The 188,331-nt window shown below is 73.3% G+C and carries 164 protein-coding genes, 2 tRNA genes and 1 riboswitch; of the genes, 69 read left to right on the forward strand and 97 right to left on the reverse strand.

The features are described 5' to 3' along the window. Positions 1 to 18: 18 nt before the first annotated feature. A complete protein-coding gene (locus AC07BS_RS05735; RefSeq protein ID WP_478930454.1) occupies positions 19 to 819 on the forward strand; it encodes a class I SAM-dependent methyltransferase in 801 nt (266 codons plus the stop codon). Positions 820 to 869: 50 nt separating this feature from the next. On the opposite strand, the gene AC07BS_RS05740 is transcribed toward AC07BS_RS05735, so the two are convergent. After that, positions 870 to 2,081, reverse strand: coding sequence for a glutathionylspermidine synthase family protein (locus AC07BS_RS05740; RefSeq protein WP_478930456.1), 1,212 nt, complete (start codon positions 2,079 to 2,081; stop codon positions 870 to 872). Positions 2,082 to 2,091: 10 nt separating this feature from the next. Further along, complete coding sequence (locus AC07BS_RS05745; RefSeq protein WP_478646171.1) at positions 2,092 to 2,463, reverse strand: hypothetical protein; 372 nt, start codon at positions 2,461 to 2,463, stop codon at positions 2,092 to 2,094. Between the two features lie 186 nt (positions 2,464 to 2,649). On the opposite strand from AC07BS_RS05745, the gene AC07BS_RS05750 reads away from it, so the two are divergent. Next, positions 2,650 to 3,618: a YwqG family protein gene (locus AC07BS_RS05750; RefSeq protein ID WP_478930458.1), complete on the forward strand. Its 969-nt coding sequence runs from the start codon at positions 2,650 to 2,652 to the stop codon at positions 3,616 to 3,618. A gap of 22 nt (positions 3,619 to 3,640) precedes the next feature. Here AC07BS_RS05750 and pdxR read toward each other — a convergent pair whose 3' ends face one another. Next, on the reverse strand, positions 3,641 to 5,062 hold the full coding sequence (gene pdxR, locus AC07BS_RS05755) for a MocR-like pyridoxine biosynthesis transcription factor PdxR (RefSeq protein ID WP_478930460.1): 1,422 nt from the start codon (positions 5,060 to 5,062) through the stop codon (positions 3,641 to 3,643). A gap of 50 nt (positions 5,063 to 5,112) precedes the next feature. On the opposite strand from pdxR, the gene AC07BS_RS05760 reads away from it, so the two are divergent. Next, a complete protein-coding gene (locus tag AC07BS_RS05760) occupies positions 5,113 to 5,625 on the forward strand; it encodes a carboxymuconolactone decarboxylase family protein (protein ID WP_478646179.1) in 513 nt (170 codons plus the stop codon). 81 nt (positions 5,626 to 5,706) lie between these two features. On the opposite strand, the gene AC07BS_RS05765 is transcribed toward AC07BS_RS05760, so the two are convergent. From AC07BS_RS05765 to AC07BS_RS05805, 9 genes are all read right to left on the reverse strand, one after another. Continuing rightward, positions 5,707 to 6,684: an ABC transporter substrate-binding protein gene (locus AC07BS_RS05765; protein WP_478646182.1), complete on the reverse strand. Its 978-nt coding sequence runs from the start codon at positions 6,682 to 6,684 to the stop codon at positions 5,707 to 5,709. A gap of 6 nt (positions 6,685 to 6,690) precedes the next feature. After that, positions 6,691 to 8,643 carry an ABC transporter permease gene (locus AC07BS_RS05770; protein WP_478646185.1) on the reverse strand — a complete coding sequence of 651 codons (1,953 nt, stop codon included), beginning with the start codon at positions 8,641 to 8,643 and terminating at the stop codon, positions 6,691 to 6,693. Then, positions 8,640 to 9,743: a quaternary amine ABC transporter ATP-binding protein gene (locus tag AC07BS_RS05775; RefSeq protein ID WP_478646188.1), complete on the reverse strand. Its 1,104-nt coding sequence runs from the start codon at positions 9,741 to 9,743 to the stop codon at positions 8,640 to 8,642. Before AC07BS_RS05775 ends, AC07BS_RS05770 begins: the two co-directional genes overlap by 4 nt. Further along, complete coding sequence (locus AC07BS_RS05780; protein ID WP_478930463.1) at positions 9,743 to 11,323, reverse strand: GMC family oxidoreductase; 1,581 nt, start codon at positions 11,321 to 11,323, stop codon at positions 9,743 to 9,745. Before AC07BS_RS05780 ends, AC07BS_RS05775 begins: the two co-directional genes overlap by 1 nt. A gap of 63 nt (positions 11,324 to 11,386) precedes the next feature. Beyond that, complete coding sequence (locus AC07BS_RS05785) at positions 11,387 to 12,895, reverse strand: aldehyde dehydrogenase family protein (RefSeq protein WP_478930465.1); 1,509 nt, start codon at positions 12,893 to 12,895, stop codon at positions 11,387 to 11,389. Positions 12,896 to 13,057: 162 nt separating this feature from the next. Next, positions 13,058 to 13,558, reverse strand: coding sequence for a hypothetical protein (locus AC07BS_RS05790; RefSeq protein WP_478646196.1), 501 nt, complete (start codon positions 13,556 to 13,558; stop codon positions 13,058 to 13,060). A 13-nt stretch (positions 13,559 to 13,571) separates the two neighbouring features. Then, positions 13,572 to 14,087: a hypothetical protein gene (locus AC07BS_RS05795; RefSeq protein ID WP_478930466.1), complete on the reverse strand. Its 516-nt coding sequence runs from the start codon at positions 14,085 to 14,087 to the stop codon at positions 13,572 to 13,574. Next, a complete protein-coding gene (locus AC07BS_RS05800) occupies positions 14,084 to 15,688 on the reverse strand; it encodes a hypothetical protein (RefSeq protein ID WP_478930468.1) in 1,605 nt (534 codons plus the stop codon). The genes AC07BS_RS05795 and AC07BS_RS05800 overlap by 4 nt, the downstream gene beginning before the upstream one ends. Before the next feature lie 190 nt (positions 15,689 to 15,878). After that, complete coding sequence (locus AC07BS_RS05805) at positions 15,879 to 16,388, reverse strand: MarR family winged helix-turn-helix transcriptional regulator (protein ID WP_478930470.1); 510 nt, start codon at positions 16,386 to 16,388, stop codon at positions 15,879 to 15,881. A gap of 125 nt (positions 16,389 to 16,513) precedes the next feature. Between AC07BS_RS05805 and AC07BS_RS05810 the strand changes: the two genes are divergently transcribed. Further along, entirely contained in the window at positions 16,514 to 17,740 is a 1,227-nt protein-coding gene (locus AC07BS_RS05810) for an MFS transporter (protein WP_478646206.1), read from the forward strand. A 99-nt stretch (positions 17,741 to 17,839) separates the two neighbouring features. Here the strand turns inward: AC07BS_RS05810 and AC07BS_RS05815 are convergent, their stop codons facing one another. The 4 genes from AC07BS_RS05815 to AC07BS_RS05830 all read right to left on the reverse strand — a co-directional run bounded on the left by AC07BS_RS05815 (position 17,840) and on the right by AC07BS_RS05830 (position 22,302). Further along, entirely contained in the window at positions 17,840 to 18,829 is a 990-nt protein-coding gene (locus tag AC07BS_RS05815) for a malate dehydrogenase (RefSeq protein ID WP_478646208.1), read from the reverse strand. Between the two features lie 162 nt (positions 18,830 to 18,991). Next, complete coding sequence (locus tag AC07BS_RS05820) at positions 18,992 to 20,161, reverse strand: helix-turn-helix domain-containing protein (RefSeq protein WP_478646210.1); 1,170 nt, start codon at positions 20,159 to 20,161, stop codon at positions 18,992 to 18,994. A 480-nt stretch (positions 20,162 to 20,641) separates the two neighbouring features. After that, entirely contained in the window at positions 20,642 to 21,541 is a 900-nt protein-coding gene (locus AC07BS_RS05825; RefSeq protein ID WP_478930473.1) for a helix-turn-helix domain-containing protein, read from the reverse strand. Next, on the reverse strand, positions 21,538 to 22,302 hold the full coding sequence (locus tag AC07BS_RS05830) for a helix-turn-helix domain-containing protein (RefSeq protein WP_478930475.1): 765 nt from the start codon (positions 22,300 to 22,302) through the stop codon (positions 21,538 to 21,540). The genes AC07BS_RS05825 and AC07BS_RS05830 overlap by 4 nt, the downstream gene beginning before the upstream one ends. A gap of 326 nt (positions 22,303 to 22,628) precedes the next feature. On the opposite strand from AC07BS_RS05830, the gene AC07BS_RS05835 reads away from it, so the two are divergent. Continuing rightward, complete coding sequence (locus tag AC07BS_RS05835; RefSeq protein WP_478646217.1) at positions 22,629 to 23,012, forward strand: peptidoglycan-binding domain-containing protein; 384 nt, start codon at positions 22,629 to 22,631, stop codon at positions 23,010 to 23,012. A 108-nt stretch (positions 23,013 to 23,120) separates the two neighbouring features. Here AC07BS_RS05835 and AC07BS_RS05840 read toward each other — a convergent pair whose 3' ends face one another. The 4 genes from AC07BS_RS05840 to purN form a co-directional block, all read right to left on the reverse strand. Then, on the reverse strand, positions 23,121 to 23,540 hold the full coding sequence (locus AC07BS_RS05840) for a DUF3017 domain-containing protein (RefSeq protein ID WP_478930477.1): 420 nt from the start codon (positions 23,538 to 23,540) through the stop codon (positions 23,121 to 23,123). Further along, positions 23,530 to 24,399, reverse strand: coding sequence for a bifunctional methylenetetrahydrofolate dehydrogenase/methenyltetrahydrofolate cyclohydrolase (locus AC07BS_RS05845; RefSeq protein WP_478930479.1), 870 nt, complete (start codon positions 24,397 to 24,399; stop codon positions 23,530 to 23,532). Before AC07BS_RS05845 ends, AC07BS_RS05840 begins: the two co-directional genes overlap by 11 nt. Before the next feature lie 305 nt (positions 24,400 to 24,704). Then, positions 24,705 to 26,267 (reverse strand): bifunctional phosphoribosylaminoimidazolecarboxamide formyltransferase/IMP cyclohydrolase, encoded by a 1,563-nt coding sequence (gene purH, locus AC07BS_RS05850; RefSeq protein ID WP_478930481.1) that lies wholly within the window; start codon positions 26,265 to 26,267, stop codon positions 24,705 to 24,707. Further along, complete coding sequence (gene purN, locus AC07BS_RS05855) at positions 26,264 to 26,893, reverse strand: phosphoribosylglycinamide formyltransferase (RefSeq protein WP_478646225.1); 630 nt, start codon at positions 26,891 to 26,893, stop codon at positions 26,264 to 26,266. The genes purH and purN overlap by 4 nt, the downstream gene beginning before the upstream one ends. Before the next feature lie 250 nt (positions 26,894 to 27,143). On the opposite strand from purN, the gene AC07BS_RS05860 reads away from it, so the two are divergent. Continuing rightward, entirely contained in the window at positions 27,144 to 27,944 is an 801-nt protein-coding gene (locus tag AC07BS_RS05860) for a hypothetical protein (protein ID WP_478930483.1), read from the forward strand. Positions 27,945 to 27,956: 12 nt separating this feature from the next. Here AC07BS_RS05860 and AC07BS_RS05865 read toward each other — a convergent pair whose 3' ends face one another. The 6 genes from AC07BS_RS05865 to AC07BS_RS05890 form a co-directional block, all read right to left on the reverse strand. Further along, a complete protein-coding gene (locus tag AC07BS_RS05865) occupies positions 27,957 to 30,236 on the reverse strand; it encodes a cell division protein PerM (RefSeq protein WP_478930485.1) in 2,280 nt (759 codons plus the stop codon). 212 nt (positions 30,237 to 30,448) lie between these two features. Further along, a complete protein-coding gene (gene sucD / locus AC07BS_RS05870) occupies positions 30,449 to 31,333 on the reverse strand; it encodes a succinate--CoA ligase subunit alpha (protein WP_478646230.1) in 885 nt (294 codons plus the stop codon). Between the two features lie 20 nt (positions 31,334 to 31,353). Further along, positions 31,354 to 32,532 (reverse strand): ADP-forming succinate--CoA ligase subunit beta, encoded by a 1,179-nt coding sequence (gene sucC / locus AC07BS_RS05875; RefSeq protein WP_478646232.1) that lies wholly within the window; start codon positions 32,530 to 32,532, stop codon positions 31,354 to 31,356. 276 nt (positions 32,533 to 32,808) lie between these two features. Next, positions 32,809 to 33,996: a VWA domain-containing protein gene (locus AC07BS_RS05880; RefSeq protein WP_478930488.1), complete on the reverse strand. Its 1,188-nt coding sequence runs from the start codon at positions 33,994 to 33,996 to the stop codon at positions 32,809 to 32,811. A 10-nt stretch (positions 33,997 to 34,006) separates the two neighbouring features. After that, entirely contained in the window at positions 34,007 to 36,424 is a 2,418-nt protein-coding gene (locus AC07BS_RS05885; RefSeq protein ID WP_478930490.1) for a DUF5682 family protein, read from the reverse strand. Continuing rightward, positions 36,421 to 37,515 (reverse strand): ATP-binding protein, encoded by a 1,095-nt coding sequence (locus tag AC07BS_RS05890; protein WP_478646239.1) that lies wholly within the window; start codon positions 37,513 to 37,515, stop codon positions 36,421 to 36,423. Before AC07BS_RS05890 ends, AC07BS_RS05885 begins: the two co-directional genes overlap by 4 nt. Before the next feature lie 132 nt (positions 37,516 to 37,647). Here AC07BS_RS05890 and AC07BS_RS05895 point away from each other — a divergent pair, with 132 nt between their 5' ends. Continuing rightward, on the forward strand, positions 37,648 to 39,045 hold the full coding sequence (locus tag AC07BS_RS05895; protein WP_478930492.1) for an SWIM zinc finger family protein: 1,398 nt from the start codon (positions 37,648 to 37,650) through the stop codon (positions 39,043 to 39,045). Between the two features lie 64 nt (positions 39,046 to 39,109). Next, positions 39,110 to 40,801 (forward strand): DUF5691 domain-containing protein, encoded by a 1,692-nt coding sequence (locus AC07BS_RS05900; protein WP_478930494.1) that lies wholly within the window; start codon positions 39,110 to 39,112, stop codon positions 40,799 to 40,801. A gap of 253 nt (positions 40,802 to 41,054) precedes the next feature. On the opposite strand, the gene AC07BS_RS05905 is transcribed toward AC07BS_RS05900, so the two are convergent. Then, positions 41,055 to 41,468 (reverse strand): cobalamin B12-binding domain-containing protein, encoded by a 414-nt coding sequence (locus AC07BS_RS05905; RefSeq protein WP_478646246.1) that lies wholly within the window; start codon positions 41,466 to 41,468, stop codon positions 41,055 to 41,057. A gap of 379 nt (positions 41,469 to 41,847) precedes the next feature. Here AC07BS_RS05905 and AC07BS_RS05910 point away from each other — a divergent pair, with 379 nt between their 5' ends. Further along, complete coding sequence (locus AC07BS_RS05910) at positions 41,848 to 42,771, forward strand: esterase/lipase family protein (protein ID WP_478930496.1); 924 nt, start codon at positions 41,848 to 41,850, stop codon at positions 42,769 to 42,771. Positions 42,772 to 43,046: 275 nt separating this feature from the next. After that, on the forward strand, positions 43,047 to 44,741 hold the full coding sequence (locus AC07BS_RS05915) for a M23 family metallopeptidase (protein WP_478930668.1): 1,695 nt from the start codon (positions 43,047 to 43,049) through the stop codon (positions 44,739 to 44,741). A gap of 55 nt (positions 44,742 to 44,796) precedes the next feature. Here AC07BS_RS05915 and pcrA read toward each other — a convergent pair whose 3' ends face one another. Then, positions 44,797 to 47,292, reverse strand: coding sequence for a DNA helicase PcrA (gene pcrA, locus AC07BS_RS05920; RefSeq protein WP_478646252.1), 2,496 nt, complete (start codon positions 47,290 to 47,292; stop codon positions 44,797 to 44,799). 114 nt (positions 47,293 to 47,406) lie between these two features. Beyond that, positions 47,407 to 47,760 (reverse strand): hypothetical protein, encoded by a 354-nt coding sequence (locus AC07BS_RS05925; RefSeq protein ID WP_478646255.1) that lies wholly within the window; start codon positions 47,758 to 47,760, stop codon positions 47,407 to 47,409. Positions 47,761 to 48,032: 272 nt separating this feature from the next. On the opposite strand from AC07BS_RS05925, the gene AC07BS_RS05930 reads away from it, so the two are divergent. Next, entirely contained in the window at positions 48,033 to 49,130 is a 1,098-nt protein-coding gene (locus AC07BS_RS05930) for a C40 family peptidase (RefSeq protein ID WP_478930499.1), read from the forward strand. A 65-nt stretch (positions 49,131 to 49,195) separates the two neighbouring features. On the opposite strand, the gene AC07BS_RS05935 is transcribed toward AC07BS_RS05930, so the two are convergent. From AC07BS_RS05935 to AC07BS_RS05950, 4 genes are all read right to left on the reverse strand, one after another. Further along, the gene (locus tag AC07BS_RS05935) at positions 49,196 to 50,311 is read right to left on the reverse strand and encodes an alpha/beta hydrolase (protein ID WP_478930501.1); all 1,116 of its coding nucleotides are present in this window, start codon (positions 50,309 to 50,311) and stop codon (positions 49,196 to 49,198) included. A gap of 81 nt (positions 50,312 to 50,392) precedes the next feature. Continuing rightward, positions 50,393 to 51,076 carry a LuxR C-terminal-related transcriptional regulator gene (locus tag AC07BS_RS05940; protein ID WP_478646261.1) on the reverse strand — a complete coding sequence of 228 codons (684 nt, stop codon included), beginning with the start codon at positions 51,074 to 51,076 and terminating at the stop codon, positions 50,393 to 50,395. Then, positions 51,073 to 52,347, reverse strand: a complete 1,275-nt coding sequence (locus AC07BS_RS05945) for a PspC domain-containing protein (protein ID WP_478646262.1) — start codon at positions 52,345 to 52,347, stop codon at positions 51,073 to 51,075. The genes AC07BS_RS05940 and AC07BS_RS05945 overlap by 4 nt, the downstream gene beginning before the upstream one ends. Before the next feature lie 94 nt (positions 52,348 to 52,441). Next, positions 52,442 to 54,109, reverse strand: a complete 1,668-nt coding sequence (locus AC07BS_RS05950) for a protein kinase domain-containing protein (protein WP_478646263.1) — start codon at positions 54,107 to 54,109, stop codon at positions 52,442 to 52,444. A gap of 146 nt (positions 54,110 to 54,255) precedes the next feature. On the opposite strand from AC07BS_RS05950, the gene AC07BS_RS05955 reads away from it, so the two are divergent. Both AC07BS_RS05955 and AC07BS_RS05960 read left to right on the forward strand, forming a co-directional pair. After that, positions 54,256 to 55,590 carry a PspC domain-containing protein gene (locus tag AC07BS_RS05955; RefSeq protein WP_478646266.1) on the forward strand — a complete coding sequence of 445 codons (1,335 nt, stop codon included), beginning with the start codon at positions 54,256 to 54,258 and terminating at the stop codon, positions 55,588 to 55,590. Beyond that, complete coding sequence (locus AC07BS_RS05960; protein WP_478646268.1) at positions 55,577 to 55,810, forward strand: hypothetical protein; 234 nt, start codon at positions 55,577 to 55,579, stop codon at positions 55,808 to 55,810. The genes AC07BS_RS05955 and AC07BS_RS05960 overlap by 14 nt, the downstream gene beginning before the upstream one ends. A 29-nt stretch (positions 55,811 to 55,839) precedes the next feature. On the opposite strand, the gene AC07BS_RS05965 is transcribed toward AC07BS_RS05960, so the two are convergent. The 4 genes from AC07BS_RS05965 to guaA all read right to left on the reverse strand — a co-directional run bounded on the left by AC07BS_RS05965 (position 55,840) and on the right by guaA (position 60,423). Beyond that, positions 55,840 to 56,427, reverse strand: a complete 588-nt coding sequence (locus tag AC07BS_RS05965) for a DoxX family protein (RefSeq protein WP_478930505.1) — start codon at positions 56,425 to 56,427, stop codon at positions 55,840 to 55,842. Between the two features lie 171 nt (positions 56,428 to 56,598). Beyond that, positions 56,599 to 57,624, reverse strand: a complete 1,026-nt coding sequence (locus AC07BS_RS05970) for a L,D-transpeptidase (protein ID WP_478930507.1) — start codon at positions 57,622 to 57,624, stop codon at positions 56,599 to 56,601. Positions 57,625 to 57,797: 173 nt separating this feature from the next. Beyond that, the gene (locus AC07BS_RS05975; RefSeq protein WP_478930509.1) at positions 57,798 to 58,607 is read right to left on the reverse strand and encodes a class II aldolase/adducin family protein; all 810 of its coding nucleotides are present in this window, start codon (positions 58,605 to 58,607) and stop codon (positions 57,798 to 57,800) included. 211 nt (positions 58,608 to 58,818) lie between these two features. Next, complete coding sequence (gene guaA, locus AC07BS_RS05980) at positions 58,819 to 60,423, reverse strand: glutamine-hydrolyzing GMP synthase (protein ID WP_478646278.1); 1,605 nt, start codon at positions 60,421 to 60,423, stop codon at positions 58,819 to 58,821. 321 nt (positions 60,424 to 60,744) lie between these two features. Here guaA and AC07BS_RS05985 point away from each other — a divergent pair, with 321 nt between their 5' ends. Further along, entirely contained in the window at positions 60,745 to 61,059 is a 315-nt protein-coding gene (locus AC07BS_RS05985; RefSeq protein WP_478646281.1) for a chorismate mutase, read from the forward strand. Positions 61,060 to 61,684: 625 nt separating this feature from the next. On the opposite strand, the gene AC07BS_RS05990 is transcribed toward AC07BS_RS05985, so the two are convergent. The 4 genes from AC07BS_RS05990 to AC07BS_RS06005 all read right to left on the reverse strand — a co-directional run bounded on the left by AC07BS_RS05990 (position 61,685) and on the right by AC07BS_RS06005 (position 68,597). Continuing rightward, a complete protein-coding gene (locus AC07BS_RS05990) occupies positions 61,685 to 63,454 on the reverse strand; it encodes a GMC family oxidoreductase N-terminal domain-containing protein (RefSeq protein ID WP_478930670.1) in 1,770 nt (589 codons plus the stop codon). A 112-nt stretch (positions 63,455 to 63,566) separates the two neighbouring features. Beyond that, positions 63,567 to 65,189, reverse strand: coding sequence for a succinic semialdehyde dehydrogenase (locus AC07BS_RS05995; RefSeq protein WP_478646285.1), 1,623 nt, complete (start codon positions 65,187 to 65,189; stop codon positions 63,567 to 63,569). A 104-nt stretch (positions 65,190 to 65,293) separates the two neighbouring features. Further along, on the reverse strand, positions 65,294 to 66,943 hold the full coding sequence (locus tag AC07BS_RS06000) for a serine/threonine-protein kinase (protein WP_478646287.1): 1,650 nt from the start codon (positions 66,941 to 66,943) through the stop codon (positions 65,294 to 65,296). A 52-nt stretch (positions 66,944 to 66,995) separates the two neighbouring features. Further along, positions 66,996 to 68,597, reverse strand: coding sequence for a serine/threonine-protein kinase (locus AC07BS_RS06005; RefSeq protein ID WP_478930512.1), 1,602 nt, complete (start codon positions 68,595 to 68,597; stop codon positions 66,996 to 66,998). A 142-nt stretch (positions 68,598 to 68,739) separates the two neighbouring features. On the opposite strand from AC07BS_RS06005, the gene AC07BS_RS06010 reads away from it, so the two are divergent. After that, positions 68,740 to 68,812, forward strand: a tRNA-Arg gene (locus AC07BS_RS06010). A 103-nt stretch (positions 68,813 to 68,915) separates the two neighbouring features. Here AC07BS_RS06010 and AC07BS_RS06015 read toward each other — a convergent pair. Beyond that, the gene (locus AC07BS_RS06015) at positions 68,916 to 70,253 is read right to left on the reverse strand and encodes a M64 family metallopeptidase (protein WP_478930514.1); all 1,338 of its coding nucleotides are present in this window, start codon (positions 70,251 to 70,253) and stop codon (positions 68,916 to 68,918) included. Between the two features lie 166 nt (positions 70,254 to 70,419). Continuing rightward, positions 70,420 to 71,724: an alpha/beta fold hydrolase gene (locus AC07BS_RS06020; RefSeq protein ID WP_478930516.1), complete on the reverse strand. Its 1,305-nt coding sequence runs from the start codon at positions 71,722 to 71,724 to the stop codon at positions 70,420 to 70,422. 105 nt (positions 71,725 to 71,829) lie between these two features. On the opposite strand from AC07BS_RS06020, the gene AC07BS_RS06025 reads away from it, so the two are divergent. Beyond that, complete coding sequence (locus AC07BS_RS06025; RefSeq protein WP_478646295.1) at positions 71,830 to 73,212, forward strand: helix-turn-helix domain-containing protein; 1,383 nt, start codon at positions 71,830 to 71,832, stop codon at positions 73,210 to 73,212. 64 nt (positions 73,213 to 73,276) lie between these two features. Here AC07BS_RS06025 and AC07BS_RS06030 read toward each other — a convergent pair whose 3' ends face one another. Further along, entirely contained in the window at positions 73,277 to 74,122 is an 846-nt protein-coding gene (locus AC07BS_RS06030) for a DUF4344 domain-containing metallopeptidase (protein WP_478646297.1), read from the reverse strand. 212 nt (positions 74,123 to 74,334) lie between these two features. On the opposite strand from AC07BS_RS06030, the gene AC07BS_RS06035 reads away from it, so the two are divergent. Beyond that, complete coding sequence (locus tag AC07BS_RS06035) at positions 74,335 to 75,030, forward strand: response regulator (RefSeq protein ID WP_478646300.1); 696 nt, start codon at positions 74,335 to 74,337, stop codon at positions 75,028 to 75,030. Further along, positions 75,027 to 76,202, forward strand: coding sequence for a sensor histidine kinase (locus tag AC07BS_RS06040; protein WP_478930518.1), 1,176 nt, complete (start codon positions 75,027 to 75,029; stop codon positions 76,200 to 76,202). The genes AC07BS_RS06035 and AC07BS_RS06040 overlap by 4 nt, the downstream gene beginning before the upstream one ends. Before the next feature lie 37 nt (positions 76,203 to 76,239). Here AC07BS_RS06040 and AC07BS_RS06045 read toward each other — a convergent pair whose 3' ends face one another. Continuing rightward, positions 76,240 to 76,599: an STAS domain-containing protein gene (locus tag AC07BS_RS06045; protein WP_478646731.1), complete on the reverse strand. Its 360-nt coding sequence runs from the start codon at positions 76,597 to 76,599 to the stop codon at positions 76,240 to 76,242. A 462-nt stretch (positions 76,600 to 77,061) separates the two neighbouring features. On the opposite strand from AC07BS_RS06045, the gene AC07BS_RS06050 reads away from it, so the two are divergent. Beyond that, complete coding sequence (locus AC07BS_RS06050; RefSeq protein WP_478646304.1) at positions 77,062 to 77,625, forward strand: RNA polymerase sigma factor; 564 nt, start codon at positions 77,062 to 77,064, stop codon at positions 77,623 to 77,625. After that, the gene (locus AC07BS_RS06055; RefSeq protein WP_478646306.1) at positions 77,622 to 78,827 is read left to right on the forward strand and encodes a zf-HC2 domain-containing protein; all 1,206 of its coding nucleotides are present in this window, start codon (positions 77,622 to 77,624) and stop codon (positions 78,825 to 78,827) included. The genes AC07BS_RS06050 and AC07BS_RS06055 overlap by 4 nt, the downstream gene beginning before the upstream one ends. A 64-nt stretch (positions 78,828 to 78,891) precedes the next feature. Here AC07BS_RS06055 and purU read toward each other — a convergent pair whose 3' ends face one another. The 4 genes from purU to AC07BS_RS06075 form a co-directional block, all read right to left on the reverse strand. Next, a complete protein-coding gene (gene purU / locus AC07BS_RS06060) occupies positions 78,892 to 79,755 on the reverse strand; it encodes a formyltetrahydrofolate deformylase (RefSeq protein ID WP_478930521.1) in 864 nt (287 codons plus the stop codon). Positions 79,756 to 79,862: 107 nt separating this feature from the next. Further along, positions 79,863 to 80,297, reverse strand: a complete 435-nt coding sequence (locus AC07BS_RS06065) for an SCO4402 family protein (protein WP_478646309.1) — start codon at positions 80,295 to 80,297, stop codon at positions 79,863 to 79,865. Positions 80,298 to 80,399: 102 nt separating this feature from the next. After that, positions 80,400 to 82,316 carry a hypothetical protein gene (locus AC07BS_RS06070; RefSeq protein ID WP_478930523.1) on the reverse strand — a complete coding sequence of 639 codons (1,917 nt, stop codon included), beginning with the start codon at positions 82,314 to 82,316 and terminating at the stop codon, positions 80,400 to 80,402. Positions 82,317 to 82,578: 262 nt separating this feature from the next. Continuing rightward, positions 82,579 to 83,967 carry a transcriptional regulator gene (locus tag AC07BS_RS06075; RefSeq protein WP_478646313.1) on the reverse strand — a complete coding sequence of 463 codons (1,389 nt, stop codon included), beginning with the start codon at positions 83,965 to 83,967 and terminating at the stop codon, positions 82,579 to 82,581. Between the two features lie 316 nt (positions 83,968 to 84,283). On the opposite strand from AC07BS_RS06075, the gene AC07BS_RS06080 reads away from it, so the two are divergent. The 3 genes from AC07BS_RS06080 (at position 84,284) to AC07BS_RS06090 (ending at position 87,594) form a co-directional block, all read left to right on the forward strand. Then, entirely contained in the window at positions 84,284 to 84,952 is a 669-nt protein-coding gene (locus AC07BS_RS06080; RefSeq protein WP_478646316.1) for a bifunctional DNA primase/polymerase, read from the forward strand. Positions 84,953 to 85,126: 174 nt separating this feature from the next. Then, positions 85,127 to 85,918 carry an ABC transporter ATP-binding protein gene (locus AC07BS_RS06085; RefSeq protein ID WP_478930525.1) on the forward strand — a complete coding sequence of 264 codons (792 nt, stop codon included), beginning with the start codon at positions 85,127 to 85,129 and terminating at the stop codon, positions 85,916 to 85,918. Beyond that, complete coding sequence (locus AC07BS_RS06090; RefSeq protein ID WP_478646321.1) at positions 85,915 to 87,594, forward strand: transporter; 1,680 nt, start codon at positions 85,915 to 85,917, stop codon at positions 87,592 to 87,594. Before AC07BS_RS06085 ends, AC07BS_RS06090 begins: the two co-directional genes overlap by 4 nt. Before the next feature lie 168 nt (positions 87,595 to 87,762). On the opposite strand, the gene AC07BS_RS06095 is transcribed toward AC07BS_RS06090, so the two are convergent. From AC07BS_RS06095 to AC07BS_RS06110, 4 genes are all read right to left on the reverse strand, one after another. Then, positions 87,763 to 88,134 carry a hypothetical protein gene (locus AC07BS_RS06095; RefSeq protein WP_478646323.1) on the reverse strand — a complete coding sequence of 124 codons (372 nt, stop codon included), beginning with the start codon at positions 88,132 to 88,134 and terminating at the stop codon, positions 87,763 to 87,765. Between the two features lie 122 nt (positions 88,135 to 88,256). After that, positions 88,257 to 89,678, reverse strand: coding sequence for an FAD-dependent monooxygenase (locus AC07BS_RS06100; RefSeq protein ID WP_478646326.1), 1,422 nt, complete (start codon positions 89,676 to 89,678; stop codon positions 88,257 to 88,259). A 131-nt stretch (positions 89,679 to 89,809) separates the two neighbouring features. Then, positions 89,810 to 90,721, reverse strand: coding sequence for an alpha/beta fold hydrolase (locus tag AC07BS_RS06105; RefSeq protein ID WP_478646328.1), 912 nt, complete (start codon positions 90,719 to 90,721; stop codon positions 89,810 to 89,812). A 607-nt stretch (positions 90,722 to 91,328) separates the two neighbouring features. Continuing rightward, positions 91,329 to 92,021, reverse strand: coding sequence for an iron-dependent transcriptional repressor DtxR (locus AC07BS_RS06110; protein ID WP_478646329.1), 693 nt, complete (start codon positions 92,019 to 92,021; stop codon positions 91,329 to 91,331). A gap of 175 nt (positions 92,022 to 92,196) precedes the next feature. On the opposite strand from AC07BS_RS06110, the gene AC07BS_RS06115 reads away from it, so the two are divergent. Then, positions 92,197 to 92,952, forward strand: a complete 756-nt coding sequence (locus AC07BS_RS06115; protein ID WP_478646330.1) for an SIS domain-containing protein — start codon at positions 92,197 to 92,199, stop codon at positions 92,950 to 92,952. 105 nt (positions 92,953 to 93,057) lie between these two features. Here AC07BS_RS06115 and AC07BS_RS06120 read toward each other — a convergent pair whose 3' ends face one another. Together AC07BS_RS06120 and pdxH are read right to left on the reverse strand one after the other, a co-directional pair. Next, complete coding sequence (locus tag AC07BS_RS06120) at positions 93,058 to 94,461, reverse strand: PAS domain-containing protein (protein ID WP_478930672.1); 1,404 nt, start codon at positions 94,459 to 94,461, stop codon at positions 93,058 to 93,060. 453 nt (positions 94,462 to 94,914) lie between these two features. Continuing rightward, entirely contained in the window at positions 94,915 to 95,550 is a 636-nt protein-coding gene (gene pdxH, locus AC07BS_RS06125) for a pyridoxamine 5'-phosphate oxidase (RefSeq protein ID WP_478930674.1), read from the reverse strand. A 353-nt stretch (positions 95,551 to 95,903) separates the two neighbouring features. Between pdxH and AC07BS_RS06130 the strand changes: the two genes are divergently transcribed. Then, positions 95,904 to 97,004, forward strand: coding sequence for a citrate synthase 2 (locus AC07BS_RS06130; RefSeq protein ID WP_478646331.1), 1,101 nt, complete (start codon positions 95,904 to 95,906; stop codon positions 97,002 to 97,004). 105 nt (positions 97,005 to 97,109) lie between these two features. Further along, positions 97,110 to 98,126 carry a TolB-like translocation protein gene (locus tag AC07BS_RS06135; RefSeq protein ID WP_478930529.1) on the forward strand — a complete coding sequence of 339 codons (1,017 nt, stop codon included), beginning with the start codon at positions 97,110 to 97,112 and terminating at the stop codon, positions 98,124 to 98,126. A 24-nt stretch (positions 98,127 to 98,150) separates the two neighbouring features. Here AC07BS_RS06135 and serC read toward each other — a convergent pair whose 3' ends face one another. Next, entirely contained in the window at positions 98,151 to 99,269 is a 1,119-nt protein-coding gene (gene serC, locus AC07BS_RS06140) for a phosphoserine transaminase (protein ID WP_478646337.1), read from the reverse strand. Between the two features lie 107 nt (positions 99,270 to 99,376). Between serC and AC07BS_RS06145 the strand changes: the two genes are divergently transcribed. The 7 genes from AC07BS_RS06145 to AC07BS_RS06175 are packed head-to-tail and all read left to right on the forward strand — an operon-like array spanning position 99,377 to position 110,203. After that, complete coding sequence (locus tag AC07BS_RS06145) at positions 99,377 to 102,340, forward strand: FAD-binding and (Fe-S)-binding domain-containing protein (RefSeq protein ID WP_478930531.1); 2,964 nt, start codon at positions 99,377 to 99,379, stop codon at positions 102,338 to 102,340. A gap of 48 nt (positions 102,341 to 102,388) precedes the next feature. Continuing rightward, positions 102,389 to 104,083: an acyclic terpene utilization AtuA family protein gene (locus AC07BS_RS06150; protein WP_478930533.1), complete on the forward strand. Its 1,695-nt coding sequence runs from the start codon at positions 102,389 to 102,391 to the stop codon at positions 104,081 to 104,083. Beyond that, positions 104,080 to 105,684, forward strand: coding sequence for an acyl-CoA carboxylase subunit beta (locus AC07BS_RS06155; protein WP_478930535.1), 1,605 nt, complete (start codon positions 104,080 to 104,082; stop codon positions 105,682 to 105,684). Before AC07BS_RS06150 ends, AC07BS_RS06155 begins: the two co-directional genes overlap by 4 nt. A 28-nt stretch (positions 105,685 to 105,712) precedes the next feature. Next, positions 105,713 to 107,668, forward strand: a complete 1,956-nt coding sequence (locus tag AC07BS_RS06160; RefSeq protein ID WP_478930537.1) for an acetyl/propionyl/methylcrotonyl-CoA carboxylase subunit alpha — start codon at positions 105,713 to 105,715, stop codon at positions 107,666 to 107,668. Then, on the forward strand, positions 107,665 to 108,828 hold the full coding sequence (locus AC07BS_RS06165; RefSeq protein ID WP_478930539.1) for an acyl-CoA dehydrogenase family protein: 1,164 nt from the start codon (positions 107,665 to 107,667) through the stop codon (positions 108,826 to 108,828). Before AC07BS_RS06160 ends, AC07BS_RS06165 begins: the two co-directional genes overlap by 4 nt. 11 nt (positions 108,829 to 108,839) lie before the next feature. Further along, complete coding sequence (locus AC07BS_RS06170; RefSeq protein WP_478930540.1) at positions 108,840 to 109,586, forward strand: enoyl-CoA hydratase family protein; 747 nt, start codon at positions 108,840 to 108,842, stop codon at positions 109,584 to 109,586. Further along, on the forward strand, positions 109,574 to 110,203 hold the full coding sequence (locus AC07BS_RS06175; RefSeq protein WP_478930542.1) for a TetR/AcrR family transcriptional regulator: 630 nt from the start codon (positions 109,574 to 109,576) through the stop codon (positions 110,201 to 110,203). Before AC07BS_RS06170 ends, AC07BS_RS06175 begins: the two co-directional genes overlap by 13 nt. Here AC07BS_RS06175 and AC07BS_RS06180 read toward each other — a convergent pair. Continuing rightward, positions 110,200 to 110,415 carry a DUF397 domain-containing protein gene (locus tag AC07BS_RS06180; protein ID WP_478930544.1) on the reverse strand — a complete coding sequence of 72 codons (216 nt, stop codon included), beginning with the start codon at positions 110,413 to 110,415 and terminating at the stop codon, positions 110,200 to 110,202. The genes AC07BS_RS06175 and AC07BS_RS06180 overlap by 4 nt on opposite strands. Continuing rightward, the gene (locus AC07BS_RS06185; protein WP_478930546.1) at positions 110,393 to 111,247 is read right to left on the reverse strand and encodes a helix-turn-helix domain-containing protein; all 855 of its coding nucleotides are present in this window, start codon (positions 111,245 to 111,247) and stop codon (positions 110,393 to 110,395) included. Before AC07BS_RS06185 ends, AC07BS_RS06180 begins: the two co-directional genes overlap by 23 nt. 137 nt (positions 111,248 to 111,384) lie before the next feature. Between AC07BS_RS06185 and AC07BS_RS06190 the strand changes: the two genes are divergently transcribed. Continuing rightward, positions 111,385 to 112,068 carry a GDSL-type esterase/lipase family protein gene (locus tag AC07BS_RS06190; protein WP_478930676.1) on the forward strand — a complete coding sequence of 228 codons (684 nt, stop codon included), beginning with the start codon at positions 111,385 to 111,387 and terminating at the stop codon, positions 112,066 to 112,068. A 19-nt stretch (positions 112,069 to 112,087) separates the two neighbouring features. Here the strand turns inward: AC07BS_RS06190 and AC07BS_RS06195 are convergent, their stop codons facing one another. The 5 genes from AC07BS_RS06195 to AC07BS_RS06215 all read right to left on the reverse strand — a co-directional run bounded on the left by AC07BS_RS06195 (position 112,088) and on the right by AC07BS_RS06215 (position 116,949). After that, positions 112,088 to 113,083, reverse strand: a complete 996-nt coding sequence (locus tag AC07BS_RS06195; RefSeq protein ID WP_478930548.1) for an aldo/keto reductase — start codon at positions 113,081 to 113,083, stop codon at positions 112,088 to 112,090. A gap of 29 nt (positions 113,084 to 113,112) precedes the next feature. Beyond that, positions 113,113 to 114,249, reverse strand: a complete 1,137-nt coding sequence (locus tag AC07BS_RS06200) for a permease (protein WP_478930678.1) — start codon at positions 114,247 to 114,249, stop codon at positions 113,113 to 113,115. Positions 114,250 to 114,431: 182 nt separating this feature from the next. Continuing rightward, entirely contained in the window at positions 114,432 to 114,995 is a 564-nt protein-coding gene (gene thpR / locus AC07BS_RS06205) for an RNA 2',3'-cyclic phosphodiesterase (protein WP_478930550.1), read from the reverse strand. 100 nt (positions 114,996 to 115,095) lie between these two features. After that, a complete protein-coding gene (locus tag AC07BS_RS06210; RefSeq protein WP_478930552.1) occupies positions 115,096 to 116,478 on the reverse strand; it encodes an MFS transporter in 1,383 nt (460 codons plus the stop codon). Between the two features lie 24 nt (positions 116,479 to 116,502). Further along, complete coding sequence (locus AC07BS_RS06215) at positions 116,503 to 116,949, reverse strand: MarR family winged helix-turn-helix transcriptional regulator (protein WP_478646367.1); 447 nt, start codon at positions 116,947 to 116,949, stop codon at positions 116,503 to 116,505. A 260-nt stretch (positions 116,950 to 117,209) separates the two neighbouring features. Between AC07BS_RS06215 and AC07BS_RS06220 the strand changes: the two genes are divergently transcribed. From AC07BS_RS06220 to AC07BS_RS06230, 3 genes are read left to right on the forward strand one after another with little or no spacing between them, the layout of a single operon-like run. Then, the gene (locus AC07BS_RS06220) at positions 117,210 to 117,995 is read left to right on the forward strand and encodes a CPBP family glutamic-type intramembrane protease (protein WP_478930553.1); all 786 of its coding nucleotides are present in this window, start codon (positions 117,210 to 117,212) and stop codon (positions 117,993 to 117,995) included. A gap of 12 nt (positions 117,996 to 118,007) precedes the next feature. After that, entirely contained in the window at positions 118,008 to 119,267 is a 1,260-nt protein-coding gene (locus tag AC07BS_RS06225; protein ID WP_478930555.1) for a sensor histidine kinase, read from the forward strand. Beyond that, positions 119,219 to 119,860 carry a response regulator transcription factor gene (locus tag AC07BS_RS06230; RefSeq protein ID WP_478646374.1) on the forward strand — a complete coding sequence of 214 codons (642 nt, stop codon included), beginning with the start codon at positions 119,219 to 119,221 and terminating at the stop codon, positions 119,858 to 119,860. The genes AC07BS_RS06225 and AC07BS_RS06230 overlap by 49 nt, the downstream gene beginning before the upstream one ends. Positions 119,861 to 119,892: 32 nt before the next feature. On the opposite strand, the gene AC07BS_RS06235 is transcribed toward AC07BS_RS06230, so the two are convergent. Continuing rightward, positions 119,893 to 121,377 (reverse strand): NCS2 family permease, encoded by a 1,485-nt coding sequence (locus AC07BS_RS06235; protein WP_478930558.1) that lies wholly within the window; start codon positions 121,375 to 121,377, stop codon positions 119,893 to 119,895. A 223-nt stretch (positions 121,378 to 121,600) separates the two neighbouring features. Between AC07BS_RS06235 and AC07BS_RS06240 the strand changes: the two genes are divergently transcribed. Beyond that, a complete protein-coding gene (locus tag AC07BS_RS06240) occupies positions 121,601 to 121,861 on the forward strand; it encodes a DUF2530 domain-containing protein (RefSeq protein WP_478646378.1) in 261 nt (86 codons plus the stop codon). Between the two features lie 120 nt (positions 121,862 to 121,981). Beyond that, a complete protein-coding gene (locus AC07BS_RS06245) occupies positions 121,982 to 124,348 on the forward strand; it encodes an HAD-IC family P-type ATPase (RefSeq protein ID WP_478930560.1) in 2,367 nt (788 codons plus the stop codon). A gap of 24 nt (positions 124,349 to 124,372) precedes the next feature. Here the strand turns inward: AC07BS_RS06245 and AC07BS_RS06250 are convergent, their stop codons facing one another. The 3 genes from AC07BS_RS06250 to AC07BS_RS06260 all read right to left on the reverse strand — a co-directional run bounded on the left by AC07BS_RS06250 (position 124,373) and on the right by AC07BS_RS06260 (position 128,899). Beyond that, positions 124,373 to 124,564: a DUF1059 domain-containing protein gene (locus AC07BS_RS06250; protein WP_478646382.1), complete on the reverse strand. Its 192-nt coding sequence runs from the start codon at positions 124,562 to 124,564 to the stop codon at positions 124,373 to 124,375. A 68-nt stretch (positions 124,565 to 124,632) separates the two neighbouring features. Continuing rightward, a complete protein-coding gene (locus tag AC07BS_RS06255) occupies positions 124,633 to 127,854 on the reverse strand; it encodes a sacsin N-terminal ATP-binding-like domain-containing protein (RefSeq protein ID WP_478930562.1) in 3,222 nt (1,073 codons plus the stop codon). Positions 127,855 to 128,002: 148 nt separating this feature from the next. Then, positions 128,003 to 128,899, reverse strand: coding sequence for a DUF3027 domain-containing protein (locus AC07BS_RS06260; RefSeq protein ID WP_478646385.1), 897 nt, complete (start codon positions 128,897 to 128,899; stop codon positions 128,003 to 128,005). Positions 128,900 to 129,215: 316 nt separating this feature from the next. Here AC07BS_RS06260 and AC07BS_RS06265 point away from each other — a divergent pair, with 316 nt between their 5' ends. From AC07BS_RS06265 to AC07BS_RS06280, 4 genes are all read left to right on the forward strand, one after another. After that, positions 129,216 to 130,586, forward strand: coding sequence for an MFS transporter (locus tag AC07BS_RS06265; RefSeq protein ID WP_478646387.1), 1,371 nt, complete (start codon positions 129,216 to 129,218; stop codon positions 130,584 to 130,586). Positions 130,587 to 131,274: 688 nt separating this feature from the next. Further along, positions 131,275 to 131,751, forward strand: coding sequence for a DUF2771 domain-containing protein (locus AC07BS_RS06270; RefSeq protein WP_478646388.1), 477 nt, complete (start codon positions 131,275 to 131,277; stop codon positions 131,749 to 131,751). Positions 131,752 to 131,756: 5 nt separating this feature from the next. After that, positions 131,757 to 132,491: a futalosine hydrolase gene (locus AC07BS_RS06275; protein ID WP_478930565.1), complete on the forward strand. Its 735-nt coding sequence runs from the start codon at positions 131,757 to 131,759 to the stop codon at positions 132,489 to 132,491. Next, complete coding sequence (locus AC07BS_RS06280; RefSeq protein WP_478930567.1) at positions 132,488 to 133,339, forward strand: 1,4-dihydroxy-6-naphthoate synthase; 852 nt, start codon at positions 132,488 to 132,490, stop codon at positions 133,337 to 133,339. The genes AC07BS_RS06275 and AC07BS_RS06280 overlap by 4 nt, the downstream gene beginning before the upstream one ends. A 70-nt stretch (positions 133,340 to 133,409) precedes the next feature. On the opposite strand, the gene AC07BS_RS06285 is transcribed toward AC07BS_RS06280, so the two are convergent. Beyond that, a complete protein-coding gene (locus AC07BS_RS06285; protein ID WP_478646395.1) occupies positions 133,410 to 133,793 on the reverse strand; it encodes a cold-shock protein in 384 nt (127 codons plus the stop codon). A 237-nt stretch (positions 133,794 to 134,030) separates the two neighbouring features. Between AC07BS_RS06285 and AC07BS_RS06290 the strand changes: the two genes are divergently transcribed. After that, positions 134,031 to 134,279 carry a hypothetical protein gene (locus tag AC07BS_RS06290; RefSeq protein ID WP_478646396.1) on the forward strand — a complete coding sequence of 83 codons (249 nt, stop codon included), beginning with the start codon at positions 134,031 to 134,033 and terminating at the stop codon, positions 134,277 to 134,279. Here AC07BS_RS06290 and AC07BS_RS06295 read toward each other — a convergent pair. After that, on the reverse strand, positions 134,246 to 134,911 hold the full coding sequence (locus tag AC07BS_RS06295) for an HAD family hydrolase (RefSeq protein ID WP_478930570.1): 666 nt from the start codon (positions 134,909 to 134,911) through the stop codon (positions 134,246 to 134,248). The genes AC07BS_RS06290 and AC07BS_RS06295 overlap by 34 nt on opposite strands. A gap of 117 nt (positions 134,912 to 135,028) precedes the next feature. On the opposite strand from AC07BS_RS06295, the gene AC07BS_RS06300 reads away from it, so the two are divergent. The 3 genes from AC07BS_RS06300 to AC07BS_RS06310 are packed head-to-tail and all read left to right on the forward strand — an operon-like array spanning position 135,029 to position 137,945. Beyond that, positions 135,029 to 136,045, forward strand: a complete 1,017-nt coding sequence (locus AC07BS_RS06300) for a FecCD family ABC transporter permease (protein ID WP_478930572.1) — start codon at positions 135,029 to 135,031, stop codon at positions 136,043 to 136,045. Beyond that, positions 136,042 to 137,121 carry a FecCD family ABC transporter permease gene (locus tag AC07BS_RS06305; RefSeq protein ID WP_478930574.1) on the forward strand — a complete coding sequence of 360 codons (1,080 nt, stop codon included), beginning with the start codon at positions 136,042 to 136,044 and terminating at the stop codon, positions 137,119 to 137,121. Before AC07BS_RS06300 ends, AC07BS_RS06305 begins: the two co-directional genes overlap by 4 nt. Continuing rightward, positions 137,118 to 137,945: an ABC transporter ATP-binding protein gene (locus tag AC07BS_RS06310; protein WP_478646403.1), complete on the forward strand. Its 828-nt coding sequence runs from the start codon at positions 137,118 to 137,120 to the stop codon at positions 137,943 to 137,945. The genes AC07BS_RS06305 and AC07BS_RS06310 overlap by 4 nt, the downstream gene beginning before the upstream one ends. Before the next feature lie 292 nt (positions 137,946 to 138,237). Here AC07BS_RS06310 and AC07BS_RS06315 read toward each other — a convergent pair whose 3' ends face one another. After that, positions 138,238 to 139,194, reverse strand: coding sequence for a hypothetical protein (locus AC07BS_RS06315; RefSeq protein ID WP_478646405.1), 957 nt, complete (start codon positions 139,192 to 139,194; stop codon positions 138,238 to 138,240). 100 nt (positions 139,195 to 139,294) lie between these two features. On the opposite strand from AC07BS_RS06315, the gene AC07BS_RS06320 reads away from it, so the two are divergent. Then, a complete protein-coding gene (locus AC07BS_RS06320; RefSeq protein ID WP_478930577.1) occupies positions 139,295 to 141,739 on the forward strand; it encodes a helicase-associated domain-containing protein in 2,445 nt (814 codons plus the stop codon). On the opposite strand, the gene AC07BS_RS06325 is transcribed toward AC07BS_RS06320, so the two are convergent. From AC07BS_RS06325 to AC07BS_RS06335, 3 genes are read right to left on the reverse strand one after another with little or no spacing between them, the layout of a single operon-like run. Next, positions 141,702 to 143,183 (reverse strand): PTS transporter subunit EIIC, encoded by a 1,482-nt coding sequence (locus AC07BS_RS06325; RefSeq protein ID WP_478930578.1) that lies wholly within the window; start codon positions 143,181 to 143,183, stop codon positions 141,702 to 141,704. The genes AC07BS_RS06320 and AC07BS_RS06325 overlap by 38 nt on opposite strands. Positions 143,184 to 143,200: 17 nt before the next feature. Further along, positions 143,201 to 144,136 carry an N-acetylmuramic acid 6-phosphate etherase gene (gene murQ, locus AC07BS_RS06330; RefSeq protein ID WP_478646411.1) on the reverse strand — a complete coding sequence of 312 codons (936 nt, stop codon included), beginning with the start codon at positions 144,134 to 144,136 and terminating at the stop codon, positions 143,201 to 143,203. 60 nt (positions 144,137 to 144,196) lie between these two features. Then, positions 144,197 to 145,102 carry a MurR/RpiR family transcriptional regulator gene (locus AC07BS_RS06335; RefSeq protein WP_478646414.1) on the reverse strand — a complete coding sequence of 302 codons (906 nt, stop codon included), beginning with the start codon at positions 145,100 to 145,102 and terminating at the stop codon, positions 144,197 to 144,199. 62 nt (positions 145,103 to 145,164) lie between these two features. Here AC07BS_RS06335 and AC07BS_RS06340 point away from each other — a divergent pair, with 62 nt between their 5' ends. Further along, entirely contained in the window at positions 145,165 to 145,527 is a 363-nt protein-coding gene (locus AC07BS_RS06340) for a hypothetical protein (RefSeq protein WP_478646415.1), read from the forward strand. Further along, complete coding sequence (locus AC07BS_RS06345) at positions 145,524 to 145,799, forward strand: DUF4031 domain-containing protein (RefSeq protein WP_478646418.1); 276 nt, start codon at positions 145,524 to 145,526, stop codon at positions 145,797 to 145,799. The genes AC07BS_RS06340 and AC07BS_RS06345 overlap by 4 nt, the downstream gene beginning before the upstream one ends. Here AC07BS_RS06345 and AC07BS_RS06350 read toward each other — a convergent pair. Next, positions 145,778 to 147,031: a Cmx/CmrA family chloramphenicol efflux MFS transporter gene (locus tag AC07BS_RS06350; RefSeq protein WP_478930680.1), complete on the reverse strand. Its 1,254-nt coding sequence runs from the start codon at positions 147,029 to 147,031 to the stop codon at positions 145,778 to 145,780. The two genes, AC07BS_RS06345 and AC07BS_RS06350, sit on opposite strands and share 22 nt — an antisense overlap. A gap of 91 nt (positions 147,032 to 147,122) precedes the next feature. Next, on the reverse strand, positions 147,123 to 147,770 hold the full coding sequence (locus tag AC07BS_RS06355; RefSeq protein WP_478646424.1) for an HD domain-containing protein: 648 nt from the start codon (positions 147,768 to 147,770) through the stop codon (positions 147,123 to 147,125). Positions 147,771 to 147,827: 57 nt separating this feature from the next. Between AC07BS_RS06355 and AC07BS_RS06360 the strand changes: the two genes are divergently transcribed. After that, complete coding sequence (locus tag AC07BS_RS06360) at positions 147,828 to 148,526, forward strand: copper homeostasis protein CutC (protein ID WP_478930582.1); 699 nt, start codon at positions 147,828 to 147,830, stop codon at positions 148,524 to 148,526. Between the two features lie 22 nt (positions 148,527 to 148,548). Here the strand turns inward: AC07BS_RS06360 and AC07BS_RS06365 are convergent, their stop codons facing one another. Next, a complete protein-coding gene (locus tag AC07BS_RS06365) occupies positions 148,549 to 150,648 on the reverse strand; it encodes a HelD family protein (RefSeq protein ID WP_478930584.1) in 2,100 nt (699 codons plus the stop codon). Between the two features lie 292 nt (positions 150,649 to 150,940). Here AC07BS_RS06365 and AC07BS_RS06370 point away from each other — a divergent pair, with 292 nt between their 5' ends. Next, positions 150,941 to 151,081, forward strand: a complete 141-nt coding sequence (locus AC07BS_RS06370; protein WP_478646432.1) for a hypothetical protein — start codon at positions 150,941 to 150,943, stop codon at positions 151,079 to 151,081. A 42-nt stretch (positions 151,082 to 151,123) separates the two neighbouring features. On the opposite strand, the gene AC07BS_RS06375 is transcribed toward AC07BS_RS06370, so the two are convergent. From AC07BS_RS06375 to thrC, 5 genes are all read right to left on the reverse strand, one after another. Beyond that, on the reverse strand, positions 151,124 to 152,773 hold the full coding sequence (locus AC07BS_RS06375; RefSeq protein ID WP_478646434.1) for a DNA repair helicase XPB: 1,650 nt from the start codon (positions 152,771 to 152,773) through the stop codon (positions 151,124 to 151,126). 169 nt (positions 152,774 to 152,942) lie between these two features. Then, positions 152,943 to 154,565 (reverse strand): chaperonin GroEL, encoded by a 1,623-nt coding sequence (gene groL, locus AC07BS_RS06380; protein ID WP_478646437.1) that lies wholly within the window; start codon positions 154,563 to 154,565, stop codon positions 152,943 to 152,945. A gap of 442 nt (positions 154,566 to 155,007) precedes the next feature. Beyond that, positions 155,008 to 155,211: a cold-shock protein gene (locus AC07BS_RS06385; protein WP_478646439.1), complete on the reverse strand. Its 204-nt coding sequence runs from the start codon at positions 155,209 to 155,211 to the stop codon at positions 155,008 to 155,010. A 424-nt stretch (positions 155,212 to 155,635) separates the two neighbouring features. Further along, on the reverse strand, positions 155,636 to 155,911 hold the full coding sequence (locus AC07BS_RS06390; RefSeq protein ID WP_478646442.1) for a MoaD/ThiS family protein: 276 nt from the start codon (positions 155,909 to 155,911) through the stop codon (positions 155,636 to 155,638). A gap of 82 nt (positions 155,912 to 155,993) precedes the next feature. Continuing rightward, positions 155,994 to 157,292 (reverse strand): threonine synthase, encoded by a 1,299-nt coding sequence (gene thrC, locus AC07BS_RS06395; RefSeq protein WP_478930587.1) that lies wholly within the window; start codon positions 157,290 to 157,292, stop codon positions 155,994 to 155,996. Positions 157,293 to 157,309: 17 nt separating this feature from the next. Further along, positions 157,310 to 157,453, reverse strand: a riboswitch (SAM riboswitch). A gap of 198 nt (positions 157,454 to 157,651) precedes the next feature. Between thrC and AC07BS_RS06400 the strand changes: the two genes are divergently transcribed. After that, entirely contained in the window at positions 157,652 to 158,599 is a 948-nt protein-coding gene (locus tag AC07BS_RS06400; protein ID WP_478646741.1) for a glucosyl-3-phosphoglycerate synthase, read from the forward strand. 41 nt (positions 158,600 to 158,640) lie between these two features. After that, positions 158,641 to 160,125 carry an alpha,alpha-trehalose-phosphate synthase (UDP-forming) gene (locus AC07BS_RS06405; protein WP_478930589.1) on the forward strand — a complete coding sequence of 495 codons (1,485 nt, stop codon included), beginning with the start codon at positions 158,641 to 158,643 and terminating at the stop codon, positions 160,123 to 160,125. 185 nt (positions 160,126 to 160,310) lie between these two features. Here the strand turns inward: AC07BS_RS06405 and otsB are convergent, their stop codons facing one another. The 3 genes from otsB to AC07BS_RS06420 all read right to left on the reverse strand — a co-directional run bounded on the left by otsB (position 160,311) and on the right by AC07BS_RS06420 (position 162,800). Further along, complete coding sequence (gene otsB, locus AC07BS_RS06410; RefSeq protein ID WP_478930591.1) at positions 160,311 to 161,150, reverse strand: trehalose-phosphatase; 840 nt, start codon at positions 161,148 to 161,150, stop codon at positions 160,311 to 160,313. Positions 161,151 to 161,254: 104 nt separating this feature from the next. Continuing rightward, a complete protein-coding gene (locus AC07BS_RS06415) occupies positions 161,255 to 161,506 on the reverse strand; it encodes a DUF3263 domain-containing protein (RefSeq protein ID WP_478646453.1) in 252 nt (83 codons plus the stop codon). Between the two features lie 19 nt (positions 161,507 to 161,525). Next, positions 161,526 to 162,800, reverse strand: coding sequence for an ABC transporter substrate-binding protein (locus AC07BS_RS06420; RefSeq protein WP_478646455.1), 1,275 nt, complete (start codon positions 162,798 to 162,800; stop codon positions 161,526 to 161,528). Positions 162,801 to 163,018: 218 nt separating this feature from the next. Here AC07BS_RS06420 and AC07BS_RS06425 point away from each other — a divergent pair, with 218 nt between their 5' ends. From AC07BS_RS06425 to AC07BS_RS06445, 5 genes are all read left to right on the forward strand, one after another. Further along, positions 163,019 to 163,951, forward strand: a complete 933-nt coding sequence (locus tag AC07BS_RS06425) for an SIS domain-containing protein (RefSeq protein ID WP_478646457.1) — start codon at positions 163,019 to 163,021, stop codon at positions 163,949 to 163,951. A 58-nt stretch (positions 163,952 to 164,009) separates the two neighbouring features. Next, on the forward strand, positions 164,010 to 165,026 hold the full coding sequence (locus AC07BS_RS06430; RefSeq protein WP_478930594.1) for an ROK family protein: 1,017 nt from the start codon (positions 164,010 to 164,012) through the stop codon (positions 165,024 to 165,026). After that, on the forward strand, positions 165,026 to 166,195 hold the full coding sequence (nagA, locus tag AC07BS_RS06435) for an N-acetylglucosamine-6-phosphate deacetylase (protein WP_478930596.1): 1,170 nt from the start codon (positions 165,026 to 165,028) through the stop codon (positions 166,193 to 166,195). The genes AC07BS_RS06430 and nagA overlap by 1 nt, the downstream gene beginning before the upstream one ends. 129 nt (positions 166,196 to 166,324) lie before the next feature. Further along, a complete protein-coding gene (locus AC07BS_RS06440) occupies positions 166,325 to 167,242 on the forward strand; it encodes a 1-phosphofructokinase family hexose kinase (RefSeq protein WP_478646464.1) in 918 nt (305 codons plus the stop codon). Positions 167,243 to 167,361: 119 nt separating this feature from the next. Further along, positions 167,362 to 168,219 carry a class II fructose-bisphosphate aldolase gene (locus AC07BS_RS06445; protein WP_478930598.1) on the forward strand — a complete coding sequence of 286 codons (858 nt, stop codon included), beginning with the start codon at positions 167,362 to 167,364 and terminating at the stop codon, positions 168,217 to 168,219. Here the strand turns inward: AC07BS_RS06445 and AC07BS_RS06450 are convergent. Together AC07BS_RS06450 and cdgB are read right to left on the reverse strand one after the other, a co-directional pair. Then, positions 168,216 to 169,163, reverse strand: a complete 948-nt coding sequence (locus AC07BS_RS06450; RefSeq protein ID WP_478646469.1) for a carbohydrate-binding protein — start codon at positions 169,161 to 169,163, stop codon at positions 168,216 to 168,218. The two genes, AC07BS_RS06445 and AC07BS_RS06450, sit on opposite strands and share 4 nt — an antisense overlap. Before the next feature lie 213 nt (positions 169,164 to 169,376). Continuing rightward, positions 169,377 to 171,215, reverse strand: a complete 1,839-nt coding sequence (gene cdgB, locus AC07BS_RS06455) for a diguanylate cyclase CdgB (RefSeq protein ID WP_478930600.1) — start codon at positions 171,213 to 171,215, stop codon at positions 169,377 to 169,379. A gap of 437 nt (positions 171,216 to 171,652) precedes the next feature. Between cdgB and AC07BS_RS06460 the strand changes: the two genes are divergently transcribed. Beyond that, complete coding sequence (locus tag AC07BS_RS06460; RefSeq protein ID WP_478646472.1) at positions 171,653 to 172,204, forward strand: flavin reductase family protein; 552 nt, start codon at positions 171,653 to 171,655, stop codon at positions 172,202 to 172,204. 113 nt (positions 172,205 to 172,317) lie between these two features. On the opposite strand, the gene arfB is transcribed toward AC07BS_RS06460, so the two are convergent. Next, positions 172,318 to 172,746 (reverse strand): alternative ribosome rescue aminoacyl-tRNA hydrolase ArfB, encoded by a 429-nt coding sequence (arfB, locus tag AC07BS_RS06465; RefSeq protein ID WP_478646475.1) that lies wholly within the window; start codon positions 172,744 to 172,746, stop codon positions 172,318 to 172,320. Positions 172,747 to 172,944: 198 nt separating this feature from the next. On the opposite strand from arfB, the gene AC07BS_RS06470 reads away from it, so the two are divergent. Further along, entirely contained in the window at positions 172,945 to 173,520 is a 576-nt protein-coding gene (locus AC07BS_RS06470) for a TerD family protein (RefSeq protein WP_478646478.1), read from the forward strand. A gap of 107 nt (positions 173,521 to 173,627) precedes the next feature. Here AC07BS_RS06470 and AC07BS_RS06475 read toward each other — a convergent pair whose 3' ends face one another. The 3 genes from AC07BS_RS06475 to AC07BS_RS06485 form a co-directional block, all read right to left on the reverse strand. Continuing rightward, on the reverse strand, positions 173,628 to 175,205 hold the full coding sequence (locus AC07BS_RS06475) for an MFS transporter (RefSeq protein ID WP_478646480.1): 1,578 nt from the start codon (positions 175,203 to 175,205) through the stop codon (positions 173,628 to 173,630). 72 nt (positions 175,206 to 175,277) lie between these two features. Next, positions 175,278 to 175,985 (reverse strand): tRNA-dependent cyclodipeptide synthase, encoded by a 708-nt coding sequence (locus tag AC07BS_RS06480; RefSeq protein ID WP_478646482.1) that lies wholly within the window; start codon positions 175,983 to 175,985, stop codon positions 175,278 to 175,280. A 10-nt stretch (positions 175,986 to 175,995) separates the two neighbouring features. Beyond that, entirely contained in the window at positions 175,996 to 176,778 is a 783-nt protein-coding gene (locus AC07BS_RS06485) for a hypothetical protein (RefSeq protein WP_478646484.1), read from the reverse strand. Positions 176,779 to 177,056: 278 nt separating this feature from the next. Here AC07BS_RS06485 and AC07BS_RS06490 point away from each other — a divergent pair, with 278 nt between their 5' ends. Then, a complete protein-coding gene (locus AC07BS_RS06490; RefSeq protein ID WP_478646486.1) occupies positions 177,057 to 177,431 on the forward strand; it encodes a hypothetical protein in 375 nt (124 codons plus the stop codon). On the opposite strand, the gene AC07BS_RS06495 is transcribed toward AC07BS_RS06490, so the two are convergent. The 3 genes from AC07BS_RS06495 to AC07BS_RS06505 form a co-directional block, all read right to left on the reverse strand. Further along, complete coding sequence (locus AC07BS_RS06495; RefSeq protein WP_478646489.1) at positions 177,432 to 178,577, reverse strand: Vgb family protein; 1,146 nt, start codon at positions 178,575 to 178,577, stop codon at positions 177,432 to 177,434. Positions 178,578 to 178,652: 75 nt separating this feature from the next. Further along, complete coding sequence (locus tag AC07BS_RS06500) at positions 178,653 to 178,853, reverse strand: DUF397 domain-containing protein (RefSeq protein WP_478930605.1); 201 nt, start codon at positions 178,851 to 178,853, stop codon at positions 178,653 to 178,655. Further along, positions 178,843 to 179,688, reverse strand: coding sequence for a helix-turn-helix domain-containing protein (locus AC07BS_RS06505; protein ID WP_478930607.1), 846 nt, complete (start codon positions 179,686 to 179,688; stop codon positions 178,843 to 178,845). The genes AC07BS_RS06500 and AC07BS_RS06505 overlap by 11 nt, the downstream gene beginning before the upstream one ends. Before the next feature lie 116 nt (positions 179,689 to 179,804). Here AC07BS_RS06505 and AC07BS_RS06510 point away from each other — a divergent pair, with 116 nt between their 5' ends. From AC07BS_RS06510 to AC07BS_RS06520, 3 genes are all read left to right on the forward strand, one after another. Continuing rightward, positions 179,805 to 180,182, forward strand: coding sequence for a hypothetical protein (locus AC07BS_RS06510; RefSeq protein ID WP_478646496.1), 378 nt, complete (start codon positions 179,805 to 179,807; stop codon positions 180,180 to 180,182). Further along, on the forward strand, positions 180,179 to 180,391 hold the full coding sequence (locus AC07BS_RS06515; RefSeq protein WP_478930609.1) for a DUF6255 family natural product biosynthesis protein: 213 nt from the start codon (positions 180,179 to 180,181) through the stop codon (positions 180,389 to 180,391). The genes AC07BS_RS06510 and AC07BS_RS06515 overlap by 4 nt, the downstream gene beginning before the upstream one ends. Positions 180,392 to 180,582: 191 nt before the next feature. Further along, a complete protein-coding gene (locus AC07BS_RS06520; RefSeq protein ID WP_478930611.1) occupies positions 180,583 to 180,774 on the forward strand; it encodes an antitoxin in 192 nt (63 codons plus the stop codon). A 174-nt stretch (positions 180,775 to 180,948) separates the two neighbouring features. Here the strand turns inward: AC07BS_RS06520 and AC07BS_RS06525 are convergent, their stop codons facing one another. After that, positions 180,949 to 181,326: a nuclear transport factor 2 family protein gene (locus AC07BS_RS06525; RefSeq protein WP_478646503.1), complete on the reverse strand. Its 378-nt coding sequence runs from the start codon at positions 181,324 to 181,326 to the stop codon at positions 180,949 to 180,951. Positions 181,327 to 181,395: 69 nt separating this feature from the next. Continuing rightward, positions 181,396 to 182,001: a GNAT family N-acetyltransferase gene (locus AC07BS_RS06530; RefSeq protein WP_478930613.1), complete on the reverse strand. Its 606-nt coding sequence runs from the start codon at positions 181,999 to 182,001 to the stop codon at positions 181,396 to 181,398. A 312-nt stretch (positions 182,002 to 182,313) separates the two neighbouring features. Here AC07BS_RS06530 and AC07BS_RS06535 point away from each other — a divergent pair, with 312 nt between their 5' ends. Beyond that, entirely contained in the window at positions 182,314 to 183,921 is a 1,608-nt protein-coding gene (locus tag AC07BS_RS06535) for a M4 family metallopeptidase (protein ID WP_478930615.1), read from the forward strand. Between the two features lie 89 nt (positions 183,922 to 184,010). Continuing rightward, the gene (locus AC07BS_RS06540) at positions 184,011 to 184,505 is read left to right on the forward strand and encodes a hypothetical protein (protein WP_478646511.1); all 495 of its coding nucleotides are present in this window, start codon (positions 184,011 to 184,013) and stop codon (positions 184,503 to 184,505) included. Between the two features lie 114 nt (positions 184,506 to 184,619). Here the strand turns inward: AC07BS_RS06540 and AC07BS_RS06545 are convergent, their stop codons facing one another. After that, positions 184,620 to 185,294, reverse strand: coding sequence for a pentapeptide repeat-containing protein (locus AC07BS_RS06545; protein WP_478930617.1), 675 nt, complete (start codon positions 185,292 to 185,294; stop codon positions 184,620 to 184,622). Between the two features lie 187 nt (positions 185,295 to 185,481). Between AC07BS_RS06545 and AC07BS_RS06550 the strand changes: the two genes are divergently transcribed. Next, a complete protein-coding gene (locus AC07BS_RS06550; RefSeq protein ID WP_478646515.1) occupies positions 185,482 to 186,492 on the forward strand; it encodes a zinc-binding dehydrogenase in 1,011 nt (336 codons plus the stop codon). Positions 186,493 to 186,737: 245 nt separating this feature from the next. Here the strand turns inward: AC07BS_RS06550 and AC07BS_RS06555 are convergent, their stop codons facing one another. Then, the gene (locus tag AC07BS_RS06555) at positions 186,738 to 188,027 is read right to left on the reverse strand and encodes an RNA-guided endonuclease InsQ/TnpB family protein (protein WP_478930619.1); all 1,290 of its coding nucleotides are present in this window, start codon (positions 188,025 to 188,027) and stop codon (positions 186,738 to 186,740) included. Positions 188,028 to 188,153: 126 nt separating this feature from the next. On the opposite strand from AC07BS_RS06555, the gene AC07BS_RS06560 reads away from it, so the two are divergent. Next, a tRNA-Thr gene (locus AC07BS_RS06560) sits at positions 188,154 to 188,227 on the forward strand. Positions 188,228 to 188,331: the final 104 nt, after the last annotated feature.

Below are 188,331 nucleotides of genomic sequence, written 5' to 3' on the forward strand. Positions count from 1 at the left end.
CCGGCGAGGGTCGTCGGCATGACGAACCTCAACACATTCGACCCCGTCGCCGGCACCTCCCTCATCACCGCGGCCCAGCGCGCGCGGGAATCGGCGCGGGACGACGCCCTCTTCCACGACCCCCTGGCCGCCGCCCTGGCGGGGCCCTCGGGCACGGCCCGGCTGGACGCGTTCGGCGACGTACCGGCCATCCCGGTGCGGACGCGCTTCTACGACGACGTGATCGCGGGGGTGGTGGGGGACGGGGGTCCTCGCCAGCTCGTGATCGTCGCGGCGGGGATGGACACGCGCGCGTACCGGCTGCGGCTGCCGGCCGACGTGACGCTCTACGAGCTGGACCGGCCGGAGCTGCTGGCGCACAAGGAGCGGCTGCTGGGCGGCGTCGCGCCGACCTGCCGCCGGACCGCGGTGGGCGCCGACCTCGCGGCCGCCGGCTGGGAGGAGGCCCTGACCGGCGCGGGGTTCAGGCCGGACCGGCCCACGTGCTGGCTGGTGGAGGGGCTCACCCAGTACCTGGAGGAGACCGACGTCCACACCCTCCTCGACCGGATCTCGGCCCTCTCCGCGCCGGGCAGCCGCCTGCTGGCCGACTTCGTCGCCGGGGCGCTGCTCACCGCTCCCGAGGCCCGGCCGGTGCTCGACCTGATGGTGGAGTGGGGCTCGCCGTGGCGCTACGGGACGGACGACCCCGCGGCGCTGCTCGGGGAGCGGGGCTGGCGGACGGAGGTGCGGACGTTCGCGAGCGTGGGAGAGGCGCTGGGCCGGCCGATGGCGGGCGGGCCCGGGCTGTCGGGGTGGCTGGTGGAGGGGGTGCGGTAGGGCGGACGGGCCCGGACGGCCGCCGGGCCCGCCTCACCGCCGGGCCCGCCCTAGAGGATCACGTGGGGGACGAACCGGGCGTACTCGTCCGTGATCAGGCCCGAGGACTCGCGGATGCCGAGGCCTGCCGGTTCGTCCTCGACGACCCAGGCGCCCAGGACGACATGGTTGCCGTCGAAGTCGGGGAGCGGGGACAACTGCTGGTAGCAGCAGGGTTCGTCGCGGACGACGGGGTCGGCGGGGGCGGCGCCGGCCGGGTGGATCGTGACGCCGGCGCCCTCGCGGCCGAGCAGCGGCTTGGCCACGTAGCCGCCGGTGGCGGCCAGCTCGCGCGGGCCGTCGAGGTAGGCGGGCAGCAGGTTGGGGTGGCCCGGGAAGAGCTCCCACAGGACGGCCAGCAGGGCCTTGTTGGAGAGCAGCATCTTCCAGGCGGGCTCGATCCAGAGGGTCGAACCCGTGCCGCCGCCGTTGTCGAGGGTGTCCAGGGCCTGGGGACCGAAGTCGTCCGTGGCCAGCCACTCCCAGGGGTAGAGCTTGAAGCAGGCGCGGATGAACCGGAGCCGTTTGTCGACGAAGCGTCCCGAGAGGCGGTCCCAGCCGATGTCCTCCATCGAGATGGCCTCGGTCGCGATGCCGGCCTGCTCGGCGGTCTCCTGGAGGTAGGCGACCGTCATCAGGTCCTCGCCCAGCTCGTCGCCGGCGGAGTGGGCGAAGTGCACGGGGGCGCCGGGCGGCAGGAGGGCGGCCTGGCGCTTCCAGGCCGCGACGAGCCGCTCGTGGAGGGAGTTCCACTGGTCGGCGTGCGGCACTCCGGAGAAACGTTCCTCCATCCAGAACCACTGCGGTCCGGCCGCCTCCACCAGGGAGGTGGGGGTGTCGGCGTTGTACTCCAGCATCTTCGCCGGACCGCCGCCGGGACGGCCGTCGTAGCGCAGGTCGAAGCGACCGTAGAGGGAGGGGAGCTCGGCGCGGCGGTGCCAGGCCTCGGCGACCAGGGACGCCAGGCGCGGGTCGGTGATGCCCAGGTCGGCGAAGCGCTCGCGCTCGACGATGTGCGCGGCGGCCTCCAGGCACATGCCGTGGAGCTCCTCGACGACCTCCTCCAGCGCCTCGATCTCAGGAAGATCGAAGGAGTAGTACGCGCTCTCGTCCCAATAGGGGCGCAGCGAGCCGTCGGGGTGACGGGCGAGCGGATAGATGAGCCCCTGCTCCTCGACGGTGGCCTGCCAGCCGGGGCGCGGGGATATGCGGTGACGCTGCATCGCTCGTCGCTCAGCCGCCGCTCGAACCGTGGTGGGAGGAGGACGACGTACAGCCGAAGCCCCCGCGGTCGACGGCCTGGCTCTTGCTGAACGTGCCGCGGTCGGCGTAGCTCCCGCCGTTCGAACGGGAGGAGCTGTAGTACCAGCGGGCCGAGGAGCCGCCGCCCGAGCCGGAGGAGGACGACGAGGAGGAGGACGAGCCCTTGCTGGAGCAGGCCTTGGAGTCGAGGACCTTGTACCCCCGGCTGACGTCGTAGCTGTTCGGGTCGACACAGCGCTTGTCCGGCTCGGAACCGCACGCGGTCAGCGTGGCCGCGAGCGCGCCCATGCCGCCGAGTATCACCGTGCTCGAACGCAGCCGCCTGCGTGTCTTCTCTGCCATGTGCGTGACGCCCCCGTCGCGAATCAAAGTCCACACACACTAAACCCCGACCTTCCGCGTACGGTTTCACGACGGTCCCGGCTCGGTCACGGGATTGTCAGGGAACCGTCAGGGGTCGGTCGGAGAATCGAGACGGGGCGGCTCCCTCGTCCGGCGCTGTCAGTGGCGGGGTGCATGATCCTCCGCATGAACCAGAGCACCGCCTCCTCGCCGAGCACCGCCTCCTCGCCGCTCCACGACCTCGCCCGCGCGCACCTGCCCGCCGACCTCGCCGAGCGGTGGATCGCCCTGCTGCGGCCCGGCGCCCGCCTGATACCCATGACCGAGCCCGGGCCGGACGACGTCGTGGTGGGCCGGCTCGGCGGGCTGCCCGAGCTGCCGGACGACATGGCGTGGCCGGAGTGGGAGGGGCACGGCCCGCTGTCCTTCATCGCGTCCGTGGACTGCGCCGCGCTGCCCGCCGGCGCGCTGGACATCGACCTGCCCGCGGACGGCACACTGGCCTTCTTCTACTGGGACGGCCAGATCGACGACTGCGACGCCATGGTCTTCTCCGACGATCCGGAGACGTGGGCGGGCACCCGCGTGCTCCACATCCCCGCCGGGGTCCCGGTCTCCGAGCGCCCCCTGCCCGTCATCGACGGTGGGGACGGCGGAGACGGCGGAGACGACGATGAGGACGAGGACGACGACATCGAGTTCGACGCCTACCCGATGGTGCCGCTCACGGCCCGGGTGGAGTGGACCGCCCCCAGCGTCTGGCACCCGCTCGCACGCGAGGCGATGTGGCCCGGCGGCGTGCCGGCGGACGACCGGGACGCCCACCCCGAGGAGGCCGAGAAGTTCTTCGACAAGCTGTACGACCTCCAGGGGGCCGGCGACCACCTCGTCGGCGGCCACGCCAACCCCGTCCAGAACCCCGTCGAGTTCGAGGTCGCCCACGGCTACCTGCGCAGGGGCGGCGAACAGATCGCCTGGAACGACCCCCGCGTCGCCGAGGAGGCCGGGAACTGGACGCTCCTCGCCCAGATCGACTCCGACGGCGACGCCGACATGATGTGGGGCGACTGCGGCGCCCTCTACTGGCTCATCCGCCCGGAGGACCTCGCCGCCCGCCGCTTCGACCGGGTCATGTTCACGATGCAGTGCTGCTGACCGGAACCGACCCGGCAACCCCTCACCCCGCCGCCGGGGCCAGCGCCCTCGCCAGCGCGTCCAGTACGCCGGAGAAGGCGTGGTCCGGCGGGGTGCCGTACGCCGCGATCAGCCCGTCCGGCGCCGCGGGGCCCGGCGCCGACGGGTGGCGGTAGCGGCTCACGCCGTCCAGGGCCAGGCCCTGCCAGGCCGCCGCCTTGAGCGCCTCGCGCTCGGTGCCGGACGGCAGTTCCAGCACCGCGTGGAGGCCCGCGGCGATGCCCGTGACCCGCACGTGCGGCGCCCGCTCGGCCAGGACGGAGACGAGCTCGTCGCGCCGGCGGCGGTACCGCAGGCGCATGGAGCGCAGATGGCGGTCGTACGCGCCGGATTCGATGAACTCCGCCAGCGTCAGCTGCTCCAGGACCCCCACCCCGTACTCCCCCGTGCCCTTCACCTTGAGCACCTCCTCGACGAGCTGCTCGGGCACCACCATCCACGCCAGCCGCAGCGCGGGCGCCAGGCTCTTGCTCGCCGTGCCGAAGTACACGACGTGCTCGGGCGCCAGCCCCTGCAACGCGCCCACCTGCTGCCCGTCGAAGCGGAATTCGCCGTCGTAGTCGTCCTCCAGGACCAGCCCGCCGGTGCGCGCGGCCCAGTCGGTCACGTCCGCGCGCCGGTCCGGGTGCAGCGGCATGCCCAGCGGGAACTGGTGCGCCGGCGTCAGCAGCACGGTCCGCGCCTGCCGGTGGGCCGCCAGCTCCTCGGTGCGCGTGCCCCGCTCGTCCAGGGGCAGCGGCGTCGTCCGGATCCCGGCCCGGTCGACGACCTCGCGGTGGAACCACAGCCCGTACGACTCCACGCCCATCTCGCGCACGCCCCGCGCCCGCAGCACCCGGCTCAGCACCGCCAGCCCCTGCATGAAGCCCGCGCACACCACCACCTGCCCCGGAGTGGCCCGCACGCCCCGGGCCCGCGCCAGATAGCCGGCCAGCACCGTCCGCAGCTCGGGGGCACCGGCCGGATCGGTGTAGCCGAAGGCCGCGTTGGGCGCGGCGGTCAGGGCCCGCCGGGCGGCGGAGAGCCAGGCGGCGCGCGGGAAGGCGGCGACGTCGGCGGTGCCGGGCGTCAGGTCGTAGGCCGGCTTGGCCGTACGGGCCGGGCGCGGCGTACGGACGGGGGCGGCCGGACGCGCCGGCCGGGCGCGCTGCGCCACCCGCGTGCCCGAACCCTGCCGGGCGGTGAGCCAGCCCTCGGCGACGAGGTCGCCGTAGGCCTCGGCCACGGTGTTGCGGGCGATGCCGAGGTCGGTGGCGAGGCCGCGCGAGGAGGGCAGCCGGGTGCCCGGGGCCAGCCGGCCCGTCCGTACGGCCTCCCTCAGGGCGCGGGTCAGACAGGCGCGCACGCCGCCGGGACCGGTGAGGTCGAGGTGCAGGTCAGTGCCGAAAGTGGCCCGGTTTTTCACACCGGAATTGGACCATATGAGCGGGCTACCCGGCCCGTAGTGTCGTAGCCATGACGACGAACGAGAACACGCGCGACAACGACCGCTACTGCCCCGAGCACACCCCCCGCCTGGCGCTTCCCAAGCTGCTCCCCGACTTCTACAAGGCCATGATCAAGCTGGACTCGTCGGCCAACAAGGACGTGGACCCGGTCCTGCTGGAGCTGGTGAAGATCCGCGCCTCGCAGATCAACCACTGCGCGTTCTGCCTGGACATGCACACCAAGGACGCCCTGGCCGCCGGTGAGAGCGTCGAGCGCATCATCCAGCTGAGCGCGTGGGAGGAGTCCAAGCACTTCTACACGGCGAAGGAGATCGCCGCGATCGAACTGACCGAGGCCGTCACGGTCCTGACGGACGGCTTCGTGCCGGACGACGTCTACGAGCGCGCCGCCGCCCAGTTCGAGGAGAAGGAGCTCGCGGCGATCATCGCGGCGATCATCGTGATCAACGCCTGGAACCGCATCGCCGTGACGACGCGCGGCGTCCCGGGCCACTACAAGCCGGGCTCGCTCAAGGGCTGACGCCCGGTACGCGCGGGCGCGGCCCCGACGAGCCGGAGTCCACAGGGGAGCCTCCGGCTCGCGGGGCCGCGCCCGCGCGTCCTAGCGCAGCCAGGCCTTCCAGACGTCCGGGTGCCGCCGCACCCACCGCTTCGCGGCCTCCTCGGCCGGGAGCTTGTCCTCGGCGATCATCTGGGCGACCTCGTTCTGGTCCGCCTTCGTCCACGAGAAGTTCTTCAGGAAGCGGGCGGCCTTGCCGCCCTTCTTCGTGAACTCGGTGTTCAGATACTTCTTCAGAGACGTCGTCGGGTAGGCGCAGTCGACCGTCGACGGGTCCTCGGTGCCCTTCGTCGCACAGGCCTCGGTGTACTCCGGGAGTTTCACCTCGACCATCGGGACCTCGTTGAAGAGCCACTGCGGCTCGTACCAGTACGTCAGGAACGGCTTCCTGTCCTTGGCGTACTGCCGGATCTGGGTGATCTGGGCGGCCTCCGAACCGGCGAAGACGACCTGGTAGTCCAGGTCGAGGTTCTTCACCAGCGCCTTGTCGTTGGTGACGTACGACGGGGAGCCGTCCAGCAGCTGGCCCTTGCCGCCGCTCTCCGGGCCGCGCAGCCGGCTCGCGTACCGGTTGAGGTTCCGCCAGTCCAGGACGTCCGGGTGGGCGTCGGCGAAGTACTTGGGGACCCACCAGCCGATGTGGCCGGTGACCCCCAGGTCACCGCCGTCCGTCACGGTGCCCTTCTGGGCGACGTAACGCTTCTCCTGGTCCGGGTGGCCCCAGTCCTCCATGATCGCGTCCACGCGGCCCTGGCTGAGCGCGTCCCAGGCGGGGACCTCGTCGACCTGGACGGTGTCCACGCGGTAGTCCAGTTCGTGCTCCAGCAGGTACTGGGCGACCGCCGCGTTCGCGCGGGCGCCCACCCACGACTGCACCGACAGGGTGACCGTCCTCGCGCCCGCCGCGTTCGCGTACGGCGAGGACTGCCGGGTCATGTCCGCCGCGCCGCAGCCCGTGACCGTGGCGGCGGTGACGGCCGCCAGGCCCGCCGCCAGGGCGGTGATCAGTGGTTTCCTCATGTCCGTTCAGCCCTCCTTCGGCTTCGCCGGCTGGGTGACGCGGTCGAGCGTCAGACCCAGGCAGGCGATCGCCGTACCGGCCGCGAGCCCGGTCGCCAGGTCGCCCTGGGCCAGGCCGAACACGACCTCGTATCCGAGCGCGCCACCGCCGACCAGGCCGCCGATGATGACGACCGACAGCACCAGCACGACCGCCTGGTTCACCGCGAGCAGCAACTCCGCGCGCGCCAGCGGGAACTGCACCTGCCGCAGCTGCTGCCCGCCCGTCGCGCCCAGCGAGCGCGCCGACTCCAGCGCCGCCGGGTCGGCCTGGCGCAGGCCCTGGCTCACGATGCGGACCACGGCCGGCAGGGCGTAGACGATCGCGGCCGCGGCGGCCGGGGCCCGGCCGATGCCGAACAGCGCGACGACCGGGATCAGGTACACGAACTGCGGCATGGTCTGGCAGACGTCCAGGACCGGGCGCAGCAGCCGCTCGACGCGGGGGCTGCGGGCCGCCGCGACGGCGATCGCGAAGCCCAGGACGAGCGTGACGGCGACCGCCGCCAGCACCTGGGACAGGGTGTCCATGGCGACGTTCCAGCGACCCAGCACGCCGATCGCGGCCAGGGCGAGGACGGCGGTCAGGGTCGTACGCCACGTGCCGATCGCCCAGGCCAGGGCGGCGACGACGGCCAGGGCGCCCCACCAGGGGAGGCCCTGGAGGCCGGCGCGCAGGGGGTCGAGGACCCAGGCGGTGTAGTGGGCGGCGGCGTCGGCGGTGCCGCCGATTCCGGGGATGCCGGTGTAGAGGTGGTCGACCATCCAGTCCTTGGCGCGGTTGACCGGGGCGGCGATGGCGACGGTCCAGGTGGACGGCCAGGACGTGCCGGCGAGGTGGCCGAGGGTGGCGACCGCCGCCGCGGCGAGCGCCCATGTGGTGGCCGTTCGGGTGCGGGTCCGTGGGCCAGACCGGCTCGGCGAAGCCGAGCCCGACGTCGTGCGGTCCAGCACGATCGCCAGCAGCACGATCGGGATGCCCGCTGCCAGGGCGCTGCCCACGTCCACCGTGGACAGGGCCTGGTAGACGCGGTCGCCCAGGCCGTCGGCGCCGATGACGGAGGCGATGACGGCCATGGAGAGGGCCATCATGATCGTCTGGTTGACGCCCAGCAGCAGTTCGCGGCGGGCCAGCGGGAGGCGGGCCGTCAGCAGGCGCTGGCGGCCGGTGGCGCCGAGGGACGCGACGGCCTCCAGCACGCCCTGGTCCGTGCCGCGCAGGCCCAGGGCCGTCAGGCGGGCCATCGGCGGGGCCGCGTAGACGACCGTCGCCAGGACGGCGGGGGCCACGCCGATGCCGAAGACCAGGACGACGGGGAGGAGGTAGGCGAACGCCGGCAGGGCCTGCATGGTGTCCAGGACCGGGCGCAGGGCCCGGAAGACCCGGTCCGACAGCCCGGCGGCCAGGCCCAGCAGCGCGCCGACCGCGACGGACGCCGCGACGGCGACGGCCATCAGCGCGAGGGTGCGCATCGTCGGCACCCACATGCCGAGCAGGCCGCACACGGCGAAGGACGCGAGCGCGGTCGCGGCGGCCCGTACGCCGGCCAGGCGCCAGGCGAGCAGCGAGGCGCCCGCGGTCACCCCCGCCCAGCCGAGGGCGAGCAGGACGACGTAGACGGCGTGCACCGCCGTGATGACGGCGTTGCTGATGTGGCCGAAGAAGTAGAGGAAGAGCCAGTGGCTGTCGCGGTTGTCGATGATCCAGTCGTTGGCCCGGCCCAGGGGGCCGGTCAGGTCGACGGTCAGCGGGTCGGGCCAGGCGCCGCTGCCCCAGCGGGCCGCCGCGAAGGGGGCCAGGACGGCGGTCGCGGCGCCGAGCAGCAGCAGCTTGCGGACGGCGGGCCGGGCCAGGGCCGTACGGAACGGGCCCGGCGGCGCGACGGCCCGGGGCGGCACGGAGGTGGTGGCGGCGCTCATGCGGCGGCCTTCTTGAGGGAGTGCAGCCGGCCCGGTGCCGTGTCGAGTCCCGCGACCACGCTCAGCAGGGACTTGAAGTCCACGATCCCCAGACAGCGTCCGGCCTCGACCACCCGGGCCGGACCGCCGGTGCGGGCCACGGCCTCGATGGCGTCGGACACCGTGGTGCCCGGGTTCAGCGCCGGACCGTGCTCGGCCTCGGCTGCGCCGCGTACGGGGCGCATGGCGCGGCGGACGGTGATGACCTGCTCGCGCGGCACGTCCCGGACGAAGTCGCGGACGTAGTCGTCGGCCGGCGAGCCGACGATCTCCTCGGGCGTGCCGCACTGCACGACCCGGCCGTCGCGCATCAGGGCGATGCGGTGGCCGACCCGCAGCGCCTCGCCGAGGTCGTGGGTGATGAAGACCATCGTGCGGCCCTCGTCGTGGTTGAGGCGCACGACCTCGTCCTGCATGTCGCGCCGGATGAGCGGGTCGAGGGCGCTGAACGGCTCGTCGAACAGCAGCACTTCGGGGTCGGCCGCCAGCGCGCGGGCCAGGCCGACGCGCTGCTGCTGACCACCGGAGAGCTGGCCGGGGCGGCGGTCCTCCATGCCCGCGAGGCCGACCTTCTCCACCATCTCGGCGGCCTTGGCGCGGCGCTCGGCCCGGCCCACGCCCTGGATCTCCAGGCCGTAGGCGACGTTGTCGAGGACCGTGCGGTGCGGCAGCAGGCCGAAGTGCTGGAAGACCATGGCGGCGCGGTGGCGGCGCAGGGCGCGCAGGGCGCCCTTGTCCATGCCGAGCACGTCCTCGCCGTCGATGGCGACGGTGCCGGACGTCGGCTCGATGAGCCGGGTCAGGCAGCGTACGAGGGTGGACTTGCCGGAGCCGGAGAGGCCCATGACCACGAAGCACTCGCCGGGGAGGACGTCGAAGGAGACGTCGCGAACGGCGACAGTGCAACCGGTTCGCTCTCTGAGGGCCTGCGCGTCCAGCTCGGCCAGCGGGCCGCCGGGCACGCGCTCGGCCTTGGGGCCGAAGACCTTCCACAGGTTGCGGACGGAGAAGACGGGGGTGTCGGAAGAAGCGGGGGTGGTACTCGCGCCGGTGCCGGACATCAGGCCTCACCTCCCGCGGTCGTGGGCCGTACGAGCATTTCGGCGCACTTCTCCCCCACCATCAGCACGCCGATCATCGGGTTGACGGCCGTCATCGTCGGGAAGACGGACGCGTCGGCGACCCGGATGCCGTCGAGGCCCCGGATCCGCAACTGCGGGTCCACCACCGCGTTCTCGTCGGTCACGGCGCCCATGCGGCAGGTGCCGGCGGGGTGGTAGACGGTGTGCGCGACCTTGCGGGCGTACGCGCTGAGGTCCTCGTCCGAGGTGACCTCCGGGCCGGGGCAGACCTCGCGCTTGAGCCAGCCGGCGAGCGGCTCGGTCCGTGCGATCTCGCGGGCGAGGCGGATGCCGTCGACGAGGGTGCGGGCGTCGTAGTCCTCCTCGTCCGTGAAGTAGCGGAAGTCGAGGGCGGGCTTGACGGCCGGGTCGGCGCTGGTGAGGTAGAGCCGGCCGCGGCTGCGCGGCTTGGGGATGTTGGGCGTCATCGACACGCCGTGCTCGGGCTTCTCGTAGCCGAGCCGCTCGGGGTTGTCGGTGAACGGGATCTGGTAGAAGTGGAACATCAGGTCGGGGCCGTTCGACGCCGGGTCACGGCGGACGAAGAGGCCCGCGTCGGAGTCCATCGCCGAGTTCTCGGGTATCGGCCCGTGGGTCTCCCAGACGATGACCGACTCGGGGTGGTCGAGCAGGTTCTCGCCGACGCCCGGCAGGTCGTGGACCACGGGGATGCCCAGCGCCTCCAGGTCGGCCTTGGGGCCGATGCCGGACAGCATCAGCAGCCGCGGGGTGTCCACGGCGCCCGCGCACACCAGCACCTCGCGCCGCGCCTCGACGACGAGCTCCTCGCCGTCCTTGGTGCGCACGCGCACGCCGGTCGCCCGGGTGCCGTCCAGCTCCAGCCTGTACGCCCAGGTCTCCAGCATCAGGTGGAGGTTGGGGCGGTCGAGGAAGGGGTGGAGGTAGGCGACCGAGGCGGAGGACCGCTTGTTGTCCTCGGGGTGGTAAGCGAGGTCGAAGAAGCCGGCGCCCTCGTGGAACGGCCGCTTGTTGAAGCCCTCGACGCGGGGCACGTCGGCGGCCTCCCGGGCGGCCTCGACGAAGTCGCGGGCGATGGCGTTCCGGTCCTTCTCGTCGACCGGGACGATGTTGTTGCGCAGCCGGGCGAAGTACGGGTCCATCGACTCCGCGTCCCAGCCCTCGGCGCCGGCCTCGGCCCACTCGTCCCAGTCGCCGGGCAGCGGCTTGAACGAGATGAGGGTGTTGTGGGAGGAGCAGCCGCCGAGCACGCGTGCGCGGCTGTGGCGGATGTGGGAGTTGCCGCGCGGCTGTTCGGTGGTGGGGTAGTCGTAGTCCAGGTCGCCGCCGAGCAGGCCGAGCCAGCGGCGGAGGGTGAGGACGTCCTCGCGGTCGACGTCGGTGGGGCCGCCCTCGATGACGGCGACGGTCACGTCGGGGTCCTCGGTGAGGCGGGAGGCGATGACGGAACCGGCGGTGCCGCCGCCGACGACGACGTAGTCGTACGCCGCGCGGGCGGGGTTGGCGGGGTCGGCAGGGTCGGCAGGGTTGGTGGCAGGCATGGTGGGGGTGAACTCCTTCTGCGGCAGGAACGTTTCCGCGTGGGCGGGCGGGTGCCGCGGGCCTCAGCCCGCGAACCAGCGCACCGGCTCCGGCGCCAGGTTCTGGTAGACGTGCTTGGCCTCGCGGTACTCGGCCAGGCCCGAGGGGCCCAGCTCGCGGCCGATGCCCGACTTGCCGAAGCCGCCCCACTCCGCCTGCGGCAGATAGGGGTGGAAGTCGTTGATCCAGACCGTGCCGTGGCGCATCCGGCGGGCGACGCGCCGCGCGCGGCCCGCGTCCTTCGTCCAGACCGCCCCGGCCAGCCCGTACTCGGTGTCGTTGGCCAGCGCCACGGCCTCGTCCTCGGTGTGGAAGGTCTCCACGGTGAGGATCGGGCCGAAGGTCTCCTCGCGGACGACCCGCATGTCGCCGTGGCACAGGTCCAGGACGGTCGGCGCGTAGAAGTAGCCGGTCACGGGGCGGTCGGCGGAGGGCTCGGGACGCTTGCCGCCGCAACGCAGGGCCGCGCCCTCGGCGAGCGCGGAGGCGACGTACTCCTCGGTCCGGGCGAGCTGCCGCTCGGACACCAGCGGTCCGCACTCGACGCCCTTCGCGGTGCCGCGGCCGAGCCTGATCCGCTCGGCACGGCGGGCGAGTTCGGCGACGAAGCGGTCGCGGACGGACTCCTCGATGATCAGCCGGGAGCCGGCCGAGCAGACCTGGCCGCTGTGGATGAAGGCCGCGTTCAGGGCCTGGTCGACGGCGGTGTCGAAGTCCTCGTCGGTCGCGCAGGCGTCGGCGAAGACGACGTTGGGGTTCTTGCCGCCGAGTTCGAGGGCGACCTTCTTGACGCTCGGCGCGGCGGCCCGCATCACCGCGGTGCCGCTGGCCAGTCCACCGGTGAAGGAGACGAGGTCGACATCGGGATGCTCGGCGAACCGGGCGCCCACGGGGTCGCCGGCACCGGTGACCAGGCCCGCGACGCCGTCCGGCAGCCCGGCCTCCGCCAGCAGCCGCACCAGGTGGACGGTGGACAGCGGGGTGACCTCGCTGGGCTTGATCACGAAGGTGTTGCCGGCCGCCAGCGCGGGGGCGATCTTCCAGCTGGCCTGGAGCAGCGGGTAGTTCCAGGGGGTGATCAGCGCGCACACGCCGACCGGCTCGTGCACGACGACGCTGTGCACGGTGTCCGAACCGGTGTCGACGACACGCCCGGCGCCCTCGATCACCACCAGGTCGGCGAAGTAGCGGAACGCGTCGCGCACGCAGTCGACGTCGGTCCGGCCCTCCTCCAGGGTCTTGCCGGTGTCCCGGCTCTCGATCAGCGCGATCTCCTCGCGGTCGCGCTCCAGCAGCTCGGCCACGCGCCGCAGCAGGGCGGCCCGCTCGGCGACGGGCGTCCGCGGCCAGGGGCCCTCGCCCCCGTCGAACGCGCGCCGCGCGGCCGCCACGGCGGCGTCGGCATCCGCCACGCCGCCCTCGGAGACGGTCGCGAGGACCGTGGCGTCCGCGGGGTCGATGACCTCGCGCAGCGCCCCGGAGGCGGCGGCGCGCCACACCCCGTCGATGTGGATGGTCTCGACTGACGACATGCCTTCTGTCCTTGCCTTCCGGTGACGAAACGGTCGCGCCGCCGGTCCCGGCCGCCCCAGGAGGGGGCCGGGACCGACAACGGGACGCCCCTAACCGGTGGGGGAAAAGCTATGCATCCTTTTTCACGAAGAGTGACGCGAGTCACGCAGAGTCGCGTGGGATCAGTAGCCCGAGCCGTATGTGGACCCGTACGTGGACCCGTATCCGTACGTCGACCCGTATCCGTACGTCGGGAGGCCCGGGTAGCGGGGGTAGGTCGGGTAGCTCCGGGGGTACGTGGGGTAGCCCGGGTAGCGGGGGTACGTGGGGTAGCTGTTCGGATACGTGGGGTATCCGGGATACGTCGGGTACGTGGGGGCGTAGGTCGACCCGCCGGGGAGTCCCCCGGTCATGCCGGGGGTCGGGGTGGCGGTCGCCGCCGGGGTGAAGGGGCCACCGCCGGGGTCGTCGTCACGGACCAGGGCCCAGACGGCGGTCCCGATCGCGACGACCAGCACGACACTCGCGATCACTCCGGCGAGGATCGACGCGTGCGAGGGTCCGACGGGCACGTCGTCGTCGGGCGGGGACGTGAGGAGCACGTCGGACTCGCCCTCGGGAGGTGGCGCGCCGGATGCCGGCTCGTCCACCCATCGCTGCAGATCGGCGTCCCAGTAGCTCATGTTCCTCGCCGCCTCACGACAGTAACTGGCTGATCGCCTGGACGACGGCGGCCGCCGACGCCAGCGCCCCGGCGGCCGTCGCGCCGTCGGCCAGCAGCTCGCGCAGCCGGGTCAGCCGGCGGCCCCGGGTGCGGCCGTCCCGCCGGGCGTCCTCCTCCAGGCCCTCCAGCTCCGCCTCGAGCTCGGCCAGCGGGCCGGTGCGCGCGAAGCGGGGCAGGTCGAGCCTCAGCTCCCGTACGGCCGCGAGGAGTTCGGGCGGCACCGGGAGAGTCCGGCGCGAGGCGTCCACGGCCCGGGCGTCGCGGCCCGCCGCGGCCGCCCCGCCGCTCATCTCGCCGATCGCGATCCCGCCGTCGCCCGGCACGGGGACGGGGGCGGGTGCGCCGCCACCGGCGGCGGCCGGCCGCTCGGTCCGCTCCGAGCGGTCCTCGGCGCTCGCGCCGGGGCCGGCGGCCGCGGCGCCTCCGGTCATACGGCCGATGGAGATGCCACCGCCGTCGTGGTCGCGCTGTCCGTTCGTCGTCGTCACCGTCCCCCGCCTCCCGCGAGGTTCTTGGCCTCCGCGCCCGCGCCGGCGGCGACCGCGCCGCCGCTCATCGAGCCGATGAAGACGCCGCCCTCGCTGATCTGCACGATCTGCTGCTCGAACTGGTCGGTCTCGTAGCCCTGGGCGCGCAGCGCGTCCCGGACCCCGCTGGCGATCCGGTCCTGGACCGTCTTCACATAGCGGCTGATGTCCATCTCCTGGAACAGGGAGATCTCCTTCGCCGCGCCCATCTCCCGGACCGATCCGGCCGGGCCGTCCGGCGCCGCCCGCCGCGGGTCCGCGAGCCAGGTACGGAATCCGGACACGCCCGAGCGGATGGCGGACACCGCCGCGGCGAAGCCGGCGGCCGGCGCGGTGAGCAGCGCCCGCACCCCGTCGCGCACGACGTCGTCATCGCCGCGCGAGGCGATCACGTCGACCGCGCGGAACTCGGGCCGCACCGGCGGCAGGACGTGCGGGACGACCTCCAGGACCAGCATCCCGCCCTGGGTGTGCACCCTGACCAGCACGGACACGACGACCTGCTCGTCCCAGGCGCCGACCCGCACCCGCAGGAAGTACCGCCGCGCCTCGCCGCCCTCGTTGACCGACTCGGCCAGGTGCTGCCGGACGACGGGCTCGTCGTAGGCCACGCCGGAGCGCCGCGGCCCGACGGGGAGATAGACGAACTCCTCGATCTCCAGGTCCTTCAGGCGGTCCCTGCTGGTCGCGGCGGCCGCCTGGCGCAGCGCTTCGAGCCGGGGGCGGATCAGCTCGACGACCGTCCGGCCGGTGAAGGGCGCGAGGCCCGTCGCCGGCTCGGCGTCGGGGCGCTTCCTGAGCTCCAGCGCGAACGACCAGGGCTCGTACGGCACGCCCATGCCGATGAACGGCCGGAAGGGGTCGTAGATGGTCAGGCCCGCGTACTGCTCGCGGTCGATCGAGTGCGCGATGCGGAGGTGGTACGCGGTGGTGGGCAGCGCCCGCGGCCGCTCCCGGAACGCCTCCCGGCCCAGCTCGGTGCGCATCACGGCCGCCACGCGCTGGCGGTGCGCCAGCACGGGCAGGACGAGGAGCAGCGGGAAGATGATGCCGGCCCAGTTCTCCGCACCCTCGTACAGGGCGTAGAAGGCGAAGACCCAGTAGCCCAGGGTCAGGAGCGGGATGCCGACGGGCAGCAGGGCGCGCAGGGCGCCGGTGCCCTTCAGGGCCTGGCGGAGCGTGCGTCTGTCGACGACGTACGGGGCCGAGCCGCGGCCGGCGGCGCTGTGCGCGGCCCAGTGCGCGAAGCAGACCACCGCGTAGAGGCTGGACCAGAGCGGCAGCGGGAAGTCCAGCCCCTCGGGGGTGGACGCCGCGTCGGCGGCGATGAAGCCCACCCAGAGGGCGAGCAGGGCCAGGGCGGTCAGGGCGTCCTGACCGCGGGAGCGCAGTGCGTGGGCGAGCACCGGCACGGCGTCCACGCCCAGGGAGGGTGCTGTCGGTCGTTCCTCGTGTTCCACCAGCTCTTCGATGACCCGGCGGCGGAACTCGATGTCGAGGTAGGCCCCCGCGCAGAGTAACCGTGTGGCCTCTGTCGGGGACGCGTGGAAGGACTTGCTCATGAAGGTCCCCCGATCCGTCGAACTCACATGCGGATTACATGAGTTGACGTAATTTCGGAAGTACTCAGAGTAAGCCATTCGGCCCGCGCGCGCCCCCCTCTGCGAGCCGGTTCACGGGCCGGATGTCGCACGCCGGTCGTTGCGCGCCGGGCGCAGCACCGATGCGCCAGGGGCACCCCTCGGACGTCCGTCAGGCGAACTCCGTGTCGCCGAGCGAGACGAGGAGGCGACGGAGGAGCGCACCGAGCTCGGCGCACTCGGCGCGGTCGAAGTCCTCGAGGATGCGGGCCTCGTTGACGAGGTGCTCGGCCATGGCGGTCCGGATGACCTCGTGCCCCTTCTCCGTCAGCCTGATCTTCACGACGCGCCGGTCGGCCGCCTCGCGGACCCGCTCGACGAGGCCCTTCGTCTCCATGCGGTCGATGCGGTTGGTGATCGCGCCGGAGGTCACCATGGAGGCGCGCTTGAGGTCGCCGGCCGTCAGCTCGTACGGGGCCCCGCTGCGGCGGAGGGTGGTGAGCACGTCGAACTCGCCGAGCTCCAGGTCGCGCTCGGCGGTGAAGGCGCGCATCTCCCGCTCCAGGACGACGCCGAGCCGCTGGAGGCGGCCGAGCACCTGGACGGGCCAGAGCCGGTCGATCAGGTCGGGGCGCTCCTCGGCCCACTGTTCGACGATCTTGTCGACGACGTCGCCGCTCACCGCGTCACGCTCCCCAGGTCTCTGGACACTGAACATCTCAATCTTAAGACACTTGACGTTGAACGACCCTCGATGCTTTTATCTCAACGTTGAAATGATCAACCTTGAATGGATGTGACCGCAGCATGTCCACCACCGCGACCGCTTCTCCCGCGACGGCCTCTCGCACAGGCGGCACGGAGCCGCGCCCGATCGCCGCCGGCTGGCTGGCCCTCCTCTCCGCGCCCATCGCGGCGGGGGCCAACGCACCCGTGCTGATCATGGGAGACCTCGCCGACTCCCTGGGCGTCGCGACGACCACCGCGACCTGGCTGGTCACGAGCTTCGCCTGGGCGATGACCATCGGCACCCCGCTGTTCGGCGCCCTCATCCGGCACCGCGGGGCGCGTACGGCGCTGCTGACGGCCAGTGCGCTCACGGCGCTCGGCACCGCCCTGGTCGCCCTCGCGCCCTGGCTGCCGCTCGTCCTCGCCGGGCGGGCCGGGCAGGCCCTCGGCGGCGCCGGGCTGGTGGCGGTGGCGATGAACCTCGCCGGATCGACCCGGCGCATGGGCGTCATCACCGCGGGCTTCGGCATGTGCGGCGCGTCCGGCCCGCTGCTCGGGTCGCTGCTCGGCGACGCGGTCTCCTGGCGGCTCGCCCTCGCGCTGTCGGCGGTGGGCCTCCTCGCGGTGCCGGTGGTCCGGCGGTACGCGGGGCGCACCCCCGCCGCGCCCGGCGCGTCCTTCGACAGCAGGGGCGCCGGGCTCGTGGTGGCCCTGGTGTCGGCGCTGGTGCTGCTCCCCACCGTCCCGCTCGCGGGCGCCGGCGCGGCCGTCGTCGTCGCCGGCCTCCTGGCCCTCCACATCCGGCGCCGCCCGGAGGGCTTCGTACCGGCCGCCCTGCTGCGCTCCCGCGTCTTCATCGCGTCCGCGCTGTTCGCCTGCGCCGTCTCCACCTCGTACTTCGTGCTGCTCTTCAGCCTGCCGCGGCTGATCGCCCGGCGCACGGACTGGACGACGGGCGCCATTGGCACCGGCCAGCTCCTCGCCCTGCTCGCCGGCTCCGCCCTCTCCTGGCTGCTGGCCGCCTCCGCGAACCGCCTGGGTCAGCGCCGCACGGTCGCCGTCCTGGCCACCCTCGGCACCCTCGCCCCGCTCACCGCCGCCGTCGCCCCCTGGGCCCCGCTGCTCCTGCTCACCGCGACGGCCGCCGTCCTCGTCTCCACGGGCACCAACGCGGTCCTCTCGGTCCACGTGGCCAAGTCCGCCCCGACCGGCCAGAGCCCCACGGCCATCGGCCTCTTCGTCCTCTGCTACCAACTGGGCGGCGCCCTGGGCCCGGCCCTGGCGGCGCTCCTGGTACTGAACTGACGCCCGACCAGACACGCGGGCGCGCAGCCACACAACGCGAACGCCCCCGCCGGCCATGTGGCCGGCGGGGGCGTTCGCGTGTGTGATCAGCCGATCGGATCAGATGAGGCCCAGGGCGCGGACCGCGTCGCGCTCCTCCGTGAGCTCCTGGACCGAGGCGTCGATGCGGGCGCGGGAGAAGTCGTTGATCTCCAGGCCCTGGACGATCTCGTACTTGCCGTCCTTCACGGTGACCGGGAAGGAGGAGATGAGGCCCTCGGGCACGCCGTAGGAGCCGTCCGAGGGGATGCCCATGGAGGTCCAGTCGCCGGCGGCGGTGCCGTTGACCCAGGTGTGGACGTGGTCGATGGCGGCGTTGGCGGCCGAGGCGGCGGAGGACGCGCCACGGGCCTCGATGATCGCGGCGCCGCGCTTGGCGACGGTCGGGATGAAGGTGTCGGCCAGCCACGCCTCGTCGTTGACGACCTCGGCGGCGTTCTTGCCGGCGATCTCCGCGTGGAAGATGTCCGGGTACTGGGTGGCGGAGTGGTTGCCCCAGATCGTCAGACGCTTGATGTCGGAGACGGCCGAGCCGGTCTTCCGCGCCAGCTGCGAGATCGCGCGGTTGTGGTCCAGGCGGGTCATCGCGGTGAAGCGCTCGGCGGGCACGTCCGGGGCCGCGGCCTGGGCGATCAGGGCGTTGGTGTTGGCCGGGTTGCCGACGACCAGGACCTTGATGTCGTCCGCGGCGTTGTCGTTGATGGCCTTGCCCTGCGGCTTGAAGATGCCGCCGTTGGCCTCCAGCAGGTCGCCGCGCTCCATGCCCTTCGTGCGCGGGCGGGCGCCGACCAGCAGCGCGACGTTGGCGCCGTCGAACGCCACGTTCGGGTCATCGGTGATCTCGATGCCGCGCAGCAGCGGGAAGGCGCAGTCGTCGAGCTCCATGGCGGTGCCCTCGGCGGCCTTCAGCCCCTGCGGGATCTCCAGCAGCCGCAGCTTGACCGGCACGTCCGCGCCGAGGAGGTGACCGGAGGCGATGCGGAAGAGCAGCGCGTAGCCGATCTGACCGGCGGCGCCGGTGACGGTGACATTGACGGGAGTGCGGGTCATGGCGGTCTCCTGCTGCGAACTGAGGTGGGTGTCCCTGCCCAGGTGTGTCGATCTCTCTTGGTGTCAAGAGATCCGGCGTCAGGCTATCCGACCCGACCCGCCCCGCACCGCCGACCCGGTGTGGGACGCCTCACCGTTCGTCCGCGCGTTCCTCCACCACCCTCATCCCGTGGGGCCCGGCTGCACCGCTCCCGCCGGGCGGGGCAGCGTGCAGCCCTTGCGACCGGACATCAGCTGCGCGCAGGCCGAGGCCTGTCGCGCGTCGGCGACGGCGATCATCCGGGTGTGCCCGTCGGCTCCCCGGTCGACCGTGCCGCTCTCGGCGCGGGCCTGCCCACCCGTCGCGCTTATGCGCAGCGTGTCCCCCGGCGCGGCCTGGGTGATGCGGGCCCAGGCGGCGCCGCACACCTTGCTGTAGCGCACCTCCAGATACGAGGCGCCGACCGTCGCCGAACCGGCCGTCGTGGCGTGCCGGCCGCCGCAGCCCATCGTCTCCGGGTCCTTGCCCGCGCAGGTGTCGCCGGTGCACTTCACCCCGTCCGGCGCCGGGGCCGCCGCGGGGCTGCTCGCCGCGGGCGTGGTGGCCGGCCCGCCCGCCGACTCGTTCTTGTCGTTCGTGCCCAGCAGCAGCACGGCCGCCGCGATGACGAAGAGGGCGCCCACCGCCCCTACGGCGAAGAGCACGGCGTTGCGGCGGCGGCGACGATGCGGGGCCTGGGGACTCGCGGCTCCCTTGGGCCCCTTCGGTGCCTTGGGGCCCTGTAGCGGGATCGCCTTCGATCGTACGTCCGGTGACTCCGACGACCTGGGCAGGCCCGTGACCGACGCGCCCCCGCCCGCACCGCCGCCCGCACCGCCGCCCGTCCCCGGCACCGCGTCCTCCGGCGCCGCCTCGCCGCGCACCGCGGTACGCGTACGCCGTCCGTCCCGTCCGTCCCGTCCGTCCAGCCCGTCCCGGCCGTCCAGCCCGGCCTCCGCCACGGGCGACGGGCCGAACTCGCCCAGCGCCGCCCGCGCCTCGGCGACCCGGATCGCCTCCATCGTCACGTCGTGCCGCAGCTCCGAGCGGCTCCAGGCACGCTCGGCCAGCTCCCACAGCGTGCCCAGATGGCCGACGTCGGTGCCCGTGACCTCGGCCAGCGCCTCCGCCGCCCCGCGCGGCGGCAGCAGCCGGCCGTTGAGATAGCGCTCCCAGGACGTCTTGCTGTACCCGGTGCGGTCCGCGACGGCGGCGATGCTCAGGCCGCTGCGTTCGACGAGTCTGCGCAGCTGTTCGGCGAACTCGCGTACTTGTGGATCGAGTTCTTCCGGTAGCGCCCTCCAGCGAGGCATTGCTCCCCCTGTCCCCCGGTACGAACGGTTACGAACGGCGTCGTTGTCCCGTGTCGCCGCGCTCCCCCACCACAGACTCGAAAGACTCCACAGCGTTCACAGTCTTCACGGACTCATTCCCGAGTCTCGTTCTCGGCTACCCACGGGGATGCCCGAAACCAGCATGTCAGTTCCCAGGCGGGCGGCGCACGGTGGCATTTGGGGTTGATCAAGCCCATGGGGCGCACGCCCCTGGGGGTTCACACGAGGCGTCCGCCGTTGACGGTACGTCACCGTACGGTGACGCGCCCTGCCAAGCTGATACGGAAGGGCGACCTCGTATCGGAACAGTCACCTCCGCGCCACAGGGCTGCGGCGGACCTTGATCACGTCGCTCACGGTCATGATCCTCATGGGTGAGCGGTAACCCGTCCTCCCACGGGGGTGGAGGACGGGTCACCAGCTCTCCTCCACCCCGTTGCTACCCATTTGCACGGTTCCCTACGCCGACTTCTCCCCGGGACCGAAGCACTCCGGGTCACCCCCGGCCGCCACGTACAGGCAGACCCTGGCCCGGTACGGGTCCTTCGTCGCCGTCATCACCGTGACCAGGTACGCCTCGGTGTCCCGCTGGCTCGCGGCCTTGACCGTCTTCGTCGCGGCCCCCGGCACCGTGAGCTCCACCCGGTCCGACAGGTGCAGCCCGGTCCCCTTCCCCCACACCGCCCCGCACTTCTTGTTGTAACGGAGCTCCAGCGCCTGCCCGCCGGACGCCCTGCGCCTGAGCAGCGTGACCGCCTCCACGGCACACCCCATCTCCAGCGACTCGGCCGCCTCGCACGTCTCACCCCCGCAGGCGGGCTCCCAGTACTGCGGATAGCCGGTGGAGGTGGCGGCCAGGGCGTCACGACGGTCCCGCTCGGTGGAGGACTCCCCTCCGCCCGTGAACACCGTGAGCAGCAGCACCAGCGCGGTCACCGCCGCGAGGGCCGCGACCCCGGACACGGCCAGCACCCCCCGCGTCCGGCCGGAGCCCCACGGCCGGCCCGTGGGCCGCTCCGGGACGGCCGCGGGGACGGCCTCGGGAGCGGCCTCAGGAGCCTCCCCCGCGTCCGGGGTCCCCGACCGTCCGCTCCACGCTTGTTCCGCCAGCTCCCACAGCGCCACCAGCCGCCCCGCCGGCTCCTCCGCCAGCCGGCACAGCTCCTCGACCGCCTGCCGGGGCGGCAGCTTCTTGCCGTTGAGATAGCGCTCCCAGGACGACTTGCTGTACGGCGTCCGCCCGCCGAGCGCGGCGAGGCTGAGGCCCGTACGCTCCCTCAGCTCCCGCAGCCCGGCGGCCAGCCGGGCGCACTCCACCGGAAGGGGCCGTTCACCGTTCAGGGGACGTTCACCGCTCACCTGCGCAGCTCCCCCCAGGTGTCCGGCCCCACGATGCCGTCCACCACCAGGCCGCGGTCCTTCTGGAAGGCCTTGGCCGCGTTCTTCGACCGCTCGCCGTAGGAACCGTCGGGAATGCCGGGGTCGAATCCGTGGTGCTTGAGCAGACACTGGGCCTCGAGGACCTCCCAGCCGGAGGTCTTGAGGTCCATCAGGGTGCCGCGCGTCGTGCTGTACCCGGCCCGCAGCTCGCCGTCCTTGCGCTGGACGTCGCACGGGCGGGCGCGGCCCTGTACGAAGACGAACGGGCCCGGTGTGTCGCCCGCCGGGGGGCGCGCTGCCGGGGCGTGGTCGTCCTGCCAGGGCCGGGCGTACAGCAGCGTGGCGGCGAGCGCGGCGGCCAGGACGACCACCGCCACCGCGAGCACCCGGACCGTCCAGCGCCTCGGCTCCGGCACGGAGAGGTCCTCGTCCTCGTCCTCGCCGTCGTCCGGAGCGCCGGCGGCGGCCGCCTCGTCGGTCCACGCCTCGGCCGCGACCTCGTGGAGCACCAGCAGCCGGGTGGGGTCGGTGCCGCAGACCCGGGCCAGTTCCTCGACGGCGTCGCGAGGCGGCAGCTGCCTGCCGTTGAGATAACGCTCCCAGGAGGAGCGGCTGTACGACGTCTTGGCCGCCAGCGAGGCCAGGCTGAGGCCACTGCGGTCCTTGAGCCGTCTGAGCTGCACCACCAATTGCCGGACCCGCTGGTCCAGCGAAGTGGGTAATTCCTTCCAACGCGGCATGTTCCACCCCATACGCGTCACGGTGCCCGTGAGGCGACCAGCCTCCCCTGCCGCACATGATGTCGACGCCGATGCGGCGGTTCCGTAAGGGTCCGCGGACGGGCGCGACTTCCGGCCACGGGCACGGCGGCCCCGGCGTCCCAGGAACGTCTCGTGGGACGACACGTCCTCGCTGGTCAGCGCGTGGGACGTCCCACGATGACCCAACTGCCGGGAGATGCTTGGGCGTTACGGATGTGGCGCATCAGAGTCAGTACCGCAGGACGGCGGCGACACGGTCCACCCCGGAGTCGCCGCCGTCACCACCAAGGGGAGGAATCGACACCATGAACGTACGCAAGCGTCTCGCCCTCGCCACCGCCACGCTGGCCCTCGGCGGCGGCCTCGCCCTCGCCCCGGCGGCGGGCGCCTTCGCCGGCACGGCCGCCACCCCGGCGGCGCAGCAGACGAAGGCCGGCTGCGGCTACTACAACGGCGACGCGATCACCAAGGCCGGCCAGACCGGATCCGCCGCCCAGCAGCGGATCAAGGAAGTCCAGTGCCTGATCAACGGCAACACCAGCTACACGCCGCTGCTCGACGTGGACGGGAAGTTCGGCACCAAGACCTACAACGCCGTGGTGAAGGTCCAGCAGAAGGCTCACATCTCGGACGACGGCATCGTCGGCAAGAACACCTGGGCCAAGCTGCGCGCCGGCGTGTGGTGGTAGTGACAGACCTCCGGCGGCTCCCCTGACCGGGAGCCGCCGGAAAGACCGGCGGCCCGTCCTCTCACGGGGGAGAGGACGGGCCGCCGTCACACGTGTGCGCCCGCCGGGTCACTGCACCGTGAAGTGCAGCACGTCGTCCAGGAACGGGAGCTTCAGCCAGGCGTGCGGCTGCGCCATCAGGGCGAGGAGGACGATCGCCGCCCCCAGCCCGCCGTACGTGAACATGTCGGTGAAGCGCGAGCGCACCGCCAGCATGCCCACGTCCGGCAGTGCCCAGCGCAGCGCGGCGCCGCCGATCATGGCCAGCCCGACCAGCAGCGTCCCCACCCGGAAGGCGTCGAACGCGACGATCAGCAGGCCCAGCCCGGTGGCTCCCAGCACCGCCAGCAGCGGCCACTGGCGAGCGGGGGCCGGCGCGCCGCCCGGGGCGGCGCGGCCGCCGCCCTCGGGCCGGGCCGTGTCCCGCGTGACCTGCGGGGGACGGCGCGAGAAGCGGCCGGAGCCCGAGCCGGCGGACTCAGCCAGCATGGGTGATTCCGGCGGCGCGCTCGGCGGCCTCGACCACGTTCACCAGCAGCAGGGCGCGCGTCATGGGGCCCACGCCGCCGGGGTTCGGGGAGACCCAGCCCGCGACCTTGGAGACGGCCGGGTCCACATCGCCCATGATCTTGCCCTCGCCGTCGCGGCTGACGCCGACGTCCAGGACGGCCGCGCCCGGCTTGACGTACTCGGGCTTGATCAGGTGGCCGACGCCGGCGGCCGCGACGATGACGTCGGCCTGGCGCAGCTTCTCGGGCAGGTCACGGGTGCCGGTGTGGCAGAGGGTGACCGTGGCGTTCTCGGTGCGGCGGGTCAGCATCAGGCCGATCGAGCGGCCGACGGTGATGCCGCGGCCGACGACGACCACGTGCGCGCCGTTGAGCTCCACGTCGTGGCGGCGCAGCAGCTCGATGATGCCGTTGGGGGTGCAGGGCAGCGGACCGGGCTCGTTGAGCACCAGGCGGCCCAGGCTCATCGGGTGGAGGCCGTCGGCGTCCTTGGCCGGGTCCATCAGCTCCAGGACGCGGTTGGTGTCGATGCCCCGGGGAAGCGGGAGTTGGACGATGTAGCCGGTGCAGTCGGGGTTCTCGTTGAGCTCGCGGACGACCGCCTCGATCTCCTCCTGGGTGGCGGTGCCGGGCAGCTCGCGCTGGATCGAGCCGATGCCGACCTCGGCGCAGTCACGGTGCTTTCCGGCCACGTACCACTTGCTGCCGGGGTCGTCGCCGACGAGGACGGTACCGAGGCCCGGCGTGACGCCCTTGGCCTTCAGCGCCTCGACGCGGGTGGTGAGTTCGGACTTGATCGCGGCCGCGGTGGCCTTGCCATCGAGAATCTGGGCGGTCATGTCCCCATCCTCGCGGATGGGACGGCGTTGGTTCCACTCAGGTGGGCCCCGGAGCGGCCGTGTGCGACCGGAAACACCGTGGTGGCGGCGGCCGTCCGGGCAGGCGTGAGCACCGTCACGGCCGTACCGTACGACCGTCCGGCGGTATGCCTGGCAGACCCTCCCGGTCCCGTGACATCACGGGACCGCGACGGCCTGAATGCGCTCGTCATGATGTGTGCGAACGCGACGACGGTGGCGCGGCCCCGCTGACGGCGGCACCGGCGGTCGCGCCGGTGGAACCCGCCGTCAGCGAGGGCCCGTCATCAGTGGAAGAAGTGGCGCGTGCCCGTGAAGTACATCGTCACGCCCGCCGCCTTCGCCGCCTCCACGACCTGCTCGTCGCGGACCGAGCCGCCGGGCTGCACCACGGCCCGGATGCCGGCCTCGGTGAGCACCTCCAGCCCGTCCGGGAAGGGGAAGAAGGCGTCCGACGCGGCGTACGAGCCCCGGGCGCGCTCCTCGCCCGCCCGCTGGACGGCCAGCTTGGCGGAGTCCACGCGGTTGACCTGACCCATGCCGACGCCGACGGTGGCACCGTCCTTGGCCAGCAGGATGGCGTTGGACTTCACCGCGCGGCAGGCGCGCCAGGCGAAGGCCAGCTCGGCCAGCTCCGCCTCCGGCAGCGCCTCGCCCGTGGCGAGCGTCCAGTTCGCCGGGTCGTCGCCCTCGGCCTGGAGGCGGTCCTTGGCCTGCACCAGCAGACCGCCGTCGATCGCCCGGGACTCGCCGCCCGCCTCCGGGGCGTCCGCGCAGCGCAGCACCCGGATGTTCTTCTTCCGGGCCAGCACCTCGACCGCGCCGGCCTCGTAGTACGGCGCCACGATGACCTCGGTGAAGATCTCCGCGACCTGCTCGGCCATCTCCAGCGTCACCGGCCGGTTGACGGCGATGACGCCGCCGAAGGCCGACAGCGGGTCGCAGGCGTGGGCCTTGCGGTGGGCCTCGCCGACGTCCGCGCCGACCGCGATGCCGCAGGGGTTGGCGTGCTTGATGATCGCGACACAGGGGTCGGCGTGGTCGTACGCGGCGCGGCGGGCGGCGTCGGTGTCGACGAAGTTGTTGTACGACATCTCCTTGCCGTGCAGCTGCTCCGCGTTCGCGAGACCCGTGCCGGTGGGGTCGAGGTAGAGCGCGGCGGGCTGGTGCGGGTTCTCGCCGTAGCGCAGCACCTGCTTGCGGGCGTAGGAGATCCCGATGAAGTCGGGCCACGGGCCCTCGTCCGCGCCGTAGCCCTCCGCGAACCAGTTCGCGACCGCGACGTCGTAGGCGGCCGTGTGCTGGAACGCCTCGGCGGCCAGCCGCTTGCGGGCCGCGAGGTCGAAGCCGCCGTCGGCGACGGCCTTGAGCACGTCGTCGTAGCGCTCCGGGTTGACGATCACCGCGACGGAGGGGTGGTTCTTGGCGGCGGCGCGGACCATGGACGGGCCGCCGATGTCGATCTGCTCGACGCACTCGTCGGGCGAGGCGCCGGAGGCGACGGTCTCCCGGAACGGGTAGAGGTTGACGATCACCAGCTCGAAGGGGCGGACGCCCAGCTCGTCGAGCTGATCGCGGTGGGCCTCCAGGCGCTGGTCGGCGAGGATGCCGGCGTGGACGCGGGGGTGGAGGGTCTTGACCCGGCCGTCCAGGCACTCGGGGAAGCCGGTGAGCTCCTCGACCTTGGTGACGGGGACGCCGGCGGCGGCGATCCGGCCGGCCGTGGAACCGGTCGAGACCAGCTCGACGCCCGCGTCGTGCAGGCCCCGGGCCAGCTCCTCCAGCCCGGTCTTGTCGTAGACGCTGACCAGCGCCCGGCGGATGGGCCGCTTCATGCTCTCGGCGGTCACGGGATCCTTACCTTTCGTCCCTCTATGCGGTAGCCGTCGCGGGCCAGGCGCCCCACGACATCGACGAGCAGCGAACGCTCGACTTCCTTGATCCGCTCATGCAGCGCGGACTCGTCGTCCTCGTCCCGGATCTCCACCACGCCCTGGGCGATGATCGGGCCGGTGTCGACGCCTTCGTCGACGAAGTGGACGGTGCAACCGGTCACCTTCACGCCGTACGCGAGCGCGTCGCGCACCCCGTGGGCGCCGGGGAAGCTGGGGAGCAGGGCGGGGTGCGTATTGACGATCCGCCCCGCGTGGCGCGCGAGGAATTCCTTCCCCACGATCTTCATGAAGCCCGCCGAGATCACCAGGTCCGGCTCGTACGCCGCCGTGGCCTCGGTCAGCGCGTGGTCCCAGGCCGCGCGGTCCGGGTGGTCGGCCACCCGGCAGACGAACGTCGGCAGCCCGGCGCGCTCGGCGCGCTCCAGACCGGCGATGCCCGTGCGGTCGGCCCCCACGGCCACGACCCGGGCGCCGTACCCCTCCGGGTCGGCGTCGACGGCGTCGAGCAGGGCCTGCAGGTTCGTACCGGAACCCGAGACGAGCACGACGAGGCGGGCGGGGCGGCTCGAGACCGGCTCCACAGCTGGGCCCTTTCTCGCGGATGGCGCGGTTTGTATGGTCGTACGAGACAGAAGGGTCTCCGAATACGGGGGACTCTACGAAGCCGCCGACCGCCAGCAACGATACCGGCACACCCGACCGGCCCCACGGGACGGGGGCGCGCACGACGGGTAGCGTCGGGACCCGGCCGGACGGCGACGCGGGAAAAGCGGCGCGGCGCCGTACGCTCAAAGGTGCAGGACGACGCCACAAGGGGAAGACACACTCCACATGCCGGACCGACGCCGCCACGCGGCTCACCGCCCTCCGCTGCCCGCCGCCTCCGTCGCGTGGCGCGAGCGCCAGTCGCCCCCGTCCGCCGGGCCCGACGAGCGGGACAACCCCTTCGCGGCGCCGCCGGAGGGTCGGCCGGACCGGCCCTGGCAGCCCCGGACGCCCACGGGCGGCGGTGGCGACGGGGACGGCGACGGCGGTTCGGGTTCCGGTTCCGGTTCCGGTTCCGGTTCCGGTTCCGGTTCGGGTTCGGGTTCCGACCCGCAGCGGCCGGCGTGGGGCAGCCAGTGGAGCAGCCGGCAGCCCGGCCGCCAGGACGGCGGCTTCGGCGGCGGCCCGGGCGGCGGCCAGGGCCCGTCGGGCGGCCCCGGCGGCGGCCTGCGCTGGGACCCGACCGACCCGGCCCAGCGGCGCGCCCGCTACGCGCTGCTCGCGGGCATGTGGGGCTTCTTCTTCGCCCTCTTCAGCATTCCCCAGGTGGCCCTGCTGCTGGGCGCGCTCTCCCTCTACTGGGGCGTCAGCTCGCTGCGCGCCAAGCCGCGGCCCCGCGACCCCGACAGCCCGGCGCCGGCTCCCGGCCCGGTCCCCGGCGGCTTCCGCCCCCAGACCACGGCGGCGGTCAGCGGCCTGGTGACGGGCGGCCTGGCGCTGGCCATCGTGGCGGCGACGTTCGCGTTCCACGTCGTCTACCGCGACTACTACACGTGCGTCGACGACGCCCTGACCCAGACCTCCCGGGCGGCCTGCGAGAACCACCTGCCGAAGCAGCTGCGGCCGCTGCTGGGCAACCAGGACTGAGCGACTGGGCTGTTATGGGAAGGGGCGGTGCGGCGGTACGTCGGCCGTCCTGTCCTCCCGCGCCGGGAGCGTGAGGTCGCGTGGTGTGAAGTCCGTCATGAGCCCGCCCCCGGACTCCCGGAGCGCGGCCCACCGCCCCCGGCGGGAGGCGGCGTCGTGCCACGCCGGCACCGGGGGCGCGCACGCTGGGGCCGGGCGGCTCGCGGACCTCGGCTTGCGCCGCGTCCCCTTGCGCCGCCGCGGCTTCCACCAGTGCCGCCGCTCGACCCGGCGCGCGGCGGCGGACGCCTCCGGCAGCGCCTCGCTGTGCGGGGTGGGCATCACCGGCAGCGTCTCCGGCTCGTACGCCACGCTCTCCGGCGCCGGTACGGCCGCGTCGCCGACCGCGAACCCGTACCACGCGGCCACCGCCTGCCACCACGGCCGTGACGGGTCGCCGGGGGCCCCGGGACCGGCGGGCGGTACGGCGGGGACGGGCGGGATCGGCGGGACGGGCGGGGGCGCGTCGAGGGGGGCACCGAAGGCAGCCGCCGCGGGGGCGGTGGGGGCTGTGGGGGCTGCCGGGCGGGTGAAGCCTTCGGGCCACTCGGGGCCGGTGGGGGCTGTGGGAGGTGTGGGAACTGTGGGGCCCGGCGATTCTGTGCCGTCGTGGTGGGTGTTTCCCCAGGGGGCGTGGAGGCCTGTGGTGGAGTCGTCGACGAGGCCGGCCGGACGGTCGTCGAGTCCGGCGAAGTCGCCGATCTCGCCGATCTCGTCGATCTCGTCGATCTCGTCGATCTCGTCGATCTCGTCGAAGTCCGTGGCGCCCGGACCCGCGGTGCTGTCCGGCGTCGACGCCGGCGCCCGCGTCGCACCCGGCCCGGCAGAGCTCGCGGCGGCCCGGTCCTGAGGGGGCGTCTCCTCCGTCACCGCCAGCCCCAGCAGCTCCCCCACGCGCCGCCAGCCCGTCAGTCTCGTCGCCGTCTCCCGGCCGTCGCGTGCCGCGAGCCCCAGCCGCCAGCGCACGATCATCGCTCCCGGCAGCCCCACGGCCGCCGTGCAGGCGGCCGCCGACGCGCCCGTGCGCCACCAGCGCGGGCCGAAGCCGCCGAGCGCGGCGTTGCCGAGCGGGCCCGACGCCGCGTAGGCCAGGGCCGCCATCACCACGCCGCACAGCAGCGCGCCCAGTACGGCCGTCGCCGCCGAGTCCAGCCATCCCGGGAGGGGTGGGGCCGCCGCGCCGGGCGGGGGCTCCTCCCGGCGCCGGGGCACGGCCGCGAGCGCCACCGCGACACCCGCCGCGGCCGCGAGCGCCGCCGCGGCGGCCAGGACGAGCGGGCCCGCATCGCCGGGCGAGGGCAGCGCGGCGAGCAGGGGGAAGCGCGGCACCGCGGGCAGCTCGGGGGTGGCCGCCAGGGGGGCGACGACGCTGCCGGCGCCGACCGTGAAGCCGGGCCCGAGCCCGTACGCCACCGCCCAGATCATCGCGTTGGGCAGCAGGGCCGCGCTCAGCAGCCCGATGGCCACCCGGCCGGGCCAGCGCGGTGCCAGTTGGGTGAACGCGGCCTCGGCCAGGTCCGTGTGGAGGGCCAGCGACACCGCCACCAGCAGGGCGCCGCCGCCGAGGAGCACGGCGACGGCCGCCCCCGCGGCCCGGACGACCTCGGCCAGGTGGTCGTGGGTGAACCAGCGGCGGACGGCGCCCGGCACCGTGCGGCGCACGATGTCCGGGGCGGGCAGCCCCGGGCGGCCCGCCGCCGTCCACACCCCGGCCGCGATCAGTCCGCCCGCGACCAGCGGCAGGTCCAGCAGCGCGCTCAGCGGCGCGGGCCGTACCGGCGCCGACCAGGCGTAGACCACCGCCGCCAGGGCGACCGTCAGATAGCCGCCGAGCATGGCGGTGAACGCGGTGCGCGGTTCGGGGCCCGGCGCGTCCGGTGGGGCGTCCTCGGCGGGTTCGAGCGCGTGCCGGGCGGCGCGGTAGAGCAGGGTGCAGGGGATCAGCGCGAGCAGCAGCGGCGTCAGCCCGATGGGGACGGGGTCACCGGAGAGCGACGGGGTGCGAAGGAGGTCGACGCCGTGCGCCAGCAGCCAGAGGTCGGCGGCCACGCGCAGCGCGCTCGCCGGGCCGTCGTCGGGGTACGGGGAGATGATCCACAGCGCCAGCACGATCATGGCGAAGGCGCCCAGCCCCAGGCCCGCGGCGAGCACGCCGCCGAAGAACACCGTGCTCGTCGCGGACGGCCCGCTCACTGCGGGGCGCTGGCGCGACGGCGACGGCGACGACGGGCCGTGATCGACGTACTGGCTCACGGGGCCATGCTGCCAAGAACGCGGCGCCGGTTCGGGTAGCCGTCATATGCCCGTCGTGTCGCTTGCGCCGGATGTATTCGGCTGTGGGCTGTACGGGTGGTATGGGAGGGTACGGCCGGGCCGGAGACCCGACCGTACGGCCGTGGGCCCGCACCCCGGAGGGTGCGGGCCCACGTCGTGAACCGAGGTCGGTGACCGTCGCTCCGGTCGCGTCAGCCGGCGAGGGCGGCGCGGGCGAGGCGGGCGGTCTCGGACGGGGTCTTGCCGACCTTCACGCCCGCGGCCTCCAGGGCCTCCTTCTTGGCCTGGGCCGTGCCGGAGGAGCCGGACACGATGGCGCCGGCGTGGCCCATCGTCTTGCCCTCGGGCGCGGTGAAGCCGGCCACGTAGCCGACGACCGGCTTGGTGACGTTGGCCTTGATGAAGTCCGCGGCCCGCTCCTCGGCGTCGCCACCGATCTCGCCGATCATGACGATCAGGTCGGTCTCGGGGTCGGCCTCGAACGCGGCGAGGGCGTCGATGTGCGTGGTGCCGATGACCGGGTCGCCACCGATGCCGACGGCGGAGGAGAAGCCGATGTCACGGAGCTCGTACATCATCTGGTAGGTCAGCGTGCCCGACTTGGACACCAGACCGATGCGGCCGGGCTTGGTGATGTCGCCCGGGATGATGCCGGCGTTCGACTGGCCCGGGGTGATCAGACCGGGGCAGTTGGGGCCGATGATGCGGGTCTTGTTGCCCTTGGACGAGGCGTACGCCCAGAAGGCGGCCGAGTCGTGGACGGCGATGCCCTCGGTGATGACGACGGCCAGGCCGATGCCGGCGTCGATCGCCTCGACCACGGCGGCCTTGGCGAAGGCCGGCGGCACGAAGACGACGGTGACGTCGGCGCCGGTCTTCTCCATCGCCTCGGCGACGGAGCCGAAGACCGGGACGGCCGTGCCGTCGAAGTCGACCTCGGTACCGGCCTTGCGCGGGTTCACGCCGCCGACGATGTTGGTGCCGTCACCCAGCATGAGCTTGGTGTGCTTCATGCCCGTGGCACCGGTCATCCCCTGGACGATGACCTTGCTGTCCTTGGTGAGGAAGATAGCCATGGTTGTGGAGTCCTCGTCCCTTACTTAGCCGCAGCCAGCTCGGCGGCCTTGTCGGCCGCGCCGTCCATGGTGTCCACGCGCTGCACGAGCGGGTGGTTGGCGTCGGACAGGATCTTGCGACCCAGCTCCGCGTTGTTGCCGTCGAGGCGCACGACCAGCGGCTTGGTGACGTCCTCGCCCTTGTTCTTGAGCAGCTCCAGGGCCTGGACGATGCCCTTGGCGACCTCGTCGCACGCGGTGATGCCACCGAAGACGTTGACGAAGACGGACTTGACGTCCGGGTCGCCGAGGATGATCTCGAGACCGTTGGCCATGACCTCGGCGGAGGCGCCGCCACCGATGTCGAGGAAGTTGGCGGGCTTGACGCCGCCGTGGTTCTCACCGGCGTAGGCGACGACGTCGAGGGTCGACATGACCAGACCCGCGCCGTTGCCGATGATGCCGACCTGGCCGTCGAGCTTGACGTAGTTCAGGCCCTTGGCCTTGGCGGCCGCCTCGAGGGGGTTGGCCGAGGCCTTGTCCTCGAGCGCCTCGTGCTCCGGCTGGCGGAAGTCGGCGTTCTCGTCGAGCGAGACCTTGCCGTCGAGGGCGATGACCTCGCCGCTGGCGACCTTGGCGAGCGGGTTGACCTCGACGAGGAGCGCGTCCTCGGCGACGAAGGTCTTCCACAGGGTCACCATGACCTCGGCGACCTTGTCGGCCACCTCGGCCGGGAACTTCGCCTGGGCGACGATCTCGCGGGCCTTCTCGATGGTGACGCCCTCGTTGGCGTCGACCGGCACCTTGGCGAGCTTCTCGGGGGTCGTCGCGGCGACCTCCTCGATGTCCATGCCACCGGCGACCGAGGCCATGGCCAGGAAGGTGCGGTTGGTGCGGTCGAGGAGGTACGAGACGTAGTACTCCTCGAGGATCTCGGGAGCGGTCTCGGCGATCATCACCTTGTGGACCGTGTGGCCCTTGATGTCCATGCCGAGGATGTCCGTCGCGCGGGCGACGGCCTCGTCCGGGGTCGCGGCCAGCTTCACGCCGCCGGCCTTGCCACGGCCACCGACCTTGACCTGGGCCTTGACGACCGACTTGCCGCCGAGACGCTCGGTCGCGGCGCGCGCCCCCTCAGGCGTGTCGATGACTTCACCGGCCAGCACCGGTACACCGTGCTTGGCGAAGAGGTCCCTCGCCTGGTACTCGAACAGGTCCACGCGCGTCCGTCCCTTTTCCATGGATATCGCGGTTCGTTGTCTGCGCGGGCGTGCCGCGAGGCAGCCGTGAGGGCGCGATCTCCGCAAAGATCCGAGGGGTCTTGCCCCCCGGGGTAGCACGGGCGAGGGCGGCACACGATCACCGTTGACGCGGCATGTCCGTCTCGCAGGTTATCCCCGAGGGAGGGAGGACCCTAAATCGCAGGTCACACTCCGGCCGTGATTACGCTCACAGACAGCAACGGATTCCGCACACGTCCGGCGCGCCGGAGCCCCTCAGACGGCCGCGTCGGGTATCGGGAGCGGGCGCTTCTCCAGGGCGGCCGCCATGACCTCCGGGAAGAGGTCCGGCGTGCAGGCGAAGGCGGGCGCGCCCAGCGCGGCCAGGGCCGCCGCGTGGTCGTGGTCGTAGGCGGGGGCGCCCTCGTCGGAGAGGGCCAGCAAGGTGACGAACTGAACCCCGGAGGCCTTCATCGCGGCGACCCGCTTGAGCATCTCGTCCCGGATCCCGCCCTCGTAGAGATCACTGATGAGGACCACGACCGTCTCGGCCGGCCGGGTGATCCGCGACTGGCAGTAGGCGAGCGCGCGGTTGATGTCCGTGCCGCCGCCGAGCTGGGTGCCGAAGAGCACGTCCACCGGGTCCGAGAGCTGGTCGGTCAGGTCGACGACCGAGGTGTCGAAGACGACCAGCCGGGTGTCGAGGGAGCGCATGGAGGCGAGCACCGCGCCGAAGACGGAGGCGTGGACGACGGACGCCGCCATCGAGCCGGACTGGTCGATGCAGAGGATCACCTCCTTCTTCACCGCCCGCGACGCCCGCCCGTAGCCGACGAGGCGCTCGGGGACGACCGTGCGGTACTCGGGCAGGTAGTTCTTGAGGTTCGCCCGGATGGTGCGGTTCCAGTCGATGTCGTGGTGCCGGGGGCGGCTGACGCGCGCCGAACGGTCCAGGGCGCCGGTGAGCGTGGCGCGGGTGCGCTGCGTCAGGCGCTTCTCCAGGTCCTCGACGACCTTGCGGACGACGGCCCGCGCGGTCTCCTTCGTCGTACCGGGCATCGCCTTGTTGAGCGAGAGCAGCGTGCCGACGAGGTGGACGTCGGCCTCCACGGCCTCCAGCATCTCCGGCTCCAGCAGCAGGCCGGACAGCCCGAGCCGGTCGATCGCGTCGCGCTGCATCACCTGAACGACGGATGCCGGAAAGTACGTCCGGATGTCCCCCAGCCAGCGGGCGACGCGCGGCGCCGAGCCGCCGAGCCCGGCCCCGCGAGGGCCTGAGCGGGCAGCGCCGTCGCCCGGGCCGGAGCCGTAGAGGGCCTCCAGGGTGCGGTCCATGGCGGCGTCGGTGCCGGCCAGGGCGTGGCCCGTGCCGTCGCCGCCGTCCCCGCCGAGCACCAGCCGCCAGCGGCGGAGCCGCTCGGCGGCGGGGTCGAGGCAGCCTGTCCGTTGGGTGTGCGTCGTCATCGTCGTGTCCTCATCCCCCTGTGGGTGCCTGTGCCATGCCCAGCAGCAGGCGCATGGTCGGCAGTACGGCCGCCGCGCGCTCCTCGTCGAAGGCCGGGCCGAACCCGCGTACGGTCCCGTCGCCCGGTGCTGCCGCTCCGGCGCCGCCGCCCGCCCCGGCCCGGCGGACCCGCTCGCCCAGGGTGCGGCGCACCCCCGGCTCGAACGCGGAGAAGGTGCGGCGCAGCAGCGGCAGGACGTCGGTGAAGGCGTCGGCCGGTACGGCGGTGAGCCAGGCGTCGACGAGGGCGAGCAGCCGCTCGTCGTGGACGAGCAGCATGCCGCCGGAGCCGCCGCTGCCGACGAACCCCTCGATCCAGGCGGCCGCGTCGGCGGGCGCCGTACCGACCGAGAGCACGAGCCCCATCAGCCGGGCGGCCCGCTCGTGCGTCATGCGCCCGTCGTCGAGCGACAACCGCGTGGCCCGGCCCCGGATGCCACCGGGCAGCCCGTCCCGCTCGGCGATGACGGTGAGGACGGCGGCCCAGCGGTCGCGCAGGGCGGGGGCGGCGGGTGATGCCTCGGCCAGCAGGGCCACGGCCTGGTGGACCGCGTCCACATGGGTGCGCATGCGGTCCGCCGCGTCCGGGGACAGGCCCGAGCAGGCGGCGGGGAGGCCCACGAAGATCCGTTCGGCGAGGCCCGCCGCCACCTCGGCGAGCGCGGCGGTGTCCGTGCGGCGTACGTCGCCGTAGCGCACCGAGCGGACCAGGGCGGGCAGGGCCTGGGCCAGGTGGGCGACGTCGGCGTCGAGCGCGGCGCGGTCGGCGAGCGTGCGCATCACGGCGGGCAGCGCGTCGGGCAGGCCCGCCAGCAGGCACTGTTCGGCGAGGGCCGTGATGTCGGCGAGGGCCCCGGCGTCGCGTGCCAGCGCCTCCGCCCTGGCGGTCGCCGCGCCCTCCACCGTCGTCCCCCACGCGCCGGCCTCGGCGAGCCGTACGGACAACTCCGGTTCCCAGCACAGCCGCCAGGTCTCCCGGAACGTGCCGAGCCCGGCGCGCGAGCGCTGCGGCTCGCCCCAGCCGACGCCCAGCAGGCGCAGCCGGTGCAGCAGCCGGCCGCGGGCGGCGTCGGTGTCCTTGCGCAGGTCGAGTTCGACGTCGCGGGCGGCGGCCTCGGGCTTGAGGCGCAGGCCGCGCTGGAGGCGGGCGAGGTCGCGTTGCAGGGGCGGGAGGGGCGCGGACTCGGGGACCTCGCCGAGGACGTCACCGATGACGAGCCGGTCGCGGACGAGGGCGAGCGGCACGTCCGAGCCGTCGCACATCACCGCGCGCACCGCCTCGGTGGTCTCGCCGAGCCCGGCGAGCGGGCGGCCGCGCAGGACCGCGAGCGCCTCGGCCAGCCGTACGGCCTCGATGACGTGCGCGGACGAGACCGGGTGGTCCTCCGCGCGCAGCAGCCGGGCGACCTCCGTCATCCAGCGCTCGACGGGCCGGTCGGGGGCCCGGAAGAGGTGCCCGTACCAGCCGGGCGAGGTGATCCCGGCGCCGTAGCCGCTGCGGCGGGCGAGCCGCCGGTGGGTCCACGGCACCCAGCTGATCTCCGTCCTGACCTTGGGCAGGCCCTTGAGGGTCTGCCGGTCGGCCGTCACGGTGCGGCGCTCGGCGAGGGCCGGCACGTGCCAGGCGCCGCAGACGACCGCGATGCCGTCCCCGAACTCCCGCCGGGCGTCGCGTATCCGGAGCCGCATGTGCGCCTCGCGGACGGTGTCCCGGGCGGCCCGGGGGCCGTTGTCGTCCGTACCGTCGCCGCTGTCGCCGCTGTCACCGCTGTCACCGCTGTCACCGCTGTCGCCGCTGTCACCGCCGAAGGACACGCGCAGTTCGGCCATGGCCTCGGCGATGGCCTGGAAGGGCGCGAGCGCGTCGGCTGCGGTCGTCTCGTCGGTCGGCGTGGCGCCGCGGCGGTGCTCGACGGCGTCCTCCCACCACGCCTCGGGGTCGTCGTAGCCGGCCGCGCCGGCGAGCGCGGCCAGCGGGTCGAGCCGGGGCACGGGGGCGTCGCTGTCGCCCGTAGCCGTACCGCCCTCGCTCTCCGCGTCCAGTGCCAGCGTGTGCGCCGCGGGCAGGTCGATGAAGCGGACCGGAACGTCGTGGGCGAGCGCCCAGCGGATGGCGGTCCACTCCGGGGAGAACTCGGCGAACGGCCAGAACCCGGCGCGGCCGGGTTCGCCGGCGACGTGCGCCAGCAGTGCCACCGGAGGGCGCATGTCCTCGTCGGCCGCGAGGTGGACGAGGGCGTCCGCCTCGGGAGGGCCCTCGATCAGCACGGCGGCCGGCCGGCACTGCTCCAGCGCGGCCCGCACCGAGCGGGCCGAGCCCGGCCCGTGATGCCGGATCCCCAGCAGCACGGGGGCGGTCGCGGTCGTCGCCGGACCGGTCGCGGTCATACGGACACCTCGCGGCAGGCGCGGTAGAAGTCCTTCCAGCCCTCGCGCTCGCGGACGACCGTCTCCAGGTACTCGTGCCAGATCACGCGGTCGGCCGCCGGGTCGCGGACGACCGCGCCGAGGATGCCGGCGGCCACGTCGCCCGCGCGCAGCACGCCGTCGCCGAAGTGCGCGGCGAGCGCGAGGCCGCCGGTGACCACGGAGATGGCCTCGGCCGTCGAGAGCGTGCCCGAGGGCGACTTGAGCTTGGTGCGGCCGTCGGTGGTGACGCCGTCGCGCAGCTCGCGGAAGACCGTGACGACGCGGCGGATCTCGTCGGCGGCGTCGGGCGTGGCGGGCAGGTCGAGGGAGCGGCCGAGCTGGTCGACGCGGCGGGAGACGATGTCGACCTCGGCCTCGGGGCTCTCGGGCAGCGGCAGCACGACGGTGTTGAAGCGCCGGCGCAGCGCGCTGGAGAGGTCGTTGACGCCCCGGTCGCGGTCGTTGGCCGTGGCGATCAGGTTGAAGCCGCGCACGGCCTGCACCTCCTCCCCCAGTTCGGGGATGGGCAGGGTCTTCTCCGACAGGATCGTGATCAGGCTGTCCTGGACGTCGGCCGGGATGCGGGTGAGCTCCTCGACGCGGGCGGTCATGCCGTCGGCCATGGCCCGCATGACGGGGCTGGGCACGATCGCCTCGCGGCTGGGGCCGTGGGCGAGGAGGCGGGCGTAGTCCCAGCCGTAGCGGACGGCCTCCTCGGCGGTGCCGGCGGTGCCCTGGACGAGCAGGGTGGAGTCGCCGCTGACGGCGGCGGCCAGGTGCTCGGACACCCATGTCTTGGCGGTGCCGGGCACGCCGAGGAGGAGCAGGGCGCGGTCGGTGGCCAGGGTGGTGACGGCGACCTCGACGACGCGGCGCGGGCCGATGTACTTCGGCGTGATCACCGTCCCGTCGGGCAGGGTGCCGCCGAGCAGGTAGGTGGCGACGGCCCACGGCGACAGGCGCCAACGCTCGGGCCTGGGACGGTCGTCGGCCGCCGCGAGGGCCTTCAGCTCGTCGGCGAAGGCGTCCTCGGCATGCGGGCGCAAGGTTTCCGTGGTGATTCCGGGCACGGTTCAAGTCCCCCTCGTCGTGCGGTTCCGGGTTACGCCGCACACCTTGCACCAGACCACTGACAATCCCGCCCGGAACGGAGAATCCACAGGTCAGGGCCATTGTCAGTGGGGGGTCCTAACGTCTTCGGCATGAATCCGCAGGGGGAACGACGGACGGCGGAACAGGTGCTCGCGCTGGCGCCTGACGCCGCGTCACGCAAGGCCGGCGCGAAGCTCGCCGCGCCCGGTCCGTGGTCGGGCACGGGGGCGCGTACGGACGGGGGCGCGGGCGCGGTCTGGGGGGAGTGCAAGGGCAGCGGCAGCACGCCGTACCGCACGGTCGTGGACCTGGCGGGGGACGACGGTCCGGGCTTCCATTGCAGCTGCCCGAGCCGCAAGTTCCCGTGCAAACACGCGCTGGGGCTGCTGCTGTTGTGGTCCGAGGGGGAGGACGCGGTTCCGACGTCGGCGGAGCCGCCGCCGGGCTGGGCGGCGCAGTGGCTGGAGCGGCGCGCCCGGCGTACGGAACGGGCCGCGGGGGGCGGCCCGGCCGGGAAGGCGGCCGCTCCGGCCGACACCGAGGCGGCCAGGCGCCGCTCCGAGCGGCGGGCGCGGCGGATCGCCGAGGGTGCCGAGGAGTTGGAGCGGCGCCTGGCGGACCTGCTGCGGGGCGGACTCGCGTCCGCCGAGGGGGCGGCGTACGGGCAGTGGGACGAGACGGCGGCCCGCATGGTCGACGCGCAGGCGCCGGGACTGGCGGCGCGCGTACGGGAGTTGGCGTCGGTGGCGGTGGCCGGGTCCGTGGAGGGGACGGACCGGGCCGCGCGCCTGCTGGAGGAGTGCGCGCTGCTGCACGCCCTCGGCCAGGGCTATCTGCGGGTGGACGAGCTGCCGGAGCCACTGGCGGCCACGGTCCGCTCGCGCGTCGGGATCAGCACGGACACGGCGACCCTGCTGGCCTCCGGGCCGGCCGTACGGGACCACTGGCTCGTCCTGGCCCAGCGGGACGGCGACGACGGGCGGATCGTCACGCGCCGGATCTGGCTGTACGGCAGACGCACGGGCCGGATGGCGCTGCTGCTCTCCTACGGCGCCCCGGGCCGGGCGATCGAGCTCTCCCTGCCCGTGGGCCTGGCCCTGGACGCCGACCTGGTCTTCCATCCGGCCGCGCGACCGCTGCGCGCCGTCCTGGGCACGCGTCACGGCCCGCCCGGGCCCAGCCCGGAACCGCCGCCGGGCGGTTCGGTGGAAGCGGCCCTGCGCGCCTACGGCGAGGCCCTGCGCGACGACCCGTGGCTGGACTCCTGGCCGGTGGTCCTCTCGGCGGCCACCGCGGTACCGGGCGGCGCGGACGGGGACTGGCAGGTCGCGGAAGCCGAGGGCGGGGCGGCACTGCCGGTCGCCGCCGGCGGCGGCGGTGCCGACGAGCTGGGGCTGTGGCGCCTGACGGCCGTGTCCGGGGGCGCCCCGGTCCCGGTCTTCGGCGAATGCGGCCACCGCGGCTTCACGCCGCTGACGGCTTGGGCGCCGGAGCCGGTGCCGCTCTGAGTCGTCCCGCGACTCCGTCACCCGTCAGCCGTAGGTAGGTAGGAAGGAAAGAAGGAAACCGCCCATGACCGGCCCAAGCTCAAGCCCAAGCCCCACTCCCCCCGCGCCGGACGACCCGCACCCCGCCGGCGGCTGGGACGACCTTCTCGCCGCCGCGTTGCTCGGTACCGAGCGACGGGCGGGGGCCGTCCGGCCGCGGCCCGGGCAGGACGCCGCCGGGGCCCTGCTGGACGCCGCCGCGCTGCGGACCGTGCAGCGGCGGGCCGCGTTGCTGCCGGCCGCCGCACGGGGCCGGCCGGGGGCCGCGCCCCCGGACTCCCGTCCGGAGCTGCCGGACGCGGCCCGGCGGCGGCTCGCCCTGCTGCTCGCCGACCGGGCGGCGCCCGGTGGCGGCGGACGCCGGGGCGGCGGCGCGCCGGACCTCACCGAGCTGCTCCCCCAGTGGCTGGAGGCCGCCGACGGCCACGGCTACCGCGCCCCGGAGGCGCTGCTGCCCGCGCTGCTGGAGGCGGCGCGGGCCCGTAGCGACCTGCGGCCGGCGGCGCTGGCGTTCGGCGGGCCCCGGGCGCTGTGGCTGGCCCGGCTCAACCCCCAGTGGTCGTTCGCCCTGCGGGCCGGGGTCGCGCCGGCCGGCGCCGCGCTCGCCACCGGCGCGGCGGGGCCCGAGGAGGAGCGGCGGATCTGGGAGGAGGGCCTGTTCGCCGAGCGGTCCGCGCTGCTGGCGGCGGTCCGGCGACGCGATCCCGCCGCCGGGCGGGAACTGCTGGCCTCGGCCTGGCCGAAGGAGCGGGCGGAGGACCGGCTGCTGTTCCTCGACACGCTGCGCGCCGATCTCTCGGCCGGGGACGAGGACTTCCTGGAGCGGGCCCTGACGGACCGCGGCCGCAATGTCCGGGCCCTGGCGGCGGAGCTGCTGGCCGGGCTTCCCGGCTCGGCCCTCTCGGCCCGGACGGCCGAACGGGCCCGCGCCTGCGTGGCGCTGGACCGTACGGCCGACGGCGGGGTGCGCGTCGTGGTCGAGGCGCCGCACGAGTGCGATGCCGGGATGGAGCGGGACGGTGTGGTGGCCAAGCCGCCCGCGGGGCGCGGCGAGCGGTCGTGGTGGCTGAGCCAGCTGGTCGAGACGGCCCCGCTGGGCATCTGGTGCGAGCGGCTGGGCGTGCGCGGCGCGGCGGAGGCGGTGGCGCTGCCGGTCGCCGACGGCTGGCAGGCGGACCTCCACGCCGCCTGGTGCCGGGCGGCCGTCCGGCAGGGGGACGCGGAGTGGTCCCGGGCGCTGCTGGGCCCGGCGACGTCGCCGCCGGCCCCGTCGACCGCCTCCTGGCTGGACCCGGCCCGACTGCTGTCCGCGCTGCCGCCGGGGGAACGGGCCGGGTGGGTGGCGGAGTTCGTCGCGGCGCACGGCCTGTCGGAGGCGTTCCGGCTACTGGGGGTGTGTGCCGTGCCGTGGGCGGAGCCGCTGGGCGCGGCCGTGGTGGACGCGCTGGACGAGGCCCGCCGGGCGGGCGGCTATCCGTGGAGCTTCAGCGGGGTGATGGGCATGGCGGAGCGCTGCCTGGACCCGGGACAGGCGGGCCTGCTGGAGGTGCTCGCCGCGGTGCCCGACGGCGCGGGGGGCGCCGCGGCCGGAGCCGCGGGCTACTGGGCCGAGGCGTTCCAACGCCTCACCGGCACGCTACGGCTGCGCGCCACGATGCGGGCGGAGCTCGCCGGCAGGGACGCGGACGGCCCGGCGGACGCGGTGGCCGCGGCGTAGCGCTACGACGCGGACGGAGCCCACCGGGCGGAACGCGGACGGCCCGTCGACCACGGCGGTCACGGCCTAGCGCCACGACGCGACCGGAACCCACCGGGCGCGACGCGGGCGGACCGGACGCCGCTGTGGCATAGCGCAGCGGCCGGCTCGGGCCGGGGTCTGCCCGGCCCGGCCCGGCGGGGCCGGGGCCTGTCGGGCGGCCCGGCAGGGGCCGGCCCGCAAGCGGCCCGTCGACGCCGCCCCTCCGGGGCGGCTACGCCTCCGCCGTCTGCCTGACGTTGGCGTTGACCCATTCCACGATCGCGGTCGTGGTCGCGCCCGGCGTGAAGATCTCGGCGACGCCCTGTTCCTTGAGCGGGGCGATGTCGGCCTCGGGGATGATGCCGCCGCCGAAGACCTTGATGTCGGCCGCGTCGCGCTCGCGCAGCAGCTCGATCACCTTGGCGAAGAGCGTGTTGTGGGCGCCGGAGAGGATGGACAGGCCGATCGCGTCGGCGTCCTCCTGGATCGCGGTGTCGACGATCTGCTCGGGGGTCTGGTGGAGCCCGGTGTAGATGACCTCCATGCCGGCGTCGCGCAGCGCCCGCGCGATGACCTTGGCGCCGCGGTCATGGCCGTCGAGCCCCGGCTTGGCCACCACCACGCGGATCGGACCGGTCACTCCCATCACTGCCTCCATGTACGAGCCGTCAACCGGCCGCGAGGCCCCGTGCCCAAGGGGGCCCGGGGACGTGAACGAACGTTATCCACAGCATCCCGCAAGCGGCCGTTTCGCGGTGGAGAGCGAGGGGGAAATCACACGTGGGACACCACGTTCGCTACGCACCGCTCCCGTACGCCCGCGCCTCACGGGCCACACCCGCCGCTCCGACCCGAGCCGCCGGGGCACGGAGCGGCCGCGAGGGGAGCCGCGACGAGGCCGCCGCACCCCTGTGCCGTCAGCCGCACGGCACAGCGGTGCGGCTGCCGCGCACAGCTGCTGCCCGCGAGGGCACACGGGGGAACGGGTCGCCTTGAGCGTGTGCCGTTCGGGAGGTCGGTCGGCCATGGGGGCCTTGCCCTTTCTCTGCACCCTCTTACGCTCGTGCGCCCGGGCCCGCCCGTCGGCCGCGCTGCTGCGGTCCACGATGCTGGAGCTCGCGATCCTCACCGCGCACCTGCTGATCTATCCCACCGGCGTCGCGCAGGAGCGCCGCCCGCCGCCCCGGTCCCTCCCGGCCGCCCCTCCCACGCCTCCCCCCTCGACCACCTCGCCCGCCCCGCCCGCCCCGCCCGCGCCGTCCGTTCCGCCGGCCGCCGGCGGGACGCCCGACACGCCCGGGCCCGGCGAGGTCACCCGTCTGCCGGTACTCCTTCTCCACGGCTTCATCGACAACCGTTCGGTGTTCGTACTGTTGCGCCGTTCGCTGCTCCAGCACGGCTGGGGTCAGGTGTGGTCGCTCAACCACTCGCTCCTGACGTGCGACATCCGCACGGCGGCCGGACTCCTCGCCCGCCACGTCGAGGAGGTCTGCGCGAGCACGGGCAGCGCGCGGGTGGACATGGTCGGGCACAGCCTCGGCGGCCTGATCGCCCGCTACTACATCCAGCGGATGGGCGGGGACACCCGGGTGCGCACCCTCGTCACCCTCGGCACACCGCACGCCGGGACGCGCGTGGCGCCCCTCATGTCGGCGCATCCCCTGGTGCGCCAGATGCGCCCGGAATCGGATGTCATCGCGGAACTGGCCGAACCCGCACCGCATTGCGCGACGCAATTCATCGGTTTCTGGAGCGACCTGGATCAGATCATGGTGCCGGTGGAGACCGCCCGTATCGATCACCCCGACCTCATGGCGCGCAACGTCCGGGTGAGCGGCGTGGGCCATCTGGCCCTGCCCGTGCACGGCGCGGTGGCGGCCGGTATCCGGCAGGCGCTGACCACGGAGGAACCCGTGGCCGGGGCGGCGGGGGCGGCCTCGGTCGCCTGAGCACCGCCGGGGATCGATACCGGGATCACCGCCGGGATTCAGCCATGGAAACGTTTTTCCACAACGCGCCCTTATGGCACCGCCGATGACACCCGGAGTCGATAAGAGGTCGAACGAATATCGAACGCCGACTCGACTCGCCTGGGCCCCATCCACCGAAAGGCGGCTAAATGCCCGGGCCCTCACCACGCACAAGGTGGGGAAGATTGTCGTTGCCGCATACCGCCGGGTACAGTCGCCGCTAATTCTCCTGCTGCCAAGGCGAAATGGAAGTGGTGGTGAACGACCGTCACCCGCAGGCGGGCCCGGATCAGTCCGTTCCCGCTCCCGGTGCCTCCTATGGGCACGGGCACTACACGCCGTACGAGCAGCAGGGCTCCCCGCAGGGCTACGCCGGGTACGACGGCTACGGCAGCGGCCAGTGGGACGCCTCCGGCTGGGGGCACCGCCCGGACGAGACCTGGGGCGGCGACACCTCGGGCCAATGGGGCGTCAGCGGACAGACCCAGACCTGGGACTTCAGCGGCTACGACCTGGGCGGCGACCCCGCCACCGGACAGGCGCAGGCCACCGGCCAGTACGCCACCGGCACCCCCGCCACCGGTCAGTACGACTCCGGCCAGTGGGACCTCTCCGGCACGTCGGTCACCTCCGGCGGTTCCGGCTGGGACACCGGCGCCTGGAGCGCCGCCGGGTCCGCCGCGGGCTCGGGCGCGTACGACACGGGCCACCACACCGGCTGGGACCACGGCCAGGACGGCACCGGGCAGTACGCCACCGGCGGCCACCCCGCCGCCGCGTGGGACGCGAGCGGCCAGTACCCCGCCCACGAGTGGAACGCCCCCGCCCAGAACTCCTCCGGCTGGGACATGAACGCCCAGCAGACGCAGACCTGGGACGCCGGCGCCTACGCGACCGTGGGCGGGCAGGAGGGCGGGCACGCCCCCACCGTCATGGTCGACCTGTCCGGCGTCGACCTGGAGGCCGCCGCGCCCGCGGTGCCCGCCCAGGCCACCGGCTCCGGGGCCCGCGCCCGCTCGGTGGCCGACGCCGAGACCCGGGCCATAATGATCATCGAGGAGCCGGAGCCCGCCACGGCGGACGACGGCACGGACACCGGCGCGGACCCGGACGGCGACGGGACGGCGGCCTCCGCCTCCGTACCGGCCCAGGCCCGCCCGCACGGCGCCGGCGACACCCCCGGCCGCGCCCGCGCCGCCCGCCGCAAGGGCGCCCCCGCCCGTACCGGCTACCGTCCGCGCCGCAAGGCCCTGCTGACCGTCGCCGTCCCCTCCGTCGCCGTCATGGGCGTCGCCGGGATCGCCGCCGCGTCCGTGATGACCGGCGGCGGCGAGAAGGAGGCGGCGAAGCCCACCGCGGCCGCCGCCCCCGACACCACCGTCAAGCTCTCGGCGGCCAACAGCAAGCTCGACACCCAGCTCGCCGGTCTCAGCCGCGGCGCCGACGACTTCGCCAGCCGCGCCAACCGCACCCAGGAGCGGATCGACCTCAAGGCCCGCCAGGAGGAGGAGCGCAAGCGCAAGGCCGACGAGGCCGCCAAGAAGGAGCGCGAGCGGCCCAAGTTCGCCCTCCCCGTCTCCCAGCACGGTCTGAGCGCGATGTACGGCCAGGCGGGCATCAACTGGATGTCGGTGCACACGGGCATCGACTTCCCCGTCGCCTACGGCACACCCGTGATGGCCGCCACCGACGGCACGGTCCGCACGCAGTACAACGTGGCCTACGGCAACATGGCCATAGTGACGTCACCGGACGGCACCGAGACCTGGTACTGCCACCTCAGCAGCACCAAGATCCGGTCCGGGTCCGTGAAGGCCGGCGACGTCATCGCCTACTCCGGCAACTCCGGCAACTCCACCGGACCCCACCTCCACTTCGAGGTGCGGCCCGGCGGCTCGGCCGTCGACCCGCTGCCCTGGCTGCGCGGCAAGGGCCTCGACCCGACCTGATCCGGCTCGATACGCCGGTGGGCGCCCCCGAGGGGGCGCCCACCGGCGTATCGGCCTACAGCTTCTCGACCGGGGCGTACCGCAGCAGCAGCCGCTTCGGCTTCTCCTCGCCGAAGTCGACCGTGGCCTCGGCGTTGTCCCCGCTGCCCTTCACGGCGACGACCGTGCCCAGCCCGAAGGAGTCGTGGGTGACGCGGTCGCCGACGGCCAGCGCCACCACGGGCCGGTCCTTGGCCCGCCGGGTGGCGAAGCCCGACGCCGCCCCCGCCCGGCCGGCCGGCGCCGCGCCGCGCGAGGACCCGAAGCCCGTGGACAGCCCCGAGGAGAAGCCGCCCCGGCCACCCGACCCGGACCCCGCGCCCAGCGAGGACGCGGACGGCGTGGCGGGACCCGTACGGCGCCAGTCCAGATACTGGTCCGGGATCTCCTCCAGGAACCGCGACGGCGGGTTGTAGGACGGCTGGCCCCACGCGCTGCGCATGCTCGACCGGGTGAGGTAGAGCCGCTCGCGGGCGCGCGTGATGCCCACGTAGGCGAGCCGCCGCTCCTCCTCCAGCTCCTTCGTCTGCCCCAGGGCGCGCAGGTGCGGGAAGACACCGTCCTCCATGCCGGTGAGGAAGACGACGGGGAACTCCAGGCCCTTCGCCGTGTGCAGCGTCATCAGCGTGATGACGCCCGTGCCCTCGGTGTCCTCGTCGGGGATCTGGTCGGAGTCGGCGACCAGGGCCACCTTCTCCAGGAAGTCGGCCAGCGTGCCCGGCTCCTCCCCCTCCCGCTCCTGCTCGAACTCCAGGGCGACGGCCGCGAGCTCCTGGAGGTTCTCGACGCGGGTCTCGTCCTGCGGGTCGGTGGAGGCCTGGAGCTCGGCGAGATACCCCGTGCGCTCCAGAACGGCCTCCAGGACCGTGGCCGGACCGGCGCCCGACTCGGCGATCGTGCGCAGCTCCTCCAGGAGGACGTTGAAGCGCTTGACCGCGTTGGCCGAGCGGGCGGCCATGCCGTAGGCCTCGTCGACGCGGCGCAGCGCCTGCGCGAAGCTGACCTTCTCGCGCAGCGCCAGGGCGTCGATCATGGCCTCGGCACGCTCGCCGATGCCGCGCTTGGGGACGTTGAGGATGCGCCGCAGGGGCACGGTGTCCTCGGGGTTGGCGAGCACCCGCAGGTACGCCAGGATGTCGCGGACCTCCTTGCGCTCGTAGAAGCGCACGCCGCCGACGACCTTGTAGGGCAGGCCGACGCGGATGAAGATCTCTTCGAAGACACGGGACTGGGCGTTGGTGCGGTAGAAGACCGCGACGTCGCCGGCCTTGGCGTCCCCGGCGTCGGTCAGCCGGTCGATCTCGTCGGCGACGAACTGGGCCTCGTCGTGCTCGGTGTCGGCGACATAGCCGGTGATGGAGGCGCCGGCCCCGGCCTGCGTCCACAGGTTCTTGGGGCGGCGGTTCTCGTTGCGCTCGATGACGGCGTTGGCGGCGTTGAGGATCGTCTGCGTGGAGCGGTAGTTCTGCTCCAGCAGGATCGTGGTGGCGTCCGGGTAGTCCTCCTCGAACTGGAGGATGTTGCGGATGGTGGCGCCGCGGAAGGCGTAGATCGACTGATCGGCGTCACCGACGACGCACAGCTCGGCGACGCCCTCCTCGCCCGAGGTCTCCGGCGTGCCGACGAGCTCGCGCACCAGGGTGTACTGCGCGTGGTTGGTGTCCTGGTACTCGTCGACCAGGACGTGCCGGAAGCGGCGGCGGTAGTGCTCGGCCACGTCGGGGAAGGCCTGGAGCAGGTGGACCGTGGTCATGATGATGTCGTCGAAGTCGAGGGCGTTGGCCTCGCGCAGCCGCGACTGGTACATCGTGTACGCCTCGGCGAGCGTCTTCTCGAAGCCGTCCGCGGCCTTCGCCGCGAAGGCCTCCTCGTCGATGAGCTCGTTCTTGAGGTTGGAGATCTTCGCGCTGAAGGACTTCGGCGGGAACTTCTTCGGGTCCAGGTCGAGGTCCCGGCAGACCAGGGCCATCAGACGCTTGGAGTCGGCCGCGTCGTAGATCGAGAAGGAGGACGTGAAGCCCAGCTTCTTGCTCTCGCGGCGCAGGATGCGCACGCACGCGCTGTGGAACGTCATCACCCACATGGCGTTGGCGCGCGGGCCGACGAGCTGCTCGACGCGCTCCTTCATCTCGCCGGCGGCCTTGTTGGTGAAGGTGATCGCCAGGATCTGGCCGGGGTGGACGTGGCGCGCGCCCAGCAGATGGGCGATGCGGTGGGTGAGCACGCGGGTCTTGCCGGAGCCGGCGCCGGCGACGATCAGCAGGGGCGAGCCCGTGTGCACGACGGCCTCGCGCTGCTGGTCGTTCATCCCCTCCAGCAGGGCGGCGGGGTCCACGACGGGCCGGGCGGCGCCGTCGCGGTAGTACGCCTCGCGGGGGACGGGCACGTCGAAGGCGCCGCCGAACAGGTCGTCCGGCAGCGGCTCCGGCCCCGTGTCCTCCGGGGGCGGCGGGTGCTCCTCGTCGGTGGGGGCCAGGTCCGCCAGGAAGCTGTCGTCAAAGAGGCTGCTCATCGCCTCCCGAGTCTAGGCGGCCGCACTGACAGGCGGCCCCCGATCCCGTCAACAGTGGCCACCCCCACAGCGGCGGCCGCCTCCGGGGCCCGGAACGGCGGGCCGGGGCGGGGCTCAGACCCAGAGCACGGCGATGAAGATGTTCGCCGTGGTCAGCGCGCCGACCGCGCCGAAGAGCGGGGCCTCGACCTTCTCGTCGTCCCGCTTGACGTAGACGAGGCCGAGGATCACGACCAGCAGCGCGAGCTTCACGCCGATCTTCACGGTGTTCACCGTGTGCCCCTGGGACTGGTGGAGGCCGACCAGCGCCACGCCGGTGACCAGCATGGTCAGCGCGCCGTGCAGCATCGCCGGGGTCATGCGGGCCTCGCCCTTGCCCATGGCCTTCGTCTGGGTGAGGAAGCCACCGAGCAGGGCGGCGATGCCGACGATGTGCAGACCGACGACGGCGTGAATCAGAACGTCCATGGGGCCCGACCCTAGCCGGGCCCATAGCACCCCCCGGCCGGGAGGTGCGGAAGGAACACGGCATCGGTCAGTCGGCGCCCGCTTCCGTCCCGACCGTCGGGGATCAGCCGGCCACGTGCAGTCGCCAAACAGCCGAATAGGGGCAATAGCGGTCATGGCCGTTTCCGGATCTCCGTGAGCCCTAGCGTCCTCCTGCAGACGGCGGCGGCCCGCCCCCTCCCCCCCCCTCGTGCGGGCCGCCGCCCCGCACCCCCTTGCCGGACCGGAAGGAAGTGACGGCGATCGTGGCCTCCCACCGCAAGCCCAAACAGAGCCCGCTCACCGGCGGCCCCGCCCGCACGGCGGCGACCCTCGCCCTCGCGGGCGCCGCCACCGCGACGGCTCTCGAGGGCACCGGCCACGCCTCCCCCGCGCTCACCCCGGAGAAGGCCAGGGCCGAGGTCGCCCGCTACTACCAGCAGGCCGAGGTGGCCACCGAGCAGTACAACGGCGCCAAGGAGCGGGCCGACCGGGCGCGCTCCGTGCTCGACCGGCTGCGGGACGAGGCGGCCCGCGGGACCGAGCGCCTCAACAGCGCCCGGAACGCCCTCGGCTCGTACGCCGCCGCCCAGTACCGCCACGGCGGCATGCCCACCAGCGTCCGGCTGCTGCTCTCCACCAGCCCCGACCGCTTCCTCCAGGACGCCTCGCTGGCCGGCCGCGCGGGCGAGCGGCAGGCCGGGGCCGTGGCGCGGGTGCGGAAGGAGCTGCGGGGCGTCGAGCGGGTACGCGCCACCGCCGACGAGCGACTGACCGAGCTGCGGCGCGAGGAGAACGCCCTCGCCCGGCACAAGCACGCCATCGAGACGAAGCTCGGCCGGGCCCAGCGGCTGCTGCGCGAGCTGCCGGAACAGGAGCGCGCGGTGGTCGCCACCGGCGAGCGGGCCGCCGGCGCGGTGGACAGGGCGGCGGGCAAGGCGGCGGGCGGCACCCTCGCGGCGGTGGGCTCCACGGCCCGGCAGGTGCCCGCGGCCGCCGTCTCGGGGCGCGCCGCGCAGGCCGTGGCCTTCGCCTACTCCGCGATCGGCAAGCCGTACGTGTGGGGCGCGACCGGGCCGTCCGGTTTCGACTGCTCGGGGCTGACGCAGGCGGCGTGGCGGGCGGCGGGCGTCTCCCTGCCGCGCACCACGTATACGCAGATCAACTCCGGGCGGCGGATCGCCCGAGGCGGCCTCGCCCCCGGCGACCTGGTCTTCTTCTACTCCGGCATCAGTCACGTCGGCCTCTACATCGGCGGAGGCCGGATGATCCACGCCCCGCACCCGGGAGCACCGGTGCGGATCGCGTCGATCGACGAGATGCCGTTCGCGGGGGCCGCCCGGCCGGCCTAGCGGCCGGGCGGCCCGGCGGGTGGCTGCGGCCTCAGAGACGTCGCTTCGGCCTCAGAGACGTCGTTTCAGTGCGCGAGCTGTTTGGTCAGCCAGCGGAAGACGTCGGGCACCTGCCGCTTCCACACGGCGGTGCCGTGCCCGCCCGCGCCCGCCGGGATCATGGTCACCTGCACGGTCGTCGGCGCCTTCGCGGCCTGCTTGATCGCCAGCCCGCCCTGGTAGCCGTCGCCCTCCGCGCCCGACAGGAACAGCGCCACGTGCGGCGGCGTCGTGGCGCGCTGGAGGATCTTCAGCGGGTTGTTCGCCTCACGGAGCTCCGGCGTCTTCGCGGTGAGGGAGGCGGGCTCGCCGACCGGGTCGTTGTAGCCGGACAGGCCCACCCCGGCCCGGTAGCGGTCGGGGTGGGAGACGGCCAGCTTCACCGCGCAGTGGGCGCCGGCCGAGTAGCCGGCGACGGCCCAGCCGTCGGGCTTGTCGGAGGCCCGGAACGTGTCGGTGACCATCTTGCGGACGTCGACGCTGAGCCAGGTGTCCGCGTTGACCTTGCCCGGGATGTTGGCGCAGCCGGTGTCGACGTCGCCGAGGAGCGTGGTGCGCGGCGCCACCAGAATGAACGGGGCCACCTCGCCCTTCTCCATCAGCGGCTTGAGCTGCGTGTTGACGTCGAGGCTGCCGAACCAGGCCTTGGCCGAACCGGGGAAGCCCGGCAGCACCTCGACCACGGGGAACTTCTTGTCCTTGTACGCCGGGTCGTCGTACTGCGGCGGCAGCCAGACGTACACCTCGCCCTGGACGCCGGATATGCGGCCCTTGAGCTCGGTCTGCTGAACACCGGGCCCCATCCGCTTGTCGGAGGCGGGGGTGAACTTCTGGACCACCTTCGGCTGCTCGTTCACCGGCTTGCCGCCCGTGCCGTCCGGCCCCAGGTCGGCGGCCGCGCCGACGTGGTCACCGGTGCCCAGCAGGTCGTCCCAGGTGTCGAAGAGGCCGTTGGCGTTGTTGACGATCACGAAGACCAGCGTGACGGCGGTGACCTGCGCGAACAGCAGCATCAGGAAGCGCGTCGCATGGCGTACGAGCCGGGGCCCGCCGACGCGGCCCCACAGCGTGAGCGGCAGGACCAGCGCCACCACGACCAGGACGATCGTGGTCAGGAAGAAGGGTGTCCCCGTCAGGCTCATCGGGCGGCGGCTCTCGTTTCGGATGTGTGCTTCTCGCCTCAGAGAGATGGCGAGAAGCACACGGAGGTTCCGCCCCTCCCGTCACACCAGGCGGCGTGCCGTGGCCCAGCGCGTGAGTTCGTGCCGGTTGGACAGCTGGAGCTTGCGCAGCACGGCGGAGACGTGGGACTCGACCGTCTTCACGGAGATGAAGAGCTGCTTGGCGATCTCCTTGTACGCGTAACCGCGCGCGATCAGCCGCAGCACCTCGCGCTCCCGCTGCGTCAGCCGGTCGAGGTCCTCGTCGACCGGCGGCGCGTCCGTGGAGGCGAAGGCGTCGAGGACGAAGCCCGCCAGCCGGGGCGAGAAGACCGCGTCGCCGTCCTTGACCCGGAAGATCGCGTCGATCAGGTCCACGCCCGTGATCGTCTTGGTGACGTAGCCGCGGGCGCCGCCCCGGATGACGCCGATGACGTCCTCGGCGGCGTCGGAGACCGACAGGGCCAGGAAGCGGACGGGCGCCTGCGGGTCGGTCATGAGGGCGGCGCTGCGGCGCAGCACCTCGACCCCGCCGCCGCCGGGGAGGTGGACGTCCAGGAGGACCACCTCGGGGCGGGTCGCGGTGATGACCGTGATCGCCTGGTCGACGTCGGCCGCCTCCCCGACGACCTCGACGCCCGTGCTCGCGGTGTCGCCGATCTCCGCCTGCACCCCGGTGCGGAACATCCGGTGGTCGTCGACCAGCACGACCCTGACGTGGCGCTCCGGAACCTCTTCGGTCGTCATGTCGCCTTCTCCGCCCTCTCCATCTCCAGCTCCACTTCTGTCCCCCCGTCAGGCGCCGAGCGCAGCCGCGCCGTGCCGCCGTTGCGCTGCATCCGGCCGATGATCGACTCGCGGACGCCCATCCGGTCGTCCGGCACCGCGTCCAGGTCGAAGCCGGGGCCGCGGTCACGCACGGAGATGAAGACCGTACGCCCCTCGACCTCCGCGTAGACCTGCACGGCGCCGCCCTGGCCACCGTACTTGGCCGCGTTGACCATGGCCTCGCGGGCGGCCTGCAGCTGGGCGCCCAGCCGCTCGTCCAGGGGGCAGTCGCCGACCACGACGACCTCGATGGGCACGCCGTGGTGGTCCTCGACCTCGGCGGCGGTGCCCTTCACGGCCTCGGCCAGCGTCTCCGGCTCGTCGGCCTCGTCCTTGCCCCGGCCCTCGGGGTTGTAGAGCCAGTTGCGCAGCTCGCGCTCCTGGGCCCGGGCCAGGCGGGCGACCTCGCGGGCGTCGTCGGCGTTGCGCTGGATGAGGGTGAGGGTGTGGAGGACGGAGTCGTGGACGTGGGCGGCGACCTCGGCGCGCTCCTGGGCGCGGATGCGCATGGTGCGCTCGGCCGACAGGTCCTGGGTCATCCGGACGACCGAGGGGCCCGCCAGCAGCGCGATGCCGACCAGCACGGCCAGCGAGGCCTGCAGGACGGTGCCCAGGTGCTCGGCGGAACCCTGGAGCACCACGATGCCGGTCGCGCCGGCGCCCACCAGCAGGACGCCGGCCGCGCCGCGCGCGAGCGGCAGGACGCGCTTGCGGCGGCCGACCTCCATCCAGTGGGCGCGGCGGGCGTTGTCGGCCTGCCGCCACACGAGGGCGACGCCGGCACCCATGAGCACCAGCGGCCAGACGTAGGCGTTGGCGCGGCCCAGGTGAAGCCGGTCGATGAAGACGGCCGCGCTGGCGATGACGGCCACCAGCGCGACGACCTGGCCCCGGTCGGGCTTGCGCGCCAGCAGGGGCCGCCGTCCGTCGGCGGTCTCCACGGCGGAGCGCGGGGCCCCGACGCCGCCGACCCCGAGGGGGACGACGAACCAGAACACGGCGTACAGCAGCGCCCCCATGCCCTGAGCCATCATCAGGGCCACGAACACCAGCCGCACCCAGGACACCGGCAGCCCCAGGTGCCCGGCGAGCCCGCGCGCGACACCGCCCAGCATCCGGCCGTCGGCGCTGCGGTAGAGCTTGCGCAGGGGCGGGGCGTCGGGGTGCTGCGGCGGGGGCGGGGCGGTCATGCCACAGATCGTCACACGGGCGGTGGCCCGGCGGCATCAGGGTCCTCCCTGAGGCGACCCGGGGAAACCGACCGCTCCGCGCGGGCCGGCCGGCTCAGGGCGTGGGCCCCGGGCGGAATCCGTCGCGGACCGCGTCGAAGACGTGCTTATGGCGCTCCCAGTCGGCCTTGGGGGCCGAGAGGTAGATGGCGTACTCGTTGCCGCCCTCGCGCCCGAACCCCAGGTCGATCGCCTGCCAGTCGCGGGCCCGGCCCTTCCAGCTGAACTCCCACACGGCCGCCGGCTCGCCCCGGAACCTCGTCTCCTGCATGCGTCGCCGGGCGTAGCCGCCGAGCTCCTTGCGCAGCTGCTCCTCGACGTCCTTCCAGTGCTGGAGGTGGTTCGGGCTCGCGAAGTCCAGGACGTTGACCTTGATGCCGACCATCCCCGACGGGTCGAGGTAGTTGACCTCGGTGTCCGCCTTCTCCTGGTCGTCCTCCTTGCGCTTCCAGCCGTCCGGCACCGGGAAGGAGACGCCGAGACGCTCCTCCCTGACGAGGTGGTAGCCCTTCGGCACGGGCGGCGGGCTCGGCGCGGCGGAGGACGCCGACGGGCGCGCCGAGGCCTCGTGGTCCGTGGCGGGCCCGGCCTCCGCGCCGTCCTGGGCGCCGCCCGCGGAGAGGAGGACGTACGCGCCGACCGCGAGCCCGGCCACCACGACCGTCACCGCGGCGCCCCACCACAGCGCGCGCCCCCGCCGCCCGGCCCCGGCCGGGGCCGCCGACCGGGCGGAGGCGGAGGCGGCGACGGGTTCGGGACGCGTGGGGGCGACGGGCGGGGCGCCCCCGGGCACGGTGGGCGGCTCGGGGCGGGGTTCCGTACGGGCTTCCGGAGCGGGCCGCGGTCGGGTCCCGGGGCGCGCGGCGGGGCGGGCGTCCGGTCGCGGGATCCTCAGGTGCGCCGTGTCCGGTTCGGCGGCGGGCTCGCGCAGGACCTGCTCGACCAGCTCGGCCGGGGGCCGCAGGGCCGGGTCCTTGGCCAGCAGGGTCTCGACGACCTTGGTCAGCGGGCCCGCGTGGCGCGGCGGCACGAGCGGGTCCATGGCGATGGCGTAGGCCGTCTCGACCGCCGTGTCGCGGCGGAACGGCGGCCGGCCCTCCAGCGCCTGGTAGAGCGTGGCGCCCAGGGCCCACAGGTCGGAGGCGGGGCCGGGCTTGGCGCCCTTGACCCGCTCGGGGGCGATGTAGTCGATGGAACCGACCATCTCGCCGGTCTTGGTCAGCGTCGAGGTGCCGCTCGACTGCGCGATCCCGAAGTCGGTGAGCACGACCCGGCCGTCGTGGCCGAGCAGGACGTTACCGGGCTTGACGTCGCGGTGCAGCACCCCGGCGGCGTGCGCCGCGCGCAGCGCGGCCACCATGCCGCGGCCGACCCGGGCGGCCTCCTCGGGGGAGACCGTGCCGTGCTTGAGGAGGTCGCCGAGCGTGCGCGACGGGACGTACTCCATCACGATGCAGGGCAGGCCACCGTCCTCGACCACATCGTGGACGCCGACGACGTTGGGATGGTTGATGCGGGCCGCGCTACGGGCCTCGCGGCGGGTGCGCTCGTAGAGGGTGGCGAGCTCGTCCTCCTCCAGCCCCGGATTGACGTGCAGCCGCTTGACCGCCACCTGACGGCCCAGAAGCTCGTCATCGGCACGCCAGACGGTGCCCATGCCGCCACGGCCCACCCGCTCGACGAGCCGGTACCGCCCGGCGATGAGACGCCCTGTCTCAGGCACTGCCCCGTGCACCGCACGTTCCTCCGGTTCCCCCGCTGGTGTTCGATGCGCCACACCCTAACCGTCCCCGTCTCAGGGACGATCTCAGGGAACGTCCAGGGTCGCCACGGATGCCGCACACCCGTTCCGGTTGACACCATGTCCCCATGACCGACGCACCCCCCGCCGAGCAGACGACCGCCCCGCCGCTGCGGCGCAGCCGCGAGCACAAGGTGATCTCCGGTGTCTGCGGCGGCCTGGGCCGCTGCTTCGACATGGACCCGGTCGTCTTCCGGGTGGTGCTGGGCGTCCTCGGCGTCACGGGCGGGCTGGGTCTGGTCGCCTACGGGCTGGCCTGGCTGCTGATCCCCTTCGAGGGCGAGGACGAGAACGAGGGCAGGCGGCTGCTGTCCGGCCGCGTCGAGGGGCCGGCGCTGACGGCGGTCCTCTTCTCGCTGGTCGGCTGCGGGCTGTTCCTGTCCATGCTCAACAACAGCGGCGTGATGGCCTTCGCGCTGATGCTGACCCTCGCCGCCAGTGGCGCCGCCTACTGGTCGCGGCACCGCCGCCCGGACGGCGCCGACGGCACGGACGGGGCCGAGCGTACGGTGCACGGGGCCGTGCCCGAGACCCAGGCGCCGCCCGCGCCGGGCTCCCCCTCGTGGTGGCGCGACCCGGTCAAGGACGGCACGGCAGGCGGCGGCACCGGCTATCTGTGGGGCCCCGCCGACGCCCCGGAGCACGGCCCCCGGGGCGCGGGCGCCACCGGCCTCCCGGGCGCCGCGGACGGCGGCATCGGGGGCGTCGCGGACATCACCATCTACGAGAAGAGCCGCCGTTCGGGCCGGACCGCCGTGCGGCACCTGGGCGGCTGGACCTTCCTGCTGGCCCTCGTGGCCCTCGGCCTCGGCACCGGCCTGACGTGGCATCACCAGCCCCTGGCCACCGCCCTCGAGACCGGTCTGGCCTGCGCCCTCGGCGTCTTCGGCCTGGGCATCACGGTGAGTTCCCGCTTCGGGCGCACCGGCGGCGGCACGGTCGTCGCCGCCGTGCTCACCGGGGCGCTGCTCACGGGCGCCGCCGCGCTGCCGAAGTCCCTGACCCCCGACTGGAACCGCGCCACCTGGCGCCCCACGGCCCTGGCGGACGTGCGGGACCACTACCGGCTGGGCACCGGCGTGGGCACGCTGGACCTGACCGGCCTGCCCCGGACGCGCGACGGCCGGGAGCCCGGCGCGGCGCCGGTCGCGGTGCGCGCGGAGGTCGGCGCCGGGCAGCTCAAGGTCCTCCTCCCCGAGGACGTCACGGCGGAACTGACCGTCGACATCGGCGTCGGCGACCTCCGGCTGCCGGGCGAGGCCCACGACGACGTCGACGTCCAGCCCCGCCGGCACGAGCGGATCACCCTGCCGCCGGCGGCCGGGAAGCCGTCCCACGGCACCCTGAAACTCGATCTCAAGGCCGGTATCGGTCAGGTGGAGGTGGCCCGTGTGGCGTCATGACTTCGAGCCGGGCAAGCTCGTCATCGGGCTGGTGCTGATCGGCGGCTGTGCCGCGTATCTGCTGGCCGCCGGCGGCCGGTGGCACTTCCCCTCCTATCTGCTCCTGCCCGTCATGGCGGGCGGCCTGTGCGTGGCCGGGGTGGTCTCCTCCCTCACCTACGCCGTCCGGCGCCGCCGCCGGGCGCGGGGCGCCGATCGGGCGGACACGGCGACGCCCTGAGACCCCCGGCTTCGTCGAGGCCTCCGGCCTCAGGCGCGGCCCGGTATCGTCCGGCCCCGTATCGTCCGCCGGCGGCGCAGCGCCGCGTCCGCCGACAGCAGGGGCGCGCCCGCGATGATCAGCGGCAGCCAGGCCATCAGATACGGCAGGTCGTTGCCGTAGTAGTAGGGCGTGGCGGCCCAGCTGACGGTCAGCCACAGGCTGAGCGAGATCAGCACGCCGCCCGCCGCCGCGACCCGGGCGAAGAGGCCCAGCAGCGTGCCGAGGCCGACCGCGATCTCGCCGAGCGCGATGGCCCAGCCGAAGCCCTCCGGGCTCTTCAGCGCGAGGTCCACCAGCGCCGGGACGCCCGCCGTGTCCCGGGCGGCCCGCATCAGCTCCCCGAGCGATCCCGCACCGTCGGCCGCGAGGAAGGCGGGGTCGCTGAGCTTGTCGAGGCCCGCGTACACGAACGTGACCCCGAGGAAGAGCCGCAGCGGCAGCAGCGCGTACCGGGCGCGCCGCAGCTCGGCCACCGGCCCCGGCCCCGGCCCCGTAGCCGATCCCGCCCCCGATCCCGAACCCGGTCCCGTCCCCTCGCGCGTGCCCGGTCCGCCGCTCCCGGTCCGCCCCGTCATGCCGTCCACCGTCTCCACCGCTTCCACCGCTCCGCGCTCCCGCCGTCGCGCTCCCGCCTTCGTTCTTCGACGATACGTGCGGAGCCGTAAACGTGTTCAGCCCTGTGGACAACCCCCGCCGTACTCGGCGGGCGTTGTCCACAGGGCTTGCGCGGCGCGGCGTATCCGCGCTCAGCCGCCGGTGCGCACGCCCAGGGCGCTGCCGGCGAGCCACTGGTCCCAGGTCAGGTTCCAGTCGCCGTAACCGTTGCCGAAGTGGTCCATGGGCTTGGGCTTCTTGCTGTTGATCACCTGCACCACGTCGCCCTTGCGGCTCAGCCCGTACAGCCACTTGGCGTCGTCCGTGGACATGCCGATGCAGCCGTGGCTGACGTTCTCCTTGCCGAAGGACTCCGCGTTGTCGGGCGCGGCGTGCACGTACTCGCCGCTGATCGTCTCGCGCATGCTGTAGTCGTACGAGCCGTAGAACCCGTCGGGGTGGTTGCGCGGGATGCCGATGGAGAGCGAGTCCATGACGACCCGGCCCTCCTTGGCGAGGATGGTCTTGACGCCGTCGCGGGTGCCGAAGCCCTTGCCCTCGTCGCCCCCGCTGACGGCGATGGCGCGCAGGGGCCTGCCGTCGCGGACGACGGTCATCCGGTGCGTCTTGAGGTCCACGGTGTTCACCATCGACGCGCCGATGGCGAAGGAGACGGTGCGGTCGCCGGTGGCGGCCGTGCCCTCGGCGAGCTTCACGCCGGCGAGCCGGGCGTCCAGGGTGACCTTGGTGCCGGCGGGCCAGTACTTCTCGGGGCGGAAGTGGACGCGGGTGTCGCCCTTGGACTCGTTCCAGTGCCAGGCGCCGGGGATCTTCGGCGAGGTGGAGACCTTCAGCCGGCCCTCGATGCCCGCCCGCAGCTCCTTCGCCACCTTCTGCTGCTTGAAGACGATCGCGACGGGCTGGCCGACGCCGACGGTCTCGCCGTCGACCGGGGCGATCTCGGGGCGGACGACCTTGGCAGCGCCCTTGAGCATCGCGGCCTCCGGGGCCGGCTTCTCCGTGACGGGGGCGGGGCTCGACGGGGCGGGCGCCGACGACGCCGCCCCGGCGGACTTCGCGGGTCGCTCGCCGGCCTCGGCCCCACCGCCGCACGCCGTGACGGCCGGCCCTGTCAGGGCGAGGGCGGCGGACAGCCCGACGGCACGGGTGAGGCGCATGGTTCTCCTACCGGTTCGTGGAACGTTCGTGAAGTTCGTGGAACGACAGAGCCGAGGCGTGTTCGCCTCGGCTCCCGACCATCGTAAACAAGGTAAAAGGACTGCAAAAACGCCCGGAAGAACGAGCCACCCCCGCCGAACGGCGGGGGTGGAAGGACTCCTCTCCGGGCCCCTCAGTCCAGCAGCTCCGGCTCGCTCCGCGTGATCTGCTGGTACAGCGGCTGGTAGTTGATCCACGCCACCAGGTCGTTGCCGAGCTGCTCATGGGTGTGCGCCGCGCTCGCCGCGTCGATGGGCACCGGCTTGCCGGCCGCCTTCGCCGCCAGCTGCACCTGGCAGGAACGTTCCATCGTGATGAACCACCACGCCGCCGCGTCGACCGAGTCTCCGACGGTCAGCAGGCCGTGGTTGCGCAGGATGACGGCCTTGTGCGACCCCAGCGCCTCGGCGATCCGGCGCCCCTCCTCCTCGTCCACGACCACGCCCGTGTAGTCGTCGAACAGCGCGTGGTCCTGGTAGAACGCGCACACGTCCTGCGTGATCGGCTCCAGCAGCTCCCCCAGCGCGGACAGCGCCCGCCCGTACGTGGAATGGCTGTGCGCGGCGGCCACGACGTCGGGCCGGGCCCGGTGGATCTGCGAATGGATCGCGAACGCCGCCTGGTTGACGTGGTAGCGGCCCTCGACCACCTGCCCCCGGTGGTTGACGAGGATCAGATCGCTCACGGTGATGTGCTTGAACGACATCCCGAACGGGTTGACCCAGAAGTGATCCGTGAACTCCGGGTCCCGCGCGGTGATGTGCCCCGCGACCCCCTCCTCGAAGCCGAACCGCCCGAAGAGCCGCAGCGCCGCCGCGAGCCGCTCCTTCCGGTACCGCCGCTCGTCCTCGACGGACGCGTGCACCGGCGGCATGGCGAAGTGGAGCCGGTCGGTGGGTATGGGCTCGGGGGGCTGGGGGGTGGTGGCGCTTCCGTCCGCCATGGCGGGCCTCCTCCGTGATCCGTGGCTGTGATCCGTGGCTGTGATCGTGGCTGTGATCCGTGACCGTGGTCCGGAAGCTACCGCCGGGTAGAGGAGGAGGCCAGGGGTCGCGCGCCGGTCGTCCGGAAGCGGAAACGCCACCGCCGCCGCTCAAACGAATGAGCGACGGCGGTGGCGTCGACCGTGAGGCCCTACGGGAGGACCGGTGGGACTACTCCCACTCGATCGTGCCCGGCGGCTTGCTGGTCACGTCGAGCACGACGCGGTTGACGTCGGCGACCTCGTTGGTGATGCGGGTCGAGATGCGGGCCAGCACGTCGTACGGCATGCGGGTCCAGTCGGCCGTCATGGCGTCCTCCGAGGACACCGGGCGCAGCACGATCGGGTGGCCGTAGGTGCGGCCGTCGCCCTGGACGCCGACCGAGCGGACGTCGGCGAGCAGCACGACCGGGCACTGCCAGATCTCGCGGTCCAGGCCGGCCGCCGTGAGCTCCTCGCGGGCGATGGCGTCGGCCTCGCGCAGCAGGTCCAGGCGCTCCTTGGTGACCTCGCCGACGATGCGGATGCCGAGGCCGGGGCCCGGGAAGGGCTGGCGCTGGACGATCTCGTCCGGCAGGCCCAGCTCCTGGCCGACCATGCGGACCTCGTCCTTGAACAGCTGGCGCAGCGGCTCGACGAGCTTGAACTCCAGGTCCTCGGGGAGGCCGCCCACGTTGTGGTGGGACTTGATGTTGGCCGTGCCGGTGCCGCCGCCGGACTCGACGATGTCCGGGTAGAGCGTGCCCTGGACGAGGAACGCGACGTCCTCGCCGTCGGCCGCGCCCTCGGCGACGATCTCGGCCTGCGCCTGCTCGAAGACGCGGATGAACTCCCGGCCGATGATCTTCCGCTTGGTCTCCGGGTCGGAGACCCCGGCGAGCGCGTTCAGGAAGCGCTCCTGCGCGTCGACGACCTTGAGCTGGACGCCCGTGGCCGCGACGAAGTCCTTCTCGACCTGCTCGGTCTCGCCCTTGCGCATCAGGCCGTGGTCGACGTAGACGCAGGTGAGCTGGGAGCCGATGGCCTTCTGCACCAGCGCGGCCGCCACGGCGGAGTCCACGCCGCCGGACAGGCCGCAGATGGCGCGCTTGGTGCCGACCTGCTCGCGGATGGCCTCGACCTGCTCCTCGATCACGTTGCCCGTGGTCCAGGTCGGCTCGATGCCGGCGCCGCGGTGGAGGAAGTGCTCCAGGACCAGCTGGCCGTGCGTGGAGTGCATCACCTCGGGGTGGTACTGCACGCCGTAGAGCCGCTTCTCGTCGTTCTCGAAGGCGGCGACCGGCACGACGTCCGTGGAGGCGGTGACGGTGAAGCCCTCGGGGGCGGCGGTGCAGGAGTCGCCGTGCGACATCCAGACCGACTGCTCCGCCGGGGTGCCCTCGAAGAGCGTCGAGGCGTTCTTGCTGACGTGCAGCGGCGTACGGCCGTACTCGCGCGCACCGGTGTTGTCGACGGTGCCGCCGAGCGTGACGGCCATCAGCTGGAAGCCGTAGCACATGCCGAAGACGGGGACGCCGGCCTCGAAGAGGGCCAGGGCGTCGTCCAGGCGGGGCGCGCCCTCCTCGTAGACGGACGAGGGGCCACCGGAGAGGATGATCGCCTTGGGCTTCTTGGCGAGCATCTCGGCGACGGGCATCGTGCTGGGCACGATCTCGCTGTAGACCCGGGCCTCACGGACGCGACGGGCGATGAGCTGGGCGTACTGCGCACCGAAGTCGACAACGAGCACCGGTTCCGCGGTGTTGTCGTGGGCGGCGGCGGGGGGTGCTGCTGACACGGGAGCGGCCTTCCGGCGATCGGAGCTGGGGGTCTGTATTTGTCGATTCTACCGGGGCGCGCGTGCTTGCTTTTGTCTCACCATCCGAATCCGCGTTGGCCACAGGGCCGCTCCCGGGCCATACTGTGCGCCATGCGCAAGCAGACGACCTTCTTCTTTACCTATGGCACCCGGCCCGCCGGCTGGGGTGTCGTAGGCGGTTGCGCTGTGCGCGACTGACGAGCGACTTCCCAGGCGCCCCGGGCCGACAAGGCCCGGGGCGCCTGTCGTTTTCCCGGGTCCTGCCGCTCCGGGGGCCGTGCCCCTTTTGGAGAAACACACATGAGCGCCACGACCACCACCGCCGCCACCACGACCACTCCGGCCACCGCCACCGGGGCCCGCACCGACGCCGCCGCCGGTGTGATCACCGATGCCCGGGAGCGGATCGACGATCTCGACGGCCGGATCATCGGGCTGGTGCAGGAGCGGATGGCCGTCTCGGCCGTGATCCAGCGCGAGCGCATCGCCTCGGGCGGCCGTCGCGTGCACCTCTCGCGCGAGATGGAGGTCCTCGCCCACTACAGCGACCAGCTCGGCCGGCCCGGCACCGCCCTCGCGATGACCCTGCTGGAGCTGTGCCGGGGCCGCATCTGAGTTCGGGTCCCGTCACCCGTACGGAGCGTGACCGCGGACTGATCATCTTCGTTGAGTCCGGTGTCCGCGCCAGCCAGGAGCGGGCCCCGGGACATCCGCCCCGGGACACCGTCCGCGCACGGCTTCCGCCCCTGGTCATCCGGGCGCCCGGCACGACCGGGCGGATCCGCCGGAGTGTGAGACGCGCGAGTCCGCGCGTCGTGGGACCTCACTCGGGCGGCACGGCGACCGGTCAGCAGGGGACAGCAGCCCGGCCGCCACCCATGGGACGGTCGGTTCCGGGGACGCCTGGAACCGACCGTATCCGGTCGAAACGGTTGCGCCCGGCGCGGGGTTTCCCGCACGATGCAAAGGGAACACAAGGCCATGCCAAATCCCTTGTCCCGCATTGCCATTGGTTCAACCAATCGCTCCGCCACACGGAGCACGAGGACCACGAGCACCACACGCTCCATCACCGCCACACGCTCCATCACCGCAAGCCCGCGGCGCTCCCCCCGGCGCCGCTCCGCGGCACCGACCCTGCCCTGATCTCGGTGCCGGCAAGCAAGGGCCCCGAGGCCGCCCGCACGCCCCCGCGGAGCCGGCCCGGGGCCCTTCGCCGTTCCCCCACCCCGCCTCCCCGCTAGCCCGCTTCCGGCGCCCTCCTCGGCGGCACCCCGGGCACCGGCAGCAGCGGCAGCCGCAGCGCCGCGAAGGCGTCCCCGGGCACCGCCGGATCGCGCGGCTCCACCGCCGCCAGCCGCCGGTACGGGCTCCCCGGCGCCGGCCGCGGGTCCGCCTCGCCCTTGTTGGGCCACAGCGCCATCGCCCGTTCCGCCTGCGCCGTGATCGTCAGGGACGGGTTCACGCCCAGATTCGCGGAGACCGCCGCTCCGTCGACCACCGAGATGCCCGGGTGCCCGTACAGCCGGTGGTACGGATCGATGACCCCGCGCTCGGCGTCGGGACCGATCGGGCACCCGCCGATGAAGTGGGCGGTGAGCGGCGTGCCCATGAGTTCGCCGATGTTGCTGCCCGCGTAGCCGTTGATCTCCCGCGCGACGAGCGTCGCCGTCTCGGCCGCCTGCGGGATCTGCTTCGGATTGGGCGTCCCGTGCCCCTGCCGGGCGGTGAGCAGTCCCTTGCCCGGCCCTCCGGGCCGCCGGTACGTGGTCAGGGAGTTGTCCAGCGACTGCATGACGAGCCCGATGATCGTGCGCTCCGACCAGCGGTGATTGGAGAGCGAGCGCAGCAGGGCCACCGGATGGCGCGCGCAGTGCGCCGCGAAGGCCGCGACGCGCGGGAGGCGCGTGCCGACGGGCACCTGCAGGATCGACAGCATCCCCATGGCGTTGGACCCCTTGCCGTAGCGCACGGGCTCCACGTGGGTGTCGGCGTCCGGGTGGAACGACGAGGTGATCGCGACGCCCCGGGTGAAGTCCGGTGCCCGCCCGTGCGCCCCGCGGTAGCGGCGGTCGGTGGTCCCCGCGCCGACCAGGGCCTCGGAGTTGGTGCGGGTCAGTTCGCCGAGCCGGGCGGAGATCCGCGGCAGCAGCCCGCGGTCCCGCATCGTGTGCAGCAGCGTCTGCGTGCCGTACGTGCCGGCCGCGATCACCACGTGCTCGGCCCGCAGCACCTTCGGCCGCGCCCGGCGGGCCCCGCCGCGCCGGGCGGTGGGCACCGTCACGACGCGGTGGCCGCCGTCGCGGTGCTCGGTGACGGCCCTCACCGTCGTCATGGGGTGGATGACGGCACCGGCCCGCTCGGCGAGGTGGAGGTAGTTCTCGGTGAGCGTGTTCTTCGCGCCGTGCCGGCACCCGGTCATGCACTCGCCGCACTCGCGGCAGGCCCGCCGCTCCGGCCCGGCGCCGCCGAAGTACGGGTCGGGCACCGCCTCGCCCGGCCGCGCCCGGACCGTGCCGTCGCCGTCCCCGCCGTCGCCGAAGAAGACGCCCACCGGCGCCGCGTGGAAGGTGTCCCCCACGCCCATCCGCTCGGCCGCCGCCCTCAGGTGTTCGTCGGACGGCGTGGTCGTGGGGTTGAGCCGTACGCCGAGCATGCGCCGCGCCTGGTCGTAGTACGGCCGCAGCTCGTGCTCCCAGTCGGTGATCCCGGCCCACTGGGGGTCGTCGAAGAACGCCCTGGGCGGCACGTAGAGGGTGTTGGCGTAGTTGAGCGAGCCGCCGCCCACCCCGGCGCCGGCCAGCACCATGACGTTGCCGAGCAGGTGGACGCGCTGGATGCCGTAGAGCCCGAGTGCCGGGGCCCACAGGTAGTCGCGCAGGTGCCAGGAGGTGCGCGGCAGGCTCTCGCGGGTGAAGCGGCGGCCCGCCTCCAGCACCCCCACGCGGTAGCCCTTCTCGGTCAGCCGCAGGGCGGCGACCGCACCGCCGAACCCGGAGCCGACGACGATGACGTCGTAGTCGTACGCCCGGTCGGTGCCACAGTCGTCGGCGGAGTTGTCGGAGTTGTCGGAGTTATCGGAGTTGTCGGAGTCGTGCTCTCGGCGTCCCAACGCGGCCTCCTCAGCGCACCCGCAGGGCCTTCAGCACGCGCAGCCCGCCGTTGAGCACGCGCGCGTACTGCTCGTCGTCCAGCCCGAAGGCCGGACCCATCGGCACGATCCGCTGTTGCGCGATCGTCTGCGCCTCGGTGTACCGCAGGATGCCCTCGGCGCCGTGCCGCCGGCCGAGGCCCGAGTCGCCCATGCCGCCCATCGGCGCGCCCGCGCTGCCGTACGCCGCCGCGTACGCCTCGTTGACGTTGACCGTCCCGGCGCGCAGCCGCGCGGCGACCGCCCGGCCGCGCCGGCCGTCCGTCGTCCACACGCTGGCGTTCAGGCCGTAGGACGAGGAGTTGGCGAGCCGTACGGCCTCGTCCTCGTCGTCGAAGCGGTAGACGGAGACAACAGGGCCGAAGGTCTCCTCCGCGCAGACCGCCATGGGCGGCTCGACGCCGTCCAGGACGGTCGGCTCGTAGAACAGCGGCCCGACGTCCGGCCGCGCCCGGCCGCCCGTGACGACCGTGGCGCCCTTGGCGACGGCCTCGTCCACGTGCCGGGTGACGGTCCGCAGCTGCTGCTCCGACACGAGCGAGCCCATGTCGGCGCCGTACCCCAGGGTCGTTCCGAGACGCAGTTCCCTCGTCCGGGCGGTGAAGCGGCGCAGGAACGCGTCGGCTATGGAGGAGTGCACGTACAGCCGCTCGAAGGCCATGCACAGCTGGCCGGCGGACGAGAAGCAGCCGCGCACCGCGCCCGCCGCCGCCCGGTCGAGGTCGGCGTCGCGCAGCACCAGCATGGCGTTCTTGCCGCCGAGTTCGAGTGAGGCGCCGATCAGCCGGGCCGCGGCACCCTGGGCGACCTCGCGGCCGGTGCGCGTCGAACCGGTGAAGGAGACGTAGTCGGCGTGTGCGACGACCGCGGGGCCGACGACCGGGCCCTCGCCGAGCACGATCTGCCACAGATCCGCCGGAAGGCCTGCTTCCAGGAGGAGTTCGCGGGCCCACAGGGCGGTCAGGGCGGTCTGGGTGTCCGGCTTCATCACGACGGCGTTGCCGGCGACGAAGGCCGGCAGGGCGTCACCGACGGACAGCTCGAAGGGGTAGTTCCAGGGCGCGATGTGCCCGATCACGCCCTTGGGGAGGCGGTGTTCGGTCGCCTTGGTGAGGACCGGCAGGACGCCCGTGCGCGCTCTCGGACGGAGGTACGACGCGGCGGCCCGGCCGTAGTGGCGGGCCACGACGACGACCGCCTGCACCTCCTCGTGGGCGTGCAGCCGGGCCTTTCCGGTCTCCAGCTGGATCAGGTCCAGGACCTCCGACTGGCGGGCCAGCACGAGGTCGTGGAAGCGCAGCAGGACGGCGGCCCGCCGCCGGACGGGCTCGGCGGCCCAGGCCAACTGCGCCCGGCGCGCCCGCTCGAACGCCGTCGCGACGTCCTCGGGGGTGGATTGCGGGAGGTCCGCCAGCTTCTCCCCGGTGAACGGGGCGCGGTTGGCGGCGCGACCGCCGGAGCTCACCACCGCGCCGGTCAGGCGGGCGACGAGCCCCGGGGTGACGACGTCGGCGGCCGTCCGGGGCCCCGCCGGGGCGACGGGGTTACGGGGCCTGCCATCGGTAACTGTTCCAGTGTCCTGCGTGTCCGTCATGCGGGTGAGCGTATGTCGGGCGGGAACGGCTTGGGTACCCGCTGGTAACTCCGAATCGTCACGGGACCCGTCGCCGGATCCGTCACCCGATGTCACCCGGTCCGTCACTGCGTCTGGATCTTGAGGTACTTGAGGAGGTCGTCGAAGAGCTTGTCGCCGTCCTTGCGGCCCTGGCCCGCGGCGGGCATCCGGACATTGAGCTGCCAGGCGGTCTTCTCGTCCTTGTCGACGATGATCCGGGTGCGCCACACCCGCTTGGGAGCCTTCTCGTCGTCCCCGGACTTGCGGTAGACGGCGACGACCTCCGCCGACTCCATGCCCTGGTGGGGGGACGCCTTGGACGTGGTCGCCCGCACGTCGTTGACGTTCGACCAGTCGCCCCTGGCGCTCTTCTGCTGTTCGACGAGTCTTTCGGCCTCGGTCCCGGCCGAGGCGACGTCCTTCGGCACCCCGTCCGACGTGTTCTTGCCCCGCCTCTCGTCCGTGTCACGGGTGAGGTTGATGTGGAAGACGCCACTGGGGTCGCTGAAGGAGACCCAGCCTCCGTCGGCGTTCACCTCCTTGACGTAGTCCTCGGGCACCGCGATCGACGCCTTGACGATCTCCGGCTCGTCCCGGACCTTCCAGTGCAGCGGAGTGGCCGGCCCCACCGCGAACGGGTTGACGACGAACAGCGCCGTGGCGGCGGCCACGGCCACCACGCCGCCCCCGAGTCCCCACTGCGCCGCGCGGTTGCCGTGCAGGACCGGCGGCACCCACTTGCCGCCGGTGGACCGGCCGGCCGAGGCGGTGAACGCCGACGGCTGCGGGGTCCGCGGCCCGGCGACGGACTCCAGTGCCTGCCGGATCTCGGCGGCCGCCGGGCGCGCCGCGGGGTCCTTGCGCAGCAGCTGCATGGTGATCGCGGAGAGCGCCCCCGCTCCGCGCGCCGGGACCTGCGGCTCCGCCGTCAGGATCGCCTGCATCGTCGCCTGGGTGTTGGAGCGGCGGAAGGGGGACATGCCCTCGACGGCCGCGTAGAGCACGACGCCCAGCGACCACAGGTCCGACTCCGGACCGGGTTGCTGCCCCAGCACGCGCTCCGGCGCGACGAATTCCGGGGACCCGATGAAGGCGCCCGTCTCCGTCAGGCCCTGTTCGCCCTCGATCCGGGCGATGCCGAAGTCGGTCAGCACGACGCGGTCGCCGCGTCCGAGGAGGATGTTGTCCGGCTTCACGTCGCGGTGCAGCACCCCCGCCTCGTGGGCGGCGGTCAGGGCGCCCAGCACGGCCAGCCCGACGCGGGCCGCCTCGCGCGGCTCCATCGTGCCCTCGGCGAGCAGATCGCCGAGCGACTGTCCGCGCACCAGCTCCATGACGATCCACGGCCTGCCGTCCTCGATCACCACGTCGTGGACGGTGACGACGGAGGGGTGGTCGATCCGGGCCGCGGCGCGCGCCTCGCGCTGCATGCGCAGATGGACGTTCTGCCGCATGGCGTCGGGCACGCCGTCCGGGACGCGCGGCTCCTTGACGGCGACGTCGCGGTCGACGACCTCGTCACGGGCCTTCCACACGGTGCCCATGCCGCCGTGGCCGAGCCGGGACACCAGCCGGTAGCGGCCGCCTATGCTCCGGCCGGCTCCGGGGTCGGCGGGTGGGGTGTGCTGCTGGGCGGTGGGGACATAGGGCTTGCCGCCGGGGTCGCCGTCCGGCTTCGGCGGCTGGAGTTCGTAGCTGGTGGGCTCGGTGGCCCGTCCCCCGTGGTTCGTCATGATCACATCCATACCAAGGGCGACGCGCGGGCCGCATCCCGGCGGCGGGTGCTCAGGGGGACGAGACGGGCCTGGTCCGGACGAACGTGGACAGCGCGGTGTCGAAGTACCGGCGGCCCTCCGACGCCCTGCCCACCGGGGACGACACCCACAGGTCGTACATCTTGTCCCCCTCGTCCCAGGCGACGTCGTACGTGTGCCGCGGGCCCGCCGGGGCCTTGCTCGCGCCCTCGTCGAAGCCGTCCCAGCTGAACTCCCACGTGGCGGCCCGGTGACCCTTGTGGAGCGCGCGTTCGACCCTGCCGTCGCGGTAGCCGGGGTAGCGGTCGGGGGCGAGCGCCGCGGAGCTGCGCATCACGCCGATCGGGCCGCCCTCCTGCACGTCCTGGATGAGGACGCCGATGCGGAATTCCTTGCCGGCCGAGTAGTAGAAGACGCGCGGGGGTTCGAAGGAGCGGGTGAAGCCGTCGGGAACGGCGAGCGCGAAGCCCGCCGGGTCCTGCACGGAGTGGTAGCCGGCGGGGGCGGTCACGGTCGCGCTGGCCGGCGGTGGTGGGTCGGACGGCTCGCCGGAGGGCCCGGCGGTCACGGACCGGCCGCCGCCCCGGGCGTCCGCCGGGGCGCCGGGCCCCGCGCCCCGGTCGATCAGCAGCGCGGCGAGCCCGGCCCCCATGCCGGCCAGCGCCACCAGCGTGACGGCCGCCAGCAGGGCCGTACGGGCCCGCAGGCCGGCCGGCGCGGGGTTTCCCGGCGCGGGGGCGCCGGGGCCGGGCAGCGCGCCGTCCGTGAGCGTCGGGGTGCGGTCGGGCATGGCCGGGACGTGCCCGGTCTCGAGGTAGGCCAGCAGCAGCCCCTCGGCCTCGTCCGCGCCCATCCGGAGGGCCGGGTCGCGCTCCAGCATCCCCTGGACGACCGGCAGCAGCGGACCGGCCGCCTCGGGCGGCCGGATCTCGTCGTAGACGACGGCGTGCAGGATGCCGCCCAAGGAGTCGCGGTGGAAGGGCGATTCGCCGTTCAGGGCGGTGCACAGCAGCACCCCCAGCGACCACACGTCGGATTCCGGCCCCGCGCGGCCGCCCGACATCCGCTCCGGCGCGGTGTACTCGGGCGAGCCGACGAACGCCCCGGCCTCCGTGATCGTCGTCGCGCCCGACAGCTGGGCGATCCCGAAGTCGGTGAGCACCACCCGGCCGGTCGCGGCCTCGATCAGGACGTTCGGGGGCTTGATGTCGCGGTGGAGCACCCCGCGCGCGTGCGCGGCGCGCAGCGCGCCCAGCATCGCCACGCCGATCCGGGCGGCCTCGCGCGGGGCGACCGGGCCCTCGGCCGAGAGCAGGCCGGACAGCGACCGGCCCTCGACCAGCTCCATGACGATCCAGGGCCGCCCGTCCTGCTCGACGATGTCGTGCATGACGATCACATTGGGGTGTTTGATCAGCGCCACCGCGCGGGCCTCGCGCAGCATCCGGTCGTACTGACGCTGGGCGGCCTCCGCCGACTGCTGATCGTCGACGTGCAGTTCCTTGACCGCCACCTCGCGGGCCAACAGCTCGTCGGTGGCGCGCCAGACGGTGCCCATCCCGCCGCGCCCGATCTTCCGGACGAGCCGATACCGCCCGGCGATGAGACCACCGTGTGCAGCGAAGGTGCCCATGAGCACATCTTGCCCCACGGCGTCCGGCCGACCCGGGCGCGTACCGGCCGCTTCACCCTGGGCGCGCAAGAGCACCGGAATATTTCATGTACAGTTGTTCCCGCAACGCCGACCAGGTGGCCGAAAACCACCGGGTGGCCGAGCGCTCGTAGCTTAACGGATAGAGCACTTGACTACGGATCAAGAGGTTGCAGGTTCGAATCCTGCCGAGCGCACCGCCTCAGAGGGGGCCGGATCACGATCCGGCCCCCTCTGTCGTCGTACCCGTCGTACCGGTCGTACCGTTCGCCGTGTCCCGCGTCACACGGCCGGTCGGGATCAGCCCTTGATCTCCCACGACACCGCGCCGCGCAGCCGCCGGCCGAGCTCTGGGTCGAGGACGGCGTCGGTGGTGTCGGTGGCGCCCGCGGTCAGCGTGTGGGGGCGGCCGTCCGCGAGGACGCCGAGCTCGCGGGGCACGACCGAGGTGCGGCCCCGGACCGCGCGGGCCTCGCGCCCGTCGACGTACCAGCGGACCTCGGTGGTGGCCGCCGGGAGCTGTACGGCGACGCGCCGCCCCCGGCCGGCCGTGGCGCCGGTGGAGCCGGGCGCCTTGGTGAGCGCGCTCGCGTGGCGGTAGAAGCCGGCGATCATCGCCTCGCGGCCGGGGAGGTTGAACTCGCGGCCGAGCGATCTCATGATCGAGTCCTCGGTGGGCCGGTAGAGGCCCTTGGGGTAGTAGCCGCCGCCCTCGTACGCGGCGACGGTGCCGCCGTCCGGTGAGGGCCGGCCCAGCCAGCGGTACCACTTGCGGCGCTGGTCGGCCATGCGGCCGGCGTCGAGCGTGCTGCTGTTGACGTCGGCGGGCTCGGGCCCGCTGTAGGTGCCGTATTCGTCGTACTGGTACTCGTCGGCGAGCTTCCCCAGGGAGTGGCCCGTCTCGTGGACGGCGACCTGGTCGGACTTGTCGTGGTCGGAGGAGGCCGTGGCGATGCCGTCGTAGCCGACCTGGGAGACGACGTCGTTGTAGCCCGCGCCGCCGTACTTGGCGGAGTGCGAGAGCACCACGACGAGGTCGGCGGCGGGGGCCTTGGCGGCGTACGACTCGACCCTGGCGGTGTCGACGCACAGCAGCCGTTCGATGCCGTCGCAGAAGAAGCCGGAGCGGAGCGCGGTGTCCTTCACGACGCCCCGGTCCGGGTCGCCCGAGACGCCGGACTCGTGCGAGACGGCGTCGACGGCCCAGACGTTGAAGAGCCCGCGGTAGGAGGCGTAGGGCTCGACGGCCGACATCCGCGCCCACTTGGTGCGGACGGCCGCGTGGAAGGCGTCCTGCTCGGAGGCGGTGTAGCCGTCGCCGATGAAGACGACGTCGAGTTTGGTGCCCACCGGGCCGTTGGTGACGACGGGCGTCACCTCGCCGTCGCCCCGGGTCCAGGGGCGCAGGGGGCGGGGCGGGGTGCGGGGCGCGGGGACGGTGGTGTGGTGGGGGTGGCCGCCGGGGCCGGTGAAGTACTCCACCCGCTGCACAGGGCCGGTGGCGGGGTCAGCGGCGGGAGCGGAGGCGGCTGGAATGGAGGCAGCTGGAGCGGAGGCAGCTGGAGTGGAGGCGGCGAGCACAGCCAGCGCGGCCGCGCCCGCCGCCAGGGATATGCGCGGGAATGTGCGTCTGAGCATGGGGGGTCCTCCCGAACCGGAGCCCGCCGCTTAAGTGGCGGGTCAAGTCGCTTTAAGCCGCCGCTCAACGTAGGGGTTCGAGAGGTGCATGACAATGGAGGGGACGGAGGGAAACCCCTGAAGTCGCCCCTTGAAGCCGCCCCTGAAGTGCCCCTGAAGTCGCCTGTTACGCCTCGTCGTTCACCAGGCGCAGCAGCCGGTCCAGCACCGTGCGGCCGCCCGCGCGCAGGCCGTCGTGCTCGTACTCGTCCGTGACCCACGTCCGCAGGCCCGCGACGGCGTCCGCCGTGCGCAGCGAGTGGGCGGTGTCGACGTACAGGTCGTCGTGGTAGACGGCGGCCGCGACCGGGACGGTGTTGCGGGCCAGCCGCGCCGCGTCGTAGAGCGGCGTCCAGCCCTCGCGTGCGGCGAGGAGTTCGGCGGTCGGGGCGAGCGGGCGCAGGGCGGGCTGGGTGCGCAGCATCCAGGGGTGGACGGTCTCGCCGGTGAAGAGGAAGCGGCCACCGGGCTCGAAGTGGCGTTCGAACTGCGGGAATTCCCCGCGTATCCGCTCGGCGGACCAGTGCGTCGCCCGGCCGTCCTGGGCATAAATGGCCTCATGGAGGATGGTGTAAAGAGGGCTGGCGGCGCGCGAGAGCACCGCCGCGGCCTGCTCGCCGAACGCGTCGGACAGCCGCGGCCCGCCGGCCGTGGGCACGAACGCGTCCTCCAGGAGGTAGTGCAGCCGGTGCGAGCCGTCACCGGTGCCCAGCAGGATGCCCAGTTGCTGGAAGGCCTCGACGGTGAGCAGCGAGCCGTCCGGCAGGGTCTCCTCCCGCTCGGCGAGGTGCTCGGCGATGCGCCGGGCGGCGGCCTCGTCGCGGGGGTAACGGTCGTAGTGCGCGAGGCATTTGCGCTCCATGCGCGGGTAGGCCGCGCGGTAGACGTCGTCCGCGCCGGCGTCCAGGGACGGCAGGCCGCCGGTGATCAGAACGCGGTCCAGGCCCTCCGGCGCGAGCGAGAGGTAGGTGAGCGCGCAGAAGCCGCCGAAGCTCTGCCCCAGGACCGTCCAGGGGCGGCCGCCGGTCAGGCGCGGGCGGATGTGCTCGCAGTCGCGGACGATGGAGTCGGCGCGGAAGAGCGACAGGTAGTCCGCCTGGCGCTCGGGGGTGCCGCGCAGCGGGAGCGTCTGCCGGGTGGCGGGGGTGGACCGGCCGGTCCCGCGCTGGTCGAGGAGGAGGACGCGGTGGTCCTCCAGCGCCCGGTCGAGCCAGTTCTCCCGGCCCACGGGCCGGCCGGCGGGGAAGCCGGGCCCGCCCTGGAGGAAGACCAGCCAGGGGAGTTCCTCGTGGGCGCGGGCCGCGGCGACGACCTCGCGGGCGTAGAGCCGGATGCTCTCGCCGCCCGGGTCGGCGTGGTCCAGCGGGACCTCGAAGAACCGGTCGGTCAGGACGAGTCCGGGCTGGCGGACGGTGATGGATTCGTCCCTCACCCGAGTGACCCCGGGCAACTTCGGCACGGATGACACGGTTACATCCTCACGTAAGCAGATTTACCGCACGGCTTGAATCACGGCGCAATGTACCGAGGGGCGGAAGTGGCCGAGAACAGCACCCACGGCATACGGGCGGACGAGCCCTCCGACATCGGCCGCCGCGTCCTGCGGCTGCGCACCGAGAAGGGGATGACCCAGAAACAGCTGGCCGAGCCGGCCTACACGGCCGCGTACGTCTCCACCCTGGAGGCCGGGCGGGTACGGCCCTCCGAGGCCGCGCTGCGGCATCTGGCGGGGCGCCTCGGCGTCACCCCGGAGGAGCTCTCCACCGGGCGTCCCCCGCACCTGGCCACCGAGCTGCGGATGCGGCTGACCGACGCCCGGCGCACCCTGGCCACCGGCGACGCCGAGGACGCCGCCGCGCTGTTCCGCGCGCTGCGCGCGGAGGCCTCGGCCATGGAGCTGGTGGGCGAGCAGTTCACCGCCCTGCTCGGGCTGGGCGACTGCGCCCTGGAGACCGGCGGCCTCACCGAGGCGCGCGACTTCTTCGCCGAGGCCGAGGCACTGCTCGCCCGCGAGCCGCTGCCGCGCCGCGTCCCTGCCCTGCGCGGCCGGGCCACCGCCCACCTCCTGGCGGGCGAACTGCGCTACGCCTGCTATCTGCTGGAGACCGCGGTCGACGAGCTGAACGCCTCCGGCATGCACGACCCGGACGCCCTGCTGCTGCTCTACACCGCGTCCATCGCGCCCTACATGGACATGGGCGCCCACGCGCGCGCCGCGCACGCCGCCGAGCTCGCGCTCGCCCTGGCGCCTCAGGTGGACAACCCCGCGCTCGTCGCCGGCATGCACCGGGGCGTCGCCCGCACGCTGATCGCCGAGGGCCGGATCGCCGACGCCGACGCCTCCCTCGCCAAGGCCCAGGAGCTCTACCAGCAGCTGCACATCCGCACCGAGCTCGCCCACTGCCACTGGATGCGCGGCTACGTCCACGCCCAGGACGGCAATCTCCGCAAGGCCGAGACGGAGCTGCGCACCGCCCGCGACATGCTGGCCTCCAAGCGCGCCGCCCTGTTCACCGTGCAGGTGGAGGTGGAGCTGGCGGACGTGCTGCGGCGCCGCGGGAAGGCCGCCGAGGCCGAGGAGCTGCTGCGCCCGCTGCTCTCCCCCACCGCGCTGGGCGCCGAGTGGGGCGCCGTCCACGCGGGCGGCGCGCACCGCCTGCTGGGCCTCATCGCCGAGGAACGCGCCGACACTGAAGCGGCCGAGGAGCACTACTGCGCCGCACTGTCCCTCCTGGAGCGCACGGGGGCCGCCGGCGACCTCGCCGACCTGTGCCGGCTGCTGGGCGACCTGCTGCGCCGTACGGGGCGCACGGAGGCGGCCCTGGACGCGTACCGCACGGGCCTGGGCCACCGTGCGGCGCCCGGCACCACGACGCTCGGCCCGGCGCCGACGTCACCGCCGTCCTGGCCGCGGCCCTAGCGCCTGCCCTGACGGCGGACGGCGCGATGGGACCGCCGACCGGCCCTCCCCTCACGGGGGCCGGTCAGCGGTCGGTCCTGTGGGGCGCGAGGAGGCGGTCCCAGCCGCGCCGCAGGCTGCGGTGCTCCTCCTCGCACAGTTCGGCCCGCTCCTTGGTGAGCCGCTTGCCGTCGACGAGCCGCTCGCGCTCCTTCGCCCGCTCCCCGCGGGGCGTGGAGCCGTAGAGGTAGCAGCGGTAGTTGGCGCTGCGGACGGCGTCGGGGGCGTGCTCGTCGGACGGGTCGGTGTCCGCCGGGTCGCTCTCGCGCGCGTACTGGTCGTAGTTGTCGGCGGCGGCCAGCAGCGCCGCGCGGCCCCGTTCGCCCTGTCGCAGCAGGCGGTACGCGGCGAACTGGTCGGCGACGTCCTCCTCGCGGCCGGTGAACGGCAGGTCGAGCCGGTCGATGAGCGCGTGGGCCGCCTCGTGGTAGAGCGTCTCGGTGACCACTCCGGCCGTGCGCTCCGCCGGATCGGTGTCGCTCTCCTCCCGGAACATCGAACGGACCTCCCGGACGAAGCCGTAGCAGAGCGCTATCCGACCGCTCTCAGGGTCGTACTCGGGCGTCTCGTCCTTCCCGCAGGAGCGGCCCGCGATCTCCACGGGGCGCGGCAGCCGTACGAAGCCGTTCACGTCGGCGGCGACCTTCTCCGCCAGCCCGCGCGTGCGCAGGAAGTCCCGCTCGGCACCGTCGCCGTCGTGGGGCGCCTGGTAGGAGACGGACAGGCCGCCGCGTGTGGGGGGCGCGGCGGCCTGCGACTGGGTGCCGCATCCGGTCGCGAGGGTGGCGGCGCAGACGCCGACGGCCGTGAGCGCGCGGGCACGCCGCGCTCGGGCCGGGGTCCGGGGGCCGGCCCCCGCATGGTGCAGCATGGACAGCACTCTGCCGGTCGGTTCACCCGAAGGGAATCCGCCGTGAGTCCCGGCCGACCCCCTCCGGTCGGCGGGGGTGGCCCGCCCCGGTGGTGGAGTTTTCAGCTCCGTTTTTCTCCGCCGGTGCGGCAGGCTGGAGGGGCCGGGGGCCGGACCCGGACCCGCGGTGCGGGGAAGAGGTACCCGGCGGTACAGGGAAGAGGTAACGGTCGGTGATCCGTGTTGCGGTGGTGGACGACGAGCAGCTCGTCCGGTCCGGACTGCGGATGATCCTGGGCACGGCCCCGGACATCGAGGTGGTCGCGGACTGCGGCGGCGGCGAGGCGGTGGACACCGTCCGGCGGTGCGCACCCGACGTCGTGCTCCTCGACATCCGGATGCCCGACGTCGACGGCCTCACCGTCCTGGCGGGCCTGCGCGCCCTGCCCCGGCCGCCCGCCGCGGCCATGCTCACCACCTTCGACGCCGACGAATACCTCGCGGCGGCGCTGCGCGGCGGCGCGTCCGGCTTCCTGCTCAAGGACACCGACCCGGAGCAGCTGGTCCGGGCCGTGCGCACCCTGGCGGCCGGTGGCAGCGTCCTCGACCCGGGGGTCACCCGGGCCGTGATCGGCGGCTATCTGGCGGCCGAGGCCGAGACCACGGCCTCCCGGGCGGTCGGCACCCTGACCCCGCGCGAGCGCGAGGTGCTGGCGCTGGTGGGCGCCGGCCTGGCCAACCCGCAGATCGCCGAGCGGATGGGGCTCGCGTCCAGCACCGTCAAGGACCACGTGCGGGCCGTGCTCGGCAAGCTGGGCGGCATCAACCGCGTGCAGGCGGCGATCGTGGCCGACCGGGCCGGCCTGGTGGCCTCGGGGCGCGACGCGCGGCAGGAGAGGGACGCCCGGCAGGGAGGGGGCGCGCGATGAGCCTCTGGCGCGCCTCGCTGCCCTCGTGGCTGCCCTCCTGGGCGCCGGTCGCGCTGCCCGCCCTGGCCGCCACCGGGGACGCCCTGCTGGTCAACGGCCTCGAACCGGGGAAGGAGCTGGGTGTCTCCCTGCTGGCGGCGGTGGCGCTGCTGTGGCGGCGGAGGTTCCCGGTCACCGTCTTCGCGGCCACCTTGCCCGGGATGTACCTCGCCTACATCTGGCTCGCGCCGATGATCGCCCTGTACACGGTGGCGGCCCGGCGGCCCCACCGGTGGCTGCTGGCGGGTGCGGGGCTGGTGATGGCGGCGGCCCAGTTCGTGCCGTACCCCGTCTCCGACCTGGACGTCGAGGACCGCCGGCAGATGGCGGTGAACCTCGTGGACGCGTTCGTCGTGGCGGCCACCCCCATCGCCCTGGGCCTGCTCACCCGCACCCGCCGCGAGCTCGCCGCCCGCCTGGACGAGCTCACCCGCAGCCGGGCCCGCGAGGACCGGCTGCTGGCCGACCGCGTCGTGGCCACCGAACGCGCCCGCCTGGCCCGTGAGATGCACGACGTCGTCGCCCACCAGGTCAGCCTGATCAGCCTGCAGGCCGGGGCCGTGCAGATCAGCTCCGAGGACGCCCAGGCGCGCGAGGGGGCCCGCACCATCCGGGAGCTGTCGGTGCGCACCCTCGACGAGCTCCGTCACATGGTGGGCATCCTGCGGGCGGCGGGCGCCGACACCGAGGAGCTCACCCCGCAGCCGCGTCTGGCGGACCTGCCCCGGCTGATCTCGCTGAGCGCGCTGGACGTGGCGTTCGAGGAGGCCGGCGATCCGGACGCCGGGCGCTCGGAGGCCGTCGAGCGGGCCGCCTTCCGCACGGTGCAGGAGGCGCTGACCAATGTGCGCAAGCACGCCCCGGGGTCGAAGGTGACGGTCCGGGTGGCCGGGGAGGTCGACGGCGCGCTGACGGTGGAGGTCCGCAACGGCCCGGCGGACTCGGCCGTCCCGGCGCCGGAGCTGCCGGGCGGCGGCCACGGCCTGGTGGGCCTGCGCGAGCGGGCGCAGAGCCTGGGCGGCACGCTGGAGGCGCACGGTACCCCGGAGGGCGGTTTCGTCGTACGGGCGTGCTTCCCGCGCGAGCAGGGCCCGCCGGGACGGGACTCCGCCGAGGACCACACGATCAGGTGATCAGCGGGTCGGGGCAGGCGCCCCGGTGTTCGGGGGCTCAGGCCGAGAGCGGGCCCGCGGTCTCCGCGGTGGCGCTGTCGAGGTCCGGGTAGACCTCGAAGAGCCGGCGCACCCCCAGCGCCGCGAGCACCCTGTTGACGTGCGACCCCTCGACCGCGCCCTGGGCGGGCAGGATGAGCCGCAGCCGGCCCTGGCAGGAGCGCATCAGGCGGCGGGCGGCGATCAGCACCCCCACCCCGCTGGAGTCGCAGAACCGCACTTCCCCGAGGTCGAGCACCAGACTCCGCCGGCCGTCCGCCACGGCGTCGTGCACGTGCTGCCGGACGGAGGGCGAGGTCACCAGATCCAACTCGCCGCAGACCTGGAGCACGGCCCAGTCCCCCCGCTCGTGCTCCATCACCTTCAGTGTCACGCGCTCGAGCCCCTTCACTCGGTCTGTCGTTCCTATGGAATGGACCCTTCCGCGGTATGGCTGCCTGGCGCTTCCCCCGTGGGGCGCCGCGTGAAACACCGCGATCTCCCACGCGGTACGAGCCGGCCCCTGGTGAGCCTATGCCCAGCTCGAACCCCGAATCCCCCTAGATCCGGTCACACCCGCATAACACATCGGCACATTCGGGCGCGTACGGTCGACATCGATCGCCCAGCTGTCGTGCGGCTCCTCTGCACGCCACTCAAAGTGACGGTGGCAATACCATGCGCGGCAAGGACCCGCGACCCCGTCGCCGGGTTTCGCCCCAACGCTCGTGCGTTGTCGGACCCGGCCGATACATTCGGCGGCAGGGGCGTACAGCAGTACGGGCGGGTGCGGACGGGAAGCGCGTACGAGAGAGCAGCGCGTACGAGAGTGGGGGCGGCCATGACGAACGACGCGCGGCGGTGGGACCGCAAGATGCGGCAGCGGCTCACGCACGGCGAGGCCGCGGCCCTCGGCGAGCTCTACGACCGCTTCGCCTCCCTCGTGCACGGCCTCGCCCACCGCGTCCTGGAGGACGAGGAGGGCGCCGACCGCGTCACCCGCGACGTCTTCACCCATGTGTGGGAGCACCCCGAGGAGTACGACCCCGGCCAGGGCTCCCTCCGCTCCTGGCTCGCCGGGCTCGCCCACCGGCACGCCGTCAGCCGACTGCGGCGCGCCCACGACGACGGCGCCCGGCCGCCCGCCGAGATCGAGGAGAAGGTGCGCGCCGCGTCCGCCGCGGCCCGCGCCGACTACATCGTCACCTCCATGCCCGCGCCGCTGCGCGCCGCCCTGGACCTCGCCTACTTCCGGCGCCTGGACTACCACCAGACCGCCACCCGGCTCGGCGTCACCGACGACGAGGCGCGGCGCAGACTCCGGCTCGGATTACAGCTGCTGGCCACGGCCCACGACGGGCCCCGCGCCGTCGCCCCGCCCGGTGGACCGGCGGCGGTCCGATGAGCACGGCCCCCGACCCCGACGACGCCGGAGCCCCCGAGGGTTCCGGCGGCCCCGCCGCGGGCGCGTCGTGGCGCCCCGGCGCGCGCCGGGCGCGGCAGGGCGGCGTACGACCGCCCCATCACGTGCTGAAGTCCCTGCTCGGCGCGTGGGCGCTGGCCGCCTGCTCCGCCGAGGAGACCGCCGCCGTCGAGGAACACCTCACCGACTGCGCCCCCTGCGCGGACGAGGCCGTCCGGCTGCGCGACGCCGTCGGCCTGCTGCACCCCGAGGACGGCCTCGACCTCGACCCCACACTGCGCTCCCGGGTGCTCGCCGGCGCCCTGGGCCGGCGTCCGGCCCGCGTGCCCGTCCCCGTCTGGGCCGCGCCCTACGACGCGGAGACCGCCCGGCTGGACGCCCTGCTGCACGACTTCGGCGAGACGGAGTGGCGGGCGCCGGTCCGGCTCACCTGGTTCGACGGCCTGCGCCCCACGGCGCGCGAGGCCACGGTCACGGAGGTCATCGGCCATCTCACGGCGGTCGACGGCATCATGGCCGGGCCGCTGGGCGTCGCCGACCCGCTCGGCCCCGGCACCCCCGCCGAACGGACCCTGGCCCGCTGGGCGGCTGACGCGGACGGCCGCCCGTCGTCCGGGGAGGTCCACGCCTCCTGGCGCGACCAGGGGCGGGCGCTGATACGGGCCGCGTCGCTCGACGGCGACCGGGCGGCCGACGAGGCCGTGGAGTACGGCCCCTTCGAGCTGCCGCTGCGCGACGCGTTCCTTGAGCGGGCGTTCGAGTGCTGGGTGCACGCCGAGGACATCGCGGAGGCGGTCGACTATCCGTACCAGCCGCCCACCTCGTCACACCTGCACCGCATGATCGACCTCGCGGCCAGGATGCTGCCCACCGCCATCGCCGGGCGCCGCCGCGCGGGGCTCGCCCCGCCGCCCCGCACGCTCGTCGCGGCCGGCAGGCCGGGGCGCGCCCTGCACCTGGAGGTCGAGGGCCGCGGCGGGGGCCACTGGTACATCCCGCTCGACTCCCCGGGAGCCGTGGGCACGCCCGACGGCGAGGTGGCCCATGTGGCCCTGGACGGCGTCGAGTTCTGCCGGCTGGCCGCCGGGCGCGTGGCGCCCGACGAGGCCGCCGCCGGATCGCTCGGCGACGCGCAGGCCGTGCACGACGTCCTGTACGCCACGGCGTCGCTGTCCCGGCTCTGAGCGCGACGCCCCGCGACGCCCCCCGACGCCCCGGCGCGGGCGATCAGGCGTGGACGACCGGGCGTTACGCGAAGACGACCGTGCGGGTGCCGTTGAGCAGGACGCGGTGCTCGCTGTGCCACTTCACGGCGCGCGCCAGGGCCTGGCACTCGACGTCGCGGCCGACGGCCACCAGCTGCTCCGGCGTCACCTCGTGCCCGACGCGCTCGACCTCCTGCTCGATGATCGGGCCCTCGTCGAGGTCGGCGGTGACGTAGTGCGCGGTCGCACCGATCAGCTTCACACCACGCGCGTGCGCCTGGTGGTACGGCTTCGCACCCTTGAAGCTCGGCAGGAAGGAGTGGTGGATGTTGATGATCCGGCCGGACAGCGCCTTGCACAGGTCGTCGGAAAGGACCTGCATGTAGCGCGCCAGCACCACCAGCTCGACGTTCTCCGCCTGGACCAGCTCCAGGAGCTTCGCCTCGGCCTCCGGCTTGTTCTCCTTCGTCACCGGGAGGTGGTGGAAGGGGACGCCGTACGAGCCGACGAGCTCCTCGAAGTCGGTGTGGTTGGAGACGACCGCGGCGATCTCCACCGGCAGCGCCCCGATCCGGGAGCGGAAGAGGAGGTCGTTGAGGCAGTGCCCGAACTTGGACACCATCAGGACGATCCGCATCTTCTCGTCGGCCCGGTGGATCTGCCAGTCCATGCCGAACGAGTCGCCGATCGCCGCGAAGCTGGCGCGCAGCTTCTCCAGCGTCACCGGCTCCTCCGCGCTGAAGTGCACGCGCATGAAGAACAGACCGGTGTCACGGTCACCGAACTGCCGGCTGTCCTCGATATTGCAACCGGTCATGAAGAGATAGCTGGACACCGCGTGCACGATGCCCTGCTTGTCCGGGCAGGAGAGGGTGAGGACGTACTGGGCATGCTGTTCGGTGGCCATAGCCCAATAGCGTCGCACACCCGCGGACCCGGCGATGACCGCCCGGTCGTTCCCGGAGGCGGGTCGGAAACGGGTCAGGGACAGCTCGGAGACGGGTCAGGGACGGCTCAGAGACGGGTCAGGCGTTCCAGGACGTCCAGCGGGCGCGGCGGAACGTCCGGGTCGTCCCCGTCGCCCGCCGCCATCCGTACGTGCGCCTCGCGCGCCGCCCGGAGCGCCTCCGGCCAGCCGTGGTGCTCCAGGTACGCCGAGACCGGCGCGTCCGCGCCCACCTGGTGCATGATCCGCAGCACCCGCAGCACGGCGACGTCGACCAGCGCGGCCTCGCCCGAGTCCCGGAAGACCGTGCCGACGTATTTCTCGGCCGACCAGTTGTCCAGCCAGGTGTCCTCGACGAGCCGGTAGACGGCGTCGGTCACATCTCCGTACCCGTCGTGCCCCGCGAGCCAGCACTCCCGCTGGAAGACCGGGTCCGAGAGCATGTGCAGCGCCGAGCGCACGTTCGCACGCCAGCGCCACCACGGCATGTCATTGAGCGGCATGCCGTCCATGGTGGTCGAGCGGCGGCCGCGACGGGAAGACTTCTCTGAACCCTGCACAACGCTCGATCGTACGTTCCCGGCCGGTGCCGCGACCCCGGAGGGTCAGAGCTGGGACCACTCGTGCGGCGTCAGCCCGTGCGTCCGCGCGATCGGATTCCACAGGTCCGCCGCCTTCTTCTTCGCGGTGGTGGCCTCGCCGCTCGCCCTGTCGCCGGCCGAGCTCTCCTTGGTCGGACGGGCGTGACCCTTCACGCAACCCTTCTTGCGCTCCACCTCGTCGGACCAGTCCGCGTAGTGGCTGTCCGCCGAGGCGGACGCCTTCCACGCCTTCTTCAGCTGGGCGGTCAGGTCGGAGCCCTTGGGCAGCTTGTCGGTGGGCGTCTTGTCCAGCCGCTTGAGCAGCTCGCCACGCTCCTTGGCGGCGGCCTTCAGGGCGGACTCGGACTTGTCGAGGTCCTTGCACACCTTGATCGAGTCCACCGCCTTGACGACGGCGTCCCGGCTCTTGTTGCTGTCCTTCAGCAGCGCGTCCAGCGCCTTGGCCTGCGTGGCGACCGCCGGGTCGGCGGACGGGGCCGGCGCGCTCGGCGACGCGCTCGGTGCCTGGCTCGTGGCCGGGGCGGAGGGGGCGGCGCTCGCCACGGCCGCGTTCTGCGGCTCGTCGGCCTGGCCGCCACCGCCGCCGCTGAGCAGCGCGCCGGCACCGAGTCCGGCGACGGCGCAGCCCGCGACGACGGCCGTGATGAGGAGGGCGGGCGACTTCTTGCGCCCGGGGCGCGGAGCGCCGCTCCGGCCCGCGCGGGGGCCCTGCGGGCCGTGCGGCGGCCCTTGGGGAGCGGCGTACGCGTCCTGGGGGGCGTACGGGCCCGGGGCGGCCTCGGGTGCCGGGGCCGAGGGGCGCGGCGGCTTCGGGAGCCGCAGCCCGCTCCGGGTGGAGGGGCCCGGGGTGTCCGCCGGGACCGGAGGCAGCACCTCTGTGGGCGTGGCCGCCCGGAACAGGGTGTCGAACTCGGAGGGCGGCGGCCGGTCGCCCGGCTGGGCCATCACACCGAAGGGCGACGCGACACCGGGGACGCCACTGCCGGGCGCTCCGCCGGCCGGGGCGCCGCCGACGGGCGGGAGGACGGTGGTGGCGGCCGCGTCGTGGCCGGGGCCACCGGCAGCGGGGGGCGGGGTGTTCAGCGACGGCAGCAGGGTCGTCGCCTCCGCGTCCCCGGCGCGCGGCGTGGGGGACGGGACCTCGTCCTCGTTGACCACGGGCGGGAGGTACTGCGTGGCCGGCGCGTCGTCCTGCGCCTGATGAGCCTGCCCCGGCGGCACGACGAAGGGCCGCGGGGTGACGGCGTCACCGACCGGCGGCAGGAAGGCGGTCGCCTGGGCGTCGGGGGCACCGGAGTGGCCGACGGGCGGCAGGAAGGCGGTCGCCTGGGCGTCGGACGACGAGGGCGCCGTCGCGGACGGGCCGACCGGGGGCAGGAAGGCGGTCGCCTCCGCGTCCGGGGAGGGGGGCGGGGTGGTGCCGAAGGTGGGGGCGGGACCGAAGGGGCTCGCACCGACCGGGGGCAGGAACGCCGTCGCTTCCGCATCCGCGGATGGAGGCGGGGTGGTGCCGAAGGTGGGCGCGGGACCGAAGGAGCTCGCACCGGCCTGGGGCAGGAAGGCGGTCGCCTCCGCGTCCGGGGAGGGGGACGGGGGCGACGGCGGCAACTGCGCGGCGCCGGGGGTGGATTCGGGCCCGGCGTCACGTATGCCCGGTATTCGCCCACCACTCGGCGGGGTCGGCGGGGTCGGCGGCATCGGGGGGAGCGGCGGCACCCCTGCCGGTACGGGACGCAGCGGGGTTCCCGGGATGGGAGAGGCTCCCGCCGGCGGGAGGAGCCGGGTGGCGTCGGAGTCGCCGGGGGCGGTCTCCGGGGGCAGTGGGGCGGCGGGGCCCCAGGGGCCGCCGGGCGCACCGGACCACGGCTCGGCCGGGGTCGCGGGGTGGCGCGGCTCGTTCCCCTGTCCGCTCTGCGTCACCGGGACTCCTCAGGCTGTAACGGGACGTACGCGATCGGCCGCTCACGCTACCGGGTCGCCTCCGGCGCACGTTCCACGTGCCGCCCGCGCACCCGTCCGGCGACACGATCACCGCAGGTCAAACCACCTACGACGGCTGCGTCACAACCCTGTGACAGCCCACGTCGCACCCCGGATCACCTCAGGTCACCCCAGGTCACCCCAGGCCTCGGAAGAGCCGTCCGGTCCTCGCCGACCGGGCGTCCGGGCCTGGGGCGCGTCCCTACGCCGCCTGCGTCTCCATCCGTGCCCCGAACTCCCTCACGACCGGTTCGTCCCGGTACGGCTCCAGCCGCTGCCGGAAGTCGTCGAGGTACTCGGCGCCGCGGTTGGACCGCAGCGTGCCCAGCAGGTCCAGGGCGCGACCGCCGGTGGCGCAGGCCTCCTCCACCTCGCGCTGCTGGACGTGCGCCGTGGCGAGCAGCAGCAGATCGATGGCCCGGCGACGGACCCGGCCCGTCGGGTGGACCGCGAGCGCGTCCTCCGCGTGCCGCCGCGCGGGCTCGGCCTGGCCGAGGTCCCGGTGACAGTGGGCCAGCTCGTCCGAGAGGTAGGCCCGGTCGAAGTGGCGGATCCAGGGCGGGTCGTCGCCGGACTCCCGGCCGGTGTCGGCGGCTTCGAGCCGGGACACGGCCCGGCTCGCGACGACCTGGCAGGAGCGCGCGTCACCGAGCAGCGCGTGCCCGCGCGCCTCGGCGGCGTAGAACATCGCCTCCGCGCGAGGCGTGACATGCCCCCGCGCCCCCTCCTGCGCGGCCTTGGCGAGCTGCGCGATCTCCCTGGGGTTGCCCAGGGACGCGGCGAGATGGCTCATGCTGGCGGCCAGGACGTAGCCGCCGTAGCCGCGGTCGCCGGCGGCCTGGGCGAGCCGCAGGGCCTGGATGTAGTAGCGCTGGGCGAGGCCCGGCTGGCCGGTGTCGACGGCCATGTAGCCCGCCAGTTCGGTGAGCCGCGCCACGGCCGCGAAGAGCTCGCGGCCGACCGCCTCCCGGTACGAGCCGGCCAGCAGGCCGGAGACGACGCTGTTGAGGTAGTGGACCACCACGGGCCGCACGTGCCCGCTGCCGTAGCGGTGGTCCAGCTCCACGAGCGCGTCGGTGGTGGCCCGGACGGCCTCGACGTCGGAGGGCCCCACGCGCGCGCCCGCGCTCCGCGCGACCTGCGGGTCGGCGGCGGTGATGAGCCAGTCGCGGCTGGGCTCGACGAGCGCGGAGGACGCCACCGACGTACCGCTGAGGAAGTCCCGCCGGCCGACGTCGCTGCGCCACAGCTCGCAGACCTGCTCGATCGCGCCGAGGACGGTCGGTGAGAACTGCAGCCCGACGCCGGACGCGAGGTTCTTGCCGTTGGCCATGCCGATCTCGTCGATCGTGACCGTACGGCCCAGCTTGCGGCCCAGGGCCTCGGCGATGACGGCGGGCGCCCGGCCCCGCGGCTGCTGGCCGCGCAGCCAGCGGGCCACGGACGTCTTGTCGTACCGCAGGTCCAGACCGTGCTCCGCGCCGCACATGTTGACCCGGCGCGCCAATCCGGCATTGGAACAGCCGGCTTCCTGAATCAGCGCTTGCAGCCGTTCGTTCGGCTGCCGCGCCACGAGTGGCCGTGCGGCCATGCTCAACCCCCTGAGACTGCTATGCGTTCGCGATGTGCTCCGCGTCGTGCGGAGCGTCCGATCCGGCTGTGAACGCCTTCTCCTGTGATCTTTGCCCCCCTGATATACGGAGAATGCAGGACTTGCCGGTATTGGCATCAATAGCGGCAAAGACCTGGCCGGTAACACGCCGCCCAGGTGGCTACCCCTTCGCGGCGGCGAACTTTCGCCTGCGCCCCCGCACATGCATCCGTGCGCCCCATGTGCTGTCGCCGGCCGTCGCGAGGAGCCCGTGCCCCGGCCGTAACCCCTGGTGACAGGGGAAGTTGAGCTGGGCGTGGAAGAGACCATCGGAGTAGCAGCCCCGCATATCCCCCAACAGCGCGGCGAGCGCGTGCTGGACGCGGCGGCGAGGTACGCGGAGGACCGGCACTGGGACGTTTTCCCCGGCACGTGGCTCGAGGCCGTGGGCGGCCGGGAGCACTGCTCGTGCGGTGAACCCGCCTGCCCGGCGCCCGGCGCGCACCCCGCACGCCCCGACTGGGCCACGCAGGCCACGGGCAGCGCGTCCACCGCGCGCCGGATGTGGACGAAACAGCCCCGCGCCTCGATCCTCCTGCCGACCGGTCGCACCTTCGACGCGCTGGACGTCTCCGAGTCCGCCGGGTTCCTGGCGCTGGCCCGCATGGAGCGCATGGAGATCCAGCTGGGGCCGATCACGTGCACCCCGTTCCGGCGGATGCTCTTCTTCGTGCTGCCCGGCGGTGCCGCGAAGGTCGCCGACCACATCCGCAAGCTCGGCTGGTCGCCCTCCACGCTCGACCTGGTGGCCCGCGGCGAGGGCGACTACGTGGTCGCGCCCCCGACCCGCATCGGCACCCGCGGCCCGGTGCAGTGGGCCCGCCAGCCCACCGCCGCCAACCGCTGGCTCCCCGACGCGGAGGAGCTGGTCAGCGCCCTGGCGTACGCCTGCGGCCGCGAGTCGGCGCTGAGCCGCGGCCGCTGAGCGGCGGGATCCGGCATATCGCCGTTCACATCGCCGTTTCGGACAAAGACCCTCGAGAACTGCTGACAAACGTCATCGGACCGCCCCTCGCTTCCCCCCTATGGTGGATTCGGGGGGCGGAGTGCTGTTCCGCGACCCCGAAGCACCACGTCACGGGGATGAGGGAAGAGCACGGTGGAAGCAGTGGGGAAGGACGGGACGCCCGCGGTCCGTATCGAGGGGCTGTGGAAGCGCTTCGGTGAGCAGGTGGCGGTCGCCGGAGTGGATCTGGAGATCCCGGCCGGCCGGTTCATCGGCCTCGTCGGGCCCAACGGCGCGGGTAAGACGACCACGTTGTCGATGGTCACGGGCCTGCTGCGCCCGGACTCCGGCCGGGTCCTGATCGGCGGCCGTGACGTCTGGCAGGACCCCGCCGCCGTCAAGGCCCGCATCGGCGTGCTCCCGGAGGGGCTGCGGATGTTCGAGCGCCTGTCGGGGCGCGAGCTTCTCGAGTACACGGGGCGGTTGCGCGGCCTCCCCGGCGACGAGGTCGACAAGCGCGCCACCCAGCTGCTGGACGTCCTCGACCTGGCCGGCTCGCAGCACAAGCTCGTCATCGACTACTCCACCGGCATGCGCAAGAAGATCGGCCTGGCCGCCGCGCTGCTGCACAACCCCGAAGTCCTGTTCCTCGACGAGCCGTTCGAAGGCGTGGACCCGGTCTCCGCTCAGACCATCCGTGAGGTCCTCGTCCGCTACACCGCCTCGGGCGCCACGGTCGTCTTCTCCAGTCACGTCATGGAGCTCGTCGAATCCCTGTGCTCCTGGGTCGCGGTGATGGCCGGCGGCCGCATCCGTGCCCATGGCCCCCTCAAGGAGGTCCGGGGCGAGGCCGCCACCCTGCAGGACGCCTTCCTGGAGCTGGTCGGCAAGCGCGGGGCGGCCGGCGGCGACAGCCTCGACTGGCTGGGCGGCGGCGCCCGATGAGCACCGTCCCCGCCCCTCCCCCGGCCCCTTCCCCGGCCCCCTCCCCGGTCTCCTCCCCCGCGGCCGCCGGCCCCGGCGCCGCCTCGACGGCCTCCACCACGGCCGTCTTCGTCCGGCTCAAGCTGTCCCTCCTGCGCAACGGCCTGCGGCAGTCCTCCGGGCGCAAGGCCGTGTGGATCACGTCCGTCGTCCTGGTCTCGCTCTACGCCGCGTTGCAGGTGCTCGGCCTGATCGTGCTGCGCGGCCATGCCCACATCGGTGCCCTGGCCGTGTGCATGGCGGCGCTGCTGGCCTTCGGCTGGGCGGTGATGCCGCTGTTCTTCCCCGGCGGCGACGAGACCATGGACCCCACCCGGCTGGTGATGCTCCCGCTGCGGCCCCGGGCGATGATGACGGGCCTGCTGGCCGCGTCCCTCGTGGGCATAGGCCCCGGCTTCACACTGGCGGTGCTCACCGGCACGGTGATCTCCACCGCCCATGGCGCGGCGGCCTTCGCCGTGGGCGTCCTGGCCGCGCCACTGGCGCTGCTGGTCTGCCTGGCGCTGGCCCGGGCCGTGGCCACCGCCAACGTCCGCCTGCTGACCAGCCGCAAGGGCCGCGATCTCGCGCTGCTGAGCGGCCTGGTCATCGGTGTGGGCGGTCAGCTGGTCAACCTCGGCATGCAGCAGCTCAACGGCCTCGGCATGAGCCGGCTGGAGCCGGTCGCCGACGTCCTGCGCTGGATACCGCCCGGCTCCGCGCTGGACGCCGTCCGCGCCGCGAGCGAGGGCGCCTACGGGCGGGCCGCCGCCGGGCTGGCCCTGACGGCCGTCGGGCTCGTCGCCCTGCTGTGGTGGTGGCAGCGGAGCCTGACCCGGGTGATGACCGCGCCCGACGGCTCCACCCTCGGGGCGGCCGGCGACAAGCCTGGCAAGCAGCGCGCCTCCGGCGGCGGGCTGGCCCGGGTGCTGCCCGCCGGTCGCACGGGAGCCGCCATGCACCGCTCGCTGCGGTACATCTGGCGCGATCCCAAGACCAAGGCGTCCTGGGTCTCCGGGCTCGCGGTGGGCATGCTGGTCCCGGTCGTCAACGCCGCGCAGGGCGCGGAGAGCGTCTGGTTCTCGCTGTTCGCCCCGACGATGCTGGGCCTGCAGATGTACAACCAGTTCGGGCAGGACGGCCCGGCGTTCTGGATGGTGCTCCAGACGATCGGCACGACCCGCGACGCCTACGTCGAACTGCGTGCCAGGGCACTGGTGTTCTCCGTGATAGCCGTGCCGTATGTGGCGCTGGTGGTCACGGGCACCGCGGCCCTCACCGGCAAGTGGTGGGACTGGGCCGAGGTCCTGGGCCTGTCCCTGGCCCTGCTGGGCGCCCTCTTCGCCACCGGTGCGCTGGCCTCCGTCATCGCGCCCTACTCCATACCCCAGGACAGCGGCTTCAAGAACGTCGCCCCGGGGCAGGGGGCCCTCGCCTGGTTCGGCATGCTGGGCGCCCTGGTGGGCGTGGTGCTGTGCGCGCCGCTGGTGGCGCTGGCGATCTGGCTGCACGTCGCCGGGGCGCACTCCCTGCTGTGGATCCTGCTGCCGCTGGGCGCCGGCTACGGCGTGCTGATCACATGGCTGGGCCTGCGGCTCGCGGCGCCCCGCGCGCTCGGCCGTCTCCCGGAGATCCTCGCGGCGGTCAGCAAGGGCTAGCGCCCGTCCGTCGACCCGACGCAGCGGGGCCCGGCCGTGATCGGCCGGGCCCCGCTCGTCGTTCAGCCCCTTGAGAGCCGCTCAGCCCTCCCGCGCGGGCAGTTCAGCACTCGTGGGCGGTTCGGCCCTCGTGGGCCGATCAGCCCTCGTGAGCCGTTCGTGGATCGTTCAGCCCCGGCGGACGGTGAAGACCTGGTAGTCGCTCCAGCTCTGCTCCTTGTTCACCCAGGTGGAGCGGCTCTGGTAGTAACCGCCGCTGCAGTTGGAGGTGGAGGAGGCGGACACATAGGTGTTGCCCTTCCACCACCAGCCGCTGAGCGGGGTGGAGCCGCCCGGGGTGACGTTGAAGCAGTGGTCGGTCCACTGACCGTTCTGGTTCTCGCCGCTCACCATCACGGAGCGGGCCATGCCCGAGGCGTCGTCGATCTGGAGCTGCTGACCGTTGTCCGCGGCGAAGGCGGAGCCGGTGCCGGCCACGAGGCCGGCGCCGACCACGGCCGTGGTGACAGCGGCCGTGGCGATCTTCCGTCGGATGTTCACAGAGTTCCCCCGTGTGGTGCGTCGTTCTCTGAAATCGCCTTGTTGATCAAGGCCGAGAAGAACTCTGCATGCTGTTCGACGACGGAACCGTCCGTACCAGGTCCGGATTCTGTGACGGACCGTCACCTCACCCGGCCGGCGGCACTCTCCACATAGCCGTCGGGGCGCACCAGCAGCGTCATGGGCGAGGCGTCGGCGCGGGTGACGGTCATGACGCCGTCCTCCTTCGACGGCTCGGCCCGGCGCGGGAGGACCCGGACGTACGTGCCCGCGCGCAGGGCCTCGTAGAGCCGGGTCGGGCCGGAGTCGGTCTCCGCCAGGGCCAGGTCGGGGGCGCGGCTGCCGGTGAGCGGATGGGCGCCGGGCGGGGCGGGGTAGCGGATGCCGATGCCGGAGACGAACATCGCGATCCGGTGGACGGCGGGCGGCACGAGAAAGGCGGCGCCGGCGGCCGCGTTGCGCAGATAGCGGCTCGCGGGAGACGACGCCAGCACGGCGCGCACGAGGGCGCCGCTGGCGCGCAGCACCTGGGTGCCGACGGGGTGGCGCTCGGTGTGGTAGCTGTCGAGGAGGGCGTCGCCGGCCCGCCCGGCGAGGACGGCGGCCAGCTTCCAGCCGAGGTTGGCGGCGTCCTGGACGCCGGCGTTCATCCCCATGCCGCCGGCCGGCGAGTGGACGTGGGCGGCGTCGCCGGCGAGGAGGACCCGGCCGTCGCGGTAGCGGGGCACCTGGCGCTCGTCGCTGTGGAAGCGCGAGGTCCAGCGGGGCTCACGCATACCGAAGTCGGTGCCGAAGGCGGCGCGGGTGACGGCCTTGAGCTCGTCGAAGTCCACGGGCGCGTCGGAGGGCAGGTCGCTGCCCCGCACCCAGGCGATGACGCGGTACCAGCCGTCGCCGAAGGGGGCGATGAAGGAGAAGCCCTCGGCCACGCCGTTGAACGCGGGCACCTCGGTCGGCGCGTCGTCGAGCCGTACGTCGGCGAGCATCACGGACCGCAGCACGGCCCGGCCGGGGAACGGCATGCCGATCGCCGAGCGGACGGCGCTGTGCACCCCGTCGGCGCCGACGACGTAGCGACCGCGCAGCGTCTCCGGTGCGGCGCCGTCCTCGACGGGCTGGACATCCACGTCGACGCCCTCGCCGTCCTGGCGCAGGCCGGTCACCCGGGCGCCGCGGCGGATCTCGGCGCCGTGGGCGAGCGCCCGCTCCTCCAGGAGCCGTTCGAGCTCGTACTGCGGGGTGATCAGGACACCCGGGAAGCGGGTGTCGAGCGCGCCGAGGTCGATGCGGGTGCGGCCGAAGATGCGCAGGCCCTCCAGGAAGGTGCCGGTGTCGATGAGCGGTTCGGCGAGCGCGCGGGCGTCGAGGACCTCCAGGGTGCGGGCGTGCACCGCGAAGGCGCGGGTCAGATTGGACTCCTGGGCGCGCCGCTCCAGCAGGACGACGCGGACTCCGGCGGCGGCGAGGTCCCCGGCCAGCAGGAGTCCGGTGGGACCGGCTCCGACGACCAGGACGTCCGCGGTGGGTTCGGTGCGGAGGGACATGTGGGCTCCCCGTGGGTGGCTGCGGCGCGCCCGGGTACGCGGTGGTCGGCGTGGGTGCGCCTCGGTTCCAGTGCACACCCGGCACCGACACTATGTCAACGACCGTTGAATTAATTCAGGACAGACCAGCCCTACGCAGGCACGGCGGCCTCCAGGAAGGGCTCGGTGACCCGGCGCCAGCCCTCGGGCCGGTCGTAGTGGATCAGATGGCCGGCGTCCGGGACCTCGGCGTAGCGGCCGCGCGGCAGGACGCGCACCATCTCCTGGGCCTCCGCCCGCCCCAGGGCGCCGTCCAGCCCGCGCACGACCAGCGTGGGGCACTCCACCTGCGCCAGCTCCTCCCAGTGCGCGTCGTGGGCGTAGCCCTCGCGGGCCTGGAGCATCTGGCGGCGGAAGAACAACGGCCGCCAGCCGTCGGCGCGCTCGGCCATCACCTCGGCGTAGAAGTCCCCGCGGGCCGGGACGGGCCGCTCCAGCGTGGGGTCGTCCTCGCCGAACCACTTGCGGACGTCGGCGAGGGTGGCGAACGGCACCGGCCAGGACCCCAGCCACTCGCTCCACTCCCGCTGGGTGGCCGCGCCCAGCGCGGAGGCCCGCATGTCGGTGATCACCAGGGCGCGCACCAGATCGGGGCGGCGCGCCGCCAGCTGCCAGGCGGTGAGGGCGCCCATGGCGTGGCCGATGAGGGTGACGGGCGCGAGGCCGAGCTGCTCGACGGCCGCCTCGGCGTCGGCGACATATGCCTCGCGGGCGTACGGGCCGGCGACGGGCTTGTCGCTGCGCCCGTGGCCGCGCTGGTCCAGGGCGATCGTGCGATAGCGCGCGGAGAGCCAGCGGGCGGTGTGCGCCCAGTGCGCCGCGCGGCCCAGCAGGCCGTGCAGGAGCAGCACGCCGCCGTCGCCGGGGCGCCGTCCGCACCCCTCCCGGCCGGCGCAGCGACCACCCGCGCGGCGCCCCCCACCGGCCGCCTTCGGCGGTTCTGCGAACTCCCAGGCGGCGAGCCGCACTCCACCGCTTCCGGTCACTTCGATACGCCGCACCATGAGCCCTGGCACCCCCTCGTCTCCCCCGAGCAGCCCAACCCTATGGAACTTCCATTCGAATGAACCGTTGTCGCGCGCAACACCCCTCGTTCGAGTGACCGGGCGGCAGGATTGGCCGTCCGCGGCCAGGGGAGTAATCGACTCGGGCGCGGACCGCTCGGGGAAGAAGGTCCGCGAGGCGCACCCTGGGAGCTCGGGGCTCCGGGTCGCCACGGGGGAAAACGGGGAGGCGGGGCCCCGGCTGCCCATACGGGCGCCGGGGCCCTTTCGCGTGTCCGTGGGCCCCCGCGTGTCCGTCGGCCCCCGCGTGTCCGTCGGCCCCCGCGCGTCCATGGGCCCTCGCGTGTCCGTGGACCCCCGTGTCCCCCTGCCCATGGGCCCCCGCGGACGCGTGCCCGTAGGCCCCCGCGGACTGGGGACCCACGTGGTTCGCCGGACCCATCCGATCCCCTCCCCGGCCATCGGCGCGCGCATATGCGCATCGGCACTCAGCGCCAGCGTGGCACGCCTCGGGCCCGAGCGCGCCGATTCCGTCGCGGCTCGGCAGGTTTACGTAACCGGGCATACGTACCCGGCGCGGCCGCCCGTTCCCGGGCGTCGAGGCCGGTCAGCGCTTGGCTACGAACACATGGGAGGCGATGTCGGAGGCCAGCTCGGCGGCCTCGCCACTGCTGCCCACCATCACTCCACCGGGCGACTCCGTCACACTGACCACGGCGCCCGGCTGGACCCCGGCGCGGCGCAGCGTGTACATCAGCTGGGCGTCGGTCTGGATGGGCTCGCCGATGCGGCGGACGACCACGGTCTTGCCCTCGGTGCCCGGCTCCAGGTCCATCAGGCTGACCATGCCGTCGTTGAGGAACGGGTCCGACTCGGGCTTCTCGCCGAGCTCCTCCAGACCCGGGATGGGGTTGCCGTACGGCGACTCGGTGGGGTGGCGCAGCAGCTCCAGCACCCGCCGCTCCACGGCCTCGCTCATCACGTGCTCCCAGCGGCAGGCCTCGGCGTGCACCTGCTCCCACTCCAGGCCGATCACGTCGACGAGCAGGCACTCGGCGAGGCGGTGCTTGCGCATCACGCGCGTGGCCAGCCGGCGGCCCTCCTCCGTCAGCTCCAGGTGCCGGTCGCCGGCGACGGACACCAGGCCGTCGCGCTCCATGCGGGCCACCGTCTGGCTCACCGTCGGGCCGCTCTGGTCGAGCCGCTCGGCGATGCGGGCGCGCATGGGGACCACACCTTCCTCTTCCAGCTCAAGGATGGTGCGGAGATACATCTCCGTAGTGTCGATCAATCCGGACATGCCGTGCCCCTCGAATAAGTCGTGCGCTGGCCCTGGACTCAATTCTGACGCATGCCGCCGACAACGGGGCCGCGTACGCCCCCGGCGCCCGCCCGGCGTCCCGCCGTATTGACAGGGCGCATGGACAGACCGCAACGTGACGTCCAGCCGAACCGAGCCGAGGAGTCCCGCAGCGATGAGCGAGAACGAGCTGGCCGGACAGTACCTCGACGCCGCGATCGCCCTGCTGCGGCGGGTCCGCGACGAGGAGGCCGCGGCCGTGACGGCCGCCGGCCGGATCCTCGCCGACACGGTGGCCGACGGCGGCCGGCTCTTCGTCTTCGGCGCCGGGCACTCCTCCCTCGCCGCCCAGGACGTCGTCTACCGCGCGGGCGGGCTCGCCCTGATGAACCTGCTGGCGGTGCCGGGCGTCGTCGGCGTCGACGTCATGCCCGCCACGCTCGGCAGCGCGCTGGAGCGGGTGGACGGGCTCGCCGGCGCGGTGCTGGACACCAGCCCCGCCCGGCCCGGCGACGCCCTGATCGTCATCTCGCTGTCCGGGCGCAACTCCCTGCCGGTGGAGATGGCCATGAACGCCCGGGCCCTGGGTCTGAAGGTCGTCGGCGTCACGTCCCTGGCGTACGCGAAGGAGACCCGGTCACGGCACGTGTCCGGCACGTTCCTCAAGGACCACTGCGATGTCGTCCTCGATACCAAGATCGGTACGGGGGACGCGGAGCTCACCGCCGACGGCATCGCCGCGCCCTTCGGCCCCGCCTCCACGGTCGTCGCCGCCGCCGTGGTCCAGGCCGTCGTGGCCTCCGCCGCCGGCGAGCTGGCCGCGCGCGGCATCGACCCCCCGATGCTGCGTTCCGGCAATGTCGACGGCGGCCACGAGTGGAACGGCCGCGTGCTGAGCGAATACGGCGACCGGATCTTCTTCCGGCACTGAGCCCTTCGGCCGGAGTCCGGTGGGCCGGTCGCGGATACGTCGTGGCCGGCCGCGGATACGTCGTGGCTGATCGCGCGGTTCCCCCTTCGGGGCGCCGGCCCCCGCCTACCCCGCCACCGCCACCGCCAGGTCCACCGAGGCCGCCACGCGGGTGGCGATGTCCTCGGCGTACACCGCGTCCGCCCGGTCGAACGCCCTGCGTGACGCGCCGCGCAGGAACGTGACCACGCCCACCGTGCGGCCCCGGCTGCGCAGGGCCGTGGCCAGGGCGTGGCGGGTGCCGTCGGGCCAGCGGCGGGCCGCCGCCCAGCCGGTGGTGCGGTCGGTGGCCGCCCGGACCGAGCCGCAGCGTTCGACCGCCTGGAGGGCCGGGTGGCCGTCCATGTACGGCACGGGCAGCCCGCCCCCGGCCGCGCCCTGGCCCGGCGCGCCGGCGGGCGCGGCGGCGGCGCGGATCAGCCGGACCGGGCCCTCGGGCTCGGCCTCGGGGGCCGGGAGCAGGTCGATCAGGGCGTGGTCGGCGAAGCCGGCCAGGGCGAAGTCCATGTAGAGCGCTGCGGCCTCCATCGGGTCCTCGCACTCGGCGACGGCCCGGCCCGCGCGGTGCAGCTGGCTGCCCCGGAAGCGCAGCCGGGCGCTCTCCTGCTCGGCCAGCCGCGTCTTCGTCACGTCCAGGAACAGCCAGGCCACCCCCAGCGGCACCGGCTCCTCCACGAGCGGGGTCGCCAGCCGCAGGAAGCCGCTGCGCCAGCAGCGGCGCTCCGTGGCCGGGCCTCCGGGGGCCCGGTCGGCGGGGGTCCGTACGGTCACCCACAGCTCGGTGGGCGCGGGCGGGGCGCCGGCGGCCAGCACGTGCTGCAGCGCTCCCTCCAGCTCCTCCACGCCCTGCTCCAGGAGGTCGCCCAGCGGCCGGCCCAGCAGGGCCGTGCGGGTCGTGCGCAGCATCCGGGCGGCGTGCGCGTTGGCCAGTGCCGGGCGGAGGTCCGCGTCGACGAGCACCACGCCCCAGGTGGAGGCGTCGCCGAAGAGCGCCTCGCTCAGTGCGACGGACCGTTCGAGGTCGATCTGGGTGTGGACCTCGCTGAACGCGCAGTAGACGCCCGCCGGGCTGCCGTCCGCGCCCGGGACGGCGGAGGACTGGACGCGCACGAGCACCCGCCCGCCGTCCTTGGTGACCAGCGCGAACTCGTCGACCTGCCGGCCCGGGGCCTTCATCGCGCCCAGCAGCCGCGCGGTGACGTCCGGCGCGTCCGCCTCGCGCACGGCCCAGCCGGCCAGCCCCCGCCGGCCCACGGCCTCGCGCGCGCTCCAGCCGAGGATGCGCTCGGCCTCGCGGTTCCAGTGGGTGACGGTGCCGTCGGCGTCGAAGGCGCACAGCGCGGCGTCCATGCCGTCCAGGAGGGCCACGAGGAGGTCATGGTCGTCGCCGTCCGCCGTCGGATCGTGGCGGGCGGGGCCGGACTGGTGTGGAACGGTCACGGGGTACCCCCTGCTGGACGCGTCTGCGATGGCCGCATGCCCTGCATGTCCTGCACGACCGGCATTCAACTCGACGCGGGCGCGCACCACACCGCGTTCCGCGAAATCCATGCGCCCGATCCGCGCCGGAACAGCGCCCGGGCCGCGCCCCGGACCACGCCCCGATCCGCCCCGCGATCCGCGCCCGCGATCCGCCCCCGCGATCCGCCCCCGCGAAAAAACGGTTGTCGCCTCCGGGGCGCCTTCCTAGGCTGTGCCGTACACGAGAAGGGAGGTGGTTCGGGACATGGTTTCATTCCGGACGCGTGAGGTGACTGCGGGCTAGCGCCCGTCGTCGCGTAATGCGCAGCGCCGGCCGTGCCGGCCAATCCCAAGCAGTCACCCGGCCCGTGGGCCGCCGAGTCGTCCGCTCGGCACCTCCGCACCGCATCCGCGGTGCGGAGGTAGCAGCCCACGGGCCGTCTGCGTGCCCGTGAACCGCCGCTACGGGCACAGACGTTCGACGTGCCAGCCCCGGTCGCCCTCGCCGTCGGTCCGTACGTACCGCAGCCGGTCGTGCAGCCGGTTGGCCCGGCCCTGCCAGAACTCCACGGTCCGCGCGGTCACCCGGAATCCGCCCCAGTGCGGCGGTACGGGCACGGGCTCGCCCTCCGGGTAGCGGGCCGCCATCCGTTCGTACGCCGCGTCGAGCTCGGCGCGCGAGGCCGCCACCGTGGACTGCGCGCTCGCCCAGGCGCCGATCCGCGAGCCGTACGGGCGGGAGTGGAAGTAGACGGCGGTCTCCTCGGGCGACACCCGCTCGGCGGTGCCGGTGACGACGACCTGACGGGCCAGCGGGTACCAGGGGAAGAGGAGGGAAACGTTCGGGTTGACCGCGATCTCGCGGGCCTTGCGCGAGGTGTAGTTGGTGAAGAAGACGAAGCCGCGCTCGTCGTAGCCCTTCAGCAGTACGGTCCGCGAGCTGGGCCGCCCCTCGGCGTCGGCCGTGGACAGGACCATGGCGTTGGGCTCGTGGAGCTCGCCGGTCGCGGCCTCGGCGAACCAGTGTGCGAACTGCCGGTAGGGGCCCGGCGCCAGCTCGTCCTCGGTGACGCCCTCGTGCTGGTAGTGGGCGCGCATGGCGGCGACGTCGGGCGCGCGGTCGGCGTCGCCGGCGCGTGCGCCGGGGTACTCGTCCATGTCGGGTTGTTCGTCGGTGTGGGCCACGGCCACATCTTGCAGGAGGGCCGTGGGCGCGCAAAGCGCGGTGTGCCGGACATCACCGAGGTGTACATCTGTGGCCGGGCTGACCAACGGGCTATCGTTTCCGGCTCCGGAACCGCCACCGGCTTTTTTCTGCGGAGGCCGGGTGAACCACCGGGTGAACCATCACCGCACGGGGCATGACCGCTTTTGACCGGGACGGACCGCGAGCCGCGCACCGCGGCCCCGGTCGGCAGTCGCGTGTCGAACACATCATGAGGAGCCGCCTGATGTCCGACTTCGTACCCGGACTCGAAGGAGTCGTCGCGTTCGAGACGGAGATCGCCGAACCCGACAAGGAAGGCGGCTCGCTCCGCTACCGAGGCGTCGACATCGAGGACCTGGTCGGCGACGTGTCCTTCGGGAACGTCTGGGGCCTGCTCGTCGACGGATCGTTCAACCCCGGCCTGCCGCCGGCCGAGCCCTTCCCCATCCCCGTCCACTCCGGCGACATCCGCGTCGACGTCCAGTCCGCGCTGGCGATGCTCGCCCCGGTGTGGGGCCTGAAACCGCTGCTGGACATCGACGAGGCCACCGCCCGCGACAACCTCGCCCGGGCGGCCGTCATGGCCCTGTCCTACGTCGCCCAGTCGGCGCGCGGCCAGGGGCTGCCGATGGTGCCGCAGCGGGAGATCGACAAGGCGGAGACCGTCGTCGAGCGCTTCATGAAGCGCTGGCGCGGCGAGCCGGACCCCAAGCACGTCAAGGCCGTCGACGCCTACTGGACCTCGGCCGCCGAGCACGGCATGAACGCCTCCACCTTCACCGCCCGCGTCATCGCCTCCACCGGCGCCGACGTGGCGGCCGCGCTCTCCGGCGCGGTCGGCGCCATGTCCGGCCCGCTGCACGGCGGCGCGCCCTCCCGCGTCCTCGGCATGATCGAGGAGATCGAGCGCACCGGCGACGCCGTCGCCTACGTCAAGGGCGCCCTGGACCGCGGCGAGCGCCTCATGGGCTTCGGGCACCGCGTCTACCGCGCCGAGGACCCGCGCGCCCGCGTCCTGCGCCGTACGGCCAAGGAGCTGGCCGCCCCGCGCTACGAGGTCGCGGAGGCCCTGGAGAAGGCCGCGCTGGAGGAGCTCCACAACCGCCGCCCGGACCGGGTGCTGGCCACGAACGTGGAGTTCTGGGCGGCCATCGTGCTGGACTTCGCCGAGGTGCCCGCACACATGTTCACGTCGATGTTCACGTGCGCCCGTACGGCGGGCTGGAGCGCGCACATCCTGGAGCAGAAGCGCACCGGCCGGCTCGTCCGCCCCTCGGCGCGCTACGTGGGCCCCGGCCCGCGCGACCCGCGCGAGGTCGAGGGCTACGCCGACATCGTGGGCTGACCCGGTCCCACCGGCGCCCACCGGCGCTCCCCCGGGCCCCACGACGCGGGCCCGGCGGGGCACGGCCTCCTCGTGGCCGCCCCCGGGGGATGGCAGGCTGGGGGCATGCGTCCGTTGCTCCCCGCCCTCGGCCTCGCCGCGCTGACCGTGCTGCCGCTCGCCGTGCCCGCCACGGCGGCGGACGGCGATGTGCCGTCCGCCTTCACCATCCAGGACCCGAGGATCAAGGAGTCCAGCGGACTGGCCGCCAGCCGCGCGCACCCGGGCGTCTACTGGACCCACAACGACAGCGGCGACGGCGCCAACGTCTTCGCCGTGGACGGCCGCACCGGGCGCACGGTCGCGACCATCACGCTCAGCGGCATCGACGCCCGGGACGTGGAGGCCATCTCGGTCGGGCCCGACGGGAACGTCTACGTCGGGGACATCGGCGACAACCTCGGTGGCACCTGGCCCGAGGTGTGGATCTACCGCTTCCCGGAGCCGAAGACCCTGAAGGACGCGGCCGTCACCCCCACCCGCTTCACCGTCCGCTACGCCGACGGGCCGCGCGACGCCGAGTCGCTGATGGTCCATCCGAAGACCGGGCGTGTCTACATCGTCAGCAAGAAGCGCTCGGGCAAGGGCGCCCTCTACGAGGCGCCGGAGCGGCTGTCGGCGGACGGCGTGAACACCTTCCGGCGGGTGGCGGACATCGACGTGTGGGCCACGGACGGAGCCTTCTCCCCCGACGGCACCCGGCTGGTCGTCCGCGGCTACTTCGACGCCCGCGAGTACCGCTGGCGCGACGGCCGGCCCGAGGAGGTGGGGCGGCCCGCCGTACCGCTCCAGCGGCAGGGCGAGTCCGTCACGTTCGCGCCCGGCGGCCGCGCGCTGATGTACGGGACGGAGGGCGCGTCCAGCCGCGTCACGCCCGTCGAGCTCACGGGCGACCTGCTGCCGGACTCGGTGGCCGCGGGGGACTCCGAGGACTCCGGCAAGGGCGGCGACCGCTCCGACGGGAAGACCTCGGGCCCGGGCGGCGGGGGCGGCGACCGCACCCTCGTCCTGGGCGCGGGCGCGCTCGCCGTCATCGCCGTGCTGGCCTTCGGCCTGCGCCGGCTGCTGCGCCGACGTCCCTGAGGTGGAGGGGCGCCGGCAGCAGGGTCAGAGCCGCTCGACCACGTAGTCGACGCAGGCCGTCAGGGCCTCGACGTCCGCCGGGTCGATCGCCGGGAACATCGCGACGCGCAGCTGGTTGCGGCCCAGCTTGCGGTACGGCTCGGTGTCCACGATGCCGTTGGCGCGCAGCACCCGGGCGATCGCGGCGGCGTCCACGTCGTCGGAGAAGTCGATCGTGCCGATGACGGCCGAGCGCTTCGCCGGGTCCGTGACGAACGGCGACGCGTGCGCGACGTCCTCGGCCCAGCCGTAGAGGGTACGGGCGGAGGTGGCCGTGCGGCGGACCGCCCAGTCCAGGCCACCCTGGCCGTTGATCCATTCCACCTGCTCGTTGAGCAGGAAGAGGGTGGCGAGGGACGGGGTGTTGTAGGTCTGGTTCTTCAGGGAGTTGTCGATGGCGGTCGGCAGCGAGAAGAACTCGGGGACGTGCCGGCCGGAGGCGTGCACGCGGGCGGCTCGCTCCAGGGCGGCCGGGGAGAACACAGCGATCCACAGGCCGCCGTCGGCGGCGAAGGACTTCTGCGGGGCGAAGTAGTAGACGTCGGTCTCGCGGATGTCGACGGGCAGGCCGCCCGCGCCGGAGGTGGCGTCCACGACCACCAGCGACCCGGCGTCCGCGCCCTCGACGCGCTGGACGGGCGCGGCCACGCCCGTGGACGTCTCGTTGTGGGTGAGGGCGTAGACGTCGACGCCCTGCTCCGCCTTGGGCTCCGGGTGGGTGCCGGGCTCAGAGGCGATGACGGTGGGTTCCTGGAGCCAGGGCGCCTTGCGGGCGGCCGTGGCGAACTTGGAGGAGAACTCGCCGAAGGACAGGTGCTGCGACCGGGACTCGATCAGTCCGTGCGTGGCGACGTCCCAGAAGGCGGTCGACCCGCCGTTGCCGAGGATCACCTCGTAGCCCTCGGGCAGGGAGAACAGCTCACTGATGCCCGCGCGCACGCGGCCGACCAGGTCCTTGACCGGGGCCTGGCGGTGGGACGTGCCGAGCAGGGAGGTTCCGGTGGCAGCCAGGGCACTGAGCGCCTCGGTCCGCACCTTGGACGGGCCCGCGCCGAACCGACCGTCGGCGGGCTTGATGTCAGCGGGAATCTGGATATCGGCCACGGCCGCAGCCTAATGCGAAAAGACCTTCGCGGCAGTGCCGTTCCATCGGATGAGATGCGGCTCATGTCCGCGGTCACGGCCCGCGTACCGGCCGCGCGGGGCGCAGTATGACCTTCATGGCGATCCCGGACACCTCCACGGACAGCGCGTCACTTGAACGGGACCTCCGGGCGGCCGTGGGCGGCGACGTGGACTTCACGTCCTCCGCCCGCGCCCTGGTGACCATGGACGCGTCGAACTACCGCCGCGTGCCGCTCGGCGTGGTCGCGCCGCGCGACGCCGCCGACGTCGCGGCCGCGCTCGCGGTCTGCCGGGAGCACGGGGTGCCCGTCGTACCGCGCGGCGGCGGCACCTCGGTGGCCGGGCAGGCGACCGGCACGGGCGTGGTGCTGGACTTCACCCGGCACATGGACGCGATCGTCCGGCTCGACCCCGGGGCCCGTACGGCCGTGGTCCGGCCGGGCGTGGTGCTCGACGTGCTCCGCCGCGCCGCGGCCCCGCACGGGCTGACGTTCGGGCCCGACCCGTCGACGCACGGGCGGTGCACGCTCGGCGGCATGATCGGCAACAACGCGTGCGGCGCCCACTCGGTGGCCTGGGGGACGACGGCCGACAACGTCCGCTCCCTGGAGGTCCTGACGTACGGCGGCGAGCACGCCCGGCTCGGCAGGGGCGCCGAGGCGCTCGCCGGGCTCCCCGCCCGGCCGGCGGACGGCGTGCGATCCCTGCTGCGCGAGGAACTCGCCCTGCTGCGCACGGGTTTCCCCGCGCTGCCGCGCCGCATCTCCGGCTACGCGCTGGACGCGCTGGCGCCCGAGCGGGGCACCGACCTGGCCCGGGCCTTCACCGGGAGCGAGGGCACCCTCGGGGTGCTGACCGAGGCCACGGTGGCGCTCGTGGAGACGCCGGGCGCCCGCGCGCTGGCGGTCCTCGGCTACCCGGACGAGGGCGCGGCGGCGGACGCGGCGGCCCTGCTGCTGCCGTTCGGGCCGCTGACGGTCGAGGGGATGGCGGCGGACCTCGTCGGAGGGCGTACGGAGGCGAGCGGACTGCTGCCGCCGGGCGCGGCCTGGCTGTTCGTGGAGACCGGGGGTACGAACGCGGCCGAGGCGGCGGACCTGGCCGGCCGGGTGTGCCGGGCCGCGGCCGCCGACGGGGCCTCGGGGCACGCGGTGGTGACCGAGCAGGCGGCCCGGCGGGCGCTGTGGCGCGTACGGGAGGACGCGGCGGGCACGGCGACCCGGCTGCCCGACGGCGGCGAGGCCTGGCCGGGCTGGGAGGACTGCGCGGTGCCGCCCGCGCGACTGGGCGCGTATCTGCGGGAGTTCCGGGCCCTGTTGGGGCGGTACGGGCTGCGCGGAGCGCCGTACGGGCACTTCGGCGAGGGGTGTGTGCACGTACGGATCGACGTCGACCTGCTGAGCGCGGAGGGGGTGCGCCGCTACCGGGCGTTCTCCGCCGACATGGCGGAGCTGGTGACCGCGCACGGCGGCTCGCTGTCCGGCGAGCACGGCGACGGCCAGGCGCGGGCCGAGCTGCTGCCGAGGATGTACGGGCCGGAGGTCGTACGGCTCTTCGAGCGGTTCAAGGACCTGTGGGACCCGGCGGGCGGCCTCAACCCCGGCATGCTCGTCCGCCCGCACCGGCTCGACGAGAACCTCCGCTTCGCCGTACTCCCGAAACGCCCCGTGGACGTGGAGTTCGCCTATCCGGGTGACGGCGGCGACTTCGCGGCGGCGGTCCGGCGCTGCGTGGGCGTGGCGAAATGCCGCGAGACCAGCGCGGATGCCGGCACGGATACGGGCACGGACGCCGGCACGGATACGGGCACGGACGCCGGCACCGGCACCGGCACCGGCACCGGCGTGATGTGCCCGTCGTACCGGGTGACCCGCGACGAGCGGCACTCCACGCGCGGCCGCGCCCGGCTGCTGCACGAGATGCTGGCGGGCGAGGTGGTGACGGACGGCTGGCGGTCCGGGGAGGTCCGCGAGGCGCTGGACCTCTGCCTGTCCTGCAAGGGGTGCCGCACCGACTGCCCGGTGGGGGTCGACATGGCGACGTACAAGGCGGAGTTCCTCCACCACCACTACGCACGGCGGCTCCGCCCGGCCGCGCATTACACGATGGGGTGGCTGCCGGTGTGGCTGCGCGGCGCGGCGGCGCTCCGGGCGGCGCCCGCGCTCAACGCGCTGGCCCGCGTCCGGCCGCTGGCGGCCGTGGCGAAGCGCGGCGCGGGCATCGCGCCGGAGCGGGCGATCCCGGAGCTCGCGGCCGAACCGTTCACCCGCTGGTGGGACCGCAGGACACCAGCGGTCGGCGAGCGCGACGGGAGGCCGGAGGTACTGCTGTGGCCCGACACCTTCACCACCCACTTCTCACCGCGCGTGGGCCGGGCAGCGGTGACCGTCCTGGAGGACGCCGGACTGCGGGTACGGCTGCCGGGCGGGCCCGTGTGCTGCGGGCTGACATGGGTGTCGACCGGCCAACTCGACCGCGCCCGGACGGAGATGCGGCGCACGCTCGATGTCCTGGCCCCCGCCCTCGACGCCGGTCTGCCCGTCGTCGGGCTGGAACCGAGCTGCACGGCGGCGCTGCGCACGGACCTTCCGGAGCTGCTTTCGGACGATCCGCGCACGGCCCGGCTCGCCGCGTCGGTACGGACCTTCGCCCAGGCGCTGGAGGACCGGGCCCCGCACTGGCAGCCGCCGCACGTGGGCCGGACGGTCGTCGGGCAGACGCACTGCCACCAGCACGCCGTCCTGGGCGACGGGGCCGAGCGGAGGCTGCGCCGACGGGCGGGATTGGACGGAGAGTTGAGCGCCGGATGCTGCGGTCTGGCAGGCAACTTCGGCTTCGAGAAAGGCCACTTCGCGGTGTCGGCGGCGTGCGCCGAGGAGCGATTGCTGCCGTCCCTGCGCACGGCCCCGGAGGGCGCTGCCGTGCTGGCCGACGGCTTCTCGTGCCGTACCCAGATGGCCCAACTCGGCGGCGTGGAAGGGCATCACCTCGCCGAAGTCCTGGCGGAGGCGCTCACGGACAAGGCCCCCGAAACCCCCGGCCGAAAATGATGCAAGCACGCTTGCTTGTTTTCCCGGGCGCTGCCACGCTCCCGTGCCATGCCTGCGTCCGTCCTCCGAATCGGCAACGCCTCGGGCTTCTACGGCGACCGCTTCGACGCCCTGCGCGAGATGCTCACCGGCGGTCCCCTCGACGTCCTCACCGGTGACTACCTCGCCGAACTGACCATGCTGATCCTCGGCCGGGACCGCCTGAAGGACCCCGGCCGGGGCTACGCCCGCACCTTCCTGTCCCAGCTGGAGGAGAGCCTCGGCCTCGCCGCCGACCGGGGCGTCAAGATCGTCACCAATGCCGGCGGGCTCAACCCCGCCGCCCTCGCCGAGCGCGTCGGCGAGCTGGCCGGCAAGCTCGGCGTGCCCGTACGCGTCGCCCACGTCACCGGCGACGACCTGCGCGGCGAGGACCGCTGGGGCGACGGCGTCCTCACCGCCAACGCCTACCTCGGCGGCGAGGGCATCGCCGAGTGCCTGCGCGCCGGCGCGGACGTGGTGGTCACGGGCCGGGTCACCGACGCCGCCCTGGTCACCGGGCCCGCCACCGCGTACTTCGGCTGGGGCTCCGACTGCCTGGACCCGCTGGCCGGGGCAGTGGTCGCCGGGCATGTGCTGGAGTGCGGCACACAGGCGACGGGCGGCAACTACTCCTTCTTCACCGGCCACGACGTGCGCCGGCCGGGCTTCCCGCTCGCCGAGATCCACGCCGACGGCTCGGCCGTCATCACCAAGCACCCCGGCACGGACGGCGTCGTCGACGTCTCCACCGTCACCGCGCAGCTGCTGTACGAGACGGCGGGCGCGCGCTACCCGGGCCCGGACGTGACGGCCCGCCTCGACACCGTGCGGCTCACGCAGGACGGCCCGGACCGGGTGCGGATCGACGGGGTCCGGGGCGAGGCCCCGCCCGCCTCGCTCAAGGTGGGGCTCACCCGGCCCGGCGGCTGGCGGCACGAGGTGGTCTTCGTGCTGACCGGCCTCGACATCGAGGCCAAGGCCCGGCTGGTGCGCGACCAGCTCGACGGCGCCCTGGCGGCCCGCCGCCCGGCCGAGGCCCGCTGGACGCTGGCCCGTACGGACCGCGCCGACGCGCCCGTGCAGGAGGAGGCGAGCGCGCTGCTGCGGCTGGTGGTGCGCGACCGGGACCCGGAGGTCGGGCGGGCCGTGGAGGCCGCCTGCGTGGAACTGGCCCTGGCCAGCTATCCCGGGTTCCACGTCGCCACGCCGCCGGGGAAGGGCACGCAGTACGGGGTGTTCGAGGCGGCCTACGCGGACGCCGCGTCCGTGCCGCACACGGCGGTGCTGCCGGACGGCGAGCGGGTGACCGTCCTGCCGTCGCCGATCCGCACGGAGGCGACCCCGCCCGTGCTCCTGCCGCCCGCGCTGCCCGAACCACTGCCGGCCGGGCCGGTGCGCCGGGCTCCGCTGGGGCTGGTCGCGGGGGCCCGTAGCGGCGACAAGGGCGGCGGCGCCAACGTCGGCGTGTGGGTGCGGAGCGACGCCGCGTGGCGGTGGCTGGCGCACGAGCTGACCGTGGAGCGGTTCCGGAGCCTGCTGCCGGAGACCGCCGGCTTCCCGGTGGAACGCCACGTCCTGCCCAACCTGCGGGCACTGAACTTCGTGGTCGACGGCCTGCTCGGCGAGGGCGTCGCGTCGCGGGCCCGCTTCGACCCGCAGGCCAAGGCGGTCGGCGAGTGGCTGCGCGCCCGCCACCTGGACATACCGGAGGCGCTGCTGTGACCGTCCTGACGTCGGCGCTGGACCCCTCGGGGGCCGAGTACGCGGACCGCCGCGCCGCGATGCTGGAGAAGCTGACCGCCCTGGAGGCCGAGCACGCCAAGGCAGTCGCGGGCGGCGGCGAGAAGTACACAGCGCGGCACCGGGCGCGCGGCAAGCTGCTCGCCCGGGAACGTATCGAGCTCCTCGTCGACCCGGACACGCCGTTCCTGGAGCTGTCGCCGCTGGCGGCCTGGGGCAGCGACTACGCGGTCGGCGCCTCCCTGGTGACGGGCATCGGGGTGGTCGAGGGCGTGGAGTGCGTGATCACGGCCAACGACCCGACCGTACGCGGTGGCGCGAGCAACCCGTGGACGCTGAAGAAGGCCCTGCGGGCCAACGAGATCGCGTTCGCCAACCGGATGCCGGTCGTGTCGCTCGTCGAATCGGGCGGCGCCGATCTGCCCAGCCAGAAGGAGATATTCATCCCGGGCGGCGCCCTCTTCCGCGACCTGACGCGGCTGTCGGCCGCCGGCATCCCGACCGTCGCCGTGGTCTTCGGCAACTCGACGGCCGGCGGCGCGTACGTGCCCGGCATGTCCGACCACGTGGTGATGGTGAAGGAGCGGGCGAAGGTGTTCCTCGGCGGGCCGCCGCTCGTGCGGATGGCGACGGGCGAGGAGAGCGACGACGAGTCGCTGGGCGGTGCCGAGATGCACGCCCGCACGTCGGGGCTCGCGGACCACTTCGCGCTCGACGAGCGGGACGCGCTCCGGCAGGCGCGGCGCATCGTCGCCCGGCTCAACCACCGCAAGGCCGGACCCGGCCCGCTGCCCGGCCCCGTCGAGCCGCCCCGGTACGCGGAGGAGGAGCTGCTCGGGATCGTGCCCGGGGACCTGAAGGTGCCGTTCGACCCCCGCGAGGTGATCGCCCGGATCGTCGACGGCTCCGACTTCGACGAGTTCAAACCGCTGTACGGGGCGGGGCTGACCACCGGCTGGGCCCGGCTGCACGGCTATCCGGTGGGCGTGCTCGCCAACGCGCGCGGCGTGCTCTTCAGCGAGGAGTCGCAGAAGGCCGCGCAGTTCATCCAGCTCGCCAACCAGCGCGACATCCCACTGATCTTCCTCCACAACACCACCGGCTACATGGTCGGACAGGCCTACGAGCAGGGCGGCATCGTCAAGCACGGCGCGATGATGATCAACGCGGTGGCGAACTCCCGGGTCCCCCACCTGTCGGTCCTCGTCGGCGCCTCGTACGGGGCCGGGCACTACGGCATGTGCGGGCGGGCCTACGACCCGAGGTTCCTGTTCTCCTGGCCCAGCGCCAAGTCGGCCGTGATGGGCCCGCAGCAGCTGGCCGGTGTGCTGTCGATCGTCGCCCGGGCTGCGGCCGAGGCGCGCGGCCGCCCGTACGACGAGGAGGCCGACGCCGGGTTGCGGGCGGCGGTGGAGCGGCAGATCGAGGCGGAGTCGCTGCCGGTGTTCCTGTCCGGGCGGCTCTACGACGACGGCGTCATCGACCCGCGCGACACCCGCACCGTGCTGGGCCTGTGCCTGTCGGCCGTGCACGGCGCCCCCGTGGAGGGCACGCGGGGCGGGTTCGGCGTCTTCCGGATGTGAGGAGCAGAGTGCTGAGGGCTGAGGGCTGATGATCGATTCACTGCTTGTCGCCAACCGGGGCGAGATCGCCTGCCGGATCGTCCGCACCTGCCGTGAGCTGGGCATCGCCACGGTCGCCGTGCACTCCGACGCCGACGCCGGGGCACGCCACGTCCGGGAGGCGGACGCGGCGGTACGGCTACCGGGCACCGCGCCCGCCGATACGTATCTTCGGGCCGACCTGCTGATCGCCGCAGCGCGGGCCGCCGGCGCGGACGCCGTGCACCCGGGCTACGGATTCCTGTCGGAGAACGCGGAGTTCGCACGGGCCGTCATGGACGCCGGGCTGGTGTGGATCGGGCCGCCGCCGGCCGCGATCGAGGCCATGGCGTCCAAGACCGGGGCCAAACGGATCATGGCGGAGGCGGGCGTCCCGGTCCTGGCCCCGCTCGCCGCCGACTCCGTGACCCCCGCCGACCTGCCCGTGATCCTCAAGGCGGCGGCGGGCGGCGGCGGACGCGGGATGCGGGTGGTGCGGGAGTTGGGCGCTCTGGAGGCCGAGCTGGTCTCGGCCCGAGCGGAGGCGGCGGCAGCCTTCGGGGACGGCGAGGTGTTCGTCGAACCGTACGTCGAGAACGGACGGCACGTGGAGGTGCAGGTCCTGGCCGACGCCCACGGCACGGTGTGGACGCTCGGCACGCGCGACTGCTCCCTCCAGCGCCGCCACCAGAAGGTGATCGAGGAGGCGCCGGCGCCGCACCTCGCCGAGGAGACCCGCAAGGCACTGGACGCGGCGGCCGTGGCGGCCGCGCGGGCGACGGGGTACGTGGGCGCGGGCACGGTCGAGTTCCTGGTGGGGGCCGACGGCCGGCCGCACTTCCTGGAGATGAACACACGGCTCCAGGTCGAGCACCCGGTGACGGAGGCCGTGTACGGGCTGGACCTGGTGGCATCGCAGATACGGATCGCCGAGGGCGGTGCGCTGGATCCCGTACCGCCGGCGCCGTCGGGCCACGCGGTCGAGGCACGGCTGTACGCCGAGGACCCGGCGAACGACTGGCGACCGCAGGCGGGCGTGCTGCACCGGCTGCGGCTGGGCGGGGGCGGCACCGGGAGTGGCAACGGGCCCGGCACGTGGCTCCGCGTCGACTCCGGCTACGACGACGGCGACCGGGTGGGCGTCCACTACGACCCGCTGCTCGCCAAGGTCGTGGCCTGGGCCCCCGGGCGCGAGGAGGCCGTCCGGCTGCTCGCCCACGCGCTGGAACGGGCCACCGTCCACGGCCCCGGCACCAACCGCGACCTGCTCGTACGGTCCCTGCGGCACCCGGAGTTCGCGGCGGGGCGCATGGACACCGGCTTCTACGGACGGCACCTCGCCGAGCTCACCGCCCGCCGTGGCGACCCGGCGCTCGCCGCCCTCGCGGCGGCCGTCGCCGACGCCCAGGACCGCCACCCGCTCGGCGGCTGGCGCAACGTCCCCTCGGGCCCGCAGGTCAAGGGGTACGCGGTGGACGGCGAGGAGCACGAGGTCCGCTACCGGACGGGGCGGGAGGGGATCGTCCCGGAAGCGCCGGACGCCGTACGGGTGTTGAGCGCGGCGGCCGACCGGGTGGAAGTGGAGACGCACGGCGTACGGCGAACGGCCCGGGTGGCCGTCCACGACGACACCGTGTACGTCGACATCCCCGGCGCGGGGGCGTACACGCTCACCCCACTCCCCCGTTTCCCCCCGCCCGCCGCGCGCCACGAGCCCGGCTCCCTCCACGCCCCCATGCCCGGCACGGTGGCCCGGGTCGCGGACGGCGTGGAGGTGGGCAGCGCCGTGACCGCCGGGCAGCCGCTGCTGTGGCTGGAGGCGATGAAGATGGAGCACCGCGTCATCGCACCGGCCGCCGGCGTCCTCACCGCGCTGCACGTGGTGGCCGGGCGGCAGGTCCGCGAGGGAGAGCTGCTCGCTGTGGTCACCGAGACCGAACCCGAGTCCGAGGAGGGAAGCTCATGAGCACCGCACTGATCGAGTCCCCGGAGCACCGCGCGCTGCGCGCCGCCGTGACCGCGCTCGCCGGCCGCTACGGACGCGACTACTTCGCCACGGCCGTCAGCGAGGGCCGCCACGCCGACGAGCTCTGGGCCGAGGCGGGAAAGCTCGGCTACCTCGGCGTCGGCCTGCCCGAGGAGTACGGCGGCGGGGGCGGCGGGATCACCGAACTCGCCCTGGTCCTGGAGGAACTGGGCGCGGCGGGCTGCCCGTTGCTGCTCATGGTCGTCTCCCCCGCCATCTGCGGCACGGTGATCAACCGTTTCGGCACCGACGAACAGAAGCGCGCCTGGCTGCCGGGCCTCGCGTCCGGCTCGCTGAAGATGGCGTTCGGCATCACCGAGCCCGACGCCGGTTCCAATTCCCACCGCCTGACCACGACGGCCCGCCGCGACGGCTCCGACTGGATACTCAACGGCCGCAAGGTCTTCATCTCCGGCGTCGACGTCGCCGACGCGACGCTCATCGTGAGCCGGACGGAGGACGCCCGAACGGGCAGGCTCAAGCCCTGCCTGTTCATCGTGGGCCGCGACACGCCGGGCTTCGCACGCCATCCGATCGACATGGAACTCGCCTCTCCAGAGAAGCAGTTCGAACTCGTCCTCGACGACGTCCGGCTCCCCGCCGACGCGCTCGTCGGCGACGAGGACGCCGGTCTGCTGCAACTGTTCGCCGGGCTCAACCCCGAACGGATCATGACGGCCGCCTTCGCGCTCGGGATGGGCCGGTACGCGGTCGCGCGCGCCGTCGAGTACGCCCGCACCCGCCAGGTGTGGAAGGAACCCATCGGCGCCCACCAGGCTGTCGCCCACCCCCTGGCCCGCGCCCACATCGAGATCGAACTCGCCCGCCTCATGACCCGGAAGGCAGCCGCGCTCTACGACGCCGGCGACGACGCCGGAGCGGGCGAGGCGGCCAACATGGCGAAGTACGCGGCAGCGGAAGCGGCGGTCTACGCCGTCGACCAGGCGGTGCACACGCTGGGCGGCAACGGCCTCACGAAGGAGTTCGGGCTCGCCTCACTGATCACGGCGGCCAGGGTGGCACGCGTGGCACCGGTGAGCCGCGAGATGATCCTCAACTACGTGTCCCACCAGACGCTTGGGCTCCCCAAGTCGTACTGATGGTCGTACTGATGAAAGAGGAGGCTTTCCGGATGCTGGTCCGTACCGCGCACGAGCGCGGCGTCACGACCCTGACCCTGGACTCCCCGCACAACCGCAACGCCCTCTCGACCGGGCTGGTCGGGGAGTTACGGGACGCACTCGCGCGGGCGGCCGACGACCCCACCACCCGGGCCGTGGTCCTCACCCACACCGGCAACACGTTCTGCGCCGGCGCGGACCTCACCGAGCCGCATCCCATGGGCCCGCGCGAGATCGCCGCGCTGCTGCGCTCGATCGTCGCCCTGCCGAAGCCGGTGATCGCCGACGTGCGCGGGCACGTACGGGCGGGCGGGCTGGGCCTGGTCGGGGCGTGCGACATCGCCCTGGCGGGAGCGAATGCGACGTTCGCGTTCACGGAGGCGCTGCTCGGGCTCGCCCCGGCGGTGATCTCCCTGCCGCTGCTACCGCGCCTGGACGCCCGGGCGGCCAGCCGCTACTTCATGACGGGCGAGCGCTTCGGGGCCGAGGAGGCGGCGCGTATGGGGCTCGTGACAGCGGTGGGAGATGACCTGGACGCCGTGCTGAAGGGGTTGCGGAGGGCGTCGCCGCAGGGGCTCGCGGAGTCGAAGCGGCTGGTCACGGAAGAGGTGCTGCGGATCTTCGACCGCGATGCGGAGAAGATGGCCGAGCTGTCGGCACGGCTGTTCGCGTCGGAGGAAGCGCGGGAGGGCATGGCCGCGTTCCTGGAGAAGAGGGAGCCGGAATGGACGCGGTGACGGACACCGCCGCTGTCGACAGGTCGCCGAAACAGGACCGCAGCCGGGTGACGCGGCAGCGGCTCCTGGAGGCAGCGATCGCCTGCCTGGCCGAGTACGGCTGGGCGGGTTCGACGGTGGCGGTGGTGGCCCAGCGGGCGGGGGTGTCGCGGGGAGCCGCGCAGCACCACTTCCCCACCCGCGAGGACCTCTTCATCGCGGCGGTGGAGTACGTGGCGGAGGAGCGCACGGCGGCGCTGAGGTCCGTGGCCCACCCGCTACGGCTCATCGTGGGCCCGGCACGCCACTACGGCGTCCTCACGGAGCTGATCAACCTCTACACGGGCCCGCTCTTCCGCGCGGCCCTCCAGCTGTGGGTGGCCGCGGCGAACGACCGGAACCGCCTCGGCGCCCGCGTGGCCGAACTGGAGGCCCGCGTCGGCCGCGAAGCCCACCGCATGGCGATCGACCTGCTCGGCGTCGACGAACGGACCCCCGGCGTCCGCGAGACCGTCCAGGGTTTCCTGGACATGGCCCGCGGGCTGGGCCTGGCGACCCTGCTGACGGACGACAGCGCGCGGCGCGAACGCGTGGTGGGGCAGTGGGCGACGATTCTGGAGGGGGTGCTTCGTCGCTAGACCGCTAGGTGAGCGACGAAGGCGGCCCAAGAGCGGGCCGGGAAGAGGAGGGCGGGGCGGTGGACGGCTTTGCTGTCCCGGACGGGGACTAAGCCGGGTATGTTGACGACGATTTCCAGGCAGTTGTCGCCATTTTGACCATTACCAGGGCCGCTGTAGCTGCTCTTACGCCACATCGAAGCGGACAGGTCACAGCTCGCCTTCACGTTCATACTCCTCTGCCACCGCCTGGATCAGGGACAACGACGGCTCCGGTGCCAATGCCACTGCCCCCGCCAGTGCGTACGCCTCTTCGAGCCCGCGTACCAACGCCGGGTCGTCCATCAGGTTGCCGACCTTGGGCCCTTCCGTGTAGGCCACTGGCGGAGCATCCTCGAACGTCATCAGCGTAAGCGCCCCGCCCAGCGCCGGAGCGCCGGCTTCGAAGGGCACGACCTGTACGCCAACTCGACGCCTTCGCGCCAGAGCTGCCAGGTGGAACAACTGCTCGCTCATCACACGCGCGCCACCAAACCTGCGGCGGATCGCAGCCTCGTCCAGGATGACCCACAGCGACGGCTCGGTTGGATGATCGAGGATCCGCGCCCGCTCCATTCGCGCGGCCACCCACTCCTGAACCTTGTCCTCCGGCGCGAAGGGAAATCCGCCCAGGAAGACTGCCCGAGCGTAAGCTTCCGTCTGCAGTACGCCAGGAATGAACGTAGGTGCGTACTCGCGGATAGATGTCGCGACTCCTTGGAGATAGGCAGCTTCCGCGAAGTAGTCGGCGAACGGCGAGTTGTTGATCAGCTCCTCGCACATCCGCCCGAAGAACCCGTCCGTCTCCAGCTCCGCATCGATCCGCTGTGCGACGTCGAGCTGCGGCTTCCGCAACCCGGTCTCGAACAGGCCGATGTACGTGCCCGAGCAGAACACTCGCGTGCCCAGCGTCTGCTGGCTGATCCCGGCGGCCTCGCGGCGCCGTCTCAGCTCGGATCCGAAGAAGTCCCAGCCCACCTTGGACTGCCCGTACCATCCTGCACGCCCGGATTCCTTCACCGGCATGACCTCGCTTCGCCACGGGTACTGTTCCTCGCCGTCCGAGCGTAGTCCCGCAGAGCTACCGGATACGTACAGTCCGTAAAACAGCCCTCGCTTCAGTGACCCCCCACCCCATCCGTCAGAATGGAAGCGTGCGGATCATGTTCGTCGGCGACTCGATGACTGTCGGTAGCGTCGGTGACATCACCTGGCGCTACCGCATGTGGCGACACCTCGCGTCCACCCACGGCGGCCCCTTCGCCGTCGTCGGCCCTCGCGACAGCCTCTACGACCCCTACGACCCCGACGGGTCACTCGCCTACGGCGAACCCGACTTCCCCGGCCCCGCCCGTCGCCACCTCGCCGGTTGGGGCGAAGGCTGGCAGCACATGGCGCCGATCATCGGCGACGCCGTACGTGCCGGCCGCGCCGACACCCTGCTCATCTCCCTCGGCCTCATAGACCTCGGCTTCTACACCAACGCCGAGCAGACCGCCGAGAACGTCCACCGTTTCTTCTCTGAAGCCCGCGCCGCCAACCCCCGCCTCCGAGCCGTCCTGCTCCCCGTCATCCTCAACGTTCGAGCGGCGGGCGAGCCGGACTTCGCCGCCGAGTGCGAGTACTTCAACGAGCTGCTCGGCAAGGCCGTCGCCGACCTCACCGAGCCCGCCTCGCCGCTCCTCCTGGCGTCCCGCCCGGAGGACTGGGACCTCGACCGGGACACCTACGACGGCACGCACCCGTCCGCCCGGGGCGAGCACCGCATTGCCGCCGCGTTCGCCGACGCGATGTACCAGGCGTGGGACGTGGGCGACCAGTACGACCACCCGAGCATCCCCCACTAGCTCACCGGACTCAGCGGCCTCACCAGGCGAACGCCTCCGGCGACGGCCCCGGGCCCGGGAAGATGCCGTCGAGGGCCGTCAGCAGATCCTCGTCCAGGCGCAGTGCCACCGCACGGAGGGCGCTGTCGAGTTGCTCCCGGGTGCGGGGGCCGATGATCGGGCCCGTCACGCCGGGGCGGGTGAGCAGCCAGGCCAGGGCGACCTCCCCCGGTTCCAGGCCGTTCTTTTCGAGCAGGTCCTCGTACGCCTGGACCTGCTCGCGCACCGTGGTGTTCGTGAGGGCGTCGGCCGAGCGGCCGGACGCGGCGCGGGCGCTGCCGCCCTCGCGCTGCTTGCGGAGGACGCCGCCGAGGAGGCCGCCGTGGAGCGGGGACCAGGGGATGACGCCGAGGCCGTAGGCCTGGGAGGCGGGGATGACCTCCATCTCGGCTCGGCGCTCGGCGAGGTTGTAGAGGCACTGTTCGCTGACGAGGCCGAGGGTGCCGCGGCGGCGGGCCGCCTCGTTGGCCTGGGCGATGTGCCAGCCGGCGTGGTTGGAGGAGCCCGCGTAGATGATCTTGCCCTGCTGGACGAGGACGTCGATGGCCTGCCAGATCTCGTCCCAGGGGGTGGCCCGGTCGACGTGGTGGAACTGGTAGAGGTCGATGTGGTCGGTCTGCAGGCGGCGCAGGCTGCCCTCCACGGCCCGGCGGATGTTGACCGCTGACAGACGGTCGTGGTTGGGCCAGTTCGCGCCGTCCGGGCCCATGTTGCCGAAGACCTTGGTGGCGATGACGACCTTCTCCCGACGCCCGCCGCCTTGCTTGATCCAGCTGCCGATGATCTCCTCGGTGCGGCCCTTGTCGTTGCCCCAGCCGTAGACGTTGGCGGTGTCGAAGAAGTTCAGGCCCGCGTCGAGCGCGGCGTCCATGATGACGTGGCTGTCGGCCTCGTCCGTCTGCGGACCGAAGTTCATGGTGCCGAGGACGAGCCGGCTGACCTTGAGTCCTGTGCGTCCGAGCTGCGTGTACTCCATGACGGTTCAGCCAACGCCCTGGAACGTGCTCAAGGCAAGGGTGCCCCGCCCATCATCCGGAGCATCTCCCGTCCGCCTGTGCGGAAGAAGCGGACGACCAGCACCGCGGCAAGAGCCAGGAAGGCGATGTTGAGGTACGTCGTGTAGTTCCAGCGCACCCCCTCCATCGGCACGTGCGCGTCCGCCTGGTCGGGGATCAGCCCCAACGCCCCGAACACGACCTCCACCGCGTACCCGGCGAGGACCATGGCGACGTAGAAGGTGCCCAGCAGATACAGGGCCGTCCGGGTGCCGTAGTACTTCCGGTAGATCGTGAGGATGGGGATGATCAGCAGGTCGGCGAAGATGAAGGCCACCACCCCGCCGAAGCTGATGCCGCCGGTCCAGAGCACGACGGCCAGCGGGACGTTGCCGATCGAGCAGACGAACGAGGCGATGGCGACCAGCGGCCCGATGATCGGGCCCCACAGCTTGACGGCCAGTGGGTGGCCCTCGAAGAACAGGGCCTGCCAGAAGGTCTCGGGCACCCAGGCGGCGATGGCCCCGGCGATGAGCAGGCCGAGGACGAGGTCGCGGAGGATGGCCGCCCACTCCATGACGAAGACGTGGGAGGTGGCGGTGAAGCCCGGGCGGGACAGCAGGCGCCGGAGGAACGATCCCTCGCCACCCACCGACATGTCCATCGCGGCGTGGCCCTCCATCGACCCCGCCACGCCCCGTTCCGCCTGCACCCGTGCCTCTCGCAGCAGCCCCTCCCGCAGCGTGAGCCGGAACAGCACCGCCAGCACCGCGATCATCAGGAAGCCGCCGGCGAACTCGGCGGCGGTGAACTGCCAGCCCATGAGGAGGGCGAGGATCACGCCCAGCTCGACGACCAGGTTCGTGGAGGCGATCTCGAAGGCCATCGCCGCCGTGAAGTGGGCGCCCTTCACGAACAGCGAGCGGGCGAGCGCCACGGCGGCGTACGAGCAGGAGGACGAGGCGGCACCGAGCCCAGCTGCTGCCGCCAGTGTGCGGGGCCGGTCGTCGCCGAGTGCCGCGACGACGGCCGCTCTGCGCACGACGGCCTGGACGACGGCGGACAGCGCGAAGCCGAGGATCAGCGCCCAGGTGATCTCCCAGGTCATGGCCCCGGCGATGGTCAGCGCGTGCAGCACGGCATGGATCACGCGCTCCAGCATGCCGCGACGGGCTCCGCGGGGACCGCAGGCAGCACCGGACGCCGGCGGGCGTCCGGCTCTACTTCACCGCGGCCACCACGGCGACGACGACGAGCATCACGGCGAGCGCACCGGTCATGATCCGGTTTCTGGTCTTGGGGTCCACCCCTTGAGCGTAACCGGCCGGGTCAGGAGCCCAGCTCCCAGGCCGCGACCGTCTCGTACCGGGGACGCTCGCCGGGCACGCCGGAGACCGGCAGGCGGCTGCGGATCAGCTCCAGGCGGTCCGCTCGCCACTCCCGGCCGCGGAAGCCGGTGAGGGCGTCCGCGTACGGCCGCAGATGGGCGTGGCCCGTGCCCCGGGCGAGGGTGAGGTGGGGGTGGAAGGAGTGGGTGGTGTCCCCGGGGACGCCCGCCCGGCGGCAGGCGGCGGCCGTGGTGCGGGCGAGGGACCGCAGCGCGTCCACGTCGCCCTCGGCGCCGACCCACAGGACGCGGTCGCCGAAGCGGCCGCCGCCGGCCAGCCGCAGCTCGTGCGGGGGGTGGCGGTGGGCGGCGCGGGCGAGTCGCTCGCCGAGGCCGATCACGAGGTCCTCGCCGACCTCGCCGAGGAAGGCGAGGGTGAAGTGCCAGGTGGCGGGCTCGGCCCAGCGCAGCCGGGAGGCGCCGGGCAGGTCGTGCAAATCCCGGACCGCCGCACCGAGTTCGGCGAGGGCGGCCGGGGGCGGGGTCACGGCGACGAAGAGGCGCATGGGGCCAGTGTCACCCGGACGACCAGCCCCCGCCGCTCCGCGTGGCGGCGGGGCGGGACGGGCGTAGGGGCCGGGGCGGGGGCCCCGGCCCGCACGGAGATCACGCCGCCGCCGTCATCCGCGACGCGCGCTCCCCTTCCGTACCCACGGCCCGGCGCGGAACGAAGGCCACATGCGTATGGCCGCGCCGGAGGTCGATCTTCAGGCGGAGGTCGCCGGCCCGGGCCAGGGCCAGGCCGATGGCGGACGCCGCGAGCAGCGAGACGACGCCACCCGCCAGGAAGCCGGTCCTGGGCCCGTACGTGTCGGTGATCCAGCCGACGAGCGGAGCACCGAGCGGCGTACCGCCCATGAAGACCATCATGAAGAGGCTCATCACCCGGCCGCGCAGGGCGGGGTCGGAGGCCATCTGGAGGCCGGAGTTGGCGGTGACGTTGATCGTCAGTCCGCACATCCCGATGGGGACGAGCAGCAGCGCGAAGACCCAGAAGGAGGGCGCGAGCGCCGCCGTGATCTCCAGTGCGCCGAAGAGGAAGGCGGCACCGACCAGCATCCGCATCCGCGAGGTGCCGCGGCGGGCGGCGAGCAGCGCGCCGACCAGCGAGCCGCCGGCCATCAGGGTGTTGAGGAGGCCGTAGGTGCTGGCGTCGGCGTGGAAGACGTCGTTGACGAACGCCGTGAGCCAGATGGGGAAGTTGAAGCCGAAGGTGCCGATGAAGCCGACCAGCACGATGGGCCAGACGAGCTCCGGGCGCCCGGCCACGTGGCGCAGGCCCTCCCGCAGCTGCCCCTTGCCGCGCGGGGCGGGGTCGGTGCGGTGCAGCTCGGACGTCCGCATCAGCAGCAGGCCCGCGATGGGCGCCGCGTAGGACAGTCCGTTGAGGAGGAAGGCCCAGCCGCTGCCCACGGCTGTGATCAGCACACCGGCGACGGCCGGGCCGACCAGGCGGGCGGACTGGAAGTTGGCGGAGTTGAGGCTGACGGCGTTGCGCAGGTCGGCCGGGCCGACCATCTCGGCCACGAACGCCTGCCGGGCGGGGTTGTCGACGACGGTGACGAGACCGAGCACGAAGGCCGTGAGGTACACGTGCCAGACCTCGACGAGCCCGGTGAGGGTGAGCGCGGCGAGCGCGAGCCCGGTGACGCCCATCGCCACCTGGGTGATGAGCAGCAGCCGCCGCTTGGGCGACCGGTCGGCTATGACGCCGCCGTAGAGGCCGAGCAGCAGCATGGGCAGGAACTGCAGTGCCGTGGTGATGCCCACGGCGGCCGAGGAGCCGGTGATGCTGAGGACCAGCCAGTCCTGGGCTATCCGCTGCATCCAGGTGCCGGTGTTGGACACCACCTGTCCGGCCGCGAAGAGCCGGTAGTTGCGGATGCGGAGCGAGCTGAAAGTGCCTCCCTTGGTGTGCAGGGAGGTGGTGCGTGCGTCGTCGTGGCGGTTCGGTGCGGGTGCGGAGTCTGCTCCGGGTCCCGAACTCAAGTGGTTCGCCTCCTTCTCGTGCGCTTACAGGTGTGCGAGCTTCTCCAGCACGGGCGCGGCGGCGCGAAGGGTCGCCCAATCGTCGTCGTCCAGCTGCCCCGCCAGCTCGGCGAGCCAGGCGTTGCGCTTGCGCCGGCTCTCCTCGAGCATGGCCTCGGCCTGCTCCGTCTGCCGGACCACCTTCTGGCGGCGGTCCTCGGGGTGTGGTTCGAGCCTGACCAGCCCCTTGCCCTCCAGCAGCGCGACGATGCGGGTCATCGACGGCGGCTGCACGTGCTCCTTGCGCGCGAGCTCCCCGGGTGTGGCGGAGCCGCAGCGGGCGAGGGTGCCCAGGACCGACATCTCGGCCGGGCTGAGCGACTCGTCGACACGCTGGTGCTTGAGTCGGCGGGAGAGTCGCATGACGGCCGACCGCAGTGCGTTCACGGCGGCGGTGTCTTCGGGGTCGGAGGTGCGGGACAGGTCCGGCATGAAAATTAGGTTAACTCATTACCTGCTCTAAAGAAAAGTTGCCTCGTGGGGCGGACGGAAGCACACGAGGGGAGCGCTCTCGCATCGGAACGGGGCGTCGCATCGGAACGGGGCGTCGCAGCGGAACGGCGGGTGTACGGGGGTGTGCGGGGGTGTACCTACGTACACCTCTGCTCGGCAGCCAGCCGCAATGGCAGGCGCTCCGCGACCCGGCATCGTCGGAGGCGAACAGGAAACACCACCCGAGGGGGAGCTTCGACATGCGCGTGACCTGCGCGTTCCTGACCGTGGCCTTTGTGGGCGCCGGGGCCCTGGGCGCCGCCCAGCCCGCGACCGGCATACCTACCGAGGTGGTCCAGCTGACGCAGTTCGGCCCGGCGCTCGGCGTGGCGCTGGTCGCGCTGCTGTGGCCGGCCCGCACCCGGGAGCTCCTCGCCGGTGGCCCCGCGTCGAGCCGCCCCCGTGCCGGGGCACTGCTGCTCCTCACGGCCCCGCTGATCATCGCGGCGGCCGCGGGCGCGTACGCCGTCCTCGACGGGGACGCCCACGTCACCTCGCCGGGGGACCTGGACCACCCCTTCGCGCTGATCGTCGTCGCCCAGCTGATCGGCGCGTGCGGCGAGGAGATCGGCTGGCGGTGCCTGCTCCAGCCGCAGTTGCGCACCCGCTTCGGCCCGCTCGCCTCGTCGGTCGTGGTGGGCGCGGTGTGGGGCGTGTGGCACGTACAGGTCTTCGCGCAGGACCCGCTCTACGCGGCCGGGTTCCTGCTGGGCGCGGTGGCGCTGTCGGTCGTCCTCGGGCTGGCCCTGGAGGGGACGGGGGGCGTGGCGCGGCTGCTGCTCGCGGGCGGCTTCCACGCGCTGATCAACCTCGGCATGCTGCTCTTCATGGACGAGGAGGCGGGCGCGGTGCTGCCGATGGTGCTGTTCGGGGCCGCGTGCCTGGGGGCCGCGGGGCTGTGGGCGTGGCGGAGCAGCGCCGGGGAGGCGGCTGCCGTCCGTACCCGCTCTAAGATCCCGACGGTCCCCGCCCTCCCCCGTCGATAGGCGTACGTCCCCATGACCCCGGCCGCCGCCGTCTCCCGCGCCTGCCTCGCCACGGTCCGGTGCCAGCTGGCGAGCCTGCTCGCCCTGGCGGTCCTGGTCACCGGCCCGCTCGTGGTGGGCGCCCTGCTCCTGCTGCCGGTCGGCGTGGGCTTCCGGCTGCTGCCGCCCGCGGCGAGGGCGCTGCGGTCCCTGTCCGACCGGGCCAGGGACCGGGCGGCGCGCTGGTCGGCCGTCCCCGTCAGCCCGCCGGACCCGCTGCCGCGGGCCGGCGGTGGGGCGATGCTGGCCGACGCCGGGTTCCGGCGGGACCTGCTGTGGGCGTGGCTGGAGCCGGCGACGGGCGGGCTGCTGGTGGCCGTACCGCTCGCGCTCGTCGAGTACGGGGCGTTCGGCGCGTTCGTCCAGCCGTTCGTGTGGCGGCTGATCGACGACGGCAACTGGTACGCGTTCGTGCCCGTGCGCAGCACCGGCACGATGGTGGCGGCGCTCGTCCTCGGCCTGGCGTTCATCGCCGCCGGGCTGTGGGCGGCGCCCGCCGTGCTGCGGCTGCACGCCCGCTGGAGCCGCCTGCTGCTCGCGGCGCCGCGCAGCGCCGAACTCGCCCGGCGCGTCGAGCGGCTCACCGACACCCGCGCCCGGGCGCTGGACGCGCAGGCGGCCGAGCTGCGGCGCATAGAACGCGACCTCCACGACGGTGCGCAGGCCCGGATCGTCGCGCTCGGCATGACCCTGGACCGGGCCACCCGGCTGCTGGACACCGACCCCGACGCCGCCCGGGAGCTGCTGCTGGAGGTCCGTAGCACGTCCGAGCGGGCCCTGCGGGACCTGCGCGAGCTGGTGCACGGCATCCATCCGCCGGTCCTCGCCGACCGCGGCCTCGGCGACGCCGTCCGGTCGCTGGCGCTCGACAGCCCCCTCGACGTCCACGTGGAAGCCCGGCTGCCGGGCCGCCTCCCGGCGCCGGTCGAGTCGGCCGCCTACTTCGCGGTGGGCGAGGCGCTGACCAACGCGGCCAAGCACTCCGGCGGCCGGGAGGTGCGGATCGCGCTCACCCACGAGGACGGCGTGCTGCGGGCGACCGTCACCGACGACGGGCGCGGCGGCGCCGACGCCGCCCGGGGCACCGGGCTGCCGGGGGTGCGGCGGCGGTTGGATAGCTTCGACGGCGTCCTCACCCTGGACAGCCCGCCGGGCGGTCCGACCACCGTGACGTTGGAGATCCCGTGCGCGTCGTCCTCGCCGAAGACCTCTTCCTGCTCCGCGACGGGCTGATCCGCACCCTGCGCGAGCACGGGTGCGAGGTGATCGACGTCGACAACGGCCCGGCTCTGCTGCGCGCCCTGATCGACGAGGAGCCGGACGTCGCGGTCGTCGACGTCCGGCTCCCCCCGACGTTCACCGACGAGGGTCTCCAGGCCGCGCTGGAGGCCCGCCGCCGGCGCCCCGGCCTGCCGGTGCTGGTGCTGTCGCAGTACGTGGAACAGCTCTACGCCCACGAACTGCTGGCGGGCGGCGAGGGCGCCGTCGGCTACCTGCTCAAGGACCGGGTGACCAACACCGAGCAGTTCGTGGACGCGGTACGGCGGGTGGCCGCGGGCGGCACGGTCATGGACCCTCAGGTCATCGCCAAGCTGCTCACCCGCGGCGAGGCCAGGGGGACGACCGGCGCCCTGACGCCCCGCGAGCGGGAGGTACTGGGGCTGATGGCCGAGGGCCGTTCGAACGCGGCCGTGGCGGGCGCCCTCCACATCAGCGAGAGCGCGGTGGCGAAGCACACGGCGAGCATCTTCACGAAGCTCGGCATCGCCCCGTCGCCGGACGACAACCGCCGGGTGCTGGCGGTGCTGGCCCACCTCAGGAGCTGAGGCCCAGCTCCTGAGGCGAACCCTTCAGCGGCTCACTTCACGCCGAGCAGGCGCTCGATCGGGTCGAGCATGAAGTAGACGAGGAAGCAGAGCCCGACGACGTTGAGCAGCCAGGGGATCTCGCGCGCCCGCTTGTCGGCGATCCGCAGGACGATGAAGGCGAGGACCCCGATGCCGATGCCGTTCGTGATCGAGTAGGTGAACGGCATGGAGATGATCGTCAGGAACGCGGGGATCGCGATCGTGAAGTCGTTCCAGTCGATCTCCTTGACGTTGGACGCCATGATCAGGAAGCCGACGACGACGAGCGCGGGGGTCGCGGCCTGGGCCGGGACGACGGTGGCGAGCGGGGTGAAGACCAGGGCGAGCAGGAAGAGCCCGCCGGTCATCAGGTTGGCGAGACCGGTACGGGCGCCCTCGCCGACGCCGGCCGTGGACTCGACGAAGCAGGTGTTGGCGGAGGCGGAACCGGCACCGCCGGCCGCGACGGCCACACCGTCCATCATCAGGATGCGGCCCATGTTGGGCAGCTGGCCCTTCTCGTCGGTCAGACCGGCCTCCTCGCCCACACCGATGATCGTGCCCATGGCGTCGAAGAAGCCGGACAGCAGCACGGTGAAGACGAACAGGCAGCCGGTCAGCAGGCCGACCTCGTGGAAGCCGCCGAAGAGGCTGACGTCACCGATGAGCCCGAAGTCCGGGGTGTCCACGATCTTGCTGGGCCAGGTCGGGACGGACAGGCCCCACTGGGCGTCCGGGACCTTGGCGATCGAGTTGATGACGATCGCCACGACCGTCATCACGACGATGCCGATGAGGATCGCGCCGGAGGTCTTCCGCACCAGCAGGACGAAGGTCAGCAGCAGACCCACCGCGAACACCAGCACCGGCCAGCCGTGCAGCTGACCGCCCTGGCCCAGGCCCAGCGGAACCGTGGTGTGGGCGGCGTCGGGGTTGCGGGAGACGAAGCCGGAGTCGACCAGGCCGATCAGCGAGATGAACATGCCGATGCCGATCGCGATGGCCCGGCGCAGCCCGCCCGGGATCGCGTCCATGACGCGCTGCCGCAGACCGGAGGCGACCAGCACCATCAGCACCAGACCGGCCAGCACGACCATGCCCATCGCGTCCGGCCAGCTCATCTTGGGCGCCAGCTGGAGCGAGACGACGGCGTTGATGCCGAGGCCGGCGGCGCAGGCGATCGGCACGTTGCCTATCGCGCCCATGAGGACGGTGCTGAGGCCGGCCATCAGGGCGGTGGCGGTGACCAGCTGGCCGTTGTCCAGCTGGTGGCCGAACTTGTCCTGACCCGCCCCGAGGATGATCGGGTTCAGCACGATGATGTACGCCATCGCGAAGAACGTCGCCAGGCCGCCGCGCAGCTCGCGGGCGACGGACGAGCCGCGCTCGCTGATCCGGAAGTAGCGGTCGAGGGCGTTCCTGCCGGCGGGCGGCTGGACGGGCGACGAGGGCGACGACTGGGCGTCGTCGATCGCGGGGGTGGCCGAGGTGGGCATGGAGGGGAGTACCTCAGTCGTAGGGCCCCGGGAGGGCGAGGGAGACAACAAAAAAGATCAAGATCAGGTTTTGATTTGGATATTCATCCAATGCAACCCGATCAAATCTCGTTCGATTCAGTATGAATAAACAAACGCCGAATGGCTATCTCCGCGCGTAGACCCCGGTGGCGCAAGGGCTCCACGAGCGGGCGCCACCCGGTCACGGACTAGGCTGGCGGGCATGACGAAGTGGACACCTACGCACGAGGCGCCCGAACCGCTGGAGGGGCCGGTCGTCGCGACGATCACCGGCGGTACGGTCCTGTGGTTCGTCCTCTTCCTCGCCCAACTGCCGTTTTATGGGTGGTTCGAGGGGCGGGGGCATGCGTGGTGGGTGTGGACGTGTCTGGCCGGTGGGGGGCTGGGGCTGATCGGGGTCTGGTACGTGCGTCGGCGCGATGCCGCGATTAAGCGGGCGCGGGGGTCCGCCGACCTGAGGTGACCGGTTCGGGTGCGGACCGTGGGTGGGTTTGTGCCCACCCGTTCCGCCCCAGCGGAACGACTGCCCACAAACCGGCCGCCTCGGAAGGCCGACCGCCCCGCGCGCCCTTACCGTCGGAGCATGAGCTCCGGTCTCAGCTCTCGTGAGGTCGCTGATCGCGTCGCGCGCGGGGAGGTCAATGACGTCCCCGTCCGTTCCTCGCGGTCCACCAAGGAGATCGTCCGGGCCAACGTCTTCACCCGGTTCAACGCGATCATCGGGGTGCTGTTTCTGATCATTCTCGTCGTCGGGCCCATTCAGGACGGGCTCTTCGGGTTTGTGATCGTCGCCAACACCGCGATCGGCATCGTCCAGGAGCTGCGCGCCAAGAAGACGCTCGATTCGCTGGCCGTCATCGGTGAGGCGAAGCCCACGGTCCGCAGGGACGGAGCGGCCGTCCCTGTCGTCACCGGGGCGATCGTGCTCGACGACGTCATCGAGCTCGGGCCCGGCGACAAGTGTGTGGTCGACGGCGAGGTCCTGGAGGCGGACGGGCTGGAGATCGACGAGTCGTTGCTCACCGGCGAGGCCGACCCCGTTCTCAAGCGGCCCGGCGACAAGGTGATGTCCGGCTCGTTCGTGGTCGCCGGCGGTGGCGCGTACACCGCCACCAAGGTCGGCCGGGAGGCCTACGCCGCCCAGCTGGCCGAGGAGGCCACCCGGTTCACCCTTGTCCACTCCGAGCTGCGCACCGGCATCAGCACCATCCTCAAGTACGTGACCTGGCTGATGCTGCCCGCCGCCATCGGCCTCGTCGTCAGCCAGCTCGTCATCGAGGAGCACGACTGGCAGGAGGCCGTGCGGCGCATGGTCGCCGGGATCGTGCCGATGGTGCCCGAGGGGCTGGTGCTGCTCACCTCCGTCGCCTTCGCCATCGGGGTGATCCGGCTCGGCCGCCGGCAGTGCCTGGTGCAGGAGCTGCCGGCCATCGAGGGGCTGGCCCGCGTCGACGTCGTCTGTCTCGACAAGACCGGCACCCTCACCGAGGGCGGCATGGACGTCAGCGAACTCCGTGTTCTGGCCGAGGCCCGGGAGTCGGCCCGGGAGTCGGCCCAGGAGTCCTCCGTACGCCACGTGCTCGGCGCCCTCGGTCAGGCCGATCCCCGGCCCAACGCCAGCCTTCAGGCGATCATCGACGCCTATCCCGACGGCACCGGCTGGCGCTGCACCGAGACCCTGCCCTTTTCCTCCGCCCGCAAGTACAGCGGCGCCGTGCTCGACGGCCCCGACGGCGGCTCCGCCGGCACCTGGCTGCTCGGCGCCCCCGACGTCCTCCTGCCTGTTGGACACGTCGCGCTCGCCGAGGCCGACTCGCTCAACGCCCGGGGGCTGCGGGTCCTGCTGCTGGCCCGCGCCGACCGGGGGCTCGGCGATCCGCGGGTGACCGAGGACGTACGGCCGGCCGCCCTGGTCGTCCTGGAGCAGCGGCTCCGCTCCGACGCGGCGGACACCCTGCGGTACTTCGCGGAGCAGGACGTCGCCGCGAAGGTGATCTCCGGCGACAACGCGGTGGCTGTTGGAGCCGTCGCCGCCAAGCTGGCGCTGCCCGGGGCCGAGGCGCCGGTGGACGCCCGCCGGCTGCCGGCCGGGCCGGAGGAGATGGGCGCGGCCCTGGACCGGGGTGCGGTCTTCGGCCGGGTCACCCCGCGGCAGAAGCGGGACATGGTGGGCGCCCTCCAGTCGCGCGGCCACACCGTGGCGATGACGGGCGACGGCGTCAACGACGTACTGGCCCTCAAGGACGCCGACATCGGCGTGGCCATGGGCTCCGGTTCCGAGGCCACCCGGGCGGTGGCCCAGATCGTGCTGCTGGACAACAGCTTCGCCTCCCTGCCCTCGGTCGTGGCGGAGGGGCGGCGCGTGATCGGCAACATCACGCGGGTTGCGACGCTGTTCCTGACGAAGACGGTCTACTCGGTCCTGCTGGCCGTGCTCGTGGTCTGCACCCACGTGCCGTACCCGTTCCTCCCCCGCCACCTCACCCTGCTGTCGACCCTGACGATCGGCGTCCCGGCGTTCTTCCTGGCCCTCGCGCCGAACAAGGAGCGGGCGCACCCGCACTTCGTGCGACGGGTGATGCGCTACGCCGTGCCCGCCGGGCTGATCGCGGGGGTGGCCACGTTCGCCGCGTACCTGCTGGCCCGGCACGTCTACACGGGCGTGGACGCGTTGGGCGCGGAGACGAGCGCGGCGACGCTGACGCTGTTCCTGATCTCGCTCTGGGTGCTGGCGATCATCGCGCGGCCCTACACCTGGTGGCGGGTGCTGCTGGTGCTGGCGATGGCCGCGGGCTTCCTGGTGGTGCTGGTGACGCCGTCTCTCCAGCACTTCTTCGCGCTGCGGCTGGTGGGCGCCCCGATGCCGTGGGCGGCCGTGGCGATCGCCGCCGTGGCGGCGATCGCCCTGGAGATCACCTGGCGCTGGGTGGGCCGCCGCTTCCCGGCGTAACCCCCTGGCCGACGGCCCCCGGCGTCAGATGCCCGGCTTCTCGTCCTCCAGGAACCCCTTGATCTGCTCGCGCAGCTCGGGCGTGTCCTCGTGCTGGTGCACGGACACCGCGTGCTCGGTGGCGGCCTTCAGGACCTCGTCCTCCTCGCCCGCGATGCGCAGCGTGCAGTTCGACTCGCTGGGGAACCTGCGGCAGTCGGCGACCTTCCTGGTCATGACAGCCTCCCGGAATCGGGTGCCTTCATGCTCAGGATAGGTCCGCCGACCGCGCGGGACACGGGCCCTCAGTCGAACCAGCGGTCCCGGGCCAGCTCCTCCGTCCGCGACGGGTCCTCCAGCAGCGCCGCCGCCTCGAAGCGGCGCGACCACGCGCCCGCCGACCAGGCCAGACCCGCCGCCAGGCCCTCCAGCGTCGCCGCGTGGAGGACGCCGTCCGGGCCGTGGCGCCAGTCGAGCGCCACGCCGCCGACCACCAGCTCCTCGTGCTCGACGTACGTGGCCGGCGCGCCCGGGAGCAGGACGCGCAGCCCCTCCGGCACCTCGCGCTCCTCGCCGTCCCCGGCCGGGACCGTCACCGGGAACACCTCGCTGAGCGGTCGCACCTGCAACAGCTCGGCGAGGGCGGCGGCGCGGTCGGGGCGTACGGGCAGCAGCGGGAGGCCCGCCGCGAGGGGCAGCAGGTCGGGGGCGTCCGCGACCAGGACGTCCGTCGCGTCGCCGACCTGCACCTCGCCGTCCACCACGGCCGCCAGGTCGTCCGGCAGCGTCACGTCCTCCGGGTCCAGCTCCGCCAGCGCGCTGTACAGGCCGTGCAGCTGGGCGGGGCTCACCGAGCGCTCCGGGTCCGCGAGGCGGCCCAGGAGCTCGGCCGCGCCGCCCGGCTCGTCCAGCAGGGCGGCGACGGAGGTCCGTACGCCCAGGGCGCGCAGCACCTGCTCGTCGGCGAGGTCGCCCGCGTCCGCGGCCTCGTACAGCCCGGCCAGCAGCGGGTCGCCGCCCTTCACACGCAGGCCGGCGGGGCGGCGGCCGTCCAGGACGGGGTGGCCGCGCAGCCACCAGGCGGTGTACGGGCGGACGGACTCGGTGGTGCCGTCCGGCAGCAGCACCCGCACGGGGGCGGTCAGCGCGTCGCGCAGCGGCGGCCGGGAGAGCATGGCGAGCGCCCGGGGCCAGGCGTCGTCGTCGACCAGGTCGAGGTCGCGCACGGCCGTGATCTCGGTGGCGACGGGCGGCACCGGGGTGTCCGGCAGCCGGTCGAGGACGTCCTCGCACCACACGTCCACCGCGTCCAGCAGCCCGGCGTCGTCCGGCTCGGCGTAGTCGCCGTCGCGCGGCTCCAGCTCGTCCGGGTCGAGGACGACGTCGGTGGCGCGTACGAGCGCGAAGTCGGCCAGGACGCCGACCGCCGTCAGCGGCTGCTCGCCCCAGCGCTCCACGAGCTCGGCGTCGCAGGCCGCGAGCTCGCCGGGCCGGATGACGCTCTCGAAGGCGCTGCCGGGCAGCACGAGTTCCCCGGCGGGGGCCAGCTCGCCGTCCTCGTCGGGCAGCGCGAGGGCGCCGAGCCACGGCTCGTCGCCCGGGGCCAGGCCCGCGTCGCGCACCAGCGCGAGGACGACCTCCGCGAGGGCCTCGGCGTCCAGCCCCTCGTCGTCCCAGGACTCCTCGGCGTCCAGCGAACCGGCCACCGCGGCCCGCACCTGAGGCGTGGTCAGCACGGCGCGCGGCGAGCTCGGCGTGGCGCCGAGCTTCTCCAGCAGCGGGTGGGCGGCGTCCGGGTGGGCGACCTTCAGGCCCAGCCGCGACAGCGACTCCGAACCCTCGCCGTCGGTGGGCGGCAGCAGCACCTGGCGGGGGCCGACGGCCGTCCGCCCGTCGGCCAGCGGCACGGGCAGGCCGGTCAGCCGGTCGGGGTCGACGCCGGCGAGGCTGTCGTAAAGGCGCCACCACCAGTCCGCCGGGCGCTCGGCCCCGGCGAGACGGTCGATCGCCTCGCCCAGCGGCACGCGTGCGACACCCAGCGCGCGGAGCTCCTGGCGGCGCTCCAGGCCGGCGGGCAGCAGGTTCGAGAACAGCTCGCCGAGGACGGCGACCGTCTCGGCGCCCGCGCCCTCCACGACCTCGGCGTCCGCCGGGCGCAGCGCGATCCGCTCGGGGGTGCCGGGCGCGGCCGGGTCCTCCCAGCTCTGCCCCGCCGCGTCCGGGCCCACCTCCCAGGGGATGCCCTCGATGCCGCCGCCCGTGGGCAGTGCGGGCTCGGCGCCGGCCTCCGCCGCCAGGGACGCCGCGCTCGGCAGGAACGGCACGCGCGGCAGCCGCTCCAGCACCAGGCGGCGCAGCTCCGCGTCCACCGCGCCCGTGGCGAGCGGCGCCGGGACCAGGTCCAGGCTGCCGGTGGTGACCGGGTGCCAGGTGCGGAGCAGCTCCGTGTAGACCTCGGCGGCGCGCTCGGTGAGGAAGTCCGTGAGCGGACCGGGGGCCGTGTGGCGGCGCGTCGGCTCCAGCGGGAACGTGGCGATCAGCAGGCCCGGCAGGCCCTGCGGCTCGTCCGTGGGCGTCGGGGCGTGGAGGACGGGCGCGGTGCGCGGACGCGCGGGCGCGCCGTCAGGGCCCGCCGGGACGGCCCAGGTGACGGACCAGTACGGGCGCAGCCGCTCCTCGACCGGGCGGTCGGCGAGCAGGGCCGGGTCCAGCGCGCCGCCGGCCCGCTCGACGCGCCAGCGCGTCGGGGCGGTGCGGGCGCTGTCGTCGACGACGACGTAGGGGCCCTCCTGGCGGCGCGTCAGGGTACGGACGCCACCGCCCGGCGTCTCGATGACGATCTCGGACAGACCGGGCAGGGTCAGCAGCAGCGCGTCGTCGACGGCGGCCAGCAGACGGGCGGTCAGATCCTCGGCGGCGCCGTCGCGCAGGGGCAGGACGACGACCGTGTCGTAACCGGCGGGGGCCGAGCCCTCGGCCGGGAAGGGCAGACGCAGCAGCGGCACGTGGCCCTCGCGGCGGCGGAGCTCGCCGCCGAGGCCGGGGCTGCCGAACGCGGACTCCTGGGTGAGCGCCCGGGCCTCGGTCAGGGACCAGCGGACGCCGCCGGTGCGGCCGACGATCGCGGGCTCGTCGCTGACGGCGAGGACGGCGGCGAAACCGACGCCGAACCGGCCGACCGCCGGCTCGTCGGTGCCGCGCTTCGCGGAGGCGCGGAGGGTGGAGAGGGACTCCATGCCGGTGGCGTCGAGGGGAGCGCCGGTGTTGGCGGCGGCCAGCGTGGCGGGACCGCCGGCGTGCGCGGCGTGGAGGGTCAGCCGGAGCCGGCCGGGGACGCCGGCACGGGCGGCGGCGTCGGAGGCGTTCTGGGCGAGCTCGACGACGAGACGGTCACGGTAACCGCCGAGGGCGAGGTCCTCCTCGGCGTTGGCGTCCTCCCGGAACCGCGCGGGCGAGGCCACCCAGGCATCCAGCACCCCCCGCCGCAACCGCGCCGTCCCGAACGGATCCACTCCGATACCGGTCACCTAGAGTCGTCTCCTTGTATGGGTTTGTGGGGTCGGGGGCGGGTCCAGCCGGTTTGTGGGCAATCGTTCCGCTGGGGCTGGGGGCACCTCCCAGCGGTAGCTGGGGGAGGGTGGGCACAAACCGGCCCACCGGGCCGCACCGAATCCGTCAGGCGTGGCCGAGGTCGGCTTCGTCCTCAGCCGGCTGCGCCGGCTCCCGCAAGCGCAGCTCGTCCACCAGCGTCTCGTCCACCACCGGCTCCGCCGCCCGCGGAGCCTTCGGCACGACGGCCGCCTCCGAGTGCCCCCCGCACCCGTACGCCAGCGACACCACGTGCCCGTCCGCCGGGCCGAACTCGTTGGCGCACACACCGAACGCCTGGCCGAGGGAGCCGCCGATCGGGACCAGGAAGCCGCAGCTGACGCAGGACGCCGGGGCCGCCTGGGCCATCGGGGTCTTGGAGCCGTGCGACTCGTCCCAGCGGTCGGCGGCCGTGTGCAGGCCGTAGCGGGAGAGGACCCGGGCGCGACGCATGCCCAGCTCCTCGGCCAGGGCCGTGATGGAGCCGCGTGCCGGGGTGGTGGGCTGGGCGGAAGGCGAGCCGGCGGTGACGTCGGCGTCCTCGGCGTCGGCGAGCTCGGCCGCGGCCGGCGGCACCGCGCGGACGGAGTTCGGCGGCGGCTCCTCCTCGCCGGACCAGCCGGGCTCCAGGCGGAGGTCGTCGGAGCGGGTGGGCAGGAGGTCGCCGGGGCCCATGTCGCCGGGGCGCAGGCGCTCGCTCCAGGGCACCCATTCGGGGGCGAGGAGCGCGTCGGGGCCGGGGAGGAGGACGGTCTCGTCGAGGGTGACGTTCTTGGCGCGGGAGGCGCGGGCGACGGTGACGGCCCAGCGCCAGCCGCGGTAGCCGGGGTCCTCGCAGGCGAAGTAGTGCGTGACGACACGGTCCCCGTCGGCGGCGACCGCTACGTGGTCACCGACCTTCCCGGGGCGCGCGGCCTCCTCGGCCGCCTCCCGGGCGAGTTCGACCGCCTCGGCGCACAGGCGGTCCGGGGTACGGCTTCGCATCGCAGCACTCACAAGAATCGATTCTCTCTTCCACGCCGTCTCACGAGTGCGCCAGCCGAACGGTTCGGGGCCACGGACGGAGCGGACCGGGGGACCGCGTCGACGTCCGCGCCCGGACGGTCTCGGGCGCACCTGTCATCACCCATTCTGCGGGATCGGGACTCGGGGTGCGGCCAAAGCGGCGACCGGTGGCGCGCTACGCACGCTACCCCGCGCGGCCGCCCGGGGGACACCCGGGCTTCGGCGAGCCTCCGGGCGCGCCCCGCGGACCCCCCGAAAGTGCCCTGGCCGATGTCAGTTGGGGCAGTATGGCGTGGTGGGAGCCATCCGGTCAGCCGAGGGCGGCCCGGTCCGCCGTACGGCCCGGGGCGCCGGTCGCGTGCTGCGCGCGCCCTTCACGGCGGCCGCCCGGGGGGTCCGCAGGGCGACACACGCGCACGGCGCGGGCGAGTCGGGGCTGGGCAAGCTGATCGAGTTGCACGCCGTGAATTCGGCGGGTGACATGCTGATCACAGTGGCGCTGGCGTCGACGGTGTTCTTCTCGGTGCCGACGGACCAGGCGCGGGGCCGGGTGGCGCTGTACCTGGCCGTGACGATGGCGCCCTTCACCCTGCTGGCCCCGGTGATCGGGCCGCTGCTGGACCGGGTGCCGCACGGGCGGCGCGCGGCGATGGCGGGGGCGATGCTGACGCGGGCGCTGCTGGCCCTGACGATGTCGGGCGCGGTGGCGACCGGGGGGCTGGAGCTGTATCCGGCGGCCCTGGGCGTGCTGGTGGCGTCGAAGGCGTACGGGGTGGTGCGGTCGGCGGTGGTGCCGCGGCTGCTGCCGCCGCGGATCGCGCTGGTGAAGGCGAATTCGCGGGTGACGCTGGGCGGGCTGCTGGCCACGGGCCTGGCGGCCCCGCTGGGGGCGGGGCTGCATCAGCTGGGGCCGGAGTATCCGTTGTACGGGGCGTGCGCGGTGTTCGCGTTCGGTACGTATCTGTCGTTGTCGCTGCCGCACGGGGTGGACTCGGCGAAGGGCGAGGTCCGGGTCCGGCTGACGGCGGAGGCGGCGGCGCGGCGGCGCGGCAAGGGGCGGCGGTCGCGGCCGGGGCTGCGCACGGTGGGCGCGTCGGTGCTGCACGGGCTCCAGGCGAACGGCGCGCTGCGGATGCTGTCGGGGTTCCTGACGTTCTTTCTGGCGTTCCTGCTGCGGGTGCATCCGCTGGGCGGGCTGAGTCCGGCGTTGTCGCTGGGCGTGGTCGCGGTGGCGGCGGGTACGGGGAACGCGCTGGGCACGGCGATAGGGGCGCTGCTGCGCTCGCGGGGGCCCGAGAAGATGATCGCACTGGTGCTGTCGGTGACCCTGGGGACGACGGTGGTGGCGGCGGCGTTCGGCACCGCGTTCTTCGTGGTCGTGGTGGCGGCCGTGGCGGGCGTGTCGCAGGCGCTGGGCAAGCAGTCGCTGGACGCGCTGATCCAGCGGGACGTACCGGAGGAGGTGCGGACGTCCGCGTTCGCCCGTTCGGAGACGTTGTTGCAGATGTGCTGGGTGGTGGGCGGCGCGATCGGCATCCTGCTGCCGCTGAACGGCGTGCTGGGCCTGTCGGTGGCGGCGGCCTTCCTGACGCTGGGTGCCGTCACTGCCGTCCGGGGCCTGCTGACCGCGGCCCGGCGCGGCTCGCCGCACCCGCGCGTGGCCTGACCCGGCTTCCGCCGGGCCGGCGGCGCCGGCGTGGTCGGGTGGGCGTGGCCGGGTTCCGCCCAGCGGCGGCGCCGGCCTGGTCGGGTGGGCGTGGCCGGGTTCCGCCCAGCGGCGGCGCCGGCGTGGTCGGGTGGGCGTGGCCGGGTTCCGCCGGGCCGGCGGCGCCGGCCTGGTCGGGTGGGCGTGGCCGGGTTCCGCCCAGCGGCGGCGCCGGCCTGGTCGGGTGGGCGTGGCCGGGTTCCGCCCAGCGGCGGCATGGCCGGGGGCCGCACCCGCACGCGACCCGGGCCGGTTTCCACCCGGCGGCAGCACGGCCGAGGCCCGCACCCGCGCGCGACCCGGGCCGCGTTCCGCCAGGAGGCGACGGCGGCACGGCCGAGGCCCGCACCCGCACGCGACCCGGGCCGGTTTCCACCCGGCGACAGCACGGCCGAGGCCCGCACCCGCGCGCGGCCCGGGCCGCGTTCCGCCCGGCGGCGACGGCGGCACGGCCGGACCCCCACCCGCACGCGGTCCCGGCCCGGGCGCCCGGTAGCCTGCCCGCAGGGCTGTCCGCAGGGCTGCCCGTCTCCGCGGTCCTCCTGACGGCGGGTGCCGTCACTGCCGTCCGGGGCCTGCCGGCGGCGGCCCGGCGCGGCTCGCCGCACCCGCGCGTGGCCTGAGCCGGGGCGCCCGATAGCCTGCCCGCATGACCGCTGCGATTTTCCGGGGCAAGCGCCGCCGCGCCACTGCCGCCGTCGGTGCCGTGACCTTCGGGCTCATCGCCCTCTCCGCCTGCGACAAGCCGACGCCGCTGGCGACGGTGACCGTCGGTTCCACGACGATCACCTCCGAGGCCGCCTGCTACGACGGGGGCGAGGCCCTCGCCAACGCCAAGATCCTGGGCTGCATGAAGGACGGCGAGGCCAAGACCGTCAAGGCGGCCTTCGAGGACAAGGTCCGCTTCGGCGTCGACCCGAAGATCGCCGACGAGGGCTGGACGATCTTCATCAACGGCCAGGCGGCCGAGCAGGAGCCGAACAAGAAGACGTACCGGACGATCCCGGCCAGCGCCTTCTTCGCCGGTGGTCAGGCCGGTGGCGGCAAGGAGACCAAGGTCAGCATCGTCGAGGCCGGCTCCGGCAAGGCCCTGGGCGTCTGGAACTTCACGCTCGAGCGCGACTGACGCCGATGCGTGTCCTCGTCGTCACCGCGGTCCCGGCCGAACGCGACGCCGTGACCGCCGCCGCCGCCGGCTCCCCGCCCCGGGAGGTCCGGCTGCCCGGCGGCGCCCTGCTGCACCGGGTACGGCCCGGTGACGGCGAGGGTGCGGTGTTCGACGTACTGGCCGCGGGTGTCGGCCCGGCCGCCGCGGCGGCCGGGGCCGCGACGGCGCTGACCGCCGCCGCGCTGGGCGGCGAGCCGTACGACCTGGTGGTCTCCGCCGGCATCGCGGGGGGCTTCGCGCCCCGCGCGGCACTGGGTTCCGTGGTGGTCTCCGACGCGATCGTGACCGCCGACCTGGGCGCGCAGGCGAGCGACGGCGGCTTCCTCTCCGTGGACGAGCTGGGCTTCGGCACGACCGGGCACCGGGTGCCCGAGCCGCTGGCGCGGCGGGTGGCCGAGGCCACCGGCGCGGTGCGCGGCACGGTGCTGACCGTGAGCTGCGCGACCGGCACCGCCGAGCGGGCCGCCGAGCTGACGGCACGCCACCCTGACGCGGTGGCCGAGGGCATGGAGGGCTTCGGGGCCGCGACGGCGGCCCTGGCGCACGGCGTGCCGGCCGTCGAGCTGCGCACGGTCTCCAACGCGGTGGGCCCCCGCGACCGGGGCGCCTGGCGCATCGGCGAGGCGCTGGCGGCGCTGACGGGCGCCTTCCGCCGGCTCGCCCCCGTACTCGAGTCCGAGGTGGAGGTCTCCCCATGAGCGACCGGATCAGCATCGCCTACTCGCCCTGTCCCAACGACACCTTCGTCTTCGACGCCTGGGCGCACGGCCGGGTGCCGGGCGCGCCCGGGCTGGACGTGACGTTCGCGGACATCGACGTCACCAACGGCATGGCCGAGCGTGGCGAGCTGGACGTGCTGAAGGTGTCGTACGCGGTGCTGCCGTGGGTGCTGGACGAGTACGCGCTGCTGCCCTGCGGCGGGGCGCTGGGCCGGGGCTGCGGGCCGCTGGTGCTGACCCGTGAGCCGGGGAAGCCGGCGGACCTGGCGGGCCGGACGGTGGCGGTGCCGAGCGAGCGCTCGACCGCCTATCTGCTGTTCCGGCTGTGGGCGGCGACCGAGGTGCCGGGCGGGGTCGGCGAGGTCGTCGTCCTGCCGTTCCACGAGATCATGCCCGCCGTGCGGGACGGCAAGGTGGACGCAGGGCTGGTCATCCACGAGGCCCGGTTCACGTACCAGGACTACGGGCTCACCCGGTTGGCCGACATGGGCGAGCACTGGGAGGACACCACGGGGCTGCCCATCCCGCTGGGCGCGATCATCGCCAAGCGGTCGCTGGGCGAGGAGACGCTGCGCCGGCTGGCCGAGGCCGCCCGGACGTCGGTGCTGATGGCCTGGGACGACCCGGAGGCCTCCCGTCCTTATGTTCTGGCGCACGCCCAGGAGATGGACCCGGCGGTCACCGACCAGCACATCGGGTTGTACGTCAACGAATTCACGGCCGGCCTCGGCGAGGACGGCTACGCCGCGGTGCGCGGGCTGCTGACCCGTGCCGCGGCCGAGGGGCTCGTACCGCCCCTCGGCCCGGACGCGCTCGCGTTCGTCTGACGCCGGCGGATGTCGCGCCGCGCGATCTGACGCCGCGCGGTCTGACGCCGTGCCGTCGGACGCCGCGCCGTCAGACGTCCAGCTGGTCGGCGACGGCGCGCAGCATGTTCGCGATCTTGGAGCCGTGGGCCTTGTCGGGGTAACGGCCGCGCTCCAGCTGCTGCGTGACGTTCTCCAGGAGCGTGGTGAGGTCCTGGACGATGGAGGCGAGCTCGTCGGGCTTGCGGCGCTGCGCGGCGGCGACCGACGGGGTGGGGTCGAGCACGGTCACCGACAGCGCCTGGTCACCGCGCTGGCCCGCCACGACCCCGAACTCCACGCGCTGGCCGGGCTTGAGGGCGTCGACCCCGTCCGGGAGCACCGAGGAGTGCACGAAGACGTCTCCGCCGTCGTCGCGGGAGAGAAAGCCGAAGCCCTTCTCGCTGTTGAACCACTTGACCTTGCCGGTAGGCACGTCTGTCCTCGTCCTCGTGTCTCGTCGGATACCGAAAAACTGTTAAAGCGGAAAATTCTGCAATCAACAGAAAAAACTGCTCTGGATAGCACTACAGCGGGCCGCAAGACCCGCCACCCCCAAGGCTAATGGTCCCGGGCCCGGTGACAAGACGTCCTCGGGCCGTACCGCCACGCGTCCGCGCCGTTCACCGTCATCCGGACGCCATACCGCCGCCCTGGGATCTACCCTGGTCAGGTGAGTAGCGAAACGCCCCGAGCCGGGGATCTGCTGGTACGGACCGGTGCGGTCGTCTTCCTCGTGGGCGCGGTGGCCACGCTGGCCACGGTCGCACCACTGTTCCTGGGCGCCGACCCGCTGCCGCCGGCGGCCTACTTCGTCTGCATGCTGATGGGCGTCGGCTTCCTCGTCTCGGCGGCCGGGGTGCTGCGCTCGGTCGCCGAACAGCGCCGTCAGGCGCGCGGAACGGCAGACTCCGCCGCATAGCCGGCGCGATGGGCGCGCAGCCAGGCGGGGAAGTCCGCGAGGCCGCCGTCCAGCACCACGTCCGCCCCCGCCGCGCGCAGCTCCGCCGGGCCGTACGGACCGGTGGGCACCGCGACGGCCACCGCGCCCGCCTCGTGCGCGCCGCGCACGTCGCCGACGTGGTCGCCCACGTACACCGACGCGCCGTGCTCGCGCAGGGCGACCGCCTTGGCCTCGGCCCACAGGTCACCGACGAGGACGTCGGGCCTCAGGTCCAGGTGGTCGAGGTGGAGCCGGGCGTTGCGCGGGTTCTTGGCGGTGACGACGATGGCCCGGCCGCCGAGCTCCCGTACGGCCGCCACGGCCTCGCGGGCGCCCGGCATGGCGGGCGAGGGCAGGATGCCGTGCTCGGGGTAGCCGGCCAGGTAGACGGCGTTCACCCGTTCGATGTCCTCCTCCGGGAACCAGTTGCGCAGCTCCTCCTTGAGGGGCGGGCCGAGCCGGCCGACGACGAGGTCGACGTCGATGGGCGTACCGGTGGCGACGACCAGTGCCTCGTACGCGGCCCTGATGCCCGGCCGGGAGTCGACCAGCGTCAGATCGAGGTCGAAGCCGACCGTGAAGCGGTGGTCCGTGCGAGCGTGCGGGGTCATGCCCCACATTGTGCCGCGCACCCCACCCGTACACTTAGCCTCGCCTAACCACGGCTCGAATCCGTAGGAACGGCTCATTCCGGCCGTTGTCGCCGGTGTCCCCAGGCTCCTCTCGAAATGGAAACCATGCACGCCGCCGGCCTCCGCCGCCGCGCCGGCTGGACGGCGGCCGCGTTCGCCGCCCTGCTGGCGGCCGTCCTGCTCAGTCTCGCGGTCGGCAGCCGGCCCGTCGCACCGGACCGGGTGGTCGACGCCCTGCTCCACGGTGGTGACGACCCCTCGGCCGTCATCGTGCGGAGCATGCGGCTCCCCCGCACCCTCGTCGGCCTCATGACCGGCGCCGCCCTCGCCATGGCGGGCACCGTTCTCCAGGGCATCACCCGCAACCCCATCGCCGACCCGGGCGTGCTCGGCATCAGCCAGGGCGCCTCGCTGGGCGTGGTGCTCGCCATCGCGCTCGCCGGGGTGCACGGCCCGGCGGGCTACGTGTGGTTCGCCTTCGCCGGCGCGGCCGTGGCCTCCGTGGCCGTCTACGCGATCGCCGCGCGCGGCCGGGGCGGGGCCTCGCCCGTGAAGCTGGCCCTCGCCGGGGCCGCCGTCAACGCCCTCCTCCTCTCCGTCGTCAACGGCGTGCTGACGACCCACGCCGCCACCCTCGACGAGTTCCGCTTCTGGCAGATCGGCTCCATCGCCGGGCCCGACGCGCGCACCGCCGGCACGCTCTGGCCGTTCCTGCTGGCCGGCACGGCGCTGGTGTTCTCGGCGGCCCGCGGCCTGGACGCGCTGGCGCTCGGCGAGGACGCCGCCCGCGGCCTGGGACAGAACGTGGCGCGCGTACGGATCGCCGGCGGCCTCGGCGCCACCGTCCTCACCGGCGTGGGCGTCGCGGTCGCCGGGCCGCTCGCCTTCCTCGGGCTGGCCGTCCCGCACATCGCCCGGGCGCTCGTGGGCACCGCGCACCGCTGGGTGCTGCCGATGGCCGCGCTCCTCGGCCCGGTGGTGCTGCTGTGCGCCGACGTCGCCGGCCGGGTGGTCTTCGACGGCAGCGAGGTGCCGTCCGGTGTGATGACCGCCCTGCTCGGTCTGCCGTTCCTCGTCGCCCTCGTCCGCCGCAAGGCGGTGCCGGCCGCATGAGCGCGATACCCACGACGCCCACTCGCCCCACCCGCCCGAACCGCCCCACGGGGTACGCGCTGGTGCGTGCCGGCCGGGCCTCCTTCCTGCTGCACCGGCGCGCCGCCGCCGTCACGGCGGGCCTGTTCCTGCTGCTGGCCGCCGTCTGCCTGCTGTACCTGTGCGTCGGCCGGACGTACACGACGCCCGGCGAGGTCCTGAAGGTGCTCCTCGGGCAGCCGTCCGCCGAGGAGTTCGCGGTCGGCACCGCGCGGCTGCCGCGGATGACCGTCGGCCTGCTGGCCGGCGCCGCCTTCGGCACCGCCGGGGCGCTCATCCAGACCGTCGCCCGCAACCCGCTGGCCAGCCCCGACGTCATCGGCGTCAGCCAGGGCGCGGGCGCCCTGACGGTGGGCGCGATGACCTTCGGCGTCACCTCGTACGCCGTACTGCCCTATCTGTCGGTCGCCGGCGGACTGCTCGCCGCCGCCCTCGTCCACGCCTTCGCGTGGCGGGGCGGCCTGCGGGCCACCCGCTTCGTCCTGATCGGGATCGGCTTCGCGGTCGGGCTGCGCTCGGTCATCCACCTCTTCCTGACCAAGGGCGACTACCTCGTCGCCCAGCAGGCGAAGGTCTGGATGACCGGCTCGCTCAACGCCCGCGGCTGGGCCGAGGCGGCCCCGCTCTCCTGGACGCTGCTGGCGCTGGTGCCGTTCGTGTGCTGGGCGGCCCGCGCGCAGCGCACGGCGTCCCTGGACGACGACACGGCCACCGCGCTGGGCGCCCGGCCGGCCCGGGCCCGGCTCGGACTCGCCCTGCTCGGCGTCGTCCTGGCCTCGGTCGCCACCGGTGCGGCCGGGCCCGTGGACTTCGTGGCGCTGCTGGCGCCGCAGATCGCCCGCCGCGGCACGCGGAGCGCGCAGATCCCGCTGGTCTGCTCGGCGCTGCTGGGCGCCGTGATCGTGGTCGCGGCCGACCTGCTCGCCCGTACGCTCTTCGACCCGGTCGAGGTGCCGGTGGGCGTACTGACCGCCGCCGTCGGGGCCCCGTACCTCATCTGGCTCATCGCCCGCGGCCGTACCGGAGGAACAGCATGACCGCGCAGACCGCCACGACCGCCGTCTCCTCGCGGCTCGGCGCCCGCGACCTGACGCTGTCGTACGACGAGCGCACCATCGTCGAGGGCCTCGACCTGGACATCCCGGACGGCGAGGTCACGGTGATCGTCGGCCCCAACGCGTGCGGGAAGTCGACCCTGCTGCGCGCGCTCGGCCGGCTGCTGCGGCCCGCGCGCGGCGCGGTCCTGCTGGACGGCGAGGAGCTCGCCTCCCTCCCCACCCGGCGGATCGCCCTGTCGCTGGGGCTGCTGCCGCAGACGCCGGTCGCCCCCGAGGCCATCACCGTCGCCGACCTCGTGGCCCGCGGCCGCCAGCCGCACCAGCGGTGGTGGCGGCAGTGGTCGGAGGAGGACGAGCGGGCGGTCACGGACGCCATGGCCCGGACGGACGTCTCGGCCCTCGCCGACCGCCCGGTCGACGAGCTGTCGGGCGGTCAGCGGCAGCGCGTGTGGATCGCGATGGCCCTCGCCCAGGAGACGGACCTGCTGCTCCTCGACGAACCGACGACCTACCTGGACGTCTCCCACCAGGTGGAGGTCCTCGACCTCTGCCGCCGGCTCAACCACGAGCGCGGCCGCACGGTGGTGGCCGTCCTCCACGACCTCAACCAGGCGGCGCGCTACGCCGACCACCTGGTGGCGATGAAGGCGGGCCGGATCGTGGCCCGCGGCCGCCCGGCGGACGTGGTGACGGCGGACCTGGTGCGCGAGGTCTTCGGCCTGGAGTCGATCGTGGTCCCCGACCCGGTGACGGGCGGCCCCTTGGTGGTGCCGGGCAGCCCGTGGCAAGCGCCGGCCGCGTAGGCGGCTTCCCGGGTCGCGTGAGCGCCACGGGCACGTGAGCACCGCGGGCACGTGAGCGGCTCGCCGGGCCACGCGGGTGACGTGGCCACGCAGGTGGCCCCCGGCTGCGTGCGCAACGCGACCCGCGTATGGCCGTAGGCCCGCCGGGCACTGCCGGCGTCGCGGATACCGCGGAGTCCTCACGGACCCGCGGCCTCGTGGATCCCCCGGGCTCAGCCCGGCGGTCGGCCGGGCGCGGCGCGCCCCGGCCCACGGGCCCCGGGCCCGGGTCGCCACGAGCGGATCCCCCTGATCACCCCGGCCGGCGGGCCCGCCACAGGACGAACGCCGCCGACGCGAGGGCCGCGACCTTGACCACCACCGGCCAGGTGTCGGACAGCGCCCCCGCCATCTCCCCCTGCGGTATCGGGTCGCCCCAGCGGCCCTCGAAGCGGCCCCACAGCCACACCGCTCCCCCGCCCGCCGCGAGGCCCGGCACGCCCATGACCGCCCACTTCGACTCGGTCTGGGTCAGCCTGCGGGTGACGTAGGCCAGGGCCCAGCCCGCCACCAGCACGAGCCAGTTGCCGATGACCGCGCCGACCACCAGCAGGACGGCCACGAGCAGCAGCAGGGGGCTCATGGGGACGCCGGCGCGGGAGCGCCACAGGCTGAAGCGGGGCTCGCCCTCCGTCTCCTCCTCCGCCGCCCGCTCCGCCTCGGAGGTCTTCTCCGCGCCCTTCTCCGCGCCCTTCTCCGCCGGCTCCGTGCCCGGCGGCGGCGGGGGCTTGAGCATGTCCGGGATCTCGATGCCGCCGGTGAAGCCGTGCACCGCGTCCCCCGCCGTGACCTGGCCCGGGCCGGCCCCCAGGCTCCACCAGTCCTGGGCGGCGGCGCCGCGCGGCCGCAGCTCCTCCTCCGTCGCCAGGTGCGGTGGGGCGGCGACCTCCGGGAACCGGGTGGTGGGCGGCACCGGCCGGTCCTCGTCGCGGCGCTGCGCCGGCACCCGGCCCGGCCCCCCGGGCCCGGCCGCCGCGGGGGACGTGCCGTCCGCGCCCGCCACCGCCTCGGCCGGGGTGCCCAGCCCGTCCAGGATGCGCTGGACGGCGGCCGGGGTGTCGGCCGCCTCCGCCGCCCGCCGCCGTTCGATCTCCGCCCGCAGCCGGGAGACCAGCCGCATCCGGTCGCCGGAGGTGAGCGACTGTCTCTGGGCCAGGTCGCCGACCCGGCTCAAATAGTCGTAAACAAGCTGATCGCTCTCGATCCCCACCAGAACCCCCAAGCCCGCACGAGCCGCCGAACCCCACCGAAGGTACCGAACCCGGGCCGAAGCCGGGGCCCATCCGCACCGACCCGGTACCGTAAGCAGAATGACCACTTCGCGGGAGACCGGCAGGACCGGCGGCCCCGGCGCCGCGGCACCGCGCACGCTCGCCGAGGAGCTGCGCGCCCGCCCCGACGACGCCCTCGCCGGACTGCTGCGCGCACGCCCCGACCTGCTGAACCCGGTGCCGGGCGACCTCACCCAGCTGGCGACCCGGGCCGCCACCCGGGCCTCGGTGGTGCGGGCGCTGGACCGCCTCGACCGGTTCGCCCTCCAGGTGGCCGAGGCGCTCGCCGCGGCCCCGGACCCCTGCCCGTACGACACCCTCGCCGTGCTGATGACGGGCTGGGGGGACCACCCGGACCCCACCGTCACGGCCGAGCTGCCGCGTGCCGTCGCCACCCTCCGCGAACAGGCCCTGGTGTGGGGCGGCGAGGACCGGCTGCGCCTGGTGCGCACCGCCCGTGAGCTGCTCGCCGCCACCACGTCGCGGCCCTCCCCCACCGGGCTCGGGCCGCCCGTCGCGGAGGCCACGACGGGCATGTCGCCGCGCCGGCTCCAGAAGATCCTCGAAGCGGCGGGGCTGCCCGGCACCCACGATCCGGTGACGGCCGTCACCGCCCTGACCGAGCTGTTCGAGGACCGTACGCGGATGGCCGCGCTCCTCGCCGACGCGCCCGAGGAGGCCGCCGCCGTCCTGGAGCGGCTCACGTGGGGCCCGCCGAACGGCACGGTCACCGCCTCCCCCGCCCCGCACCTGCGCTGGCTGCTCGACCGGGGCCTGCTGCTGCCCACCACGCCGGGCGCGGTGGTGCTGCCCCGCGAGGCCGCCCTGCACCTGCGCGCCGGCCGCGCGCACCGCGCGCCGGAACCGCTCGCCCCCGCGCTCGCCCCGGTCACCGACCACGCCACCCGTACGGTCGACCTGACCGCCGCCGGCCAGGCCTTCACCGCGCTGGCCACCGTGGAGGAGCTGCTGCGGGAGTGGGAGACCGCGGGCCCGCTCGTGCTGCGGGCCGGCGGGCTGAGCGTGCGCGACCTCAAGCGCGCCGCCGCCGTCCTCGACACCACCGAGTCCGCCGCCGCGTTCTGGGCCGAGCTCGCGCACACGGCCGGGCTGCTGGCCTCCGACGGCGACGTCGACGAGCGCTACGCCCCCACCCCCGCCTACGACGACTGGCTGCGGCTGCCCGCCGAGCGGCGCTGGGCCGCGCTGGCCGGCGCCTGGCTGGCGGCGACGCGGACGCCGGGCCTCGCCGGGTCCAAGGACGCGCGCGGCCGCACGCTGTCCGCGCTGGGCCCGGACCTGGACCGGGGCGCCGCGCCCGAGGTCCGCCGCCGGGTGCTGGACCTGCTGGCGGAGCTCCCGGAGGGCGCCTCGGTGCCGGCCGACACCCTGCTCGCCCGGCTCGCCTGGGAGCGGCCGCCGCGCCCCGGCGGCGACGACCTCCGGGCCCGGCTGGCCCGCTGGGCGCTGACCGAGGCCGAGCAGCTGGGCGTCACCGGCCGGGGCGCGCTGGCCGCCCACGCCCGCGCCCTGCTGTCCGGCGGCCCGGAGGAGGCCGCCGCCGCGCTCGCGCCCCTGCTGCCGGAGCCCCTGGACCACGTCCTGCTGCAGGCCGACCTCACCGCCGTGGCGCCCGGCCCGCTGTGCCGGCCGCTCGCCGAGACGCTCGCCGTGCTCGCGGACATCGAGTCCAAGGGCGGCGCGACGGTCTACCGCTTCACGCCCGAGTCCGTACGCCGCGCCCTGGACTCCGGGCGCACCGCCGGCGACCTCCACGCCTTCCTCACCGCGCACTCCCGCACGCCGGTCCCGCAGCCGCTCGCCTACCTCGTCGACGACGTGGCGCGCCGGCACGGCCGGCTGCGGGTGGGCGCGGCGTCGTCGTACGTGCGGTGCGACGACGAGTCGCTGCTCGCCGAGATCCTCGCCGACCGCCGCTCGGCGCCGCTGCGGCCGCGCCGCCTGGCGCCGACGGTCCTGGCGGCGCAGGCGGCGCCCGACACGCTGCTGGAGACGCTGCGCGCGATGGGCTACGCCCCGGCCGCCGAGTCCGCCGAGGGCGACGTGGTGATCGCCCGCGCGGACGTCCACCGCACTCCGCCGCGTACCGCCCCGGCCCCGGTGCCCGACGGCCCGCCGGTGCCGGACGCCACGCTGCTGGGGGCGGCCGTCCGGGCCGTCCGGGCGGGCGACATGGCCTCGACGGCCCAGCGCAAACCGGTCGCCGCGGCGCCCGCCGACGGCGGTCTGCCGCGCACCACGTCGGCCGACACCCTCGCGACGGTCCAGGCGGCGGTGCTCACCGGCGCGGCCGTCTGGATCGGCTACGTCAACGCCGACGGCGCGGCGAGCCAGCGCGTGATCGCCCCGATCCGGGTCGAGGGCGGCTTCGTGACGGCCTACGACCACACGGCGGACGAGGTGCGCACGTATCCCCTGCACCGCATCACGGGGGTGGCGGAGCTGGCGGACGACATGGTGTGACGGGCGGTGCGTTCGGTACGGCCGACGCGGTCGGTACGCCGAAGAGGTACGTCGCCGCGAAGCCCGTCGCGTACCCCACCAGCAGGCCCGCGCCGTAGACCGCGGCCGCGCGGGCCAGGCCGTGGTTGCCCGTCAGGAGGGGGAAGAGCGCCCAGCCGGAGGGGCCGATGGCCGTGGTGCCGACCTTGTCGCCCAGCTGGTTGAGCAGCCCCAGGAACGCGCCGCCGAACGCCCCGCCCGCGCACGCGGTCGCGAACGGCCGGCCGAGCGGCAGCGAGACCCCGTAGATGAGCGGCTCCCCGATGCCCAGCAGCCCGGCCGGCAGGGCCGAGCGGATGACGCCCCGCACCTGCGGGTCGTGGGCGAGGCGGACGTGGACGGCGAGGGCCGCCCCGACCTGGCCCGCGCCCGCCATGGCGAGGACGGGCAGCAGCACGGTGTAGCCCTGTTCGGCGATGAGGGTGGTGTGCACGGGAATCAGCGCCTGGTGGAGGCCCAGCATCACCAGCGGCAGGAACAGCCCGCCCAGCACGAAGCCGGCCGCCGCGCCGCCGCTGCCCAGCAGCAGGTCGGCGGCGTGCCCGACGGCGGAGGAGACCGCCCCGGCCGCGTACATCAGCCCGTAGAGCGTCACCAGCCCCGGCAGCAGCACCGCGAGGAACGGCGTCACCAGCACGTCCAGCGCCCCCGGCACCACCCGCCGGCAGCCCTTCTCCACCGCGACCGCCAGCAGCGCGGCGGCCAGCGCGCCCAGCACCCCGCCCTGCCCGGGCGACAGGTCCAGGCCGAAGGCGTGGACGCGGGCGACGCCCGGGAAGACCACGACGGCCGCCGCCGCGCCGCCCAGGACGGGCGTCCCGCCGAACTCCCGCGCCGTCTCGTAGCCGACGAAGACCGCGATCAGCGACATGAAGCCGCCGGCGACCGCGCCGAGCGCGGGCACGAGCGAGGGAGCCCAGCCCAGGTTGGCGAGCACCCCGGCGAGTCCGGCGACCATGCCGCAGCCGATCAGGGCGGGGATCAGCGGGACGAACACCTGGGCCACACGGCGCAGCAGGAGCTTGCCGGGGGTGGCGTTGCGCGCCCGCCGCTCGGCCCGCAGGGCGGCCCCGCGCCCGGCGAGGTCCCGCCGCGCCGCGCCCGCCGCCGAGTCCACCAGCCGCCGTACCTCCGGCGTCACGCGCGCGACCGCGCCGGGCCCCAGCACGACCTGGTACGCCGCCGGCCGGGACGCCGTGTCCGCCACGACCCCCAGCACGCCCGGCACCGCCCGCAGTCCGTCCTCCCGCACGGCGGACGGGTCGTGGACCTCCACGCGCAGCCGGGTCATGCAGGCGGCGACGGAGGCGATGTTCGCCGCGCCGCCCAGCGGGGGCAGGAGCGCGGCGGCCGTCGCGGCGGGCGCGCGGTCGTCGTCGGCTGGGGGCGTGGGGCCGTGCTTCATCAGGTCATGACGGTAGGTCAGCCACCGGCCGCGCGCAGGGCGGCGCGCAGGTGACCGCAGGACTCCGCGAGCAGCCGGGCGGCCGTGGGGCCGTCGACCTCGCCCAGGAGGACCAGGATGGCGTTCTTCACCTCGCCGCCGGTCTCGGTCAGCGCGGCCTCGATCTCCGGGTCCGGCGCGCCGGTCGCCAGCGCGACGATCCGCCGCGAGCGGGCCCGCAGCTTCTCGTTGGAGGCCCGGACGTCGACCATCAGATTCCCGTAGGTCTTGCCGAGCCGGATCATCGTGATGGTCGAGAGCATGTTGAGGACGAGCTTCTGCGCGGTGCCGGCCTTCAGCCGCGTCGAGCCGGTGAGCAGCTCGGGCCCCACGACGACCTCGATCGCGTGGTCGGCCGCGGCGCCGAGGGCCGAGCCGGCGTTGCAGGACAGCCCGACGGTGAGCGCCCCGGCGGCGCGGGCGTGCCGCACGGCCCCGACGGCGTACGGGGTGCGGCCGGACGCCGAGACACCGACGACGGTGTCATCCGGCCCGACGCCCAGCCGGTCCAGGTCGGCGGCGGCCAGCTCCGCGCTGTCCTCGGCCCCCTCGACGGCAGTGACCAGCGCCTTCGGGCCGCCCGCTATCAGCCCGACGACCTGCGCCGGGTCGGTGTTGAAGGTCGGCGGGCACTCGCTGGCGTCCAGCACGCCCAGCCGCCCGGCCGTGCCGGCGCCCGCGTAGACCAGGCGGCCACCGCGGGCCATGCGCGCGGCGGTCGCGTCGATGGCGGCGGCGATCTCCGGCAGCCGCTCGGCGACGGCCACGGCGACCGTCGCGTCCTCGGCGTTCATGATCTTGGCGATGTCGGGGGTGGGCAGCCGGTCGATCTCCGCGAGATCGGCCCGGAACGCCTCGGTGGTGAGCGTCGCCAGCTGGGCCCGGAGAGCGGCGAGCGCGGCGGTCGAGGTCATGGCGGCGGCTCATTTCCTTCACACGTCGGAGGGATCTCGGGCGGCGCGCCGTGCGGGGGATCAGCCCCGGGCGCGGGGGGAGTGCCGGTGCGCCAGCGCCTCGTACGACGCGGACAGGGCGGGCGCCGCGCTCTCGTACGTGCGCTGGGCGACGCCGATGAACAGGCAGTCCACCACGAGGAGCTGGCTGGTGCGGCTCGACATGGCCGCGGGCCGCAGCTCGCTCTCCCGGGCGGAGGACGTCGTCAGGATGTGATCGGCGTACTGGGCGATCTCGCTCTCGGGCCGCCCGGTGACCGCCACGGTCGTCGCGCCGTTCTCGAAGGCGACCCGCAGCGGTTCGATGACGTCGGTGGTGCGGCCCGAGTGGGTGATGGCGATGGCCACGTCACCGGGGCGCAGCTGCACGGCGTTGGTGACGGCCAGGTGGGGGTCGGCGGGGGCGTGCGCGATCAGGCCGATGCGCAGCAGCTTCTGCACCAGGTCCTGGCCGACGAGGTTGGAGGCGCCGATGCCGTAGACGTCGGTGCGGCGGGCGGCGGCGACGGCGCCGACGGCCGCCTCCAGAGCGGCCGTGTCGAGCCCGGCGGCGGTGTCCGCCAGGCACTGCGCCTCGTCCTGGGCGAGCTTGGCGACGACGCTGGCCAGCGGGTCGTCCACGGCGATGTCGGCGGTGACGGCGGGCGCCCGGCCCGCCGCCTGCTCGGCGGCGAGCGCGGCGAGGGCGAGGCGCAGGTCGCGGTAGCCGGGGTAGCCCAGGACGCGGGCGGTGCGCACGACGGTGGCCTCGCTGGTGCCGGTGCGCTCGGCGAGGCCGGTGACGGTGAGCGCGGCCGAGCCGGCCGGATCGCCCGCCACGGCCTCGGCGACGCGCTGCATGGAACGCGTCAGGGAGGGCGCGAGCGTACGGACCTTGGCGGCCAGGGCGGCCGGGGAGCCGAAAGTTTCCTTCGCGGTGCCGCTCACATCTGAAAGCTATTTTCGGGCCGGTGTGCCGTCAACCCTGGGCGCCGCCCACAATGGGGCGTATGGAGCTCGAACAGGCACTGCACACGGCGCGCGCGCTGGTCCTCGCCGATCTGGTCGCGGGTGACGTCGCGGAGGCCGACGTCGTCTCCCTCGTGGAGGACGCGGTCGCGCACCGGCGCTGGTGGGTGGAGCAGTGGCCGGAGGGCGCGGGCTTCCTCGCCGGACTCGTCGCCCAGGACGTCCAGGACGCGCTGCTGGAGCGGCACGGCCGCTGGCCGCTGTGCCCCGTCTGCACCCACGGCGGCGACCCCCACGCCCTGGAGGTCGAACCCGAGCTGGGCCCCGACCCGCACTGGGCCTGCACCAAGCAGGCGGTACTGGTGGCGCCGGTGGGGTCCCTGGGCACGGCGCTGGGCCGATGACGCTGTACATCGATCCGCCCACCTGGCCGGGCCACGGCCGGATGTGGTCGCACCTGGTCAGCGACGTGTCGTTCGACGAACTCCACGCCTTCGCGGCCCGGCTCCAGGCCCCGCCGCGCGCCTTCGACGGCGACCACTACGACATCCCGTCGACGTCGTACACGGCCGCCGTACGGCTGGGCGCGCGGGAGGTGAGCAGCCGTGAGGTGGTGCGCCTGCTGCGGACGGCGGGGCTGCGCCGGCCGAAGGGCTACGAGCGCCGGGCGGGCTGAGCGACGGGCGTCGCTTCCTCGGCGACGTCCGACCCGGCGACGTCCGACCCGGCGACCGGCGAGCCCGTGACCACGCGCGAGGTGCCGCCGTGCAGGCGGGAGGCGACGGCCGTGGTGCCGACGGCGAGGGCGGCCAGCCCGGAGGCGAGCCAGGCGACGGCCGGGTAGCCCCAGCCGGCGCCGATGACGAGCCCGCCCAGCCAGGGGCCGATGGTGTTGCCGAGGTTGAACGCCGCGGTGGTGGTGGCGCCGGCCAGGGTGGGGGCGGCGTTGGCGACGTTGAACATCCGCGCGTTGAGCGCCGGTGCGGTCGTGAAGGCGGCCACGCCGAGCAGCACGGCCATGACCACGGCCGCGGCGGCCGAGTGGGCGGTGAGCGCCAGCACGGCGAGGACGACGGCCGAGGCCCCGATGCCGCCGTAGAGGGTGCCGAACATGTGGGCGTCGGCGATCCGCCCACCGAGCGTGCTGCCGATCAGGGCGCCCACGCCGAAGAGCGCGAGCACCGTGGGCACCCAGCTCTCCTTCAGCCCGGCGGTCTCGGTGAGCAGCGGGGCGAGGTAGGAGAAGAGGCAGAAGACGGCGGCGGCGTTCAGCGCGGTGGTGGCGAGCGCGAGCCAGACCTGCCGGTCGCGGTAGACGGCCAGCTCGGAGCGGAGCCGGGGCGCGTCCGTACCGGTGGGCGGGGCGGTGGCGGGGACGCACGCCAGCACGCCCACCAGTCCCAGCGCGGACAGTCCGGCCACCGCCCAGAACGCGGCGCGCCAGCCCGCGTGCTGGCCCAGCAGCGCGCCGGCGGGAACACCGGCGATGTTGGCGACCGACAGACCGCCGATCATCACCGCCATGGCCCGCGCGCGGGCCCCCACGGGCACCAGCGAGACGGCCACCGCCGCGCCCACCGCCCAGAACCCGGCGCACGCCAGGGCGCTGACGACCCGTGAGGCGAACAGCACCCCGTACGTGGGCGCGAGCGCGCCCGCCACCTGGCCCAGCCCGAAGACGGCGAGCAGCGCGATCAGCGTCGTACGGCGGGGCAGCCGCAGCGTCGCGGCGGCGAGCAGGGGCGCCCCGACCACCATGCCGATGGCGAAGGCCGACACCAGCAGCCCCGCCTGGGGTATGGAGACGTGCATGTCGCGGGCGAGGGGCTGGAGCAGCCCGGAGAGCATGAATTCGGATGTTCCGAGGGCGAAGACGGAAAGGCCCAGGACGTGGACGGCGACGGGCATGGACGTGCGGGTCGGGCTCGCGTTCGGCATACCTCATGCCAGCACGGCCCGGACCGCGCATATTCCGGGCCGTTCAACTGGTCAGCGCTGGTCAGCCGCCGGTCAGCAGCTCCAGCTCGGTGGTGAGGTTGCGGCGGGCGAGGAGCTCCCAGCGGTCGTGGCCCAGCGGGGTGCGGAAGAGCCGGGGCAGGTCCAGCAGCTGGCGCAGCACGTCGGCGCGGCCGGCGCGGAAGACATCGTCGGGCACGAAGGCGTACTCCTCGCGGACGGCCGCCGCGTAGGCCGCGTACTCCCCGGGCGTGCCGCCCAGGACGGCCAGGTCGGCGTCGCAGAGCGTCTCGCCGTCGCGGTCGCCGGGGTCGGGGTCGTGGCTGACGGTGAGCCGTACGAGCCGGGCCACCTCGGCGGTCCGCGCGTGGTCGAGGCCCAGCTCGGGCAGGGCGCGCTCGGCGAGGTGGGCGGACCGCTCCTCGTTCTCGGAGCGGTCGGGGCGGTAGACCGCGTCGTGGAACCAGGCGGCGAGGCGGACGGTGTCGATGTCGTCGGCGTGCGGCGCGAGCTCGTCGAGCCGGTCGAGGACGGCGGCCAGGTGGTGCACCGTGTGATAGCGGCGCTCCGGCTCGGACCACCGGGCCAGGAGGTCGTCGGCGTAGCGGGCGGGGTCCGGTCCGGGAGCGGTGCGGACCCGGTCGACGGTCTGCTCCCAGCGGGCGCGAAGGTGCTCGGGCGTGACGGCCATGGGTCAATTGTGGGGTACGGCTACGTGCGCGGGGCGCGGGTGTGGCAGGCTGGACACATGTCTAGACCAATTCTTGAGGTGATCGCGCTCGGCCCCGAGGACGCGACGGCGGCGGAGTCCGGAGGTGCGGACCGGCTCGAACTGGTCACCGACATGGCCGCCGACGGCCTCACCCCCGCCCGCGAGACCTTCGCGGCCGTCCGGGCCGCCGTCGACATCCCGGTGCGCGTGATGCTCCGCGCCACGGACGGCTTCGCGGCGGGCGGCGCGGCGGCGCTGGAGGCCCTGTGCGGGACCGCGCGGGCACTGCGCGCGGAAGGAGCGGAGGAATTCGTCCTCGGCTTCCTCACCGACGACGGCCGCGCCGACCTCCCGGCGGTGGCGGCCCTCGCCGACGCGATCGGCCCGCGGGCCCGCTGGACCTTCCACCGCGCGATCGACCGCGCGGCGGACCGCGACGCCCTCCGCAAACAACTCGCCGACCAGCCCGGCCTCGACACCTACCTCACCGCCGGCTCGGCCTCGGGCGTCGACGACGGCCTCACCACGCTCCTCGCGGAGGCGGCCCGCGGCGACGAACCGGGCTACGAACCGCGGATCATGGCGGGCGGCGGCCTGAAGCTGAAGCATGTGCCGGTGCTGCGCGATGCCGGGGTGACGGCGTTCCACATCGGCGGGGCGGCGCGCCCGGGCGGCTGGGAGGCCGCCGTGGACCCGACCGCGGTCCGCGCGTGGCGGACGGCGCTGGACGCCTGATCCGCGCTGACGCGCGTCGTCCTCAATCGCCGGACGGGCTGAAAATCAGCCCGTCCGGCGTTTGAGGACCGGGGTCCGGGGCGGAGCCCCGGGAGAGCTCCGCCGGGAGCGGCGCGGCGTGCACCACCGCCAGCCCCGAAACCGCCCGCGTCAGCGCCACGTACAGCCGCCGCAACCCGGTCCGCTCGTCCGGCTCCCCCGCCACCACCTCCGCCGGCTCGTCCAGCACCACATAGTCGTACTCGAGACCCTTCGCCAACGACGCCGGCACCAGCGTCAGCCGCGCCTCCGCCGACGTCTCCTCGCCCGGGGCCAGGTACGGCAGGCCGGCCTCCGCCAGCGCCTCCCCCAGCGCCGGGACCCGGTCGTCGGCGGCGATCAGGCCGATCGATCCCTCCCGGCCGAGCGCGGCCCGGCACGCCTCCAGGACCGCCGTGTCCAGCTCGCCGGGCTCCACCCGGCGTACCGAGAAGTCGCCCGGCGACTCCCGCATCGACGTCGCCTCCGTCAGCCCCGGGGCGATCGCCGGCAGCAGTCGCGACGCGTAGGCGATCACCTCGCGCGGCACGCGGAAACCCTGGGTCAGTTCCTCCACGGCGGCGTCCGGCTTGCCCAGGTGGAACAGCGCCTCCCGCCAGCCGCGCGTCGCCCAGGGCGTGGTGCCCTGCGCGATGTCGCCGAGGATCGTCGCCGAGCCGGTGGTGCAGCGGCGCCCCACGGCCCGGTACTGCATGGGCGAGAGGTCCTGCGCCTCGTCGAGGACCACGTGGCCCAGCGAGGCGGTGCGGGCGACGAGGTCCGCCGCCTCGTCGATCAGTACGGCGTCCGCTGCGGACCACTTCGCCGAGCGCACCGACCGCGCGGGCTTCGCCCAGAGGATCTCCCGCTGCTCGTCGGCGTCCAGCACCCCCTCGGCGTGCTCCGCGAGGAACTCCGCGTCGGACAGCAGCCGCAGCACCAGCTTCGCCGGCTCGACGGCCGGCCAGATCGCCTTGACGGCCGCCTTGACGACCGCGGTGCGCGCGACCGCGTCCTGCACCCGGTCGTCGGGGGCCTCGCCGGCCTCCTCCATCCGTACGAGCACGGCGTGCGCGATGCGTTGCGGCAGGGCCTCGCGCGCCGCGCCGTAGCGGATGTCGCGGGCGAGCAGCTCGCGCACCATCTCCTCGATCTCGTACGCGGGGACGCGCCAGCGCCGCGAGCCGCGCACGACGACCACCGGCTCGACCGGCATCGTCACCCCGGACCGGACGGCGCGCCGCAGCACCTCCGCCATCCGCGCGTCGCCCTTGATCCGCGCCGCGCCGGCGGGGTCGGTGCCGCGCACCTCCACGTGCGCGACGAGGTCGTCGACGGTCGCCTGGGCGACGTTCAACTCGCCCAGCGCGGGCAGCACTTGCTCGATGTAGCGGAGGAAGGAGCGGTTGGGGCCGACGACCAGCGTGCCGGTGCGGGCGAGCCGCTCGCGGTGGGCGTAGAGGAGGTAGGCGACGCGGTGGAGGCCGACGGCGGTCTTCCCGGTGCCCGGCGCCCCCTGGACGCACACCGTGCCGCCGATGCCGGCGCGCACGATCTCGTCCTGCTCGGGCTGGATGGTGGCGACGATGTCCCGCATGGGACCGACGCGCGGGCGTTCGATCTCGCTCTGGAGCAGCCGGCTGGCCTGCTCGCCGCCCGCCGTGTCCGTCAGGTCCTCGTCCTCGTACGCGGTGAGGTCGCCGCCGGTGTAGCCGAAGCGGCGGCGCTGCCCCACGTCCATCGGGTCCTTCTTGGAGGCCCGGTAGAACGGCTGCGAGACGGGCGCGCGCCAGTCGATCACCATCGGTTCGCCGTCGGCGTCGTGCACGTGCCGCCGCCCGATGTAGAAGCGCTCGCCCCGCAGGTAGTCGAGCCGCCCGAAGAAGAGCGGGGTGTGGGCGAGGTCGGCGAGGGCGGCGATGCGGTCCTCGATCTGCCGCTGCAGGACGGCGGCGTTGACCCAGTTGGCGGTGACGTCCTTGATGTCGAGCGCCTCGACGTCGGCGCGCATCGCGCGCAGGGCGGCCCGGGACGACGCCAGGTGGGCGCGCTCCCGTTCCAGGGGGTCGTTCACGGTCGTCGACGTCACGTGCTGCGCGGACACGGCGGGGCCTCCAGGCGTACGGCGGAACGAGTGGAAGCCGCCGGTTACCGACCGGACGGCGGCGCGCTCCCGTACGGCGGAGTACGGCGGGACGGGAGGCGGCGGGAACGGAGGAGTCTAGCCAGTGGCGCCCGGGGGCGCGAACGATTTTCGGGGCGCCCCCAGGTGGCCCTCGGGGTCGGTGTCTGCCTTCCGTAGGAGACGGCATGATCCTCGGGTCGTAGGCCCGGGGCCTTGCGTTTACACCGGCAGGCCGATGCCCGGCGGGCGTACGGGAACCATGATGGAAGGCATGACCACCACCTCCGTCACCCCGGCCCCCGAGTCCGCCGTCTCCCCCCTGACCACCGCCATCCGGGCGATCAAGGCCTTCACCGGCGCGGCCGTGAGCGTCGTCGTCCTCGGCGAGTACGCCGACAAGCGCAAGGCCTGACCGCAGGCCCGACCGCGCGCCTGACCGCAGGCCCGACCGCGCCTACGCGTCCTCCCCCGCCAGCAGCGAGTCCGCGTCCACGATCCGGTACGCGTACCCCTGCTCCGCCAGGAAGCGCTGGCGGTGCGCGGCGAAGTCCTGGTCGACCGTGTCACGGGCGACCACCGAGTAGAAGCGGGCCTCGTGCCCGTCGGCCTTCGGGCGCAGCACGCGGCCCAGCCGCTGGGCCTCCTCCTGCCGCGAGCCGAAGGTGCCCGACACCTGGATGGCGACCGTCGCCTCCGGCAGGTCGATCGAGAAGTTGGCGACCTTGGAGACGACGAGCACCGAGATCTCGCCCTCCCGGAAGGCGTCGAAGAGCTTCTCGCGCTGCGCGTTGGTCGTCTCGCCCTTGATGACGGGCGCGTCCAGGTGCTCGCCGAGCTCGTCGAGCTGGTCGATGTACTGCCCGATGACCAGCGTCTGCTCCCCCTGGTGCTTGCGCACCAGCGCCTCGGTGACCTTCCGCTTGGTGGCGGTCGTGGCGCAGAAGCGGTACTTCTCCTCCGTCTCGGCCGTCGCGTACGCCAGCCGCTCGGAGTCGGTGAGATTGACGCGCACCTCGACGCAGTCGGCCGGGGCGATGTAGCCCTGCGCCTCGATCTCCTTCCAGGGCGCGTCGAAGCGCTTGGGGCCGATGAGGGAGAAGACGTCGGACTCCCGGCCGTCCTCGCGCACCAGCGTCGCGGTCAGTCCGAGCCGCCGCCGTGCCTGGAGGTCGGCGGTGAACTTGAAGACGGGCGCCGGCAGCAGGTGGACCTCGTCGTAGACGACCAGGCCCCAGTCGCGGGAGTCGAAGAGCTCCAGGTGCGGGTAGACGCCCTTCCGCTTGGTCGTCAGCACCTGGTAGGTGGCGATGGTGACCGGGCGGATCTCCTTCCGCGTACCGCTGTACTCGCCGATCTCGTCCTCGGTCAGCGACGTCCGCTTCACCAGCTCGTGCTTCCACTGCCGTGCGGAGACGGTGTTGGTGACCAGGATCAGGGTGGTGGCCTTGGCCTCCGCCATCGCCCCCGCGCCGACGAGCGTCTTGCCGGCGCCGCAGGGCAGGACGACCACGCCCGAGCCGCCGTGCCAGAAGCCGTCCACGGCCTGCCGCTGGTACGGGCGCAGCGCCCAGCCGTCCTCGCGCAGCTCGATGGGGTGCGCCTCGCCGTCCACGTATCCGGCGAGGTCCTCGGCGGGCCAGCCCAGCTTCAGCAGCGTCTGCTTGATCTGACCGCGCTCGGAGGGGTGTACGGCCACGGTGTCCGGGTCGATCCGGGCGCCCACCAGGGGCTGGATCTTCTTGGAGCGGAGGATCTCCTCCAGCACCGGCCGGTCGGTGCTCTCCAGCACCAGCCCGTGCGTGGGGTGCTTGAGCAGCCGCAGCCGCCCGTAGCGGGCCATGGTCTCGGCGATGTCGACGAGCAGGGCGTGCGGCACGGGGTAGCGGGAGTGGTTCACGAGCGCGTCGACGACCTGCTCGGCGTCGTGCCCGGCGGCCCGCGCGTTCCACAGCCCCAGCGGGGTCACCCGGTAGGTGTGGATGTGCTCGGGCGCCCGCTCCAGCTCGGCGAACGGCGCGATCGCCCTGCGGCAGGCCTCCGCCTGCTCGTGGTCCACCTCCAGCAGCAGGGTCTTGTCGCTCTGGACGATGAGGGGTCCGTTCACGCCTCCGCCTTCCACTCCGTGCCCGGGGACTGCCCCGGGACAAGCTTCCAGTGTCCCTCATGCGGCGCCGTACGGGTGGGCCGCCCGAGAACGCCACCGGGGCGGCACCCCCGTGAGGGAGTGCCGCCCCGGTGTCCTGGAAGGACGGGCGATCAACCGGTCAGGCTGATCAGAAGTCCATCTCGCCGCCGGGCATGCCGCCCGGAGCGGCCGCGGCGGCCTTCTCCGGCTTGTCGGCGATGACGGCCTCGGTGGTCAGGAACAGAGCGGCGATCGACGCGGCGTTCTGCAGCGCGGAGCGCGTGACCTTGGCGGGGTCGATGATGCCCTCGGCGATCATGTCGACGTACTCGCCGGTCGCGGCGTTCAGACCGTGGCCCGGGGTCAGGTTGCGCACCTTCTCCACGATGACGCCACCCTCGAGGCCGGCGTTCACGGAGATCTGCTTCAGCGGGGCCTCCAGGGCCAGCTTCACAGCGGCGGCACCGGTGGCCTCGTCACCGTCGAGGTCCAGCTTCTCGAAGACCGAGGAAGCCTGGAGCAGGGCCACGCCACCACCGGCGACGATGCCCTCCTCGACCGCGGCCTTGGCGTTGCGGACGGCGTCCTCGATGCGGTGCTTGCGCTCCTTGAGCTCCACCTCGGTGGCGGCACCGGCCTTGATGACGGCCACGCCGCCGGCCAGCTTCGCCAGGCGCTCCTGGAGCTTCTCGCGGTCGTAGTCCGAGTCGCTGTTCTCGATCTCGGCACGGATCTGGTTGACGCGGCCCTGGACCTGCTCGCTGTCACCGGCACCGTCGACGATCGTCGTCTCGTCCTTGGTGATGACGACCTTGCGGGCGCGGCCGAGCAGGTCGAGACCGGCGTTCTCCAGCTTGAGGCCGACCTCCTCGGAGATGACCGTGCCACCGGTGAGGATGGCGATGTCGCCCAGCATGGCCTTGCGGCGGTCGCCGAAGCCCGGGGCCTTGACGGCGACGGACTTGAAGGTGCCGCGGATCTTGTTGACGACCAGGGTCGACAGGGCCTCGCCCTCGACGTCCTCGGCGATGATCAGCAGCGGCTTGCCGGACTGCATGACCTTCTCGAGGAGCGGCAGCAGGTCCTTGACCGAGCTGACCTTCGAGTTGACGATCAGGATGTACGGGTCCTCGAGGGAGGCCTCCATACGCTCCATGTCGGTGGCGAAGTACGCCGAGATGTAGCCCTTGTCGAAGCGCATACCCTCGGTGAGCTCCAGCTCCAGACCGAAGGTCTGGGACTCCTCGACGGTGATGACGCCTTCCTTGCCGACCTTGTCCATGGCCTCGGCGATGAGCTCGCCGATCTGGGTGTCGGCGGCGGAGATGGAGGCGGTGGAGGCGATCTGCTCCTTGGTCTCCACGTCCTTGGCCTGCTCGAGCAGGGCCGCGGAGACGGCCTCGACGGCCTTCTCGATACCGCGCTTCAGGGCCATCGGGTTGGCACCCGCGGCCACGTTGCGCAGACCCTCGCGGACCAGCGCCTGGGCGAGGACGGTCGCGGTCGTCGTGCCGTCACCGGCGACGTCGTCCGTCTTCTTCGCGACCTCCTTGACCAGCTCGGCGCCGATCTTCTCGTACGGGTCCTCGAGCTCGATCTCCTTGGCGATGGACACACCATCGTTGGTGATCGTGGGGGCGCCCCACTTCTTCTCGAGGACGACGTTGCGGCCCTTGGGGCCAAGGGTGACCTTGACGGCGTCGGCGAGCTGGTTCATCCCGCGCTCGAGACCGCGCCGTGCCTCCTCGTCGAACGCGATGATCTTGGCCATGTGAAGTGGTCCTCCCAGGACGGGGTGGAGACTGCTCCGGACCGCGCTGGTGCCCGCGACGGACGGCCGGGGGACCGCGCGGTTCCTTGCCCCGCTTGGCTCCCGGACCTCACCGACGGTCCAAATCTGTCACTCTCACCAGGAGAGTGCTAAGCCCAATGATTAGCACTCGACCCTCGCGAGTGCAAGCGGTCCACGGGGTCTCCCACCTCAGGTGGCAACTGGGGGCACCTCCCGGCGGTAGCCGGGGGCGCAAGCGACTCAGTGCAACCCGGTGCATGCCCACGATCGCGGACAGCCATGCACGCGGCCGCCCGCAACCACACCCACGCCTGATCAGCCTGCGTTTCTCCACGCGCGCGCACGCGCGAGGGGCCCGCACCTCGTACAAGGTGCGGGCCCCTCGGCAAGCCGGGCGAGCCGGTCGATGCGTGCGTGGCGATCAGACGCTCAGCTTCACCATGTCCGCCTGCGGCCCCTTCTGGCCCTGCGAGATCTCGAACTCGACTCGCTGCCCCTCCTCGAGGGTGCGGTAGCCGTCCATCTGAATCGCGCTGTAGTGGACGAAAACATCCGCACCACCGTCGACCGCGATGAAGCCGTACCCCTTCTCCGCGTTGAACCACTTGACGGTGCCCTGAGCCATGCCTAACTCCCCTATTACTGGCCCTTGCACAGGACCGCACTTCGCGGACCCGGGTCAGACCTCACCCCCAGACAGGATGGAGGTGTGCGCCGGAACGCGTCGACCGCGGCTGAATGTATCTGCACGGATGCCGTCTGCAACAGGTCAGTCGGACGAGAATTCCAGGTGCGGCCGATCGGTTATTCGTACCGATTTCCGCAGCTTCTCGGGCAAGTCGGACCGGGCATAACGCAACCAACCCGACAATTCGTGCACCTGTTTCGCGCACAACTTGACGGGTTCTCATATGCGTTCGGTGCTGACACCGGAGGGGGAACGCCTCAACTCTATCGCGCTTCAACAGACGGAATCGCCCCGTCCGTTTTACGGGCGGGGCGATTCCGGGGATATGCAGAGGAACTCTGAGAAAAGCTCAGGCCAAAGGTCAGCCTCCGGCGACCGCCGGAATGATCGAGACGCCGGCGCCGTCGGGCGTCGCCGCCTCCAGGCCGCCCTCGAAGCGGACGTCGTCGTCGTTCACATAGACGTTGACGAACCGGCGCAGCTTCCCGGCGTCGTCCAGCACCCGCGCGGCGATGCCGGGGTGGTTCGCCTCAAGGGAGGCGATGACCTCGCGGAGGGTCGCCCCGTCGGCGGGCACCTCGGCCCGGCCGCCGGTGTACGTACGCAGGATGGTGGGAATGCGAACGGAAACGCTCATGGTGGAGTCACCTCATGAGTCGGGAAGTCGGGAAGGGACGGGAGGAAGGAACGGGAGGAAGGCAGAGGGGCGGGAGAGGGCGTCAGTCGCCGGCGCCGGCGAGACCCGCCGCGCGGAACGCCTCCAGCGACGGCCGGATCGTCGCCGTCGGCCCCGCCGTCACGGCGTCGAGGGTCTTGAGCCCGTCCCCCGTGTTGAGGACGACGGTGGTGAGCGACGGGTCGAGCACGCCGTCCTCCAGCAGCTTCCGCGTCACGCCCACCGTCACGCCGCCCGCCGTCTCGGCGAAGATGCCCTCCGTGCGCGCCAGCAGCCCGATGGCGTCCACGATCCGCGCGTCGTCGACGTCCTCGACGGCGCCGCCCGTGCGCCGCGCGATGTCCAGGACGTACGGCCCGTCGGCGGGGTTGCCGATCGCGAGGGACTTCGCGATGGTGTCGGGCTTCACCGGGCGGACCACGTCGTGGCCGTCCTTGAAGGCCCGCGAAACCGGGGAGCAGCCCTCGGCCTGCGCACCGAAGATCTTGTACGGGCGGTCCTCGACGAGGCCGAGGGCGATGAGCTCCTTCAGCCCCTTGTCGATCTTCGTCAGCTGTGAGCCCGAGGCGACCGGCACCACGATCTGGTCCGGGAGGCGCCAACCCAGCTGCTCGCAGATCTCGTAGGCGAGGGTCTTGGAGCCCTCGCCGTAGTAGGGGCGGAGGTTGACGTTGACGAAGCCCCAGCCCTCGCCGAGCGGGTCGCCGATGAGCTCGCTGCAGAAGCGGTTGACGTCGTCGTAGGTGCCCTCGATGCCGACGAGATCGCCGCCGTAGACGGCGGCCATGACGACCTTCCCGGCCTCCAGGTCGTGCGGGATGAAGACGCAGGAGCGGAAGCCGGCCCGGGCGGCGGCGGCGCCGACCGCGCCCGCGAGGTTGCCGGTCGAGGAGCAGGACAGGGTGGTGAAGCCGAAGGCGCGGGCGGCCTCGACGGCGATGGCGACGACGCGGTCCTTGAAGGAGTGCGTGGGGTTGCCGGAGTCGTCCTTGATGTACAGCCCGCCGGTCACGCCGAGCTCGCGGGCGAGGTTGTCGGCCTTGACCAGCCGGGTGAAGCCCGGGTGGAGGCCGGGCTTGCCGGCCACGTCGGCGGGTACGGGCAGCAGGGGGGCGTAGCGCCAGATGCTGGGCGGGCCGGCCTCGATGCGGCGGCGGAGCGCCTCGGGGTCACCGGCGGGCAGCTCGTACGCCACTTCCAGCGGCCCGAAGCAGGAGGCGCAGGCGAAGACGGGCCCGAGGTCGAAGCGCTCGCCGCACTCGCGGCAGGAGAGCGCGACGGCGGGGCCGAAAGCGGAGGGTGCGGGTACGACGGTACGACTTTCAACGGCTTCGACAGCCATGGAGGCGAGGCCCTTTCTCCTCATCTTCCTCGCGGCGAACGTCACCACGAGACGGAATTGGCACCTTCCCCGCCGGGAGCCTCGCGTCGGATGACCGAGTACCGGCTGGAGGGTTGCCGGGGCTTCAACGGGCCGTGTCCCTCTGCCCCTCTGGATGAGCGGTATGGCCCGGGCGCGGCCCGGGCGTTTGTGCGCGCGACGACCCCCGACATAGGACGGCCGTCCGCGTTGTTCAAGACTGTAACGGAAGGGACGGCCCGCTTCGAGGGCCCGTCCGCACCGCGAGATGCGTCATGGGACGCGTCCGAGATGCGTCACGAATGCGTCATCGCGACGATCGACACCGAGGAGTCATGCACGTGCTGGAAGAGGTGGAGCGCTGGCTGGCCCGGCGGTCCTGGACCGCCGCCGACCGTCCGCTCGACCAGCTGCTCGCCGCGAAACGCGACACGGGCACCACCGTCAGCGTCGTGCTGCCGGCGCTCGACGAGGAGGCGACCGTCGGCGAGATCGTGGCGACGATCCGCCGCGAGCTGATGTCGGACGCCGTGCCGCTGGTCGACGAGCTGGTGGTGGTGGACTCGGGGTCCACCGACCGCACGGCCGAGGTCGCCGCGGCGGCCGGGGCCCGGGTGGTGCACCGGGACGAGATCCTGCCCCGGCTGCCCACGCTGCCCGGCAAGGGCGAGGTGCTGTGGCGGTCGCTGCTGGCCACCACCGGTGACGTCGTGTGCTTCGTCGACGCGGACCTGAGGGACTTCTCCCCCGCGTTCGTCTCGGGGATCGTCGGGCCGCTGCTGACCGACCCGGACGTGCATTTCGTCAAGGCGATGTACGACCGTCCGCTCGGCGAGGCCCCGGGCCAGGGCGGACGGGTGACCGAGCTGGTGGCGCGCCCGCTGCTCAACCTCCACTGGCCGCGGCTGGCGGGCTTCGTGCAGCCGCTGGGCGGCGAGTACGCGGCCCGCCGCGAGCTGCTGGAGCGGCTGCCGTTCCCGGTGGGGTACGGCGTCGAGCTGGGTCTGCTGGTGGACGCGCTGCACACGGTGGGCCTGGACGCGCTCGCCCAGGTGGACGTCGGGGTACGCAAGCACCGGCACCAGGACGGCCGGGCCCTGGGCCGGATGGCGGCCGCGATCTACCGCACCGCGCAGCTCCGGCTGGCCCGCGGCCATCTGGTGCGTCCGGTGCTCACCCAGTTCGAGCGCACCGCGGAGGGCTTCGTGCCGCGGACGTACCCGGTGGACACGGAGGAACGGCCGCCGATGGCCGGGATACCGGAGTACGCCCGGCGGCACGCCGCATAGGCGTACGTTTGAGCGGTTCCCGGAAGGGCAAGGCTGGCGTCATGGTCGTTGAGCACACCCATCCCGGCCCGGGCCGGGGGGCCGCGCCGATCCTCGTGGCCTCCAACCGGGGGCCCGTGACGTACCGGCGGCGCGAGGACGGTTCGCTGGCCGCGGGGCGGGGCGGCGGCGGGCTGGTCTCCGGGCTGAGCGAGATCGGCCGGGACCCCGAAGGGGCGGCGGCCGTCTGGGTGTGCGCGGCGCTGGGCGACGGCGACCGCGAGGCGGCCCGCCGCGCGGGCCGGCGGCTGGACACGGCGGACACCGGCGGACCCCTGGTGCGGATGCTGGACATCGATCCGGCCACGTTCGCCGCCGCGTACAACGGCGTGGCCAATTCCGTGCTGTGGTTCGCGCACCACATGCTGTGGCAGACCCCGCTGGAGCCGGTCTTCGACGGCGGCTTCCGCAAGGAGTGGGCGGCGTACGAGGCGTACAACGCCGCCTTCGCGGACGCCGTCGCGGAGGAGGCCGCGGAGGGCGCCTCCGTCCTGGTGCAGGACTACCACCTCACGCTGGTGCCGGGCCTGCTCCGCGCCCGCCGCCCCGATCTGCGGATCGGCCACTTCTCGCACACCCCCTGGGCCCCGCCGGACTACTACCGCGTGCTGCCCGACGACGTCGCCGAGCAGGTGCTGCGCGGTGTCCTCGGCGGTGACCGGGCGGGCTTCCTCACCCGGCGCTGGGCGGAGGCGTTCGCCGCGTGCTGCGCGGAGGTGCTGCCGGGCGCGGAGGTCGTACGCGAGGGGGACGTCGCGACGGCGGTGCGCTTCGAGGGCCGGACGACGCGGCTCGGTGTGCACGGGCTGGGCGCGGACGGGGAGTTCCTGCGCGAGCGGGCGCACCGGCCGGACGTCGAGGAGCGGCTGGCCGCGCTGCGGCGGCAGATCGGGCCGGGCCGCCGGACGATCGTCCGGGTGGACCGCACGGAGCTGTCGAAGAACATCGTGCGCGGCCTGCTGGCCTTCCGCCGCCTGCTGGAGGACCACCCGCGGTGGCGCGGCGAGGTCGTGCACATCGCCTTCGCCTACCCCTCGCGGCAGGACCTCGCGGTGTACCGCGACTACATGGCCGAGGTCGGCCGGGTTGCCGCGGAGATCAACTCCACGTTCGGCACGGCGGAGTGGACGCCGGTGGCGCTCCAGATGGAGGACGACTTCCCGCGCTCGCTCGCGGCCTACCGGCTGGCCGACGTGGCCCTGGTGAACCCCATCCGGGACGGCATGAACCTGGTCGCCAAGGAGGTCCCGGTCGTCTCCGACCGAGGCTGCGCGCTGGTGCTCTCGCGCGAGGCGGGCGCGGCGGCCGAGCTGGGCGACGCGGCCCTGACGGTCAACCCCTACGACGTGGCGGCCACGGCCCGCGCCCTCCACACGGCCCTGCTGATGGACCCGGAGGAGCGAACGGCCCGCACCCGCCGCCTGGCGGAGGCGGCGACGGCACTACCACCGGCGAAGTGGTTCGTGGACCAGCTACGAGCACTCTGAGGGGCAGTGCAGCGCCCCGAAGGGGGCGCGAGGAACGGCGCGACCAGCCACGACGCACCCGCACCCGACACAGCTCGGCAGCGCCCCAAAGGGGCGCGAGGAACTGCGCGACCAGCCACAACGCACCCGCAGCCAAGACGGGGCCAAGACCGGGGCCAAGGCCGGGACCGGCCCCGGCCGCGGCGTCAGCCGAGCTCGTCCGCCAGCGCGGCCAGCAGCCCGACCACCCCGGGCGGCCCGTCGACGACGAGGTCGGCGCGCTCGGCGAGGACGGCCACCTCGCTGCTCCCGCTGCACACGAGCGTGCCGGGGACGCCTTCGGAGCGCAGCTTCTCCACGGCCGCGAACGCGGCGAGGTCGCCGAGGTCGTCGCCGGCGTAGAGGACGGCCCCGGCGCCGATCTCGCGGACGTACGCGGCGAGGGCGACGCCCTTGTCCATGCCCGGCGGGCGCAGCTCCAGCACGAGCCGGCCGGGCTCGACGATCAGGCCGTGCCGGGCGGCGAGGCCGGCGAGCGGCGCCCGCAGGGCCTCGAACGCGGCCTCGGGGTCGTCGGCGCGGCGCGTGTGCACGGCGACGGCCCGGCCCTTGTCCTCGATCCAGGTGCCGTGCCAGGCGCCGGACGCGTCGAGGACGCCGGGGAGTTCGGCCTGGACGGCGGCGACGCCGGGGTGGACGGCGGGGGCGCGGACGGTGCCCGTCACCGCGTCCCAGCGCTCGGCGCCGTAGTGGCCGAGCACGACGAGGTGCTCCAGCCCGGACACGCCGGAGAACCCACCGAGGCGTACGGCGGCCCCGGCCGGGCGGCCGGTGACGACGGCGACGGAGGCCAGGCGGGGCGCCAGGCGGGCGAGCGCCGGAACGGCTCCGGGGTGGGCGCGGGCCCGCTCCGGGTCGGGCACGATCGCGGCGAGGGTGCCGTCGAAGTCCAGGGCGACGACCGCGCGTTCGGGGCGCGCGAGCAGCGCGTCCAGTCCGTCGCGGCCGGCGGCGGTCACGGCTTCCGGGAGGGGATGGCTGCCCATACGGCCGACCCTACCGGGGCGCCCGGCGGACGGGAGGGCAGTTGTACGCGCTCGCCCGCCCCGGTTCGGCGCGCCGGTTCGGCGCGCCGGTTCAGCGCGCCGGTTCAGCGCCGGGCGCGCCGCTCGTCCCGCAGCCGGCGCAGCCGGTTGACGGTGACGGGGTCGTGGGCGAGGGCGCGCGGGTCGTCGAGCAGGGCGTTGAGCAGCTGGTAGTAGCGGGTGGGGGTGATGCCGAGCTCTTCGCGGACGGCGCGTTCCTTGGCGCCGGGCCCGGGCCACGTCCGCCGCTCGAAGGCGAGGACGGCCCGGTCCCGGTCGGTGAGGCCTACGGGATCGGCGTCGGCATCGGGGTCCATGCCCGGCAGCCTAGCTGCCTCAGCCGCCCTGGCGGCCGTCGGTGCGGCTGGCGAGCTCGACGGCGCCGGCCTCACGCGAGATCTCGCCGAGGACGGCGTTGGGGTCGCCACCCTTCTGCACGGTCGCGCCGATCTTCTCCTTGACCGTCTTGCTGACCGAGGCCCAGGAGGTCTTGCTCGCCGGGTAGAACTCGGCGTTCTGGAGCTGCTTCAGGAACTGCCACAGATCACTGTTGGCGCGGCTCTCCTGCATGGCGTTGGCGGCGGTCGTGGTGACCGGCAGGAGCTTGTACTGGGTGGTGAAGGACAGCACGTTGTCCTTGCTGAAGACGAAGTCGAGGAACGTGCCGATCTGCGCGCGGTGGCCGTTCCGCTTGAACGCCATCATCCAGTCGGCGACGCCCATGGTCGACTTGGAGGGTCCCTTGACGCCGGGCAGCGGGGCCATGTCGAAGTCGATGTGCGCGGCGGCGGCCTGCTGCATCAGGGTCGGGTGGCCGTTGAGCATGCCGACCTCGCCCTTGCAGAAGGCGTCGAAGACCTCCTGGCGGTTGGTGCGGGCGGGGTTGCCGGGACCGGTGAGGCCCTGGCCGACCAGCTCGTCGCGCAGCCAGGTGAACGCCTTGATGTTCTCCGGCGAGTTGATCATGTAGCTGCCGTCCTGGTTGGTGTAACCACCACCGGCACTCAGCATCCACATCATCGTCTCGGCGGGCGCCTCCTCCGGGCCCAGCGGCAAGCCGAAAGGTATCTTCACGCCGGCGGCGCTGAGCTTCTTCGCGGCGGCCTGGAGCTCGTCCCAGCTCTCCGGCGCCTTGGCGATGCCGGCCTTGGCGAACAGCTTCTTGTTGAAGAACAGCAGGCGGGAGCTGGACACGAACGGGATGCCGTACTGCACCCGGGCCACCTCGCCGGCCTTGGCGATGGAGGGGATGAAGTCGGCCTGGGTGGGGATCGAGAGCATCTGGTCGGCGCTGTAGAGCTTGCCGGCGGCGGCGTAGTCGGCGTAGGCGCCGATCTGCGCCATGTCGGGGGCCTTGCCGGCGGCCACCATGTCGGCGACCTTCTTGTCGACCTCGGTCCAGCTGTAGACCTCGACGTCGACCTTGATCTTGCTGTGCTGCTTCTCGAACTCGTGGACGAGGTTCTCCCAGTACTTCCGGGAGCTGTTCGCCTCCTTGTCGCCGTAGTCGGCGGCCACGAGCTTCAGCGTCGTGGCACCACCCGGTGTGCTCGCGCCGCAACCCGCCAGCGCCGGTGCGAACGCCGCCGTGGCGGCACCCGCCGCCGTCATGCCCAAGAACCGCCGCCGCTGCACTGCTGCTACCCACCTTGTGGTTCGTGTGTCAATCCCGTGGAGACCGTGAGTCTCTCCCGCGCGCCACCTTACGGTCTACTTCTCCCGGGTTGCGCTTCGGTATCGCCGTACGACTCTTCCCCCAGGTCAGGGGCGGCTGCTAAGCACGAGGCGACCGCTTTCGCCGCACGACCGCACCGCGAGGAGCTCAGCGCATGAAGCCGTCCCCTTCCGCACTCCCCTCCCTGACCGCCCGCGAGCTGGCGACGCAGCCGGACGACTGGCGCCGCGCCGCGCGGGCCGCCGAGGGGGCGACGGGGCTACCGAGGCCGGGCGAGCGGGTGGCGGTGGCCGGCTGCGGCACGTCGTGGTTCATGGCGCAGGCGTACGCGGCGCTGCGGGAGGCGGCGGGGCAGGGCGAGACGGACGCGTTCGCGGCGTCGGAGTTCCCGCTGTCCCGCGCGTACGACCGGCTGGTGGTGATCACACGCTCGGGAACCACGACGGAGGTGCTCGACCTGATCGAGGCGGTACGAGGACGCCTGACCGTCCTGGCGGTGACCGCCGACGCGGCGTCGCCCGTCACACGGGTGGCGGACGAGGTCACGGTCCTGGACTGGGCGGACGAGGAGTCGGTGGTGCAGACGCGCTTCGCGACGACCGCGCTCGCGTTCCTGCGCGCGGGCCTGGAGGGGGTGGAGACAGTGGAACGGGCGGCCACGGACGCGGAACGAGCGGTCGAGGCCCCCTTGCCGGCGGCGGCGCTGACCGCGACCCAGTGGACGTTCCTGGGCAGCGGCTGGACGTACGGTCTGGCGCAGGAGGCGGCCCTGAAGATGCGCGAGGCCGCGGGCGCGTGGACGGAGGCGTACCCGGCGATGGAGTACCGCCACGGCCCCCTGGCGATCGCCGGCCCGGACAGGGTGACGTGGGCCTTCGGCCCGCTGCCGGAGGGTTTGGCGGAGGACGTGGCGCGGGCGGGCGGCACGCTGGCCTTCACGGCGGAGGAGACCCCGGAGGACCCGATGGCGACGCTGATCCGCGCCCAGCGCGTGGCGGTGGAGGTGGCGGAGTCCCGGGGCATGAACCCGGACGAACCGAAGAACCTGACGCGAAGCGTGATCCTTTTCAGCCCGTCCGGGGGCTGAGGCCCGCGCCCGGCGAGTGGACTAGACCTTTCCCACCCCGCCGAGCGAAACTACATGCGTGAAACACGTCATCGCCCTCGATGTGGGCGGCACCGGGATCAAGGCCGCCCTGGTCGGCCCCGACGGCACGCTGCTGCACGAGGCACGGCGCCCGACCGGCCGCGACCGCGGCCCCGACGCCGTCGTGTCCGGCATCCTCGACTTCGCGGCCGAGCTCCAGGCGCTCGGCCGCGAGCGGTTCGGCGGCACCGGCGCCGCGGCGGCCGGCGCGGCCGTCCCCGGCATCGTCGACTCGGCCGCCGGCACCGCGGTCTACTCCGCCAACCTCGGCTGGCGCGATCTCCCCCTGCGCGACCTCCTCGCCGCCCGCCTGGGCGGCATCCCCGTCGCCCTGGGCCATGACGTCCGCACCGGCGGCGTCGCCGAGGGCCGCCTGGGCGCCGGCCGCGACGCGAACCGCTTCCTCTTCGTCCCGCTCGGCACCGGCATCGCGGGCGCGATCGGCATCGACGGCCGTATCGAGGAGGGCGCCCACGGCTACGCGGGCGAGATCGGCCACGTCGTCGTGCGCCCCGGCCCCGACGGCATCGTGTGCGGCTGCGGCGGCCGCGGCTGTCTGGAGACGCTCGCGTCCGCGTCCGCCGTCTCCCGCGCCTGGGCGGCGGCGAGCGGCGACGCGGACGCCGACGCCGCCGACTGCGCCGCGGCCGTCGCGGCGGGCGACCCGCGCGCCCGCGCGGTCTGGCAGCACGCCGTCGACGCGCTCGCCGACGGCCTGGTGATCGCGATCAGCCTGCTCGACCCGGACACGCTGATCATCGGCGGCGGGCTCGCGGAGGCCGGCGACACGCTGTTCACGCCACTGCGCGCGGCGGTCGCGGAACGCGTCACCTTCCGCAGGCTCCCCCGCGTCGTCCCGGCGGCCCTCGGGGACACCGCCGGCTGCCTGGGCGCGGGCCTGCTCGCCTGGGACCTGCTCGGCCCGACCGACGCAACACACCCGCACCCGCACCCGCACCCGCACCCGGCGGTCCCCCACGCGAGGGCCCCGCACGCAACGGAGGTAACCCCCTGATGGTCGAACGAACGGTTCTCGCCGGCGCCCGCGTGGTGCTGCCGACCGGGGTCGTGGAGGGGGGCCGCGTCACGGTCGAGGGCGGACGCATCGCGCACGACGCGCCCGTAGGCGGAGACGCGACGGGGACGCGCACCCTCGACCTCACCGGCCGCACGATCGTGCCCGGCTTCGTGGACATCCACCTCCACGGCGGCGGTGGGGCGTCCTTCTCCACCGGTACGGCCGAGGAGGCGCTCACCACCATCCGTACGCACCGCGCGCACGGCACCACCACGATGATCGCCTCCACCGTCACCGGCGACCTGGACGACCTGGCCCGGCAGGCGGCGGTCCTCTCCGAGCTCACCGAGCAGGGCGACCTGGCCGGCATCCACTTCGAGGGCCCGTTCATCTCCCCCCACCGCTGCGGCGCCCACCAGCCCGGCCTGCTGCGCGACCCCGACCCGGCGGACGTGCGCAAGCTCGTCGACTCGGCGCGCGGAGCGGCCCGCATGATGACGCTGGCGCCGGAGCTGCCCGGCGGTCTGGAATCCGTCCGCATGCTGGCGGACCACGGCGTGATCGCCGCCGTCGGCCACACGGACTCCACCTACGAGGCCACGCTCGACGCCATCGAGGCGGGCGCCACGGTGGCCACCCACCTCTTCAACGCGATGCCGGCGCTCCAGCACCGCGCGCCGGGCCCGATCGCGGCCCTGCTGGAGGACGAGCGCGTCACCGTCGAGCTGATCAACGACGGGACGCACCTCCACCCGTCCGTACTGGAGCTGGCGTTCGCGCGGGCGGGCGCCGACCGGGTCGCGTTCATCACCGACGCCATGGGCGCGGCCGGGATGAACGACGGCATGTACTTCCTCGGCCCGATGGGCGTCGAGGTCAGGGACGGCGTGGCCCGGATCGCCGACGGCCCGACGGCCGGTTCCATCGCGGGCTCGACGCTCACTCTGGACACGGCGTTCAAGCGGGCGGTGACGGTCGACCGGCTGCCGCTGACGGACGCGGTACGGGCCCTGTCCACCACCCCGGCCCGGCTGCTGGGCCTGTCGGACCGCATCGGCTCGCTGGAGGCGGGCAAGGACGCCGATCTCGTCGTGCTCGACGACGCGTACGACCTCGTGGGCGTCATGCGCCGGGGCGAATGGGTGGTCGATCCCGAAGTGGGCTGAAAGTCCACCGCTCTGACACGGTGTCGCAGACGGCGGCAGGCCCGGAGGTCTGGGCCTGCCGCCGCTGTTTTGGCATGATCGCTGGCGCAGATTCGTCCCCCGTCACACCGGTCGAGGAGAGAGGCGCCGATGATCCTCACGGTCACGCTCAACGCCGCGCTCGATCTCACGTATCGCGTCCCGCTGCTGCGGCCGCACTCCGATCACCGCGTGGGACGGGCCGCCGAACGCCCCGGCGGCAAGGGCCTCAACGTCGCCCGCGTCCTGGCCGCGCTCGGCCACGAGACCGTGGCCACGGGTTTCACCGGCGGCGCCACGGGCGAGACCGTGCGCGCCCTGCTGTCGGAGACGTCGGTCACCGACGAGTTCGTCCACATCACCGGCCCCACGCGCCGCACGGTCGCCGTCGTCGACGAGTCGACGGGCGACACGACGCAGCTCAACGAGACCGGACCCGACGTCACCCCCACCGAGTGGGCGGCCTTCGACGACCGCTACGCCCATCTGCTGCGCGACGCCCGAGCGGTGGCCCTGTGCGGCAGCCTCCCGCCGGGGGTCCCGGTAGGGGCGTACGCCCACCTCGTACGCGCCGCCCGCGCCCGGCGCATACCCGTACTGCTGGACACCAGCGGCGAACCGCTCCGCCGGGGCATCGCGGCCCGCCCGGACGCCGTCAAACCGAACGCGGCCGAACTCGCGGCCCTCACCGGCACCACGGACCCCCTGCGCGCCGCGATAGCCGCCCGCCGCCGGGGCGCCCACGCGGTAGCGGCGTCCCTGGGCCCGGAGGGCATCCTGGCGGTCACCCCGGAAGGCACCTGGCACGCCACCCCACCCCGCCCCCTGACGGGCAACCCGACAGGAGCCGGCGACTCGGCGGTGGCAGGCCTCCTCTCCGCATGGACGGAAGACCTCCCATGGCCGGACCGCCTGACGCGAGCGGTGGCACTGTCGGCGGCGACGGTGGCGGCACCGACGGCGGGCGAGTACGACGCGACGGTGTACGAGAAGCTGCTGAAGCAGATAAAAATCAGCCCGGCCGACTGATCCAGCCCGGGCGTTTGAGGCCAACGCTGCCCAATCCAGCCCGGCCGGCGTTTGAGGCCAACGGGGTCCGGGGCGGAGCCCCGGTTACGGGAAGGGGCGGGGTGGGGGAGAAACCCCCCATGCCACTGACCCGCACCCACGTCCTCATGACGGCCGCCCGAACCACAGGCGGAGCCGTAACCGCCTTCAACGTCATCACCCTCGAACACGCAGAAGCCGTAGCGGCAGGAGCCGAAGCGGCCGGCGCCCCGGCCATCCTCCAGATCTCCGAGAACGCCGTCCGCTTCCACGGCGGCGACCTGACCCCCCTGGCCGCCGCCACGGCCGCCGTGGCCCGCGCGTCGAGCGCCCGGCTGGCCCTTCACCTGGACCACGTGGAGAGCGTGGAGCTGTTGCGCGCGGCGGCGGCGCACGACTTCGGGTCGGTGATGTTCGACGCGTCGAGGCTGCCGTACGGGGAGAACGTGAAGGCGACGGCGGAGGCGGTGCGTTGGGGCCATGAGCGCGGCATCTGGGTGGAGGCGGAGCTGGGCCGTATCGGCGGGAAGGCGGGCGACGCCCACACGCCGGGTGTCCGCACGGATCCGGCGGAGGCGGCGGCGTACGTGGCCGACACGGGCGTGGACGCGCTGGCGGTGGCGGTGGGCAGCACCCACGCGATGACGGAACGCACGGCGGTCCTGGACCACGCCCTGATCGCGGAGCTGCGCGCGGCGACGGGCGTCCCGCTGGTCCTCCACGGCTCCTCGGGCGTCCCGGACGCCGAGCTCCGCCGCGCGGTGGCGGCGGGCATGACGAAGATCAACGTCGGGACGGCCCTGAACACGGCGTTCACGGCGGAGGTCCGGGCCCGCCTGGCGGCCGACCCGGGGGTCGTCGACCCGCGCCGCTACGTGGCTCCCGCGCGGGAGGCGATGGCCCGGACGGTGGCGGCGTATCTACGGGTCACCGCCACCACCCCGGGCGACCGGCTCTAGCCGGCCGAGAGCCAGACCTGGTCGAGATGGGCCTCGCAGGCGTTGCCGGCCTCGCAGGAGAACCTGAGGACGTTGGTGCCCTTGTTGAGCGTCACCTGGACCCAGCTGGTGTACCAGCCGGCCTCCCAGTCGCCCGGCTTGGCGCCGTAGTTCTTCATCTTTATCGGGGTGAAGGTCTTGTCGCCGTTCGCCCACGTCGTGAGGCTGGCGTCCTTGCCGGGCACGCCGTAGCGCAGGTTCAGCCGGTAGTTCCCGGGCTTGTCGACGTCCACCGTCCACTCGACGGCGGCGCCCGGCTGGTTCATCCCGGTGATGTAGGTCCCGCCGTCGGCCAGGGCACCCTTGACGGACTTCTCCGTCGCGGCGCCGCCGCTCAGCCGCAGGCTGGCCGCGTCGCGCTTCTGCAGGCCGTTGGCGGAAGGATTCTTGGGCTGGTCGTCCTTCTTGTCCTTCTTCTTCCCCGGCTCGTCGGGCTTGCCCGAGTCGTCGGTGACGACCTTGCCGCTGTCGCCGCCCGCGTTCTGGGACGAGTCGTCCGAGCTGTTCGTCAGAACGGCCGCGCCGATGCCGCCGGCGACCACCAGGACCACCGCTATCGCGGCTATGAGCAGCCCGCGCCGCTTCGGCCGCGCGCCGCCGGTCCCGGCCGCGTGCCCGGCGGGTGCCTGGGCGCGGGAGCCCTGCGGCGGGGTGTTGCCCGGCAGGGTCTCGGGGGCCGCGTAGTGCGGGTGCTGCGGTTGCTGGGCACGCTGCTGGCCGCCGTAGGTGCGGGACCCCACCGGGCGTACCTGGTTGTACGACGTACGGGGAACGCCAGGCTGGCGCGCGGCGGTCTGCTGACCACCACCTTCGGTGGACCCGTCGCCGCCGCCCTCCGAGCGGTACAGGTAACCGAACGGGTCGTCGCCCTCCGGCGTCCCGGTGCCGTTGTTACCGGCAGTCATCCCCTGTCACTCCCCACATGGTGTGCCCATCGGCGCCCACGCTCGTTGCGCCGGGACCGCGAAGTCATGGCCGGGGCGGCCCCCACGGTCGGCGGCGGTGCCGCATCGGCGCAGCCTACCCCGACCAGGCCGGATCACGCCGTGGTCCAGACCGCACGAAGCGGAGCGAATCCGTACTCACCCGGCGCGTCTCACCCAGCGCTCGTCTGCTCGTCACCCAGCGCGTCTGCTCGCCTTCGCGCGCGACCGCTTCTCGATGTACATCCGCTGGTCGGCCGACTGGAGTACTTCGTCCGCCGACATGCCGCATCCCGCCCAGCCGATCCCGAAGCTGGCCCCGACCTTCACCGCCCGCCCGTCGACCCGTATGGGCGGCAGGATCGCGTTGCGCAGCCGGGCCGCGAGGTCCTCCGCGTCGGCCTGGCCGAGGCCGTCGGCCAGCACCACGAACTCGTCGCCGCCGAGCCGGGCGACCGTGTCGCCCTCGCGCACGCCGTTGCTCAGCCGGTGGGCCACCTCGATCAGGACCGCGTCGCCGGTGTGGTGCCCGTACCGGTCGTTGATCAGCTTGAAACCGTCGAGGTCGCAGAAGAGGACCGCCAGCCCCTTGGTGCCGTCGTCGTTCGTCTCGTCCGGCGCCACGGCGTGCTCGTGGTGGTCGTACGCCCCCGCGGACATCCCGCCGAGGCCACCGAGCCCACCGATGCCGTTGATGCCGTTGATGCCACCGATGCCGGCGAAGTCGTCCGGCAGGTAGTCGGGCCCCGCGTCCGACCCGAAGCCGTGGCCCGCGGCGCCGGCGGGGCTCCCGTGGAGGGCCGGCTCGCCGACCCGGCCGTGGACGGCGACATCGACATGCCCGGCGTAGGCCGGGACGACGCCCGGCACGCTCTCGACCTCCGCGAACCCCTCCAGGTGCCCGTACGGCCCGGCGGCGGCCGCCGCCGCGTGGGCCTCGCTGCCCGGCGGGCGGGCGCAGAGCCGGCTCGCGAGCCGTGCGCGGAGCTCGGCGCTGTTCGGCAGGCCGGTCAGCGAGTCGTGGCTGGCGCGGTGGGCGAGCTGGAGCTCGTGCCGCTTGCGCTCCTCGATGTCCTCGACGTGCGTCAGCAGGAAGCGCGGCCCGTCGGCGGCGTCCGCCACGACGGAGTTCCGCAGCGAGACCCAGACGAACGTGCCGTCCCGCCGGGCCAGCCGCAGCTCGGCCCGGCCGCCCTCGGCCGAGGTGCGCAGCAGGGTGCCGATGTCCTCGGGGTGGACGAGGTCGGAGAAGGAGTAGCGGCGCATCTGCGACGCGGAGCGGCCGAGCAGCCGGCAGAGGGCGTCGTTCGTACGGTGCAGCCGGCCGTGCTGATCTCCGCCGAGTTCGGCGATGGCCATGCCGCTGGGCGCGTATTCGAAGGCCTGGCGGAAGGATTCCTCACTGGCGCGCAGCGCCTGCTGCTCCCTTTCCAGCCTGACCAGAGCGCGTTGCATATTTGCGCGTAGACGAGCGTTACTGATCGCAATCGCCGCTTGCGACGCGTACATCTGCAAGGCCTCGCGACCCCAGGCACCGGGTCTGCGGCCGTTGGTCGGTTTGTCCACCGAAATGACGCCGAGCAGCTCCCCGCCGGAGGGCCCGGTGGTGAACATCGGGGCGAACAGCCGGTCCATCGGATGCCACTCATGGTCGAAGCGCGGGGCCGTGCCGGCCGTGTGCCACTGCGGGACGTCGTCGTCGTCCAGCACCCAGCCCTCGGTGTACGGGATGAACCGCAGATCGCCCCAGTGCTCGCCCATCGCCAGGCGCCGCTCCCACGACACCCGCGAGCCGACCCGGCCCGCCATCAGCGCTTCCGCGCTGGCACTGCCCGCCACCGCCGCCACGACGAGGTCGCCGTCCGGTCGTACGAGATTCACGGCCGAGAGCTCGTAGCCGAGCCCCGTCACGATGCCGTCCGCGACGGTCTGCAGGGTGTCCGCGAGGCTGCGCGCGGTGTTCAGCTCCGCGATCGCCCGGTGAACCTGGCGCAGCGTCGCCAGGCGGACATACGGCTCCGACTCGGTCTCCATAGCTCGCTCTCCCCCGAGACCTCGACAGCAACTCCAGGCTTCTTGTTCGTCCGTTTACCGGGCCACTGAATCACAGCGAGCTGACCACTCGGTACACAGGGTCAACAATTACTGCCCTATGTGACTCATGTCACATGATCTCATTACGTCCCCCTACTGGCGTTCGACTGCAGCCCTATGCTTCCTGAACGCAAATCCGGAGGCCCCGGAGATGTCATGCCCGAGGCGATTTCATGGCCAATTCACGGCGGTTCACATACCGTTCACGGACGATTTACGGACGCTTTCACGCCTGGTTCAGATCATTGCTGTCGGGCGGTACGAGGAGCGGCGGAACATTTCCGGGGGCGACGGCCGGAGCGGGGCGGGCGACCTAGGACCCGTCTGGTCCCCCAGCCCGATGCGACCCCTCCCCCGGTGCGGCTAGCGTGCACAGCGTGTTGCAGACCACTTCGCCCACAGAGACCGGCATAGCTCATCCTGAAGGGGTGACCGCCGACGAATTCCGTGCCGCCCTCGCCCGCCTCGCAGCGGGCGTCGTGCTGGTGACCGCGCACGACCCGGAGGACGGGCCGCGCGGCGAGGACGTCGGCATGACGGCCACCGCATTCCTGTCGGTCTCCCTCGACCCACCGCTGGTGATGGTCAGCGTCCGCAACGACTCGCGGATGGACGACCTGCTGGAGCGCCAGCCGCTGTGGGGCGTCTCCGTGCTCGCCGAGAGCCAGCGCCACATCGCCGGCCGCTTCGCCATGAAGGGCCGCATCAGCGACCGGCTGCTCTTCGAGGACGTGCCCTACGAGCGCGGCGGGGAGACGGGGGCGCCGCTGATGCGGGGCGCGCTGGCGGTGCTGGAGTGCCGGACGGAGCAGCGGGTGCCGGCGGGGGACCACACGCTGGTCATCGGCCGCGTGCTGCGGGCGGACACTCCGACGACGGAGAGCGGCCCGCTGACGTACTTCCGGGGCCGGTACCGGCAGCTGGGATGACGAGCCGACCGGGATGACGAGCCTGCTGGGATGACGAGCCTGCTGGGATGACGGGCCAGCTGGGATGACGGGCTGCCGCAGCAGGGACGTCGGGAGGGGTGTCGGGAGGGGCGTTACGACCAGTCGCGCCCGGTGCGCCCGCGCTTCGTCTCGGCGCGGGCCTTCTTCTCCCGCAGCCGTCGTTCGTTGATGCCGCGCGGTATGCGCGTGGGGCGCCGCTGCTTCGGCGGCGGCGCGGTGGCCTCCGCGAGGAGCGCCGCCAGGCGTACGGCCGCGGCCTCGCGATTGCGCCACTGCGAGCGGTGCTCGGAGGCCCGGACGACCACGACCCCGCCCACGAGCCGGCTCGCGAGCCGCTCCAGGGCGCGTTCCTTCCAGACCGCCGGCAGGGCGTCCGTCGCGGCGAGGTCGAAACGCAGCTCGACCTGACTGTCGCTCGTGTTCACGTGCTGCCCGCCCGGCCCGGAGGAACGCGAGAAACGCCACATGAGCTCGGCCTCGGGCAGGGAGACGGAGCCGCGGATGACATGGGGACCGGACATGCACCCATGTTCCCCCGGCCGGATCGCCCCCGTCACCCCGATTTACGGCCCGCGATACGGGGCCGGCGTCAGGAATGAGCAAAGAAAGTAAAGCGGGATGGAACCCAGGGTCCCCCGATCGGCGTTATCCGGGGTGACTGCAACTTCGAGTGCGCGGGCCGTGAACCGGTTCGCGCACGGGCGAAAGGGACACATCCCATGGCTGTAAGCCTGTCCAAGGGCGGCAACGTCTCCCTCACCAAGGAGGCCCCGGGCCTGACGGCCGTCACGGTCGGCCTCGGCTGGGACGTCCGCACCACCACCGGCACGGACTTCGACCTCGACGCCAGCGCGATCGCGGTGAACTCCGGCGGCCGCGTCTACTCCGACGCGCACTTCGTCTTCTTCAACAACAAGTCCACGCCGGACCAGTCCATCGTCCACACCGGTGACAACACCACCGGCCAGGGCGAGGGCGACGACGAGCAGATCAACGTCAACCTGGCCGCGCTGCCGGCCGACATCGACAAGATCGTCTTCCCGGTCTCCATCTACGACGCCGGCTCGCGCTCGCAGAACTTCGGCCAGGTCCGCAACGCGTACATCCGCATCATCAACCAGGCCGGCGGCGCCGAGGTCGCCCGCTACGACCTGAGCGAGGACGCGGCGACCGAGACCGCGATGGTCTTCGGCGAGCTGTACCGCCACGGTGCGGAGTGGAAGTTCCGCGCGGTGGGCCAGGGCTATGCGTCGGGCCTCGCCGGCATTGCCAAGGACTTCGGCGTCAACGTCTGACGGTCCCTCCTGGGGCTCCGCCCCGGACCCCGCTCCTCAATCGCCGGAGGGGCTGAATTCAGCCCGTCCGGCGATTGAGGACGACGCGCGTCAGCGCGGATATGCGGTCAGACCGTCTCCGACGGCACCCCCGCACCCGCCTCCTTGCCGGCTCCGACCGGCCCGCCCTCGGACCTGACCCGCCGGCCCCCGAGGCCCAGCAGGCAGACGACCACCAGCGCCACCAGCGACGTCCCCGCCACCATCCACATGGCAGCCCGCGTCCCGTCCGAGAACATCCCGTCAAAGACGTCCCGCACCTGCCCGGCGCTCAGCGACGTGTGCTCCCCCACCAGATCCGCCGCCCGCTCCGGATCCGCGACGGCATCCGACGTCCAGCCACCGGCAGGGGCGTGCAGCCGGGCCAGCGCCGCGTTCAGGCTGTCCTCCGCGTAGCCGCGGTAGAGCACGATGCCGGCCGCGAGGCCGATGGCCCCGCCGAGGTTGTGGAAGGTCCACGAGGAACCCATCGCGAGGCCCGCCTGCCGTTCCGGTACGGACGAGAGGGCGGAGACCGTGGCGGGGCCCAGGATGCAGGCCCAGCCGAGGCCCATGGCCACCAGCGCGGCGGCCACGTACGCCATCGAGGTGTCGCCGTCCAGCCGCGTCAGCAGCAGCGCCGAGACGGTGAACGCGGTGAAGCCGACGGTCAGCAGCCGGCGCGGACCGTAGCGGTCGGTCAGCCGGCCCACGAAGGGCGACAGGACGGCCATCACGGCCGTGCAGGGCAGCAACAGCGCCCCGGTGGCGTAACCCCCGTAGCCGTGCACCTCGTGGAGGTACAGCGGCATCAGGAAGAGCACGGTGGTGTAGAAGCAGGCCAGCGCGAAGTCGGAGACGATGGCCGTGAGGAACGAGCGGTGCCGGAAGAGCCGGAAGCTGATGATCGGGTCGGCGGCCCGCCGCTCCACGGCGTAGAACGCGACGAGGACCACCAGCGCGAAGCCCAGCAGGCCCAGCGTGCGGCCGCTCGTCCAGCCCCAGGAGTCGCCGAGGGTGAAGGCGAGCACGACGGCGGGAATGCCGAGGCTGATCAGGATCAGGCCCGGCCAGTCCACGCCGGGGCCGGCCTCCTCGTTGCGGGACTCGCGCACGCTGAAGGAGCACAGCGCGAGCGCCACGATCACTAAGGGGACGTTCACCCAGAACACCCAGTGCCAGCCCATGGCGGAGACGATGACGCCGCCGAGCATCGGGCCGATGGCCAGGCCGACGCCGTTGACCCCGTACAGGGCGCCGATCGCCCGGCCGCGCTGCGACTCGGGGAAGGCGTTCTGCACGATGGCGCCGGTGGAGGTGTACAGGATGGCCCCCGCCGCGCCCTGGAGGAAGCGGAAGGCGATGAGCCATCCCGTGCTGTCCGCGAACCCGGCCCCGAGCGAGGCGAGGCCGAAGACGACCGTTCCCGCGTAGAGGACACGCCGGCGCCCGTACGAGTCGGCCAGGCGGCCCATGGTCACCATGAACATCGACAGGGCGACGATGAACATGTTGACGATGAGCTGGAGGTCGGTCACGGAGGCGCCCAGATCCGACTGGATCTGCGGGGCGGCGGTGTTCACGATGGTCAGGTCGATACAGCCCAGAAAGCTGATCAGGCCGACCCCCGTGAAAGCCCACCATTTACGGTCGGTTGATGTCGTCACAGTGCGTGTCCTCTACACGTATGGCGGTGAAACGAAGCCGGGCGAAGCGCCGCGACAGAGCAATGCCGCGGCTTATGCCGCCACTTCGGGCGCGGCTGCCCGCTTCTTGAACCTCAGGGACAGCCACCCACCCTTCCCGGGGTATTCCCGGGTCACGAACAGTCGCTGCGTTTCGGCCATCGCGGCGGTCATGGGCTGCGGATATATGACGTAGTCGTAGCCCTGATGTGCCCACATCGGCATGATGATCGGACATTCCTCGATGAGGTAGGACAAGCAGTTCCTGAAGGCCTGTTCGACGTCCGCCTCCGGGTCACGGGCGGTCAGCCGCTCGATGAACTTCCCGATGGTGGAGTCGACCGCCTTCCGGTAACCCTCGTCCTCGGCGTACGCGAGCTCGATCCGCTCCCGGAACGAGCGGTAATCGGGATCGCCCAAGGCCTCGTCCCAGCGCAGCACCTCATTGCTCACGGACAGCTGACCGAGCACTTTGTCGTTACGTTCCAGCCATTCGTCACCCTCCCGGAGCGCCCTTTCATAGGCGTCTTCCGGACTCAGGTTCAGGTAGTTGGTGCGCTGCAACGTGTCGGCCACCGCGATGGTCAGCTGCTTGAATCCGCTGCGGTTGACGAGTTCCACGGTGGCCCGCAGCTTGTCGCCCTCGTGATAGCGCTGGCCGACGCTCACCAGCAGAATGGCCCGGGTTCCGGCCAGCGTCAGCTTCTTGGCCTCCTGACCGAAACCCGCCTTGGTCCGGCCGTCGATGATGTAGTCGCTCATCAGGGTCTCCTCAACTCCACAGCTCAAGCGGTCGATCGGGGCCGTAGTAACCGATGAAGTGGCCGAGCGTGATGCGCGGTTCGTCGCCCGACGGACGTACCGCGTGGATCTTCCGCGGGTTGAGAAGCAGCAGGTCACCGGGGGCCGGCTTGATGACCTCGACGGGCGGCCCGAGCTTGTCGCGTTCTATGCCCCAGACGCGGTCGCCCCTGAGGTCGTCGTACGCCAATTCGCCCGGCTCCGTCCCCCAGAGCTCCAACTCGCCGCCGAGCTGGGGAATGTTGATGTAGATGTTGACCGAAAGCTGCGCCTTGAGCCCCTGGGCGTGATCAGCCGGCAGGTTGCGCTCAAGAGCGTCGGTGTGCGGATTGAGGTCGACGTTCTTGTGCTGGTACCGGCAGATGCCGATGAACGCCTTCCGGCCGTCGACCCTCATCAGATTCGCGCCAGGCTCCCAGGCCTCCTCCAGCAGCAGCCGCAGGACATCACTGGGCGACGCGTACGGCGCGAACAGGTCGCGCATCCGGTGAATGTTGCCGCGCGCCTCGCTGTGGTAGCGGTCGCGCGACGCCTCGTCACTGATCTCCGAATAGGCGAAGCCGATCCGCTGAAACGCGGTGTCCTGGCTCAAACCACCCCGATCGGGGTGGTCGTAGAGCTGCGCCCGCGCGGAGGCTAATGCCTCGTCGTGCACGAACCCAGGTACGTGTACCGCCAATGCAGTGCCGTCGACGACGGCCTGGATGTCGGCGTGGGACAGCTCGGATCCTGATTTTCTTGTGATGACAGACATATGGCCGCTCTCCATGAACAGGCGGGCAGGGGTGATGGATCGGCCGGTGCGTCGACAGGGAATGACAGAGAAGTCGACAAGGCACCCAAGGGCGATCGGTGGCTACTACACCCGCCTTAGCGCGTTAACGTCAACGTCAGTTGATCGCCCGCACCGAAGGAATTCGGCAACGCTGACTTGATCCCTTCGGGGCCCGTGCACGACGGGCGACGGGGCCCGCGGATCTGAGTACGGATACGGATGGCGGGCCGTCGCCCCTCGCGGTGACGATCTCCACCATGACCACCACCACGGACCAGCCGGGCAGCGCGCCGGGCAGCGCGCCAGGCAGCCGACCGAGCCGCACGCCCTTCGTCATCGGCATGCTCGTCCTGACGCTGCTGCCCCTGGCTCCCTGGATATGGGCCTGGACCCTGCAACTGGACGTCGTCCAAGCCCCATCGCACTACGGCGACCATGCGGCGAAGGTCCGCCTCGTGAACATCACGGAGCTGATCGTCGGCGTCCCCGCCGCCGGCGCCCTCGCGGGCTCCGTCCTCGCCCCCCTCCGCCGCCGCCACGCCGGGGCGGGCGCTGCCGTCGGCGCGTTCGTCGCGGCGGTGGGGCTCCTCGCCTACGGCGTCCATCTCCTCGACGCCGCGTGGAACAAGTAGTCAGGCGGACCCGAGCCCGGCCACCTGCGCGAGCGTGGCGGTCGTCAGCTCGGTGACGAGCACGCCGGCGGGCAACGGCAGAAGGCGGTGCGCCTTGCAGCCCTGCGTGGGCAGAGCCGCGTACTCCTCCCCCACGATCCGCGCCCACGACCCGTCGAACCGCACCCGGACCACAACATCCCGTACGTTGTCCGAGACGATGGTCGACCCGAGCAGCCACACTCCCGGCTCGCGCCCGCGCTCGGAGCCCGGCGGGTCGAAGGCCAGGTGCAGAAGCCCCGCCGTCCGGCCCTGCGGATCGCCCAGCCGGTGCCACGCGATCCGGCCGTCCCCGTCGATCCGCCCGAACGTGCCGGTTCCGGCATCGGCCGACCCGAGCAGCACCACCCAGACCCCACCGGCCCCGGCCACCAGCCCGACCGGCGTACTGCCCCGATCAGCGGGGACGGGGATCTGGGCAGTGCGACCGCTCCGCGGGTCGATACGGAGAACAGCGCTCGACTGGTCCTGGCTGACGTAGAAGTCACCACTGACCGGATGCTGAGCGGCGAAGATGGGGTGCGGGCGGGCATCGAAGAGCCGGAAGCGATCAGGACGGGTGTGGTCGAGGGCCAGGACCTGGTCGCTGCCCTTCAGCGTGACCCACAACGTGTCGCCGTACTCGTTGACGTAGTGCGGCCCCTTGGCCCCGCCCGGTACGGCGATCTCCCGTACGACGCGCGGCGGGGCGTCGAGCGACTGCGCACCCGGGTCCACGAGCAGGATGCGGTTGCCGCCCTCGTGGGTGGCCCAGACCTTGCCGGGATGTCGGGCCGAGGCCGACAGGCCGTGCAACATGTCGTCTTTGGCGCCGAGTTGGAACGACCGGATGCCCGTGATCTGCTCGGTGCGTGGGTCGATGTTCAACTTCAGGAGGCGGCTGTTGGACATCTGGGACACGAGCGCCAGGGGGGCGCCCGGCACCCGCACGATCTCGTGGGTCTCGTCGGCGGGCGGCAGCTCGTACTCGACGACCGACCGTCTGGGGGTCACCGCGTCGCCGCGCGGGGCGCCGGCTGCGGCGGCGGCCGGCGCCTCGAAGAGCGCTCCGGTGGCGGCGAGACCGCCCAGTGAGAGAAGTCGGCTCTGAAACGTACGGCGGTCCAACGCCGGTCCCCCAGTCCACAGTCCGTGTTACGGCCCTGCGGAGGTTGCCCTCGTCGCGCCGGCGCTATGCGCTTATCACTCGTATGAGTAGCGGACGCGGTTGACGAACGTTGCCCAGGAGGTGGTGGGGAAGGTGAGGATGGGGCCGTGGGGACGCTTGCTGTCCCGGACGGGGACCAAGTGGGGTATTCGATCGGCGACTTCGAGACAGTCGTCGGTGCCGCCAGCGCCAGTCCCACTGAACGAACTCTTACGCCAGATACTCTCAGCTGACATCCGCGTACTCCTTCGCAACCGCTTCGATCATCTTCAGGGAAGCATCCGGCGATAGCGCTGTGGCCCTGGTGAAATCGTAGGCCCGCTGCAGGTCGGCCACACGGCCAGGATCGTCCATCAAGGTGCCGCTCATCGCAGATTCCGAGTAGGCAACAGGCGGAGCATCATCGAAGTACATGAGCTTGAGCATGCCACTGAGCGCCGGGGCGCCAGCGCTATACGGCAGGACTTGCAGGACGATGCGCCCGCCGAGGACCAACGACCGCAAGTGCTCCAGCTGTTCGCGCATCACAGCAGCTCCGCCGACGGGCCGACGGAGCACGGTCTCGTCGAGTACGTTCCACAGCACGGGCCGCGTCGGATGCGCGAAGACACTCCGGCGTTCGAGCCGCGAGGCCACCAGAGCATCAACCTCGTCGTCCGGCTTCAGCGGGAAGCCACCCTTGAACACGGCGCGCGCGTATGCCGCCGTCTGGAACAAGCCTGGGACGTACATCGGCGCATACGCATGGATCTCAGTCGCGAGCCGTTCAAGGTAGGCGACTTCCTTGAAGTAGTGGTCGTTCAACGAGCTGTTGATGATCTCCTCGCACATGCGCGCGAAGAACCCGTCCGTCCCCAGCTCCTCATCGATCCGCTTGGCGACATCCGCCTGCGGCTTACGGATGGCCGTCTCGAACAGCCCGATATACGTGCCGGAACAGAAAACCCTTCTACCGAGCTCCTGTTGAGAAAGTCCTGCCGCCTCCCGACGCCTCTTCAACTCCGACCCGAAGAACGACCAGCCCAACCTGGACTGTCCGAAGCGGCCTGATTGACCCGGTCCATTGGTCATGGCGAAACTCCCCCTTGACAACACGGGTGCTGAACGGGTTTCCCCTCTCCCGCAGCCTAGACCCGCACCGTCACTCTCTCTGTACAGACAGTGAAAAAACCGAGAGGGAATCCGTCGTGCGCGAAGGGCCGAAGACACCACACCCGACCCCGGACACCACCGCCTCGCCGAAGGCGATGACGTACCGCGAGGGCGCGTACGTCGTCGACACCCGTACCGACACGCTCGCCCAGGTGATGGGCGCCATCGGACCGCGCGTGCAGGTCCGACGCCCCGGCGGCGGGCGGGAGTGGGACGTACCGCCGCAGGCGCTGCGGCTGGCGACGGGAGAGGAACGTGCCGCCGCCATCCGAGCTGCCGGCTGCGGGGAGTGCCGCGAGCTGCGGACGACCCAGCGGAAGGCGGTGGACGCCGGGCGCAGAGAACAGGCCGTGTCCGCGACGATCGCCCTGCGCAACCACATCCGCCGGGCGCACGCGGGAATGGACTGGTGACGGCCCACTCTCCCCACTGCCCCCACCGGGAGAGCTGGACGCACGCCGACGGGATCTCGCGGTGCGACGTGTGCGGCGTGGTCCGGTTCAGCGACTACGGGGCCGTACGCCCACCGGGCCTGCCGCAGTCCCGGCCCCAGCCCAGATCCCAACCCCAGCCCCAGCCCCAGCCCCAGCCCCAGCCCCAGCCTCGGCGTACCGCCGAATGACCCCTGCCCCTCCGGCCGTACCGGTTGGCGCCCTCTGCCGGAGGGGCAGGCCTCCATCCATCCTGCGGCGGCGTGACCGAGGGCCGCCGCGCGCCCCCGGTGACCTTCGGAGCGCCCCCCGTTCTGCGGATGCGGGCCGGGGGGATCGCGGCGATGCTGGGGAAGTCAGCGTTCCTGCTAGGAGGACGACCATGTCCATGCTCGACAAGCTGAAGGGCCTGCTCAAGGGGCACGAGGACCAGGCGAAGCAGGGGGTGGAGAAGGCCGGCGACGCGTTCGACGCCAGGACGCAGAACAAGTACCAGAGCCAGGTCGACGCCGCCCAGCGGAAGGTCAACGAGCAGATCGACGCCAATCGCCCGCCCACCGAAGGGCCGCGCTAGTGCTGTGACCGTCAAGGTTCGCCGGGTTGACCAGGAGGGGCAGCAGCCGCAGCAGATCGTGCGCCGGGGGAGCATGAGTTCGGTGCGCTACCGGCGCGCGATGACGCTGCCCGCCTCGGCGGGCGGGAACCGGGCAGCCGTGACGACGAGGACCGATCGAGGCCCACTGATGACTCAGGAGGCGGACGCCTCGATCTCCCCCGCGAAGACGATGACCTGGTCGATGAGGCTCCGCCGCAGATGGACGACGTCCGTTCCCGCCAGGCGTGGGCCTCCGTCCGGCGTGGTGAAGACCCACTGATACCGGGCCCACTCGCCAGGCATGTCCACCCCCGAGCAGCGCACCATCGTGCCGGTCCCCGCCGGGTGGCGCCGGATGTCCAGCACGAACCGCTCGACCGCCTCGATCCCTTCGCTGCGGCCCAACGGCCCCCAGAAGACCACGTCCGAGGTCAAGGCCTGGGAGAGCAACGCAGTCACATAGCTGTCGTCCGAGGCGTTGAACGCGGAGATGAACGTGTCGATCGCGGACCGCGCGGTCTCTTCCTCCATGCCCCAGTAATACCAGTCGCTTCACGGTGAACCATGCCGGTCACAGCACTAGCGGCAGCGGCAGCGGCATTACCAAAGCCGGTCGATCGCTCCCGGGTGCAGCTCGATCCGGCTGCCCCGGAAGTCGTCGGCCGCCTTCTTCGCCCGTTCGGAGAAGAAGCGGGCCAGGGTGACCTTGTCGAACCCCGGCGCGTCACTGAGAAACGGATCGTCCGGCGTACCGCCGACGAGAACCGTGCCGTCGAGGACCTCCCAGCCCGCGCCCTCGTAGAACCGCCGCAATTGCTGATCGCAGGTGAACAGCGACAGATCCACGGCGGCGCCTTCCCGTACCCCCACAGCGCCCCCCGCGATCAACTCACGGGCGGCGGCCACGAGCCGCCGCCCGTTTCCCTTGCCCCGATGCCGGGCAGAGGTGACGACAGCGCTGAGACCTGCCGCGCGGTAGGTGTGGCCGGCGTGGGTGAGGTCCTTGGTGAGGATGTCGAGGGCCGCGACCACTTCGAACTCACCGGCCCCTGTCGCAACGGGGGTTACCAGTAGTACGGTCACAGGACTCAGAAGCGGATCGTGCGCGTCACCTCCCGTGCCTGGCCATGCCTCCTCGTGCATCTCCATGAGCTGCGCGCGCAGTTGTTCCGGAACCTCTTGTTCCGGATAACTTCTGATCTCCATCTCTCCCCTTATGGATCAGCCCTGTTGGTGCCGTTTTGCCGGGACCGGAAACTTTCTCCGCAGCGTCCCGGGAACCAACACACACTGTCGGACAGTTGAACACTTCTTCGAGTCCGCACAACTCCCCGCATAGCGGACCCAATCCACCGCTCACCGGTTTCCGGCAGGTCAATTCCTTGTTGCGCCCCTGTCAAAGTCCCGGGATCGATGGCACTCTCTCCTCAATTCGCTCCTGCACAACTCCTGCACCAGCGGGCGGTCTCACTCCAGGGCTGTCCGTAACCCCCCTCATAGGAGACTGAGTTGAGAAGCATGACCGCCACCTCCCGCAAGAACTCCCTGCGTGCCGCCGCTCTGGTCGCTTCCGCCACCATGGTCGTGATCGGCGTGCAGACGGGCTCGGCGAGCGCCTCGGCGACCAAGGACAGCGGCGGGCAGCAGCTCGCGCTCTCCGCCGGGATGCGGGCTTCCGCGATCAAGGACGCGCAGGGTTCGGCCTCCTCCACCGCCTCGAAGATCGGCCTCGGCGGCAAGGAGAAGCTGGTCGTCCGTGACGTCGTCAAGGACGCGGACGGGACGGTTCACACGCGCTACGAGCGCACGTACGACGGCCTGCCGGTCCTCGGCGGCGACCTGGTCGTGCACCAGAAGAAGAACGGCGCCCGCGACGTCACCAAGGCGACCGACGCCGACATAGCCGTGCCCAGCACGACCCCGTCCGTGGCGCCCTCCGCCGCGAAGAAGAGCGCGCTCGGCGTCGCCGCCGACCAGAAGACCGCCAAGGCCGACGCCGGCCAGGCGCGCAAGGTCATCTGGGCCGCCTCGGGCAAGCCGGTCCTCGCGTACGAGACCACCGTCACCGGCGTCCAGAAGGACGGCACGCCGAGCAAGCTCAAGGTGATCACCGACGCGAACACCGGCAAGAAGCTCTTCCAGGACGAGACGATCCACACCGGCTCGGGCACCAGCACCTACAGCGGCACCGTCCCGCTGACCACCACCAAGTCGGGCTCGGGCTTCACGCTGACCGACGGCTCCCGCGGTGGCCACAAGACGTACGACCTGAACCAGGGCACGGACGGCACCGGCGCGCTCTTCACCAACTCCAGCGACGTCTGGGGTGCCGGCCGCCAGAAGGCGGGCGTCGACGCCCACTACGGCGCTGCTGTCACCTGGGACTTCTACAAGAACGTCCTCGGCCGCAGCGGCATCAAGGGCGACGGCCAGGGTGCCTACTCCCGCGTCCACTACGGCAACGGCTACGTCAACGCCTTCTGGGACGACGAGTGCTTCTGCATGACCTACGGTGACGGCGAGAACAACGCCAACCCGCTGACCTCGCTCGACGTGGCGGCCCACGAGATGAGCCACGGCGTCACCTCCGCCACCGCCAACCTGCGCTACAGCGGTGAGTCCGGCGGCCTCAACGAGGCCACCTCGGACATCTTCGGCACCGCCGCCGAGTTCTACGCGAACAACTCGACCGACGCGGGCGACTACCTCATCGGCGAGAAGATCGACATCAACGGCGACGGCACCCCGCTGCGCTACATGGACAAGCCGAGCAAGGACGGCTCGTCCCGCGACTACTGGTCCTCGTCGCTCGGCAACGTCGACGTCCACTACTCGTCCGGCCCCGCCAACCACTTCTTCTACCTGCTGTCCGAGGGCAGCGGCAGCAAGGTGATCGGCGGCGTCAGCTACAACAGCCCCACCTACAACAGCTCCAAGATCACGGGTATCGGCCGGGACAAGGCCACCAAGATCTGGTACAAGGCTCTGACCACGTACTTCACCTCCACCACCAACTACAAGGCCGCCCGCACCGCCACCCTCAAGGCCACCGCGGACCTCTACGGCTCCACCAGCAACGAGTACAAGACCGTTGCCAACACCTGGACCGCGATCAACGTGAAGTGACCCTCCTACACCCCTGACGGTCTGCTTCCCGGTGCCCCCGCCGCCCCCTGTGGCAGCGGGGGCACCGCCGTCGTACGTACCATCGAAGCGTGATCGACCTCGGCTACTCCCTCTCCCGCCGCTTCCCGGACCCCCCGCAGACGGACTACCGCACCGCGGACGTCCACGCCCTGCGGCACGACCTCTTCTGCGGCGACGTCTATCTCGCCGACGTGAAGGCGGACCGGGAGCTGTCCACAGCCTGGGGATGGGTGCCCGTCCTCGACTTCGCCTGGGCCCTGTGCGACATCATCGAGAAGGTCGACCGGGACCCCCGGGGCAGCCGCGCGGCCACCACGCAGTTCGCCGAGCTGGACTTCACCGAGTCCACCGACTGCCTGGTCTTCGAGCGCCGCTTCGGCTGGGTCGACGTCACGGCCGACTGGGCGCCCGACGAGCCCCCGCTGACCTTCGACCACAAGGCGCTGCGCCGCGAGGCCCGCGACTTCCTCCACGACCTCATCGCCGACCTGGCCGACATGCACGAGGGCCTCGCCGACAACCCCGTCATCTGGGACCTCCAGAGCCGCTTCCCGCGCGTCTGACGCGGGGGCCGGGGGTCCGGGACCCGGGGACCCGGGTCCCGGCCCGGCGACCCCGGGTCCGGCGGCCCGGCGGCCCGGCGTCCCTACGGCTGGGCGGCCCGGCACCCGCGGAGGTCACCCCTCCTCCGGCGCCTCCACCCGTATGCCGATCGCCGCCGCGAAGGCCGGAGCCAGATCGAGGAGTTGGGCCGGACTGACGATCGCCCCCGACAGCTCCCCGACGCCCCGCACGATGTCCAGCTCCGCCGCCGCCCGCAGATCCACGTCCGTCATCCGCACGGCGGAGAAGTCCGCCCGCCGCAGCACGCAGTCACGGAAGACCACCCGCTCCAGCCGCGCCCCGGCGAAATCGGCCTCGTCGAGCACGCAGCCGTCGAAGGTCACGTCCTTGAGCACGGCCTTGCGCGCGTTCAAATAGTCGATCTTGCCGCCCTTGACCAGGACCCGCTCCAGCACCGCACCGTGCAGTTGCACGCCGCCGAGGCGCCCCTCGTGGATCTCCACATCACGCAGCGACGCCTCCGAGAGGTCCGTCCCCACACCCCGCACGCCGTCCAGCACGCAGTCGACCAGCCGCGCCCGGCGCAGACGGGTCTCGTCCAGCACGCAGTCGTAGAGGCCGCAGTCCATGAAGGACGCGCCGGCCCCGCTCCGGCCGCCGAGGTCCTCGCCCCGGAAGGCCAGGCCGTCGTAGTCCCCCTCGGGCTCCAGCCCCGCGCCCTCGTATGGCCGCAGCTCGGGGAGCCGCACCTCGGGCAGCCGGACCGCCCTCTTCCGAGCCGTCGCCATGACGCCCTCACCCACTTCCCGTATCGCCGGCCATGCCATCCCCGGCCATCACCGACCACCGTCACTCTCCGTGCGCGACCACTCTGGCACGAGCCACTGACAACGGCTGTGGATCACCTTGACCTCAAGGGAACTTGAGGTTGAAAACTCACGGTGTTGAGCCCGACGCCCACCCGTGGAGACCACCATGCACGCCATCCGCCTGCACACCTTCGGCCCCGCCGAGAATCTCGTCCTGGAGCGGACCGAGGACCCCGTCCCCGGCCCCGGGCAGGTGCGCGTCGCGGTCGCCGCCGCCGGCGTCCACCTCGTCGACCTCACCCTGCGTATGGGCGACCCGAACGGCCCCTACGGCCTGCCGGAGCTGCCCACCGTCCCCGGCCGCGAGATCGCCGGCACCGTCGACGCGCTCGGCGAGGGCACCGACCCCGCCTGGCTGGGCCGCCGCGTGGTCGCCCACATGGGCGCCGAGAACCCCGGCGGCTACGCCGAGCTCGCCGTCGTCGACGCCGACCGGCTGCACGAGATCCCCGAAGGGCTGGGCGAGGACCGGGCCATCGCCATGATCGGCACCGGGCGCACGGCCCTCGGCATCCTCGGCTTCACCGACCTGACCGAGGACGACGTGGTCGTCGTGCCCGCGGCCGCCGGTGGCATCGGCTCGCTGCTCGTGCAGTACGCCAAGCTGGCCGGGGCGACCGTGGTGGGCCTGGCCGGCGGCCCGGTCAAGGTCCGGCACGTCAGCGGGCTGGGCGCCGACATCGCGCTCGACTACACCGACCCCGACTGGGCCGACGCCGCCCGCGCCGCCCTCGGCGGGCGCGCCGCCACCGTCGTCCTCGACGGGGTGGGCGGGCAGGTGGCGCGCGACGCCGTGGGGCTGCTCGGGACCGGCGGCCTCCACCTCGTCTTCGGCTGGTCCGGGCAGGGCCTGACCGGCAGCGGAGCGCCGGAGCTCGACCCCGAGGAGCTGGCCGGGCGCGGCATCACGTCCCGGGGCGTCCTGGGCCCGGCCATGCTGGAACGTTTCGGCGGCGGCCGGACCGGCCTGCGCCACCTGGAGAAGGCCTCCCTCGCCAACGCCGCCGCCGGCCACGTGACCCCCGCCGTCCACCCCTTCCCCCTCGCCGAGGCCGCCCAGGCCCACCGCGCCCTGGAATCCCGCGCCACCATCGGCAAGGTCGTCCTGGTCCCCTGAGAGAGCGGGTGGGGGCCGCTGAGGGGCCAGCGCGGGGCCCCACGGCCCCACCTCCCGTGCCCGCGCTCGTTGGCAGAGCGCCCGTCTTTTGGCCGTGCCCTCGTTGCACGAGCTTCCTGCTTCCTCCCCTCCGAATCGGAGGGGATTTCGCCCACGGCCGGCGAAGGACAACCTCCGACCGGACTGACGCGGGCTCCACAGGCATTCCGGCCGACGGCCCGTCGGTCCGTACTGCGTGAGCGGGGTCAGGCGACCTGCCCATGCGTGGCCGGATCAGCGGCCCTGATCAGTGGCGGCGCGCCCCGGCCCGTGACAGCGGAACCGACGACCAGCCGGTACAGCCGCAGCCCCTCTTCACGCAGGTTCACCGCCGCGTTCCCGTCACGGTCGTGGACGGCTCCACATGCCGTGCACGTCCAGACGCGAACCGACAGATCCATCCGGGCAGCCAGGGCCCGGCAGCGGGAACAGATGTGTGTCGACGGAAAACGGCGGTCGACGACGACAAGAGTCCTGCCGTACCACTCGGCCTTGTAGGCGAGCTGACTGATCAACGTGTTCCACGCGGCATCCGCGACACCCTCGTTGAGCCTGGCCCTCTGTCGCCTGTGCATCCCGGGCCGGTGGCGCTTCAGAGCCGCGATGTCCAGATCCTCCACCACGAGCACTTGGTTCTCGCGCACGAGGCGGGTGGTGAGGTGATGCAGCACGTCCTTACGCACATCCCCGATACGGGCATGGAGGCGAGCGATCGCCTGCCGGGTCTTCTCCCGGTTCCTGGAACCCTTCTGCTTGCGATGCAACTCCCGCTGCAGCCGGGCCAACCGGGCACGACAGTGGCGCAGCAGGCGCGGATGATCGACCTTGCTACCGTCGTCCAGCGTCACCAGCGAGGTGATGCCCACGTCGATACCGACCGCCTTCGGCGCCCTGACACCTCCCGCCGCATCGACGACAGCGGGAAGCGGCGCTATGCCCTCCTCGACCAGGACGGACAGGAAGTACCTGCCCGACCGGTCACGGGACACGGTGACCTTCACCGGGTACGTCCCGGCCGGAAGCGCACGTGACCAGCGCACGTCCAGCGGCTCGCTCTGCTTGGCCAAGGTGACGAGACCCGTGCCCGGCCGCTCCGGATCCTCGACCCAGCGGAATCCCGTCCGCACATACGTCGCGGCATCCTTGGAGCGCCCCTTCTTCTTCCGGCGCGGATAACGGCCCTTCTGCCGGAAGAACCTCCGGAAGGCGGCATCCAGATGCCGCAACGACCGCTGCATGACAGCGGATGAGACATCCCGCAGCCAGGTCGTCTCATCGGCCCGCCGCCAACCCGTCAGCGCCCGGCAGGTCTCCGTGCAGCCGATCGATATCCGATGACGCTCCCACCCCTCCCGGCGCAGATCCAGGCCCCGGTTGTAGACCCAGCGACACGCGCCGAAGGTCCTCGCGAGCTGCTCGGCCTGTGCCGGAGTCGGGTAGAAGCGGAAGCGATAGGCACGTTCACGCGTGTCCGCCGCCTTCGTACGCCTCTTCATCTCGCCCCTCCCCCGTGCCAACGATGGGACCAGCACATCGGTGACCGCGCCTCGACATTGTGGCTGGCAGATCGGGGCCCTGTGTAGAGTGGAGCCGCGTCTGCGGGCTATGGGTCTGTGGGCCGGGCCGCCTTAGCTCAGTTGGCTAGAGCGGAGTACTTGTAATACTCAGGTCGTCGGTTCGATTCCGACAGGCGGCTCAACAAACGCGCAGGTCAGCGCAGCGAAACGGCCCTCCAGGAGTGATCCTGGAGGGCGGTTTTCTTTGTCTTGGGCGGGAGGCCTCTTTCTCCCTTTACCGGTT

This window comes from Streptomyces sp. NPDC044063, from assembly GCF_056434285.1.

Excerpts from the sequence above, each read along its gene's own strand:
- AC07BS_RS05735 (WP_478930454.1), top strand. The coding sequence starts at position 19 with ATGACGAACCTCAACACATTCGACCCCGTCGCCGGCACCTCCCTCATC.
- AC07BS_RS05740 (WP_478930456.1), bottom strand. The coding sequence starts at position 2,081 with ATGCAGCGTCACCGCATATCCCCGCGCCCCGGCTGGCAGGCCACCGTC.
- AC07BS_RS05745 (WP_478646171.1), bottom strand. The coding sequence starts at position 2,463 with ATGGCAGAGAAGACACGCAGGCGGCTGCGTTCGAGCACGGTGATACTC.
- AC07BS_RS05750 (WP_478930458.1), top strand. The coding sequence starts at position 2,650 with ATGAACCAGAGCACCGCCTCCTCGCCGAGCACCGCCTCCTCGCCGCTC.
- AC07BS_RS05760 (WP_478646179.1), top strand. The coding sequence starts at position 5,113 with ATGACGACGAACGAGAACACGCGCGACAACGACCGCTACTGCCCCGAG.
- AC07BS_RS05765 (WP_478646182.1), bottom strand. The coding sequence starts at position 6,684 with ATGAGGAAACCACTGATCACCGCCCTGGCGGCGGGCCTGGCGGCCGTC.
- AC07BS_RS05770 (WP_478646185.1), bottom strand. The coding sequence starts at position 8,643 with ATGAGCGCCGCCACCACCTCCGTGCCGCCCCGGGCCGTCGCGCCGCCG.
- AC07BS_RS05775 (WP_478646188.1), bottom strand. The coding sequence starts at position 9,743 with ATGTCCGGCACCGGCGCGAGTACCACCCCCGCTTCTTCCGACACCCCC.
- AC07BS_RS05780 (WP_478930463.1), bottom strand. The coding sequence starts at position 11,323 with ATGCCTGCCACCAACCCTGCCGACCCTGCCGACCCCGCCAACCCCGCC.
- AC07BS_RS05785 (WP_478930465.1), bottom strand. The coding sequence starts at position 12,895 with ATGTCGTCAGTCGAGACCATCCACATCGACGGGGTGTGGCGCGCCGCC.
- AC07BS_RS05790 (WP_478646196.1), bottom strand. The coding sequence starts at position 13,558 with ATGAGCTACTGGGACGCCGATCTGCAGCGATGGGTGGACGAGCCGGCA.
- AC07BS_RS05800 (WP_478930468.1), bottom strand. The coding sequence starts at position 15,688 with ATGAGCAAGTCCTTCCACGCGTCCCCGACAGAGGCCACACGGTTACTC.
- AC07BS_RS05810 (WP_478646206.1), top strand. The coding sequence starts at position 16,514 with ATGTCCACCACCGCGACCGCTTCTCCCGCGACGGCCTCTCGCACAGGC.
- AC07BS_RS05815 (WP_478646208.1), bottom strand. The coding sequence starts at position 18,829 with ATGACCCGCACTCCCGTCAATGTCACCGTCACCGGCGCCGCCGGTCAG.
- AC07BS_RS05820 (WP_478646210.1), bottom strand. The coding sequence starts at position 20,161 with ATGCCTCGCTGGAGGGCGCTACCGGAAGAACTCGATCCACAAGTACGC.
- AC07BS_RS05830 (WP_478930475.1), bottom strand. The coding sequence starts at position 22,302 with ATGCCGCGTTGGAAGGAATTACCCACTTCGCTGGACCAGCGGGTCCGG.
- AC07BS_RS05835 (WP_478646217.1), top strand. The coding sequence starts at position 22,629 with ATGAACGTACGCAAGCGTCTCGCCCTCGCCACCGCCACGCTGGCCCTC.
- AC07BS_RS05840 (WP_478930477.1), bottom strand. The coding sequence starts at position 23,540 with ATGCTGGCTGAGTCCGCCGGCTCGGGCTCCGGCCGCTTCTCGCGCCGT.
- AC07BS_RS05845 (WP_478930479.1), bottom strand. The coding sequence starts at position 24,399 with ATGACCGCCCAGATTCTCGATGGCAAGGCCACCGCGGCCGCGATCAAG.
- AC07BS_RS05860 (WP_478930483.1), top strand. The coding sequence starts at position 27,144 with ATGCCGGACCGACGCCGCCACGCGGCTCACCGCCCTCCGCTGCCCGCC.
- sucD (WP_478646230.1), bottom strand. The coding sequence starts at position 31,333 with ATGGCTATCTTCCTCACCAAGGACAGCAAGGTCATCGTCCAGGGGATG.
- AC07BS_RS05880 (WP_478930488.1), bottom strand. The coding sequence starts at position 33,996 with ATGACGACGCACACCCAACGGACAGGCTGCCTCGACCCCGCCGCCGAG.
- AC07BS_RS05885 (WP_478930490.1), bottom strand. The coding sequence starts at position 36,424 with ATGACCGCGACCGGTCCGGCGACGACCGCGACCGCCCCCGTGCTGCTG.
- AC07BS_RS05895 (WP_478930492.1), top strand. The coding sequence starts at position 37,648 with ATGAATCCGCAGGGGGAACGACGGACGGCGGAACAGGTGCTCGCGCTG.
- AC07BS_RS05900 (WP_478930494.1), top strand. The coding sequence starts at position 39,110 with ATGACCGGCCCAAGCTCAAGCCCAAGCCCCACTCCCCCCGCGCCGGAC.
- AC07BS_RS05905 (WP_478646246.1), bottom strand. The coding sequence starts at position 41,468 with ATGGGAGTGACCGGTCCGATCCGCGTGGTGGTGGCCAAGCCGGGGCTC.
- AC07BS_RS05910 (WP_478930496.1), top strand. The coding sequence starts at position 41,848 with ATGGGGGCCTTGCCCTTTCTCTGCACCCTCTTACGCTCGTGCGCCCGG.
- pcrA (WP_478646252.1), bottom strand. The coding sequence starts at position 47,292 with ATGAGCAGCCTCTTTGACGACAGCTTCCTGGCGGACCTGGCCCCCACC.
- AC07BS_RS05925 (WP_478646255.1), bottom strand. The coding sequence starts at position 47,760 with ATGGACGTTCTGATTCACGCCGTCGTCGGTCTGCACATCGTCGGCATC.
- AC07BS_RS05935 (WP_478930501.1), bottom strand. The coding sequence starts at position 50,311 with ATGAGCCTGACGGGGACACCCTTCTTCCTGACCACGATCGTCCTGGTC.
- AC07BS_RS05940 (WP_478646261.1), bottom strand. The coding sequence starts at position 51,076 with ATGACGACCGAAGAGGTTCCGGAGCGCCACGTCAGGGTCGTGCTGGTC.
- AC07BS_RS05945 (WP_478646262.1), bottom strand. The coding sequence starts at position 52,347 with ATGACCGCCCCGCCCCCGCCGCAGCACCCCGACGCCCCGCCCCTGCGC.
- AC07BS_RS05955 (WP_478646266.1), top strand. The coding sequence starts at position 54,256 with ATGACCGACGCACCCCCCGCCGAGCAGACGACCGCCCCGCCGCTGCGG.
- AC07BS_RS05965 (WP_478930505.1), bottom strand. The coding sequence starts at position 56,427 with ATGACGGGGCGGACCGGGAGCGGCGGACCGGGCACGCGCGAGGGGACG.
- AC07BS_RS05970 (WP_478930507.1), bottom strand. The coding sequence starts at position 57,624 with ATGCGCCTCACCCGTGCCGTCGGGCTGTCCGCCGCCCTCGCCCTGACA.
- AC07BS_RS05975 (WP_478930509.1), bottom strand. The coding sequence starts at position 58,607 with ATGGCGGACGGAAGCGCCACCACCCCCCAGCCCCCCGAGCCCATACCC.
- AC07BS_RS05985 (WP_478646281.1), top strand. The coding sequence starts at position 60,745 with ATGAGCGCCACGACCACCACCGCCGCCACCACGACCACTCCGGCCACC.
- AC07BS_RS05995 (WP_478646285.1), bottom strand. The coding sequence starts at position 65,189 with ATGACGGACACGCAGGACACTGGAACAGTTACCGATGGCAGGCCCCGT.
- AC07BS_RS06000 (WP_478646287.1), bottom strand. The coding sequence starts at position 66,943 with ATGACGAACCACGGGGGACGGGCCACCGAGCCCACCAGCTACGAACTC.
- AC07BS_RS06005 (WP_478930512.1), bottom strand. The coding sequence starts at position 68,597 with ATGGGCACCTTCGCTGCACACGGTGGTCTCATCGCCGGGCGGTATCGG.
- AC07BS_RS06015 (WP_478930514.1), bottom strand. The coding sequence starts at position 70,253 with ATGCTCAGACGCACATTCCCGCGCATATCCCTGGCGGCGGGCGCGGCC.
- AC07BS_RS06030 (WP_478646297.1), bottom strand. The coding sequence starts at position 74,122 with ATGCTGCACCATGCGGGGGCCGGCCCCCGGACCCCGGCCCGAGCGCGG.
- AC07BS_RS06040 (WP_478930518.1), top strand. The coding sequence starts at position 75,027 with ATGAGCCTCTGGCGCGCCTCGCTGCCCTCGTGGCTGCCCTCCTGGGCG.
- AC07BS_RS06045 (WP_478646731.1), bottom strand. The coding sequence starts at position 76,599 with ATGGAGCACGAGCGGGGGGACTGGGCCGTGCTCCAGGTCTGCGGCGAG.
- AC07BS_RS06050 (WP_478646304.1), top strand. The coding sequence starts at position 77,062 with ATGACGAACGACGCGCGGCGGTGGGACCGCAAGATGCGGCAGCGGCTC.
- AC07BS_RS06055 (WP_478646306.1), top strand. The coding sequence starts at position 77,622 with ATGAGCACGGCCCCCGACCCCGACGACGCCGGAGCCCCCGAGGGTTCC.
- purU (WP_478930521.1), bottom strand. The coding sequence starts at position 79,755 with ATGGCCACCGAACAGCATGCCCAGTACGTCCTCACCCTCTCCTGCCCG.
- AC07BS_RS06065 (WP_478646309.1), bottom strand. The coding sequence starts at position 80,297 with ATGCCGCTCAATGACATGCCGTGGTGGCGCTGGCGTGCGAACGTGCGC.
- AC07BS_RS06075 (WP_478646313.1), bottom strand. The coding sequence starts at position 83,967 with ATGGCCGCACGGCCACTCGTGGCGCGGCAGCCGAACGAACGGCTGCAA.
- AC07BS_RS06090 (WP_478646321.1), top strand. The coding sequence starts at position 85,915 with ATGAGCACCGTCCCCGCCCCTCCCCCGGCCCCTTCCCCGGCCCCCTCC.
- AC07BS_RS06100 (WP_478646326.1), bottom strand. The coding sequence starts at position 89,678 with ATGTCCCTCCGCACCGAACCCACCGCGGACGTCCTGGTCGTCGGAGCC.
- AC07BS_RS06105 (WP_478646328.1), bottom strand. The coding sequence starts at position 90,721 with ATGGTGCGGCGTATCGAAGTGACCGGAAGCGGTGGAGTGCGGCTCGCC.
- AC07BS_RS06110 (WP_478646329.1), bottom strand. The coding sequence starts at position 92,021 with ATGTCCGGATTGATCGACACTACGGAGATGTATCTCCGCACCATCCTT.
- AC07BS_RS06115 (WP_478646330.1), top strand. The coding sequence starts at position 92,197 with ATGAGCGAGAACGAGCTGGCCGGACAGTACCTCGACGCCGCGATCGCC.
- pdxH (WP_478930674.1), bottom strand. The coding sequence starts at position 95,550 with ATGCGCGCCCACTACCAGCACGAGGGCGTCACCGAGGACGAGCTGGCG.
- AC07BS_RS06130 (WP_478646331.1), top strand. The coding sequence starts at position 95,904 with ATGTCCGACTTCGTACCCGGACTCGAAGGAGTCGTCGCGTTCGAGACG.
- AC07BS_RS06135 (WP_478930529.1), top strand. The coding sequence starts at position 97,110 with ATGCGTCCGTTGCTCCCCGCCCTCGGCCTCGCCGCGCTGACCGTGCTG.
- AC07BS_RS06145 (WP_478930531.1), top strand. The coding sequence starts at position 99,377 with ATGACCTTCATGGCGATCCCGGACACCTCCACGGACAGCGCGTCACTT.
- AC07BS_RS06150 (WP_478930533.1), top strand. The coding sequence starts at position 102,389 with ATGCCTGCGTCCGTCCTCCGAATCGGCAACGCCTCGGGCTTCTACGGC.
- AC07BS_RS06160 (WP_478930537.1), top strand. The coding sequence starts at position 105,713 with ATGATCGATTCACTGCTTGTCGCCAACCGGGGCGAGATCGCCTGCCGG.
- AC07BS_RS06165 (WP_478930539.1), top strand. The coding sequence starts at position 107,665 with ATGAGCACCGCACTGATCGAGTCCCCGGAGCACCGCGCGCTGCGCGCC.
- AC07BS_RS06170 (WP_478930540.1), top strand. The coding sequence starts at position 108,840 with ATGAAAGAGGAGGCTTTCCGGATGCTGGTCCGTACCGCGCACGAGCGC.
- AC07BS_RS06175 (WP_478930542.1), top strand. The coding sequence starts at position 109,574 with ATGGACGCGGTGACGGACACCGCCGCTGTCGACAGGTCGCCGAAACAG.
- AC07BS_RS06180 (WP_478930544.1), bottom strand. The coding sequence starts at position 110,415 with ATGAACGTGAAGGCGAGCTGTGACCTGTCCGCTTCGATGTGGCGTAAG.
- AC07BS_RS06185 (WP_478930546.1), bottom strand. The coding sequence starts at position 111,247 with ATGCCGGTGAAGGAATCCGGGCGTGCAGGATGGTACGGGCAGTCCAAG.
- AC07BS_RS06190 (WP_478930676.1), top strand. The coding sequence starts at position 111,385 with ATGTTCGTCGGCGACTCGATGACTGTCGGTAGCGTCGGTGACATCACC.
- AC07BS_RS06195 (WP_478930548.1), bottom strand. The coding sequence starts at position 113,083 with ATGGAGTACACGCAGCTCGGACGCACAGGACTCAAGGTCAGCCGGCTC.
- thpR (WP_478930550.1), bottom strand. The coding sequence starts at position 114,995 with ATGCGCCTCTTCGTCGCCGTGACCCCGCCCCCGGCCGCCCTCGCCGAA.
- AC07BS_RS06215 (WP_478646367.1), bottom strand. The coding sequence starts at position 116,949 with ATGCCGGACCTGTCCCGCACCTCCGACCCCGAAGACACCGCCGCCGTG.
- AC07BS_RS06220 (WP_478930553.1), top strand. The coding sequence starts at position 117,210 with ATGCGCGTGACCTGCGCGTTCCTGACCGTGGCCTTTGTGGGCGCCGGG.
- AC07BS_RS06225 (WP_478930555.1), top strand. The coding sequence starts at position 118,008 with ATGACCCCGGCCGCCGCCGTCTCCCGCGCCTGCCTCGCCACGGTCCGG.
- AC07BS_RS06235 (WP_478930558.1), bottom strand. The coding sequence starts at position 121,377 with ATGCCCACCTCGGCCACCCCCGCGATCGACGACGCCCAGTCGTCGCCC.
- AC07BS_RS06240 (WP_478646378.1), top strand. The coding sequence starts at position 121,601 with ATGACGAAGTGGACACCTACGCACGAGGCGCCCGAACCGCTGGAGGGG.
- AC07BS_RS06245 (WP_478930560.1), top strand. The coding sequence starts at position 121,982 with ATGAGCTCCGGTCTCAGCTCTCGTGAGGTCGCTGATCGCGTCGCGCGC.
- AC07BS_RS06250 (WP_478646382.1), bottom strand. The coding sequence starts at position 124,564 with ATGACCAGGAAGGTCGCCGACTGCCGCAGGTTCCCCAGCGAGTCGAAC.
- AC07BS_RS06260 (WP_478646385.1), bottom strand. The coding sequence starts at position 128,899 with ATGCGAAGCCGTACCCCGGACCGCCTGTGCGCCGAGGCGGTCGAACTC.
- AC07BS_RS06270 (WP_478646388.1), top strand. The coding sequence starts at position 131,275 with ATGACCGCTGCGATTTTCCGGGGCAAGCGCCGCCGCGCCACTGCCGCC.
- AC07BS_RS06275 (WP_478930565.1), top strand. The coding sequence starts at position 131,757 with ATGCGTGTCCTCGTCGTCACCGCGGTCCCGGCCGAACGCGACGCCGTG.
- AC07BS_RS06280 (WP_478930567.1), top strand. The coding sequence starts at position 132,488 with ATGAGCGACCGGATCAGCATCGCCTACTCGCCCTGTCCCAACGACACC.
- AC07BS_RS06295 (WP_478930570.1), bottom strand. The coding sequence starts at position 134,911 with ATGACCCCGCACGCTCGCACGGACCACCGCTTCACGGTCGGCTTCGAC.
- AC07BS_RS06300 (WP_478930572.1), top strand. The coding sequence starts at position 135,029 with ATGGAAACCATGCACGCCGCCGGCCTCCGCCGCCGCGCCGGCTGGACG.
- AC07BS_RS06305 (WP_478930574.1), top strand. The coding sequence starts at position 136,042 with ATGAGCGCGATACCCACGACGCCCACTCGCCCCACCCGCCCGAACCGC.
- AC07BS_RS06310 (WP_478646403.1), top strand. The coding sequence starts at position 137,118 with ATGACCGCGCAGACCGCCACGACCGCCGTCTCCTCGCGGCTCGGCGCC.
- AC07BS_RS06320 (WP_478930577.1), top strand. The coding sequence starts at position 139,295 with ATGACCACTTCGCGGGAGACCGGCAGGACCGGCGGCCCCGGCGCCGCG.
- AC07BS_RS06325 (WP_478930578.1), bottom strand. The coding sequence starts at position 143,183 with ATGAAGCACGGCCCCACGCCCCCAGCCGACGACGACCGCGCGCCCGCC.
- murQ (WP_478646411.1), bottom strand. The coding sequence starts at position 144,136 with ATGACCTCGACCGCCGCGCTCGCCGCTCTCCGGGCCCAGCTGGCGACG.
- AC07BS_RS06340 (WP_478646415.1), top strand. The coding sequence starts at position 145,165 with ATGGAGCTCGAACAGGCACTGCACACGGCGCGCGCGCTGGTCCTCGCC.
- AC07BS_RS06345 (WP_478646418.1), top strand. The coding sequence starts at position 145,524 with ATGACGCTGTACATCGATCCGCCCACCTGGCCGGGCCACGGCCGGATG.
- AC07BS_RS06350 (WP_478930680.1), bottom strand. The coding sequence starts at position 147,031 with ATGCCCGTCGCCGTCCACGTCCTGGGCCTTTCCGTCTTCGCCCTCGGA.
- AC07BS_RS06355 (WP_478646424.1), bottom strand. The coding sequence starts at position 147,770 with ATGGCCGTCACGCCCGAGCACCTTCGCGCCCGCTGGGAGCAGACCGTC.
- AC07BS_RS06360 (WP_478930582.1), top strand. The coding sequence starts at position 147,828 with ATGTCTAGACCAATTCTTGAGGTGATCGCGCTCGGCCCCGAGGACGCG.
- AC07BS_RS06370 (WP_478646432.1), top strand. The coding sequence starts at position 150,941 with ATGACCACCACCTCCGTCACCCCGGCCCCCGAGTCCGCCGTCTCCCCC.
- groL (WP_478646437.1), bottom strand. The coding sequence starts at position 154,565 with ATGGCCAAGATCATCGCGTTCGACGAGGAGGCACGGCGCGGTCTCGAG.
- AC07BS_RS06385 (WP_478646439.1), bottom strand. The coding sequence starts at position 155,211 with ATGGCTCAGGGCACCGTCAAGTGGTTCAACGCGGAGAAGGGGTACGGC.
- AC07BS_RS06390 (WP_478646442.1), bottom strand. The coding sequence starts at position 155,911 with ATGAGCGTTTCCGTTCGCATTCCCACCATCCTGCGTACGTACACCGGC.
- thrC (WP_478930587.1), bottom strand. The coding sequence starts at position 157,292 with ATGGCTGTCGAAGCCGTTGAAAGTCGTACCGTCGTACCCGCACCCTCC.
- AC07BS_RS06405 (WP_478930589.1), top strand. The coding sequence starts at position 158,641 with ATGGTCGTTGAGCACACCCATCCCGGCCCGGGCCGGGGGGCCGCGCCG.
- otsB (WP_478930591.1), bottom strand. The coding sequence starts at position 161,150 with ATGGGCAGCCATCCCCTCCCGGAAGCCGTGACCGCCGCCGGCCGCGAC.
- AC07BS_RS06415 (WP_478646453.1), bottom strand. The coding sequence starts at position 161,506 with ATGGACCCCGATGCCGACGCCGATCCCGTAGGCCTCACCGACCGGGAC.
- AC07BS_RS06420 (WP_478646455.1), bottom strand. The coding sequence starts at position 162,800 with ATGACGGCGGCGGGTGCCGCCACGGCGGCGTTCGCACCGGCGCTGGCG.
- AC07BS_RS06425 (WP_478646457.1), top strand. The coding sequence starts at position 163,019 with ATGAAGCCGTCCCCTTCCGCACTCCCCTCCCTGACCGCCCGCGAGCTG.
- nagA (WP_478930596.1), top strand. The coding sequence starts at position 165,026 with ATGGTCGAACGAACGGTTCTCGCCGGCGCCCGCGTGGTGCTGCCGACC.
- AC07BS_RS06440 (WP_478646464.1), top strand. The coding sequence starts at position 166,325 with ATGATCCTCACGGTCACGCTCAACGCCGCGCTCGATCTCACGTATCGC.
- AC07BS_RS06445 (WP_478930598.1), top strand. The coding sequence starts at position 167,362 with ATGCCACTGACCCGCACCCACGTCCTCATGACGGCCGCCCGAACCACA.
- AC07BS_RS06450 (WP_478646469.1), bottom strand. The coding sequence starts at position 169,163 with ATGACTGCCGGTAACAACGGCACCGGGACGCCGGAGGGCGACGACCCG.
- cdgB (WP_478930600.1), bottom strand. The coding sequence starts at position 171,215 with ATGGAGACCGAGTCGGAGCCGTATGTCCGCCTGGCGACGCTGCGCCAG.
- arfB (WP_478646475.1), bottom strand. The coding sequence starts at position 172,746 with ATGTCCGGTCCCCATGTCATCCGCGGCTCCGTCTCCCTGCCCGAGGCC.
- AC07BS_RS06470 (WP_478646478.1), top strand. The coding sequence starts at position 172,945 with ATGGCTGTAAGCCTGTCCAAGGGCGGCAACGTCTCCCTCACCAAGGAG.
- AC07BS_RS06480 (WP_478646482.1), bottom strand. The coding sequence starts at position 175,985 with ATGAGCGACTACATCATCGACGGCCGGACCAAGGCGGGTTTCGGTCAG.
- AC07BS_RS06485 (WP_478646484.1), bottom strand. The coding sequence starts at position 176,778 with ATGTCTGTCATCACAAGAAAATCAGGATCCGAGCTGTCCCACGCCGAC.
- AC07BS_RS06490 (WP_478646486.1), top strand. The coding sequence starts at position 177,057 with ATGACCACCACCACGGACCAGCCGGGCAGCGCGCCGGGCAGCGCGCCA.
- AC07BS_RS06500 (WP_478930605.1), bottom strand. The coding sequence starts at position 178,853 with ATGTCAGCTGAGAGTATCTGGCGTAAGAGTTCGTTCAGTGGGACTGGC.
- AC07BS_RS06505 (WP_478930607.1), bottom strand. The coding sequence starts at position 179,688 with ATGACCAATGGACCGGGTCAATCAGGCCGCTTCGGACAGTCCAGGTTG.
- AC07BS_RS06520 (WP_478930611.1), top strand. The coding sequence starts at position 180,583 with ATGTCCATGCTCGACAAGCTGAAGGGCCTGCTCAAGGGGCACGAGGAC.
- AC07BS_RS06525 (WP_478646503.1), bottom strand. The coding sequence starts at position 181,326 with ATGGAGGAAGAGACCGCGCGGTCCGCGATCGACACGTTCATCTCCGCG.
- AC07BS_RS06530 (WP_478930613.1), bottom strand. The coding sequence starts at position 182,001 with ATGGAGATCAGAAGTTATCCGGAACAAGAGGTTCCGGAACAACTGCGC.
- AC07BS_RS06535 (WP_478930615.1), top strand. The coding sequence starts at position 182,314 with ATGACCGCCACCTCCCGCAAGAACTCCCTGCGTGCCGCCGCTCTGGTC.
- AC07BS_RS06545 (WP_478930617.1), bottom strand. The coding sequence starts at position 185,294 with ATGGCGACGGCTCGGAAGAGGGCGGTCCGGCTGCCCGAGGTGCGGCTC.
- AC07BS_RS06550 (WP_478646515.1), top strand. The coding sequence starts at position 185,482 with ATGCACGCCATCCGCCTGCACACCTTCGGCCCCGCCGAGAATCTCGTC.
- AC07BS_RS06555 (WP_478930619.1), bottom strand. The coding sequence starts at position 188,027 with ATGAAGAGGCGTACGAAGGCGGCGGACACGCGTGAACGTGCCTATCGC.